Annotated in this window: 201 protein-coding genes, 1 tRNA gene, 1 pseudogene and 1 riboswitch (1 of these 204 running past the window's edge); of the genes and pseudogenes, 92 read left to right on the top strand and 111 right to left on the bottom strand. The window is 64.2% G+C overall.

Features of this window, described 5'->3' with window-relative positions; genetic code table 11:
- Positions 1–1,649, top strand: partial view of a primosomal protein N' gene (locus ACX80T_RS04430; protein WP_459303813.1) — the 3' portion only. Its footprint begins 544 nt before the window's first position; the window shows 1,649 of its 2,193 coding nt (coding positions 545–2,193); its start codon lies beyond the left edge, outside the window; it ends in the stop codon at positions 1,647–1,649.
- Positions 1,650–1,773: 124 nt separating this feature from the next.
- On the opposite strand, the gene ACX80T_RS04425 is transcribed toward ACX80T_RS04430, so the two are convergent.
- From ACX80T_RS04425 to ACX80T_RS04410, 4 genes are read right to left on the bottom strand one after another with little or no spacing between them, the layout of a single operon-like run.
- Positions 1,774–2,868: a glycosyltransferase family 4 protein gene (locus ACX80T_RS04425; protein ID WP_459303812.1), complete on the bottom strand. Its 1,095-nt coding sequence runs from the start codon at positions 2,866–2,868 to the stop codon at positions 1,774–1,776.
- Entirely contained in the window at positions 2,865–3,761 is an 897-nt protein-coding gene (locus ACX80T_RS04420) for an alpha/beta fold hydrolase (RefSeq protein ID WP_459303811.1), read from the bottom strand. Before ACX80T_RS04420 ends, ACX80T_RS04425 begins: the two co-directional genes overlap by 4 nt.
- A 2-nt stretch (positions 3,762–3,763) precedes the next feature.
- Complete coding sequence (locus ACX80T_RS04415; protein WP_459303810.1) at positions 3,764–4,600, bottom strand: aldo/keto reductase; 837 nt, start codon at positions 4,598–4,600, stop codon at positions 3,764–3,766.
- 28 nt (positions 4,601–4,628) lie between these two features.
- The gene (locus ACX80T_RS04410) at positions 4,629–5,546 is read right to left on the bottom strand and encodes a sugar-binding transcriptional regulator (RefSeq protein ID WP_116777938.1); all 918 of its coding nucleotides are present in this window, start codon (positions 5,544–5,546) and stop codon (positions 4,629–4,631) included.
- Positions 5,547–5,771: 225 nt separating this feature from the next.
- Between ACX80T_RS04410 and ACX80T_RS04405 the strand changes: the two genes are divergently transcribed.
- From ACX80T_RS04405 to glpK, 3 genes are all read left to right on the top strand, one after another.
- Positions 5,772–7,520 carry a glycerol-3-phosphate dehydrogenase/oxidase gene (locus ACX80T_RS04405; protein WP_459303809.1) on the top strand — a complete coding sequence of 583 codons (1,749 nt, stop codon included), beginning with the start codon at positions 5,772–5,774 and terminating at the stop codon, positions 7,518–7,520.
- A 132-nt stretch (positions 7,521–7,652) separates the two neighbouring features.
- Positions 7,653–8,399, top strand: coding sequence for an MIP/aquaporin family protein (locus ACX80T_RS04400; protein WP_019482797.1), 747 nt, complete (start codon positions 7,653–7,655; stop codon positions 8,397–8,399).
- A gap of 108 nt (positions 8,400–8,507) precedes the next feature.
- The gene (glpK, locus tag ACX80T_RS04395; RefSeq protein ID WP_459303808.1) at positions 8,508–10,022 is read left to right on the top strand and encodes a glycerol kinase GlpK; all 1,515 of its coding nucleotides are present in this window, start codon (positions 8,508–8,510) and stop codon (positions 10,020–10,022) included.
- A 221-nt stretch (positions 10,023–10,243) separates the two neighbouring features.
- Here glpK and ACX80T_RS04390 read toward each other — a convergent pair whose 3' ends face one another.
- The 3 genes from ACX80T_RS04390 to ACX80T_RS04380 all read right to left on the bottom strand — a co-directional run bounded on the left by ACX80T_RS04390 (position 10,244) and on the right by ACX80T_RS04380 (position 13,006).
- Positions 10,244–11,731 (bottom strand): HNH endonuclease signature motif containing protein, encoded by a 1,488-nt coding sequence (locus ACX80T_RS04390; RefSeq protein WP_459303807.1) that lies wholly within the window; start codon positions 11,729–11,731, stop codon positions 10,244–10,246.
- Between the two features lie 172 nt (positions 11,732–11,903).
- Positions 11,904–12,464: a DUF4352 domain-containing protein gene (locus ACX80T_RS04385; RefSeq protein WP_459303806.1), complete on the bottom strand. Its 561-nt coding sequence runs from the start codon at positions 12,462–12,464 to the stop codon at positions 11,904–11,906.
- A gap of 206 nt (positions 12,465–12,670) precedes the next feature.
- Positions 12,671–13,006, bottom strand: a complete 336-nt coding sequence (locus tag ACX80T_RS04380) for a DUF3892 domain-containing protein (protein WP_459303805.1) — start codon at positions 13,004–13,006, stop codon at positions 12,671–12,673.
- 113 nt (positions 13,007–13,119) lie between these two features.
- On the opposite strand from ACX80T_RS04380, the gene ACX80T_RS04375 reads away from it, so the two are divergent.
- The 3 genes from ACX80T_RS04375 to ACX80T_RS04365 are packed head-to-tail and all read left to right on the top strand — an operon-like array spanning position 13,120 to position 17,947.
- Complete coding sequence (locus tag ACX80T_RS04375; RefSeq protein WP_459303804.1) at positions 13,120–15,180, top strand: hypothetical protein; 2,061 nt, start codon at positions 13,120–13,122, stop codon at positions 15,178–15,180.
- Complete coding sequence (locus ACX80T_RS04370; protein WP_459303803.1) at positions 15,180–16,787, top strand: class I SAM-dependent DNA methyltransferase; 1,608 nt, start codon at positions 15,180–15,182, stop codon at positions 16,785–16,787. The genes ACX80T_RS04375 and ACX80T_RS04370 overlap by 1 nt, the downstream gene beginning before the upstream one ends.
- Positions 16,784–17,947: a restriction endonuclease subunit S gene (locus ACX80T_RS04365; RefSeq protein ID WP_459303802.1), complete on the top strand. Its 1,164-nt coding sequence runs from the start codon at positions 16,784–16,786 to the stop codon at positions 17,945–17,947. The genes ACX80T_RS04370 and ACX80T_RS04365 overlap by 4 nt, the downstream gene beginning before the upstream one ends.
- 305 nt (positions 17,948–18,252) lie before the next feature.
- On the opposite strand, the gene ACX80T_RS04360 is transcribed toward ACX80T_RS04365, so the two are convergent.
- On the bottom strand, positions 18,253–18,927 hold the full coding sequence (locus tag ACX80T_RS04360; protein ID WP_459303801.1) for a TetR/AcrR family transcriptional regulator: 675 nt from the start codon (positions 18,925–18,927) through the stop codon (positions 18,253–18,255).
- Between the two features lie 122 nt (positions 18,928–19,049).
- On the opposite strand from ACX80T_RS04360, the gene ACX80T_RS04355 reads away from it, so the two are divergent.
- From ACX80T_RS04355 to ACX80T_RS04335, 5 genes are all read left to right on the top strand, one after another.
- Complete coding sequence (locus tag ACX80T_RS04355) at positions 19,050–20,090, top strand: NAD(P)-dependent alcohol dehydrogenase (protein ID WP_459303800.1); 1,041 nt, start codon at positions 19,050–19,052, stop codon at positions 20,088–20,090.
- Between the two features lie 97 nt (positions 20,091–20,187).
- Complete coding sequence (locus tag ACX80T_RS04350) at positions 20,188–20,685, top strand: DUF6326 family protein (protein WP_459303799.1); 498 nt, start codon at positions 20,188–20,190, stop codon at positions 20,683–20,685.
- A 143-nt stretch (positions 20,686–20,828) separates the two neighbouring features.
- Positions 20,829–24,017, top strand: a complete 3,189-nt coding sequence (locus ACX80T_RS04345; RefSeq protein ID WP_459303798.1) for a type I restriction endonuclease subunit R — start codon at positions 20,829–20,831, stop codon at positions 24,015–24,017.
- A 51-nt stretch (positions 24,018–24,068) separates the two neighbouring features.
- A complete protein-coding gene (locus tag ACX80T_RS04340) occupies positions 24,069–24,281 on the top strand; it encodes a hypothetical protein (RefSeq protein ID WP_459303797.1) in 213 nt (70 codons plus the stop codon).
- Between the two features lie 1,047 nt (positions 24,282–25,328).
- Positions 25,329–28,880 (top strand): NACHT domain-containing protein, encoded by a 3,552-nt coding sequence (locus ACX80T_RS04335; protein WP_459303796.1) that lies wholly within the window; start codon positions 25,329–25,331, stop codon positions 28,878–28,880.
- 157 nt (positions 28,881–29,037) lie between these two features.
- Here ACX80T_RS04335 and ACX80T_RS04330 read toward each other — a convergent pair whose 3' ends face one another.
- Complete coding sequence (locus tag ACX80T_RS04330) at positions 29,038–32,493, bottom strand: bifunctional proline dehydrogenase/L-glutamate gamma-semialdehyde dehydrogenase (RefSeq protein WP_459303795.1); 3,456 nt, start codon at positions 32,491–32,493, stop codon at positions 29,038–29,040.
- Positions 32,494–32,812: 319 nt separating this feature from the next.
- Here ACX80T_RS04330 and leuS point away from each other — a divergent pair, with 319 nt between their 5' ends.
- From leuS to holA, 5 genes are all read left to right on the top strand, one after another.
- Positions 32,813–35,311, top strand: coding sequence for a leucine--tRNA ligase (gene leuS / locus ACX80T_RS04325; RefSeq protein WP_459303793.1), 2,499 nt, complete (start codon positions 32,813–32,815; stop codon positions 35,309–35,311).
- A 3-nt stretch (positions 35,312–35,314) separates the two neighbouring features.
- Positions 35,315–36,418: a DegV family protein gene (locus ACX80T_RS04320; RefSeq protein ID WP_459303792.1), complete on the top strand. Its 1,104-nt coding sequence runs from the start codon at positions 35,315–35,317 to the stop codon at positions 36,416–36,418.
- Positions 36,419–36,490: 72 nt separating this feature from the next.
- Positions 36,491–37,474, top strand: a complete 984-nt coding sequence (locus ACX80T_RS04315) for a helix-hairpin-helix domain-containing protein (RefSeq protein ID WP_459303791.1) — start codon at positions 36,491–36,493, stop codon at positions 37,472–37,474.
- A gap of 303 nt (positions 37,475–37,777) precedes the next feature.
- Positions 37,778–40,177 (top strand): ComEC/Rec2 family competence protein, encoded by a 2,400-nt coding sequence (locus ACX80T_RS04310; protein ID WP_459303789.1) that lies wholly within the window; start codon positions 37,778–37,780, stop codon positions 40,175–40,177.
- A gap of 139 nt (positions 40,178–40,316) precedes the next feature.
- Positions 40,317–41,282 (top strand): DNA polymerase III subunit delta, encoded by a 966-nt coding sequence (gene holA, locus ACX80T_RS04305; protein ID WP_459303886.1) that lies wholly within the window; start codon positions 40,317–40,319, stop codon positions 41,280–41,282.
- A gap of 290 nt (positions 41,283–41,572) precedes the next feature.
- Here holA and rpsT read toward each other — a convergent pair whose 3' ends face one another.
- Together rpsT and ACX80T_RS04295 are read right to left on the bottom strand one after the other, a co-directional pair.
- Entirely contained in the window at positions 41,573–41,833 is a 261-nt protein-coding gene (gene rpsT, locus ACX80T_RS04300) for a 30S ribosomal protein S20 (RefSeq protein ID WP_019482781.1), read from the bottom strand.
- Between the two features lie 234 nt (positions 41,834–42,067).
- The gene (locus ACX80T_RS04295; RefSeq protein ID WP_024475927.1) at positions 42,068–42,547 is read right to left on the bottom strand and encodes a type II toxin-antitoxin system PemK/MazF family toxin; all 480 of its coding nucleotides are present in this window, start codon (positions 42,545–42,547) and stop codon (positions 42,068–42,070) included.
- Positions 42,548–42,732: 185 nt separating this feature from the next.
- Between ACX80T_RS04295 and lepA the strand changes: the two genes are divergently transcribed.
- Together lepA and hemW are read left to right on the top strand one after the other, a co-directional pair.
- Entirely contained in the window at positions 42,733–44,586 is a 1,854-nt protein-coding gene (lepA, locus tag ACX80T_RS04290) for a translation elongation factor 4 (RefSeq protein WP_459303788.1), read from the top strand.
- A gap of 2 nt (positions 44,587–44,588) precedes the next feature.
- Positions 44,589–45,818: a radical SAM family heme chaperone HemW gene (hemW, locus tag ACX80T_RS04285; RefSeq protein WP_024475926.1), complete on the top strand. Its 1,230-nt coding sequence runs from the start codon at positions 44,589–44,591 to the stop codon at positions 45,816–45,818.
- A 4-nt stretch (positions 45,819–45,822) separates the two neighbouring features.
- Here hemW and ACX80T_RS04280 read toward each other — a convergent pair whose 3' ends face one another.
- Positions 45,823–46,254 (bottom strand): DUF4870 domain-containing protein, encoded by a 432-nt coding sequence (locus tag ACX80T_RS04280; RefSeq protein WP_024475925.1) that lies wholly within the window; start codon positions 46,252–46,254, stop codon positions 45,823–45,825.
- 87 nt (positions 46,255–46,341) lie between these two features.
- Entirely contained in the window at positions 46,342–47,208 is an 867-nt protein-coding gene (locus tag ACX80T_RS04275; protein WP_019482777.1) for a DUF3097 family protein, read from the bottom strand.
- Positions 47,209–47,358: 150 nt separating this feature from the next.
- Between ACX80T_RS04275 and hrcA the strand changes: the two genes are divergently transcribed.
- The 3 genes from hrcA to ACX80T_RS04260 all read left to right on the top strand — a co-directional run bounded on the left by hrcA (position 47,359) and on the right by ACX80T_RS04260 (position 50,364).
- On the top strand, positions 47,359–48,372 hold the full coding sequence (gene hrcA, locus ACX80T_RS04270) for a heat-inducible transcriptional repressor HrcA (RefSeq protein ID WP_019482776.1): 1,014 nt from the start codon (positions 47,359–47,361) through the stop codon (positions 48,370–48,372).
- A 106-nt stretch (positions 48,373–48,478) separates the two neighbouring features.
- On the top strand, positions 48,479–49,606 hold the full coding sequence (gene dnaJ, locus ACX80T_RS04265; RefSeq protein WP_459303787.1) for a molecular chaperone DnaJ: 1,128 nt from the start codon (positions 48,479–48,481) through the stop codon (positions 49,604–49,606).
- Between the two features lie 2 nt (positions 49,607–49,608).
- On the top strand, positions 49,609–50,364 hold the full coding sequence (locus ACX80T_RS04260) for a 16S rRNA (uracil(1498)-N(3))-methyltransferase (protein ID WP_116777829.1): 756 nt from the start codon (positions 49,609–49,611) through the stop codon (positions 50,362–50,364).
- Between the two features lie 90 nt (positions 50,365–50,454).
- Here ACX80T_RS04260 and ACX80T_RS04255 read toward each other — a convergent pair whose 3' ends face one another.
- On the bottom strand, positions 50,455–51,408 hold the full coding sequence (locus ACX80T_RS04255; RefSeq protein ID WP_116777828.1) for a GerMN domain-containing protein: 954 nt from the start codon (positions 51,406–51,408) through the stop codon (positions 50,455–50,457).
- A 342-nt stretch (positions 51,409–51,750) separates the two neighbouring features.
- Between ACX80T_RS04255 and ACX80T_RS04250 the strand changes: the two genes are divergently transcribed.
- From ACX80T_RS04250 to ACX80T_RS04230, 5 genes are all read left to right on the top strand, one after another.
- Positions 51,751–52,815: a PhoH family protein gene (locus ACX80T_RS04250; RefSeq protein WP_116777827.1), complete on the top strand. Its 1,065-nt coding sequence runs from the start codon at positions 51,751–51,753 to the stop codon at positions 52,813–52,815.
- The gene (gene ybeY, locus ACX80T_RS04245) at positions 52,812–53,285 is read left to right on the top strand and encodes an rRNA maturation RNase YbeY (RefSeq protein ID WP_019482770.1); all 474 of its coding nucleotides are present in this window, start codon (positions 52,812–52,814) and stop codon (positions 53,283–53,285) included. The genes ACX80T_RS04250 and ybeY overlap by 4 nt, the downstream gene beginning before the upstream one ends.
- 20 nt (positions 53,286–53,305) lie before the next feature.
- Complete coding sequence (locus ACX80T_RS04240; RefSeq protein WP_443110918.1) at positions 53,306–54,598, top strand: hemolysin family protein; 1,293 nt, start codon at positions 53,306–53,308, stop codon at positions 54,596–54,598.
- Positions 54,595–55,524, top strand: coding sequence for a GTPase Era (gene era / locus ACX80T_RS04235; protein WP_459303786.1), 930 nt, complete (start codon positions 54,595–54,597; stop codon positions 55,522–55,524). Before ACX80T_RS04240 ends, era begins: the two co-directional genes overlap by 4 nt.
- Positions 55,525–55,636: 112 nt before the next feature.
- Positions 55,637–57,163: an LCP family protein gene (locus ACX80T_RS04230; RefSeq protein WP_459303785.1), complete on the top strand. Its 1,527-nt coding sequence runs from the start codon at positions 55,637–55,639 to the stop codon at positions 57,161–57,163.
- A gap of 15 nt (positions 57,164–57,178) precedes the next feature.
- Here the strand turns inward: ACX80T_RS04230 and ACX80T_RS04225 are convergent, their stop codons facing one another.
- Positions 57,179–59,128, bottom strand: a complete 1,950-nt coding sequence (locus tag ACX80T_RS04225; protein WP_459303784.1) for a M13 family metallopeptidase — start codon at positions 59,126–59,128, stop codon at positions 57,179–57,181.
- A gap of 266 nt (positions 59,129–59,394) precedes the next feature.
- Between ACX80T_RS04225 and leuA the strand changes: the two genes are divergently transcribed.
- The 3 genes from leuA to ACX80T_RS04210 all read left to right on the top strand — a co-directional run bounded on the left by leuA (position 59,395) and on the right by ACX80T_RS04210 (position 62,792).
- A complete protein-coding gene (gene leuA / locus ACX80T_RS04220) occupies positions 59,395–61,143 on the top strand; it encodes a 2-isopropylmalate synthase (RefSeq protein ID WP_019482766.1) in 1,749 nt (582 codons plus the stop codon).
- Positions 61,144–61,239: 96 nt separating this feature from the next.
- Entirely contained in the window at positions 61,240–61,989 is a 750-nt protein-coding gene (gene recO, locus ACX80T_RS04215) for a DNA repair protein RecO (protein ID WP_459303783.1), read from the top strand.
- A complete protein-coding gene (locus tag ACX80T_RS04210) occupies positions 61,986–62,792 on the top strand; it encodes an isoprenyl transferase (protein WP_019482764.1) in 807 nt (268 codons plus the stop codon). The genes recO and ACX80T_RS04210 overlap by 4 nt, the downstream gene beginning before the upstream one ends.
- A 67-nt stretch (positions 62,793–62,859) precedes the next feature.
- On the opposite strand, the gene ACX80T_RS04205 is transcribed toward ACX80T_RS04210, so the two are convergent.
- Positions 62,860–63,954: an alpha/beta hydrolase gene (locus ACX80T_RS04205; RefSeq protein WP_459303782.1), complete on the bottom strand. Its 1,095-nt coding sequence runs from the start codon at positions 63,952–63,954 to the stop codon at positions 62,860–62,862.
- Between the two features lie 101 nt (positions 63,955–64,055).
- On the opposite strand from ACX80T_RS04205, the gene ACX80T_RS04200 reads away from it, so the two are divergent.
- Positions 64,056–65,132: a quinone-dependent dihydroorotate dehydrogenase gene (locus tag ACX80T_RS04200; RefSeq protein ID WP_019482762.1), complete on the top strand. Its 1,077-nt coding sequence runs from the start codon at positions 64,056–64,058 to the stop codon at positions 65,130–65,132.
- An 86-nt stretch (positions 65,133–65,218) separates the two neighbouring features.
- Here the strand turns inward: ACX80T_RS04200 and ACX80T_RS04195 are convergent, their stop codons facing one another.
- Positions 65,219–65,791 carry a DUF3043 domain-containing protein gene (locus ACX80T_RS04195; RefSeq protein ID WP_459303781.1) on the bottom strand — a complete coding sequence of 191 codons (573 nt, stop codon included), beginning with the start codon at positions 65,789–65,791 and terminating at the stop codon, positions 65,219–65,221.
- Between the two features lie 61 nt (positions 65,792–65,852).
- Here ACX80T_RS04195 and ACX80T_RS04190 point away from each other — a divergent pair, with 61 nt between their 5' ends.
- The 5 genes from ACX80T_RS04190 (at position 65,853) to ACX80T_RS04170 (ending at position 70,915) form a co-directional block, all read left to right on the top strand.
- Entirely contained in the window at positions 65,853–67,256 is a 1,404-nt protein-coding gene (locus ACX80T_RS04190) for a M20/M25/M40 family metallo-hydrolase (RefSeq protein WP_459303780.1), read from the top strand.
- 93 nt (positions 67,257–67,349) lie between these two features.
- Positions 67,350–67,730, top strand: a complete 381-nt coding sequence (locus ACX80T_RS04185) for a HesB/IscA family protein (RefSeq protein ID WP_019482759.1) — start codon at positions 67,350–67,352, stop codon at positions 67,728–67,730.
- Between the two features lie 192 nt (positions 67,731–67,922).
- A complete protein-coding gene (gene ctaC / locus ACX80T_RS04180; protein ID WP_459303779.1) occupies positions 67,923–68,789 on the top strand; it encodes an aa3-type cytochrome oxidase subunit II in 867 nt (288 codons plus the stop codon).
- Positions 68,789–70,510: an aa3-type cytochrome oxidase subunit I gene (ctaD, locus tag ACX80T_RS04175; protein WP_019482757.1), complete on the top strand. Its 1,722-nt coding sequence runs from the start codon at positions 68,789–68,791 to the stop codon at positions 70,508–70,510. The genes ctaC and ctaD overlap by 1 nt, the downstream gene beginning before the upstream one ends.
- Positions 70,511–70,513: 3 nt before the next feature.
- Positions 70,514–70,915 carry a cytochrome c oxidase subunit 4 gene (locus ACX80T_RS04170; RefSeq protein WP_019482756.1) on the top strand — a complete coding sequence of 134 codons (402 nt, stop codon included), beginning with the start codon at positions 70,514–70,516 and terminating at the stop codon, positions 70,913–70,915.
- An 83-nt stretch (positions 70,916–70,998) separates the two neighbouring features.
- On the opposite strand, the pseudogene ACX80T_RS04165 reads toward ACX80T_RS04170, so the two are convergent.
- A pseudogene (locus tag ACX80T_RS04165) lies at positions 70,999–72,711 on the bottom strand (ABC1 kinase family protein).
- Between the two features lie 5 nt (positions 72,712–72,716).
- Positions 72,717–73,256, bottom strand: coding sequence for a PadR family transcriptional regulator (locus tag ACX80T_RS04160; RefSeq protein WP_019482754.1), 540 nt, complete (start codon positions 73,254–73,256; stop codon positions 72,717–72,719).
- A gap of 155 nt (positions 73,257–73,411) precedes the next feature.
- Here ACX80T_RS04160 and ACX80T_RS04155 point away from each other — a divergent pair, with 155 nt between their 5' ends.
- Positions 73,412–74,194, top strand: coding sequence for a GntR family transcriptional regulator (locus ACX80T_RS04155; protein WP_035747752.1), 783 nt, complete (start codon positions 73,412–73,414; stop codon positions 74,192–74,194).
- Positions 74,195–74,372: 178 nt separating this feature from the next.
- Here ACX80T_RS04155 and qcrB read toward each other — a convergent pair whose 3' ends face one another.
- The 4 genes from qcrB to ctaE form a co-directional block, all read right to left on the bottom strand.
- A complete protein-coding gene (gene qcrB / locus ACX80T_RS04150) occupies positions 74,373–76,055 on the bottom strand; it encodes a cytochrome bc1 complex cytochrome b subunit (protein WP_459303778.1) in 1,683 nt (560 codons plus the stop codon).
- 1 nt (position 76,056) lies between these two features.
- A complete protein-coding gene (qcrA, locus tag ACX80T_RS04145) occupies positions 76,057–77,082 on the bottom strand; it encodes a cytochrome bc1 complex Rieske iron-sulfur subunit (RefSeq protein ID WP_459303777.1) in 1,026 nt (341 codons plus the stop codon).
- Between the two features lie 93 nt (positions 77,083–77,175).
- Positions 77,176–77,961 carry a cytochrome bc1 complex diheme cytochrome c subunit gene (qcrC, locus tag ACX80T_RS04140; RefSeq protein ID WP_024476553.1) on the bottom strand — a complete coding sequence of 262 codons (786 nt, stop codon included), beginning with the start codon at positions 77,959–77,961 and terminating at the stop codon, positions 77,176–77,178.
- Positions 77,962–78,048: 87 nt separating this feature from the next.
- Positions 78,049–78,687, bottom strand: a complete 639-nt coding sequence (gene ctaE, locus ACX80T_RS04135) for an aa3-type cytochrome oxidase subunit III (protein WP_024476554.1) — start codon at positions 78,685–78,687, stop codon at positions 78,049–78,051.
- Between the two features lie 148 nt (positions 78,688–78,835).
- On the opposite strand from ctaE, the gene trpD reads away from it, so the two are divergent.
- Positions 78,836–79,900: an anthranilate phosphoribosyltransferase gene (gene trpD, locus ACX80T_RS04130; RefSeq protein WP_459303776.1), complete on the top strand. Its 1,065-nt coding sequence runs from the start codon at positions 78,836–78,838 to the stop codon at positions 79,898–79,900.
- Here trpD and ACX80T_RS04125 read toward each other — a convergent pair.
- Genes ACX80T_RS04125 through ACX80T_RS04110 form a run of 4 tightly spaced genes read right to left on the bottom strand, consistent with a single transcriptional unit; the run spans position 79,897 to position 82,161 of the window.
- Entirely contained in the window at positions 79,897–80,622 is a 726-nt protein-coding gene (locus ACX80T_RS04125) for a copper homeostasis protein CutC (RefSeq protein WP_459303775.1), read from the bottom strand. The genes trpD and ACX80T_RS04125 overlap by 4 nt on opposite strands.
- A 1-nt stretch (position 80,623) precedes the next feature.
- On the bottom strand, positions 80,624–80,905 hold the full coding sequence (locus ACX80T_RS04120; protein ID WP_019482746.1) for an Lrp/AsnC family transcriptional regulator: 282 nt from the start codon (positions 80,903–80,905) through the stop codon (positions 80,624–80,626).
- A 57-nt stretch (positions 80,906–80,962) separates the two neighbouring features.
- Positions 80,963–81,388 (bottom strand): DUF3054 domain-containing protein, encoded by a 426-nt coding sequence (locus tag ACX80T_RS04115; RefSeq protein WP_019482745.1) that lies wholly within the window; start codon positions 81,386–81,388, stop codon positions 80,963–80,965.
- Positions 81,385–82,161 carry an alpha/beta fold hydrolase gene (locus ACX80T_RS04110; RefSeq protein ID WP_459303774.1) on the bottom strand — a complete coding sequence of 259 codons (777 nt, stop codon included), beginning with the start codon at positions 82,159–82,161 and terminating at the stop codon, positions 81,385–81,387. The genes ACX80T_RS04115 and ACX80T_RS04110 overlap by 4 nt, the downstream gene beginning before the upstream one ends.
- Positions 82,162–82,267: 106 nt before the next feature.
- Between ACX80T_RS04110 and ACX80T_RS04105 the strand changes: the two genes are divergently transcribed.
- Both ACX80T_RS04105 and ACX80T_RS04100 read left to right on the top strand, forming a co-directional pair.
- The gene (locus tag ACX80T_RS04105; RefSeq protein WP_019482743.1) at positions 82,268–82,543 is read left to right on the top strand and encodes a DUF2277 domain-containing protein; all 276 of its coding nucleotides are present in this window, start codon (positions 82,268–82,270) and stop codon (positions 82,541–82,543) included.
- 80 nt (positions 82,544–82,623) lie between these two features.
- Positions 82,624–83,034, top strand: a complete 411-nt coding sequence (locus tag ACX80T_RS04100) for a VOC family protein (RefSeq protein ID WP_459303773.1) — start codon at positions 82,624–82,626, stop codon at positions 83,032–83,034.
- Between the two features lie 170 nt (positions 83,035–83,204).
- On the opposite strand, the gene ACX80T_RS04095 is transcribed toward ACX80T_RS04100, so the two are convergent.
- On the bottom strand, positions 83,205–83,903 hold the full coding sequence (locus tag ACX80T_RS04095) for an alpha/beta fold hydrolase (protein ID WP_019482741.1): 699 nt from the start codon (positions 83,901–83,903) through the stop codon (positions 83,205–83,207).
- Between the two features lie 104 nt (positions 83,904–84,007).
- Between ACX80T_RS04095 and ACX80T_RS04090 the strand changes: the two genes are divergently transcribed.
- Entirely contained in the window at positions 84,008–84,769 is a 762-nt protein-coding gene (locus ACX80T_RS04090; protein WP_459303772.1) for a class I SAM-dependent methyltransferase, read from the top strand.
- A gap of 56 nt (positions 84,770–84,825) precedes the next feature.
- Here the strand turns inward: ACX80T_RS04090 and ACX80T_RS04085 are convergent, their stop codons facing one another.
- Entirely contained in the window at positions 84,826–85,608 is a 783-nt protein-coding gene (locus ACX80T_RS04085) for a hypothetical protein (RefSeq protein ID WP_459303771.1), read from the bottom strand.
- Positions 85,605–86,132, bottom strand: a complete 528-nt coding sequence (locus tag ACX80T_RS04080; protein WP_459303770.1) for a DUF421 domain-containing protein — start codon at positions 86,130–86,132, stop codon at positions 85,605–85,607. Before ACX80T_RS04080 ends, ACX80T_RS04085 begins: the two co-directional genes overlap by 4 nt.
- Before the next feature lie 103 nt (positions 86,133–86,235).
- Between ACX80T_RS04080 and ACX80T_RS04075 the strand changes: the two genes are divergently transcribed.
- The 3 genes from ACX80T_RS04075 (at position 86,236) to ACX80T_RS04065 (ending at position 87,833) form a co-directional block, all read left to right on the top strand.
- Positions 86,236–87,069 carry a hypothetical protein gene (locus ACX80T_RS04075; RefSeq protein WP_459303769.1) on the top strand — a complete coding sequence of 278 codons (834 nt, stop codon included), beginning with the start codon at positions 86,236–86,238 and terminating at the stop codon, positions 87,067–87,069.
- Positions 87,070–87,296: 227 nt separating this feature from the next.
- Positions 87,297–87,491 carry a hypothetical protein gene (locus ACX80T_RS04070; protein WP_459303768.1) on the top strand — a complete coding sequence of 65 codons (195 nt, stop codon included), beginning with the start codon at positions 87,297–87,299 and terminating at the stop codon, positions 87,489–87,491.
- A gap of 18 nt (positions 87,492–87,509) precedes the next feature.
- Positions 87,510–87,833: a hypothetical protein gene (locus tag ACX80T_RS04065; RefSeq protein ID WP_459303767.1), complete on the top strand. Its 324-nt coding sequence runs from the start codon at positions 87,510–87,512 to the stop codon at positions 87,831–87,833.
- Between the two features lie 102 nt (positions 87,834–87,935).
- On the opposite strand, the gene ACX80T_RS04060 is transcribed toward ACX80T_RS04065, so the two are convergent.
- Positions 87,936–89,111, bottom strand: coding sequence for a VOC family protein (locus ACX80T_RS04060; RefSeq protein ID WP_459303766.1), 1,176 nt, complete (start codon positions 89,109–89,111; stop codon positions 87,936–87,938).
- 142 nt (positions 89,112–89,253) lie between these two features.
- Positions 89,254–89,341, top strand: a riboswitch (SAM riboswitch).
- Positions 89,342–89,437: 96 nt separating this feature from the next.
- Between ACX80T_RS04060 and ACX80T_RS04055 the strand changes: the two genes are divergently transcribed.
- The 6 genes from ACX80T_RS04055 (at position 89,438) to ACX80T_RS04030 (ending at position 97,477) form a co-directional block, all read left to right on the top strand.
- On the top strand, positions 89,438–91,108 hold the full coding sequence (locus ACX80T_RS04055; protein ID WP_459303765.1) for an ABC transporter substrate-binding protein: 1,671 nt from the start codon (positions 89,438–89,440) through the stop codon (positions 91,106–91,108).
- A 5-nt stretch (positions 91,109–91,113) separates the two neighbouring features.
- Entirely contained in the window at positions 91,114–92,073 is a 960-nt protein-coding gene (locus ACX80T_RS04050) for an ABC transporter permease (protein ID WP_019482732.1), read from the top strand.
- 183 nt (positions 92,074–92,256) lie between these two features.
- A complete protein-coding gene (locus ACX80T_RS04045; RefSeq protein ID WP_019482731.1) occupies positions 92,257–93,030 on the top strand; it encodes an ABC transporter permease in 774 nt (257 codons plus the stop codon).
- A 13-nt stretch (positions 93,031–93,043) separates the two neighbouring features.
- Entirely contained in the window at positions 93,044–94,762 is a 1,719-nt protein-coding gene (locus ACX80T_RS04040; RefSeq protein WP_459303764.1) for a dipeptide ABC transporter ATP-binding protein, read from the top strand.
- Positions 94,763–94,772: 10 nt separating this feature from the next.
- Positions 94,773–96,077: an acyl-CoA dehydrogenase family protein gene (locus tag ACX80T_RS04035; RefSeq protein ID WP_459303763.1), complete on the top strand. Its 1,305-nt coding sequence runs from the start codon at positions 94,773–94,775 to the stop codon at positions 96,075–96,077.
- Positions 96,077–97,477: an NtaA/DmoA family FMN-dependent monooxygenase gene (locus ACX80T_RS04030; protein ID WP_459303762.1), complete on the top strand. Its 1,401-nt coding sequence runs from the start codon at positions 96,077–96,079 to the stop codon at positions 97,475–97,477. Before ACX80T_RS04035 ends, ACX80T_RS04030 begins: the two co-directional genes overlap by 1 nt.
- A gap of 6 nt (positions 97,478–97,483) precedes the next feature.
- Here the strand turns inward: ACX80T_RS04030 and ACX80T_RS04025 are convergent, their stop codons facing one another.
- Together ACX80T_RS04025 and ACX80T_RS04020 are read right to left on the bottom strand one after the other, a co-directional pair.
- Positions 97,484–99,877 (bottom strand): ATP-binding cassette domain-containing protein, encoded by a 2,394-nt coding sequence (locus tag ACX80T_RS04025; protein ID WP_459303761.1) that lies wholly within the window; start codon positions 99,875–99,877, stop codon positions 97,484–97,486.
- Between the two features lie 254 nt (positions 99,878–100,131).
- The gene (locus ACX80T_RS04020; RefSeq protein ID WP_019482726.1) at positions 100,132–102,111 is read right to left on the bottom strand and encodes a prolyl oligopeptidase family serine peptidase; all 1,980 of its coding nucleotides are present in this window, start codon (positions 102,109–102,111) and stop codon (positions 100,132–100,134) included.
- A 132-nt stretch (positions 102,112–102,243) separates the two neighbouring features.
- Here ACX80T_RS04020 and ACX80T_RS04015 point away from each other — a divergent pair, with 132 nt between their 5' ends.
- From ACX80T_RS04015 to ACX80T_RS04000, 4 genes are all read left to right on the top strand, one after another.
- Complete coding sequence (locus tag ACX80T_RS04015) at positions 102,244–103,095, top strand: putative RNA methyltransferase (RefSeq protein WP_019482725.1); 852 nt, start codon at positions 102,244–102,246, stop codon at positions 103,093–103,095.
- Positions 103,096–103,215: 120 nt separating this feature from the next.
- Complete coding sequence (locus ACX80T_RS04010) at positions 103,216–103,695, top strand: NfeD family protein (protein ID WP_019482724.1); 480 nt, start codon at positions 103,216–103,218, stop codon at positions 103,693–103,695.
- A gap of 82 nt (positions 103,696–103,777) precedes the next feature.
- Positions 103,778–104,713, top strand: coding sequence for an SPFH domain-containing protein (locus tag ACX80T_RS04005; protein WP_019482723.1), 936 nt, complete (start codon positions 103,778–103,780; stop codon positions 104,711–104,713).
- A 211-nt stretch (positions 104,714–104,924) separates the two neighbouring features.
- The gene (locus ACX80T_RS04000; RefSeq protein WP_024477045.1) at positions 104,925–105,272 is read left to right on the top strand and encodes an RNA polymerase-binding protein RbpA; all 348 of its coding nucleotides are present in this window, start codon (positions 104,925–104,927) and stop codon (positions 105,270–105,272) included.
- Between the two features lie 156 nt (positions 105,273–105,428).
- Here ACX80T_RS04000 and ACX80T_RS03995 read toward each other — a convergent pair whose 3' ends face one another.
- From ACX80T_RS03995 to ACX80T_RS03910, 18 genes are all read right to left on the bottom strand, one after another.
- Entirely contained in the window at positions 105,429–106,160 is a 732-nt protein-coding gene (locus ACX80T_RS03995) for a polyprenol monophosphomannose synthase (protein ID WP_019482721.1), read from the bottom strand.
- A gap of 411 nt (positions 106,161–106,571) precedes the next feature.
- Positions 106,572–108,230 (bottom strand): amidohydrolase, encoded by a 1,659-nt coding sequence (locus tag ACX80T_RS03990; RefSeq protein ID WP_459303760.1) that lies wholly within the window; start codon positions 108,228–108,230, stop codon positions 106,572–106,574.
- A 32-nt stretch (positions 108,231–108,262) separates the two neighbouring features.
- Positions 108,263–111,085, bottom strand: coding sequence for a DEAD/DEAH box helicase (locus ACX80T_RS03985; RefSeq protein ID WP_459303759.1), 2,823 nt, complete (start codon positions 111,083–111,085; stop codon positions 108,263–108,265).
- A gap of 55 nt (positions 111,086–111,140) precedes the next feature.
- Positions 111,141–111,926 (bottom strand): twin-arginine translocase subunit TatC, encoded by a 786-nt coding sequence (tatC, locus tag ACX80T_RS03980; protein WP_019482719.1) that lies wholly within the window; start codon positions 111,924–111,926, stop codon positions 111,141–111,143.
- Between the two features lie 60 nt (positions 111,927–111,986).
- On the bottom strand, positions 111,987–112,286 hold the full coding sequence (gene tatA / locus ACX80T_RS03975; RefSeq protein WP_459303758.1) for a Sec-independent protein translocase subunit TatA: 300 nt from the start codon (positions 112,284–112,286) through the stop codon (positions 111,987–111,989).
- Positions 112,287–112,349: 63 nt separating this feature from the next.
- Positions 112,350–112,688 carry a hypothetical protein gene (locus ACX80T_RS03970; protein ID WP_026041066.1) on the bottom strand — a complete coding sequence of 113 codons (339 nt, stop codon included), beginning with the start codon at positions 112,686–112,688 and terminating at the stop codon, positions 112,350–112,352.
- A gap of 61 nt (positions 112,689–112,749) precedes the next feature.
- Positions 112,750–114,729, bottom strand: a complete 1,980-nt coding sequence (locus ACX80T_RS03965; RefSeq protein ID WP_459303757.1) for a helix-turn-helix transcriptional regulator — start codon at positions 114,727–114,729, stop codon at positions 112,750–112,752.
- A gap of 75 nt (positions 114,730–114,804) precedes the next feature.
- On the bottom strand, positions 114,805–115,200 hold the full coding sequence (locus tag ACX80T_RS03960) for an FKBP-type peptidyl-prolyl cis-trans isomerase (RefSeq protein ID WP_019482715.1): 396 nt from the start codon (positions 115,198–115,200) through the stop codon (positions 114,805–114,807).
- Between the two features lie 42 nt (positions 115,201–115,242).
- Positions 115,243–116,169: an FKBP-type peptidyl-prolyl cis-trans isomerase gene (locus ACX80T_RS03955; RefSeq protein WP_162148043.1), complete on the bottom strand. Its 927-nt coding sequence runs from the start codon at positions 116,167–116,169 to the stop codon at positions 115,243–115,245.
- A gap of 135 nt (positions 116,170–116,304) precedes the next feature.
- Positions 116,305–117,666, bottom strand: a complete 1,362-nt coding sequence (gene pafA, locus ACX80T_RS03950) for a Pup--protein ligase (RefSeq protein WP_019482713.1) — start codon at positions 117,664–117,666, stop codon at positions 116,305–116,307.
- On the bottom strand, positions 117,666–118,397 hold the full coding sequence (prcA, locus tag ACX80T_RS03945) for a proteasome subunit alpha (RefSeq protein ID WP_026041065.1): 732 nt from the start codon (positions 118,395–118,397) through the stop codon (positions 117,666–117,668). Before prcA ends, pafA begins: the two co-directional genes overlap by 1 nt.
- A 2-nt stretch (positions 118,398–118,399) precedes the next feature.
- Positions 118,400–119,224, bottom strand: coding sequence for a proteasome subunit beta (prcB, locus tag ACX80T_RS03940; protein WP_019482711.1), 825 nt, complete (start codon positions 119,222–119,224; stop codon positions 118,400–118,402).
- 5 nt (positions 119,225–119,229) lie between these two features.
- Positions 119,230–119,445 carry a ubiquitin-like protein Pup gene (locus tag ACX80T_RS03935; protein WP_019482710.1) on the bottom strand — a complete coding sequence of 72 codons (216 nt, stop codon included), beginning with the start codon at positions 119,443–119,445 and terminating at the stop codon, positions 119,230–119,232.
- Positions 119,446–119,495: 50 nt separating this feature from the next.
- A complete protein-coding gene (gene dop / locus ACX80T_RS03930) occupies positions 119,496–121,082 on the bottom strand; it encodes a depupylase/deamidase Dop (RefSeq protein WP_459303884.1) in 1,587 nt (528 codons plus the stop codon).
- A 65-nt stretch (positions 121,083–121,147) separates the two neighbouring features.
- Positions 121,148–122,908 carry a proteasome ATPase gene (gene arc, locus ACX80T_RS03925; protein ID WP_459303756.1) on the bottom strand — a complete coding sequence of 587 codons (1,761 nt, stop codon included), beginning with the start codon at positions 122,906–122,908 and terminating at the stop codon, positions 121,148–121,150.
- A gap of 101 nt (positions 122,909–123,009) precedes the next feature.
- On the bottom strand, positions 123,010–124,098 hold the full coding sequence (locus tag ACX80T_RS03920; RefSeq protein WP_083850890.1) for a tRNA (adenine-N1)-methyltransferase: 1,089 nt from the start codon (positions 124,096–124,098) through the stop codon (positions 123,010–123,012).
- 55 nt (positions 124,099–124,153) lie between these two features.
- The gene (locus ACX80T_RS03915; RefSeq protein WP_459303755.1) at positions 124,154–125,311 is read right to left on the bottom strand and encodes a site-2 protease family protein; all 1,158 of its coding nucleotides are present in this window, start codon (positions 125,309–125,311) and stop codon (positions 124,154–124,156) included.
- Positions 125,308–126,084 carry an HAD family hydrolase gene (locus tag ACX80T_RS03910; RefSeq protein WP_459303754.1) on the bottom strand — a complete coding sequence of 259 codons (777 nt, stop codon included), beginning with the start codon at positions 126,082–126,084 and terminating at the stop codon, positions 125,308–125,310. The genes ACX80T_RS03915 and ACX80T_RS03910 overlap by 4 nt, the downstream gene beginning before the upstream one ends.
- A 137-nt stretch (positions 126,085–126,221) precedes the next feature.
- On the opposite strand from ACX80T_RS03910, the gene ACX80T_RS03905 reads away from it, so the two are divergent.
- The gene (locus ACX80T_RS03905) at positions 126,222–127,076 is read left to right on the top strand and encodes a PAC2 family protein (RefSeq protein WP_237742118.1); all 855 of its coding nucleotides are present in this window, start codon (positions 126,222–126,224) and stop codon (positions 127,074–127,076) included.
- Between the two features lie 25 nt (positions 127,077–127,101).
- Here the strand turns inward: ACX80T_RS03905 and mshC are convergent, their stop codons facing one another.
- Positions 127,102–128,379 (bottom strand): cysteine--1-D-myo-inosityl 2-amino-2-deoxy-alpha-D-glucopyranoside ligase, encoded by a 1,278-nt coding sequence (gene mshC, locus ACX80T_RS03900; RefSeq protein ID WP_459303753.1) that lies wholly within the window; start codon positions 128,377–128,379, stop codon positions 127,102–127,104.
- Between the two features lie 72 nt (positions 128,380–128,451).
- On the bottom strand, positions 128,452–129,276 hold the full coding sequence (locus ACX80T_RS03895; RefSeq protein ID WP_019482702.1) for an undecaprenyl-diphosphate phosphatase: 825 nt from the start codon (positions 129,274–129,276) through the stop codon (positions 128,452–128,454).
- A 74-nt stretch (positions 129,277–129,350) separates the two neighbouring features.
- Between ACX80T_RS03895 and ACX80T_RS03890 the strand changes: the two genes are divergently transcribed.
- Positions 129,351–130,289, top strand: a complete 939-nt coding sequence (locus ACX80T_RS03890; RefSeq protein WP_116777800.1) for an aldo/keto reductase — start codon at positions 129,351–129,353, stop codon at positions 130,287–130,289.
- Here the strand turns inward: ACX80T_RS03890 and ACX80T_RS03885 are convergent.
- On the bottom strand, positions 130,286–130,519 hold the full coding sequence (locus ACX80T_RS03885) for a hypothetical protein (protein ID WP_116777799.1): 234 nt from the start codon (positions 130,517–130,519) through the stop codon (positions 130,286–130,288). The two genes, ACX80T_RS03890 and ACX80T_RS03885, sit on opposite strands and share 4 nt — an antisense overlap.
- Positions 130,520–130,559: 40 nt before the next feature.
- Between ACX80T_RS03885 and ACX80T_RS03880 the strand changes: the two genes are divergently transcribed.
- The gene (locus tag ACX80T_RS03880; RefSeq protein ID WP_019482699.1) at positions 130,560–130,793 is read left to right on the top strand and encodes a DUF5703 family protein; all 234 of its coding nucleotides are present in this window, start codon (positions 130,560–130,562) and stop codon (positions 130,791–130,793) included.
- 12 nt (positions 130,794–130,805) lie between these two features.
- Here the strand turns inward: ACX80T_RS03880 and ACX80T_RS03875 are convergent, their stop codons facing one another.
- Both ACX80T_RS03875 and ACX80T_RS03870 read right to left on the bottom strand, forming a co-directional pair.
- On the bottom strand, positions 130,806–131,966 hold the full coding sequence (locus tag ACX80T_RS03875) for an acyl-CoA dehydrogenase family protein (protein WP_459303752.1): 1,161 nt from the start codon (positions 131,964–131,966) through the stop codon (positions 130,806–130,808).
- 9 nt (positions 131,967–131,975) lie between these two features.
- A complete protein-coding gene (locus tag ACX80T_RS03870; RefSeq protein ID WP_019482697.1) occupies positions 131,976–133,277 on the bottom strand; it encodes a M20/M25/M40 family metallo-hydrolase in 1,302 nt (433 codons plus the stop codon).
- A gap of 153 nt (positions 133,278–133,430) precedes the next feature.
- Between ACX80T_RS03870 and ACX80T_RS03865 the strand changes: the two genes are divergently transcribed.
- The 3 genes from ACX80T_RS03865 to ACX80T_RS03855 all read left to right on the top strand — a co-directional run bounded on the left by ACX80T_RS03865 (position 133,431) and on the right by ACX80T_RS03855 (position 135,920).
- Positions 133,431–133,513 (top strand) — tRNA-Leu (locus ACX80T_RS03865).
- A 122-nt stretch (positions 133,514–133,635) separates the two neighbouring features.
- Entirely contained in the window at positions 133,636–133,998 is a 363-nt protein-coding gene (locus ACX80T_RS03860) for a hypothetical protein (RefSeq protein ID WP_459303751.1), read from the top strand.
- 569 nt (positions 133,999–134,567) lie between these two features.
- On the top strand, positions 134,568–135,920 hold the full coding sequence (locus tag ACX80T_RS03855; protein WP_459303750.1) for an MBL fold metallo-hydrolase: 1,353 nt from the start codon (positions 134,568–134,570) through the stop codon (positions 135,918–135,920).
- 250 nt (positions 135,921–136,170) lie between these two features.
- Here the strand turns inward: ACX80T_RS03855 and arfB are convergent, their stop codons facing one another.
- From arfB to ACX80T_RS03835, 4 genes are read right to left on the bottom strand one after another with little or no spacing between them, the layout of a single operon-like run.
- Positions 136,171–136,593, bottom strand: a complete 423-nt coding sequence (gene arfB / locus ACX80T_RS03850) for an alternative ribosome rescue aminoacyl-tRNA hydrolase ArfB (protein ID WP_459303749.1) — start codon at positions 136,591–136,593, stop codon at positions 136,171–136,173.
- Positions 136,594–136,605: 12 nt separating this feature from the next.
- The gene (locus tag ACX80T_RS03845; RefSeq protein WP_459303748.1) at positions 136,606–137,373 is read right to left on the bottom strand and encodes an SCO1664 family protein; all 768 of its coding nucleotides are present in this window, start codon (positions 137,371–137,373) and stop codon (positions 136,606–136,608) included.
- Complete coding sequence (locus ACX80T_RS03840; protein ID WP_459303747.1) at positions 137,373–137,939, bottom strand: DUF3090 domain-containing protein; 567 nt, start codon at positions 137,937–137,939, stop codon at positions 137,373–137,375. Before ACX80T_RS03840 ends, ACX80T_RS03845 begins: the two co-directional genes overlap by 1 nt.
- Before the next feature lie 9 nt (positions 137,940–137,948).
- Positions 137,949–138,656 (bottom strand): MSMEG_4193 family putative phosphomutase, encoded by a 708-nt coding sequence (locus ACX80T_RS03835; protein WP_024476513.1) that lies wholly within the window; start codon positions 138,654–138,656, stop codon positions 137,949–137,951.
- 348 nt (positions 138,657–139,004) lie between these two features.
- Between ACX80T_RS03835 and ACX80T_RS03830 the strand changes: the two genes are divergently transcribed.
- Positions 139,005–139,307, top strand: a complete 303-nt coding sequence (locus ACX80T_RS03830; RefSeq protein ID WP_019482691.1) for a DUF4193 domain-containing protein — start codon at positions 139,005–139,007, stop codon at positions 139,305–139,307.
- 121 nt (positions 139,308–139,428) lie between these two features.
- Here the strand turns inward: ACX80T_RS03830 and ACX80T_RS03825 are convergent, their stop codons facing one another.
- From ACX80T_RS03825 to ACX80T_RS03810, 4 genes are all read right to left on the bottom strand, one after another.
- Positions 139,429–140,661 (bottom strand): kynureninase, encoded by a 1,233-nt coding sequence (locus tag ACX80T_RS03825; protein WP_459303746.1) that lies wholly within the window; start codon positions 140,659–140,661, stop codon positions 139,429–139,431.
- 101 nt (positions 140,662–140,762) lie between these two features.
- Positions 140,763–141,680: a MaoC/PaaZ C-terminal domain-containing protein gene (locus ACX80T_RS03820; protein ID WP_459303745.1), complete on the bottom strand. Its 918-nt coding sequence runs from the start codon at positions 141,678–141,680 to the stop codon at positions 140,763–140,765.
- Complete coding sequence (locus tag ACX80T_RS03815; RefSeq protein WP_459303744.1) at positions 141,677–143,011, bottom strand: 3-oxoacyl-ACP reductase; 1,335 nt, start codon at positions 143,009–143,011, stop codon at positions 141,677–141,679. The genes ACX80T_RS03820 and ACX80T_RS03815 overlap by 4 nt, the downstream gene beginning before the upstream one ends.
- Positions 143,008–144,336, bottom strand: coding sequence for an acetyl-CoA C-acetyltransferase (locus tag ACX80T_RS03810; protein WP_019482687.1), 1,329 nt, complete (start codon positions 144,334–144,336; stop codon positions 143,008–143,010). Before ACX80T_RS03810 ends, ACX80T_RS03815 begins: the two co-directional genes overlap by 4 nt.
- A 66-nt stretch (positions 144,337–144,402) precedes the next feature.
- On the opposite strand from ACX80T_RS03810, the gene ACX80T_RS03805 reads away from it, so the two are divergent.
- Positions 144,403–145,143 (top strand): TetR/AcrR family transcriptional regulator, encoded by a 741-nt coding sequence (locus ACX80T_RS03805; protein ID WP_237742119.1) that lies wholly within the window; start codon positions 144,403–144,405, stop codon positions 145,141–145,143.
- Positions 145,140–147,236, top strand: a complete 2,097-nt coding sequence (locus ACX80T_RS03800; protein WP_459303743.1) for an acyl-CoA dehydrogenase family protein — start codon at positions 145,140–145,142, stop codon at positions 147,234–147,236. Before ACX80T_RS03805 ends, ACX80T_RS03800 begins: the two co-directional genes overlap by 4 nt.
- Before the next feature lie 8 nt (positions 147,237–147,244).
- On the opposite strand, the gene ACX80T_RS03795 is transcribed toward ACX80T_RS03800, so the two are convergent.
- Together ACX80T_RS03795 and glgA are read right to left on the bottom strand one after the other, a co-directional pair.
- Positions 147,245–147,475: a hypothetical protein gene (locus ACX80T_RS03795; protein ID WP_207771289.1), complete on the bottom strand. Its 231-nt coding sequence runs from the start codon at positions 147,473–147,475 to the stop codon at positions 147,245–147,247.
- Between the two features lie 78 nt (positions 147,476–147,553).
- The gene (gene glgA, locus ACX80T_RS03790; protein ID WP_035766795.1) at positions 147,554–148,756 is read right to left on the bottom strand and encodes a glycogen synthase; all 1,203 of its coding nucleotides are present in this window, start codon (positions 148,754–148,756) and stop codon (positions 147,554–147,556) included.
- Positions 148,757–148,853: 97 nt separating this feature from the next.
- On the opposite strand from glgA, the gene glgC reads away from it, so the two are divergent.
- On the top strand, positions 148,854–150,092 hold the full coding sequence (glgC, locus tag ACX80T_RS03785; RefSeq protein ID WP_459303742.1) for a glucose-1-phosphate adenylyltransferase: 1,239 nt from the start codon (positions 148,854–148,856) through the stop codon (positions 150,090–150,092).
- Positions 150,093–150,204: 112 nt separating this feature from the next.
- Here glgC and ACX80T_RS03780 read toward each other — a convergent pair whose 3' ends face one another.
- The 5 genes from ACX80T_RS03780 to ACX80T_RS03760 all read right to left on the bottom strand — a co-directional run bounded on the left by ACX80T_RS03780 (position 150,205) and on the right by ACX80T_RS03760 (position 155,813).
- Positions 150,205–151,857 (bottom strand): HNH endonuclease signature motif containing protein, encoded by a 1,653-nt coding sequence (locus tag ACX80T_RS03780; protein WP_459303741.1) that lies wholly within the window; start codon positions 151,855–151,857, stop codon positions 150,205–150,207.
- A gap of 203 nt (positions 151,858–152,060) precedes the next feature.
- Entirely contained in the window at positions 152,061–152,912 is an 852-nt protein-coding gene (locus ACX80T_RS03775) for a transglutaminase family protein (RefSeq protein WP_459303740.1), read from the bottom strand.
- Entirely contained in the window at positions 152,909–153,835 is a 927-nt protein-coding gene (locus ACX80T_RS03770; RefSeq protein WP_019482679.1) for an alpha-E domain-containing protein, read from the bottom strand. Before ACX80T_RS03770 ends, ACX80T_RS03775 begins: the two co-directional genes overlap by 4 nt.
- On the bottom strand, positions 153,828–155,453 hold the full coding sequence (locus ACX80T_RS03765; RefSeq protein ID WP_116777778.1) for a circularly permuted type 2 ATP-grasp protein: 1,626 nt from the start codon (positions 155,451–155,453) through the stop codon (positions 153,828–153,830). The genes ACX80T_RS03770 and ACX80T_RS03765 overlap by 8 nt, the downstream gene beginning before the upstream one ends.
- A gap of 48 nt (positions 155,454–155,501) precedes the next feature.
- On the bottom strand, positions 155,502–155,813 hold the full coding sequence (locus ACX80T_RS03760) for a hypothetical protein (protein WP_459303739.1): 312 nt from the start codon (positions 155,811–155,813) through the stop codon (positions 155,502–155,504).
- Between the two features lie 153 nt (positions 155,814–155,966).
- On the opposite strand from ACX80T_RS03760, the gene pepN reads away from it, so the two are divergent.
- Positions 155,967–158,567 carry an aminopeptidase N gene (pepN, locus tag ACX80T_RS03755; protein ID WP_459303738.1) on the top strand — a complete coding sequence of 867 codons (2,601 nt, stop codon included), beginning with the start codon at positions 155,967–155,969 and terminating at the stop codon, positions 158,565–158,567.
- A 13-nt stretch (positions 158,568–158,580) separates the two neighbouring features.
- On the opposite strand, the gene ACX80T_RS03750 is transcribed toward pepN, so the two are convergent.
- The 5 genes from ACX80T_RS03750 to ACX80T_RS03730 all read right to left on the bottom strand — a co-directional run bounded on the left by ACX80T_RS03750 (position 158,581) and on the right by ACX80T_RS03730 (position 162,543).
- Positions 158,581–159,657, bottom strand: coding sequence for a lipoate--protein ligase family protein (locus tag ACX80T_RS03750; protein ID WP_459303737.1), 1,077 nt, complete (start codon positions 159,655–159,657; stop codon positions 158,581–158,583).
- 101 nt (positions 159,658–159,758) lie between these two features.
- Entirely contained in the window at positions 159,759–160,013 is a 255-nt protein-coding gene (locus ACX80T_RS03745; protein ID WP_019482674.1) for a type B 50S ribosomal protein L31, read from the bottom strand.
- Between the two features lie 140 nt (positions 160,014–160,153).
- Positions 160,154–160,957: a TrmH family RNA methyltransferase gene (locus ACX80T_RS03740; protein ID WP_459303736.1), complete on the bottom strand. Its 804-nt coding sequence runs from the start codon at positions 160,955–160,957 to the stop codon at positions 160,154–160,156.
- The gene (locus tag ACX80T_RS03735) at positions 160,954–161,733 is read right to left on the bottom strand and encodes a sulfite exporter TauE/SafE family protein (protein ID WP_459303735.1); all 780 of its coding nucleotides are present in this window, start codon (positions 161,731–161,733) and stop codon (positions 160,954–160,956) included. Before ACX80T_RS03735 ends, ACX80T_RS03740 begins: the two co-directional genes overlap by 4 nt.
- Before the next feature lie 18 nt (positions 161,734–161,751).
- Positions 161,752–162,543, bottom strand: a complete 792-nt coding sequence (locus ACX80T_RS03730) for an ABC transporter ATP-binding protein (RefSeq protein ID WP_024476526.1) — start codon at positions 162,541–162,543, stop codon at positions 161,752–161,754.
- A gap of 196 nt (positions 162,544–162,739) precedes the next feature.
- Here ACX80T_RS03730 and serB point away from each other — a divergent pair, with 196 nt between their 5' ends.
- A complete protein-coding gene (gene serB, locus ACX80T_RS03725) occupies positions 162,740–163,624 on the top strand; it encodes a phosphoserine phosphatase SerB (RefSeq protein ID WP_116777772.1) in 885 nt (294 codons plus the stop codon).
- Between the two features lie 70 nt (positions 163,625–163,694).
- On the opposite strand, the gene ACX80T_RS03720 is transcribed toward serB, so the two are convergent.
- The gene (locus tag ACX80T_RS03720; protein ID WP_019482669.1) at positions 163,695–164,438 is read right to left on the bottom strand and encodes an SDR family oxidoreductase; all 744 of its coding nucleotides are present in this window, start codon (positions 164,436–164,438) and stop codon (positions 163,695–163,697) included.
- A 61-nt stretch (positions 164,439–164,499) separates the two neighbouring features.
- Positions 164,500–165,237 (bottom strand): 3-oxoacyl-ACP reductase FabG, encoded by a 738-nt coding sequence (fabG, locus tag ACX80T_RS03715; protein ID WP_019482668.1) that lies wholly within the window; start codon positions 165,235–165,237, stop codon positions 164,500–164,502.
- 150 nt (positions 165,238–165,387) lie between these two features.
- On the opposite strand from fabG, the gene ACX80T_RS03710 reads away from it, so the two are divergent.
- The 3 genes from ACX80T_RS03710 to ACX80T_RS03700 are packed head-to-tail and all read left to right on the top strand — an operon-like array spanning position 165,388 to position 166,907.
- Positions 165,388–165,795, top strand: a complete 408-nt coding sequence (locus ACX80T_RS03710; RefSeq protein WP_459303734.1) for a DUF3099 domain-containing protein — start codon at positions 165,388–165,390, stop codon at positions 165,793–165,795.
- Positions 165,792–166,070, top strand: a complete 279-nt coding sequence (locus tag ACX80T_RS03705) for a hypothetical protein (protein ID WP_019482666.1) — start codon at positions 165,792–165,794, stop codon at positions 166,068–166,070. Before ACX80T_RS03710 ends, ACX80T_RS03705 begins: the two co-directional genes overlap by 4 nt.
- Positions 166,071–166,907 carry an SURF1 family cytochrome oxidase biogenesis protein gene (locus tag ACX80T_RS03700; RefSeq protein ID WP_459303733.1) on the top strand — a complete coding sequence of 279 codons (837 nt, stop codon included), beginning with the start codon at positions 166,071–166,073 and terminating at the stop codon, positions 166,905–166,907.
- On the opposite strand, the gene ACX80T_RS03695 is transcribed toward ACX80T_RS03700, so the two are convergent.
- Entirely contained in the window at positions 166,904–168,502 is a 1,599-nt protein-coding gene (locus ACX80T_RS03695; protein ID WP_459303732.1) for an ABC-F family ATP-binding cassette domain-containing protein, read from the bottom strand. The genes ACX80T_RS03700 and ACX80T_RS03695 overlap by 4 nt on opposite strands.
- 151 nt (positions 168,503–168,653) lie before the next feature.
- On the opposite strand from ACX80T_RS03695, the gene ACX80T_RS03690 reads away from it, so the two are divergent.
- From ACX80T_RS03690 to ACX80T_RS03680, 3 genes are read left to right on the top strand one after another with little or no spacing between them, the layout of a single operon-like run.
- Positions 168,654–169,301, top strand: coding sequence for a biotin transporter BioY (locus ACX80T_RS03690; protein ID WP_459303731.1), 648 nt, complete (start codon positions 168,654–168,656; stop codon positions 169,299–169,301).
- A 20-nt stretch (positions 169,302–169,321) separates the two neighbouring features.
- On the top strand, positions 169,322–170,038 hold the full coding sequence (locus ACX80T_RS03685; protein WP_459303730.1) for an energy-coupling factor ABC transporter ATP-binding protein: 717 nt from the start codon (positions 169,322–169,324) through the stop codon (positions 170,036–170,038).
- Positions 170,035–170,691, top strand: a complete 657-nt coding sequence (locus ACX80T_RS03680; protein WP_116777765.1) for an energy-coupling factor transporter transmembrane component T family protein — start codon at positions 170,035–170,037, stop codon at positions 170,689–170,691. Before ACX80T_RS03685 ends, ACX80T_RS03680 begins: the two co-directional genes overlap by 4 nt.
- Positions 170,692–170,856: 165 nt before the next feature.
- Here the strand turns inward: ACX80T_RS03680 and ACX80T_RS03675 are convergent, their stop codons facing one another.
- From ACX80T_RS03675 to ACX80T_RS03650, 6 genes are all read right to left on the bottom strand, one after another.
- Positions 170,857–171,186 (bottom strand): metal-sulfur cluster assembly factor, encoded by a 330-nt coding sequence (locus ACX80T_RS03675; RefSeq protein ID WP_019483812.1) that lies wholly within the window; start codon positions 171,184–171,186, stop codon positions 170,857–170,859.
- A gap of 47 nt (positions 171,187–171,233) precedes the next feature.
- On the bottom strand, positions 171,234–172,022 hold the full coding sequence (gene sufC / locus ACX80T_RS03670; protein ID WP_019483811.1) for a Fe-S cluster assembly ATPase SufC: 789 nt from the start codon (positions 172,020–172,022) through the stop codon (positions 171,234–171,236).
- Positions 172,023–172,100: 78 nt separating this feature from the next.
- Positions 172,101–172,460: a non-heme iron oxygenase ferredoxin subunit gene (locus ACX80T_RS03665; RefSeq protein WP_019483810.1), complete on the bottom strand. Its 360-nt coding sequence runs from the start codon at positions 172,458–172,460 to the stop codon at positions 172,101–172,103.
- Positions 172,460–173,725 carry a Fe-S cluster assembly protein SufD gene (sufD, locus tag ACX80T_RS03660; protein WP_459303729.1) on the bottom strand — a complete coding sequence of 422 codons (1,266 nt, stop codon included), beginning with the start codon at positions 173,723–173,725 and terminating at the stop codon, positions 172,460–172,462. The genes ACX80T_RS03665 and sufD overlap by 1 nt, the downstream gene beginning before the upstream one ends.
- Before the next feature lie 2 nt (positions 173,726–173,727).
- Positions 173,728–175,203: a Fe-S cluster assembly protein SufB gene (sufB, locus tag ACX80T_RS03655; RefSeq protein ID WP_019483808.1), complete on the bottom strand. Its 1,476-nt coding sequence runs from the start codon at positions 175,201–175,203 to the stop codon at positions 173,728–173,730.
- On the bottom strand, positions 175,203–176,048 hold the full coding sequence (locus ACX80T_RS03650; protein WP_019483807.1) for a helix-turn-helix transcriptional regulator: 846 nt from the start codon (positions 176,046–176,048) through the stop codon (positions 175,203–175,205). Before ACX80T_RS03650 ends, sufB begins: the two co-directional genes overlap by 1 nt.
- A 155-nt stretch (positions 176,049–176,203) precedes the next feature.
- Between ACX80T_RS03650 and ACX80T_RS03645 the strand changes: the two genes are divergently transcribed.
- Genes ACX80T_RS03645 through ACX80T_RS03635 form a run of 3 tightly spaced genes read left to right on the top strand, consistent with a single transcriptional unit; the run spans position 176,204 to position 178,901 of the window.
- Positions 176,204–177,154, top strand: a complete 951-nt coding sequence (locus ACX80T_RS03645) for an ABC transporter ATP-binding protein (protein WP_019483806.1) — start codon at positions 176,204–176,206, stop codon at positions 177,152–177,154.
- Positions 177,151–177,894, top strand: coding sequence for an ABC transporter permease (locus tag ACX80T_RS03640; RefSeq protein ID WP_024477360.1), 744 nt, complete (start codon positions 177,151–177,153; stop codon positions 177,892–177,894). The genes ACX80T_RS03645 and ACX80T_RS03640 overlap by 4 nt, the downstream gene beginning before the upstream one ends.
- Before the next feature lie 5 nt (positions 177,895–177,899).
- Positions 177,900–178,901, top strand: coding sequence for a COX15/CtaA family protein (locus ACX80T_RS03635; protein ID WP_019483804.1), 1,002 nt, complete (start codon positions 177,900–177,902; stop codon positions 178,899–178,901).
- On the opposite strand, the gene ACX80T_RS03630 is transcribed toward ACX80T_RS03635, so the two are convergent.
- Together ACX80T_RS03630 and ACX80T_RS03625 are read right to left on the bottom strand one after the other, a co-directional pair.
- Positions 178,885–179,784 carry a dihydrodipicolinate synthase family protein gene (locus tag ACX80T_RS03630; RefSeq protein WP_024477361.1) on the bottom strand — a complete coding sequence of 300 codons (900 nt, stop codon included), beginning with the start codon at positions 179,782–179,784 and terminating at the stop codon, positions 178,885–178,887. The two genes, ACX80T_RS03635 and ACX80T_RS03630, sit on opposite strands and share 17 nt — an antisense overlap.
- Positions 179,785–179,810: 26 nt before the next feature.
- The gene (locus tag ACX80T_RS03625; RefSeq protein WP_019483802.1) at positions 179,811–180,755 is read right to left on the bottom strand and encodes a heme o synthase; all 945 of its coding nucleotides are present in this window, start codon (positions 180,753–180,755) and stop codon (positions 179,811–179,813) included.
- Between the two features lie 346 nt (positions 180,756–181,101).
- Here ACX80T_RS03625 and tkt point away from each other — a divergent pair, with 346 nt between their 5' ends.
- From tkt to pgl, 6 genes are read left to right on the top strand one after another with little or no spacing between them, the layout of a single operon-like run.
- Positions 181,102–183,282 (top strand): transketolase, encoded by a 2,181-nt coding sequence (tkt, locus tag ACX80T_RS03620; RefSeq protein WP_459303728.1) that lies wholly within the window; start codon positions 181,102–181,104, stop codon positions 183,280–183,282.
- Positions 183,283–183,308: 26 nt separating this feature from the next.
- Positions 183,309–184,421 (top strand): transaldolase, encoded by a 1,113-nt coding sequence (gene tal / locus ACX80T_RS03615; protein WP_019483800.1) that lies wholly within the window; start codon positions 183,309–183,311, stop codon positions 184,419–184,421.
- Positions 184,422–184,426: 5 nt separating this feature from the next.
- Positions 184,427–186,082: a glucose-6-phosphate isomerase gene (locus ACX80T_RS03610; protein ID WP_459303727.1), complete on the top strand. Its 1,656-nt coding sequence runs from the start codon at positions 184,427–184,429 to the stop codon at positions 186,080–186,082.
- On the top strand, positions 186,082–187,626 hold the full coding sequence (gene zwf / locus ACX80T_RS03605; protein WP_019483798.1) for a glucose-6-phosphate dehydrogenase: 1,545 nt from the start codon (positions 186,082–186,084) through the stop codon (positions 187,624–187,626). The genes ACX80T_RS03610 and zwf overlap by 1 nt, the downstream gene beginning before the upstream one ends.
- A complete protein-coding gene (locus ACX80T_RS03600) occupies positions 187,623–188,564 on the top strand; it encodes a glucose-6-phosphate dehydrogenase assembly protein OpcA (RefSeq protein ID WP_024476732.1) in 942 nt (313 codons plus the stop codon). The genes zwf and ACX80T_RS03600 overlap by 4 nt, the downstream gene beginning before the upstream one ends.
- Positions 188,554–189,381: a 6-phosphogluconolactonase gene (pgl, locus tag ACX80T_RS03595; RefSeq protein WP_019483796.1), complete on the top strand. Its 828-nt coding sequence runs from the start codon at positions 188,554–188,556 to the stop codon at positions 189,379–189,381. Before ACX80T_RS03600 ends, pgl begins: the two co-directional genes overlap by 11 nt.
- A 56-nt stretch (positions 189,382–189,437) precedes the next feature.
- Here pgl and ACX80T_RS03590 read toward each other — a convergent pair whose 3' ends face one another.
- The 14 genes from ACX80T_RS03590 to ACX80T_RS03525 form a co-directional block, all read right to left on the bottom strand.
- Positions 189,438–189,833 (bottom strand): RNA polymerase-binding protein RbpA, encoded by a 396-nt coding sequence (locus ACX80T_RS03590; protein ID WP_024476730.1) that lies wholly within the window; start codon positions 189,831–189,833, stop codon positions 189,438–189,440.
- Between the two features lie 133 nt (positions 189,834–189,966).
- Positions 189,967–190,212 (bottom strand): preprotein translocase subunit SecG, encoded by a 246-nt coding sequence (gene secG / locus ACX80T_RS03585; RefSeq protein WP_019483794.1) that lies wholly within the window; start codon positions 190,210–190,212, stop codon positions 189,967–189,969.
- Positions 190,213–190,282: 70 nt separating this feature from the next.
- Entirely contained in the window at positions 190,283–191,098 is an 816-nt protein-coding gene (gene tpiA / locus ACX80T_RS03580) for a triose-phosphate isomerase (RefSeq protein ID WP_019483793.1), read from the bottom strand.
- A gap of 11 nt (positions 191,099–191,109) precedes the next feature.
- Positions 191,110–192,354 carry a phosphoglycerate kinase gene (locus tag ACX80T_RS03575; protein WP_459303726.1) on the bottom strand — a complete coding sequence of 415 codons (1,245 nt, stop codon included), beginning with the start codon at positions 192,352–192,354 and terminating at the stop codon, positions 191,110–191,112.
- 15 nt (positions 192,355–192,369) lie between these two features.
- Positions 192,370–193,380: a type I glyceraldehyde-3-phosphate dehydrogenase gene (gene gap, locus ACX80T_RS03570; protein WP_019483791.1), complete on the bottom strand. Its 1,011-nt coding sequence runs from the start codon at positions 193,378–193,380 to the stop codon at positions 192,370–192,372.
- A gap of 99 nt (positions 193,381–193,479) precedes the next feature.
- Positions 193,480–194,106: a superoxide dismutase gene (locus ACX80T_RS03565; protein ID WP_019483790.1), complete on the bottom strand. Its 627-nt coding sequence runs from the start codon at positions 194,104–194,106 to the stop codon at positions 193,480–193,482.
- A gap of 136 nt (positions 194,107–194,242) precedes the next feature.
- A complete protein-coding gene (whiA, locus tag ACX80T_RS03560) occupies positions 194,243–195,223 on the bottom strand; it encodes a DNA-binding protein WhiA (protein ID WP_019483789.1) in 981 nt (326 codons plus the stop codon).
- A 19-nt stretch (positions 195,224–195,242) separates the two neighbouring features.
- Positions 195,243–196,274, bottom strand: coding sequence for a gluconeogenesis factor YvcK family protein (locus tag ACX80T_RS03555; protein WP_019483788.1), 1,032 nt, complete (start codon positions 196,272–196,274; stop codon positions 195,243–195,245).
- A complete protein-coding gene (gene rapZ, locus ACX80T_RS03550; protein ID WP_024475750.1) occupies positions 196,274–197,176 on the bottom strand; it encodes an RNase adapter RapZ in 903 nt (300 codons plus the stop codon). The genes ACX80T_RS03555 and rapZ overlap by 1 nt, the downstream gene beginning before the upstream one ends.
- Before the next feature lie 63 nt (positions 197,177–197,239).
- The gene (gene uvrC, locus ACX80T_RS03545; RefSeq protein ID WP_459303725.1) at positions 197,240–199,318 is read right to left on the bottom strand and encodes an excinuclease ABC subunit UvrC; all 2,079 of its coding nucleotides are present in this window, start codon (positions 199,316–199,318) and stop codon (positions 197,240–197,242) included.
- On the bottom strand, positions 199,318–199,986 hold the full coding sequence (locus tag ACX80T_RS03540) for a lysophospholipid acyltransferase family protein (protein ID WP_019483785.1): 669 nt from the start codon (positions 199,984–199,986) through the stop codon (positions 199,318–199,320). The genes uvrC and ACX80T_RS03540 overlap by 1 nt, the downstream gene beginning before the upstream one ends.
- Positions 199,973–200,710 (bottom strand): HAD hydrolase-like protein, encoded by a 738-nt coding sequence (locus tag ACX80T_RS03535; protein ID WP_459303724.1) that lies wholly within the window; start codon positions 200,708–200,710, stop codon positions 199,973–199,975. The genes ACX80T_RS03540 and ACX80T_RS03535 overlap by 14 nt, the downstream gene beginning before the upstream one ends.
- 28 nt (positions 200,711–200,738) lie before the next feature.
- Positions 200,739–203,594: an excinuclease ABC subunit UvrA gene (gene uvrA / locus ACX80T_RS03530; RefSeq protein ID WP_051317590.1), complete on the bottom strand. Its 2,856-nt coding sequence runs from the start codon at positions 203,592–203,594 to the stop codon at positions 200,739–200,741.
- A gap of 130 nt (positions 203,595–203,724) precedes the next feature.
- The gene (locus tag ACX80T_RS03525) at positions 203,725–204,144 is read right to left on the bottom strand and encodes a GntR family transcriptional regulator (RefSeq protein ID WP_459303723.1); all 420 of its coding nucleotides are present in this window, start codon (positions 204,142–204,144) and stop codon (positions 203,725–203,727) included.
- Positions 204,145–204,256: 112 nt separating this feature from the next.
- Here ACX80T_RS03525 and ACX80T_RS03520 point away from each other — a divergent pair, with 112 nt between their 5' ends.
- A complete protein-coding gene (locus ACX80T_RS03520) occupies positions 204,257–204,895 on the top strand; it encodes an MBL fold metallo-hydrolase (RefSeq protein WP_459303722.1) in 639 nt (212 codons plus the stop codon).
- A 98-nt stretch (positions 204,896–204,993) separates the two neighbouring features.
- On the opposite strand, the gene ACX80T_RS03515 is transcribed toward ACX80T_RS03520, so the two are convergent.
- Entirely contained in the window at positions 204,994–205,806 is an 813-nt protein-coding gene (locus ACX80T_RS03515) for a trans-aconitate 2-methyltransferase (protein WP_459303721.1), read from the bottom strand.
- 49 nt (positions 205,807–205,855) lie between these two features.
- Between ACX80T_RS03515 and ACX80T_RS03510 the strand changes: the two genes are divergently transcribed.
- Positions 205,856–208,378 (top strand): DEAD/DEAH box helicase, encoded by a 2,523-nt coding sequence (locus tag ACX80T_RS03510; RefSeq protein WP_459303720.1) that lies wholly within the window; start codon positions 205,856–205,858, stop codon positions 208,376–208,378.
- Between the two features lie 82 nt (positions 208,379–208,460).
- Here the strand turns inward: ACX80T_RS03510 and ACX80T_RS03505 are convergent, their stop codons facing one another.
- Positions 208,461–210,209: an HNH endonuclease signature motif containing protein gene (locus tag ACX80T_RS03505; RefSeq protein WP_459303719.1), complete on the bottom strand. Its 1,749-nt coding sequence runs from the start codon at positions 210,207–210,209 to the stop codon at positions 208,461–208,463.
- A 226-nt stretch (positions 210,210–210,435) separates the two neighbouring features.
- On the opposite strand from ACX80T_RS03505, the gene ACX80T_RS03500 reads away from it, so the two are divergent.
- The gene (locus ACX80T_RS03500; protein WP_459303718.1) at positions 210,436–210,918 is read left to right on the top strand and encodes a GNAT family N-acetyltransferase; all 483 of its coding nucleotides are present in this window, start codon (positions 210,436–210,438) and stop codon (positions 210,916–210,918) included.
- On the top strand, positions 210,915–212,243 hold the full coding sequence (locus ACX80T_RS03495; protein WP_459303717.1) for an alpha/beta fold hydrolase: 1,329 nt from the start codon (positions 210,915–210,917) through the stop codon (positions 212,241–212,243). The genes ACX80T_RS03500 and ACX80T_RS03495 overlap by 4 nt, the downstream gene beginning before the upstream one ends.
- Positions 212,244–212,278: 35 nt before the next feature.
- Here the strand turns inward: ACX80T_RS03495 and ACX80T_RS03490 are convergent, their stop codons facing one another.
- The 3 genes from ACX80T_RS03490 to coaE all read right to left on the bottom strand — a co-directional run bounded on the left by ACX80T_RS03490 (position 212,279) and on the right by coaE (position 216,920).
- A complete protein-coding gene (locus tag ACX80T_RS03490; protein ID WP_165802626.1) occupies positions 212,279–213,331 on the bottom strand; it encodes a TerC family protein in 1,053 nt (350 codons plus the stop codon).
- A gap of 229 nt (positions 213,332–213,560) precedes the next feature.
- Positions 213,561–215,651: an excinuclease ABC subunit UvrB gene (gene uvrB, locus ACX80T_RS03485; RefSeq protein WP_026040891.1), complete on the bottom strand. Its 2,091-nt coding sequence runs from the start codon at positions 215,649–215,651 to the stop codon at positions 213,561–213,563.
- Between the two features lie 51 nt (positions 215,652–215,702).
- Positions 215,703–216,920, bottom strand: coding sequence for a dephospho-CoA kinase (gene coaE, locus ACX80T_RS03480; protein ID WP_459303716.1), 1,218 nt, complete (start codon positions 216,918–216,920; stop codon positions 215,703–215,705).
- Positions 216,921–217,111: 191 nt separating this feature from the next.
- On the opposite strand from coaE, the gene ACX80T_RS03475 reads away from it, so the two are divergent.
- The 4 genes from ACX80T_RS03475 to ACX80T_RS03460 all read left to right on the top strand — a co-directional run bounded on the left by ACX80T_RS03475 (position 217,112) and on the right by ACX80T_RS03460 (position 220,353).
- Positions 217,112–217,783, top strand: coding sequence for an IMPACT family protein (locus ACX80T_RS03475; RefSeq protein WP_459303715.1), 672 nt, complete (start codon positions 217,112–217,114; stop codon positions 217,781–217,783).
- Positions 217,776–218,903 (top strand): class I SAM-dependent methyltransferase, encoded by a 1,128-nt coding sequence (locus ACX80T_RS03470; protein WP_459303714.1) that lies wholly within the window; start codon positions 217,776–217,778, stop codon positions 218,901–218,903. Before ACX80T_RS03475 ends, ACX80T_RS03470 begins: the two co-directional genes overlap by 8 nt.
- Before the next feature lie 124 nt (positions 218,904–219,027).
- Positions 219,028–219,615 carry an APC family permease gene (locus ACX80T_RS03465; protein ID WP_459303713.1) on the top strand — a complete coding sequence of 196 codons (588 nt, stop codon included), beginning with the start codon at positions 219,028–219,030 and terminating at the stop codon, positions 219,613–219,615.
- 3 nt (positions 219,616–219,618) lie between these two features.
- Positions 219,619–220,353, top strand: a complete 735-nt coding sequence (locus tag ACX80T_RS03460) for a hypothetical protein (RefSeq protein WP_459303712.1) — start codon at positions 219,619–219,621, stop codon at positions 220,351–220,353.
- Between the two features lie 122 nt (positions 220,354–220,475).
- On the opposite strand, the gene rpsA is transcribed toward ACX80T_RS03460, so the two are convergent.
- The 3 genes from rpsA to polA form a co-directional block, all read right to left on the bottom strand.
- Positions 220,476–221,975: a 30S ribosomal protein S1 gene (rpsA, locus tag ACX80T_RS03455; protein ID WP_019481442.1), complete on the bottom strand. Its 1,500-nt coding sequence runs from the start codon at positions 221,973–221,975 to the stop codon at positions 220,476–220,478.
- A 227-nt stretch (positions 221,976–222,202) separates the two neighbouring features.
- A complete protein-coding gene (locus ACX80T_RS03450; protein WP_459303711.1) occupies positions 222,203–223,528 on the bottom strand; it encodes a GNAT family N-acetyltransferase in 1,326 nt (441 codons plus the stop codon).
- A gap of 124 nt (positions 223,529–223,652) precedes the next feature.
- On the bottom strand, positions 223,653–226,430 hold the full coding sequence (gene polA, locus ACX80T_RS03445) for a DNA polymerase I (protein ID WP_459303710.1): 2,778 nt from the start codon (positions 226,428–226,430) through the stop codon (positions 223,653–223,655).
- On the opposite strand from polA, the gene ACX80T_RS03440 reads away from it, so the two are divergent.
- The 3 genes from ACX80T_RS03440 to ACX80T_RS03430 all read left to right on the top strand — a co-directional run bounded on the left by ACX80T_RS03440 (position 226,429) and on the right by ACX80T_RS03430 (position 229,021).
- Entirely contained in the window at positions 226,429–226,917 is a 489-nt protein-coding gene (locus tag ACX80T_RS03440; protein ID WP_459303709.1) for a PaaI family thioesterase, read from the top strand. The genes polA and ACX80T_RS03440 overlap by 2 nt on opposite strands.
- A gap of 260 nt (positions 226,918–227,177) precedes the next feature.
- Positions 227,178–227,969: an AfsR/SARP family transcriptional regulator gene (locus ACX80T_RS03435; RefSeq protein ID WP_459303708.1), complete on the top strand. Its 792-nt coding sequence runs from the start codon at positions 227,178–227,180 to the stop codon at positions 227,967–227,969.
- An 8-nt stretch (positions 227,970–227,977) separates the two neighbouring features.
- Complete coding sequence (locus ACX80T_RS03430; protein WP_459303707.1) at positions 227,978–229,021, top strand: hypothetical protein; 1,044 nt, start codon at positions 227,978–227,980, stop codon at positions 229,019–229,021.
- A gap of 60 nt (positions 229,022–229,081) precedes the next feature.
- Here the strand turns inward: ACX80T_RS03430 and ACX80T_RS03425 are convergent, their stop codons facing one another.
- The gene (locus tag ACX80T_RS03425; protein WP_024475585.1) at positions 229,082–229,312 is read right to left on the bottom strand and encodes a hypothetical protein; all 231 of its coding nucleotides are present in this window, start codon (positions 229,310–229,312) and stop codon (positions 229,082–229,084) included.
- Positions 229,313–229,318: 6 nt separating this feature from the next.
- Positions 229,319–230,533 (bottom strand): S8 family serine peptidase, encoded by a 1,215-nt coding sequence (locus ACX80T_RS03420; RefSeq protein WP_459303706.1) that lies wholly within the window; start codon positions 230,531–230,533, stop codon positions 229,319–229,321.
- Positions 230,534–230,686: the final 153 nt, after the last annotated feature.

Here is a 230,686-nt window from a genome sequence, read left to right as displayed (position 1 = left end):
CAGGTGCGGGCGCCGGGGCTGCGCTCCTCACCCGCTACGCCAACGGTGCCACCTTTTTGCGGCACCTCGCTGCCGGGCACAGTCCCCGTGCCGTGCTGACCAGCCTGGGCGGCTACGGGGCAAGCGACTGGCCAGCGGAAATCGCCGAGGCGGTAGCTGCTGTGTGGCACACAGGACGCGGGGCCGTCGTCGTCGTGCCTGACCAGCGGGACCTGGCACGGGTCGAAGCGGCATTGGACCAGCGCCTGGGCGCCGGAAACATTGCGCGACTGACCGCCGAGGACGGGCCAACGCCCCGGTACCGGAACTTTCTCAGGCTGCTGAGCGGGCAGGTGCGGGTGGCCGTCGGCACCCGGTCTGCCGCCTACGCGCCGGTCCAGGACCTGGGACTGGTGTGCCTGTGGGACGACGGCGACGACCTGCATCAGGAGCAGCGCGCTCCCTACCAACATGTCCGGGAGGTGCTACTGCTTCGCGCCGAGCAGGAGGGTTGCGCTGCGCTGCTCGCCTCCGGAGCCCAAAGCACCGAGGCTCACCGGTTGGTATCCACCGGCTGGGCGCAGGCAATTGTCGCCGACCGTTCCGAGGTTCGTCGAAGCACCCCGCGGGTCATCCATACGGGGGACGAGTTTCAACTGGCCCGCGATCCGCTCGCTGCCAGGGCCCGCATCCCGCATGCCGCGTGGAAGGCTGCCTCCGAGGGGCTGGCGCACGGCCCGGTGCTGCTGCAGGTGGCACGCACTGGATTTTCGCCGGCGCTGGCCTGTGAGGAGTGCCGCGAGCCTGCCCGGTGCACCGTGTGCACCGGTCCGCTCGCCCAGACCGGGCGCGGGGGCGCACCGGGATGCCGCTGGTGTGGCAGGCCGGACCTGCGGTGGAGTTGTGCCAACTGCGGGGGCCAGCGGTTGCGCGCCACGGTTGCCGGGGCAACCCGGACCGCAGAGGAACTGGGGCGGGCCTTCCCCGGGGCGACGGTCTACTCTTCCGCCGGCGAGCACATTCTGGACACCGTGCCCGACCGGCCCTCGGTGGTGGTCGCCACCCCCGGCGCAGAGCCACTGGCCCCCACCGGTTACGCGGCGGTGATTCTGCTTGACGGTTCGGCGATGCTCTCCCGCGAGTCGCTCCGGGCGGGGGAGGACACCCTGCGGCGCTGGTTCACCGCTTCGCTGCTGGCCCGCCCTGCCGCCGACGGCGGACTGGTGGTCATCACGGCCGACGATTCGACGGCGGTGGGTCATCTGGTGCGCTGGGACCCGCAGGGCGCCGCTGGCCGTGAACTTGCCACCCGCAGCGAACTCGGACTGCCGCCGGCCGTCCGGTTCGCGGCGCTGACGGGATCGCGGGAAGCGCTGGCAGTCTTTACCGCAGACCTCGATTCCCGGCTCTTCCTTCGCACCGTTGGCCCGATGCCTGTCGGCGGGCAGCCCGGTCGCACCGCGGGAGGGCGTCCTTCGGGACTAGGCCCACGAGCCGACAAATCCGACACCCAGACCTCCAGCGCGGACCAGCACCGGCTCCTGCTGTTTTTCAGCTACCGCAGCGCACCCGCAGCGACCGCCTGGCTGAAAGCCCGCAAGGCAGCCCTGTCAGCCAGGGGAACGTCAGAGCCGGTCCATGTCCGCTGCGACGCGGCCGATTTGATCTAACGCACCGGAAGACCCCCATCTGCCGGCGCCCATCCGTGTGCTCATTCGTGTGCCCATCTACCGGCGCCCGCCTGCCGGTGGCCATCTACCGGCGCCCACCCGACGGCGCCCACCTGCGTGCTGACTACCGGCGCCAGGGCGGCTTGCCGGCATGCTCGACCGTTGCAATAGCGGCAGCCTCAAGCAACTGCTCGGCCGACCGGTCCCAGGAATACGTTCCGGCCTGCATCCTGCCGGCCCGGGAGGCGGCATGCCACTGGTCAGGTTCGGCCAGGGTCTTGACTGCCGCCGTGAACTGTGTCGGATCGTCGGGGTCAACATAGAGGGCCGCAGCCCCGCCCACCTCCCTGAAGATCGCGGTGTCCGCGGCGATCACCGGGGTGCCGGCGGCCATTGCCTCAATGACCGGCAGCCCGTATCCCTCGGCTCGGGACAGCGTCACGAGCGCCGCCCCCGAACGCAGCAGCTCCTGGTACCGCTCGTCACTGACCCCATTGTGGAAGATCACCTGTTGGCCGGGCGGGATCAGCAGTTCCAGTTCCCTCCGCCGGGCATCGGTGATACGGCTCAGCAGATGCAGCGTGTACCCATCGAGTCCCCGCATTCCGGCCAGGATCGTTTCGACATTCTTGTACGGCATGAAGGAGCCCATGTAGAGCAGGTCCCGCCCGGGTTCAACTCCCTCGGGGCGCACCACGGTGTCCGGCTGGGGTGCGTTGCCGACGATCCGGACCGGACGGCGGGTCAGCCGGTGTTCACTCATTTGCCCCCGGGTGGTCTCGGAGATGGTGGCGACGACGTCGGCCCGGTTCAGCAACACCCGCTGCGGCCAGTAGGCGAGGTGGTACAGCCGCCAGAGGGTCCGGACCGGCAAGGGCAGGGAACCGGGCGGTTGGGGATTCTGGTAGTAGATCAGATCATGCAGGGTGAGCACGAGCGGGTACTTCCGGCCCCAGCTGCCCATGGTCTGCATGGGGCAGACGACGACGTCGGGGCGCAGCCCGTTGATCTGGCTTGCCACGAATAGTTCCCGGGGGGACAGGGGAGAGGTGATCAGCACGTGGGGTACGTCGGGCAGGAGGCCGAGCTGTCGGTGGTCGGAGATGAGCATCGCCACGTCTGCCCGTTCCGCAACCGCCGCAATCAGGCTGGCCCCGTAGCGGCTGATGCCGTCGTGATGGTCCAGCCGGGTAAACCGGGCGTCGAACAGGATCCTCATTCGGGTCGTCCTGCCAGGAAGTTTTCGATCAGCCGAGCCGCTTCGTCCGGGGTCTCGTAATGCACCAGATGACCCACCTCGGGAATGATCTCAAGCCGGGCATCCGCGATCAGGCCAGCGAGGTCGCGTTGACCGGCCACCGAGCCCAGGTCATCCTTTTCTGCGGCAATCAGGAGGACCGGCATGGCCAGTCGTGTTGCCACATCCCTGACCGTCCCGGTAATGGAGGCCTGAAACGCCTCCAGCAGCACCCGGCGGCTGGCATAGGTGCTGAAGTAGCTCAGATGTTGTCCGTGGATGTACCTGCGCAGCGCCCGGTCCTTGGTCTTCGCCATCATCGCACTCATGCCGAGGACAATCCCCGGATTACCGAGCAGCGCGAGCCCCAGCTTCTCGGGCATGGCCGCCCCTACCCGGTAGTACACGGCCGCCAGTTTGGAAGCGAGCCGGTTGGCACCTTCCAGCGCGGGTTCGCAGATCGGGTTGATCAGCACCAGGGCCGCGATCGCCGACGGATGGGCGGCCGCCCACCGCGCCGCGACGATGGATCCGAATGAATGGCCGAGCAGCACCGTGGCGGGTCCCAACGCCAATGCGGTGAAGCTGAAGCCCACGAAATCGGCGTAGGCGTCGACGTCGTGCACGCCGTCGAGCGCCTCGGACTGGCCGAAACCGGGGAGGTCGGGCACCACAATCCGGTGAGACGGCAGCGCTTCGACGATGCGGAGCAGGCCGTGGTGATCGCCCCTGAACCCGTGCACCATGAAGAGGGTGGGCACGTTCGCGGGAGCGCCGGGCGCCGGGGCGAAATCCCAGTACCGCTGCGTTGCGCCTAGGTAGGAATGGGTTGTCTCAGTGGCCTGGCGCGTCACGGTGATGGCGGTGGGAACCAATGCTAGTTCACCTGGTCTGGGTGCGAACCAAAGCGGGTGTTCCGCTCTAGACCCTCAATGGCCGCGAGCTGTGCGGGGCTCAGCTCGAAGCCGAAGACATCGAGGTTGCTGGCGATCCGGTCGGGGCTGCTGGCCTTGGGGATGACCAGGTGGCCGGACTGCACATGCCAGCGGAGGACAACCTGCGCCGGGGTCCGGTCCAGCTCCGCGGCAATCGCCCCGATCACCGGGTCGGCCAGGATCGCACCGCGGCCCAGCGGACTCCACGCCTGGGTGCGGATGCCGTGGGCGTCATGGAACTGCCGCAGTTCCTCCTGCTGGAGGTAGGGGTGCAGTTCAATCTGGTTGACGGCCGGGACCACCGACGTTTCGCCGAGCAGACGCTCCAGATGGGGAAGCTGGAAGTTGGAGACACCCACCGCCCGCACCCGGCCATCGTGGTACAGCTGCTCCAGGGCGCGAAAAGTATCGACGTATTGATCCCGGGCCGGGCAGGGCCAATGAATCAGATACAGGTCAACGGAGTCCAGACCGAGCGCCTGCTGGGAGGCGTCGAAGGCGCGGAGGGTCGAGTCGTAGCCATGGTCGTCGTTCCACAGCTTGGTGGTGACAAAGACGTCGTTGCGCTCCAGCCACCCAGCACCGACGGCGTCGTTGATGGCACCGCCGACCCCCGCCTCGTTGCCGTACATGGCGGCGGTATCGATGGTGCGATACCCAATTTCGAGGGCCTGGGCGCAGAGGTCGTGGGTCGTCTCGGGCGGCACCTTGTAGACGCCGTACCCGACCTGGTCGATTTGTACCCCGTTATTGAGCGCGATTTTCGGTGCCTTGTGCATACCTTGACAATACCGAAGGGCGATTGGGTCAGCGGGACCCGCCGTGCACCAGCCGCCGCGCCGACCCTTCATCGAGGATGAGGTCGGTGGCGAGCCCGGCCGCCAACGCGCCGCGCAACCCGTTGATCTTTGTCTCGCCCGACACGACGCAGATCCGCCGGCGCACCTGCCGGAGCAGATCCAGTTCGGGTCCGGTGCTGCGTTGGTTGAGGAGCAGGTCGCTGTGGGTGCCGTCGGCGCGGAAGAACATGGTTGCGACATCGCCAACCACCTGGTGCTCGTCCAACGCCCGGAGGTCGTCGTCGTCGAGGTAGCCGCCCGAGTAGACATGACTGGGGATATTGGCGTCGATGGACCCGACGCCGAAAATGGCCATCGTCATGCGTCTCTGGAGGTCCAGGATTCTCATCACGCTCCGTTCGGCCCACATTGCGGTTTTGGTTTCGGCGTGGTCGAAGAAGGCCGGCACGGGGAACTGCTCCACCCGGGCGCCATAGGCCTGCCCGAACCGGCGGAGGATTTCGCTGGCATAGGTGATGCCGGTGGTCTGCGTGTTGCCGGCGCCGTTCAACTGCACAATGGTGCTGTCGTGGGTGACCTTGCGGGTCAGATGATGGCTGACAGCGCTGAGGGTCGAACCCCAGGCGACGCCGATAATGGCGTTCGAATCGACCAGCGGACCGATGGTCCGGGCCGCCTGGATGGCTACCCGGTCGAGGACGTCGGAGTCGCTCACGATGTCGGTCACCGGTACCACATGGGCTTCCACCCCGAACTGTCGCCGGATCTGCTGTTCCAGCGACGGTGCCCGCTGCAACGGATTGTTGACCTGGATCTGCACGAGCCCGGTGTCCCGGGCCATCGACAGGAGCCGTGACACGGTAGATCGTGAGGTCCGCAATTCCCGCGCGATGGCGTTCATCGTGAGGTCCTGCAGGTAGTACATCTGCGCGGCCCGCAGGGCGTCACCGCTCCGGGACCGCTTGAAGTCCTCAGCGGAAGATTGTGCAGCGGGGTCCGATCTTTCAGCCTTTGGTCGAACGTTCATAGCCAAATCCTCCGTCACTTCTGCACGTATGTGCAACACCATTGACTATTATTCCCAGCATTTCAAGAATAGGTGGGACGGCTGCGGATCCAATGCAGCCTGCAAACTGTTGAGGAGAATGTTTTGGCTGAGTCCGCCAGTGCGAATGGTGCCACAAGCACGCCCGCTGAACGGCCGGGGGTGCAACGGTTGAAGGAAACGCCGCGCGCGTCGGTGCTGATTATTGGTGGCGGCATTAACGGCGTAGGAACCTTCAGGGACCTGGCGCTGCAGGGTGTCGACGTAACACTGGTGGAACGCGGTGACTACTGCCAGGGCGCCTCCGGTGCTTCCTCGCACATGATCCACGGCGGTATCCGGTACCTCGAGAACGGCGAGTTTCGGTTGGTCCGCGAGTCAGTGGTCGAGCGCAACGCCCTGCTGAAGACAGCGCCGCACTACGTCAAGCCGCTTCAGACCACTATCCCCATTTTCAGTACCTTCTCCGGAATTCTCGCGGCTCCGCTGCGGTTCCTGACCCACCGTCAGCACGGCCAGCCCCGCGAGCGGGGTGCCTTCCTGATCAAGGCGGGCCTGACCATGTATGACTGGTTCTCCAGGGATGGCGGCGCCGTACCGCGTCACCGCTTCGCCGGTCGCAAGGCGTCGCTCGCCCAGCTGCCGGACCTGCGGCCTGATGTGCGCTACACGGCCACCTACTTCGATGCATCGGTGCACAACCCCGAGCGGATGACCCTCGATGTGCTCCGCGACGGCCTTGCCGCCAATGCCGAGGCGCGGGCCACCAACTACGTCAGCGCCATCGGCCGTGACGGCGATTCGGTGCTGCTCCGCGACGAGCTCACTGGCGAGGAATTCGCCTTCGCCGCCGACGTCGTCGTGAACGCGACCGGCGCCTGGGTGGACGGGACCAACGATTCGCTGGGCGAACGCAGCAAGTTCATGGGCGGCACCAAGGGCTCCCATATTGTCCTCGACCACCCCGAACTGCTGGCGGCCTGCGCAGGGCGTGAAATCTTCTTCGAGCACACCGACGGCCGGATTGTGCTGGTCTACCCGATCGGCGACCGCGTTCTGGTGGGCACCACCGACATCGATACCGATGTGGACACCCCGGCCGTGTGCACCCCCGAAGAGGTGGATTACTTCATTGAACTGATCGGACACGTCTTCCCGGCCATCGTCGTCGAGCACGGCCATGTGGTCTACAGCTTCTCCGGTGTCCGACCACTGCCACGGCACGACGACACGCAGCCGGGCTTCGTCTCCCGGGACTACCGGATTGAGAAGCGCCAGGATCGCTCCGGCGCCCGGACGGTGACCACCCTCAGCCTGGTCGGCGGCAAGTGGACCACTTTCCGCGCACTGTCAGAGCACATGACCAACGACGTCCTGGAAATCCTCGGCAAGCGCCGGACGACGACGACGGCGGGTCTTGCCATCGGCGGCGGGAAGGGGTTCCCGAGAACTCCCTCCGCAGAGAAGGCCTGGGTGAGCGCCCACATCGAACCGGGGCTGTCGGCCGAGCGGGTCGAGGGTCTGCTGACCCGATACGGGACCCGTGCCGTCGACGTCATCGAGTACCTGCGGGCGGGCCAGGATCAAACCTTTACCTCCACCAGCGAGCTCAGCCACCGCGAGTTGGCGTACATGGTCGAACAGGAACAGGTAGGCCATGTGGCTGACGTCTTGATCCGCCGGACCTCGATCGCCTTCAGGGGACTGGTCAGTACCGAACTGTTGCACGAGCTAGCGGACACCCTCGCGCCGCTGCTGGGCTGGAACGGTGAGAAGGTGCAGGCTGAGATTGAGCTGGCTGAACGGGTGCTGCGGGACTGGCACAACGTTCACGTTGAAGATTTGGTGGCGTAGCCGGGATCTGGCGCGCAACCATTGCCGCTCCCGGAGCGGATGCAGGACCAACGGCAGCTGTTGCCGGGGGGAGCAAGAGAGCCACAGCCGCGGGCTGGGTTCGATAAAAATGAATAATTAAAGGAGTCAAAGATGTCTCTGGAAGCATTCGTTGCCGAAATGTTCGGCACCATGCTGCTGTTGCTGCTGGGTACAGGTGTCGTTGCCAACGTCGCTCTGGCCGGTACCAAGGGCAACAATGGCGGATTTTTGATGGTGAACTTCGGCTGGGGTCTCGGCGTCTTTGCTGGCGTCTATGTGGCGGCCCTATCCGGCGCGCACCTTAACCCCGCCGTTACGGTCGGCCTGCTCGTCAATTCAGATATAGAAGCGCTCGGCCCCGATATCGACAAGACCTTCATCAACGTCCTGCTGTACTTTGCGGCCCAGCTGATTGGTGCCATGATTGGCGCCTTCCTCTGCTGGTTGGCATACAAGCAGCACTTCGACGCTGAGCCCGACCCCGCCAACAAGCTGGGCGTTTTCTCCACCGGACCAGCGATCCGGTCGAATGCCTGGAATGTGATTACCGAAGTCATCGGTACTTTCGTGCTGGTTTTCGTAGTCATTTCGTTTGCTGGCACCCCCTCGGGCCTCGGCCCTCTGGCGGTTGCGCTCCTGGTTGTCGGTATCGGCGCCTCCCTCGGTGGGCCCACCGGCTACGCCATCAACCCTGCACGTGACCTCGGTCCCAGGATCGTTCACGCGTTGCTTCCCATCAAGGGCAAGGGCGGCAGCGACTGGGGTTACGCCTGGGTTCCAGTGGTTGGTCCACTGATCGGTGGCGTTCTCGGCGGCCTGGTCGCCATGCTGGTCACCTTCCCCGCAGTTACCGGATAGCACTGCCCGGCCAGCACACTCGCTGGCTAGCACTCAACCGGCCGGGCGGTCCTCCGACCGTCCGCGCCGGAATTATTCACCGACGGAATACTCAAAGAGGAGCACTACATGTCGAAGTATGTAATTGCGATTGATCAGGGCACTACTTCCAGCCGGGCGATCGTCTTTGATCACAGCGGGGACATTGTGTCCTCCGGCCAGAAGGAACACGAGCAGATTTTCCCCAAGGCCGGCTGGGTCGAGCATGATCCCCTGGAGATCTGGAACAACACCAGGGAGGTCATCGGTAACGCCTTGTCGAAGGCCAACCTGACCCGTCACGATATTGCCGCCGTCGGCATCACCAATCAGCGTGAAACTGCTGTGGTCTGGGACAAGACGACCGGACAGCCGGTCTACAACGCGATTGTCTGGCAGGATACCCGGACCCAGTCGATCGTTGACGAGCTGGCGGCTGACGGGGGAGTGGAGCGGTTCAAGGCGAAGGTCGGGCTGCCGCTGGCCACCTATTTCTCGGGCACCAAGATCAAGTGGATCCTGGACAATGTGGACGGTGCCCGGGCCAAGGCTGAGGCCGGCGATCTGATCTTCGGAAACACCGACTCGTGGGTCACCTGGAACCTCACCGGCGGCACCGACGGCGGCGTGCACATCACCGATGTCACCAACGCCTCGCGGACCATGTTCATGGATCTGGAGACCCTGTCCTGGGACGACGGAATCCTTGAGGCCTTTGGTGTGCCGCGGTCCATGATGCCGGAGATCAAGTCCTCCTCCGAGGTCTATGGGACTGTCCACACCTCCCAGCTGCTCCGCGAGGTGCCGGTTTCCGGCATCCTGGGCGACCAGCAGGCGGCGACGTTCGGTCAGGCGGCGTTCGAGAAGGGCGGCGCCAAGAACACGTACGGCACCGGCAACTTCATGATCGTCAACACCGGTGAGGAGATTGTTCACTCAAAGAATGGTCTGTTGACTACCGTCTGCTACAAGCTCGGCGACGCCAAGGCCGTCTACGCGCTGGAAGGCTCGATCGCTGTGACCGGGTCGCTGATCCAGTGGCTGCGGGACAACCTCGGCATCATCAAGTCGGCTCCCGAGGTGGAGGAGCTTGCCAGAACGGTCGAGGACAACGGTGGGGTCTACATCGTGCCAGCGTTCTCCGGCCTGTTTGCACCGTACTGGCGCGGCGAAGCCCGCGGCGCCATTGTGGGTCTCACCCGATTCGTGAACAAGGGGCACATCGCGCGGGCCGCCCTCGAAGCCACCGCGTTCCAGACCCGCGAGGTGCTGGACGCGGCGAACGCCGATTCGGGAGTGGACATGGAGGATCTGCGGGTCGACGGCGGTATGGTCGCCAACGACGCGCTGATGCAGTTCCAGTCCGACATCCTCGGTATCCCGGTGATCCGGCCGAAGGTCACTGAGACCACCGCGTTGGGCGCAGCCTATGCGGCAGGTCTGGCGGTGGGTTTCTGGAAGGACACCGACGAGTTGGCTACCAACTGGGCCGAGGACAAGCGCTGGACGCCATCCATGGATGCGGGGGAGCGCGATCGCCAGTTGCGGCTCTGGAAGAAGGCTGTCACCCGGACGTTCGACTGGGTTGACGAGGACGTGAAGTAAGCCCTACTTTCACTCCAGGCTTGACCGGAAGGGGCGGTGGCTATCCGAAAGGATGGTCACCGCCCCTTCCGCGTGATCGGCCTGCATGTACCTCACGTTTAGCCGAGCAGTACCTCCGCCGATCAGAACCTCCGCCGAGTAGCTGGCTGTGGCGGGCCGACGGCGTTTTGAGTCTCCAGAGCTAACGCCTCTACGGCACCTTTTCAGCACGGCCGGCGCGGTTAGAACGGTGCCGGGTCCGGTGGCGGCGGTGCCGGTGGTGGGTCCGGCCGTGTGATGTAGGTTTCGCCTGCCGGTGAGATGGCGATGATGGTCCCCGGCTCGGGTTGTCGATAGTGCCAGTAGCCTTCGGATTTGAGCCGGTGGTGACGCTTGCACAAGGCAGCGAGGTTGCCGTAGCTGGTCTTTCCACCGTTGGCCCAGGGTTTTGTATGGTCGAGTTCGCAAAACACTGCCAACCGGTTGCAGCCTGGATGACGACACGTCCGGTCCCGCACTCTGATGCTGTCTCGCAGGTCCTTCGGCACCCGATAGGTGGTGGCATCGGCACCGAGACGTGCCCCGGTAAAGGGGTGGGTGAGGATGCGTGTGAACGACGGCGCATGCCCCGCGAGTTTGCGGGCCAGGTCGGGGTTGATGGGCCCATACCCTTCAAGTTCTCCCGGTACATCCCCGCCAAGGAGGGTCATCACTGGAACAGTGACGAACACCTTCGCCTGAACACCCTGATAGCTAGCTCCACCGGCTTGATCGGCGCTCGGCCCGGAGCTGGTGAGGACGTCAGCAAACACGTCAGCTCGCAACTGGGTGAGGGTCCGGGGCTCATCCGGTCCCTGGAGGTTGCGGGCGGCGGTGTCGACCCGATGGAAGATCCCTGCGGCTTGTTCTACAGGCAGATACGCTTCAAGCCACGCCATCCCGTCATACGCAGGAGTTAGTTGCAGCAACCGACCCTCGACGGCCTTCTTATGCCGAGTGGTGGTGGACTCGGGGTGCAGTTGCTCGCGTAGCCGTCTGGCCTGATAGCAGAACCGACTCACAGTGGTTTTGCACGCCATGTCGACCAGGCGTTTCTCGAATGCCGCCAATACCTCGGGCGCGGCGTCCGGGATACTGGTGGCCTCTTCGACTACGGCCCAGGCATGGCGCCTCGATAGCCTCCCGTCCTCAAGTGCACCCAAAGCCACCCGATAATGCCGGGTCAGGAGTTCACTGTGTTCGATCAGGGCCCCGGCAGTCCGCTCCGGCAAATGCAGGGCGGCTCCAACTTCTGACTCCGTCAGTGTCCGGGCATACCCGAGGCGGCCAGCGGGGCCCATCGATTCGGTGGTCAGGTCAAGGAGGCGAGTGGTGATCTTCGCTTCCTGCGCATCGAGCCAGGACCTCGCCCGGTTGACGTCCCGCAACGCGTCCAACGCCTGAGCCCCGTCCAGCTCACCGACCGCAGTTAACCCCAGCCATCCCGCCAACGCCCGGGTATCCGGCGACGGGGCATCCGGTGAGTCAGGGACGGTGTCAGCCAAGGGAGCCGTCCATATCGCTTCGACACTCAGCGGACCGCCGGGACCGTACCCGGTCGCAGTTCCCGCAGCCGCAGTGGTCCCCGAAGTCCGGGCAGACGTATCCGCGGACCCGCAGTTGGAGGCGGAATCCGCGCCGAATTCGGGAGAGAATCCCGATCCGGTAGAAGAAGCTTTATTGCTTTTCATACCTCCATTCCATCATTCGCCTCTGACAGAATGAGGTGCGTGGGAGGGGGTACGGAAAAGAATTTTGAATTATTTTCGTGGCCCGATCGGAACAGAGCAGACGGCATTGGCTGGCCCCAAAACCAGCTCATCGTTCGGTGCGGGAGCCTTTGGGGACGAGTCATCCTGGAGGTTAGGGGATGACCCATTCCCAGGCGTCTTCGCCCAGATAGGACAACACCAGCGTTCCCTCCAGCGCGGGGACATCGAGGAGAACCGTTCCGGCTGCAGTTTCTCCGGGCCCAATGGATTGCGGCAAAATGGCTGTCTCTGGCATACAGCCGTAGGAGTTGCCAAACAACATGCCGTTGAACGTGGTTCCGTCGGCCTGAATGAACTTCCAAGCCCCAGCGTCAGCGTAGAAGCTGCCGCCGAGTTCGTCCTTCAACTCCGGCTGGGTTTCCACATCGAGTTGAACTGCCAGGTAGTGACCGTTAATCGGCGGCTGAGCGTACTCTTCGGTGCACTGGGTCGGGGCGATCGACGTCACGGTGAAGTCGATGATGTTCGTGCTTCGGTCATTGGTATTGAAGATGCCTGCAGGTTCGCCAATGTCCTTGACCAGGTTGCCCCTGTCGCTCGTCTCCGGCTCTGCTGTTTCCGCCGGCTCAGGGGGCGGTTCGGGGGACTGCGAAGACTCCGTCGGTAGTGCCGATTCCGAGGATTCAGAGGATTCCGAGGACTCCGCAGGCACTACCGGTGATGGTGTGATCGTCGTCGCGGTCCCATCTGCCGCGGTAGTGGGAGCTCCACCTGAACAGCCGGTCAAAGCAACTAAACCGACTGCGCAGAGTGCGATGCGTATTTTCATGTCGATGACTTTCTGAAGAGTGTGTCGATGGTTGGGGAGCGGTTGGAAGCGGCCCCCATGCCGCTTCCAACCGCAGACTGTGGGTTTACTTAGTACTGAGGGAGACTTAGGAGATTATTGGTCTCCCGTCCGTCGCTGACAGTGGTGATGTACTTGGTTCCCAGTCCGCTGGTTCGGACCACCACCGGTGCCTGTGCACCGTTGGTGCTGCGGCTTTGATAGGTCTCAGTGCCAGCCGTAATCTGCTGCACGATCTTCGTCCTGGAGGATTCGGACAGCGGACCTGTAGGGGTATCCGAGTGGTTGACCCGGGAAATGTGCTCGCTTCTTGTACCTGGGCTATCCAAGTGAATCTGGCGAATGTACTTCATGGCAGTCCTTTCATGGGTGGTGATGGTGCCTGTGGGAATGAACGCTACGGTCACTCATTCATCCAGAAGTCGAATAGACGCGATAACCCCTGTTATCAACCGGGCAGGCTGTCCGCAACAACCAACGGGTAGGGTCAGAACGTTGAACCGTTGATTAGGGAGGAGGCATGCCGAATATGACCAAGGCCGATATGTCCCTTGCCGATGTTGCCCGGCTGGCCCAGGTTGCCCGACCAGTGGTCTCCATGTGGCGACGTCGTTATCGTGACGCCGAACTTCCTTTCCCAGCGCCAACCACCAGCCCACCGAGCCACCCGGCATTCGACGCCGCTGAAATTGGTCGATGGCTCCACGACACCGGTCGCGGCAACAACCCCTCCGCGCTCCTTGACGCCGACGCCTTTCGTTCGGGCATAGTTGCTGATCCTGCGGAGACTGATGCGTTGACGGCCCTCCTGTGTCTGAAGGTTCTCAGCGGGAGGCGACTGAGCGGACTGTCCGCCGTCGAACTGCTGGATTTAGCTGACGACTACGACCCGGATAACCACAGCCTCTATCGCGAAATGGAAGCGACGGGCGACCAGCTTGCCTTCCTCGCAGCGACCGCAGAGGCGCTGGCCGACGCAGCCTACAGCCCGGCGGCGGCCTTCGACCTGCTGCTCACGTCCCAGCGGAGGCTCGGGCTGCAGGGCGGAGAGATCCACCAAGATGCCGTCAGCCTGGTGGCTGCCGCGGCAGTCGCGCTGCTCAATCGGCACGATGGATCAATGCTGGTTGTGGATCACTCGCCAGGAAGCACCGACACTCTCCTGAAGCTGGGTGAGGGTGACGGGACGGTGCGATGCGTCCTCGCCTGGGAGGGGTTCGACTCGGCAGTATCTCGGCGTGGTTTGCGTCGTCTCCTTACTCACGGCCTGGCGCTTGAGACAGCGGACGACGACGCCGGCCCCGTGGGCGAGCAGGATTCAGCACTGCATCTGGCCCAGTTTCCTCACGCCGAGAACCAGGACCCGGACGACGTCGCGATCCTGAACGTCGTCGACAGGATCTGTCTGCGGCTCACCGATGATGACCGCGCTGTGGCACTTGGTCCCGCGAGCGCGCTCTGTGATGCGTTGGGTGTGGACGGCGCGGCAGGGGAGAGCGAAGCTATCCGGTCAGCCACTTTGCGCACGGGGCGGCTGCGCGCCGTCGTCCGCTTGCCTCAAGGTTTGCTCACCTCGAAGCCCCGCCAGGCGATGGCCCTGTGGGTACTCGGCCCCGCACACGCCGAGGTGGCATTGGCCGATCGGTGGACGATGGTGTCTGACCTCTCCGGAACCTCACTGTCCACCACGGACATCGAAGATCTGATCAGCGACCTCGCCGCTGCAATGGGCAACCAACGATCGGTGGAGAAGCATTCATTTCGGTTCGCGCGGCTCGTGAGGACGTCGTCGTTGCTCGCGGCACGCGGCTCACTGGTTCGGGTTCGGCCACTTCCACGCAACAGGACCGCTCAACCAGCTGACGCGGTGCTAGACATCGAAAATCTCCTGTCATCACTCCAACAGCCGCAAACCGTTCGGGGTCTGGATATGCGGGTAATCCCAACGCCGACCCCGGAGAGCCCGGTGGGGAGGGTTCTCGGAGACCTGGCCGACGCCGGCGCGGTCGCCTACCTCCCCGGGAACCGGATCGATGCGGCGGACCTTCACGCTGGTGACCCGAATGCGCCCGGTGCCATCACAGTGATCACCGCCGGGTCGCTCCTCGACGGGGATCCACCAGCGGTGATGGATCGGTTCAGGTTCGCTGCACACTACCCGGCCGGCCGACTCACCGAGCCGGGCGACGTCGTCTTCTGCACGGGGCCGCGGCCCGTTGCTCTGGTGGATCCCGACGGCGCCGCCGTCGTCGCGTACCCGGCCCGCATCCTCCGGATTATTGATGGAGGATCACCCCGAAGAGGTCAGCCGGGACTGGTAGCGAGGCTGCTTGCCGAAGACATCAACAGCCAGGCGCCGACAGCACGGAGGTGGAGGTCGTGGACAGTCCGCGCGGTCGACGTCGACCAGCGGGATCTTCTCAGGCGCACGCTCGACGCCGTCGACCAGGAGCGGCTCGCCGCGCTCCAACGCGTCAATCAACTCAACCAACTCGCTACGCTGATCATGGACGGCGTAGCCAGCAACACCGTGACCCTCGGCGAAAACACCCCCGCCGCCCCGATGGAAGGAACGCCCTAGTGCCCCCGAAAGTAAAGGTAGACGCCCTGCCGTCCACCATGAAGGAACTCAAGGACACCCTGTGGAAGGCCGCAGACAAGCTGCGTGGCTCCATGGACGCGTCCCAGTACAAGGATGTGATCCTGGGCCTGGTGTTCCTGAAGTACGTTTCGGACGCGTTCGACGAACGCCGGGAGCAGATCCGGGTTGAACTTGCCGCTGACGGGTTCGGCGACGAGCAGATCGCGCAGATGATCGACGACGTCGACGAGTACACCGGGCGGGGCGTCTTCTGGGTGCCGACGCAGGCTCGCTGGACCTATCTGGCCCAGAACGCCAAGGGGACGCAGGCAGCAGCCGGCGAAGCGGCCAAGACCATTGGCGAGCTGATCGACGACGCGATGGACGCCGTGATGGGCGCCAACCCGTCGCTCGCGGCAACGCTGCCGCGGATCTTCAACCGGGACAACATCGACCAGCGCCGTCTCGGTGAACTGCTGGACCTCTTCAACTCCGCGCGGTTCACCGGACAGGGTGCTAAGAAGGCGCGAGACCTCCTCGGGGAGGTCTATGAGTACTTCCTGGAGAAGTTTGCGAAGGCCGAAGGGAAGCGGGGCGGGGAGTTCTATACGCCGGCCGACGTCGTCCGCGTGCTCGTCGAGGTACTGGAGCCCGATCACGGGCGCGTCTATGACCCGTGCTGTGGGTCGGGTGGCATGTTTGTGCAGACGGAGAAGTTCCTCGAGTCGCACAACAAGGAGGGCTCGAGCATCTCCGTCTACGGGCAAGAGCTGAACGAGCGCACCTGGCGGATGGCGAAGATGAACCTCGCTATTCACGGGCTCAACGGCAACCTGGCCAGCCGCTGGGGTGACACGTTCGCACGTGACCAGCACCCGGATTTGCAGGCCGATTTCATCATGGCGAACCCGCCCTTCAACATCAAGGACTGGGCCCGGTCTGAAAGTGACCCCCGCTGGAAGTACGGCGTCCCGCCGGCGGGCAATGCCAACTACGCGTGGATCCAGCACATCATCTCGAAGCTCGCACCGGGTGGCAGTGCCGGTGTGGTGATGGCCAACGGGTCCATGTCGTCGAATTCCGGCGGCGAAGGCGACATCCGCGCGCAGTTGGTGGAGGCCGATCTGGTGGCCTGCATGGTCGCCCTGCCCACCCAGCTGTTCCGCAGCACCGGCATCCCGGTGTGTCTGTGGTTCTTCGCCAAGGACAAGTCGTCGGGAGCCGTCGACCGGTCGGGTGAGGTGCTGTTCATCGATGCGCGGAACCTGGGCTACATGGTGGACCGGGCCGAGCGCGCACTGGCGGACGAGGACATCGCGAAGATCGCCGAGACCTATCACGCGTGGCGCGGGTCAGCGTCCGCGCAGGGGTCGGGCATCGAGTACGACGACATCGCGGGGTTCTGCAGGTCCGTGCCGTTGACGGAGATCAAGGCGGCTGATTACGCCCTGACGCCGGGCCGGTATGTCGGAGCGGCCGACGTCGAAGACGACGGGGAGCCGATCGAGGAGAAGATCGCCCGGCTGTCAGCCGAGTTGTTTGAACAGTTCGCTGAGTCGGAGCGGCTTGCCGCAGTTGTGCGGCAGCAACTGGGACGGGTCTCGTGAGCATTGGGCCGACCATCGAGGAAGTGTGTTCTCAAATTGTTGACTGTGAACACAAGACCGCGCCGATAGATCCCAATGGCGAATATTTCGCGGTAGGGACCCCCGCGATGAGGGGGAATGCGATCAACTATGCGGAGTCGCGAAAGATATCACGAGACACCTTTCACCTCTGGACACGACGCATGGTTCCTCGACCCGGCGATCTACTTTTCGCGCGTGAAGCGCCCGTTGGGCCGTTGGTACTTATTCCTGATACTGGAAACGTCGCGCCGGGACAGCGCACAATGCTACTTCGCCCAGATGCCGAGAAAATCGACGGCACCTTCCTCTTTTATCTGCTGACTTCACCCCGCCAGCAAGAGCTGTTGCTGTCCAAAGCAACCGGATCGACCGTCGCTCATCTTAACGTTGCTGATGTACGCTCATTTGTTCTTCCCGAGCTTCCACTACTCGCAGAGCAGCGGGCGATTGCGGAGGTGTTGGGTGCGCTCGACGACAAGATCGCCGCAAACGCCAAACTCATTGAAACCCTTGATCTGCTTGCTCGTGCCCTCACGAAGCGAGCAATTGAGCCCGGTGTGTGGCAACCACTCTCTACGATCGCCCTGATAACTATGGGGTCGTCTCCTGCGGGAACCAGCTTCAATGAAGCTCACAGTGGCGTTGTCTTTTATCAAGGGGTCAGAGATTTCGGCGTGAGATTTCCGGCCAATCGCGTATGGACGACAAGTCCATCCAGATTCGCGAAGACGGGAGACACCTTGCTGAGTGTTCGCGCACCCGTTGGGCGTGCCAATCTCGCGAAGGAAGAGACGTGTATAGGCCGCGGTTTGGCATCTGTTCGTTCGCGATTCGAAAGACCTTTCACACTCTTTCACCAATTAAAGGACATTCCTGAGGCGTGGGCACCGTTTGAGGCTGAGGGGACTGTGTTTGGCTCCATCAACAGAAACCAGCTGGAATCTTTAGCGGTACCTGTGATCCAGTCCAAAGTGGAGGTAGAACTGGAGATCAGACTCGAATCGATTGAGGGGTCGATATCGGGAGCCTTAGACGAAAACATTACCCTCGTAACAACCCGCGATGCCCTCCTTCCGCAGCTCATGTCCGGGAAGCTGCGGGTCAAAGAAGCCGAAATGCTGGTCGAGGAACTGGTCTAGAGCTATCGGTTCCGCTGGATACGGTCGAAGTGAAGTCGCCCCATCCAGGGGAAAGCAGCAGAGACGCCAACCTCAAATAACCGGTTAGGAATGGATGTCGGCCATGAGTGAGCTCTCGTCCGGCGAACTCCAATAAACACCCGCTTCAAAGGGCTGGAATTCGCGCCGGTCCTACTCCGCAGGGCTGGCAGGAGTCTCGATCTGGTCGAAGGCCGCGGTGAGTCCGGCAGCGCCCACCACTACAACACGGCGGTTACGGATCGGAGGTGCGGTGCCCAGGGCCACTCGACGGTCCGTGAGGGTCGCTATGCGGAGGCCCTCAGCGGCTCGAGGGCGGCCAGGGCGAGATCGAGGCCGAAGATGAACTCCTCCGCGGGATCGTAGCCGGCAGCGACAAGCGCCCCGGCCGATTCGTTGAGGTAGGGGAACTCGCCTGTAGGAAGCTGAGGCAGGTAGACCTCCTCGGCCATGTCCGCGAACTCATCGGCTGTATCGAACGGCAGGTTGGCTTCCTGCAGGGCATAACCGTAGACCAGGCTGTCGAGCAACCAGTTGGCGTGCGTCGCCATCAGAACCGAGAAGCCAGCCCTCCGCAGGCAGGCGGTGACCGCCTCGCGGTGACGGAGGTGCGCCGCCCCCGGTGCTGTCCGCGAGTCCAGCAGGCCAATCGCCCACGGGTGGCGCGCGAGAACCTGACGGGCGGATATCGAACGCCGTCGCATCGCCGACTGCCAGTCGGTCTCCTCGGGCGGTAGCTCAATCTCCTCGAACACGACGTCGATCATGGCGTCCAGCAACTGTTCCTTGCTCGCCACATAGTGGTAGAGCGACATCGCGCCCGCACCAAGCTCGCGAGCCAGCCGACGCATGCTCAGCCCTTCGACCCCCTCGCGATCGGCGAGTCGGATCGCCTCGATCACCACCCGCTGCTTGGTCAGCCCCGCGTCTGCAGCGACCTGACCTTGTTCCCCAGCAGCCACAATTTCCTCGCTCTCTCAAAATGCTTGACAGCAGTACAGCGTAGGTTCACACTCTATCGTACAACGTACGTCGTACGCTGTACGGGCGGCGAAAGTCGTTGCTCGGACGCAAGGAGGCTTCTGTGAAAAACGAACAGCGATCGAATACCGGAGCACCCCTGTCGCCGGGGGCGAGTCTGGGCGGGGCGGCGACTATGCGGGCCGCTGTCCAGCACCGCTACGGCCCGCCCTCAGTGCTCGAGGTGTCCGACGTCGGGCGACCGCTACCCGGTCGAGGCGAGGTGCTCGTCCAGGTAGGCGCGGCCTCGGTGCACCCCGGCGACTACTTCGTTATGACCGGCGAGCCGTTCATGGTGCGCCTGGTGTACGGGCTCCGCCGGCCGCGCCATGGCACGCCCGGCATGGACCTCGCAGGAGTGGTGGCAGCGGTAGGCAAAGACGTCACCACTCTCCGTCCCGGCGACAAGGTGTTCGGCTGGAGCACCGCTGGAGCACTCGCGGAGTACGCCTGCGTCCCGGCGCGCAACCTCGTGCCCGTGCCCGCCAACCTGTCCCTCGTGGACGCGGCAGCCGTGCCCACTTCGGCCATGACGGCATTGCAGGCATTGCACAAAATCGCAAACGTTCGACCGGGCCAGACGGTGCTGGTCACGGGCGCGTCAGGCGGCGTGGGCTCCTTCGCCGTACAGATCGCCACGGCGCTGGGTGCCGAGGTGACGGGTGTGTGCAGCACCCGCAACGTCGACCTGGTCCGGTCACTCGGTGCCGACCACGTCATTGACTACACGAGGACCGACTTCACCCAAGCCGGGAAGCGTTACGACGTCATCCTCGACAACGTGGAAGCCCAGCCCCTGGCGGCTGTCCGCCAGGCGCTGACGGCCACCGGCACCCTGATCCCCAACAGCGGACGCGGCGGCCGCTGGTTCGGCCCCCTCGGTCGGATCGTCAAAGCCCGTATGCTGTCCGGTTTCACCCGTCAGCGGTTGAGGCCCTTCACGTCGATCGGGAAGCGCCAGGACCTGCTCACCCTTGCCGAGTTGCTCACGACCGGGCAGGTCAGGCCCGTCATCGACCGCACCTACCCCCTCGACGAAGCGGCCGATGCCCTGCGCTACGTCGGAGCCGGCCACACCCGAGGGAAGGTCGTGATCACCGTCTGACGACCTTCACCGACGAGAACGACCCACCCCATGCGTATGCACGCCCAGACCTGCCGCCACTCCGGCGACCGGACCGCTCCAATCGAAAGAAAGACCAATGCCCCTCCGAACGAAAACCCCGAAACTGCTCGACACCCCGCGAATCCCCGTGCAGGCCAAGCTCGCGGCCGCCTGGACCAGCTTCATGTTCCTCGTCATTTACATCGACTACTTCCACCTCTATCAGCCCGGCGAAATTGATGTAATCCGGAGTGGCGAGATCTTTGTCTTCGACATCACCGGGACATTGGTTTCCATTTTTTTCGTGATCATAGCGATCCCGAGCCTGATGGTGCTGCTCTCGATGACGCTGCCCGCCCGGGCGAACCGCGCCACGAACCTCGTCGTTGCCTTGCTTTTCATTCCCCTCTCCATCTTCAACGCGGCAGGGGCAACCTGGGACTGGGCCTTTTACTACGGCCTCACCATCGGAGTCGAGCTGCTGATCCTGGCCTTCATCCTTCGCTCCGCCTGGACCTGGCCCCGCACCGCACCGTCGACAACCATGCCGACCAGCTCGGACCGGGAAGCCGTTCGCGCCCAGCAGCAAGCGTGAACCCAAGTGGATCTACCCGGCGGTAGGGGCATTCAATGGCCCCAACCGCCGGGTCAGGAACGCCGAACCGCCTCTGTCACAAGGTCGAACCGGTGCAACACCTAGACTGAAGCCAGTGATCGGCAACACACTGGGGGAATAGCATGACAGCAGTAACAGGTCTCAGCGAAGCGCTCTGGGAGGGCCTCGCCATGGAACAGCTGGCCGAACTCGGCTGGCGACCAGGCACCGGCGAGTCCATCGCACCCGGATCGGGGGAGCGCGACACCTGGGATGACCTGCTCATCCGACCCCGGTTGCTCGCAGCGTTGCGGAAATTCAACCCCACCGTGCCGCAGCAGTACCTGCAGCAGGCCGTCGCCGAGATCACCGCCCCCAAGTCGACCGATGCCATCACCGAAAACCACCGCATCCACACCTATCTGACCGACGGCTTCCGCGGCATCAGCTACATCGACACCGACGGTACCGAGCACAATCCCACCCTCCGCGTCCTGAGTGCCGTCGCCGACGACAACGACTGGCTCGCCGTCAACCAGGTCACCCTCCGCCAGGGAGACTACAAACGTCGCTTCGACGTCGTGCTCTACTGCAACGGCATGCCGGTCAGCGTGATCGAACTCAAGAGGGCCGGGAGCCGCTCGGCCGATGTGCCCGCCGCGCACGCCCAGCTGCAGACCTACCTGCGCGAATTCCCGCTCGCCTTCCGCTTCTGCGTCTTCACCCTCGCCTCCGACGGGATCCTCGCCAAGTACGGCACGCCGTTCACCCCGTTGAACCACTTCTCACCGTGGAATGTCGACGACGACGGCGAACCAGTGGCGCGTGACGCCCTCGTCGACGGCGAGCCGGTCACCGAACTGGAGCCGGCCCTCGACGGCCTCTACAGCCTTGAACGGTTTGTCCAGCTGGCCCGCAACTTCACCGCCTTCGACGAGAACGCTGACGGGCTGAGTAAGCGCATCGCCAAGCCCCACCAGTACTTCGCCGTGTCCAAGGCCGTCGGCAGCACCGTCCTGGCGGTCGCGAGCAACGGCAAGGCCGGCGTCGTCTGGCACACCCAGGGCTCAGGCAAGTCCATGGAAATGGAGCTCTACACCAACCAGGTCACCCGGCACCCGAAACTCCTGAACCCCACCATCGTGGTGATCACCGACCGCAATGAACTCGACGGCCAGCTGTACGAAACCTTCGCGCAAAGCCTCCTGCTCCCGGAGAAACCACGGCAGATCCGCCGCCGGGCCGAACTGCGTGAGGAACTCGCCAGTCGAACCACCGGCGGCATCTACTTCACCACCCTGCAGAAGTTCGGCCGCAGCCAGGAGGAGAAGGACGCCGGCATGGACCACCCGTTGCTCTCGGACCGGCGGAACATCATTGTGATCGTCGACGAAGCGCACCGCAGCCACTACGACGACCTCGACGGGTACGCCCGCCACCTCCGCGATGCTCTGCCGCGGGCCACCCTGATCGCGTTTACCGGGACACCTATTTCCTTTGACGACCGGAACACGCGTGACGTGTTCGGCGAGTACATCGACATTTACGACCTGAGCCGGGCGGTCGACGACGGCGCCACCGTTCCCGTGTATTTCGAACCACGGCTGATTAAGGTGGCACTGGCCCAGGACGTCACCGAGGAAACCCTTGACCAGGCGGCCGATGACATCACCCGGAGCCTCGACGACACCGAGCGGGCACGGATCGAGGCGAGTGTCGCCGTCGTGAACGCCGTCTACGGGGCACCGCAGCGCATCGCCGCCCTCGCGGAGGACCTCGTGACGCACTGGGAGAATCGCTCGGGCAAGATGCGCCAGTTCATCGAGTCGCCCGGCAAGGCCATGATTGTCGGCGGCACCCGGGAGATCTGCGCCAACCTGTATGCGGCAATCATTGCGCTGCGCCCCGACTGGCACTCGGCTGACCTCGACAAGGGCAAAATCAAGGTGGTGTACTCCGGGACGCCGTCCGACCTTCCACCGGTGGTTGACCATGTGCGCCGGGACTCGTTGAACGCGACCATCAAGGAGCGCCTGCGGAATGTCGACGACGAACTCGAGATAGTGATCGTCAAAGACATGATGCTCACCGGGTACGACTCGCCGCCGCTGCACACGCTGTACCTGGACCGGCCGCTGAAGGGAGCCCTGCTGATGCAGACGCTCGCCCGGGTGAACCGCACCTTCCGCGGCAAGCAGGACGGGCTCTTGGTGGCGTATGCGCCGCTGGCCGACAATCTGGCCAAGGCCCTGGCTGAGTACTCCAAGACCGACCAGCAGAACAAGCCGATCGGCAAGAACATTGACGAGGCGGTGGAGCTCACCAAGTCCCTGGTGGAAATGCTGCGCGAGATGCTCGCCGGGTTCGACTGGCGCGCCGTCTACCGTGCGGGCACCCCCAAGGCCTTCAAGAACGCTGTCACCGGCTCGGTCAACTACCTGCGCAGCGCGTTGACACCGGGCAACCAGCCCGACGACGGCGCTGAGACCCTCGCGGAACGGTACCGGAAGGCCTCGAGTCAGCTGTCCCGAGCCTGGGCCCTGTGTTCGGGGGCCCAGAACCTGGCCGAACTCCGCCCGGAGATCCAGGTCTACGAGGAAATCCGCGTCTACATGGCGAAGTTCGACGCCGCTGACCGGCAGGCCCGGGGGGAGCCGGTGCCCGAGGATATCGCGAGGCTGCTCGGGGATCTGATCGCGACGTCGACCTCCACCGGGGACATCCTCGACATCTATGAGGCCGCAGGGATGCCGAAACCATCCCTGGGCGACCTGACGCCCGAGTTCATCGCGAAGACGCAGCAGGCCCGGAATCCGCAGCTCGCCATCGAGGCGCTGCGGAAGCTGGTGGCCGAGGAGTCGGCGAAGACCACCCGCAACAATGTGATCCGCGAGCGTGCCTTCTCGGAACGCATCACCGAACTGATGAACCGGTACACGAACCAGCAACTCACTTCAGCGGAGGTGATTGCCGAGCTGGTTGCGCTGGCAAAGGAAGTTGCTGCCGAGGCAGCCCGCGGCGCGAAGTTCTCTCCACCGCTCAACGAGGACGAACTGGCGTTCTACGACGCCGTGGCGCAAAACGAGTCTGCGGTCGAGGTGCAGGGGGAGGGGATCCTGGGACAGATCGCCCGCGACCTCGTGGCAGTGATGCAACGTGACGTGCGGACCGACTGGACCGTGCGCGACGACGTCCGGGCGAAGCTACGGTCCTCGATCAAACGGTTGCTCGTGAAGAACGGTTATCCACCCGACAAGCAACCGGCCGCCATCAAGTTGGTCATGGAGCAGATGGAGTCCATGGCACCGCGCTACGCGGAAGCCCGGGGCTAGGCTGCGATGGCTAGAACACATTCCTACTGATGACTGATAGCGAGGCCAGACATGGTTCCAGGTAAACAGGTCCGACTTTTCCTGACCGATGGTATGCCGGGCGGACTCCTGAGGGCCGAAATCATGAACTGGCCTGGACAGATTATCGCCGGATCTCGGTCGGACCTAGCATCACTTCTCGCCCGGCCAGAGTCCGGGAAGACCGGGGTGTACTCTCTGACCGGAGTGGACGAGGCCGACCCCATCAACAATCGCATCAGCTAGATTGCTCCTGACACCGGAATGAGCCGCGCCCAGGGTAAGGACCTTTTCGTTGCCCAACTTGACCGAACCGCCGGGGTAACCCCGTGTGCGAGAGACCGTCCGGGTGGCCAAACCGATGAGTCGTGATGGTGACCGCTAATTGTGCAGGATCGGAAGCATTTCTATCTGATCCGGCACCGTCACAGGCGCGGCGTAAATCGTCACTGCAGGGTCACTGTCGGTGGGTGTGCACAGTTCCGGGTCGCAAGCGCCGATCAGCCGAGTTAGGCTCAGGGCAGCTGTAAGGACATGTATGAGCCACGTGGTCTAGTCGTTCACCGCATACTGCTGATCGTGCGCCGACAGGCCAACGGTTGCCGTGGGCGGCAGTAGTCACCAACGAAACTCGAACCGTAGCGCCCGCAGGCAGTCTTGCGGCTACCACCCGCACGAAAGCGGCCAAGATGCCTGCTTCTTTGGGCCAGACGGTAACAGTACCGGGAACGTAACGGAACTCGTTATGCTCCACCTCAAACCCGACAAGTCGCGGTGGGCCCCGTCGGATTTCGCCATGAGAGAGAATCTTATCGACTGCGCATCGGTGGTCTTTTGTAAGTATCGGTACCCGTGGGTCCGGAAATGCAGCACGGAGTCGATCGCTGATCTTGAGTCTCGAGCGCTGTAGAAGAAGGGTTCTCACGAAACCCGTCGGCTTCGCCTGGCGTGGAGCAGCTCTGCGATAGTGATCCGCGCAGTTTTCCGACAGAAGCGTGCAGAGATGACCGGGGGTTTTGTCGAAGGATCGGCGGGGGCTTTTTGGCCACCCTGCTCGAGATTGTGAGCGCATACTAGGTCCGTCATCTGGCTGGATACCCCTGGGCTCGGTGCAGGCCTTCACAAGCTGTAGCGGGTTTAGGACCAAGACCGGTCGAACAATAGGAAAACGGTGAAAAAATCCAACATCAATCAAGGGTTCCATGAGCGCGGGCGGAATCAACCACGCGCAAGGCTCGGATTATTTTCCCGCGTGTCGACGGTAGGGGTGTATCCCTGTGGCATCATGCTTTCATGAGCACGTCACAGACAACGACGGTAGCAAAAGCAGTCTCGAACCTTCTGGGGCGCCTTTTCGGGATTGAAGCTGTAACTGGAACTGTTGGAGATGCGGTCGACGTCTGGGCGGCATACCGGTCCAGGGACACCGCTGGAGAGTATTTGTCTAAAGCATCGAAAGATCTTCTTTCGACTGCACTAATGGCGGACTTACAACACGAATGTCCTGGGCTGGATGAGGGAGACATCATGTCCGCGTGCCATGCAGTCAGAGATGTGATTGATGTGGCGTCGGACGACGACAAGTTTGTGTCAATTCTGACAAATCCCGGTGACTTTGCTAGAAGGGTGTCAGAGACACGCGATTGGAAGCAAAAGCTGGTTCTGATGTCCGATTCAGGGGCGCACGCTAGCCGCGTCTTGTTGGATCGGAGTTGCCTAGAAGTCGCCCTACAGATCCAGAGGAATCCTGACTTCGCGAATAGAGCACTTCGAATAACCCTCAACTACCTACAAACTGCATCAGGGGACGTTGCGGCGACTCTTCAAAAAGGTGAAGCTGATAAATATAAAATCAAAAAAGACTTCTACATTTTCACAAAATACTATAATTCTATAATTATTCGTCTACTTGACGAGGTTCGAGTATATGGATTTGATGTGGACCCATTACCTCAAACGTATAGATTCTCCAACACCTTCGTTGCGCCGACGCTATTGCTGGTCCGTGACATGGGAGCCCCAATCAAGCGAACAGCCCAAGAAGCACTTGACGAAAGTGATTTCCTCACTATTCTCGGAGAGCCCGGGCACGGAAAGACTTCACTTGCCAAATGGATCATCATGGAGCAAGCACGCCACAACCTTCTCTGTAACGATACATCAGACATGTTGGTTCCCTTTTTTGTCGAACTTGGATCGAATAGCGAAAACCTTAGCGTTCACGACTTAGGTGAACCGTATATCGGTGCACTTCCAATGGACAGGCCGGATGGGTGGGCGTCGGACCTTGTTCAAGCTGGCAAGGCGCTAATCGTTGTCGATGGACTTGACCAAATAGGGGCGCCCCAGCGAAGCCGAGTACTTGTTTGGCTGCAGGAACTCAACGAAAAGTATGCCCGTCGGGGATTGAAAATTGTATTGACTCTCCGTTCGTCCTTGGTCAGCCACGACCAGAGTCCAATTACCGGGAGTTTGTATCATCTGCACCCAGTGGCTGACGTCACCTTCCTAGGCCAACTAGTTTCACGTTGGCACTCGGCAGCCACCCACTCGGTCGACCGAAATCGAAGTGTGAGCGCGTTGGAGCTAATTTGCCAAATAGAAGAAGACGTGGTTCTTCGGATCCTCGCCCAGAATCCTATGGTTTGCATCGCAGTCTGCTCAGTAATGCAAGGACGACTTCTCAGACTCAATCTCCCTGAACTACTTGACGACCTACTTGCCATGTTCCTTGCTAGGCGCGACATGGAGCGTAACCACAGCTTAGCTATACTCGGACTGAACCAATCAAGATCGCTAGTCCAGGCCTTGGCAAACCAGTGTTTCCGGGCTGGGAACTTCCAACAAACACGCTCGGCTGTTCGAAAATTAGTCTCCCAATTTGCCGCTCAACCGGGAAACGAAAACTTGCAAGACTACCGAGAAGGTGAAATTCTCGACTCGCTTATAGAACGTACTGGAATATTGAAGTCTCTCGCCAACGGAGATGTGGCCTTTTCAACCCCCGTTATTTCTGAGTATCTAGCTGGTTGCTTCTACTCCTCAAATGACTTCGAGAACGAACTAGTCGCAAGTACCAGTTTGGACCAGTGGATGGAGGTGATGCGTTGGTGTCTCTTGAAACTCCCCCCTAGAAGACGAAACAATTCTGCAGGTGCGCTTCTTGAATTGTTGCCGTATCAGGACAGGACCCAGGCGATAGCAATACTTGCCGCGTTGAAATGTGTATCGCTGGTTTGCGAATTAGATATTTCACTTTCTGAGACCATAAATAAAAGCTTCGATGAATACGTCGATCCAAGCGACCCGGAAAACTACTCTCTTTTTGTTTCGATCGGAGACGCAGGGGTCGATTCGATCGGAAAATCGATAGAGAGGGAATCACTGCCCGAGGCCCGTCGCTTACTTATAGGCTTGTTGATAGATACCCCAGGTACGCGGGCGCTTGAATTGCTAAGTGGACTCCCCGTAGCGGATATTATTCTTTACCGAAACATGATCCTGAGTGGGTGGCGAGGGAGGAACATCGAGTCCTATGCGAAAGCTCTATTTTCTAAACCGTTGAAACCTGGCGAGTCTTTTTTGGTGGTCATTCGAAACGAACGGCAGTTATCCAGTACGGTTTTTATCCACGAAACGTTTGACCTAGTATTCGAACTGGATGATGGAGTATTCGATTGGGATTCAATTAGAAAACTGGATCGGCGAGTTCGTCGTGCCACGCTTCGAAACTTTGGTTCAGAAGACCTTCGATCGTTTTTATCACGTTTCCGTTTTATTGATTCTTTAGTAATTATCAACTCAGCCACACTGCCGCCTTTAGATTTGGTTTTTCACACCAAGAGTCTTCGCATCACCTCGGCAAAGGATACTGAATGTCAGATCGCCATTGGCTTTCTGGCTTGTTTTGCCGAGCTTGAGAAACTTTCGATTGGGGGCGACGTTCGCCTTGTAGGTAGTGCTGTCCTCCGGGATTTTCCTCGGCTGAGTGTTTTGGAACTATGTGACGCAGATTTCCTCGATATCGCAGTATTTTCTCCTTTGGTAATCAAAACCTTGATTCTGCGAGACTGGCCTTATGTCGATTTGACTAGGATTGCGCCGCTGACATCCGTTGAAGAGTTAATGATTTTCCATTCTCCACTCCTCGAGGATATTTCCGCCGTAGTCAACCTTGATCTATTGAACGTTCTTTATATTATTGGTTGTCCGAATTTCGAAGGTGTTGTTAGTATGGACGCCAGGATGGACATCAATGATGCTACTTTCGATTCAGGTTATCCGAGTGCATATGTTCCAGATACTCCTTTTGGAGTCGATAACGAGAGTATTTATGGAATTGCCGATGTCGATGATAAGGTCGAGGATGCGATTTGGTGGTGCAATCAGCAGGATGAAACTATTGAATCGGAGAAGGTTAGAAGCCGTGATTCTTTTGATGACATTCCTATTGGCCGGCTTGCGGTTGACGACGTAAGTGAAACAGATTTTGAGCGATCTCCGTTGTACGGAGGGTCCCGAGCCGAGGAGCATCGCGTTGCTGATTTGTCTCGTGATGCCGAGCTGTTCTCAACGACTTTTAAGAAGATTGCTGCTATCTGCGCAGATTCCTCCGCTCAGAATGCTGGACGTGCCGCAGAGCTTCGTGATCTGGCGGAGCATATAGCGGTTATATTTGACGAGTTTGTTGAAAATCCCATCCTCACACTGCCGTATCCGGCCGAACTGGACGAGTTTGCGAGCAAGGCGAGGGCAGCCCCTGCGGGGCTGCCCTCGGCGATAAGAAGCGTATTGGACAGTACGGGTGACTCGGGAGTTCGTGCATGGGCATCAGTGCACGTCTAGCCGTGGTGCGGGTCCAAGCAGATGTATATGCGAGGATTCCCGGACCGGAAGGGGCTCTGTTTCATAGCAGGAGCACTCGTTTCCCGTGACTGCCCTTATGCACACCTCGGCGGAGGGGATAAACGAAAGGGGCAAGTACAACCCCAAGCAAACGCGCCTAGGCCAGCACCGTGTGCGAGACGCTGTCCGGGTTGCCGAACCGGTGAGCCGTAATGGACACAGCTTGCTCGTGCAGGAACGGCAGCATCTCGATCCGACCCGACTCGGTGACGGGTCCGGCGTAGATGGCAACATCCGGATCCCCGGCGGTGGCCGCGCACAGTTCCGAATAGCCGCCGCCAATGAGGCGGACCCGGCCCAGCGAAGCCGTGGGTGCGTGCTTCAGCCACGCGGCGTCGTCGTCCACGCCGTGTTCAATGTTGTGCGCCGAGAGCGCCGCGGTGAGCGCCGGCGGTAGCGGGTGAGCCGTCGAAACCCGCAGGGAGGCACCGGCACGCAGGCCAGCAGCAAGCACTCGGACCAAACCGGCGAGGGTTCCGGCCTCGTTGAGCCGGACCGTCACAGCACCGGGAATGTAGCGGAACTCATTGCGTTCCACCCCGAGGTCCGACACGTCGCGGTTGGCACCGAAGGACCGGACCCAATGACGCTGATCGTCCGCGGTGGCCCTGGCCAGGAACCCCTGGTCGACGGCGGGGATGTCGGCTGCGTGCAGCAGATCCCGCACCGGCTCACTCAATGGAGCGTGAACATTCCCGGGATGCAGCTCAACCGGGTTCCAGCTGCCCAGGTGCATCAGATAGTTGGGGCCACCAGCCTTGGCACCCGGCCCGACAGCCGAACGCTTCCAGCCACCAAACGGCTGGCGCTGAACAATTGCACCGGTAATGCCGCGGTTCACATACAGATTGCCTGCCTGAACAGCGTCCAGCCACTGGGCGAGTTCATCGCCATCCATGGTGTGAATGCCTGCCGTCAGCCCGTAGGGGCTGGCGTTCTGCCACTCGATCGCCTGTGCCAGCGAGTCCGCGTGCATCACGCCGAGCACCGGACCGAAGAATTCGGTGAGGTGGAAATAGCTGCCCGGTTTCACGCCCGCCCGGACGCCGGGGCTCCACAACCGTCCGGTCTCGTCCAGTTGTTTGGGCTTGACCAGCCAGGTTTCACCCTCGCCAAGCGTAGTCAGCGCGTCGCGCAGTTTCCCCTCAGCAGGCTCGATGACAGGACCCATCTCGGTAGCCGCATCTTCCGGGTAACCGACCTTCAGCGACGCCACTGCATCGACCAACTGGTTGCGGAACCGCGCCGACTTCCCGGCCGCACCGACGAGAATCACCAGCGACGCAGCCGAGCACTTCTGCCCGGCATGACCGAACGCGGACTTGACGACATCGGCCGCGGCAAGATCGAGGTCCGAACTGGGAGTGACGATCAGCGCGTTCTTGCCGCTGGTCTCGGCCAGCAACGGCAGGTCATGCCGCCAGCTACGGAACAACTTCGCCGTGTCGTAGGCGCCGGTCAGGATCACCCGGTCCACCGACGGATGCGAAATGAGGTGCTGACCCACCGGCCCCTCCTCAACATCCGCGAAATGCAGCACCTCGCGGGGCACCCCAGCGTCCCACAACGCCTGGACCAGCACTGCCGCGCAACGCTTGGCCTGCGGTGCAGGCTTCACGACGACGGCGCTGCCCGCCGCCAACGGGGCCAGAGCCGACCCCGCGGCGATGGCCACCGGGAAGTTCCACGGCGGGGTGACGACCGTCAGGCGTGCAGGCACGAACTCGGCGCCCTCCACCTGGTCCAGTTCCTCGGCAAGCAGTGCGTAATAGTTGGCGAAATCGATCGCCTCGGAGATCTCTGGATCGGACTCGGCAACCGTCTTGCCCGTCTCGCTGGCAGCAACCTCCACCAGGTCACCACGGATCGCCGCGAGTCGAGCCGCTGCGCTCCGCAGCACCTCGGCCCGTTCGGCCCCGGTCCGGGACGCCCATTCCTGCTGGCCGGCAAGGGCCGCAGCGATGGTGCGCTCGACGTCGTCGTTGGTGTCCAGCCAGGACGCCGTTACCAACTCAACCCCCAGGGTCGACCCTGGAACCCGCTGAAGAATCTCGGTGGCCCAGTCCCTGATGACGGGCAGCGACGGGTCGGAGTCGGACTGGTTGGCGAACTCGCCGGGTGCGGATTCCACGAACCGGTCGACGCTCTGTGCCCGGTTGGGACCCGGCACCACCGCATCCACGGCCGCCAGTGAGGCGAGGAAGCGCTGCTTCTCACGCTCAAACAGGTGAGGGCTCTTGTTCAGCTCAAAGACAGCCGACATGAAGTTTTCCTGGCTGGCATTTTCTTCGAGCCGGCGGATCAGGTAGCTGATGGCGACGTCGAACTGGGCCGGGTGGACCACCGGCGTGTACAGCAGGAGCGACCCGACGTCCTTCTTGATCTCCTCCGCCTGCTCCTCAGCCATGCCCAGCAGCATTTCGAACTCGATCCGGTCCTCGACCCCGCGCGCCACTGAGAGCAGGCGTGCGAAAGCGATATCGAACAGGTTGTGACCGGCGACGCCGATCCTGACCGCTGCCGCGTTGTCCGGACGCAACGCCCAATCGAGGCAGCGCTTGTAGTTGGTGTCGGTCGCTTCCTTCGAGGGCAGGGTGGCAGGCTCCCACCCGTGCACCTTCGCGTCGACCAGTTCCATGGCCAGGTTGGCGCCCTTCACCAGCCGCACCTTGACCGCCGAACCGCCTCGGGCACGACGCTCGGTGGCCCAGCCGGTGATGTCCTGCAGCGCGCCGAGCGCGTCCGGCAGGTAGGCCTGCAACACGATCCCTGCTTCGAGGCGCAGCAGGTCCTCGGTATCGAGGATGCGCTTGAACACGGCGACGGTCAGGTCGAGGTCGTGGTACTCCTCCATGTCCAGGTTGATGAACTTCGGCGCCGGGGAGGAGGCAGCCAACCGGTACAGGGGGAGGAGCCGCTCCGCGACCCGCTCCACCGTCTCGTGGAAGTCCCACAGGTTCATGGTGCTCACCACTGAGGACACCTTGATGGAGACGTAGTCGACGTCGTCGCGGGCCAGCAGTTTCTTGGTCCCGGCGAGGCGTGCGTCTGCCTCTTCGTGACCGAGTACCGCTTCGCCCAGCAGATTAATGTTGAGTCGAACCGATTCGCCCCGCAGACCGGCAATAGCCTTGCCGAGCTTCTGTGGGCGGGCGTCGACGATGAGGTGCTCCACCATCTCGCGGAGCACCCGCTGCGCCACCGGGACCACGATGCCGGGCAGCGTCGGGGCGAGCGCGCCGCCAAGCTTCACCGCGCCGCGCATGTACCAGGGCAGGAACGACGGCGTCTGCCGTGCCAGCTTCGAGAGGTTGCGTGCGGCGACCGCGTTGTCTTCGGGCCGGATCACCCGGTCAACGAAGCCGAGTGTGAACTGCAGCCCGGCGTCGTCCTTCAGTACCTCGGCGAGCAGTTGCGCCGACCGCGACCCACGGGTGACTGTCGGTTCTGGGCGGCGGACGTCATCCAGGTGCAGCCACCGGCGGACCAGTGCGACGGCGTCGTCCCCCAGGTCTGCGGGAGCGGGATCGGCTGTGGGAAAGAGCTGTGTCATGCGATCGTGCCTCACAATGCGACGGGCCACCGTCATCGGATCCTGAGTCAGGTGGGTATTCCCCTTGCGGGGCCGGTGGCCGATCAGGCCGGGGGCGCATTCCGCCTCGGCATGGCAGTGCGCGACCTGCGGGCGCGCGTACCAGAATCATCGTAACCCGCGCCACCGGTCGCCGTCGCCAATCTGCGCTAGAGTGGGTCCCATGTCTGTAGTACTACTCCTTAGCTAGCCGCACGGTCAACCGTGTGGCATGCCCCTCCCTGGCTGAGGGGCTTTTGTGTGTCTAGGGGCAATTGATCAAGAGGACAGGGCAACAACAGTGAGCACGCAACCCGACGCCGGGCAACCGGACGAGAACACCTACAGTTTCGCTGACATCGAAGCCCGATGGCCCGCGGAGTGGGACCGGCTCCAGCCGTTCAAGCCCGCCGACGACGGCTCCCGGGAGCGCCGGTATGTGCTGGACATGTTCCCGTACCCCTCAGGTGACCTGCACATGGGGCACGCCGAGGCGTTCGCGATGGGCGACGTCGTCGCCCGCTATTACCGGCAGCAGGGGTTCGACGTCCTGCACCCGATCGGCTGGGACTCGTTCGGGCTGCCCGCCGAGAATGCGGCGATCCAGCGCAACGCGCACCCGTCGGAGTGGACCTACACCAACATCGAGACGCAGGCGAACTCGTTCAGGCGCTACGCGATCAGCGTTGACTGGTCCCGTCGGCTGCACACGTCCGACCCCGGGTACTACCAGTGGACGCAGTGGCTGTTCCTGCGCTTTTTCGAGAAGGGTCTGGCATACCGCAAAAACTCTCCGGTCAACTGGTGCCCGAAAGACCAGACGGTGCTGGCCAATGAGCAGGTTGTCAACGGTGCCTGCGAGCGCTGCGGCACCCCCGTCACCAAGAAGAGCCTCAACCAGTGGTACTTCAAAATCACCGACTATGCGGATCGTCTGCTCGACGACATGGACCAGCTGCGCGGTCACTGGCCCGAGCGGGTGCTGGCCATGCAGCGCAACTGGATTGGTCGCTCCGAGGGTGCGCACGTCGACTTCGTCATCGAGGAGGCCGATGGTCAGCCGGCCCAGAGCGTTCCCGTGTTCACCACCCGACCCGACACGCTGCACGGCGCCACGTTCTTTGTGGTGGCGGCAGACGCCCCGTTGGCCCTGGACCTGGTCACCGAGGCCCACCGGGCCGAACTGGAGGAGTACCGGGAGGGCATCAAGTCCCTGTCGGAGATCGAGCGGCAGTCGACCGAGCGCGAAAAAACCGGCGTGTTTACCGGACGTTGGGCGATCAACCCCCTGAACGGGGAGAAACTGCCGGTCTGGGCCGCCGACTATGTGCTGGCCGACTACGGCACCGGCGCCATCATGGCCGTGCCCGCCCACGATCAGCGCGACCTGGACTTTGCCCGTGCCTTCGACCTGCCGGTCCGCATGGTGGTGGACACCGGTGCCGAGGATCCGGCGGTGTCAGGGATCGCCACCACCGGCGACGGCACCCTGGTGAACTCCGGTGAGCTGGACGGGCTGGGCAAGGATGAAGCCATTGCCCGCGCCATCGACCTGGTCGCCGAGCACGGCACCGGCGAGCAGACGGTCAACTACCGGCTGCGCGACTGGTTGCTGTCCCGGCAGCGATTCTGGGGCACCCCCATCCCGATCATCCACTGCGCCACCTGCGGCGAGGTACCGGTCCCGGACGACCAGCTGCCCGTCACGCTGCCGGAAGACCTGCGCGGCGGCGATCTGTCCCCCAAGGGCACCTCACCGCTCGCCGCCGTGGCGGACTGGGTTAATGTGCCCTGCCCGCAGTGCGCCGGGCCCGCCCAGCGGGACACTGACACGATGGACACCTTCGTCGACTCCTCCTGGTACTTCCTGCGGTTCGCCTCACCGGATACCACTGACGCGCCGTTCGATACCGACGCCGTGAACCGCTGGCTGCCCGTCGGCCAGTATGTGGGCGGCGTCGAGCATGCCATTCTGCACCTGCTGTACAGCCGCTTCTTCACCAAGGTGCTGTTCGACCTGGGACTGATCGGGTTCACCGAGCCGTTCTCGGCGCTCCTGAACCAGGGCCAGGTGCTCAACGGTGGCAAGGCCATGAGCAAGTCCCTGGGCAATGGCGTGGACCTGAGCCAGCAGCTGGACAAGTTCGGTGTGGACGCCATCCGGCTGACCATGGTGTTCGCGTCCCCACCCGAGGACGACGTCGACTGGGCGGATGTCTCGCCGTCGGGTTCGTCGAAGTTCCTGGCCCGTGCCTGGCGCCTGGGCTTGGACGTCACCAGTGCGCCCGGTGTCGACGTCTCAGGCGGAGACCGCGCGCTGCGGTCGATCACCCACCGGACCGTGGCGGACAGCGCTGCCCTGCTGCAGGGCAACAAATTCAACGTGGTCATCGCCCGCGTGATGGAACTGGTCAACGCGACCCGCAAGGCGATTGACTCGGGCGTCGGGGGCGCCGATCCGGCTGTCCGCGAAGCCACGGAGGCGGTGGCGATCATCCTGAGCCTCTTCGCCCCCTACACCGCGGAGGACCTGTGGAACCGGCTGGGGCATCCGGCCTCGGTGGCAACAGCGGGCTGGCCTGCGGTGGACGAGTCGCTGCTGGTGCAGGAGACTGTGGTGGCCGTCGTCCAGGTGCAGGGCAAGGTCCGTGACCGGCTGGAGGTGTCCCCGGACATCACCGAGGACGCGCTGCGGGAGTTGGCGCTGGCCAGTGGCCAGATCCAGAAGACCCTCGACGGCAGGGGAATCCGGACGATCATTGTGCGGGCTCCGAAGCTGGTCAATATCGTTCCGGAGTAACCCATGCGGGCCGACAAAGCAGTGAAGTCTCCAGCAGTGAAGTCTCCGCCGGGACAGCGGGTTCCGGTGCTGGCTGAACCACGCCCGTCGGCCGCGGAACAGGCACCACGGACGCCGGCAAAAACCGGCTCTGCGGCCTGGTACTCGATGAGGTGGCTGGAGCGACTGTGGGTCCGTCCGTCGGGAACCCGTGCCGCGCAGGAGGCCGCCGCACCGTCCCGCATCGCTGTGGTGACGGACTCGGCTGCGGCCATACCGCCCGAGTGGCTGGCCGCCGGCGGTGCCGCGCGTGGCGTCGTCGTCGTGCCCATGCCGGTGATGATCGCCGGACGGATCTTCGGTGAGGGCACCGACGACCTGACCGGGCCGCTGTCGGTGGCGTTGGCCGAAGGCGCCGAAGTGCGCACGTCCCGGCCGTCGCCGGGCCAGTTCGAGAGCGTCTACCGGCGGCTCGAAGCCGACGGAGCGACGGGAATCCTCTCGGTGCACCTCTCGGGCGACCTATCGGGGACCACCGACGCGGCGCGCTGGGCGGCGGCAGCCGTCTCCATCCCGGTGGAGGTGCTCGACTGCCGGACGGTCGGGATGGCGATGGGTTTCGGTGTGGCGGCGGCCCAGGCGGCTGCGCGTGACGGGGTCGACCTTGCTGGAGCGTCAGCGGTAGCGCGCGCGGTCTGTGATTCGTCGACGCTCAGATTTCTGGTACCCAGCCTGGAGCAGCTTCGTAAAGGGGGCCGGATTGGCACGGCAGCGTCCATGCTGGGAACACTGTTATCGGTGAAACCGATCCTCAGTGTGCAGGAGGGACGGATCCTGCCGCTCGAAAAAGTGAGGTCCCTGCCCAAAGCTACCGCCCGCCTGTTGGACCTGGTGGAAGCGGACCTTGCCGGGAGGCCCGGCGCCGTGGTCGCCTTCCACTACTTCGGCAATCAATCCCAGGTGCAGGAGCTGACACTGAACCTCCAGGAGCGCCACCCCGAAGTTCGGACAGTCCTGGCGCAACTCCCGGCAGTGCTGGCTGCCCACACCGGGCTGGGAGTCATCGCTATCGCCGTGGCAGGGCGGATTGACGACGACGGCGACGCTCGACCGTCCACTGCCGACTGACTGCTACTGGGTTTACCCACATACGCAGCCGTACGGTCTCCTTCCCCTGGCGGTAAATCCTAGGCTCGACCCATGGCCAGACATCGTTGGGTAACCAGCCCACCGCCCCGCGGCGCCTTGGGGTTTCGACCGGATCCGATCGGGGCTGCTGATCCCTCCCAGGGATACGAGGATTTCGAGGCTTTAGACCCGCCCGGTCCGCCAGCCGATAGTGGGCGCCGGTGGGCAATCGGTCGTGGCGTATCCTTCGTGGTGCTTGGTCTGGCACTTGCGATCGCCTTCGGGCTTTTCCTGCTCCGGGGCGGGCCGGCACCTGAGATCACCTCGGTCGCGCTGGATAGTCCGCTTGCCGGGCAGCAGACACCTCCGGCCCACGCATCAGGTGCACCAGCCTCATCGGAACCCACGCCGTCAGGTGCACCGTACTCGGGAACACTGTCTTCGGGAACACTGTCTTCGGGAACACTGTCTTCGGGAACACTGTCTTCGGGAACACTGTCTTCGGGAACACTGTCCTCGGGTGCGCCGCCTGCCGGGGCGCAGCCAGCTGGAGCACCGCGCTCAGGGGCTCCGCCGCCGGGGGAGGAGGCAGCCTCCGGGCGGCTGCTCGTCCATGTTGCGGGTGCGGTGACCCGCCCCGGAATTGTTGAACTCGCCTCAGGATCCCGCGTCTTTGAGGCGATCGATCAGGCCGGGGGAGCACTCCCCGACGCCGATCTCGCCGCAATCAACCTGGCCGCTCAGATACAGGATGGTCTGCAGATCCGCGTACCCCTGCAGGGCGAGACCCCGGCTCCGGTTGCGCCCGAAGGCGCAGCCAACGGCGGGTCGCCCGCGAATCCTCTGGGTTCCACTGGCCCGGCGGCCCCGGTGAACATCAACACGGCTGGAGTCGACGAACTGGAGACACTTCCGAGGATTGGCCCGGTGCTGGCAGAGCGGATCGTCCAATGGCGTGCCGCACACGGGGCGTTCACCCGGCCCGAAGATCTCGACGCAGTGCCAGGCATCGGTGAGGCCATGCTCGCTGCACTTCTCCCACTGGTCAGTGTCTAGGTCATGAGACCACGGCACAACTGGACGAGGTATGTCCGGGCCGCGACGGAGGGGGCGGACGCCCGAAGGGGCGCCCAGACAGGCGACGCACCGGTGGTGAGCGGTGCTGCTGCGACCGACCCTGTGGCAAGCGTCCCTGGGAGCGGCACTATAGCGGGCCGTGCGGTAGGGACCCTGACGGCGGCGCGCAGTCGAAGCACACCGATCGGCCCGCTGGCGAGCTGGCGGAAGAGGTTTCTGCGGGAGAAGCGGGGTAGGGACACCCGAACAGGCGCTATCGAACCCTGTCACCGGGACTTACGGTTGTTGCCTGCCGCCGCGGTGGCGTGGATCACGGCAGCAGGGGTGGTCCGGCTGGACGCCTCCTCCGCACTGCTCGGCGCCGTTGTGCTGGCGACGCTGGCCCTTTGCAGTGTGATCGGCTGCCTTGCCTCGGGCAGAGTCAGGCGGGTGGCGGTACCCTGTGTGGTGCCGCTGGCCATCGCTACCCTGGTCTGCGCGCCCGCCTCAGCCAGCCTTGCCGCACGGACCTCCGGCCCGGTATCGACTGCGGTCCAGGAGCAGTCCGCGATCACCGCTGTTGTGCACGCGACGTCGGATGCAGTGATGATCAGCCCCGACCGGTTTACCGGATCCTCCCGGTTTATGGTGGAAGGGACGTTGACGGCTGGAACGCTTGACGGGGTCAGGTTCACGGCGGGTACGCCGGTGGTGGTGATTGGCCCGGCGTCCTGGCAGCCGGTCGCCGCGTCTGACTCGGTGCGCACGGCCGGGCGCCTGCTACCCACCAAACCCGGCGACCGGGCAGCCGCACTGCTCATCGCCGCGACCAGCCCGCAGGTGACCTCGCCTGCCGGCTGGACTACCGTTCCAGCCGAATTAAGAACTGACTTTTCGCAGCTTTCTTCCCGGCTGACGGGGGAGGGCGGGCTGCTGCCAGGCATGGTCATCGGCGACCGGAGCACACTGGACGAAAGTCTGGCAGCAGATATGCAAACCACCGGGATGACCCACCTGACAGCGGTCAGCGGTGCCAACTGCAGCTACCTGTTGGCCTTCGTTTTCCTCGGTGCCCGCGCTCTGAGACTGCCGCGACTCCCGTCGGCGGTCCTGGGCATCCTTGCACTGATTGGTTTCGTCATCCTGGTTCGACCCGAGCCAAGTGTGTTGCGCGCAGCGCTGATGGGCGGCATCGGAGTTGCAGCGGTGCTATCCGGGCGAGGGAAAGTGCCGCTGGCACTTTTGCTGCTCACCGTGGTGGTCCTCCTTACCATCGATCCCTGGCTGCACGCCTCCTTCGCGTTCATGCTGTCCGTTGCCGCCGCGGCCGGATTGATCCTGTTCGGTCCGGTACTGGCATTGAGGCTGAGCCGTTTCATGCCGCTGCTGGTCGCCCAGCTCGTCGCTGTTCCGATTGCGGCGCAACTGTTCTGCGCGCCGATCCTGACGCTGTTGCAGCCAACTCTCCCGCTGTACTCGATTCCGGCGAACCTCGCAGCCAGCCCGGTGGTACCGTTCGTCACCATCGTGGGGATGGCGGCTGTCGCGTTGATCGCCGTCGCGGAACCGCTGGCGGTACCCCTGGTCCTGGCGGCCGGTTGGGGTACAGCGTGGGTAGGCGCAGTTGCAACCTTCTTCGCCTCGGCGCCCGGGGCGACCCTGCCGTGGGTAGGCGGTCCGGTGGGAGTGATTCTCACCGGAATGCTCTCGGCGGCAATCGTGCTGGCGGTGACTTTCAGCCCCCGGCGCCGGACTGTTACTCCCGGCCCAGGCAGGTCGACGAAGGTGAACCCTTCACGCGGGTCAAACCGGAGCGAAGCCCATTCCGGTCACGGCAGGATCGGTGCCCTGCTGTGGCTAGCGGTAGGTTGTGTGGCGGGCCTTGCCGCCGTCAGCCTGTGGCCCCCGGGCCGACCAGACAATGGAACCTGGCACATTGCTGCCTGCGACGTCGGGCAGGGCGACGCCTTCGCTGTCCGGACCGGCGAACGTAGCGTGATCCTCATCGATACGGGCCCCGAACCGGACGACGTCGACGCTTGTCTGGACCGGCTGGCGGTCGACACCGTGGAACTGCTCGTGCTTACCCACCTCCATGCCGATCACTATGGTGGAATCGAAGGAGTGCCGAGGGACAGGACGGTGCAAAGAATCCTGTACTCCTCCTCAGAACCGGCACTTCCCACGACTGTCACCGCGGTCCCTGCGCAACAGGTATCACCCGAGCGGCTCATTGCCGGCATGACTGGAGAACATGGCGACGGTGGCTCCTATGGCCGCGTCAGTTGGACGGTGCTCTGGCCAGAGGCCGGAGCACCAATAGATTCCGAGAATAATTCCAGCGCTGTGCTTGACGTCGTCATCGACACTGACGCCGCCCCCGATGTGGCCGTCCTGCTGACTGGTGATCTGGAGGAGGACGCGGCGCGTGCCATGTTGAGAGCCAGCCCCGGACTCAATGAGCGGGGGGTGCAGATCCTGAAAGTAGCCCACCACGGTGCCCGCAACGGTGGGCTCGACCTGGCCCACACCCTCAAACCACGGCTCGCCCTGATTTCCGCTGGCCGGGATAACGACTACGGGCATCCACACCCAACTATCACTGCCGGATTGTCTGCGGCGGGGATTACCGTGGCCAGAACCGACCAGCTGGGAACGTTTCTGGTTTCCATTCAGGACGACTCACTCCGCGTCCACCGTTGACCCGCTTGTCCGCTTTGCCGCAGGTCCCGCCCGTGGCACAGTTGACGCTGAGGACTCGTTCCATCTACCAACCACCAGGAGCAACTACGTGACTTCCAGGCCCGCCGCATCCCGCAGGGAATCAGCTGGAAGCTCAGGGATGCACTGGCGAACCGTTGTACCCGCACCAGTGGTGCTGCTCAGCGGCCCCGAGGAGTATGCCGCCGGCCAGGCAGTCGAACGCATTCGTCGCAGCCTGCGGAATGCACGTCCAGACCTTGAAGACGTGAAGCTGGACGCCGGCAAGTACGAGGCAGGCGATCTCACCATCCACGGGAGCCCATCCCTGTTCGGGGAGGCCAAATTGATCGAGGTGAGCGGCCTCGCCCAGATGAACGACGACTTTCTTCAGGACACGCTCGGATACCTGGCCGATCCTGCCCCCGATGTCGTGCTGGTGATGCATCACAGTGGCGGAAACCGTGGCAAGAAGCTTCTTGACGCACTCAAGTCTTCCGGGGCAACCGTTGTCGACTGTCAGCCGTTGAAGAAGGACTCGGACAAGACAGACTTTGTTGTCGAGGAGTTCAGGGCCGCGGGCCGGCGGATCGGCGGTGGAGCCCTGCGGGCGCTGGTGGCAGCAGTTGGGTCCCAGCTCGCCGAGCTGGCGGCAGCCTGTCAACAATTGATTTCTGATACGGCCGGTGAAATCACCGAGGAGACCGTCGAGAAGTACTACGGCGGCCGGGTGGAGGTCACCGGGTTCAAGGTGGCAGACGCGGCATTGGCTGGCCGTGGAGGACAGGCCCTGTCAATGCTCCGGCATGCCCTGGCGACCGGCGCCGATCCAGTACTCCTGACGGCGGCCCTTGCGATGAAGGTCCGGGCCGTTGCGAAGGTCCATCAGGTGCGGGGGAGCTCCGCCCAGCTAGCAAAAGAGCTCGGGATGGCGCCCTGGCAAGTAGACCAGGCCCGACGCGACGCCCAGCGCTTCAGTTCCGAAGGTCTGGTTGAGTGCATTCAGGTGCTCGCGGAAGCCGATGCCCAGGTGAAGGGCGCCTCCCGGGACCCGGTGTACGCCGTCGAACGCGCAGTCACCACCATCGCCCTCGCTGGCCGCGGCTAGCGGCTCAGTACGGTCTGAAGTGCCGCTAGGCCCGGACAGCGCTCCGAGTCACTGCGCACCCGCTTGCACTCTCTGCGACCTGAACGTACCGCGCCTGACCCGTCTCGCGCGGTAGGTATCGTCTCGCGCTGTACCTACCGTCTCGCGCTGTAGTTATATGTGGCGCGGCAGCCGTTTTAGGCGGCGTTGGTCGGTCGAAGGCGCGTAAGGCGAGGGGATCAACCGGTTAAACGACAGATGGCTGGCCCGAAGGCCAGCCATCTGGAAATCGTCGAACGATCAGGCTCTGGTTAGAGAGCGTTGACCTTCTTCGAGATCGCAGACTTGTGGTTCGCTGCGTTGTTCTTGTGCACGACACCCTTGCTGACAGCCTTGTCCAGCTTGCGGCTTGCCGACTGGAGGAGGCTGGTTGCAGCTTCCTTGTCAGCTGAGCCGATCGCAGTGTTTACGGCGCGGATGGCCGTTTTCAGCTCGGACTTAACCGAGTTGTTGCGCTGGCGCGCCTTCTCGTTGGTGAGAATGCGCTTTTTCTGGGACTTGATATTTGCCACGTATTTAGAACTCTCTTTGTATTGCGGACTGGTCGTGAGGGTAATTCAGTTCAACCAATGACTGAGCGGCGTGGGGATACCGTAGGCGATTGGACTAAAGTGCCCGTCGACCTGCGCGGACACACAGCTGTCTAGATTACCAGAGATGCACGGATTAGTCCCGGCAGCCGGTCTGTCTGAGCGCGGCGCCGCATGTGGAAGGTCCCGCATGGAAAATTGGGCAGCCACAATAACTCAGCCCAGCCGCGCCACCACACGATCAAACTGCGCCCGGGGGAGTACAGCACCGATCCGCCTGACATCCGCCGGTGCCAGTTGAATGATCCGGTCGGTTTTCACTTCGCTCGGTCTGCCCTTGACGTCCCACGAGCCGGACCCGATATCGACGTAGGCCGGATCCGATCCGCCGGTTCCGTTCCGGTCCCGGCTAGTCAGCGTCAGTCCCAGCACCCTGCCCCGGTGGTTGCCGATCAGCAGGACCGGGCGGTCCTTGCCCTGACGGTGGTCCTCTTCATAGGGCACCCAGGCCCAGACAATTTCCCCCGCATCCGGGACATTATCGGCTCGGGGCGAATAGCTGACCTTCGGGGTGCCGGTGAAATCACCAGGGTAGGCGGCTGGTTTCCGGGCAGGGCCGGACTGCCGCTTCGGCGGCTGCAGTGCCCGCACAACGGTGCGGGCCAGCCGCAGGAAGGATCGGGAATCAAATGACATGCGGTAAAGGATACAGTTTGGCCAGTCCAGGCAATTCCAGATCACCCGCCAGCTCGTGGGAGACTGTTAACCGGGGCTGGTTTAACAAAACCCGCCCGAGAGGTGGGTTCACCTCGCTCCAAACCCTGTCGTTGTAGTTGGAACGGTTGCCGCGCAGCAGCCCTCGCAACAGTAAGGAATGTCCAGTGTCACCCAAGGCCCGCACCTCACCGGTGCCCGCCGCCACTGATCCGGCGATTATCAGAAACTTCTGCATCATCGCGCACATTGATCATGGGAAGTCCACCCTGGCGGACAGGATGCTGCAGCTCACCGGCGTCGTCGAGCAGCGTGACATGAAGGCCCAGTACCTGGACCGGATGGACATCGAGCGTGAACGTGGCATCACCATCAAATCCCAGGCGGTGCGGCTGCCCTGGGAACTCGACGGTGTCAGCCACGCGCTGAACATGATCGACACGCCAGGCCACGTTGACTTCACCTACGAGGTTTCCCGGTCGCTCGCGGCCTGCGAAGGGGCGATCCTGCTGGTCGATGCCGCCCAGGGGATCGAAGCCCAGACACTGGCCAACCTTTACCTGGCGATGGAGAACAACCTCACCATCATTCCGGTCCTGAACAAGATCGATCTGCCCGCCGCCCAGCCCGAGAAGTATGCTGCCGAGCTGGCGAACCTGATCGGTGGCGATCCCGGCGACGTCCTCAGGGTCTCCGGGAAGACCGGTATGGGGGTCGAAGCACTGCTGGACAAGATTGTCAGGGACCTGCCGCCTCCTGTTGGTGACCCCAACGCCCCCGCACGGGCGATGATCTTCGACTCCGTGTATGACACCTACCGCGGTGTCGTCACCTACGTCCGCGTGGTCGACGGCATGCTGCATCCCCGCGAGCGGATCCAGATGATGTCCACCCGCGCCAGTCACGAGCTCCTCGAAATTGGCGTCAGCTCCCCGGAGCCCACCCCATCCAAGGGGCTTGGTGTGGGTGAGGTCGGCTACCTCATCACTGGTGTGAAAGACGTCCGGCTGTCCAAGGTGGGTGACACGGTTACCAACCTGGCCAAGCCCGCCCAGGCGTCCCTGCCCGGATATGCCGATGCGAAGCCCATGGTCTTCTCCGGTCTGTACCCGCTGGACGGCACCGATTACCCGGTGCTTCGCGACGCGCTGGAAAAGCTGATGCTCAACGATGCAGCGCTCGTCTACGAACCCGAGACCTCCGCGGCACTGGGCTTCGGGTTCCGGGTGGGCTTCCTCGGGCTCCTTCACCTGGAGATCACCAGGGAGCGGCTCGAGCGCGAGCATAACCTCAACCTGATCTCCACGGCACCCAACGTGGAATACCTGGTGACACTCGAGGACAAAAAGATGGTCCACGTGACCAACCCCAGCGAGTACCCGACCGGGAAAATCGCCGAGGTCCGCGAGCCTATGGTTTCGGCGACCATCCTGGCGCCCACCGAGTTCGTCGGTGCCATCATGGAGCTGTGCCAGAGCCGGCGCGGCGTGATGGGCGGAATGGATTACCTCTCCGAGGACCGGGTGGAGATCCGGTACCGACTGCCACTGGCCGAGATCGTGTTCGACTTCTTCGACATCCTCAAATCCCGGACCCGCGGGTACGGCTCGCTGGACTGGAAGAGCGACGGCGACCAGGTCGCCGACCTGGTCAAGGTCGACATCATGCTGCAGGGCGAGCAGGTCGATGCGTTCTCGGCCATCACCCACCGCGACAAGGCCTACGCCTATGGCGTCATGATGACCGGCAAGCTGCGTGAACTCATCCCACGGCAGCAGTTCGAGGTCCCCATCCAGGCGGCCATCGGGTCACGGATTATTGCCAGGGAAAGCATCAGGGCCATCCGCAAGGACGTCCTCGCGAAGTGCTACGGCGGTGACATCACCCGTAAACGCAAACTTCTGGAGAAACAGAAGGAAGGCAAGAAACGGATGAAGATGGTGGGACGCGTCGAAGTCCCGCAGGAAGCCTTCATCGCAGCCCTCACCACCGACGAGTCCAAGGACAAGGTCAAGAAGTAGCAATGCCAGGTGCCCTCCCTCTTGGCTTGCCAGCGCCGGAAAGCGGCCTGCTGCCGGAGCAGGCCGCCATCGGCAGCGCCGACCGGAAGCTGGGGCTCTACGTCCACATCCCGTTCTGCGCCGTGCGCTGCGGCTACTGCGACTTCAACACCTACACGGCCACTGAACTGGGTGGGGGCGCATCGCAAGACCGCTATGCCGCAACGGTCAGCGCTGAACTGGACCTCGCAGCCGGTGTCCTGACCACTTCCGGCACCGCGCCACGCCAGCTATCGACAGTGTTCTTCGGCGGCGGCACTCCCACCCTCCTCCCCGCAGCCGATCTGGCGACGGTGCTGCGCACCGCCGTCGGGCACTGGGGGCTCGCACCAGGCGCTGAAGTCACCACGGAGGCCAACCCCGATTCGGTCACGCCCGAGTCACTTGCGGTGCTGGCGCAGGCGGGTTTCACCAGGGTGTCGTTCGGGATGCAGTCGGCTGTTCCGCACGTGCTGAAGGTACTGGACCGCACCCATGCGCCCGAACGGGTGCCACTGGCCGTGCAATGGGCGCGGGAAGCCGGGCTGCGCGTCAGCCTTGACCTGATCTACGGCACCCCGGGGGAGTCCGCAGCCGACTGGCAGCAGACCCTTGACGCGGCGCTGTCCTACGGTCCGGACCACGTCTCTGCCTACGCACTGATCATCGAGGACGGCACCAAACTTGCGGCCCGGATCCGCCGTGGCGAGGTGCCCGACATCGACGACGACGATCACGCCGAGAAGTACGCCCTGGCCGAACGCGCGATGGCAGCCGCCGGACTGGGATGGTACGAGGTGAGCAACTGGGCCCGCACACCTGCGGACGAGTGCAGGCATAATCTTGCCTACTGGCGTGGCGACGACTGGTGGGGAGCTGGTCCCGGCGCGCACTCGCATCTGGGCGGTGTGCGGTGGTGGAATGTGAAGCACCCGACCGCCTACGCCCAGCGCCTCTCAACCGGAGTGTCACCGGCCGCTGGCCGCGAAATCCTGGACGCGGAGACCCGCTACACCGAGGACGTGATGCTTCGCGCCAGGCTGCGCGAGGGCCTACCAACCCGGGTGCTGCACCCAGGAGGGCGGCTCGCCGTCGCCGGATTGATTGCTGATGAACTGATCGTTGCAGCGGAGGCCTTCGCCGGAACGATCACGCTCACTGGCAAGGGCCGGTTGCTCGCCGACGCGGTCGTCCGCAGGCTACTACCCGACTAGGCTCCTAACGGAAGAGCCGCAGGTTGAACGCGTACCGGTAGGGGCGGCCACGGTTGACCTGGATCCCGGCAATGACCGAGGATACGGCGATTGCCACCCAGATCAGGGCGTTGACGACGGCGAACATGCCGCCGACCGCTGGCAAGAGGGAGAGCAGCCAGGCCACGAACGCCAACACCGTCGGCGGGAAGGTGAAGTTGAACGCCTCCCGCGCTTCCTGGGCGGTGAAAGGTCCCCGGTTCTTGAAAATCAGCAGGATGAGCAGCGACGGAATGAAACCGAGGATTCCCCCGAAGTGCGACAGGGTTGCCCACTGCCGGTCTTCCGTCGCGGTCAGAGGCAGGGCATTCGCCGGGGCACCCTCAAAAGCGGATCGGGGCTGGCCGTGGCCGTCCTCGGATCCGTGGTGTCCGTGCTGGTCGGCGGGGTTAGACAACTGAACATCCTCTATTGCTTCGGGGCAGCCTTGATCAGGAGCCTTCCTATCTAGGATACTTCGTCGCCAGCAAACGTGCACTGGGGCTTAAATTGTCGCGTCGAAATCTCCGGGAGGGGTCAAAAAATCGATCACTTCTTCGACCCGCCCGAGCAGCGACGGCTCAAGGTCGGAGTAACTATTGACGCACCCCAGCAACCGCTTCCAGCCATGTGCCACCGCTGCCTTGTCGGCGTTCGGCCAGCCGAGACCGGCGAGTATTCCGGTCTTCCAGTCCTGGCCCCGTGGTACCACCGGCCACGCGGTGAGCCCGACGGCCGCCGGCTTGATTGCCTGCCACACATCGACATACGGGTGTCCCACCACCAGGACGTTGGCGGCGGCTCCCGGAACCTTCATGGCTTCCTGGGCGATGCGCTGTTCCTTCGACCCCGCTACCAGATGGTCGACGAGGATACCGAGCCGGCGGTTCGGTCCAGGACTAAAGGTGCGGATCATCCCGGCAAGGTCGTCAACGCCGTGCAGCGGCTCGACGACGATCCCCTCAAGACGCAGATCGTCGCCCCACACTTTTTCGATCAGCTCAGCATCGTGCTGTCCCTCCACCCAGATCCTGCTGGCCCGGGCGGTCCTCGCGCGGGCGCCCTCCACTTTGACCGATCCCGACGCCGTCACCTTGCGGGCTGGCGCTGGTGGTGCCAGCGCGGGTGCCACCACCTCAACGGGCCCGCCGTCGACGTGGAATCCGAACCCGAGCGGGAAAGTCTTGAGTCTGCCGCGCCGGTCCTCGAGCACCATGACGTGCATGCCACCAGATTTCTCCACCCGGACCACTGCGCCAACGTAACCGCTCCGCACATCCTCCAGAACCAGGCCCCGGCTGACCGGAACCTTTGGCAGGGAAACCTGGCGGGGGGCTGAGATGTCCTGGGCGCCCCATTCATAACTGGACAAAATTGTTGCTCACTTCCCGACTCGCCGCTGGACGGTCCGGCCAGGGATTTTCAATGCTAACAATCCCTTCGAACGTACTAGACTTGGCACTTGGGCGTGTCGAGTGCCAGATCTGCCGGAAGAGACAGTAAACGTGTGCGGAGGTGAAAAGTGAGCGAACCACGCAGACTTGAAGTGTTGCGTGCCATCGTCGAGGACTATGTGCATTCCCGCGAGCCTGTGGGCTCCAAAGCACTCGTGGAGCGGCATCAGCTGGGGGTATCATCGGCCACCATCCGTAATGATATGGCTGTCCTGGAGGAAGAGGGGCTGATCACTGCGCCCCACACCAGCTCGGGTCGCATCCCCACCGACAAGGGCTACCGACTGTTTGTCGACCAGATTTCCGAGGTCAAGCCTCTGTCTGCTGCCGAAAAGCGCGCCATTCAGGCGCTCCTGGAGGAGGCAGAGGATCTCGACGACGTCATGGACCGGACAGTGCGGCTGCTCTCCCACCTGACCAATCAGGTGGCGGTGGTCCAATACCCACATCTGGGTAGCGCAGCCGTCCGGCACCTGGAGTTCGTCCTACTGGCGCCCAACCAGGTACTGGTGGTGCTCATAGCGACCAACGGAACAGTCCAGCAGCGGGTTGTCCCGCTGCCCGAACCGGTGCCCGAATCATCCCTCGCCGAGCTTCGGCAGCACTTCCTCGGTTCCGTCGCCGGCACCAAGCTGGCGTCCCTTCCGCAGGAACTCGCACTCGCCGTGGGAGCCTTGTCGTTCCAGCAACGCAGGGCGGGCACCGTGCTGGCGCGGGCGCTCGAACAGTTGGCAGGTATCAACCGGGATGACCGGATTGTGATGGCTGGTACAGCCAACCTGGCCCGATCCACCGTAGACTTTCCTCTGAGCATCGGGCCGGTGCTCGAGGCCCTGGAGGAGCAGGTAGTAATGCTTCGCCTGCTTTCCGAAATGAAGCAGGATGCGTTTGGCGTCTCGGTGCGGATCGGCCGGGAGAACCCGCACGGCGGCCTCGCTGAAGCCTCGGTGATTGCCACCGGATACGGTCCCGACTCGTTGGCCAAGGTAGGAGTGCTTGGGCCAACCCGAATGGACTACCCGACGTCGATGTCGGCGGTGCGGGCGGTAGCCCGGTACCTATCGCGGATCCTGACGGACTAATCCTGAGGTAACCGCATCAGCGAACTTGTTGTAGAAACAGTCGACCCCATACCGGCAGGGCACCAAGCCCTGCACCGGTCAGTGACATAGGAAGTGAAGTGCAGGAGTGAGTAATCACTATGAAGTCCTCGGTGTGAACCGCGATGCGAGCGGCGAGGAAATCAAGAAGGCCTACCGCAAGCTCGCGCGAAAGCTGCACCCGGACGTCAACTCCGGGCCGGATGCCTCTGAAGAGTTCAAATTGGTCACCCGTGCCTACGAGGTGCTCTCGGACCCGCAGAAACGGCGCGTGTATGACACGACCGGCAACGAGAACGGGACCGACAACGGATTCGGCGGAGGACACGCCGGGCCGAGCTTCGCCTTCCAGGACATCTTCGAAACATTCTTCGGTGGCGGTGGTGCCAGCGGCCCGCCGTCGCGCACCCGTCGCGGCCAGGACGCCCTGATCGCCGTGCGGATCGACCTGGTCGACGCCGTCTTCGGGATCAACAAAAAGATCGACGTCGATACCGCAGCAGTGTGTCCCACCTGCGACGGGTCCTGCTGCCAGCCCGGCACTTCCCCCCGAACCTGCGACATTTGCGGCGGGTCGGGTCAGGTGCAGCGTGCGGTGCGGTCCATCCTGGGCCAGGTCATGACCAGTGCCACGTGTGGCACCTGCCAGGGGTATGGCACAGTCATCCCGAACCCCTGTAACGAATGTAACGGCGACGGTCGGGTGCGTAGCCGTCGGAGCCTCACCATCAAGGTGCCCGCAGGCGTGTCGACCGGCACCCGCATTCAACTGGGGGGCCAGGGCGAGGCCGGTATGGCCGGCGGACCGCAGGGCGACCTCTATGTGGAGATCCGGGTTAACCCGGATCCCTCCTTCCTCCGTGAGGGTGATGACCTCCACGTCACCCTCAGTGTGCCGATGACCGCCGCCGCCCTGGGCACCACCGTGAACCTCGCCTCCTTCGACGGCGACCAGGAACTGGGGATCAAAGCAGGCACGCAGTCGGGCGAGATCGTGACTCTTCGCGGACTTGGCGTCACCCACCTCCGCGGGTACGGGCGTGGTGACCTCAAGGTGCACCTGAACGTCGAGACTCCGCGCAACGTTGACCAGGCGCAGGAAGAGCTGCTGCGCAAACTTGCCGAACTCCGCGGCGAGGAATTTGTCGAGGGTCAGCTGGCCAGCAGCGGTTCAGGGGTGTTCGCGAAGTTGCGGGAGCGGTTGGGTAATCTCTAGGGGTGAGCAACGCACTCTACTTCGGAGACCCTGAGGCGCTGGCTGCTGTCTTCCCCGGAGCCAGTTTCACCCTCACCGGGGCCGAGGCCCGGCACGCGGCGACCGTGAAACGGCTGGCAGCCGGCGAGACGATTGACGTCGCCGACGGCCGCGGGCGCAGAATCGTCGGCGTGGTCACGGCCAGCGCCGGGCAGGAAGTCACCCTCGAGGTGCGAACAGTGATTGACGAGCCGGCCCCCGCCTGCCGTCTCATCCTGGTGCAGGCACTGGCCAAGGGGGACCGGGATGAACTGGCGGTCGAGGCCGCCACTGAACTCGGCGTCGATGCGGTGATTCCCTGGCAGGCGGATCGAAGTATTGTCCGTTGGCGTGCCGACAAGGCGCTCAAAGGGCAGCGAAAATGGGAATCCACGGTGTGGGGAGCCGCCAAACAATCACGGCGTGCAACCCTCCCCGAGGTGCTGCCATTGCACGACAGCGGGTCTCTGGCAGCCTGGCTTGCCGGCGTGGACCTCGCCCTGATCCTCCACGAGGACGCTGAAACTGGGGTTGGGGCACTGGTTGGGCCACAGGCCGACACCCCGCCCACCAGCATTGCAGTGGTGGTCGGCCCCGAGGGGGGCATCAGCGGGCAGGAGCTGGAGCTGTTCGTGTCGAACGGTGCGCATCCGGCCAGGCTCGGCGGCCAGGTGCTGCGCTCCTCCACCGCCGGACCCGCCGCCCTCGCGGTCCTGAGCCAACTGCTGGGCCGCTGGTAGCCGGTTCGGTTCCGTGCTCACCCGGGAATAAGGTCCCGTGCTCACCCGGGATTAGCAAGCCCCGGGTAGGAAAGCAGGAGGCTCAGCTGCCTACTGCACCGTGACGCGCTTGGTGTCGGTATCGAGTTCACGGTTCTCCTGGACGCCCTGCGGACGGTCGAAGACGCTGATCTCGTATTCACCGGGCACCAGGGCGATCGTGAACTCGAAGAGTCCGGGGGAACTGGCGCTGGCGTCCAGTCCCACCGTTCCGGTGCGGTACGATTCCAGCTCATCGCCGACCACCTCGTCGATCCGCCAGTGCAGGACCGCGTTCTCCGTCATTCCGCTGCCTGACACGGTGATCGTAGGCTGGTCGCGGACCGCCCCATGCTGGGGTTCGATGATCCAGATCGGAGCCATCAACGCCGAGTCACGCTGCAACGGGCCACCGAGTTCGATGTGGCCGAAAGCGTTGAACCCCGCCGCTCCGTCCACCAGGACGACGACGCGGCTGGGGTCACCGCCCGAGACCAGGCCCGCGTTGGCCGCCGCCGCTGTGGCTGTGTATACGAGCTGCTGGATGGCACGATAGGCGGCACCCTGGTCGAGCTGCGCATCGAAGGCCTCGGCCGAGATATCGACCGTAATAACGTTGTCGGGGGAGATTGATGCGCTGACAGACTCGGCGGGGAACCACGACCCAAAGTAGTCGGGATCGATTGGTGAGTTGGCGGTCATCGCCTGGACCGCCGCCGCGATTGGGTCACCACCGTTCCCGCCGTCCAGGAACTCCCGGTAAAGCTGGATGCTTCCGTCGCTGTCTCCCATCCAGTAGACGGGGAGCAGGTTGCGCAGGGTAGCGGATTCCGTCACTGCGGAGTGCTCTGCCGACGCTGGGCCAGCTGACGTGTTTGGTTGTCCAGAAAGCGAGGCCGTCGCATCATCGCCGGGGACCGGTGTGCAGCCACCCAGGCCCAGACCAGCGAGGACGATTAGCGCGGTGACCGAGAGAGCGCGTCCAGGCCGGCGCCGGGCAGCATCGCGTTGAAAGGACCACTCCATTCGCGTCCTGTCCTTTCGCTGTACCACTCGGCCGGATTGGTGCGCCGCCGAGTAATGCACTCAAAGCAACGTTTCCAGCTTCGCATATGGCAACAGGCCCCGAACGGGGTTTAGCCAAGTCGTCGCCGGACTGAGACAGGATTGAAACCGGGCCGTTGCCCAGATGAGATCATCTGCTTCCTGGGCGCGCGGAGACGCCGCAAAACCTCCGGTTCCGTCGACGGCGGAATCCGGCGGCCGGGGACGGCCGCCGGGCAGGGACGTAACGTAAGATTAGTCAAGGGGCGGTATGCCGTCACCAACCGATTCAAGGAGAGATGGAAGGCCGCGAGGGCCGATTATATGACCGATTCTTCAGTTGGCATCAGCGCAGTGGGCTTGGACACGAAGGTGGTCCACTTCGATTCGACGGAACAAATGGTTCAAGCGCTTGGAACCAACGATGAGGCGCTCAGGCTGATCGAGAGCACTTTCGTGGGGGTCAATCTTCACGTCCGGGGTAATGAGCTGTCGATCACGGGCCCAGCCGTCGACGTCGCGCGCACCGAACGTCTGATCTCCGAGATCCGCACCCTCGCAGCCAACAACACCACCGTCAACCCCCAGGTTCTCAAACAGCTGGTGTCCATGTTGAAGGATCAGTCGGTGAGTAGTCCCTCCGATGTCCTCACCATGAACATCCTCTCCTCCCGTGGCAGGACTATCAGGCCAAAGACCCTGAACCAGCGGGACTACGTCGAGGCGATTGACCGGCACACGGTGGTGTTTGGCATCGGCCCTGCGGGCACCGGGAAAACCTACCTCGCCATGGCCAAAGCTGTTCAGGCGCTGCAGCATAAGGAAGTCAACCGGATCATCCTCACCCGCCCGGCCGTCGAAGCGGGGGAGCGGCTCGGATTCCTGCCCGGCACCCTCAGCGACAAGATCGACCCGTACCTGCGTCCGCTCTACGATGCGCTGCACGACATGATGGACCCGGACAGCATCCCTCGACTGATGGCGGCCGGCACCATCGAGGTGGCACCTCTCGCCTACATGCGGGGCCGTACCCTCAACGATGCGTTCATCATCCTGGACGAGGCCCAAAACACCACCCCCGAGCAGATGAAGATGTTCCTCACCCGCCTGGGGTTCGGTTCGAAGATGGTGGTCACCGGCGACGTCACTCAGGTGGACCTGCCCGGCGGGACCAACTCAGGGCTACGGGTGGTCAGTGAAATACTTCAGGGTGTGCAGGACGTCAGCTTCCGCACCCTCGACGCCTCCGACGTCGTCAGGCACCGGCTGGTGGGCGACATCGTCACGGCCTACAGTGTCTGGGACGAGAACCAGCGGGCCTCAGCTGCCCGGGATCACCGTGGCCCGCGCGGTCATGCCGGGGCCAAACCGGCTGGAGGCAAACCATGAGCATCGAGGTCAACAACGAGTCGGGGATAGCGGCGGACGAGGAAAACCTGATCCGCCTGGGCCGGTTCCTGCTCGACAGTCTCTTCGTGCACCCGGAAGCTGAGCTCTCGATCATCCTGGTCGACACCACCGCAATGGAGAAACTGCATATCGAATGGATGGACGAACCGGGTCCCACCGACGTCCTGTCCTTCCCCATGGACGAGCTACGACCAGGCACGGCGGGGCGGCTCACACCAGCGGGAGTGCTCGGTGATGTTGTCCTCTGCCCCGAGGTGGCGCAGACCCAGGCCGAGAAGGCAGGGCACTCAACCCAGGAAGAGCTGCTGCTGCTGACCACCCACGGACTGTTGCACCTCCTCGGATACGACCACGCCGAACCCGAGGACGAGGCTGAAATGTTCGGTCTGCAACGCCGTCTGCTGGCCGATTATCTGGGCGGAAAAGCGCCCGAGGAGACAATCAGTTGATCATTTGGCTGCTGGCCTTCATGGCCTTGGGGTTTGTTCTGGTCGCAGCGTTGGTAACCGCAGCCGAGGCCGCCTTTAGTTACCTGCCCCGCCAGGAAGGCGAAGAACTTCTGGCCGGCAAATCTGGCCGGTCACTGCAGCGTATCCTCGCCTCACCGATCGCCCATATGCATGCCCTCAGGTTCTGGCGGGTGTGGTTCGAGATGGCAGCCGCTGTGGCGGTCGCAATCCTCTTCCACGACCTGCTCAACAACGTCTGGATTGCCGGTCTGCTCGCGACCGCCACCATGGCCGCCGTCGGATTCGTGCTCGTTGGCGTTTCACCGCGCCAGCTCGGCCGGACCCACGCGAGCAAAGTGGTTCCAGCGACCGCGGGCCTGGTGAGATTCCTGTGCGGGATCCTCGGACCGATCCCGCGGTGGCTGGTTGCGCTCGGAAGTGCCATTACCCCGGGTGCGGCCCGGGCCGAGGCGGCCTTCTTCACTGAAGAGGAATTCCGCGAACTGCTCTCCCGTGCCAACGACGCCGAAATGATCGAGGACAGCGAAGCGGAACTGATTCACTCAGTCTTCGAACTGGGTGACACCAAGGTGCGGGCAGTGATGGTGCCCCGCACCGACATGGTTCCCATCGAAACCGGGTCCACCCTGAAACAGGCGATGTCCCTTTTCCTCCGCTCCGGCTATTCGCGGATCCCGGTGATTGGCGACAGTGCTGACGACATCATCGGGATCCTCTACCTCAAGGATGTCGTGGCCCAACTGCATGGGCCCGACGGTCGCGACGAGGACCTGGTCGACGGTATCTGCCGGGGAGTGCGCTACGTCCCCGAGTCCAAGCCGGTCAGCGATTTCCTGCAGGAGTTGCAGCGGGAATCGACCCACGTCGCCATCGTCATCGACGAGTACGGTGGAACGGCAGGGCTGGTCACGCTTGAGGACCTCATTGAGGAAATCGTTGGGGAGATTGTCGATGAGTATGACTCGGAGGTGCCGGAACTTGAACAACTGGGCAACGGCGAATACCGGATCAGCTCACGGATGGGAATTGATGACCTGGGCGAAGTCTTCAACGTGGACCTGGAAGACGACGAGGTGGACACCGTTGGTGGACTGCTCGCCAAGACACTGGGCCGGGTCCCGATCGTGGGCAGCGAGGTAACTGTCGGCAGTATCGGCCTCCGCGCCGAACGTGTCGAGGGGCGCCGCAACCGGGTCTCGCACCTTATTGTGTGGAAACGGGAACCAGCATTCGACGACGACGGCCGGGACCGGAATCCCGCACAACTTCAAGGACACGGCGGAATATCATGAGCGAACAGAAGCACCGGGCCGGGTTTGTTTCCCTGGTCGGCCGGCCCAACGCAGGCAAATCGACGTTGACGAACGCGCTGGTGGGACAGAAGGTGGCAATCACCTCGTCCAAACCCCAGACCACCCGTCACACCATCAGGGGAATCGTGCACCGCGAGAACTCCCAGCTGATCCTCGTCGACACGCCAGGCCTGCACCGTCCCCGCACCCTGCTGGGCCAGCGGTTGAACGACCTCGTCGCGGACACCCTGGCCGAAGTGGATGCCATCGGGTTTTGCATCCCGGCCAACGAGCCAATCGGCCCCGGTGACAAGTTCATCACCTCGCAGCTCTCCCGGTTGCAGCGGAAACCACTGATCGCCGTCGTCACCAAAACCGACCTGGTGGACCGGGCGGCCTTGACCCGCCAGCTGATGGCCGTCGTCGCCCTCGGCGAGGAAGTATTGGGGGAACAAGGCTGGGCCGATGTCGTTCCCGTGTCCGCTGCAGACGGGTTCCAGATCGAAACGGTCGGCGACGTTTTCGTTTCGCATATGCCGGAATCACCAGCCCTGTACCCTGACGGCGCGCTCACCGACGAGCCGGAAGCCGTGATGGTTGCTGAACTGGTGCGAGAGGCCGCCCTGGAGGGTGTCCGCGACGAAATGCCGCATTCGCTCGCCGTGGTGGTGGACGAAATCGTTCCGCGGGAGGGTCGCAGCGCCGACAATCAGCTCCTCGACGTCAGGGTGAACCTGTTCGTCGAACGTTCCTCCCAGAAGGCGATCATCATCGGGAAGGGCGGCGCGCGTCTCCGCGAGGTTGGCACCAACGCGCGCCAGAGCATCGAAGCTTTGCTGGGCACCCGGATCTACCTTGACTTGCACGTCAAAATTGCCAAGGATTGGCAGCGCGATCCCAAGCAGCTGGTGCGCCTGGGCTTCTGACCGGGCACTACCCGGCTGCAACACACGTTGTTTTTAGTGGCTGGGAGCTGTTTGCTCAGCTGGCACGCACGCCAGCGACTACCGACCGAATTCTTCGAAAGGGCTGCAACGCATGAGTCGTCGACGCGCCGATGCTGGCCAGAACGCTGAGGATTCGGCGGGAGCCCCCGTGGGACGCCACCTGGGCCACCAGGCACCACCGCGGGTCCTGAAGATTATCGCTATCGCCCTGGCAACCGTCCTCGTTGCTGGAGTCGGGTTCGCTTCAGTGCAGCTTCTCCGGCTGCAGGGCAATGTGGCAACCCAGCCGCTGAACCTCTCGACGGACCAGAACGAGACCGACAAGGCCAATCTTGACCGGGACCCGGTCCAGATTCTCATTCTCGGAACCGACACCCGTGAGGGCGCCGAAAACGCTGCCTACGGCGGAGCCGAATTCACCACCGAAACCGGCAACTCCGACGTGATGATGCTGATGCACCTCTCGGCCGACCGCGAGAATGTCACAATGGTCAGTTTCCCCCGCGACCTGCTGGTCCCGCTGCCTGCCTGTCTGGACCCGGAGACCGGGACAATGACCCCCCCGCAGGACCTCGCGATGCTCAACGGCGCGCTCGGCAACGGTGGGCCGGGGTGCACGGTGGCGGCAATCAACGAGCTCACCGGGCTGAAAATCGACCACTTTATGATGGCGGATTTCAACGCGGTGAAGGAACTCTCGTCGACCCTGGGTGGGGTCGAGGTCTGTGTCAACAACGCGGTTGAGGATACCTACTCCGGGCTGAGCCTTCCCGCCGGCACCTCCGAGGTGGAGGGCGAACAGGCCCTGGCCTTCCTGCGGACCCGGCATGCTTTTGGCGACGGTGGGGATGAAGGCAGAATCCGCGCACAACAGTCGTTTATGGCGTCGATGGCGCGCAAAATCCAGGACGAGGGCACCCTCACCAACCTGCCCCGGATGTACGCGATCGCCGAGACCATCACTAAGAACCTGACGGTCGACGACGGCCTGAGCCAGATTCCCGATCTGCTGCGGTTGGCCGACCGGCTCAAGGACGTTGACCTTGCCAAGGTAGCCTTCGTCACAATGCCCGTGCTGCCCTACGAGCCTGACCTGAACCGGCTGATCCCCGATGCGGAACCAGCCGAGGAACTGTTCGAGGCGCTGGTCGCCGATCGCAGCATCGTCGGCGAACCCGAGCCGGAGCCGTCGGAGTCAGACCCGTCGGGAACCACCGATGCTTCCGCCTCGCCCGACGCCGAGCCGACCGACGAGCCGGTCCTCGACTTCGATCCGGCAGCCGTTCCGTTCACCATCATCGACTCCTCGGGAAAGACCGATCGGGGTGAGGAGATCCAGGACCTTCTCGTGGAGGAGGGCTACACCCAGGCAGTTGTCACCGAGGACGTGGCAACTCCGGCAACCCAGCTCTTCGTCGGATCGGGTTATGAGGCAATCGGCGCGGCAGTGGCCGAACTGTTCGGACTCGCTGAGGTGCAGGTCCTGTCCAGCCCGGCCACCGTGGGTCTGGCGTTGAGCGTTGGTACCGATTTCACCGCCGGCTCGACCGTCGACACCGACGGGCTCCCGCCAACCCTGACGGGCCAGACCGCCGATCAGGTGACCTGCCAGTCCTAGAGCACCCGAAAGCGGCTACCAGATCCGGACCCGCTCAGCCGGGTCCAACCACAGGTCATCGGTGTCCGCGACCGAGAAGGCGTCATGGAACTGGTCAAGGTTCCGCACTACCTGGTTGCAGCGGAACTCGTTGGGGGAGTGGGGGTCAATGGTCAGGCGGCGGAGCGCTTCCTCGGCGCGGATCTTCTGCCGCCAGCAGCTGGCCCAGGAGAAGAAGAAGCGCTGGGCCCCGGTCAGTCCAGCCACGATTGGCGGCTCGGCGCCGTCCAGGCTCAGCAGATAGGCGCGGTAGCCGATCGACAGACCGCCCAGATCCCCGATGTTCTCGCCCAGCGTGAGGCTGCCGTTGACTGAGCTTCCTGGCGCCTCAGCAGGGCAGAGCGCATCATACTGGTCCACCAACCGCTGGGTGAGCGAGTCGAAGGCAGCACGGTCCTGGTCGCTCCACCAGTTTTCGAGGCGCCCGCTGCCGTCGTACTGGGAGCCCTTATCGTCGAAGCCGTGACCGATCTCGTGACCGATCACCGCCCCGATTGCCCCGTAGTTCACTGCCGGGTCGGCGTCGACGTCGAAGAACGGTGGCTGCAGGATCGCAGCCGGGAACACAATCTCGTTCATCGTCGGCATGTAGTAGGCGTTCACGGTCTGCGGGGTCATCAGCCAGTTACCCCGGTCGATCGGACCACCCAGTCGGGAGAGTTGGCGGTCCAGTTCGAATGCGGTGGAGCGGCGAACGTTGCCGTAGGTGTCGCCGTCGACAATCTCCAGTGACGAATAGTCGATCCATTGGTCCGGGAAACCGATCTTGGTGTGGAACCGGTCCAGTTTGGCGAGGGCACGGGTCTTCGTCTCGTCGGTCATCCAGTCGAGCGAGGTAATGCTTACCCGGTACGCGGCGAGAAGGTTTTCGACCAGGTCGAGCATGATGGCCTTGTGGGTGGGTGGGAAATGCCTCGCGACGTACTCCCGCCCCACAGCTTCGCCGACAGCACCCTCAACCAGCGCCACCCCACGCTTCCAGCGGTCCTTGATCTCGGGTGTGCCACTGAGGTGGGTGCCGTAGAAGGCGAAAGCCGGGTCCACGAAGGAACTGCTGAGATAGCCTGCCGCGTGCAGCAGCACCCGAGTGGTCAGCCAGCTCTTCCAGACACTCAGATCCTCGGCCGCCAGCAGCTGGTCCACAGCTGCCAGATATTCCGGCTGATTGATGACCACTTCGTCGGTTCCCTCACGCCCCCGGGTGAGCTGCTCCAGCCAGGAGCTGCTGAAGGGGGCGAGTTCGGCCAGTGCGTCGCCGGTCAGCAGGTTGTAGGTGGCCTGCGGATCGCGGCGGGTGACGGCATCCATGTGGGAGGACGCGAGCCGGGTCTCCAGTTCGACGACTGCCTCCGCGCGAGTCTGGGCCTCGGGGTCACCCGCCGCGGTGAGCAGGGCGACGAGCAGGGTCAGGTACTCGTCTCGGGTCTGACTGAATTTTTCTTCCCGATAATACGATTCGTCGGGCATTCCGAGGCCGGACTGGTGCAGGTGCAGCAGGTAGCGCTCGGGGTTCCCGGCGTCGTTACTGACATAGGGCAGCGCAAGGCCGGCAATTCCGGACCGCGTGAGCTCACCGTCCAAAGCGACCAGTTCCGCGGTCGACGTTACGGCGTTGATCCGATCGAGGAGCGGAAGCACCGGTGCGACACCCAGCTGCTCGATCCGCTCCTCAGCCATGAATGAACTGTAGAGAGCCTTGATCCTGAAGTTGTCGCCGGCCGGATCAGCTGTGGCCGCGGCATCCTCGATGATCTGCCGCACGGCCAGTTCAGCGGCATCCCGCAGCTGTGTGAATGCTCCTTCGAGGGGCCGGTCCGAAGGAATCTCCGTGGAGTTCAGCCAGGTCCCGTTGACGTGCCGGAACAGGTCGTCCTGCACCCTCGCGTCGGTGCCTGTTGCCGCCTCTGTGGTCCCTGCCAATGCCATGGGTTTTCCTAACTGGTGTGAGTCGAATCAGTCCGAAGCCCATCCTATGCTCCGTGCTAGGGTTGGCTTGTGCGCGCAGAACTGCTCCTTCTTAGCTGCCGCGGCGGGGCCATCACGACCAGGTAGTCAACACGACACGGTCAAGGCCGATTCCCCGCTGCGGAGTCTGCAATGCCCGGCCCCAGCCCAGATATCTGGTTTTAGTCCCGACACATGGACTGCTGAAGAGTCTGCCCCGCGAACCTCCACAGAACAGGCCACACCCCATGCGCAACGCACAAAAATCCTCCGGAATGCCGTTCCATAAATACACGCCCTTCCAGGATCAGATCTCGGTTCAGCTGCCCGATCGCACCTGGCCCGACAAGGTCATCACCCAGGCGCCACGCTGGTGCGCCGTTGACCTGAGGGACGGCAATCAGGCCCTCATCGACCCGATGAGCCCCGAACGCAAGCACAAGATGTTCGACCTGCTCGTTCAGATGGGTTACAAGGAAATTGAGGTCGGATTCCCGTCGGCATCACAGACCGATTTTGATTTCGTCCGCCAGCTGATCGAAACGGACCGGATTCCCGACGATGTCACCATCCAGGTCCTCACCCAGGCCAGGGAACACCTGATCGAGCGCACCTACCAGTCGATCGAGGGCGCAGACCGGGCCATCGTCCACCTCTACAACTCGACGTCGGTGCTGCAGCGCCGGGTGGTGTTCAACCAGGACATGGACGGCATCATCGACATCGCACTGACCGGAGCGCGGCTGTGTAAGAAGTTCGAGGAGACCCTGCGGAACACCGAGGTCACCTACGAGTACTCTCCCGAGTCCTTCACCGGCACCGAACTGGAATTCGCCGCACGAATCAGCAACGAGGTCGCGGCTGTGCTTGAGGCGAGTTCCGACCGCCAGATGATTCTGAACCTCCCGGCAACCGTCGAAATGGCCACCCCCAACGTCTACGCTGACTCCATCGAGTGGATGTGCCGGAACCTGGACAACCGTGAAAACATCATCCTGTCGCTCCACCCCCACAACGATCGTGGCACCGGGGTAGCAGCGGCGGAGCTCGGCTACCTGGCGGGGGCTGATCGGATCGAGGGATGCCTGTTCGGCAATGGTGAACGCACCGGAAACGTAGACCTGGTCACCCTCGGCATGAACCTTTACGGGCAGGGCATCGACCCGATGATCGACTTCTCCGACATCGATCACATCAGGCGGACCGCGGAATACTGCAACCAGCTCCCCGTCCCCGAACGCTCACCCTATGGCGGCGACCTGGTGTTCACAGCCTTCTCCGGCTCACACCAGGATGCGATCAAGAAGGGCTTCGAGCGAATGGAGAGCGACGCCGCCGAGGCTGGAACAACAGTCCAGGACATCCCCTGGGCGGTCCCCTACCTGCCCATCGATCCGAAGGACATCGGGCGCAGCTATGAGGCAGTGATCCGGGTGAACTCGCAGTCCGGCAAGGGTGGCGTGGCGTACCTGCTGAAAAACGAGCACAGCCTCGATTTGCCCCGCCGCGCGCAGATCGAGTTCTCGGGGGTCATCCAGCGCCGCACGGATACCGTCGGTGGGGAAATCAGCGGAGCCGAACTCTGGAAGGTGTTCCAGGACGAGTACCTGCCGAGTCGCGCCGCAGGAGCGGGCACCTGGGGCCACTACGCACTCACCAGCGTCAACACCGCGACTGCTGAGGACGACTCCTTCAAACTGACCGCCTCCCTGCTCGTGAACGGCGTCCAGCAGCGACGCTCCTCCCAGGCGAACGGCCCGATCGCTGCGCTGCTCGCCATTCTCGGCGAAGACGGGGTGGATGTGCGCGTGCTCGATTACACCGAGCACGCACTGTCCGCTGGCGGCAACGCCCGCGCCGCAGCCTATGTCGAGTGCACCATCGGGGAACGCGTGCTGTGGGGTATCGGCATCGATGCCAACACCACCATGGCCGCACTGAAGGCGGTCATTTCTGCCGTAAACCGGGCGATCCGCGACCAGCAGCAGCCCAGCTAGCTGCAGCAGCCACGTGGCGCCGCGTGTGCATCCATCGGGTGGGGCTCACCGCCGACGGATGCACACGAGCGGCCCAAGGGGTGCGAAAATAGGTCTGTGTCTTCGTCCTTCGCCTCCCGCACCTACCGCGCCGAAGGCGTGGTGCTGCGCACCTACAAGCTGGGCGAAGCCGACCGGATTATTGTCTTCCTGACCCGCGACCATGGGCAGGTCCGGGCGGTAGCCAAAGGCGTGCGACGGACCAGCAGCAAGTTCGGGTCCCGGCTGGAACCCTATATGACGGTCGATCTGCAGCTGGTGGCTGGCCGCAACCTCGACGTCGTCACGCAGGCGCAGACCAAGGGAGCCTACGGGCATGGGATCGCTGCCGACTACGGACGGTACACCGCCGCTGCGGCGATCGCTGAGACCGCCGAGCGGCTGACCGACGCCGACGGCGAGTCCTCCGGTGCGCAGTACAACCTGATCGTGGGGGCCCTGTCCGCTCTGAGCAGGGGACTGCACGCGCCGGAGCTGATCCTCGACTCCTACCTGTTGCGGGCTCTTGCCACCGCGGGGTGGGCGCCGAGCTTCACCGACTGCGCCCGTTGCGGCAGGCCCGGCCCTCATACCGCGTTCTCGGCACCGCTCGGTGGCGGGGTCTGCCCCGACTGCCGGCCACCCGGTGCGGCATCGCCAGCGCCGGAGTCCATGGAACTGCTCGCCGCCCTCCTGTCCGGAAACTGGGGAACAGCGGATGCCTCCAGTCCGCAATCCCGCAGGGAGGCGGCGGGATTGGTGGCAAGCTATCTACAGTGGCACCTCGAACGCGTCGTCAAATCTCTCAAACTAGTGGAGCGTCAGTGAACCAGGACCGACCAGGTACCCGCCCCGTCCGGCCATGGCCCCATCCATCGGGCGAGGTGGCACCGGCTATCCCGGCGCAGTTCGTGCCAAAGCACGTGGCGATTGTGATGGACGGGAACGGCCGATGGGCCAACCAGCGCGGGTTGCCCCGGACAGAGGGGCACCGGGCGGGTGAGGCTGCGCTGCTCGATGTGATGGCCGGCGCCATCGAGATTGGGGTGAAGCACGTGTCCGTGTACGCCTTCTCCACCGAGAACTGGAAACGGTCGCCCGAGGAAGTACGTTTCCTGATGGGGTTCAGCCGGGATGTGCTGCGCCGGCAACGTGATCAACTCGACGCGTGGGGGGTGCGGATTCGCTGGTCGGGCAGGCGGCCACGGTTGTGGCAGTCGGTGGTCAAGGAACTCGAAGTAGCCGAACAGCAGACCCTGGGGAACACTACCTGCACCCTGACAATGTGCGTCAACTATGGTGGCCGCGCCGAAATCGCCGACGCCGCCAAAGCGATCGCCGAGCAAGTGGAGGCCGGTAGGCTGCGTGCGTCGGCCGTGTCCGAGAAAACCATCCAAAAGTACCTTGATGAACCCGACCTCCCGGACGTGGATTTGTTCCTGAGGACGTCCGGGGAGCAACGGTTCTCCAATTTCATGCTGTGGCAGTCCGCCTACGCAGAGATGGTGTTCATGGACGTGCTGTGGCCCGACGTCGACCGTCGGGTTTTGTGGCGAGCCATCGGCGAATACGCGGGCCGGGACCGACGGTTCGGGGGCGCCGTGGATCAGTCGTCGCCAGCGACCAAATAGTGTCGCCGCGGCCGACCCGGTAGCGTCCCGGTGGTGACCCGGTAGCGTCCCCTTAGTGGCCAGAGGTTCAGCCTGCCTGCTGCTGGCAGCGCAGCCACCGATCCAGGGATCGGTATACCTCGCGGCGGACAGGTTCCCGGGACAGCAGGACATCGTGCAGGGCGCCCTCAAACCGGCAGACGGTGACGGTGGGGCCGAGCTGGAGCGCCCGTTGGGTCATCAGGGTGACATCAAGCACACTATCCGAGGTCAGCATTGAGTCATTCCAGACCGGGCTGACCGACGAGCGGGCCGAGGCCAGAACCAAGACGGGCACGTCGATGGCCAGGCCCCTCCGCACCTGTGCGTGGCCCGCCAACACTGCTGCAACCCAGCCGGCCCGGATCGGGAAGCCGAACTCGGGTCGCCACTGTGGGTGGATTTCCCACTCGCCGTCGGCGGCGTTGCTGATGCTGCGCCAATAGAAGCCAAACTCCGGCAAGATCAGCTTCACTTTCGGCTTGAACCGGATGATGGGGTCCAACAGGCCCTGGGTTGCGCCACGCAGGATCGGGTTGCTCTGCACATCGAGCCAGGGGCTGTTCAGGATCAGGCTCTCGATCCTGCCAGGGTTGCGGTGGGCCCACAGGGAAGCGATCAGCCCGCCCGTCGAGTGGGCCATCAGGTGAATCAACACGTCGGTTCCCACGCCGTGGCGCGCCCTGACCCGGGATTCAATCGCCTGCAGCGCAGCGTCAATATCCTCGTCATACTCGTCGAGGTTCGCCACATAGCCGGGGGTTTGCCCGTCACGGAGACTACGCCCGTACTTTTTCAGATCCAGCGCATAGAACTCAACGCCGCGGTCGGCACAAAAGGCAGCCAGGCCACGGTGCAGGAAGTAGTCGCTCCAACCGTGGATGTACAGGACGGCGCTGACTGGGGGAGGGGCGACGCTCGGGGCCTCCGGGACGGGGGCCAGCCGAGCCGTCAAGCGGGACCACCAGTTGGCCAGGTGCTGCAGGCCGGGGGAGGTCTCCGGCGTCGGGGGAGTTTCAGCGGTGACTGGCGGCGTGTAGGTCACCAGTGTTGCGACGCAGGGCCCCTCATCATCAGCAGCCAGTTTGAGGTCGGCGGCGGTGAATCCGTCGCCCAGATAATCCGGTCTCCATGTCAGCCCCATTCGAAAACTGTAGCCCGTCTCACCACGGGTCCAGCAGATTCGCTGGTCGGTGCGTGCAACGCAAGTTGTTGTTGACCGCCCCAGCGTGGGAGTTTTAGATCATGCGAATCTACCCTGCCCTTTTTCAACTGGTCTTTGCCCGCATGGACGCCGAAAAGGCCCATCGCATTGGTTTCCGGCTGATTCGCGTGGCCGAGCGTACGCCGGCCGGCCTGGTACTGCGGCACCTGACCAAACCGCACCCGGGCCTGCAGACCTCAGCCTTCGGGCTCACCTTCCCCTCCCCGTTCGGTCTGGCCGCCGGATTCGACAAGGAAGGGCACGGCATCACCCCACTCACCAGCCTGGGATTCGGGCACATCGAGGTGGGCACCATCACCGGGCAGGCGCAACCGGGCAACCCGACCCCGCGGCTGTTCAGACTGGTCGCCGACCGGGCAGTGATCAACCGGATGGGCTTCAACAACGACGGCGCCGCGGCCGTTGCCCCGCGGCTGAGGGCGGCACGCACCAAACTCGAACGGCGGTACGTCGCCAACCGGCCGATGATCGGGGTCAACATCGGGAAGACGAAGTCGGTCAATCTCCGCGACGCCGTCGAGGACTACCTGGTCAGTACCCGCGAGCTGGCGCCCGCCGCCGACTATCTGGTGGTCAACGTCAGCTCACCAAATACGCCCGGCCTGCGCCTCCTGCAGAACGTCGAATCGCTCCGACCCCTGCTTACTGCCGTCAGGGCAGCGGCCGATGAGGCCGCCGGGCGGCCGGTTCCCCTCCTGGTCAAGATTGCACCCGATCTTGAGGACCAGGACATCGACGACGTCGCGGCCCTCGCCGTCGACCTTGGACTGGACGGCGTGATCGCGACGAACACCACCATCACACGGTCGGGGCTGGTGACCGACAACGCGACCGTCATGAAGTGTGGAGTCGGCGGCCTCAGCGGGGCGCCGCTGAAGCAGCGTTCGCTCGAGGTGCTTCGCCGTCTCCGCGCCGCCGCCGGTGAGAACCTTGCGATCGTGTCGGTGGGCGGGGTCGAGTCAGCGGAGGACGTCCTCGAACGCCTCGATGCCGGCGCCACCCTGGTGCAGGGCTACACCGCGTTCCTCTACGAAGGACCATTCTGGGCCCGGCACATCAACCGGCGCCTGGAAGCCCTGCTCGCGGCACGGCAGTGACCCCGAACCAGTGACCCCGCAAAAATAACCCCGAAAAAAATAACCCCGGGCCGCTGGGCGCCCCGGGGTTATTTTTCTAGAGATAGTCAGGCGGGGTACTGGCCGCGCTTCACCAGCGGCTTGGGCAGCCGCAGCCGGCGGAGCTGCAGCCCACGGGTGACTCCGTACCAGAGGTCACCGCGGGCAGGCTCGCCGAACTTGGCGGTCAGCTTCGACTTGAGTGAACGCCGCAACAGGAAACAGTCCAGCACAACGGCGAGGATCAGGATCCAGAAGGCGTTCAACACGATCGCCTGTACCTGGAGGTTCTGCACAAAGCTCAGGAGCACAAACACCAGGGCGGCAACCATCAGGAACTCTCCGAGGTTCCAGCGGGCATCGACGAAATCCCTGATGTAACGACGGGCCGGGCCCTTGTCGCGCAACGGTAGGTACCGTTCATCGCCGGTATCGAGGGCCTGGCGCGTTTTGAGCCGCTCTGCCCGCTGCGCATCACGGCTTGCGGCCCTGGCTGCCTTTCGGTCGTCAGGCACCAACGGCCGTTTCCGCGCAGCCTCCTGCGAGCTACGGCGTGGCGTCGGCGCTCCCTTGCCTACTGGGCGCTCTGCGGGTAACTGGTCTGCTGGGGCCTCAGGGGCCTCTTTTTTTCGTCCAAACACCCTCCAAGGATACCCGGCCTGATCGGACCCGTGGTCCCGGTCACTGTGTAAGGTCGACAGCATGACTCCCGAACAGCCTTCGTCCAGCACCGACTATTCAGTACAGGAACTCCGGGCGGCAGTAGCCGCCGGGTTCGACCAGACGGTCAGTCAGCTCGTCGGCCTGGTGGCCATTCCGGGAATCGCCTGGGAAGCCTTCGACCCGGCGCAACTGGATCGCAGCGCCGCCGCTGTCGCCGAGCTCATCGGCGCCGCAGGCATCAGCGACGTCCAGGTGCTGCGGGTCAGCACTGACGGGGTGCCGGGCGGCCCCGCTGTCGTGGCGCGTCGCCCCGCCGCCCCAGGCAAACCGACCGTGCTGCTCTATGCCCACCACGACGTCCAGCCTCCCGCCGATCCGGAGCTGTGGGACAGCGAACCGTTTACCGCCGTCGAACGCGACGGCCGGCTCTACGGCAGGGGAGCCGCCGATGACAAGGCGGGCATCATGGCGCACCTGGGTGCACTGCGTGCACTCGACCAGGTGCTGGGGGAGGACTTCGGCGTCGGCGTCACCTTGTTCATCGAGGGTGAGGAAGAGGCCGGCTCGCCGACCTTCAGGACCTTCCTCGAAACCCACCGGGAACTGCTGCAGGCAGACGTCATAGTGGTGGCAGATTCCAGCAACTGGAAGGTCGGGGTTCCGGCGCTGACCACGAGCCTGCGTGGTCTCGTCGACGGGACCGTCGAGGTGCAGGTCCTGGAACATGCCGTTCATTCGGGAATGTTCGGTGGACCGGTGCTTGACGCGCCGACCCTGCTGTCCCGTCTGATCGCTACCTTCCATGACGACGCCGGCGACGTCGCGATCGCCGGTCTGGCCGGCGGTGACGACGCGACGGTCGACTACCCCGAGGCCGATTACCGGGCCGATGCGTCAGTGCTCGACGGCGTTCGTCTCGCCGGCACCGGATCGATCGCTTCGCGGCTCTGGACCAAACCCGCACTCTCCATCATCGGAATCGACGCACCAACGGTCGCGCTCTCATCCAACACCCTGCTTCCCCGGGCCCGAGCCAAGTTCAGCCTGCGACTCGCCCCCGGCCAGGACCCGGCGTCGGCCATGGCCGCGGTGAGGGACCATGTGGAACGCAACGCCCCCTTTGGTGCGAGGGTCACGTTCACCGCGGGGGAGACCGGCAACGCCTTCGCGGCCGACACCACCGCACCGGCAGCAAAGACCGCACTCTGGGCGCTCGAAGAATCGTGGGGGGTCCCGGCGGTTGAAGCCGGTATGGGCGGGTCGATCCCGTTCATCGCCGATCTCACCGAGGTCTACCCCTCCGCGCAGATTCTGATCACTGGGGTGGAAGATCCGGACTCCAGGGCACACAGTGCCAACGAATCGCTGCACCTTGCCGAATTCCAGAAGGCAGTCCTCGCCGAAGCCCTCATGCTGTCCCGGATCAATGCCGACGGGTTGTGAAAAGCCGGGGGTTGGTCCCGAACGGGACTGCCGACGTACCATTGGGTAGGACGCAAAACCGCGACACGTGTCCACAGCGAGGAGAAACCAGTAATGAGTACTTCCACCAGCGAAACCACCACAGAGACCACCGAGGCCGCGTTGGCCGCACATGAGGTGGCGCTATCTGAGGTAGCTGCCGACAAGGTACGCAGCCTCCTCGAACAGGAGGGCCGCACCGACCTGCGCCTGCGCGTCGCCGTGCAGCCCGGCGGCTGCTCCGGTTTGATCTACCAGCTGTACTTCGACGAACGAACCCTCGACGGCGACGCCGTCAGGGACTTCGACGGCGTCGAGGTCATTGTCGACAAGATGAGCGTTCCCTACCTTGCAGGCGCCTCCATCGATTTCGAAGACACCATTTCCAAGCAGGGCTTCACCATCGACAACCCCAACGCTGGCGGTTCCTGCGCGTGCGGCGATTCATTCCACTAGCACGTGTCAGCTGCCCAAACAAACGCACAGATGACCTGCCAAAAGTTCCACGGCAGGCCGTCTTTGTGTCATCCAATGGCGGCGGTAACAGGTAAGCTCTACAGTAAGTAGTAAAACTAAATGTGTGCTTTTTGCGCACACGGGGTAACGCCGCCACGGGTGGCAGACACGTAAGAAAAGGAAGGGCCGTCTGTGAGTTCGCAGCACCGAACCGGCACCCGGCGCGCAAGGGTCGTCAAGATCTCCAGCATTATGCTGATTGGCGCGTTGTTTCTGTCGGGCTGTTCAGCTGAAGTCCAAAGGGGTTGGTTGCCCGCCGAGCGCGACAACACCAACCACACCGGCCGAATCATCGATCTGTGGGTGAATTCCTGGATTGCCGCACTGATAGTCGGCATCATCACCTGGGGCCTCATCATCTGGTGCATCGTTGCTTATCGCCGGCGCCGGAATGAGACCGGATTCCCACGCCAGGTCAGCTACAACCTTCCACTCGAAGTGTTCTACTTGACCATTCCCCTGTTCATGGTCCTGGTCTTCTTCTACTTCACTGACCGCGACCAGCAGGCGATCGACGCCCGCGTCGACAACCCTGATGTAATCGTCGACGTCCGCGGCAAGCAGTGGTCCTGGGACTTCAACTACGTCAATGAGGACAAGTACTTCAGCGGCGTCCAGGCGAACCTCACCGGCGAGGAAGGCATTCCCGAGACCCTTCCAACCCTGTACCTGCCGGTCAACCAGACGGTCGAGCTACAGCTCAATGCCCGCGACGTCATCCACTCCTTCTGGGTGCCGGCGTTCCTGCAGAAGCGCGACATGATTCCTGGTCGCACCAACTACATCACCCTGACCCCGACCCGGGAAGGCACCTTCGACGGCAAGTGCGCCGAACTGTGCGGGGAGTACCACTCGGAGATGCTCTTCAACGTTGCGGTTGTTTCGCAGCAAGAGTTCGACGCGCACATGGCCACCCTTGAAGACGGCCAGCTCGGGGAAGAATACGATCGCAATGCCTACCCGGACTCCGAATCCGAAACAGCAGGGAGTAACGGCTGATGTCCACCTACGAATACACGGCTGAAGATACCGGCACCCTGGTCGCACCGCGGGTAGTGCCGAGGTCCAAGGGGCGCGTGGTAGTCAGCTGGATTACTTCCACCGACCACAAGACCATCGGGTACATGTACCTGATTGCCTCCTTCATCTTCTTCTGCTTCGCAGGAGTGATGGCGCTGGTCATCCGCGCCGAACTGTTTGAACCCGGTATGCAGATCCTGCAGACCAAGGAGCAGTACAACCAGCTCTTCACCATGCACGGCACCGTCATGCTGCTGATGTTCGCCACCCCGCTGTTCGCCGGGTTCGCCAACGTCATCATGCCACTCCAGATCGGTGCGCCCGATGTGGCGTTCCCCCGCCTGAACGCCCTGGCATTCTGGTTCTTCCTGTTCGGCAGCACCATCGCCGTCTCCGGTTTCATCACCCCACAGGGTGCCGCATCGTTTGGCTGGTTCGCCTACGCCCCATTGTCGAACACCACGTTCTCTCCGGGGCTTGGTGGTGACCTCTGGGTCTTTGGTCTGGCCCTGTCCGGGTTCGGCACCATCCTCGGCGCGGTCAACTTCATCACCACGATCATCTGCATGCGGGCCCCCGGCATGACCATGTGGCGGATGCCTATCTTCACCTGGAACACGCTGGTAACCGCGATCCTCGTGCTGATGGCTTTCCCACCACTGGCTGCCGCACTCTTCGCCCTGGGAGCCGACAGACGATTTGGTGCCCACATCTTCGATCCGGACAACGGGGGAGCGATCCTCTGGCAGCACCTGTTCTGGTTCTTCGGTCACCCCGAGGTGTACATCATCGCGCTGCCGTTCTTCGGCATCGTTTCCGAGATCTTCCCGGTCTTCAGCCGCAAACCGATCTTCGGCTACAAGGGCCTGGTTTACGCCACGATCGCAATCGCTGCCTTGTCAGTGACCGTCTGGGCACACCACATGTACGTCACCGGAGCGGTCCTGCTGCCGTTCTTCGCCTTCATGACGATGCTGATCGCGGTGCCGACAGGCGTGAAGTTCTTCAACTGGATCGGCACCATGTGGCGGGGTTCGATCACTTTCGAGACGCCCATGCTGTGGAGCCTCGGCTTCCTGGTGACCTTCCTCTTCGGTGGACTTACGGGCATCATCCTCGCCTCACCCCCGCTCGACTTCCATGTCTCTGACACCTACTTCGTGGTGGCTCACTTCCACTACGTGGTCTTCGGAACCGTGGTGTTCGCAATGTTCGCCGGCTTCTACTTCTGGTGGCCAAAATTCACCGGCAAGATGCTCAACGAACGGCTCGGGAAAATCCACTTCTGGATGCTGTTCCTCGGCTTCCACGGCACCTTCCTGATCCAGCACTGGCTTGGCGTCATCGGGATGCCTCGCCGGTACGCCGATTACCTGCCTGAGGACGGGTTCACTGCGATGAACCAGTTCTCCACCATCGCGTCCTTCGTTCTTGGTGCTTCACTGATTCCGTTCTTCTGGAATGTGTACATCACCTGGCGCAGCGGCAAGAAGGTAGAGGTCGATGACCCGTGGGGCTTTGGTGCGTCACTCGAGTGGGCTACCTCGTGCCCACCACCACGCCACAACTTCACCTCGTTGCCCCGGATCCGTTCAGAGCGACCAGCCCTGGACCTCCACCACCCTGAGCTGCAACAGCAGCACACGCCTAGCTCGGCTGTCGGCCAGGCTCTTGGCGCAGCCGACCGGAAGGACGCCTAAACCATGAAGGTTGAAACCGGACTCTTCTTTTGGGGTTTGCCCTTCTTCCTCATCGTTGGGGTTGTCTACGGATACCTCACCGGCTGGGATGAATACGTGGGCTTCCTGGGCATTCTGCTCGTTGGTGGTCTGGCAGGAATGATCGGGTTCTACCTGGGCTTCACCGGCCGCCGGGTTGGAATGCGGCCCGAGGACAGGCTCGACGCCGAGATCCACGAGGGCTCCGGCGAACAGGGTCACTTCAGTCCCTGGAGCTGGTGGCCCCTGGCGCTCGGTCTGTCCGCCGCGACTGGTTTCCTGGGTCTGGCAGCCGGCTTTTGGATCCTCTACATCAGCCTTGGCATGGTAGTGATAGCACTTGTTGGCTGGGTCTTCGAGTACAGCCGCGGAGATCACGCACACTAACCAGGTCTGCGCTGACCACACGAGAGGCCCCCACCGTTCACAACGGTGGGGGCCTCTCGTTCGTTAACAGCTGTCCTCCGCGCCTACAATCCGCTGCGGCCCGCCCACAGCCCATGGACCAGGGGGACCGCTGACGAGACCATCAGCACGCTCCCCAGCACCAGATCATCAGGCCGGACCAGAGCACCGGCGATCAGCAGCGCACCGAACACCAGGGCCGAAGCGGTCCGTTTGAACGACCGGTCGAGCTGGGCCACCCGCCGCTCCAGGCGTGGCGTGGCAACGGCTATCGCCCCATCCTCGATGCGGGTGACCAGGCTATCCAGACGCCGTGGCAGCCGCAGGGCCACCCCGGCGGCGTCAATCGCTTGCTGAGCCACATCCTGCACCAGGTTGCCACGCTCGTCGCGGAGCAATTGCGCGGCATACGGTTCCACCGAATCCCACAGGTTGAACCGGGCATCCAGTGAGCTGGCCACTCCTGAGGTCAGGGACATCGCCCGGATAATCAGCAGGAAGTTTTCGGGGAGCTGAAACGGCAGGGAACGAACCAGGTCGCCGAACTCGACAGCAAAATCGAGGAACTCCCGCGGGTCAACCTCACGAAGTTCAGCGAAACCCAGACCGCCGAATCGGGAGAAGAGGTGAGTCATCGCCCGTTCCAGCTCGGTGGTGTCGGCCGAGGGCACCAGCACACCAACGTCGCTGATGGCTGCCACCAGTCCCTTGCCGTCGCGGGAGGCGGCAGCTATCAGGAGTTTTCGAAGTCCGTTGCGGGTGCTGAGCGGAACCTCGCCCATCATCCCGAAGTCGATGAAGGTCAGGGTCCATTGGTCGTCTGCTGAAGGGCGCCTGGTCGGGGTCACGAAAATGTTGCCCGGGTGCGGATCCGCATGGAAGTAGCCGTTGGTGAACATCTGGTCGAACATGACCGAGGCGAACACCGGAGCGACCCTGGCGGGGTCGATGCCCGCTGCCACCAGGGCTGCCGTGTCGGTGACCTTGATCGCGGTGACATCTTCGAGAGTCAGCACACGGCGCGTACTGCGCTCCTACACGACCGCCGGGACGGTCACCCTGTCGTCCTCGGCGAAGTCGGCACCAAACCGCTCAAGGTTCGCAGCCTCGTGCTGGTAATCGATCTCCAACAGACTGATCTGGGCGAACTCCTCCACCAGTGCCGGAACGTCCGCCCGACTGGAAACCAGACGAATACGGCTGAGCCAGCCGCCCACTTTACGGAGAGCAGCCAGATCAATGTCGATAATCGCGTCGATGCCCGGCCGCTGGACTTTCAGGACCACACTGGAGAGTCCGGTGTCCGCCGAATCAGGGGACCGGAGCTGGGCCCGGTGTGCCTGGCCGAAGGACGCGGCAGCAATGGGAGCTTCCTCGACTGACGCGAACACCTGCTCCAGGGGAGCGCCCAGCTCGGACTCGGCCAGAACGCGGATCGCTCTGAAGGGGACTGGCGGGACTTCGTCCTGCAACCCTTCCAACTCCGCAGTGATCTCCGGCGGCAGCACGTCAAGCCTCGATGAGAGGAACTGCCCGACCTTGATCATCAGGCCCCCCAGGTCCACCGCCAGGACACGGAAGCGCTGGGCAAAGCGCAGCATCCTTTTCGTCCGGGTGCGCTCCGCCACTTTGCCGAGGCCGATGCGCGGCAAAAACAGTTCAAACCACCAGGTGACCGCCAGGTGCCACGCGGCGAAGCGTATGATGCGGCGGTAACGGGCACGGGTCGCCCCAACGCCGGGTAGCTGCTCTGTCCGCTCCCGGCGACCCGATGTCACGCCCGTCAGTCCTGGGCAAGGATCGAGTACAGCCGGCGTCGGGCTTCATTGAGCACCTTGACGGCTTCCTGGACCTGTTCAGGTGTTCCGGTACGCCCCACCTGGGCCGCGGCCTGGGCAAGTTCAACTCCGGCCTTCGGCAGCGCGCCGAACCCGGTGCCGGCCTCGTGGCCCATAGCCCAGGGCGCTGCTCCGCCCGCACCGGCTACTTCTTCCCGACCCGCTTCGGTCAGCGAATAGATTTTCCGGCCGTTGGATTCCTCGGCGCTGATAAACCCCTCATCGGAAAGTAGCTGCAGAGTCGGATAGACCGAGCCGGCGCTTGGCTTCCAGCTGCCACCACTCCGCTCCTCGATTTCGTGGATGATCTGGTAGCCGTGCATGGGCCTTTCCGCGAGCAGGGCAAGAATCGCCGACCGTACCTCGCCCCGTCCCGCCCGGGTTCCGGTGCGCTTATCGAACCGTGACCGCAGCTCTTCGACCGCCTGCCACATGCCGTCAATGTTGTTTCCGCTGAACCCGCCTGCTGGGTATGAATTCCGCATTGCGCTCTCCCTTGAATCATCTAACGATATATAGCGATACTCAACGATACCCTCGATTTCGCGGGTAAATCAACGATCCGGGGGAGCCCTTTAGACTGAAAGCAGCCGCGTTCTTCCAAGGCTCCTGAAAGGCTTTCCCGTTGTCGAGTACCCTATTGCTCTCCCTTGAGGGAGGGCTGAATCCTGAGTCCACGGCGCCGAAACACGTGCAGCTCCGCGAGATCCTCCGCCAGCTGATCATTGACCACGCCGAGCCTGGTACCGCCATTCCCTCTGAACGAGAGTTGACCAGACACTTCGGGGTGGCACGCATGACCGTCCGGCACGCGATCGATGCCCTGGTCGCCGAGGAGGTGCTGGAGCGCATCGTGGGACTGGGGACATTCGTCGCACATACCAAGCTGGACCTGCAAATGAAGCTCACCTCCTACAGCGAGGAGATGCACCGGCGGGGTATGGTTCCCGACGCGCGGGTACTGAGCTTCGAACAGATCGGGGCAACCCCGCTGATTGCCCGCGAGCTGCAACTCGAGCAAGGCCAGCCGGTGGTCCGGTTCAGACGCCAACTGCTCGCGGATGGAGAGCCGATGAGCGTCGACGAGAACTTCATCCCGGCCCACCGGGTGCCGGGGATTCTTGACGAGCCGGCGCCGACGTCGCTGTACAACGTTTTGAGCGAACGGTTCGGCCTGCTGATGGAATGGGGCGAGGACACCATCGAGGCGACCGCGGCCTCTGCTTCGATCGCCAGGCTGCTGAACGTGGATTTGGGGGCGCCCCTCCTGAAAATCCAGCGGCACGCCTACGTGGCCAGGTCGATGATCGACTACTCGGTGTCCTATTACCGGGCGGACCGGTACAAGCTCTGGGTGCCACTCCAGCGCCCCGGCGTACGGTCCCCGCGCGCTTATACGGCGAAGCGGTTGAACAGTCCCTAGCTAGCGCTTCAGGCCAGTAGGGCCAAACCCTGCAGGAACTGCCCCCGGAGTCAGATCCGCCGGTTCCCGTAGGGCAATCCTTGCCCTACGGGCCGGAGCTGTCCCGCATAGCCGGATATGCGCCAACGAAAGAACCCGATCCAGCTATGCGCTGGACCGGGTTCTTTATCGTGTCGTGCTACTTGGAGATTGCCGCTTTGTCGTGCTGCTCGGCGATCTCGTCGTGGTGTGTGTGAGAATGCGCTGCCGCCAACTCCGCAGGCGTTACCGGTGCCACCCTGTCTTCGAAGAAGAAGCGTGACAGCCAGCCGCGGGCCTTCTCGGTCCGGGTGACGTGTCCGTTGACATCCGCCTCGGCCGGCAACACTCCTGCAGACTCGTAGTTGACCAGGTTGTAGCGCTTGTATTCGTCGAGTGGTTCGTGGACCTCGATGAACTCGCCGTGCGGGAGCCGCACAATCCGGCCGGTTTCCCGACCGTGCAGGGCGATCTCGCGATCCTTGCGCTGGAGAGCCAGAGCAATACGCTGTGCCACCATGAAGCCGATGATCGGGCCCACGAAGAACAGCACCCGCAGCCAGTAGGTCACATCGTTCAGGGATACGAAGAAGTGGGTGGCAATGAGGTCCGAGCTGGCCGCTGCCCACATGACGCAGTAGAACACTACGCCGGACACGCCAACCGCGGTGCGGAACGGTGCGTTGCGCGGACGGTCGAGCAGGTGGTGTTCCCGCTTGTCCTTGGTCAACCAGGACTCAATCCACGGCCAGGCGAACATCAGGCCGAACACGATTCCGGCAGGAACGAGGGCGGGAAGCAACACGTTCAGCGACAGGGTGTTCACGCCCCATGGCATCGGGATGTTCCACTCCAGCGGCAGCCCACCGAGCCACCCCGGCATGAGGCGCAACGCACCGTCCACCCAACCGATGTACCAGTCGGGCTGGGTGCCAGCCGACACGGGGGAGGGATCGTACGGGCCGTAGTTCCAGATCGGGTTGATCGTGAACGCCGCCGAGATCGCTGCGACGATGCCAAACACGATGAAGAAGAATCCACCGGCTTTCGCTGCGTAGACCGGGCCGACGGGGAAGCCGACCACGTTGTCGTTCGTCCGGCCTGGGCCGGGGAACTGGGTGTGCTTGTGGGTCACCACCATGAAGAGGTGGATGACGATCATCAGCAGGATGATCGCGGGGATCAGCAGGATATGCAGCACGTAAAGCCGTGGAATAACCACTGTGCCGGGGAATTCGCCGCCGAAGAGGAAGAAGCTGATGTACGTGCCAACAACCGGGACGGCCTTGATGACGCCGTCGATGATGCGCAGGCCGTTACCGGACAGCAGGTCATCGGGGAGTGAGTAACCGGTGAAACCGGCAGCCATGGCCAGGATCAACAGAACGCAACCGACAACCCAGTTCAGTTCGCGGGGACGCCGGAACGCACCAGTGAAGAAGACGCGGAGCATGTGCACGGAGACTGCTGCGACGAAGAGCAACGCAGACCAGTGGTGGACCTGCCGCATGAACAGCCCGCCGCGGACATCGAAGGAGATGTTCAACGCCGTGGCGTAAGCCTCGGACATTTCGACCCCGCGCAACGGCACATAGCTACCGTCATAGTGGGTTTCTGCCATCGAGGGATCGAAGAAGAAGGTCAGGAAGGTTCCTGACAGGAGCAGGATCACGAAGGAGTACAGCGCCACCTCACCGAACATGAAAGTCCAGTGATCGGGGAAGATCTTCCGCCCGAACTCCTTGACCATCCCGGATCCGCCGACTCGTGAGTCAACGTAGTTGGTGATCTTGCCAACGCTTGTCTTGGGTTGGTAGGTACTTTGCGATGTCGTGCTGCTCATGTCAGCCACGCTCCCAGAAACTCGGTCCTACTGGCTCTTGAAAATCGCTTGTGGCGATGAGGTAGCCCTCGTCATCAACGGCGATGGGCAGCTGCGGTAGCGGTCGTACGGCCGGTCCGAAGATGACCTTGCATTCCTGCGTGAGGTCGAACGTCGACTGGTGGCACGGGCAGAGCAGGTGATGGGTCTGCTGTTCGTACAGAGCAACAGGGCAACCCACGTGCGTGCAAATCTTGGAGTAGGCAACAATGCCTTCATAGCCCCAGTCCTCACGGCCTGGGGAGGGATTCAGCGACTCGGGGTTCAGGCGCATCAGCAGGACAACCGCCTTGGCCTTCTCTTCCAGATAATGCTCAGAATCCGAGAGCCCTTCAGGGATGACGTGGAAAGCCGACCCGATGGTGACGTCTGAAGCCTTGATAGGGGTACCGCTGGGGTCCCGGGCAAGACGGACTCCGGAGTCCCAGTAGGTCTGGCGCAGCACGTTGCCAGGCAAGGGACCCAGATCGCGGAAGATGAAGACGGCCGGAAGCGGTGCCAGAAGCATCGCCCCAAGGAGGGTGTTGCGGATAAGTGGGCGACGCTTGATGCCGGTTTCCTCAACGATGTCGTTGATGATCTTTTCTGCATCGGCGCGGTCGGCTTCGGTGCGGATCTCATGCCGGTCCTCGGATACTTCGTGGTCAGGCATGAGTGTCTTGGCCCAGTGAACAATTCCCACGCCGATGCCGAGCATCGCGAACGCCGTGCCGAGGCCGAGCGTCAGGTTCTGCAGGCGGAGCGTCTCGATGGTCTCGTCCAGGGGGATGAGGAAGTACCCAACGAAAAACAGGATGGTGCCAATAATCGACACCAGGAACAGAATCGCTACCTGTCGCTCCGCGCGCTTCTCCGCACGCGGATCCCGGTCAGCCAGGCGGGGACGGTGTGGAGGCAAGCCAGGGTTCTGGAACTTCTGCACATCGCCCTGACCGGGCCTAGCAACGACGCCAGTACTCTCTGGACTGCCGTGACTATGATCGGCCATGATCCCTCGCATCCTTCTGATAAAACTTCGCTTGTGGTCTGTTGTTAAGTGTGGTGGTGCAGCCTTGAGGCAGCTGATGGAGCGTCATGTGGTTTAGGACGACCGGGCCGTCAGCCAGACAGTGAACGCGATAATGACGCCTAGCCCTGCGACCCAGATGAACAGACCTTCAGAGACTGGACCCAGCGAACCGAGGTCGGCTCCACCGGGGGAGCCCTGCTCGTCGATGGTCTCGAGGAACGCAATAACGTCGCGCTTGTCCTCGGGGGTGATGTTCGCGTCGCTGAACACTGGCATGTTCTGCGGGCCGGTAACCATTGCCTCGTAGGTGTGCTTCGCCGTCGAGCCGGACAGTGCCGGAGCGTACTTGCCGCGAGTCAGCGCGCCGCCGGCAGCTGCCGCGTTGTGGCACATTGCGCAGTTGACGCGGAAGACAACTCCACCGTTTGCTGGGTCGGCGTCGGACGTGTCGAGCATGTCCTCGCTCGGAATGGCTGGGCCGGCACCCAGGGAGGCGACATAAGCGGCCATCTGCATGGTCTGCTCGTCGTCGAACTGTGGTGGCTTTACCTGCGCCTGGGGTCCCTGCATCTGCATCGGCATGCGCCCGGTGCCCACCTGGAAGTCCACCGATGCGGCACCGACGCCAACCAATGACGGGCCGTTATCGGATCCGACTGCGCCCATGCCGTGGCAGGTGGCGCAGTTGGCGATGAAGAGCTTCTCGCCCTCGTCGACCTCGTCGGCCGAGAAGGACTGGGCCTGGGCGTCATTGGTGCTGCTCGCCAGGGCATAGACGCCGCCCGTGAAGAGTAATCCGATGAGCAACAAAGCTACCGCTGCCAGGGGATGACGTCGCCTTTGCGAAAGTGCCTTCACTTGCTGGTTCCTGCCTTCTGTCGTGCAATCACTGCCGGTACCACTTGATGGAATTCTACACCTAGTAGAAGAGTGTTTAACTAAGGGTTACTTCAGGAAATAGATGATGATGAACAGCGCAATCCAGACAACATCAACAAAGTGCCAGTAGTACGACACAACAATTGCTGAGGTGGCCTCAAAATGACCGAACCGTTTCGCGGCGAATCCGCGGCCGATGATGAAGAGGAAGGCGATCAGCCCGCCCAGCACGTGGAGACCGTGGAACCCAGTGGTCAGGTAGAACGACGAGCCGTAGGCGTTGGATGAAAGGGAGACGCCTTCCGAAACCAATACCGCGTACTCGTAGCCCTGAACCGCAACGAAGATGGAACCCATGAGGAAGGTCAGGAGGAACCATTCGATCATTCCCCACTTGAGGGGGGAGAAGACGCTGCCGGTGCGGCGTGCTTGCAACCGCTCGGCTGCGAATACACCGAACTGGCAGGTCACCGAGCTCAGCACGAGAATGATCGTGTTAATCAAGGCGAACGGTACGTTCAGCTTTTCAGTCTCCATTGCCCACATCTCACTCGAGGTGGAACGCAGGGTGAAGTACATGGCGAATAGTCCGGCAAAAAACATCAATTCACTGGACAACCAAACGACGGTTCCTACGGAGACCATGTTGGGGCGGTTCAGCGTTGGATGCGCCGTGGTGCTGGGGGCTTGAGTCGCAGATGTCACAGAGCCATTATGTCTCTAAAAAGGGCCAGTTCACCAATGCTGGGGATGCCCCGGCGCGTCCCCGGCACCGCGAAGGACTCGGCATCCCAGTAACGGCGCGGAAGTAGTGAACAGATGACTTTCTACAATTCGTAGATAACCTTGAGGTGTGACGACGATTTCAAGCCCCGACGGCGGATCCCCGACCTGGCCCGTACTCATCTCCGCGCTGATCCGGGGGGACGATCTCACCTCCGATCAGACCCGCTGGGCGATGGACCAGATCATGGAGGGCGACGCTTCCCATGCCCAGATCGCGGGATTCCTCGTCGGTTTGAGAAGCAAGGGGGAGACGGTCGGTGAACTGGTCGGGCTGGTCGAGGCAATGCTGGCTCGGGCCCACCGCATCGACGTGCCAGGGCCCACCCTGGACATTGTGGGCACCGGCGGGGATGGGCTCAACACGCTCAACATCTCAACCATGTCGTCGCTGGTGGCCGTGGGCGCCGGGGCGAAAGTGGTGAAGCACGGAAACCGCAGTGCTTCGTCGTCGGCCGGCGCGGCAGACGTGATCGAGGCGCTGGGTGTCCGGCTGGATCTCTCGATCGACGACGTCGCCCGTTCGGCCGAGGAGGCGGGAATCACCTTTTGCTTCGCCCAGGTGTTCCATCCGTCAATGCGCCACGTCGCGGTCCCGCGGCGTGAACTGGGTGTCCCCACGACCTTCAACTTTCTTGGCCCGCTGAGCAACCCGGCTGGGGTCGATGCTCAAGCCATGGGATGCGCCAGCGAGCGGATGGCGCCGCTGATGGCGGGAGTATTGGCGGCGCGGGGGATCCGGGCCCTGGTGTTCCGGGGCAGCGACGGTCGGGACAAGCTGACGACCAGTGGCTCCTCGACCATCTGGGAGGTCCGCGGCGGGACGGTGACGGAGCAGCAGGTCCACCCGGCCGACTTCGGGTTGCCGGTGTCGCCGGTGGAGGCCCTCCGGGGGGCCGACGGTGCCAGCAACGCGCGCGTGGTGCGGGCATTGTTGGCGGGGGAGCGGGGGCCGGTCCGGGACGCCGTCGTGCTCAATGCTGCTGCAGGCCTGGTGGCGTTCGACGTGGCTCACGACACGCCGTTGATCGACCGGATCAATGCGGCAATGCTGCGTGCGGAGCATTCGATTGACTCGGGGGCAGCGCAGGGTTCGCTCGAGAAGTGGGTGCGGGTAACCGGTGGTGTCGCCTAGCCCAGCCGGGTGGCCTGATCTATGACTGCGGCGACCAGCAACGGGTCGGTGACCTGATAGCTGGCGCCTTCCGTGTCTGACGCGCCGAGTGGCACGCCGGAGCCGCTGGGGCGGTGAACCGACTTGGCCGAGAGGTGGACTTCGGAAATCCCTGCCGCGGCGAGCGCCGGCAGGTCGCCGATGGTCACCCCGCCCCCGGCCAGGATGGTTAGGCCGCTGCCAGCGGCCGCCATCGATTGCAGGGCTGCGATGCCTTGCCCCGCGGTCAGAGCCCCGCCGGAGGTCAGGACCCGCGTGAAACCGGCAGCAGCGATCGCGTCGAGGGCGGCAAGCGGCGAAGGAGTGTGGTCGATCGCGCGGTGGAAGGTGTATTCAAGCCCTGGGGCGGCCTGCCGCAAGGCCCTGACGGCACCAGCATCCACCCCGCCGGAGCCCGACAGGACCCCCACCACAATGCCAGCCGCGCCCTCGTCCGCGGCAGCCGAGATGTCGCCGGCCATCAGCTCCAGTTCCGCGGGAGAGTAGACAAAACCCCCTGGACGCGGACGGATCAGCACGTTCAGCGGCAGCCCGGGGACTGTTGTTCTGATCTGCCGAATCAGACCGACCGAGGGCGTCAGACCGCCCAGCGGCAGGGCAACGCAGAGTTCGGACCGCACCGCACCGGCGTCGTACGCGATCGCCGCCCCGGCAGTGTCCTGAACCGCAATCTCAACGCGCATCCTAGCCTTCGAAGCCCAACGAGAAGGCGGTGTCCAGATCGTGCTTCGAGTAGGAGCGGAACGCGATCTGGGTGGTGGTCGACTCCACGCCCTCAATCTTGGACAGTCGGTCGGCGATGACGTCCGCGAGGTCCTCATGGCGGCTGACCCGGGCAATGGCAATGAGGTCCCATTCGCCGGTCACCGAATAGACCTCGCTGATTCCTTCGATTTCGGAAATTTCCTGCGCGCACTCCGGAATCCGGGAGGCATCAGTTTGGATCAAAACAAATGCGGTGATCATTGGGGGTCTCCTAGGCAATGGTGGGGGACTGGCTGGGGAACAAACTCTTCGGCTAACTTATCGTGAAGTGCTCCGCCACCGCAGGACCATGGCAGCGATAGCGCGGGGGAGGAGCAGCACCGCACCGAGCACCAGGACGGCGACCAGCTGGAAGCTGATCGCCATGCCGCCGCCAAGTAAGGCTCGAATCCCCAATCCGCCGACGGCGGTACCCAGCCAGATCAGCATCCCCGTCGGCCACAGCGCCGACGGCGACCGCCAGGCCCTGGACGCGCCCCAGGTGAGGAGACAGGCGGTGAGGAAGGGTGCGGCAGTGCCCAGGACGCCGAGGATCGCCAGTCCCGACTCATGGGTGGACCGCCCGGTCGCTGCGAATCCAGTGATCAGCACCAGGTCCGCAGCAAGCCAGCCCGCTACGGCCCGGCCGGTTGGTCGGGTCCGCCCTTCGGCGGGGGCGTTTTTGCTGAGGCGCGGCACGTTCACGAGGTGCTGTCGAGAATCAGCCGGGCTGTCTCCGCGGGCTGATCCCAGTGTGGGAAGTGTCCGCTCTCCTCGAACCAGTGCAAAGTCGCATCAGGGAAGCGCTGCTGGGCGGTGGCCGCCTGGCTGGGGAAGGTCACCCGGTCGCGTCGCCCCCACCCAATCACCACGTTGCCGGAGAGGGATCCGGCGGGGGCGCCCTGCTGGGTGGGCCCTTCGATCAGGGACCGGCGGGCCTCGTCCAGTCCTGGCGAGGACGCGAAACCCTGCAGCTCGGTGAGGACCAGACCAGGATCGAGCTGCCAGGGTTTAGCCGAGAACTGCGCCAGCAGCGCGCTGCGACCAATGGCTGTGCCGGTCAGGAAGGGGAGCGCGGGCTGGATTGCGCGTACCAGGGCGACCGAGGCGGTGATGCTGGTACCGAAGATCAGCCGTTGACGGTCGGTCCAGAACCCTCCGGGGTCAAGTGAAACAGTGCTGCCCGGATGACCGCGCCGTGCCAGCTCAAGGACAATTCGGGCACCCATCGAACTGCCCACCAGAGCTGTGTCCTGTAGGCCCTCGCTTTCGATGAAACGTTCGACGGTATCCGTCAGCGTGCCGATCGTCACCGGCCCGATAAGCGGCGGCGTGTTGCCGAACCCCGGCAGGTCCACGGCGGTCACTTCCCGCCCGGCGGTCAGCGCCGGCATGATCGGGTCCCAGGTGCGAAGGCTTGAGCCCAGGCCGTGCACCAGGAGGAGGGGAGTACCGCTGCCGTGTCGTTCGAAATGCATCGTGATCCTTCGCTGGGGAGTGCTTCAACTCTAGGCATGGTGAGGGCGCAATCGGGAACTGAGGAGGCTATTCCCCCCGGGGTGAACTAGGCCTACGCTATGGAATATGTGCAGAAATATTCGAACTCTGTCCAATTTTGAACCGTCAGCCACAGACGACGAGATTCACGCGGCGGCCCTGCAATTCGTCCGCAAAGTCAGTGGTTCCACCAGACCGTCGAAGGCAAATCAGGAGGCGTTTGACGCCGCCGTCGAACGCATAGCCCATGTGACAGCGCATCTGCTCGCGGACCTCGTCACCACCGCGCCGCCCAAGGACCGAGAGGTTGAAGCCGAGAAACACAAGGCACGGTCTGCCAAACGGTTTGCCGCCACCGGCTGACTCCCACCGGGTTGGTAGGAGCGCCGCTCAGGCCCCGGGCCTGCACCTGCTAGCTTCCGTCAGAATCGAAGGAGATCACCATGGCTACCCGACTCAATCCGTACCTCAATTTCAAAGGCAACGCCCGGGAGGCCATGACCTTCTACCAGTCGGTCTTCGCTGGCGAGCTGACCATGAGCACTTTTGATGAGTTCCAGGCGGCCCAGGACCCGGCCGATGCGGAAAAGATCATGCATGGGCAGCTCGAAACTGAAGGCGGGCTGATGCTGATGGGCGCCGACATCCCTGCCGGCATGGAGTACACGGAAGGGGACACTTTCTCGGTGTCGCTGAGCGGCGAGGATGAGGAGGAGCTCCGCGGCTACTGGGACAAACTATCAGGCAGCGGCACGGTGACTGTCCCGATGGAGCGAGCACCGTGGGGAGACAGTTTCGGCATGTGCAAAGACCGGTATGGGGTCGCCTGGCTGGTCAATATCAACGGCTCCTAGCGCTCTGGGACTCTCCCTGCACCGGTGTTGCGCAGCACCCAGTTGCGCGGAACCCAGTTGCGCGGAACCCAGTTGCGCAGAAAAGTGGGGGCCCTGCAGATGAGTGGTTGCGCTACCGCTTACCTGCAGGGCCACTACTTTTCTGGCCTGAGGTGGCGGTCGGCGATAGCCTAGCGGTCGACGGCGGCGAGGATCGCCGCACTGAGATCCGCCGGCCGGGTGAACTGGGGCCAGTGACCGGTGGGCAGATCGACATACTCGACATTGTGGATATGGGTCAGTTCGGAAACGTTCGGATCGCCCGCATCCATCCAGTGCTGAAGTTGTTCAGAGGTGAACTCGCAGCAGATAACCGTCGCCGGCACCCTGAAGCGGCCTTCGTCGACCAGCCGCTGCTGGTCGGTGGCCACCCCCAGGGGCTGCGGGATAGCTCGGCGGATGAACGCCTGCCGGACGTCGTCGTCGAGGTCAACGAGGTCCTCAGCGTCGAAGACATCCCAGGCCGGGAGCGGGATTTCATTGCCGTCCGCTGGCAGCTGGTCGTTGATCACGCCACCCTCGCCGAGCGGTCCGCTATCCACATAGATCCCGCGGAGCACATGGTTGGGCCGCTGGTCGATAGCGCCGTAGATGATGGCACCGCCCGCCGAATGTCCGACCAGCACCACAGGCCGGTCCACTGCATCGATAGCGGCCACGACGGCGTCGATGTGCTGGCGGAGGCCGATGCCGGCCCGGGGCGCATCCTTGGCTTCCAGGCCGGGAAGGGTGAGCGGATGGACGTGGTGTCCAGCAGCCGTGAGCGGGGGAGTCACGTCATCCCATGACGACGCGTCAAGCCAGAAACCGGGAACCAGAATGATGTCCATGACGGGACCTTACGCCCGGTGGGGGTTCCCGGCAACCATTGACGCCCGGAACCGGAGCCGCTTCGCCCCTACCGGCGTAACGGCCGTCGGAGTAGGTTGGGAGGGTGAGTTTCACCGTAGCAGCTGACGCCTATGACCGGCTCATGGGCCAGTACTCAGTGCCTCTGGCTGCAGAGTTTGTCCGGCTGGTTGACGTCGGAGCTGGTTTCCGGTGCCTCGACGTGGGGTGCGGCCCCGGAGCTCTGACGGCCCGGCTGGTATCTAGGGTGGGCGCTGGCCTGGTTGCGGCGGTCGACCCGTCAGAGCCGTTCGTTGCTGCGGCGCGGACCCGGCTCCCCGGAGTCGACATCCGTCCCGGCACAGCCGAGGAGCTGCCCTTTCCTGACAGCGTGTTCGATATCGCGTTGGCGCAGCTGGTGGTTCACTTCATGAGGGATCCGGTGGCGGGCCTGCGGGAAATGGGCCGGGTGACGCGCAACGGTGGGGTAGTGGCAGCGTGTGTCTGGGATAACGCTGGCGGCCGCGGACCGCTGGCCACCTTCTGGCGGGCCGTCGAGGAGGTCGGCGGACCCACGGCATCAGAGGCTAGGCGTGCGGGGACCGCTGAGGGGCACCTGGCCGAATTGTTCGAGGCCGCGGGTTTGAACGAGATTGAGCAGGGGAGTCTCAGCGTGCGGGTGGAGTTCGACTCATTCGCTGGCTGGTGGGAGCCCTTCACTCTCGGCGTCGGGCCGGCCGGTGATTATATGAACGGGCTGGACCCCACGGGTCGGGAGTATCTCCGGAAGGCCTGCGCCGAACTGCTTCCCGCACCGCCGTTTATGATCGACGCGACGGCGTGGGCAGTCCGGGCGCGTGCTGGGTGACGGTCACAAATGGCGCCTGGACCCCCTGGGCCACACAAGAGTGGTGCACCAGTACACTAGCGGTCGCGCAACCACTTAGCCGGGGATGAGCCACTTTTCTGGGCACTATCTTCCGAAAGCGGGGGAGCGCCGTCGGCCGGCTGTCCGGACTCCACCGTGGGAGATTGGTCCCTGAGGAAAAACGCTCCGAGGGAACCGGCGAGGGTCGCGAAAACCGCCACAGAGTAGATGGCCAGCAGCACCTGGAGTGCGCGGGCGAAATGGTCTGTCGGAGTGATCCCGGTACCGGTAATTGTTGCCATCGAGGCTTCGAACAAGGCGTCGGTGTAGGACTCGTGGGACCCGGTGGCATAGAGCAATTGGCTAGCGGCAAGAATCACTACCGCTGTCACTGCCGCAAGCCAGCCGATTCTGCCGGAAAGCAGTCTGCCAGCGGATCTGGAGCCTCGCACGCTGGCAGAGAGGATTCCGCCGAACCGCGCGAAGCGAGCCGCCCGCAACATCCTGAACGCCTGCAGCGCCCTAAAAAATCTGAGGAACGGGACAAGCAGGAAAACTACCTGCCACCAGTTCTTCCGCCAGAACGCGGCACTGAAACTGGCGATGTAGGCTCGCAACAGAAACTCACCCACGAAAATTACCCAGAACAGCCAGCCGACAATACTGAACACCAGGACAAGCGTCGGATCCTCAGCCAGCACCTGTCCGAGCACTATGAACAGGAAAATGATGCCCAGGATGCCCATCGGTTTGTCGAGCCGCCGCGCCAGTTCTTCGGCCGATCGCAGGCGTGCCCCAAGCGGTGAGTCGGAGCCTACTCCGTCATGGGGGCTGGTCATGGCGTACCGGCACCTGGCCAATTGGTGACTTCGTCGAGCGCGGATCCGCTACCGATCTTGTCCGTAGGAATGACACTGAGGGTGCCGTTGGTTTCGAGTATCACAGCCGCAATGTCAGATAGGTCTCCTGAGCCAGCGGTGCGAATTGCCTGACGTACCTCGGATTCCGTCAGACGGTTCCTGCGCGGTTCGTCAGCCTGCAGTTGCCCTCCAAGGACCAGGGCAACCGGCTTGGCCGTGACCAACGACCGTATTCGGGGCCAACGTGCCGACATCGCGGCGACCACCAACTGAAGCGACGCCAGTAGCACCAGTGCAGTCAGTCCCTGGGCGAAGGAGACCTCAGCACTGAGCAGGATGGTGGCAAGTGTAGATCCCAGGGCAACGGTGACGATGAAGTCAAAAGCATTGAGCTGGCTAAGGGTACGTTTGCCTGACGCCCGCAGGAGCACCACCAGCGCGGCATACGATACCGATCCAATGATGAGTACTCGGATAATCTGATCCCACGATTCAAACCACATGTAGAGATCGTTTCATACGGCTCGTGCCATCGCAGCAGGCTAGCGGTAGGGGACGTGGGGTTTGTTCGATCCCAGTGAAAAACCCGCCTCGAGAGGACCACCCATGACCAATGAGAAACGCTATTCACTCGTCGATCCGGCGTCACCAGCTTTCGGTGTCGCGTCAACCGCCGTCATGGGCGCCGTCACGCTCGTCGATCCTTCCAGGCTGGACGGACAGCAGCGCCGCGTCATGCGGGTGGTCTCGGCCGTAGTGTCGGGGCTCTACGTTGGCGTTACGATCGGCGGCAAGCGGCTACCGCTCAGGGCTCTGGCCGGGGTCGTTACAGGAGCTGCCACGCTTCGTTTCGCTGACACCAGTGAGGCTATCGATTTGCGACTGGAGAACAAGCTGCGCCAGGTCGGGATACAGCACCCGCGACGATGGATGGCCGCCGGTACGGCAGCGTTCATCGCCGCCGGATTCGTTGGTGATCGTGCTGCAGCCAGAAGGCGGGAGTTCCTGGCCATGCTCGAGGATCAGTCCGAACAGGTACGGCCGCTGGACAGCAAAGTTCGAAAACTGGTGGGGGGCATCCTCAGCGCCAGCGAGGAAAGAGGGGCTCAGGAGCTCCGCGCCCAGCTGGATGCCGCCGAGGAGGTCTACTGGGACGACGAGTTCACAGGCACCGCATACTTCAAGGTCCCTGAAGGGTTGCCCCGCGCTGTGCCGCACAATCAGGTATATCCGGTGCGGGCCCGCTTCATTGGGCAGGACGGCGCATCACATCAGGTGCTCGTACAAGTCCTCGACGGCATGATTGACCACATCACAGCAGAGGCAACGAACCAGGAAGGCGTCGATCATGTCGAAGGCCTCCTTGAAGGGTGGCCGGACGCCGCCGAGGTGGTCTATGTCCTGGATAGCATCGACGGGACGAGCACAACGATCGGCTAAGGCCGGCTCCTCTCTATCGAGCTACGACGGCGCCGGGGTCACAGGTCCGCCCGGGATGCTCGCCATTGGGGATCACGTGGCGGAGTCGATCTACCTCTTGCATAAGCGACTTCGGAGTGTTTAGCTTCGAGTGCGGCGCGTCCGGGCTTGGGGCCGAGATTGAGATTATTCCAGCAGGGTCGGTGGAATTGCTGAAGCCCCGCAAGAATCGCTGAACCGAGGACAGAATGCATGCGAAGCGAAACAGCGCGACCACCCTGCTCGCACTTGCCCTCCTGATGGCAGGGGCGGGCTGCTCCGTCAGCCCGGGATATTCCAGCGTCCTCACTGATGGGGGCACCGACGAAATGTGCTTCGTGGATGTGCCGCCAAGCGAGGGGAAAACTCTCGTTGGTGAGATAATCACCAACAACGGAGATTAGCCGGTCACCGTCACGGAAGTGAAGCTGCTGGATGCTCAGGACATGGTGGTGGAGGACGCCTACATTATTCCGATGCAGTCAGGCCCAGGCACTACCCTCGGCGTGAGCTCGACGCTAACAAAGGACCCTGAGGTTCAAGCCATACTGGACCGGGCCGAACCGGCTGAGGGCTACGTCATCGGCCCAGGGGAGCAGGTTAATGTGGTGACCGCAGTATCAATCGCCGCAGGTGTCCGCCAGGGAACTGCATCGGGAATTGAGGTGCGCTCTGAGCAGTGGCCGGACACCAACGTCTCTGACGCGCGAATCAAAATGACCATGACGAAAGACTCGTGTTTCTGACCACCAGATATCCGTTAGGTGACATAATGTAGATTATCGGCGTTTCCGGGAAGGGTTCAGCAGCGGATCCGGAACTCCCTTTACCGCCAACCTGACGGAAGATTATGAACTACTGACGATCACCAACTCGTTGCCTTCTGGGTCGGCGACCCGCCAGTGATCCTCGGATTCGTCAAGGAGCCTGCCACCAGCAGCGACGCTGGTGGCGAGGCGCGTCTGCGCAAGGTCCGGCGGCACGTCAAGCTCGACGTGTAGGCGGTTGCGCTGGCGACGGCGCTCGGTTTCGGAAGCGTCGATCTCCTGGAATACCAACACGGGGTTCAGCTGCAGCGGATCCTGGATGTCGCTGACCCCGGCCCGCTGGTCGCGGGTGTATCCGAGTGCGGCGACCCAGAACGCACGAACCGCCTCGACGTCGGCGGCGTCGAAGAAGAGTTGGGGGAAGCGTGGCAGCCCGTGGTCCGCAGTGGCTCCGAGTTCGCGTGCCACGGTCTGCAGTCCCCCAGCGAGGTGGGCGAAATCGGGGTCGAGACCGTCGGCGGCGCCCTCCCACTGGTCCTTGCCGCTGTCGAAGATCACCAGCCCGGGGCGTAAATCGATGAGCAGCGGGAAGCCCGTGTTATCGGCCAGGGCCGCTGCTGCGGTGGTCAGGTCTCGCTGCTGGGTCGATGAGGTGGTGCGGTAGCACGCCATCGCGCTGAACACCGTCTGCCAGTCGGCTGTGCCGATTCCCCCGCCGAGCGCCGCGCCAGGCACCAGGTCTACCTCGTTGCCGTCGGGGTCGGTGTGACGGACTTCGAACGGTCCTGATGCGGGACCAAGATCCGCCCGCTCGACCTCCGCAGGCGGCCGCACCACGTCCAGGTGGATGCGGTTTCGCAACGGCCGCGGCTCGGTCGACTGCCGGATCCGTAGCGCGGGGTCGCGCCGCAACGGATCCGCCAGACCGCCGTTGTCAGCAGGCGCGTAGTCGAGCACGCGTTGCCAGAATGCCCTCACCCCAGATGGATTTGGGGATTCGACGACGACGCTCAGTTGCTGCAGCACGGCAGGGTTCGCCGTTAGCCCAAGATCCTGCGCAGCCGCCGATACTGTCTCGGTGTGGCGGTCCGAGTCGAGGCGCACTCGGACGCCGGTCCTGCGCAGATCGGTCCCGACCCCGGGTGTCAACTCCAGGATGCGTCGGGCCAGCGCCGCCCCGACGGTCAGCGAACGCGCGTCGAACCATGCCGTCGCAACGTTATCGATCACCCGCCACTCCGTGCTGATCTCTCTCATACCGAAATGTATACCCACCTGCACCGGCCTGCCAATGCTGAATGTTGCGTCGGAAGTCGTACAGATCAGGACTTTCTTGATCGCCCCATCATTATGCGATTAGATCGCCGTAGTCCGCAGGGTATCGCTCCCCCGGACTGAACAACCATCCAGAGCGGCTGAGAGACCTGGCTCGTTGAAGCCGCAGCAACCACCCCTCGGGCCGGTGCTACTGCCAGGACCGATGGAGAAAGTTTTATCCCCCGTTGGTGTCGACCCCATTCCTGGCGGTCAGATGCTTCAGCGTGCGTGGGTAGGGCACCTCGATCACGACTGAGAGGATCGACATGATTTCCCGCACCGTCTCACACCACAACGTCCTACCGCCCAATCCCGGTCCACGCCGGCGGTCCCTGCGGGTAGCGGCGCTCATCGGCCTTACGGCAGTGGCGCTCACCGCCTGCGGTTCGACCGCCACCACCGCTCCGGGTGAAAGTGTGGCCAGTGGACAGCCGGTCGAGGGCGGCACCTTGGTATATGCCGAGGTGACCCCCATCAATAACTGGCAGACCCAGTCAGCGAGGTTCTATGAAAAGTCCAATGTCCTCAACAGCGTCCTGGACCGCCTGACGTATTTCGACGCCGACCAGGGTAAGATTGTCCCCTGGATAGCCTCCGAGTTCTCCGCCAACGCAGACGCAACCGAGTTCACCTTCACCATTCGACCCGATGTGACGTTCAGTGATGGCACCCCGGTAGACGCCGAGGCAGTCAAACTGAACCTCGACGCCCAGGGCTTTGGGATTGAGGCGGCCCAGATTCAACCGAACGTGGACTTCGCCGGGTACGAGTCGGCCGAGGTGATCGGCGCTGATCAGGTGCTGGTGACGCTGTCCTCCCCTAACGCGAACTTCCTGCGGGCCACCACCTCGGTCACCGCCGGGTTGGTGTCCCCCGCAACACTTGAGCTGGATGCGGCAGGGCAATCAGCCATCTCCCAGATATCCGGGTCCGGACCCTTCACCTTCGAGTCCGAGAAGCCTGATGAGGAAGTAGTACTGGCCAAGCGCCCGGACTACGCCTGGGCGCCGGAAACCGCTGACAACCAGGGTGACGCGTACCTCGATAAGGTCGTCGTCAAATACCTGCCGGAGGTCGCCCATCGTGCTGGGGCGGTCCAGTCGGGGCAGGTCGACCTGGTGAGGGGCCTCCAGCCGGTGGACGAGGAAACCCTCGCTGCGACCGGTAATCAGGTTCTCCCGGCGAAGGGCGTGGACCTGACAGTGAACATGGCCGCGGTCCGGGTCGGCAGCGGGAAGCTGGCCGACGAGAACGTCCGCCGGGCCCTGCAGATTGGTATTGACCGGCAAAGTCTCAAGGACACCGTCCTGTCCGACAGCTACGAACTGGCTGCCTCGGTCCTGAACCACCGGGCACCCGGCTTCACCGACCTGTCCGAAGAACTCGAATACCAGCCCGAGGAAGCACGACAGCTGCTCGACGAGGCGGGCTGGAAAGTCGGGGCCGACGGCATCCGGGCCAAAGACGGAATAGCACTCGAGGTGACCGTCACTAGTTCCAACAATTCGGTTGTCATCAAACCGGCCTTCGAGCTGATTGAACAGCAGTGGCGTGAGATTGGTGTCAAGCTCAACAACCGCGCCGGCGACAACACCTTTCTCGCCTCAGCAATGCCTGACCCAGCGGTGGAGTTTTTCGGCACCCGACAGTTCATCTACGGCGGTCTCGGCCCGATCTTCGAGCCGGAAAACAACACCATGACGCACACCAGCGACGAAGACCTCAACGCGATCTTCGCGGCCGAGCGTGCGGCAACCTCACTCGAAGAGCGCGATGAGCTGCTGGCCGACGAACAGTATGCGTTGGTGGTGGATAAGGCCTACTCCCTGGTGCTCTGGGACGAGGTCCAGGTTTACGGTGCCCACAGCGGGACCCAGATTGAATTCACGTCCGGCACCGCCCCGGTATTCCAGGGTGCCTGGAAAACCGGCGGGTAGCGTCCATGATCCGCTATCTCTTGCAACGGATAGGTCAGGCCCTGTTGGTGGTGTGGCTCGCCTACACTGCGGTTTTTCTCGCCGTACAGCTTCTGCCCAGCGATCCGGTAACAATTTTCCTGACCGCCGACTCAGCGGTCGATCAATCAGCGATCGACGCCATGAAGAGTCAGTACGGCTATGACCAGCCGTTGCTGACGCAATACCTGAACCAGCTGGTGGGGCTCTTCTCCGGTGATTTCGGGTACTCGCTGGCTTCCGGACAGTCAGTGTGGGACCGGATCAGTGGAGTCGCCGGGTCGACCGTCGCCCTGGCCGGCGCCGCCTTCATCACTGCGGTACTCATCGCCGTTTCCCTTGTCGGCGCCGCGACACTCACCCGTTCGACGGTGATCCGTCGGGTTTTAGTGAACGTGCCTCCCCTGTTCGCGGCCATTCCAGCATTCTGGCTCGGTCTTGTGCTGCTCGATCTGCTCTCCATCCGCTGGGGAGTCATGTCGTTGTTCCCCGATGGTTCCTTTCTGTCCCTCGCCGTCCCGGTACTGGTACTGGCCACTGTCGTGTCCGCTCCCCTGGCCCAGGTGCTGCTCAAGAGCATCAACCACGTCTATGACCAGCCCTTCATAGATGTGCTCCGGGCGAAGGGTGCCTCACGGTCCTGGATCTTCTTCCGTCACGCGCTGAAGAACGCTGCGGGTCCCGCCCTGACAATCATGGGCATCACGGTTGGAACGCTTTTCGCCGGGTCGGTGATCACTGAAACCGTCTTCGCCCGCTCGGGTCTCGGGTCAGTGGTCCTGACGGCAGTCACCACCCAGGATGTGCCGTTGGTGCAGGGACTGGTGCTCCTGACGGCTTCGATCTTTGTGGTGGTCAACCTGGCAGTTGACCTCCTGTATCCGCTCCTTGATCCCCGCATCCTCACCAGCAGTCGAGATGGCGCCCCCCGGGCCCTTGCTGCTTGATGACCTCCCTTCGATAAAGGTTTCCCTGTGCCAACCACCAATAATCTCCCCCCTCCAGTACTGACTGCAGATCCAGGTCCAGGCAGGAACGGCGGTCCCGGCCTCGGGGCGGCGGTGCCCGAGACCGCTCCTGTGCCGTCAGCCCGACGACGGCGCGGACCGCTTCGTAGCCCGTCCCTCTGGTTGACGGCGGCGCCCCTGACCGTCGTCGCCGCCTGGGCGCTCGCTCCCGACCTGTTCACCTCGTTCTCTCCACTCGACGGGGTGCCGGGCGACAACTTTCGTGCACCCGACGCTGACCACATTTTCGGCACCGATCATCTCGGCCGGGACGTCTTCACCCGGGTGGTGTTCGGTACGCGTCAGACCCTCCTCACCGCGGGACTCGCGGTCCTCATCGGTCTGGTGGTGGGCACGCTCGTCGGGATCATTGCCGCAACCGCGGGACGGGCCGCCGACACCACAGCGATGCGGCTGGTGGACGTGCTGCTGGCCGTGCCCGGCTTTCTCATCTCGCTCGTCATAGTCACCGCCTTCTCCCCCGGGCCAATTTCGCTGGGCGTCGGCATCGGCATCGCCTCGGTCGCCTCCTTCGCCCGAGTGGTCCGATCAGAGGTGTTGAGGGTGCGCAATCTTGACTTCATCGAGGCTTCATTCCTCAACGGTGGAACTTTTTGGTCAGTCATTACCCGCCACCTCCTGCCGAATGCCAGCGGACCCGTCCTCGCGTTGCTGGCGGTTGACCTGGGTGCGGCAATCCTCGCCATCTCCGGGTTAGGCTTCCTCGGCTTTGGCGCCCCACCACCCACCCCGGAATGGGGCCTACTGATCGCCGAAGGACGGCAATATCTCGGGACCGCCTGGTGGTTGACCACGCTGCCTGGCCTCGTCATTGTCCTGACGGTCCTTTTACTGGCGACCCTGGGCCGACAGCTACTCAAAACCTTCCGAATCTAGTCAGGAGCATCCAGTGGACGTTACCCACGCACGACCCAACCCCGCCGTAAAAATGGCACAAACTCCTCGCTGGACCGACGAATCACTGCTGACCATCCAGGGACTGCGGATCGAATATGGTCGCGGAACTGAGGCGAAGACCGCCGTCGACGGCGTGGACCTCACCATCCGCCGCGGTGAGATTGTGGCACTGGTCGGTGAATCAGGCTCGGGCAAATCCACCCTGGCCAAATCGATCATCGGATTACTCCCGGCAGCTGCGCAGCGGACCGCGGGGTCCATTTCCCTGGGAGACCTCGCACTCACTGACGCACGAGAGAGGGACCTGGAAAAAATTCGGGGGGTACGGATCTCACTGGTACCGCAGGACCCCGGAGCCTCGCTCGATCCCGTCAAAACGATCGGTTCCCAGCTGTCCGAGGTCTTCCGGCTGCACTCCGGCGGTCCCCGGCAATCCCGTGAGTCGATCCGGTCTGAGGTCATTCGGTTACTCGATCTGGTGGGGATTGACCGGCCTGAAGAACGGCTGAAACAGTACCCGCACCAGTTATCAGGGGGCCTGAAACAGCGTGTTCTCATCGCGATTGCCTTCAGCCTCCGGCCGGAGCTGCTCATTGCTGACGAACCGACATCGGCTCTTGACGTGACCGTCCAGGCGAAGATTCTCGAGGTTTTTGAGCGTCTGGCCACCGAATTTGGCACGGCAGTCATTTTTGTGACCCACGACCTGGCGGTAGCCACCGACCACGCCGTGCGGATTGTCGTGATGCGGCAAGGCCGCATCCTCGAGGACCGGCTGGTGGCTGACATTCTTGCGGCGCCGGCGAACGAGTACACGGTCCGGCTGCTGGAGGAGGCCGCTCCCCACCTCAGCCCTGCGGTGGCCAGAGCCATCTCCACCACAGCGCCCGGTGCAACGGCGGCCATCGAAGTAAGAGGCCTGATCCGGGACTTTGACAGGGCGGGCGAGCAGCACCGGGCCGTCGACGGCGTGTCCTTCAGCGTTGCCCAGGGCACCACCTTCGCCCTGGTGGGAGAATCGGGATCCGGAAAATCGACCACTGCCCGCATGATTCTCCGCCTGCTCGATCCAGGGGCCGGACAGATCCTTATCCACGGACAGGACGTCACCTCCGCTTCCCGACAGCAGAAGAGAGAATTGTGGAAACACCTGCAACTGGTTTATCAGAACCCCGATTCCGCGCTCGATCCTCGCCTACCGATCCGCGACATCATCGGCGAGCCCCTCCGGAACTACCGGATCGGCTCCAGAACAACCCGTGCCAGACGAGTGGCCGAACTCCTGGATCAGGTGAATATCCCGTCGAGCCTCGCGGACAAACGTCCGCTTGAACTCTCCGGTGGTCAGCGCCAACGCGTCGCAATTGCGCGTGCGCTCGCGCTCGGGGCGCGCACCTTGGTGCTGGATGAGGCACTGTCAGCCCTCGACGTCCTGACACAGGCCCAGATCCTCGACCTACTGGCAGACCTGCAACAGGAACTCGGACTGACTTACCTCTTCATTTCCCATGACCTTCACGTGGTTGAACGAATCTCTTCGGCCGTTGGCGTCATGCACCGGGGGAAACTCGTCGAAACGGGCCCCACTAATGAGGTCTTCGGCAATCCCACCAGTGATTACACCCAACTGCTGCTCAACTCCAACCCGGGCCACCGGCTTCGCGCCCACGCCTCCACTCGCAGCGGCATTGCCGCCCTCGCAACCACGTAAGGACAACTCCATGACCACCACCACCACCAGCGCCCAGCACAGCGGACCCCAGCCGGACGTACCGCAGCCGTACGCACCACAGCAGAGTACGGCCACCGGAGAGGCCAGATACGAGGAACTCGCCGCGCGTTTCCGGCCCGTGTTCCAGCGCATCGCCGACGGCGCCCTCGCCCGTGAAGCGGACCGGACCCTACCCTTCGCCCAGGTGGGGTGGCTCAGGGACGCAGGATTCACCACCCTTCGGGTGCCCGCCCGGTTCGGCGGCAATCCGGTGAGCCATGAACACCTCTTCCGGCTCGTCACTGAACTGGCAGAGGCGGACTCGAATGTCTCCCACCTGTTGCGCTCCCATTTTTCGTTTGTCGAAACGGCCGCGCTGCAGTCCGCAGAGTTTCAGGACCGTTGGTTCCCCCGTATCGCTGCTGGCCAAATCTTCGGCAACGCTGCCACTGAACGCTCGGGCAACGCCCTCGGCACAACCCGGACCAGGCTCCACCAGGAGGAGGGGCAATGGTTCCTCACCGGCGAAAAGTTCTACACCACCGGCAGTATTTTCGCCGACTGGGTGGTGGTCATGGCGAGCACTGAGGGGCTCGAAGGGAGACAATACGCGCTGGTGAGGGCGGACGACCCGCGGGTGACGATCGTGGACGACTGGGATGGTTTTGGTCAGCCGTTGACGGGGACCGGCACCGCGCGCTTTGACCGGGTGCCGGTCGAGTCCGGGGACATCCTGCAGCGGAAAGTCACAAGTACGCTCGAACCAGCGTTCTTTCAACTCTTCCTCCTTGCGGTGCTGGCCGGGATCGGCCGCGCTGCCCGCCGCGACGCGGTGAACCTCGTTCAAGCCCGGATCCGGACTTTCAACACGGGATCGGGTGGCCTGTTCCGCGATGATCCCCAGATCCAGGAGCATGTCGGTGTCCTGGCATCGAAGGTGTACACCGCCGAAGCCGTCGTGACGGCGGCGGCCCGGGACCTTGACGCCGCCGTCGACCCGGCATTGGCACTATCCCCCGAGGCAGCGTTCCTCCGCGCCGAACTGGCTGTCGACCAGGCTCACGTCTCGGTTCCCCCGTTGGTGCTGGCGGCAACCAGCGAATTATTCGACGTCGCCGGGGCGTCGGCAGTCGGCAAGGACAAGGCACTGGACCGCCACTGGCGCAACGCGAGGACGGTGGCCACCCACAACCCGGCGCTATTCAAAGCGCGCTCAGTCGGCGACTATCTGATCAACAGCACCACCCCCACTGGCCTGAACAGCATCGGCGACGCCACCGCTCGCCCCTCATCCACCACCGGAGGTACCCCCTGATGTCAGTCTTCACTGAACGCCCACGTCTTCTCCTCAGCGCATTCGCGATGAACACCACAAGCCACATCCTCGGCGGGCAGTGGCGCCACCCCGAAGCCCAACAACACCGATTCAATGACCTGCGGCTGTGGACAGACCTGGCGCGAACGCTGGAGGAAGCGAAATTCGATGCGCTCTTCCTTGCCGACGTCGTCGGGCTGTACGGCAACCATGGGGGCGGCTGGACGTCCCACATCGAGCGCGGGCTCCAGGTTCCCGCCAACGACCCGCTGGTCCTGCAATCGGCGCTGGCGGCAACAACCGAACATCTCGGTTTGGCCCTGACCAGCTCCGTCGTTCAGTCTCATCCATTCCAGTTTGCCCGCCAACTGTCCACCCTCGACCATCTCAGCGAGGGGCGGGTCGCCTGGAACATTGTCACCAGCGTGCTTGAAAATTCGTTCAAGAACTTCGGCCACAACGGGCTCGTCGAACACGACAGCCGCTACGACTGGGCCGACGAGTACCTGGAGGTCTGCTACAAGCTCTGGGAGGGCTCCTGGGACGACGGCGCCCTCATCCAGGACAAGCGGACGGGCCGCCATGCCGACCCGTCGAAGGTCCATAAGATCAATCACCACGGGGCCCGCTATTCGGTGGAGGGCCCCCACCTGGTGGCTCCGTCACCGCAGCGCACTCCGCTACTGTTCCAGGCCGGCTCCTCAGGACGGGGGCAGCACTTCGCCGCTGCCAACGCTGAAGCAGCCTTCCTCTTCGCACCCAATGTGGACTACGCCCGGAAGACGACAGCATCGGTCCGCGCCCTTGCCCGCGAACTGGGTCGCCGCGACGAGGACATCAAATTCTTCGCCGGGCTCTCCTTTGTGGTCGGATCCACCGAAGCCGAGGTGTCGCGAAAGCGGGCTGAGCTCGACAACTACCTGGACCTGGATACGATCGTGGCGCACATCGGCGGCGGTATCGGGGTTGACCTCGGCGGGCTCCCCCTCGACACCACTCTGGGGGAGGTACGTACCGACGGCGCCCGCGGCGTACTTGAGGCCCTGTTCGCCTCAGTCCCTGGCGGGAATCCGACGATCGCCGATGTTGCGCGCTACCGGGCGTACAACCAGCAGATTGCTGGTACCCCCGAACAGATCGTCGACCAGCTCGAATCCTGGCAGGACGCGGGAATCGACGGGATCAACATCATCAACCAGACCATCCCCGGCTCCTATCAGGACTTCATCGAGGGGGTCCTGCCCGAACTGCGAAAGCGGGGCCTGGCCCAGTCCGATTACCGGTCCGGGACCCTCCGGGAAAAGTTTTTCGGCGAAGGAGCGCGCCTCCCGGACCGGCATCGGGCGGCTGGCCACCGGGGAGCATACGCTGGGCGCACTGCGCTCCAGCCGGCGGGTTAGGCGCGGTCAGCCGCCCACGTAGGCCGCCAGGTGCTCGCCGGTCAGCGTCGTTTTGCCAGCGACGAGCTCGGTTGGGGTTCCCTCGAAGACCACCCGGCCGCCGTCGTTACCCGCGCCGGGCCCAAGGTCGATCAGCCAGTCGGCGTGCGCCATCACCGCCTGGTGGTGTTCTATCACCAGGACCGATTTGCCGGAATCGACGAGCCGGTCGAGGAGCCCGAGCAGGTTCTGCACGTCGGCCAGGTGCAGGCCGGTGGTCGGCTCATCAAGCACATACACGTCGCCCTTTTCGGCCATCTGCGTCGCCAGCTTGACGCGTTGCCGCTCACCGCCCGAGAGGGTGGTGAGCGGCTGGCCGAGGGTCAGATAACCGAGCCCCACATCCACCAGGCGGTCAAGGATTCTGTGGGCGGCCGGGGTGCGGGCGTCGCCCGCACCGAAGAAGGTTTCAGCCTCGGTCATCGACATGGCAAGTACCTCGGCGATGTTGCGTCCCCCCAGGGTGTACTCAAGGACCGACGCCTGGAATCTCCTCCCCTCGCAGTCCTCGCAGGTGGACTCGACAGTGGCCATGACCCCGAGTTCAGTGAAGATAATGCCAGCACCATTGCAGGTGGGGCAGGCACCCTCGGAGTTGGAACTGAACAGGGCCGGTTTGACGCCGTTCGCTTTGGCGAAAGCCTTTCGGATCGGTTCAAGGAGTCCCGTGTAGGTGGCGGGATTGCTGCGGCGCGACCCCTTGATGGCGCCCTGGTCGATCACCACCACACCCTCGCGTCCGGCGACCGACCCGTGGATGAGCGAACTTTTACCTGAACCAGCCACCCCCGTGACTACGCAGAGCACACCCAGCGGCACGTCAACGTCCACGTTCTGAAGGTTGTGGGTTGCTGCGCCGCGCACCTCCAGGCTGCCCGAGGGCTGACGCACCGTTGCCTTGACAGCTGCCCGGTCGTCGAGGTGTCGACCGGTGATGGTGTCACTGGTACGCAGGCCATCGACGCTGCCCTCGAAGCAGACGCTGCCGCCCTGGGTGCCAGCGCCAGGACCCAGATCGATCACATGATCAGCGATGGCTATGGTCTCGGGTTTGTGCTCCACCACCAGCACCGTATTTCCCTTGTCACGCAACTGGATCAGCAGCCCGTTCATCCGCTGAATGTCGTGCGGGTGCAGGCCGATGGTCGGCTCATCAAAAACGTAGGTGATATCGGTCAGCGAGGAACCGAGGTGCCGGATCATCTTGGTCCGCTGAGCCTCTCCCCCGGACAGGGTGCCGGCCGGCCGGTCAAGCGATAGATATCCCAGCCCGATCTCCGCGAAAGAATCCAGCAGGTGTTGCAAGCCCTTCAACAGGGGCGCCACGGACGGTTCCTGCAACGCACGCACCCAGGCCGCCAGCTCATCGATCTGCATGATGCACAGATCGGCGATGTTCTTGCCCTGAATCGTCGATGACCTGGCTTCAGGACTGAGCCGGGTGCCTTGGCATTCGGGGCACGGCTGGAAGGTGATGGCCCGCTCCACGAACGCCCGGATATGAGGTTGCATCGCCTCAACGTCCTTGGACAGCATCGACTTCTGGATCTTCGGGATGACTCCCTCGAAGGTGAGGTTGATGCCCTCGACCTTCACCTTGGTCGGCTCCTTGTACAGGAGGTCGTCGAGTTCCTTCTTGGTGAAGCTGGCCAGCGGTTTGTCGATGTCGAACCCTGCACCGCTGAAGATCCGGCCGTACCAGCCGTCCATGCTGTACCCGGGAATGGTGAGTGCTCCCTCCCCCAGCGACTTGGTCTCGTCGAAGAGCGCCGTCAGGTCGAAATCGGAGACCGATCCCATGCCCTCGCAGCGTGCACACATGCCACCCAGATAGACGGCATCCCTGACCACGCTTTTCTCCACCCGGCCGCCCTTGTCGGTACTCATCACTCCGCTGGCCTTACGGGTGGGCACGTTGAAGGAAAACGCCGTCGGCGGTCCCACATACGGTGAGCCAAGCCGGCTGAAGAGGATCCGAAGCATCGCGTTGGCGTCGGTGGCGGTGCCAACCGTCGAGCGTGGATTGGCGCCCATCCGCTCCTGGTCGACGATGATCGCCGTCGTCAGGCCTTCCAGACGGTCGACGTCGGGGCGCGCCAGGCTGGGCATGAATCCCTGGACAAATGCGCTGTAGGTTTCATTGATCATCCGCTGCGACTCGGCAGCGATGGTCGCGAACACCAGGGAACTCTTGCCCGATCCGGACACGCCAGTAAAAACCGTCAGGCGGCGCTTCGGAATGTCGACTGAGAGGTCTTTGAGATTGTTCTCACGGGCACCCTGAACCCGGATCAGATCGTGTTGGTCGGCGGTGTGCGAGGGTAATTCGTGTGGGTCGGTCGTCGTCGTCGACGTGCTCATCGTCTCTCCTACTGCCGGGGTCGCCGCAGCGGCTCCCAACGGCGTCGCTAGCCTCGTGCGCACCAGCATCCAACAGTACGTTCGATATCGTCTGATTCTGCTCCAGGTGACGGCACGGTGGCAACCGGTTATGCACGGGCGGCAGCGCAACGGTGGTCTCACGACCGGGCTGGGGTGCCTGCTTTGAGATCCTGCTCCCCCGCCATGCTGCGCTGCCGCCAGCCGCTGTAAGCCAGCCGCTGTGGGCTAGCCGCTTACGGCTGCTGGTTCTTCGCCGTCGGCAGGTATCTGGCCCACCAGTTGAGAAGGTGCTCAAACCGCTGCCGACGGTGCCACGGTGATCCGGCGCGGGACAATTCGTGGGTCTCGCCCGGGAACACCAGAAGCTCTGTTGGCACTCCGCGCAGCTTCAACGCCGTGTAATAGCGTTGAGCCTGCTCCAGCGGGCAGCGCAGATCCTCCTCGGAGTGGACCACGAAGGTGGGGGTCTGCACCTTGTCGACGTGTGCAAACGGATTCTGTGCCCTCACCTGATCAGGATCGTTGCCGGTGTAGGCATCGGAGAAGAACCAGCCAATGTCCGATGAACCGACGAACGACGGCGGATCCAGGTAGCCGCGTTCGACCACTGCCGCCGTGAACCGATGGTCCTGGGAGATGGTCCACGCGGTCAGGTAGCCGCCGTAGGACCCGCCCATGACGCCCAGCCGGTCCCGATCAAACGACGGGTATTTCTCCAGTGCGCCGTCCAGGAAGCCCAGGACATCGAGGAGGTCAACGGTACCCATCGCTCCCTTGATCACGCGGCCGTGCTCCTGCCCGTACCCGGCCGCTCCCCGCGGGTTGCACATGACGACGGCGTACCCGGCGTTGACATAGACCTGCGCCTCGTCGAAGTATCCCCAGCCATATTGGGCGAACGGGCCGCCGTGAATGTTGAGCAGGACCGGGTGGGGCCCCTCGCCCTCGGGTTCCAGCACCCAGCCATGCACGCTGTGCCCGTCGCTGGCCGTGAAGGTTTCTTCTTTGGGTGCCACCACTGCGGTCTGCATCCGGAGGTCGTTGGAGAGGTCTGTGAGCGGTTTGAGGGAGCCCCCGGACACTACTGCCAGATCCCCCATCGTGGTGGGATCGGTATAGGCGGCAACCACCAGGTCGCCCTTCGCCGCTGCACCTGTCACGATGAGTTCGCCGTCGAGCAGGGTGCTGACGGTCCCGTCGGCGGAGGCTTCGAGGAGGGTGCCGCGGCCCCGGGTCCGGTTAAAGACGAGCACCGAATCGGCGCCGCGCGGCACGATGTCCCCCACCTCGCCCAGGTCCACGGTCTCGGCATCGGTGATGGCCCGAGCTTCGCCGGGTGCAGCGGCTGGAGCAACGTAGAGCGCGGTGTTCCGGGCCAGGAAGTCCAGCCCGTCCTCGGAAAGGTCGCTGCCCAGGAAGAACAGCCAGTGTCCATCGAGGCTTTCGACCGGCCGGCTGCAGCCCAGCCGGGTACCAGAGCCGCGGTTGGTGAGTTGCACGACGTCGGACCCATCCACCGCCATCGAATGGACATCGGTGTACAGGGTGGTGTCGGCGTCGGAATGCAGCGCCGCGGTGAAGAGGATGCGGCGCCCGTCGCGGGTGAAAACAGGCTCGTTGTGATCCGCGTCTGCCGTGGTCAGCTGCACGGCCTCCGGAAGCCCTTTGCCGGGTGCCTTCTCCTTGGCTGCCGGCTTTTCGCTGCCAGCCGGGTCCACCGCAGCTTCCTTTGCCCTGCCGACCGGTTCCACGAAAGGTTCGGCGTCGAGGCTCGGTACGTCGAGAACAAAAATCTGGGTCCGTTTGTCCAGCGAATAGCCCAGCCCGTTCATCCGGTACTTGAACGTGCTGATCAGGCGGGGATCCTCCAGCCCGGGGCCGACGCCGTCGACGGTCCCGTAGCGGCCGTGCTCCGGAACGCGGGAGGTGAAGGTGAGCTTCGACGAATCGGGCGAGAAGCTGAACGAGCCAACCCCCATTTTCTGGTCCGTCAGGCGCTGGGGTTCGCCGCCGCGGCTGTCAACGATCATCAGCTGAGGCTTGCCGCCGGGCTCTGCCCTGAGGAAGGCGATGGCGGCGCCGTCCGGCGAATACTGGGGTGCGGTGTCGCGGAAACCGCGGGTCAACCGTCGCGCGGCGCCCCCGGGAACCGCAATGTCCCACAGCTGCCCAACATAACTGTCGGCATCGAAATCGGGTCGGGTCACCGACACAACACAACGCTGCGCATCAGGTGAGATCGACGGTGAACTTACGGACTGGAGGTGATTCAGCTCATGTGGTTTCACAAGTCCGAGACTAGATCAGTCGCTGGGTGTTCCCAATTCCGGCCCTAGGATGAATCTATGCCCCACCTTCCGGAGAACCTGTTGTGCTGCCCCGTGTGCGCAGCGCCGCTGGGACTCCTGGACGGTGCGGGCGCGCTGGTGTGCGGGGCGGGTCACCGGTTCGATGCGGCAAAGCAGGGCTACTTCAACCTGCTCACTGGCAGGGGCACCGAATTCCAGTCGGACACCGCAGTGATGGTGCAGGCACGCACCGACTTTCTCGGCGCAGGCCACTACGCCCCACTCCAGGCGGTTCTGGCCGACCTGGCGCAACGGCACGTCGCCGAGCCCAGGGTAATCCTCGACGCCGGCGCCGGTACCGGATACTACCTGGCCGAACTGGAGCGCCGACATCCCGGGGCCGCGGTGCTGGCCCTCGATATTTCGAAGTTCGCCCTGCGCCGGGCAGCCGGAATCCTGCGGGACGGTGTGTGCGTGGTCTGGGATGTGTGGCGGCAGTTGCCGGTGCGGGATTCAGGGGTCGACATCATCCTCAACGTTTTTGCGCCCCGCAACCCCGAAGAGTTCCATCGCGTGCTGAATCACGGCGGTGTGCTGGTCGTTGTCACCCCCCTGCCGGGGCACCTTGCCGAAATCGCCGACGACGCCGGTTTGCTTGAGGTGCGCCCGGATAAGGCCACGGCGGTGGCAACCAGCCTGACCGGACTGTTCGACGAGGCCGATTCGGCAACCGTTGAGCTCTCCCTGCAGCTGTCCCACACCGATATCTACAATGTCGCGCTGATGGGCCCGGCTGGCCACCATCTGGTCCCAGAAGACCTGTGGGCGGATTTGGCGGTGCTCCCCGAACGGACTCCAGCCAGTGCCCGGTTCACCGTCCAGGTTTTCCGGCGGCACCAGGACCGCTGAGGCTTGCGGATCGATAACAACCGGTCCGGTGAGGCCTCGACCCCTAGGTTTCCGCACCCCGCTTTGGCATGATTGAAGAACGCAGTATGCGCTCACGGCGCCTTAGCCAGAGGGGAAGACATGTTTGAGTGGCTTTTGGAGAACGGCTGGATCCTGTGGCTGGTTCTCTTCCTTGGTCTTGCCGCAGTGGAAACCCTGACTCTTGACCTGTTTTTCGTCATGATGGCGATGGGTGCCCTCGCAGCCATGATCAGCACCTTCCTCGGTGCGGCGTTCTTCCTGCAGGTCATCATCTTCAGCGTGGTGTCGCTCCTGATGGTGCTGGTGGTCCGCCCGGTGGCGCTGAAACACCTCAAGCGGGGCTCCCCCGAACAGCTCAGCAACGTGGACCGACTCATCGGGGAGTCGGCTCTCACCCTCGACATCGTGACCGGCGAATCCGGCACCGTGAAGATCGGCGGTGACACCTGGTCGGCCCGCACCCTCGACGGGTCGCTGATTCCCGCCGGCGAACGTGTCGCCGTCACCCGAATCGACGGTGCCACTGCGCTGATCAGTGCCCCCGCCCGCCCGCAAGCCGCCGATTCCGGGGCTGTCTAGACGCGGTTGCCCAGATGGGCCGCCCAACCGCGGTTGCCCAGACTTACCCAACGATCGCGCCAACCTACCAAAAGGGGAACATATGCCTACCGACGCAGGGGCAATCGGACTGACAGTCGTCCTGATTGCCCTGATCATTTTCGTTCTGGTCGTGCTGGTGAAGTCGGTGCGAATTGTCCCGCAGGCTCGCGCCGGTGTGGTGGAACGGCTCGGAAAATACCAGCGAACCCTCCAACCCGGGTTGACCATCCTGATCCCTTTCGTGGACCGGCTGCTGCCCCTGCTGGACTTGCGCGAACAGGTGGTGTCATTCCCTCCCCAGCCCGTCATCACCGAAGACAACCTGGTGGTTTCGATCGACACGGTGGTCTACTTCCAGGTCACTGATCCTCGGGCGGCTACCTATGAGATCGCCAATTACATCCAGGCCGTGGAACAGCTCACCACCACCACCCTGCGCAACGTGGTTGGTGGTCTGAACCTTGAGGAGGCCCTGACCTCCCGCGACCAGATCAACGGCCAACTGCGCGGAGTGCTTGATGAGGCCACCGGTCGCTGGGGCATCCGGGTATCCCGGGTGGAACTGAAGGCTATCGACCCTCCCCTGTCCATCCAGGACTCGATGGAGAAGCAGATGCGAGCCGAGCGGGACCGCCGCGCAGCCATTTTGACTGCCGAGGGAACCAAGCAGTCGCAGATCCTCACAGCCGAGGGCCAGCGACAGGCCGCCATCCTCGCCGCGGAAGGTGACGCCAAGGCGGCCATTCTCCGCGCCGACGGCGAGTCGCAGGCCATTCAGAAGGTGTTCGATGCCATCCACAAGGGCAACCCGACCCAGAAGCTCCTCGCCTATCAATACCTGCAGACCCTTCCCAAGCTCGCCGAAGGATCGTCCAACAAGCTGTGGATTATTCCCAGTGAGGTGGGTGAAGCGCTCAAGGGTATCGGTAACGTCCTGGGCAACGCTACCGCTGATGCGCCCGACGGCGATAGCCCGTCCCGTACCCACAGCGCCTGACACCGTAGAAACCGGACGGCTGGCTCGCGTCGGCTGTTCGGTTTCTTTTTGTGCCCTGCCCCAGCGTATAATTGGGTGTTTGCCGTACTTTCGCTGGTCAGATCGGGAACAGACGTCACGTCCACAGCGTTATGTAAGTGGCAGGTTGCGGTAGCCACTACCGCACCATCATCCGCCGTTACGGATGCCAAATTGTTGAGTAGGAGATTACATGAGCGATCGTAGCTTGCGCGGTATGCGCCTCGGAGCGCAAAGCATGGAGACTGAATCCGGTGTTGAGCCAGCTCCACGGCAGCGGGTTGAATACCGTTGCGGAGACGGCGAGCGGGTGTTCGTCACTTTTGCAGCGGAAGCTGACGTCCCACCGGTCTGGGTTTCCAAAACCGGTAAGGAAGCGTTGCTGGTGGACGGGGAACGCCCCGACACCTCAGGTGACAAGCCAGTACGTACTCACTGGGACATGCTGCTGGAGCGTCGCAGCATGGACGAGCTGGAGCAGATCCTCCAGGATCGGTTGACCATCCTGCGGGAACGCCGCGGAGAGCGCCAGTCCGCCTAGCAGTACAGGAAGTTGGAAAAGCCGGGTTGACCCTCAGGGTCAGCCCGGCTTTTTCGTGCCCGCCAGCCCCAGAAGCGGCCCCGACAGCAAGAATTGCCGGAAGGAACCGGCAACCCTGACACTGCGGGGCGTTTCTGTCCTGGCGGGTTGTGGAAGCTACTTCTTGTCGCGCGAGGTCAGTGCCCGCCACCGTGCGGCGAGTCCCCACCGGGTGACGTTGGCAATGGCCTCGAGGACAATTCCGCCACTCATCTTCGATGCCCCGAACTCCCGTTCCACGAAAGTGATCGGCACCTCAACAATCTTCAGGCCCAGCGTCGCCACCCGGAAGGTCATGTCCACCTGGAATCCGTACCCCACCGAGTCAACGGTTGTCAGATCAACCTTTTCGAGGGTTTCCCGGCGGAACGCACGGTAGCCTGCGGTGATATCCCGGACATCGATGCCCAGCATCAGCCTGGAGTAGGTGCTGCCGGCCCGGGAGAGCAATTTCCTGCGTCGCGGCCAGTTCACCACGCTGCCGCCGGGGACCCACCGCGACCCAATGACGAGGTCGGCGTCAGCCACCTTGTCGAGCAGGGACTGTAGCTGCTCGGGCCGGTGAGAGCCGTCAGCATCCATCTCGACCAGTACGTCGTAGCCAGCGTCCAGCGCCCAGGTGAATCCCGCGATGTACGCGGCTCCCAGACCCGCCTTACCCGTGCGGTGCAGGACATGGATCTGCGGGTCGGCACCTGCCAGGGTGTCGGCGAGCCCGCCGGTACCATCGGGGCTGTTGTCGTCCACCACCAGGACGTCGGAGTGAGGTACGGCCCGGCGCAGTCGTTCGACTGTCAGGGGAAGCGACTCGATCTCGTTGTAGGTGGGAATGATGGTGACGACTCGCACTCAGGCAACCTTCGATCACGTAGCTGATACGCCGTGGCGCACGGATCCCGGGGCCCGGAACCAAACGCCCAGTATATTGGATGCCCGCGTGGGACAGAAAAAGAGCCACCAGGCCGATCGAATCGGGATGCCGTGGAGGGTCGGGTAGATCCGCGCGCCTTCGGGCCAGCACGGATCCAAGAATCACAGCTGTTTTCTACTGACGCGCGAACCTACCCGTTCCGGGGTACCGATGCCGTGACGCGCGGCGAGGCCCACTGAAAAACGGTGGCTGCCTAGGACCTGCGTTGAATCGGCTCGGTCGGGTCAGTGAATCTTCTCTGAGTTCCTGACCCGTTGACTCCACAGCTTACGTGCTGTGGAGCGAGTGTCAACAGCCCCCTGACCTGCGTAAACACTTGTTTGTGCAGGTCAGGACACGGACCGTAGGGGCGATGAAATTTCGTTGAAACCTGGGGCCTGGAACAACTGTCGGCCCCGATGGACCGTCTCAAGACACACCGGGTCCGCGCCGGTATCGAGGGCAGGAAGGAGCGGTGTCCCCGCCCTGGGGTCGGTGCTCCACGATTGCACCCTGCTGTCAGCCGTCTGCACCATCAGCTCCTCCACCTCCCACACGGCGTACGACGCCGGAGCACCAGGGACAAGCTGGCCCAACAACGGGTGTCCCGTGCCTACGGCCCGCCAACCGGCCCGGGTGTGGGCGATAAAGGCTGCGCGAGCGGAGATCCGTTGCGCGGGGTTGTTGTGCATCACACTCGCCCGGAGGGTGGCCCACGGGTTGAGGGATGTCACGGGGCTGTCGGAACCGAAGCACAGCGGGACCCCTGCCGCCAGGAAGCTCGCGAACGGGTTCATCCCGGTCATCCGCGCGGCTCCGAGGCGCTGGCTGTACAACCCGCCAGCAGCACCCCAACGCGCATCGAAGGCCGGCTGGGCACTGACGGTGACCCCAAAATGCACCAGTCGGGCGATAACCTCAGCGTCGGCGAGTTCAACGTGTTCCAGGCGGTGGCGTGCCCGCCGGACCGCCTCGATACCGTGGGCATCGGCTGCCAGGGCGAGACCCTGCAGGACCACGTCCAGACCGGCGTCCCCAATGACATGGAACCCTGCCTGCATTCCTATGCTGGTGGCGGCACCCAGATGCGCTGCGACGGTGTCGGCCTGGAGGAAAACCGAACCCCGATGGACGTCATCGGCATAGGGTTCCCGGAGCGCCGCGGTCCGGGACCCAAGGGAACCGTCCACGTTGAGGTCTCCGCCGATGCCGGCCAGGCTGCCACCGAACAGGTCCAGCACCTCCTTAAGCTCGGTGACCGACGTAACCGGCTGTCCCCAGTACGGCAGGATCTCCGGGAGCTGCTCCCCCAGGGGGTCCTGGCCGATCCGGAGCAATGCCTGGAGGTCGGCGACCGGTGAGATATGGGGCGCGCCCATCTCTGCGACCGCCACGATTCCGTTGGCCGCGGCCCGCCGGAGCGCAGCGCTCTGGTAGCCGGAGCGTTCGCCGTCGGCCAGATCCCGCGAGGCCAGCCGCGCCGTGACGTGGGCGTCGCGCACCACGAAGCCGTTGTCCCAGCCGTCGAGGTTCGCCAGGTCCAGCGCAGCTGCGAGGGACCCGGAAACCACCGCCGAATGGACATCGGCGCGGGCCAGATAGACGTGCTTACCTCCGCCGGCGGCGTCCAGTTGCCCGGCGGTGGGGACCATGCGCTCCGGCCACCGCGACTCATCCCAGCCGTGCCCCAACACGGTGCTGACGCCGGTGCGCGCCACCGCTGCGACCCGGTCCAGCAGGTCAGTGATGCCGGTGCAGGAGGAAAGGTCGATGGATTCCAGGGCCAGACCGGTCTCTGTGGTGTGGACGTGGGAGTCCACGAAGCCCGGGGTGATGAGGGCGCCGGCTAGGTCAACGACGGTCATGGTGGCATCGGCCAGCGATTCGGCCGCATGCTCGGAGCCGATCCAGGCGACCGTGTCGCCGTCGACCAGCATCGCGGTGGCGAACGGGTCTGCGGCGCTATACACGGAGCCGTTACGGTACAGAATTGGGCGGGTCGGGGTCATTCGTGCTCCAGACAGATGGTGGGCATAAGTGGTTAGTCGCTGATGGCCGAGTAGGCCACCACACCGCGACGGATCAGGCCAATCGCGTCGATAAACAGACGGCGTTGGCCGGGAGGCAGATCATCAATTTTGGCGAGCTGATCCAACAGGTCCACCACCTGTTTGGTCCATCTCACGAAGTCGCCGGCCGCCAGTTCGGTTCCGCTCAGCGCAGCCTGCAGGGCCTTGCCCCTGGCCCACTTGTGCATGGGCCAGACGAGACCCAGCTCGGGTTCACCGGTGACCGGAAGCTTGAACTGCTCCTCCAGATCGGTCAGGGCTGACCACTGGCGGACGACGACGTCGATCGACGGGTCGAGTGCGACGCCGGGCATTTTCGGGCGCAGGCCGCGTTCTTCCCGTTTGGCCTGGTACACCAGCACCGAGGCCAAAGCGGCGGTCTCGGCGGCGTCGAGTCCTTTGAAGGCGCCATGCTCGAGGGAGAGCGCGATCAGCAGGTCCTTCTCCCCGTAGACCCGGCGCAGCTTACGGCCGGCAGCGGTGATGGTGGTCCCGGACGGGGTGTCCTGCAGGTACCCGTAGTGCAGGAGGACGTCCGACACCCGGTCGAAGGTTTTTGCGATCGTGTTGGTGCGGCCCCTGATCTGACCGGCCAGCCGGTCGGTCTCGCGGCGCAGCTTCCACCAGCGTTCAGCCCACCGGGCGTGCTGCTCCCGGTCGCTGCACCCGTGGCAGGGGTGGGACCGCAGCTTGCGTCGCAGCTCTGCGATGGCGGCCTCCTGGCGCTCGGTGGCACCGGATCGGAAACCGTCCTGGCCGGGACCGCGGCGGGGTGGACGCTTGTCATGGAGTGCGTTCCGGAGCGACGAACTCAGGTCCCGGCGGTCTTTGGGGCTGCGGGCGTTGAAGTTTTTGGGGATCCTGATGTGGGAGAGAACCTCAAGGGGCCCGCTGAGGTCCTGCACCCCGACCCGACGGAGCTGCTTGTCTTCGGTGAGGACCGTTGGGCGGGGCTCCCGTGAGGTGTCGGAGCTGAGGACCACCGCATAGCCCTGGCTGCGTCCTGCCGGCACGTCGACGACGTCGCCGGGTCGCAGCATTTCGAGCGACGAAGCCGCCGCCGAGCGCAGGCTCCGCGAGTTGGTTTTCGCTGCCCGATCCTCCAGATCGGAAATTTCACGGCGAAGCCTCGAGTATTCGGTGAAGTCGCCGAGATGGCAGGTCATGGACTGCTCATAGCCCCGCAGCGACTCCTCACGGGTCCGCACCTGTTTCGCGAGTCCCACCACCGACCGGTCCGCCTGGAACTGGGCGAACGAGGTTTCGAGGATCTCACGGGATCGGTGCTGGCCAAATTGGGCGACGAGGTTGATGCTCATGTTGTAGGTGGGCCTGAAGCTCGAGTTCAACGGGTAGGTCCGCCGGGAGGCGAGACCCGCCACGGCTCCCGGGTCCGTCCCCGGCTGCCACAGTACGACGGCGTGCCCTTCCACATCAATGCCGCGTCGGCCAGCCCGCCCCGTCAGCTGGGTGTACTCCCCCGCTGTGACGTTGACGTGCGCCTCGCCGTTGAATTTGTCCAACTTTTCCAGCACCACCGAACGGGCTGGCATGTTGACGCCGAGCGCCAGGGTCTCGGTCGCGAACACCGCCTTCACCAGTCCCTGCGCAAAGAGTTTCTCCACCACTTCCTTGAAGGTGGGAAGCATCCCGGCGTGGTGGGCTGAGAAGCCCCTGATCAGGCCCTCCCGCCACTCCCAGAAACCGAGGATTGCCAGGTCCTCGGGCGGCAGGTCCACCGCCGCTTCGTCGACCCGCTGGCTGATGATTTCGCGTTCCGGTTCGGTGGTGAGCCACAGACCGGCGTCGAGGCACTGGCTGACCGCCGCCTCACACCCGTTGCGGGAGAAGATGAACGTGATGGCTGGCAGGAGACCGTCCCGGTCCAGGGCACTGATCACCTGTGGCCGGGTGGCACGCCTGACCCGTGACGCTGCCGCTGGCGGCCGCTTCGCGGGCCCACGGCCCCGCCGTGACCCGCCGCCCGCTCCCCACCCGGCACGCTGGTTGAGCCGGGTCTCCGAACTGGCGAGTTCAAGGAGTTCAGGGTTGACCTCGTACCGGTCCTCGGCTCCCGCATCCGGACCGGCGGGTGCGGCCTCGTCGAAGGCCACGTCGCCGGCGAAGAGGTCGAGGAGGTTCTGTCCCACCATGACGTGCTGCCAGAGCGGAACCGGTCGATGCTCCGAGACCACCACATCGGTCTGGCCGCGCACCGTATCCAGCCACGCGCCAAACTCCTCAGCATTTGAGACTGTCGCGCTCAGGGAGACCAGCCGCACCTCCGAGGGCAGATGGATAATTACTTCCTCCCAGACGGCGCCCCTGAAGCGGTCGGCGAGGTAATGCACCTCGTCCATCACCACGTAGCCGAGGTCGTCGAGGGTGTCCGAGTTCGCATACAGCATGTTCCGCAACACCTCGGTGGTCATCACCACCACGGCGGCGTCAGGGTTGATTGACGTGTCGCCGGTGAGCAGCCCAACCCGGTCTGCCCCATACACCGCGCAGAGCTCGGAATACTTCTGGTTGCTCAGCGCCTTGATCGGGGTGGTGTAGAACGCTTTCAGGCCCTTCTCGAGGGCCAGGTAGACGGCGAACTCTCCCACCACAGTTTTCCCGGCTCCCGTGGGCGCCGCCACGAGCACCCCGCGGCCGGCCTCGAGACAGACGCAGGCGTCCCGCTGGAATGGGTCGAGGTCGAACCCCAGGGTCTGCTCGAACTGAAACAGTAAAGTGGTGGTGTGTGCGGTACGCGCCCGTGCTAGCTGGTACCGCTCGGCGGGGGAGGTCATACGATCTAGCCTAATCTCTCCCGGCTCGTCGCCTGGCAACCAGCCGGGGCGGACGTCAGAGTCCGTCCAGGTCGGATGCTGTGTCGGCGCTGGCCTCCACCTCGGCGTCCTGGGCGGCCCGCCGGCGATCGCGGCGTTTGTCGTTGAGCAGGCACAGCATGATGGCAATGAAGAACAACACCAGCATGGGTGCCGCCAGGTAGAGCATGCCGAGGGCGTCGCCGCCCGGTGCGGCCATCGCCGCGAAGACGCAGATCAGGAAGACGGTGATCCGCCAGGCCTTGAGGATTTGTTTGCCAGTGAGGATCCCCACCAGATTCAATCCGAACAGGACCACCGGCAAAAGGAAGGCGATACCGAACGCCAGCATCAGGCGCAGCACAAACGTGATGTAGGCAGTCACCAGGATGATGTTCGAGAACCCGCTGGGGGTGAAGTCGGTGAGGACCCGCACCGCGTTCGGCAACACCAGCCAGGAGAGGTAGATGCCCGCCAGGAACAGGGGAACCGCGACGGCGATGAAGGAGAGCGCCACGCGGCGCTCCTTGGTCTTCAGCCCGGGGGTAATGAAGGCCCAGAACTGGTAGAGCCAGACGGGGCTGGCCAGGATGATTCCGATGAAGACCGAGACCTGAACCAGAAGGTCGAATGGTGACGCGACCCCGTCGAAGTTCAGGACGGCTTCCCTGCCCTCCCTGGCGTTGAGGTCCAGGATGGGTTCGGAGAGAGCTGTGAGGACCGGGTTGTAGATGAAGAAACCAACAACGGTGGCCACCACCAGTGCAATGCCCGATTTGATCAGCCGGTTTCGGGCCTCTTTCAGGTGCTCCCCGAGGGCCATCCGACCCTCGGGGTTGGATTTGCGGCTCCTGCCGCCCACCTTTGGCACCGCCCGCTTACCCTAGGGTGTGCGGGAGGTCGGATCGGCTGACCCTGGTGGATTGTGCTGTCCAGGTGCGGCCGTCCCGGTCTGCTCCGGCTGGTCGGTGGCGGTGCGCGCCGGAGGAACAATGCGTCCTTCAACCGGGGAACCCGGTTCGGATGCGTCGTTCGGGTTGTCGTCCTTCATCTGCTTCACCTCGGACTTGAAAATCCGCAACGACTGGCCAACACTGCGGGCCAGTCCGGGCAGCTTCGGGGCACCGAAGAGCAGCAGGGCGACGACAATGATGGCAACTAGTGCCCAACCTTCAGGTCTCATAATGAAATCCTTTCATAGTTCTCAACCGGGGTGACGCTGGTAGGTGATGCCCCGGTTGGGGTGTCACACGTGGGGGAGGTCTCGAAGGCTTACCGGCTGTCCGCGGCCAACCCTGCGCCGAATCCGGCGTTCCCGGCGGTAGGCGACCCGCAGTGCCTTGGCCTCGGCGCCTTCGTCCCGGACCGTTCCCGGATCCCTGAAGACCGCGATGCTGGGCTCCCTGACGGCTCCGTCCGCGCTGGTGGGCGGGTTGGTCGTCCGGTCCAGCACCTCGCTGGCGTGCTCAACCTCTTTGAGGAGGGCCTTGACCTTCCGGAACAGGAAGTAACCGAGCGCGGCCAGTACCAACAGGGTCAGCGCCAGCAGGGCCACCCAAATCACAATCCACGTCCACCAAGGCATACCCCCAAGTCTAAGGGAGCCGGGACGGCAGCGGGGACAGCTGGACCCGCCTCGACCGAGGTCAGGGACGGTTCGCCAGGGCCGCAGCCAACCACACCGAGCACTCGCGTCGAAGTGACTCGGGACCGGCGACAGCGGCAGCTCCCCCCAACCTGCTGATAAGGCCAGGAATCCACCCCGTGGTGGCCACCCTGATTTCCGCAGCAAGGCGGCCATCAGCGAGTTCCTGGGTTCGCTCGGCGGCGTAGTGTTCAGCCACCCATCGGGCCGGCGGGTGCAGCAGCAAGGTGACAAGCTCATCGCCGGGCGTTGGCCGGAACAGGACGCCGTCGTCGCCGTCGCCGTCGGCTTCGGGCTGCCGCCCGGCGTCCACCGGATCAGTGGTGAGTCTGACGGCCTGCATCCGGTCGAGGCGGAAGTTCCGGACCGACCGGGCGCTGGTGCACCACGCCTCGAGGTACCAGCTATCGTGCCGGGAAAATGCCCGGATCGGTTCGACGGTGCGCTGGGTAACCTCGTCCCGTGTGGGCACCAGATAGGTCAGTTCCAGGCGGACCCGGGACCGGAGGGCTTCCTGGACGGTTTCAAGGGTTGACCCGACCGCTTCCTCGGTCAGGGTCGCGGCGATGGCACTGCCCGCACGGCCGGCGTCGCCGGCCGCCTGTGTGAGCTTGGCGTGGGCGGTGGCTGCCGCTGAGCCCGGGTCCAGTCCCGGTAGCCGCCGGAGGGTATCCAGGCCGACGATGAGGGTGCAGGCCTCATCAAGGTTCAGGCGGAGCGGTTCGGCCAGGTTGTCGGCATTGCTGAGGAAGATCCGGTCCTCGTCGAGGCTGACTTCGATCAGCCCATCCGGGTAGTAGCGGGGGCCGCTGACAAACAGGAGCTCGAGGTCGGCGGCCAGGTGCGTGCGGGTAACGCCAAAGTGGGCGGCCGTCTCATCCATGTCCGCGCCGGGATGATCGAGCAGGTACGGCACCAGGTCGAGGAGGCGGCGCAAATGAGCATCAGCCGAGGTCTTGGGGCGGGCCGGTCGGCGCGCTGCCTTGGTGAACTCGAGGTCAGGGAACGGCCCGTCCTGGGTAGCGGCGGCCTGGGTGAGCTGCTCCCCCGTCAGGGCCACCAGCTCCGGCGGTGCGATCGCCCGCGCCCGCGGGCCGAAGGCTGCAATATCGGCTGCGGTTTCGCCGGTGTCACCGTACGGAAACCGGAGCAGGTCCCAGCCGTCGCTGGCACCGTCGCTCTGCGCACCGCGTCGGGTACGCAACAGGTGGCAGGTGTCGGGCCGGACAGCGACCACCGCTTCGAACGGCTCGCGGGCCCGGTCGAGGGAGGCCAGCGAGGCAAGCATCGTGAAATCTTCGGGGACGTCAAAGGATCCATCGAGCAGGACTGGCGCGGTGGTGATGCGGGAGAGCCTGAAATACCGCTCCTCAGCCCGGTCGAGGTCACGGCCAACCACATACCAGTGCCCGTAGCGGCTACCCATGCCCCAGGGCTGAAGCTGTCGCTGTTCCTCCCTGCCGGTGCTCGCCGCGCGATAGCCGAACGAGATGGGCCGGCGGGAGGTGGTGGCGCGCCAGACCTCATCCCAGTGCGGTTCGTTGGTGCGGATGCGCGGTTCCACGAGCATGGCGGCTGCGTCCTCGCGGGCAGCGCCGCGATCCTGGAGCTTCCGCAGCGCCCGGGCGGCGGCCGAGTCGAGGGTGGCTACATCCCACATCCCGGCGGCGAGGGTCAGCGCAGCAGACTCCTCGGTGGTGAAGGTGACCGCCGGGAGACGGTATTCGGCGGCGTCGATCCGGTAACGCCGAATCGAGTTGTCGTGGTCGAACGCCGGGTCGTCGCTGAACGACTGGACGGGGATGCCCTGTTCACGCAGCATGGCCTTGTCCCGGTCGAAGAGCTTTTCCCGGGCGGCGGGGGTGGGCGCCCCACCGTAGAGCTCTATTTCGTGGAACAGTTCCTCTTTGGAGTAGCCGCGCTGGGTGGAGAGCAGCAGCATGACCAGGGAGAGAAGGCGTTCGGTTCGTTTAGCTGACACGTTGGAAAGAGTACCCGCATGAGGAGGGCCGGGGCACACTGCGCCCCGGCCCTCCTCATGACGTGCGTGTCCCGGTTAGCGCAGACCCATCAGATCGACGACGAAGATGAGGGACTCACCGGGGGCGATCGCTCCACCAGCGCCACGGTCCCCGTAGGCCAGATTGGCGGGGATCTCCAGCCGGCGGCGGCCGCCAACCTTCATTCCGAGGAGGCCCTGATCCCAGCCCTGGATGACCTGGCCAATGCCGACCTTGAAGTCGAGTGGTGCACCGCGGTTCCAGGACGAGTCGAATTCCTCGCCGGTGGAAAAGGCGACGCCGACGTAGTGGGCGGAGACGGTGTCGCCAGCCTTGGCTTCCTCGCCGGAGCCCTCGATCAGGTCGGAGATGACCAGTTCGGTAGGTACGTCGGTGCCGGGAAACTCAATTTCGGGCTTGGTGCGGGCGGTGCCGTTGGATCCGATAGACATATTTCTCCTCTAAGTGGTGGTGGTTGGCGGGGGCGACCGGAATTACTCGGCCGTCACTTTTTCGACGATTTCTACGTAGAACGCCAGGGTGCCGGAGGGGCGTCCCTCCGGGGCAGGATCCCCGTAGCCCATCGGTGCGGGGATGACGAGCAGGACTTTGCTGCCGACCGTCTGGCCGGCCAGTCCCTTGGTCCAGCCCTCGATGACGCCGGAAAGCGGGAACTCGATCGGCTCACCACCGGGGTAGCTGGAGTCGAACTGCTCTCCGTCTTCCCAGCGCCACCCGGCATAGTTGGCAGCGATGGTGTCTTCTTCGGTGATCACTTCACCGTCGCCGGCTTCGAGAACCTTGATGACCAGGTCATCTGAGGGTTCGTTGTCGGGAATCTCGATGACAGGTGCGTCGTCGTCGTCAAACGTGAAGGTGGGAAGCTGGCCGTCGGCGTCGAGCTCTTCAACGGCTTCGGGGCTGAGCACCTCGGGCACCGGTGGTGCTGCCTCGGCACTGAGTACCTGCATCACGATCAGCTGCTGGGGCTCTTGGCCTTCGATCACATTGGTGTAGGCGATCTGCGACCCGATGGTGGTGCCCACCAGCACTTCGTAGAGTTCAGGGTCGTCTTCCTGCAGTTTCTCGATCAGGTCGAGGGTCTGCGGCTCGGCGGAATAGGTGTCGCCGAGGACTGAGCCGTCCTCGGCGTTCAGACCCACCAGGTGGAAGGAGACGCGGTCGCCGTCGGCGATTGGCTCGCCGTCGCCGGCGGTGATCGTGGCAGCGGCGGGGCCGGTCACGTCCAGCGGTGATTCGAAGGTCACCTCGGGAGCTTCCTCATCGGAGCCGCCCTCAACCCGGACGGATTCAAGGATCGCGGCGTCACCGGCGGTCTTCAGTTCAGCGTCGCCGGTATCACCGCCGCAGGCGGACAGCACTAACAGGACGGGCAGAGCAAGGGTGAGAGCTTTTCGCACGGTGCTTCTTTCGCAGGTGATCGGTGGCGCGTGCCGTGGGGGCCGCAGGAAGCTGGCCATTTTTCGTGAATGAACCTATCCAGCGTAACGGTTTAGGGCCGGTGGTTTCTCCCGTCGAGCAGTTTCACCGGGGATTCACAGCTGGGCGAGCAGCGCTTCGACCCGTTCGTCGACCGATTGGAAGGGGTCTTTGCACAGGATGGTTTGCTGGGCGCGGTCGTTGAGCTTCAGATGCACCCAATCGACGGTGAAGTCCCGGTTGGCGTCCTTCGCGCGTCGGACGAATTCCCCCCGGAGCCGCGCGCGGGTGGTCTGCGGTGGAATGTCCACGGCATTTTTGATGTCGACGTCGGTGACCACGCGCTCGGTCTCCCCCCGCTGCTGGAGCAGGAAATACAGGCCGCGTTCCCGGGAAATGTCGTGATAGGTGAGATCCAGTTGTGCCACCCTCGCGGACTCCAGGCCAAGACTGTGCCGGTCCCGGTAGCTGTCAATCAGCTTCTTCTTGATGGCCCAGTCAATCTCACGGTCGATGAGCCGATGGTCGCCGGTGCCGATTGCCTGCAGGGTCCTCCCCCACAGCTCGAGGATCCGTTCAACATGCGGGGTGTGGGCCCCGTTCGTTTCCACGAACTGGCGCACCCGCGCCAGATACTCCTGCTGCATGTCGAGCGCGGACATGGTGCGTCCACTAGCCAGCTTCAACGGCTGGCGTCCGGTGAGATCGTGGGAAATTTCCCTGATGCTGCGGATCGGGTTTTCCAGCCGGAAATCCTTCATGATGACGCCCGCCTCGATCATCCGCAGGATCAGGTCAACCGATCCTACTTTCAGGAGGGCGGTGGTCTCGGACATGTTGGAATCGCCGGCGATGACGTGGAGTCTGCGGTAGTACTCGGCGTCGGCGTGCGGCTCGTCCCGGGTGTTGATGATGGGCCGCGACCGGGTGGTGGCCGACGACACGCCCTCCCAAATGTGGTCGGCACGCTGGGAGAAGGCGTAAAGCGCGCCGGTCTGGGTTTTGAGGACCTTACCGGCACCGACCAGGAGCTGCCGGGTGACGAGGAACGGGATCAGGATGTCGGCCAGCCGGCTGAACTCGAGCTTCCGGGGAATGAGGTAGTTTTCGTGGCTGCCGTAGGAGTTCCCCGCCGAGTCGGTGTTGTTCTTGAACAGGTACACCCGTCCGTCGTAGCCCTCCTGCGCGAGCCTGCGCTGCGCCTCGGCCACCAGATCCTCCAGGATCAGCTCGCCGGCCCGGTCGTGCGCGATGAGCTGGGCGACGTCGTCGCACTCTGCCGTGGCGTACTCGGGGTGGGAACCGACATCCAGGTACAGCCGGGACCCGTTGGTGAGGAACACGTTGGAGGAGCGTCCCCAGCTGACCACCTTGCGGAACAGATACCGGGCCACCTCCTCGGGTGACAGCGGGCGGGAGTTGGGCCCCGAGTAGGCGATGCCGAATTCCGTTTCGATGCCGAAAATCCGGCGGTCCATCAGAGGCCGTCCTTCCCGAAGCCCAGCATGTCTCCCACTTCGGTGGGAAGGATCCGCCGGAACGCCCGCCGGGCGCCGCGGGTGGTCAGCGGGTCCCTATCCAGGACTGCAACCTCAAGGGTGTCGGGGTTGAGGCGCGTCCGGGGAGCGCCGGTCGCGCCGCCGCCGTGCCGGAGCGCATCCACCGCGGTCCTGACCGCTTCCGCGAAACTATGCTCGGCGTCCCACTGATCGGTCAGGGCGTCACCGACGGCATCCGCCTGCCCGCCCATCACGATGAACCGTCGTTCGTCGGCGATCGAACCGTCGAACGTGAGGCGGTACAGGTGGTCAGCGTCGGTGCGGGGCCCTACCTCGGCGACGGCCAGCTCCACCTCAAAGGGTTTGCTGTCGGCGGTGAACACTGCGCCAAGACTTTGGGCGTAGACACTGGCCAGCCCGCGGGCGGTGACGTCTTCCCGGTCGTAGGAATATCCCCGCACATCGGCGTAGCGGACACCCGCCTGGCGGAGGCTCTCGAACTCGTTGTACTTCCCCACGGCGGCGAAAGCGATGCGGTCATAGATTTCGCCCACCTTGTGCAGGGACGGTGAGGGGTTCTCGGCGACCAGTGCAATCCCATCGCGGCAACTGAGCACCACCACCGATCGTCCGCGGGCGATCCCTTTCCGGGCAAAATCGGCCCGGTCCTTGGTGAGCTGCTCAGGCGAAACGTAGAACTGTTGTGTCATGCTCATGCCTCTCGTCCTGCCACCGAGCGCGAGTCGATGACCTGCGCAGCAGCCAGCGCCAGCTCCCGCTCCGGAATCCGGCGGGCGCCAGCACTATTGACCGTGTACACCACCGGCCACAGCTGGCGGACGACGTCGGGGCCGCCGGTCGCCGAATCGTCGTCGGCCGCGTCGTAGAGGGATTCGACGGCGACCCGAACCGCGCGGTCCTCGTCGAGATTCGGTTTCCACAGCTTCTTCAGGGCGCCCCGGGCGAAGGCGGCGCCGGAACCGACGCTGTGGTGTTCCTGCTCCTCATAGCGACCGCCCGTCACGTCGTAGGAGAAGAGCCTGCCGACCCGCTGGACGGTGTCGAAGCCGGCGAAGAGGGGGACGACCGCCAGCCCCTGCAGCGCGAGTGGGAGGTTGGCCCGGATCATTGCTGCCAGCCGGTTGGCCTTGCCATCGAGGCTCATCAGGGTGCCCTCGATTTTTTCGTAGTGCTCAAGCTCCACCTGGAAGAGCCGCATGATGTCGAGCGCTATTCCGGCGCTACCAGCAATGCCGAGTACGGAGAACATGTCGGCTGGGAAGACTTTTTCGATGTGCCGGCTGGCGATAATGTTGCCCATCGTGGCGCGCCGGTCACCGGCCATCAGGACGCCGCCAGCGTAGGTCATGGACACGATGGTGGTGGCGTGCGGCGCCACCGTCGCGGCGCTGGCCGGGGTCAACCCTCCGGCCGACCGGCTGGAGGGCAGCAGATCGGGGTGGTTCGACCCCAGATACCCGCTGAACGACGTGGAGGCTGCACGGCCAATCGACGCGGTAGCGTCTTCCGGAATCATTAAGGTTACTGGCCGCCCTTCTGGACAAAGCCGCGGACAAATTCTTCGGCGTTGGATTCGAGCACCCCGTCGATTTCGTCCAGCAGATCATCGACCCCCTGGGTCTGTGCAGTGGGTGCGCCGCCCTCGGGTGCTCCGCCGGTGTCCGGGGCCGGAGTGTCCTGCTGTTCGTCCTGCTGCTCGGGCCGTGACCCGGTATTCCTGCGGTCCTGTGTAGCCATGGCTGGCACCTTTCATTGCTGAGGATGTGATGCGCAAAACCTAGTGATGTCTATGGTGCCATGTTGGATTGTGGCCTGCTCAAAAGCCGCGCAACAAATTCTTCGGCGTCGGCCGATGCAGCGAACAACTCTTTGGTGAGGGCAGCTGTTCCCCGGAGGGGCTCACGGGTCTGGATTCGTTGCAGCCGACGTTGGGACGGCAACTCGAAGATGATTGAGTCCCAGCTGGCACCGACCACTTCGCGGGGAAAACTGCTGATGCAGCGGCCACGGAAGTAGGCCCGGGTGTCTTCGGGCGGGTGGGACACGGCGGCGTTCACCTGCTCATCGGTGACCAATCGGTCAATCTGGCCGCGGGCGCTGAGCCGGTGGTAGATGCTTTTCTCTGGTCGGAGGTCGGAGTACTGCAGGTCCACCAGGGCCAGGCGGGGGTCATCCCAGGCCATTCCGTCGCGGCTGCGATACGCCTCGAGCACTTTGAGCTTTGCCACCCAGTCAAGTTGGTGTGCGGCGTCGAAGGGGTCCCGGCGCAGTGTATCGATGAGGGCGCCCCAGCGTTGCAACACGTCGGCGCTCTGCGGATCGGTTCCACCCTGCCGGTCCGATTCCGTCAGGCAGGCGTCGAGGTAGATTTCCTGCAGGTCCAGGGCGGTCACCGACCGGCCGTCTGCCAGCCTGATGCGGTGACTCAGCGTGGGGTCGTGGCTGACCGCCTGCAGCTCCCGGACCGGGTCCTGGATCTCGGGAATCGGCGCGTTGTCCCTGTCGATCAGGGACAACACCAGGGAGGTGGTCCCCATCTTCAGATAGTTCGAAATTTCGCTCAGATTGGCGTCGCCGATGATTACATGGAGCCGCCGGTACTTTTCGGCGACCGCATGAGGCTCGTCCCGGGTGTTGATGATGGGTCGGCGGACGGTCGTTTCCAGGCCGATCTCGTTCTCGAAAAAGTCGGCACGTTGGCTGAGCTGGAACCCGGGTGACTGATGGGAGGCGCCGATTCCTACCCGGCCTGAGCCACAGATTGTCTGGCGGGAGACGAAGAACGGAATCAGCACCGCTGCGATGTGGTTGAAGGGCACGCTGCGGGGCACCAGATAATTTTCATGCGACCCGTAGGACACGCTCTTGTTGTCGGTGTTGTTTTTATACAGGTTGACTGGAGCGAAGCCCGGGGTGGCGGCGATCCGGCGCATGGCTGCCAGCGCCACGGAGTCGCCGGCCCGGTCCCACAGGACGGCGTCCAGCGGGTTGGTCACCTCGGGCGAGGAATATTCGGGATGGGCGTGATCGACGTACAGCCGTGCCCCGTTGTTGAGGACCAGGTTCATCAGGACTGCCGAGTCCAGCGGGCCGACGTCGTCGAGCGCCGCATCGACCAGGGCAACCTGCTCGGCGGTGAGGATCGGCGGACTGTCGGTCAGCTGGGATGGATCGGCTGCGTGCCGCACCTGTTGCCACCCGCGGGCGTCAGCCAGGGGTGCCTCATCCGTGTAGTCCCAGCGGGTGCCGGCGAGGTTGCCGAGACCCTCCCGCAGGGTCGCCGCGTAGGCGTTCACCACCTGGGACGACAGGACTGTGGCGTTGGCGTCCGGAATCGACGGCGCAATGATTCCGTACTCGGTTTCGGTGCCCATCACGCGGTGGGCGGAAAACCGTTCGGGGTCGAGGACTGACGGATCGGCGTGGTGTCCGGCTGGTGTCACAGATACTGTCCGGTATTGGGCGTGGTTTCGATGGTCTTCCCTGGCTCCTGCCCAGCCTTGCCCTGCACGATGGTGCGGATATAGGTGATCCGCTCCCCCTTCTTGCCGGAAATCCGGGCCCAGTCATCGGGGTTCGTGGTGTTGGGGAGATCCTCATGTTCACGGAACTCGTCGACGACGGCCCGGAGGAAATGCTCAATGCGCAGGCCCTTCTGGCCGTCCAGGAGCAGATCCTTGATGGCGTACTTCTTGGCCCGGTCCACCACGTTCTGGATGACAGCGCCGGAGTTGAAGTCCTTGAAGTAGAGCATTTCGGTGTCACCGTTTGCGTAGGTGACCTCGAGATATTCGTTGGACTTTTCGGTGGAGTACATTTTTTCGACCGTGCGCCGGATGATTGCCTGCACGGTTGCTGCGCGGCTGCCGCTGTACTCGTTGAGGTCGTCGTCGTGCAGTGGCAGGTTCTCGGTGATGTACTTGCCGAAAATCTCGGCTGCACCCTCGGCGTCGGGGCGGTGGATCTTGATCTTCACGTCCAGCCGGCCGGGCCTGAGGATGGCCGGGTCGATCATGTCTTCCCGGTTGGAGGCACCAATCACGATGACGTTCTCAAGCTTTTCGACGCCGTCGATCTCACTGAGGAGCTGAGGAACGATAGTCGTTTCAACGTCCGAGGAGACGCCGGTACCCCGCGTCCGGAACAGGGAATCCATCTCGTCGAAGAACACCACCACCGGGCTGCCGTCCGAAGCCTTCTCGCGGGCCCGGGCGAAGATCAGCCGGATGTGGCGCTCGGTCTCCCCCACATACTTATCCAGCAGCTCGGGTCCCTTAATGTTGAGGAAGTAGCTGCGCGTCTCGGTGGACCCGGTGCGTTCAATGGCACGCGCGGCGAGCGAGTTCGCGACGGCCTTGGCGATCAGGGTCTTGCCGCAACCGGGCGGACCGTAGAGCAGGATGCCTTTGGGTGCCTTCAAACCGTGTTCCCGGTAGAGGTCAGGGTGCAGGAATGGAAGCTCGACGGCGTCGCGAATCTGCTCGATCTGCGGCCCGAGTCCCCCGATGTCCTCGTACGCGATGTCCGGGACCTCTTCGAGCACCAGGTTCTCAACCTCGCTGCGCGGGACCTTTTCGAGTGCGTAGCCGGACCGGTTGTCGACCGAGAGCGCATCACCAACACGGATCCGCTCGGACTGGAGCGGACCGTTGAGCCTGACCACCCGCTCCTCATCCGCCCGCCCGATAACCAGGGCGCGGTCGGAGCCCAGGAGTTCCTTGACGGTCACCAGCTCGCCGGAGCGTTCGAACCCCAGCCCCGCGATGATGGTCAGGGATTCGTTGAGCAGTACTTCCTGGCCGGGCATCAGTTGCGCCAGATTGACCAGCGGGCTGATCGCGACCCGCAGCTTCCTGCCGGACTGCAGAATGTCAGCACTGTCCTGGGACGCGGCGGACGCCGCGTCGCCGGGCCGCAGCGCATTGAGTTCGATGATGGTGCCGAAACTGAACGGGGTGGCGCCTTCGTTCTCGAGGGCCCCCTTGAGCCTGACAATTTCGGCACGCGCCGCCTCCAGGGCGGCAACCAGCTTGGTGTTGTTCTGGGCCGCAGACGATAACTGCCGGTCAATGTTGCGCAGCCGGTCCCGCAGGACGTTCAGTTGCCGTTGAGTCGCAGCGAGCTGGCTCGCCCCCGCCCCGGCCTCGGGCGGGGCGGCAACGGACAGTTCCGGAGGGTCTACGTTCTCGAAGTCAGCCATGCGTATCGCCCACCTTCAGTGCTCGATTAATGCTCTCATTCGACCATAGCGCAGTGAGCCGGGTTATTCCTGATAGTCGCCGCCCCGGGTAGCATTCGGCCCTAGCTTTCTGTCGGCCCGTCCGCCTCACGGGCAGCGTCCGCGATCTGGTCACGACGGGCCTGCGCCTCGTCAGCGGGTAGCGCGCCGCGCTGGATCGTGGAGCTCGCATCGCGGGCCACCCGGCGCAGACGCTTGTCCGAAACCTCACGCTCACCCACAGCCTGGGGTGTCCAGGCGTTCAGATCCTCTGCGCTGAAATCCGTTTTCGAGGGGCGCCGCTTGGTCGTCAGACCGGTGACCCCGTGCGCCAACCGGCGGGTGATCAGGAGGAAGCCGGTGTGCGCGACCATGCGGTGGTCGGGTCGGACGGCGAGCCCTTCCAGGTGCCAGCCACGGACCATCGATTCCCAGGCGTCCGGTTCGGTGAAACGCCCATCAGCCCGGATGGCTTCGGCGGTGCGGGACAGCTGCGTCACCGTTGCAACATAGTTGATCCACACCCCGCCCGGCGCCAGGACGGTGGCTACCGCGTCGAGGCATTCCCAGGGTGCGAGCATGTCGAGAACCACCCGGTCAACGCTGCCGGGTTCCTCCTGCTCGACTACCTGCTCCTGGAAATCGCCCAGGGTGATTTTCCAGGCCGGATGGGGCCCACCGAAAATGGTCTCGACGTTTCCCTGCGCAATGTCAGCGAATTCGGCCCGCCGTTCAAATGAATGCAGGTAACCGGCATCACCGACGGCGCGGAGCAGCGAGATGGAGAGGGCACCGGAGCCAACCCCGGCTTCCACCACTCGCGCACCCGGATAGATATCGGCCATGGTGATGATCTGGCCGGCATCCTTGGGATAGACCACTGCTGCGCCGCGGGGCATGGAGAGCACGAAGTCCGACAGGAGCGGGCGCAGCGCCTGATACAGCTGGCCGCTGGTGTTGGTGAGAACAGTCCCTTCCAGGGAACCGATCAGCCCATCGTGGAGCAGGAACCCCTTGTGGGTGTGAAACGCGCCGCCGGGGGTCAGCGTGATGGTGTTCATGCGGCCCTTCTCGTCGGTCAGCTGCACACGCTCCCCTGCACGGAAAGGGCCTCGGCGGACGGCTGCACCATGGGGAGGGTGTTCCGCGGGGGTGCTTCCGGGGGTGTTCATCAACGATCGTCCTTAGCTATTGGGGGTAGAGCACGCACACGTCGGTGGCGGCAGGTCAGGAATTTTGGCCGGGGAAGGGTTTGCCGGTGATCGCCGACACCACCGTCGACTGGTGGAGCAGGCCGGTGACCCGTCCCATCCGGTCGATGACCGCGTATTCGCTGCCGGGCAGCTTGGCCAGGAACTGCACCAGTTCCTGGCCAACGGCTGCTTCCGGCACGTAGGCCCCGGGAGAGAGTGCCCGGGCCACCGCATTGATCGGTGTGGTCTCGGCCGCATCGTCCGGGACGCTGAGCAGGGCGCCGGTATCGACTACTGCTTCGGGTTGTCCGCCCGCACCGGTCAGGACAATCGCCGCCCCCGGGTTGTCCCGGACGAGTTTCCTGACCGTTTGCACGGTGGTTCCGGCCGGGATGCTGAAGGCTGGCTGCTTCAACCGGCCAGCACTGATCGCCGGGAGGCGGAGCCGCATCTGGGCGTTGTTGATGGCCGCCGTCGCACCCATCCAAAGGAACGCACCCATCACCGCTGCGATGATGACCACCATCAGGTCGGGCGTCCCTCCGGCCAGCAAGGGAAGTCCGAGGACGGCAACCACGAGCAGGATCACGATGACGCGGCCAGCCCAGCCCGCCGCCACGGTGCCCTTGTCCTGATTGCCGGTAGCCTTCCAGACAGCAGATTCAACAATTCGTCCGCCGTCGAGGGGCAGGCCCGGCAGCACGTTGAACACGGCCACCAACAGGTTTGCCCACACGAAAATGTCAGCGAGCAGGCGGCCTACCGACTGGGGTTCAAAGAGTGGGACCGCCAACCAGCCAGCGAGGGCGAGGAGAAAGTTCGCCGCCGGGCCGGCCAGCGCCACGATCAGCGAGCGGCCCGGGCTGGCGTTGAAGTTTTCGAACTGGGTGTGCCCGCCCCAGAGGTTGAGCACAATGCGCGTGGTCGGCCAGCCGAAGACCCGGGCTGACAGCGCGTGGGCGAGCTCGTGGACCAGCACTGACGCGGCGAGCAGCAGCGCGTACCCGAGGGCCACGCCGTAGGCTCCGGCCCCGATCCCGGGAAAGGCGCGGGCCACCTGCGGGCCGAAGACCACCACCACAAACAGGGCGATGACGAACCAGGACCAGGCCAGAACGATGGGAATCCCCCAAAGCCGCCCCAGGGAAATTCCCTCCCGCCGCTGCAGCCCAGGAGCCTCGGGTGAGGTCACCGCGAGGCCGACTCTGCCGGGACGGCTGGCTCGGTGAGCGACGCCGCGTGGTCGAGGACCAGCCGGTTGAGGTCAGCCACGGATTTCTGCCTCAGGGTGGGCCATTGATACCAGCCCCGATCGGTCGGGAGCGGCATCATGTGGGGTACGGTCAGCGTCACCAGTCCGGCGGCTCCAGCCGACGTCGCGCCCGGAAGGGAGTCCTCGATCGCGACCACCCGGTGCTTGGATAGCGTGCCCCTCGATCCGTCGAGGGAGTCGAACCCCAGCTGGTAGGCCTCTGGATCGGGTTTTCCCCGCCGCACCATGTCCCCGGTGACCAGGAACTCGAACGTCCCAGCCGGCAGCTGACTTGCCACCTCAGCGGCGAGGGGCCCCTCGGACATGGTGACCATGGCGCACGGAATGTGTTGCGCCTTCAGCTCGGCCAGCAGCTCGACGGCTCCTGGTCGCCAGGGCGCAGCTTCGGCGACCCGGGTCTGGACCTCGGTGGTCAGGTGGTCGATGATCTCGCGGATTTCCAGCTCAACGCCGGCCTGTTGCAGGACCCCCGCCGAGAAGGACAGCGCCTGCCCCACCAGGGCTTCGGCGTCGGCGGTGGACCAGGTGCCGCCATGCTTCGCGACCAGATCCTTTTCGGCCTGGATCCAGTACGGCTCGGTATCGACGATGGTCCCGTCCATGTCCCAGAGGACTGCCTGGAGGCCGTCGTCGTCGTCGTGGGTGGCGTGCCCGGAAATGGACGCAACTGTACTGGGATCGGAATTAGCCATACCCCCAGTCTACGGGGAGGCTAATGCCCGGCGGCCGCTTTGGCTCTGCGCGAAGGTGCAGTCAATAGCTGCCAACACCGCGCGGGGAGGTTTAGGGTGAAGTGGTGAGTACCTTTGATGAGAGCGTCCAGCCCGGAATTCGTGGCCTTTTCCAGGACAGTGGTTCCCCCGACCGGCGGGTGACGATCATGCTTGCCGCCTTCGAGGGGTGGAATGACGCCGGCGAAGCGGCTAGCGACGCGCTGAAATTCATGGGCAGGTACTGGGGCAGCGAGAAGGTTGCCAGCATCGACGCTGACGAGTTCTACGATTTCCAGTTCACCCGCCCGGTGGTGAGCCGGAATGCCCAGGGCCGGCGCAAAATCAAGTGGCCCACCACGCGGATCAGCAAGGCCCCGGTCCCCGAGACGAATGTGGACCTCATCCTGGTGCACGGTGTGGAACCGTCCTATAAGTGGCGTGCGTACACAGCCGAACTGATTGCCTCGGCCAAAGAACTCAATGTTGACTGCATCATCCTGGTGGGGGCTCTGCTCGCGGATGTGCCGCACACCCGGCCCATCCCGGTCACGGTCACCTCGGATGATGATCTGGTGCGGGAGAACCTCGACATTGAACCGTCCACCTATGAGGGTCCAATCGGGATAGTCGGAGTGCTCAGTGAGGTGGGCTTGCTGGCCGACATTCCGACGCTGTCACTGTGGGCGGCCGTACCGCACTATGTGGGGCAGTCCCCGTCCCCCAAGGCGCAGCTTGCCCTGCTCAACCGGCTCGAAGAGATGCTGCACCTGTCCCTGGACATGCACGTGCTGGTCGAAGAGTCTGAGGCGTGGGAGCGCGGTGTTGACGAGCTGGCTATCGAAGACCCCGAGGTGGCCGCCTATGTGCGGCAACTGGAAGAAGCCAAGGACACCGCCGACCTGCCCGAGGCGAGCGGGGAATCGATTGCCCGGGAATTCGAGCGGTACCTGAAAAAGCGTCGCAAGGACTGAACTAGGGTCCGGGCGGTGGACCCCTCTAGCGGGTCAGCCTGATGCCGAGCAGCGCATCCAGTGCGTCGACCACGCCGGCGGCACCGTCAGCTGTCCCGCCGGAGATGGGTGCTTCGGCGGCCCAACGGTCCACAGCTGCCACCCCCGCGGGGGCGTCGAGGTCGTTGGCCAGCGCTGCACGGAGCTCAGCGGTCAGTGCGGCAGCCGATTCCTCAGTCGCCGATCCCAGTGCAAGCCGCCAGCTGGACAGCTGGTCCTGGGCACGGGGAATCACCTTGTCGGTCCATGACCAGTCCGACCTGTAATGGTGGTTGAGAATGGCCAGCCTGATCGCGGCCGGATCCACGCCGTCCCTGCGCAGGGACGACACCAGCACCAGGTTGCCGCGGGACTTGCTCATTTTCTCGCCGTCCAGGCCGACCATCCCGGCGTGCGAGTAATGCCTGGCCAGAGGCGTGCCGGTTGCTGCCTCCGCGTGGGCTGCGCTCATCTCATGGTGGGGGAATACCAGGTCAGAGCCGCCTGCCTGCACGGTGAACGGCAGTTCGAGGAACCGCTGCGCAATCACTGCACATTCGATGTGCCAGCCGGGCCGGCCCCTGCCGAGGGTGTTGCCGTCCCAGTCAGGCTCACCGGCCCGAGCCACCCGCCACAGCAGGGGGTCCATCGGATGCTTCTTCCCGGGGCGGGCAGGGTCCCCGCCGCGTTCGGCGAAGAGCCCGGTCATCTCCTCCTGGCCGAGGTGGGAAACGGCGCCCAGGAACCAGGCCTCCGGTCCTGTCAGCGATGCGGACGCTGCATCCACGGAGAAGTAAATGTCGCCGTCGGGCTCCGCCCCGTCGCCGGCGACGGGGTACGCGATGCCGCGTTTCAGCAGTGATTCGATCACCGGGACAATCCACTCGATCGATTCGACCGCCCCAATGTAGTGGTCCGGGGGGATCACGTTGAGCTCGTACATGTCCTCGCGGAACAGATCCGTCTGCTGCGTGGCGAGATCAGTCCAGTCCACCCCCGTGGCGGCCGCCCGCTCCAGCAGCGGGTCGTCGATGTCGGTGACGTTCTGGACATAGTTCACGACGGCGCCTGAGTCACGCCAGAGGCGGTTCAGGAGGTCGAATGCCACATAGGTCGCGGCGTGGCCCATATGGGTGGCGTCGTAGGGTGTGATCCCGCAGACGTAGAGGCCATGCCGGGAGTCCGTCGGCAGCGTAACGTACTGCTGCTGCTTGGTGTCATACAGGCCGATATCGGCGCTTTCGCCGGGCAGGACAGGAATAGGTCGAGAGTTCCACGCAATCACACTTCTACAATACGTTCCTTGCAGCGGTGAGCCGACCAGCGATCCGCCCCAGACGTTCTGCTGACAGGGGAATCAGGGGTTGATGATGCCGAATCCGAGGAGCAGGAACAGGGCCAGGCCCAGCAGGATGCGGTACCAGACGAAGAGGCCGTAGCTGCGGGTGGAGACGAACTTCAGGAACCAGCCAATGATGATGAACCCCACCACGAAGGCGATACCGGTGGCCAGTGCCGTCTCCCCCAGCCCGTAGGGGCCCGGCTCGCCGATGCTCTTGAACAACTGGAAAAAGCCACTGGCAAACACGGCAGGAATGGCCAGCAGGAACGAATAGCGTGCTGCGGCTTCGCGGTTGTACCCCATGAAAAGGCCGGCGGTGATGGTGCCGCCCGACCGGGAGACGCCCGGGATGAGGGCCAGCGCCTGGGCGAAGCCGTAGAAGATGCCGTGCCGGTACGTCAACTGGTCCAGGGACCGGTTCTGCTTTCCGACGGCGTCCGCCACCGCCAGGATGAGCCCAAACACGATCAACATGGTGGCGGTCAGCCACATGCTGCGCAGGGTGCTCTCGATCTGGTCCTGGAAGAGCAGCCCCAGCACACCGATCGGGAGGCTGCCGAGGATCACGAGCCAACCCATCCTCACATCCGGGTCGCTGGTGGGTACTTTCCCGACGAGCGACCCACTCCAGGCCCGAATGATCCTGACAATGTCGCGCCAGAAAAACACCACCACGGCGGTTTCAGTGCCAAGTTGGGTGATCGCCGTGAACGCGGCGCCTGGGTCCTGGGCGTTCGGTAGAAACTCGCCGACAATCCGGAGGTGGGCGCTTGAGGAGATGGGCAGGAATTCCGTCAGGCCCTGCACCAGGCCCAGGATGGCAGCTTCGATCCAATTCACAAGTAAGACCTTAGAGTACTCAGCCGTCAACCTCCGGTAGGCGACAGCCCTCCCCGAGGCTTTAGGCTTACCGTATGCAGTGGCAAAACGTGGGTAGCAGCGGTCTGACGGTATCCCGTGTGGGATTGGGCACAATGACCTGGGGGCAGGACGCGGATGAGGAGACGGCACGGGAACAGCTTCGTCTGTTCACCGAGGCCGGCGGCACCCTGGTGGGGACCGCCGCCCGCTACTCGGATGGCCGGGCGGAGGCGATGCTCGGGGACCTGATCGGCGATACCGTCGCCCGGTCCGAGCTGGTTCTTGCCGTCCAGGGTGGGTCGGCACGCCAGCACGGCGGGGTGCGGCGCGCTGACGGGTCCCGGAAGGGACTCCTCGATTCCCTTGATGCTTCCCTGGCCCGGCTGGGAACCGATCACGTGGACCTGTGGCTGGCCCCGGCCCGCCTTGATGCCGTTCCGTTGGATGAGACCCTCGGGGCACTGGAACTGGCCTACCGGACGGGGCGGGCCCGCTACGTGGGCGTCTCCAACCAAGCGGGTTGGGAACTTGCCCTCGCCTCGGCCACAGCTGGTTTCCCGTTGACGGCGCACGAGGCTGAATACTCGCTACTGAACCGCACCGTGGAACGGGAGGCGACACCTGCCGCGGAGGCCCTCGGGGTGGGCCTGGTGGCGTGGGCGCCACTGGGTCGTGGGGTCCTGACCGGAAAGTACCGGGGTCAGACCCCGGCGGATTCGCGGGCGGCATCGGACCTCTGGGCGCCCTACGTGGAGCCGTATCTCACGGGACGGCCGCAGCGGATCACCGAGGCACTGGTCACCGCCGCCAAAGGCCTGGATCTGGCGCCACTGGAAGTGGCGCTGCGGTGGGTACTGCACCGGCCGACGGTGGCTGCCGCGATGACCGGTGCGCGGACCAGCCACCAGCTCAAGGATGTCCTGTCAGCGGGGCAGGACCCGCTCCCCGCGCAAATCTCCGCGGTGCTCGACGAAGTGTCGGCCCAGTCCTAGGACTCGTCGGATTCGTCGTCGTCGTCGCCGTCTTCATAGATGACCAGCGGCGTCACTTCCCCGTGGGCGTCGTAGAGGACTTCCTCATAGGTGTCGAAGGCGTCGGCGATGGCCAGGTAGGCGGCCTCAACGGCCGGATCCTCGTCCCCGCGCCGGGATGCGGCAGCGTTAAGATGCTCCTCAAGCGCCGAAACCAGGGTTTGGAGCGCGACACGCGGATCAATACTCATGGGTAGACGTTATCGGTAAAGTGATCAAAATTGGAGGGAAATGCGAGAACAATTTCTGAACGCAACGACGGCGCCCCGGCGCGACGTCGAACGCCGGTACGAGTATCTGGTGTTGACCGTCAACGCGGGCGAACCGGTGAACGCCGCCCGTCAGGCGCTGACCGAACACGCCGAGTACGGCAAATGGGAACTGGAACGCAGTTGCATCTACATCGGTGGCGGACGCCGGTACTGGATGCGGCGCAAGGTCCTCCGGGTGGAACGCACGGCCTAGCAGCCGGGGGCCCTAACTGTCCCCCTGCGGACCCAACCAGGCGGTCGCTACCGTGCGGTGAGCCGACTCGGTGGACGACGGATGGTACTGGCCCGCCAGCACGTCACGGTGGAGCCTGCCGATTTCGCTACCAGCCTGGTAGCCGCGCCCGCCGGCAAGGTGCATTGCCGCGTCGTTGACCTGCCGGGCCACGGCGGTGGCCCGCAGCTTGAGGCCCACCAGCTTGGCGAACCACTGGCTCCCATGATCTGCACCCTCGTCCAGGTCCCGCGCCACAGACCGTAGCTGGGCATCGAGTGAGTCGAGGGCCATTGCGGCATCGGCGATCTGCCAGCGCACCTCGGGCGTCTGCGACAGGGCCACGCCGTCGCGACCGGTGGTGCGCTGCCGGGCCGAGTCGATGGCAAGGGTCAGCGACCGGTCGCCAATCCCCGTGTACACCGCTGACAGCAGCGTCTCGAAGACCCCGAAGATAGCAAAGACGAGGGGGTCTGCGTTGGGGCCGACCGGGAGGTGCCTGAAGATCCGTTCGGCGGGTACGACGACGTCGTCCAGCCGGGTGGTGTGTGACTGGCTGGCCCGCATGCCCATGGTGTCCCAGTCCTCGACCGTGTGGACCCCTGCGGTCCCCCGGGTCACGATTCCGTGCACCAGCTCCCCGGCGCCGTCGGGTGTGGTGGCCTTGCCAAAAATTCCGAGCCGCGTCCACGCGGGTGCGAGGCTGGTGAAGATTTTGGTTCCGGTGAACGAGTACCCGCCGTCGGCCTGTGGTGTGGCGGTGGTGAAGGAGTCGAACAGGACGGCGTCGTTGCCCGGCTCGGAGAGTCCGAAGGCGTACAGCTCCCCCTGGGTGGCCTCCTGCAGGACGAAACCCAGGGAGTGGTCCCCCAGGCGTTGCAGCATCAGGGCCACCCCGGTCCAGACCAGGTGCATGTTGATGGCCAGGGCGGTGGCGGGTGCCGCGGACGCCAGCCGCCGTTGGCACGCGGCAACCGCTGCGACGCCCAACCCCCGGCCGCCGTCGTTCACGGGTGCCATCAACGCGAGATAGCCGATGGCTTGGAGATCGGCCAGATCCGCGTGGAAGAACTCGTTCCGTGCGTCGTAGCCGGCGGCCCGCTCCCGGAACGTGTCCAGGAGTCGGTCCGGGAGGATTTCCTCGGGGGTGTCCATGGACAATGCCTAGTAGGTGGTGAGCAGGCGGTGGAGCACCTTGGAACCAAACTTGAGCGACTCGGTGGGTACCCGCTCGTCGACGCCGTGAAACATGCCGGTGAAGTCGAGTTCGTCGGGCAGCTGCAGCGGGGCGAACCCGTAGCCGGTGATGCCGAGGCGGCTCAGCGACTTGTTGTCGGTGCCGCCGGACAGCGTGTACGGCAGGACCTTCGCGCCGGGGTCCTGGCTATGCAGGGCGTCGATCATGGAGTCCACCAGGTTGCCGGCGAATGGCACCTCAAGCGAAACGTCCTTGTGGTCGTAGGTGACGTCGACGCCGTCGCCTGCGAGCTCCTTGATGGTGGCGAGGACCTGTTCCTCCTGGCCTGGCAGGGTGCGGACGTCGATCAGGGCTTCGGCGGTGCCCGGGATGACGTTGTGCTTGTAGCCGCTCTTGAGCACCGTGGGGTTGGAGGTGTTTTGCAGGGTGGCTCCGACGAAGCGGGCCACGGTGCCGAGTTCGGCGAGGAGCGTCTCGGGGTTGTCAGGATCGAATTCGACACCGGTGAGTTCGGTTACACCGTCGAGGAACTGGCGGGTGGTGGGGGTCAGCTCAATCGGCCACCGGTACTCCCCCACCCTTGTGACGGCGCGGGCCAGCCGGGTGACGGCGTTGTCGGTGTTGATCTGCGAGCCGTGACCGGCGCGGCCGTGGGCTACCAGACGGAGCCAGGAAATGCCCTTTTCCGCAGTCTGCAGCAGGTAGGTGCGCTGACCGCCGATGTTCGCTGAGAAGCCGCCAACCTCGGAGATAGCTTCGGTGGCTCCCTCGAAGAGGCCCGGCTGGGTGTCGACCAGCCAGGATGCCCCGTACTTACCGCCGGCCTCCTCATCGGCGAAGAAACCGAAGATCAGGTCGCGCTTGGGCTGGATTTTCTCGCGCTGCATGTTGCGGAGGACCGAGAGAATCATGGCGTCCATGTCTTTCATGTCCACTGCACCGCGGCCCCAGATCAGGCCATCCTTTTCCTCGCCGCTGAACGGATCGACTGTCCAGTCCTCTTTCTGGGCGGGGACGACGTCGAGGTGGCCATGCACCACCAGTGCGGGCAGGGAGGGATCAGAGCCGGGCATCCGGGCAATTACGGAGGCCCGGCCCGGTTCGGACTCGAAAATCTGGGTGCCAAGGCCCACTTCCTCGATCAGGCCCGCCGTGTACTCAGCAGCCGCTCGTTCGCCGGGGCCCACGTTGTCACCATAGTTGGAGGTGTCGATGCGGATGAGTTCCTGGCAGATGCGGACAACTTCGTCTTCGGGCTTGATATTCATCGTGCGGGCCTCCTGGTGGCGAATGAGCTGTGTCACCAGCCTAACCACTTTGTCTGGAGGGTCCCGCGAGCAGCGGATTAAACTCTTGGGCCTTGATCGTGTTAGAGTTTTTTTCGCTGCTTCCGAGGTTTAGAGCTACGGAAAACATCACCTGCGCGGGTGGCGGAATGGCAGACGCGCTAGCTTGAGGTGCTAGTCCTCTAACGAGGGTGGGGGTTCAAGTCCCCCTCCGCGCACAGTGAAAAAACCCCGGTCCGCCGGGGTTTTTTTATGCCCTCGACCAGACGGGCCCTGTATTCGACCACGCGAGTTGGTTATCTCCGACGGCCATCGGCAAAGTGGACGCATAGTAATCAGCATGACCAACATCGAAAGACGTCTTCGCAAAGACGGATCCACCGCACATCTCCTACGCTGTGTCGACAAGAAGTCCGGCAAGCGCAAGACCCAGCGTTTCGATGAAGCGAAGGACGCTGAGTTCATGCAGACCGTTCTAGAGGCCCACGACCTAGCCGAAAGCTGGCCACCTGGGAACCGCACTCACCTCCCCGGTCGGTCAGCTGCGCCTATTCCGGATCGCCCAGGGCTATCCGATGTAGGTGTGAGCGGCTCCATGCCTTCCCGCTTTGTCCAGCTTCATGACGGGTTCGGCATCATGTGGATGCCCTACCTGGCTGCGAACCCGGTGCACCTGACGGCCGCCGACTGGCAGAGCTGCTGATCCCACTTCAGGACCGCAAGCCGGAGCACGTGCTGCGGGTCGTCGCTAGCAGGGTCAATCCAACGCCCGTCTGGCCGAGCTGTCCGCCCACGAGTCAGCCGGCTCAGCAGCCCGGTACGAAGACCAACTGGAAGCCCTGTTCGCGGCCCGTCACTGCCGGACATCCGAGAAGCTAGACCACCGGATAATACGGTCGTTCGAACGACCCCACCCAGACCAAGCCGGTGCAAGGCTGGTACTCCACGATCGTCCCGCTCCCCCGACAGCTGCAGACCGGGCCCGCCAGCCGCCACGACCGTCCTGAGACTCCCGGCTGGCTGATGGCGTCCTCGTCTTCTCCCAACCCGGTGCCCTGCCGTCACCCGCCCTCGAACAAGTAGTCACCGCAGTGAAGGACATCAACACAGATGCCGTCCACGCGGACTTTGCCCAGCAGGAGGAAGGCCGGACCTGACGAGTCCGCCACCGACCCGACGGCTCCCGCCGCTGGGTCGCGCCGGTGCTACCCGGCGGCGGGAGCCTCGGGTACGGTGGCATGCAACGACCAAGGCATTTAAGGAGGAACGGTCATGGATGTGATCACCATCGAAACAGCGCCGCTAGGAGATCGCAGCTACCTCGTCCACGACGGGCAAGTGGCTCTGGCAATCGACCCGCAACGCGACACGGACAGGGTGGAAAAAGAAGCCGCGAACGCTGGAGTGCAGATCACCCACGTGGCAGAGACCCACATCCACAACGACTACGTCACCGGCGGACTCCAGCTAGCCAAAGACAACGCCGCCGTGTATCTAGTCAACGCCGCCGACCATGTGGACTTTGACCGCACGCCGATCTCCGACGGGCAAACCCTGCAGATCGGGAAGATGACGCTGCGCGCCGTTGCTACGCCTGGGCACACTCATCACCACCTTTCCTACCTCGTCACCCAAGACGACCGACAAGCCGTCTTCTCCGGCGGCAGCCTGCTTTACGGGTCGGTGGGGCGGACCGACCTCATCAGTGACGAGGACACGGTACCCCTGACCCACGCCCAATACGCATCAGTGCGCCGTCTGGTGGACGAGGCCACCCCCCAGGCTGGCCTCTACCCCACCCATGGATTCGGATCCTTTTGCTCCTCCGGCCCGGCCAGCGGAGCTGACGCGTCAACCATCGGCGAACAAATCCAGAGCAACCATGCCCTCACGGATGAGGACGAGGACCATTTCGTCCAGGAACTGATCGACAACCTCAGCGCCTATCCGTCCTACTACGCCCACATGGGACAGGCGAATACTGCGGGCCCCGGCCGGGCGCAGCTCGACGTCCCCCAACCCCTGGACTCAGAAGAGCTCACCGCCAGACTTGAACACGGTGAATGGGTGATCGACCTGCGTAACAGGATCGCTTTCGCCCGCGACCACCTTCACGGCAGCGCCAGCTTCGAATACGGCGATGGAACCAGCTTCACTACTTTCCTCGGCTGGGTTCTGCCTTGGGACCAGCAGCTCACCCTGGTCGGTGAGCGTGACGACGTCGAGAACGCAATCCGCGATCTCTCCCGCATCGGCATCGACCAACCCGATGTCGCACTCGGCTCTGAACCAGCTGCTCTTGCCCCTAACGCCGCGCGCAACTCCTACCCCAGCGTGGGGTGGGAAGAAGTCCGTGCCGACCGTGAGCCGGAGGACGTCATTCTCGATGTGCGCCGCACCGACGAATACAACGCGCAGCACATCAAAGGGGCGATCAACCTCCCCTTGCACGAATTGCTGCAGCGGATGAATGAAGTACCGGACCGGAGGCTGTGGGTTCACTGCGGATCCGGTTACCGGGCATCAGTCGCTGCAAGCCTGCTGCAACGGGCCGACAAGAACGTCGTCCACATCGACGGCATGTTCGACGACGCGAAAAGCTCCGGCCTGCCCATGAATCACTGACACAGACGCTACAACAGGTACTCACCGCGAACCACGTACCCCCGGCACGGATGATCGAACGGCGTCCGTGGGGACGGAAGTGGGCTGCGCTGGTCTCAGCATCACCTATCGCGAAGGATATTCCCGCTCCTTCGGCGAGGCGACCAACCCGGGGAGGTAGTGATAAGAACACGTCTCCTAAGATGCGCTCCGTCTGCGGTTCATGCGGTCTGCAACTGCTGTGAGCGACCAGCCAGGGGCCACCACCGCCCTAGTCGGCGGTCGGGCGCTGCCGGTTGCGTTTCGTGGCCGACCGCTGCTGTTTCGCGGCGAGATGCCGTCGGGTGGAGCCGCGTGTGGGCCTGGTCGGACGCCGAGGTTTCGGGTCGGGGGCCAGTCCCACGGTGACCAGATCGGCGAGTTTGCGCATTGCCGTGTCGCGGTTGCGTAGCTGGGAACGCTGCTCGGAGGCGGCGACGGTGACCGTTCCGGCAACGACGTGGCGGCTGAGCCGGTTGAGGAGCATTGCGCGCTGCTCGTCGGAGAGGACCGTCGAGTCCGCAATATTCCAGAACAACTCGACCCGGCTGTCGGAGGTATTCACGTGCTGCCCGCCCGGCCCGGATGACCTGGAAAAGCGCCAGCCGAGTTCCCGCTCGGGAATGACGAGCTTCGCTGACACCTCAAGATCCATCGCGGCACATCCCTAAAACAGCGGCCAGGGTACCGCCGACATCTCACCGCTCGGCGCCGGAAAACGCCCGTCCGCGCGCAGCTTGTCGCAGCGTGCAGCCAGCGAAACGATTTCCTCCGCGCTGAGCAGGTCCGCCAGGGCGCCCCCAAGGTCACCGGTCAGCCCCACACTGACACGGTCAATACCGTCGAGCTCATCCGCGGTCAGGGGGTCGCCCAGCCATCCCCACAGCACCGTGCGCAGCTTGTGGTCGCTGTGGAAGGTGAGCCCATGGTCGACCCCGTGCCGGTGCCCGTCGCCCATCGCGAGGATGTGGTCGCCTTTGCGGTCGGCGTTGTTGACGACGACGTCGAACACGGCCATCCGCCGCAATGCCGGCGTGTCCTCGTGAAGGAGGGCGACCATCCGACCGTTTTCGTCCTGGCCCTCCAACACCTGCTTCCAGCCAGTCTCGGGCACCCGGTGGGAGGGAACGAGGTCCACGGGGTTCTGCTCCGGGTCCTGCTCCTGCCAGAGTTGCACCATTCCTTTGCCCAGCGGGCCCTCACGCAGCCAGGTGAAGGGCACGACGTTCCAACCGAACGACTGCGAGACCAGGTACGCGGCGACCTCCCGGTGCGCCAGGGTTCCGCCGGGAAAATCCCAGAGCGGATGCTCCCCCGCGATGGGTTTATAGACGACCGCCTCGGTGCCGATACTGCCCAGGAACGTGGCGTTCGACGCTGTCGTGATGCGACCGGTGAGCGTCAGCTCGGCCGTCGCCAGGTCAGGCGTCGGCATCAGGTCTCAGGAAGGGTGCAGGTGTGCCCATCGATGTCGACCGGTTCCCCGCACAGCGGGCAGGTGGGGCGGCCAGCGTCGACAATCTCGCGGGTGCGTTTCGCGAATGCGCGGGCGGTACCGACCGGCATCCGGACCAGTAGCATTTCGGACACCTCGACCCCTTCTTCACCGATCGACTCATCAACGGCGTCGCCGTCGTCCTCAGTATCAATCTCGGTGATCGGGTAGGCCTCGATGACCAGCTGGACTGTCGATGGGTCCCAACCGAGAGTCAGGGCCCCGGTGCGGAACTGCTCTTCCACGGGTTCGAGCTGGTCATTGTCGACCAGTTCAATGGGAGTACTCGCGGGAATGCTGAACGGGTTGCCCTCCAGGGTGATGAGCTGGTCGAGAATCTCGTCGATCTTCTCGGCAAGCTGGGCCGACTGCTGCTTTTCCAGGGCGATGCTGACGATCTGCGCCCCGGCACGTACCTGGAGATAGAACGTGCGCGACCCCGGAGCGCCGATCGTTCCGACAACAACTCGATCAGGCCAGGTGAACTCATGAACTTTAGTAGGCATACAGCTATTTTAGGTGATTGAGGTTCGTGGGGGCTGCGGTCCCGCGCCGCCGCCGACCGGTGCATCAGCCGCGTGGACCGTTGTCGACAACCAGGACAGATCCCCGGCATCGGTGTTGGTGGCATAGACGCTCGGCCGGCTTGTGCCGTACCGCACAATCGATACGGAGGCCGGCCCCACATTGATGCGCTGGAACAGATCCAGGTGCATGCCGAGTGCGTCAGCGAGGATCGACTTGATGATGTCACCGTGGCTCACCGCCACCCACACCGCACCTGCCCCGTGCTCGGCCTCGAAGGCCGCATCGTGGCGGCGAATCGCGGCTACGGACCGGGCCTGCATTGCTGCCATGGATTCGCCGCCGGGAAAGGTCACCGCGGAGGGCTGGGCTTGCACAACGGTCCACAGGTCTTCGGTCGCAAGGTCGCTGAGGGTGCGTCCCTGCCATTGGCCGTAATCGCATTCGGTCAGATCGGGGTCGATGGGAGTGAGCGGGTTGCCTAGTTGACGATCGAGGATGAACTGGGCGGTCTGCTGACACCGCTCGAGTGGGCTCGATACCACGCCGACGACCGGGACGGCAGCCAGACGGTCACCCGTCAGGGCTGCCTGGTCACGTCCGACCTGGTCCAGGTTCACGCCGACGGTCCGCCCGGCGAGGAGTCCGGCGGCATTCGCTGTGGTGCGGCCGTGCCGCACGAGGATAACTGTGGCCATCTCTTTAGAGTAACGAACCCGGTGGTGCATCCCGGCCCGGAAACTGCCGTCCGGCACAGCCTTGCCGGTACAACCTTGCCGGTTTCTTCCGGCGGTTCTGTGCCGGACGGCAGTTGCTGCGGGAAGGTAGGGGTGAGGCGGACCGACCGGGTGAGGTGGGCCCAACCGGGTGCGTCCGGCCCAATCAGCCGCGCGATTGCGCTACTGAGTGTCGTCCCTGCTACCTTGTCCCTTGACAATCGGGGAACTTAATCTGTATCCCACACGCTGTTAGCGTAAGCCGCCACTTTCCGCTGGCGCTCCCTGTACTCTGATTGATCACACAACTGAAGGAGAAGCACCGCCCGCATGGCAACTGACTACGACGAACCACGCGTCAGGCCCGAAGACCAGCCTGTCAATGAATCGCTTGAGGCGATTCAGGCTCAACGCAGCGCCACCACCCAGTCGTCCACGATCGACACCGATGAAAGCGACACCGCTGAGGGCTTCGATCTTCCAGGTGCCGTCCTTGAGGAAGAACTCCTTATTTCGGTGATCCCCGAACGGGAAGACGAATTCACCTGCATGTCCTGCTTCCTGGTGAAGCACCGCACACAGCTCGCACGCGAGAAGAACGGCGACAAGTACTGCGCCGAGTGTGAGGGTTAGCCGACAACGAAGCGGCCGATAGGCTCAGAACCGCCGCTTGCACCCGGCAAACCTTGCTGCGGCGGCCGCTTCTGGGTGAAGCCGGGACGGAATGCCGAGAAGTCCGCTTCTTCGCCGGGGTTTAGGCGGGAGGCAGGCTTTCGGCGATCCGCTGGATTCCGAGGTAGGTCTCCTCGAACGACGTCGACAGCGGCGAGAGTCCCAGCCGGATCCCCGCGGGGTTGCGGTAGTCCGGGATGACCCCCTTCGCCCACAGCTCGGGGATCAGGTCCTTGAAGCCGGGGTGGTCGATGGTGATGTGGCTCCCGCGCTGTCCCGGGTCGCGCGGAGAGGTGACGACGACGCCGTGCTCCCCCATCAGCGCGTCCACCGCTTCCACCGCAAACGAAGTCAGCGACACGGATTTGGCGCGGACTGCGTCCATGCCCACCTCGGCAATCAGCCCGAGCATGTCCTGCATTGCCAGCATCCCGATGATGGGCGGGGTGCCCGAGATGATCCGCCTGATCCCCGGGGCCGGTTCGAAGTCCGAGCCCATGCCAAAGGGGTCGGCGCTGCCGAGCCACCCCTGGATCGGCTGCTGAAAATCCTCCAGATGCCGCTGCGCCACATAAGCCCAGGCGGGAGCGCCGGGACCGCCGTTGAGGTACTTGTAGCTGCACCCCGTTGCATAGTCCACGTTCCATCGGTCGAGCTCGGCGGGCACCGAGCCGACGGAGTGGCTCAAATCCCACAGGACCAGTGCGCCGGCGTCGTGCACCACCTCGGTGATCGCGGGGACGTCGGCCAGGTGCCCTGAGCGGTACGCGACGTGGCTGAGTACCACCAACGCTGTTTGTGGGCCGACGGCTGCCGCGACGTCGGCGGGGGTAGCACCGCCGTCGTACTGGAGTTCCACCCAGCGCAGCTGGAGTCCCCGCTCGGCGGCGATACCCTCCATGATGAAACGGTCAGTGGGAAAATTGTCCCGGTCAATGACGATCTCGGTGCGTCCGGGCCGGGCGGCGACCGCTGCACGGGCAAGTTTGTACAGCAACACACTGGTCGAATCGGCGACCGTGCACTGGCCTGCCGCGGCACCGATCGCCACCCGCCCAATCAGGTCACCGACCTGCTCCGGCAGGTCCAGCCAGCCTTCATCCCAGCCCCGGATGAGCCTGCCTCCCCACTGCTCGCGGACAAACGACTCAAGCCGTCCCAGCGTGTCAGTCAGTGGCCGGCCCAGCGAGTTGCCGTCCAGATAGGCAACGATGTCGGGATCGTCATGACCCTCGAACCTGGACCGGTAACTGGACAGGGGGTCCGCGGCGTCGAGGGCGCGGGCACGGGTAAGCAGGGGTACGTTCTCGCTCATGATCACAGTTTAGGCCCGAACAACAGACGCCCAACGCCAGCTGCCCTCCCCACCGGTGAGTGGGAAGGGCAGCTGGTGCCGCATGGGCAGAACCTGCTCGGTTAGTCTGTTCCGGCCAGCCGGGTGAGGGTGCCCGTAAAGTGCTCGCGGGCGCGACGGGCATTCCAGGCGGTGATCTCGGCTCCGCGCCAGGTGCCAGCTTCCTGATGCGGCGTGACGGCCAGGGCCACCCGGGCGGGCAGCAGCACCGGTGACCGGAAGTCGATGCTCCAGGCGAATGATTCCACCCCGGCCGGTTTGCTCTCCTGGACCATGCGCGACGCGAGATACATGCCATGAGCGATGGTCTGCTTCATCCCGAGTGCCTTGGCCGCCAGGGCATTGAGGTGGATCGGGTTGTAATCCCCCGACACCGCCGCATAGCTGCGCCCAGTACTCCCCGGGAGGTCCCACAGGGTGGTGAGCCGGGGTGGAACGAAGGTGGTCCGTTCCTCTTTCGGTGCGATAGCTGCGCCCGCCAGCCGCGACCCTTTCGCGAGATAGGTGGAGCGGCCGGTCCACACGGCTTCGCCCGCCACGGTGACTTCGGTGACCAGGTCCACCTGGGCGCCGGAAGGGTGGGGGCGCAGGTCTTCAGCCCAGGCGGAAATGCCGAGTCTTTCGCTGAAGTGAATCGCTCGCCGGTGTTCAACCGAATTGCGGAGGTGGATCATTCCGAGCAGCGGCAGCGGGAAATCCGCTCGTGCCATGACGCTCATCGCCACCGGGAACGCAATGGTGTGGATGAAACCAGACGGCAGCAGGTCGTGGGCTGGCGCCCCGATCAACTGCTGGAACCTGGTCAGGTCGGCGACCGAAGCCTGGACTCCTGCGACGCTATGCCGGACGGTCGGCAGTTCCGGGATGCCTGAACCTTTGGCCGACCGCCCGCGGGCCCACGGCAGTGGAACACTGCTGATCAGGGCGCTGCGGTACAGCGACGGGAGTCCTGGAACCGAGTCCAGGACCAGCTCGCTCACGCGCCCACCAGAGACTGTCCGCACACGCGGAGCACCTCTCCATTGACGCCAGCAGCGGCCGGCGACGCGAGGAATGCAATAGTCTCAGCCACATCGATGGGCAGTCCGCCCTGCTGCAGGCTGCTCAGGCGGCGTGCCGCTTCACGGGTGGCGAAAGGCATTTTCGCTGTCATCTCGGTTTCGATGAATCCGGGCGCGACGGCGTTGATCGTGCGATCGGTGCCGTCAAGGGCCACGCCGGTGCTGCGCACCATGCCGATCACCCCGGCCTTGGAGGCTGCGTAGTTGGACTGGCCACGGTTGCCTGCGATGCCGCTGGTCGAGGCGAGACAGACAATCCGGCCAGTTGCAGCAAACACCTCGGAGCCGAGCAACGTCTCATTGATTCGCAGCTGCGACTCAAGATTCACTGCCAGTACCGAGTCCCATCGGGCGGTGTCCATGTTCGCGAGCAGCTTGTCGCGGGTGATTCCGGCGTTGTGCACCAGCAGATCCAGGGAGCCATACCGTTGCTGCACATGCTCGAGTATCCTCGCGGCAGCGTCAGCAGTGGTGATGTCCAACTGCAGGGCGGTCCCGCCAATCCGGTTGGCCACTGCGGCGAGCTGCTCTCCGGCAGCCGGCACGTCCACGAGGACCACCTGCGCTCCGTCGCGGCTCAGCACCGCCGCGATTTCGGCGCCGATACCGCGGGCAGCACCGGTGACGACGGCCGTCTGGCCGGCCAGCGGACGGTCCTCGTCCTGGCCGCCGGCCTGCCCGCTGTCGCGGACGGTGATGAACTGCCCGCTGACGAAGGCGCTTTTTCCGGACAGCAGGAACCTGAGGGCACCGGCGGCGGCCTGCACCGAGGCGCCGTCGCGGAGCAGAATGCCGTTTGCGGTGGCACCGGCACGCAGTTCCCGGCCGACCGACCTGACAATTCCGTCGATTCCTTGCCTGGCTGCAGCCTCAGCGGGGTCGGTGGTTTCCTTCGCCGGACGGGAGACCGTGACGATGCGGGCGCCACGCGCAAGCTGGCGCACCGCCTGACCGAGTTCCAGGATGGGGGCGCCGAGGTCACCGGGTGCCGTGACGTTTTCCAGCACGACGACGACGGCGCCGAGCTTCTCACCAGGCGCGGCGTGGCGGCGGACATCCTGGTTCCATCCGAGCAACTCGGAGGCGAGCGAGTCGGCCGCAGCCCCAGCTCCGAGCACCAGCAACGGTCCGGGGACCAGTGGTGCGCTCTGTTTGTGCCTGCGGAGTACCGCCGGTCGTGGCAGCCCCAGCTTCTTGGCGAGCTTTCCGGCAGGACCGGAGTTGACCAGGTTCAGGTAGTTGTCAGTCACTGTTCGCGTGCCTCCAGAATGGCGACGACGCCCATGCCGCCCGCAGCGCACACGGAGATCAGTCCCCTACCCGAACCCTTCTCTGCCAGTGTCTTGGCGAGCGACGCAACGATCCGGCCGCCGGTCGCGGCAAAAGGGTGGCCCGCGGCCAGCGATGAGCCATTGACGTTGAGTTTGCTCCGGTCGACGGTGCCCAGGGCGCCGTCGAGTCCCAGCGTATTCCGGCAGAAGTCTTCGTTCTCCCATGCTGCGAGGGAACTGAGCACGGTACCGGCGAAAGCTTCGTGGATTTCGAAGAAGTCGAAATCGTCGAAGGTCAGCCCGTTACGCTGCAACATCCGGGGCATCGCGTAGACCGGTGCCATGAGGAGGCCTTCGGCGCCGTGCACGAAGTCCACTGCTGCAGCCTCTGCGTCCACCACGTTGGCAAGCATGGGCAGGTTGTGCCGGCGGGCGTAATCTTCTGAACCGAGCAGGACTGTGGCCGCGCCGTCGGTCAAGGGGGTGGAGTTGCCTGCCGTCATGGTGGCCCCGGCTGCGCCCTTACCGAAGACAGGCTTCAGCTTGGCCAGTTTCTCCAGCGAGGTATCGGCCCTGAGATTGGCGTCCCGGGTGACGCCGCGGTACGGGGTGACCAGGTCGGAGAAGAATCCCCGGTCGTAGGCTGCGGCGAGGTTGTGGTGGCTGTTCAGCGCCAGCTGATCCTGTGCCTCGCGGGTGATCTCCCATTTGGCGGTGGTGATGGCCTGATGCTCGCCCATTGACAGGCCGGTGCGCGGCTCGCCGGTCGTTGGGGCGTTGGGTGTGAGGTCCCGGGGCCGGAGGCGGCTGAGGACGGAGAGCTTCTGGGGCGTGGTCTTTGCGCGGGACAGGTCAAGGAGGACGCGGCGTAGTCCTTCGCTGACGGCGATTGGCGCATCGGAGGCTGAGTCCACGCCGCCGGCAATACCTGATTCGATCTGCCCGAGCTTGATTTTGTTGGCCAGGCCGATGACGGTTTCAAGGCCGGTCGCGCAGGCCTGCTGCACATCGTAGGCGGGAGTGTCGGCCGCCAGGGCTGAACCCAGTACTGCTTCTCGGGTGAGGTTGAAGTCGCGTGAGTGCTTCAGTACGGCTCCGGCCGCGACTTCGCCGATCCGCTCCCCCTGCAAGCCGAACCGTGCCACGAGGCCGTCAATCGCCGCGGTCAGCATGTCCTTGTTGGAGGAATACGCGTAAGGCCCGCCGGACCGTGCGAATGGGATCCGGTTTCCGCCAATGACCACCGCGTTGCGGACGGATGTGGAGGGCTGCGTGCTGCCCTGCTCTGCTGATTGGTCGACCATGCTGTGATTCTCCTTCGCCAAAACGGTGAGTTACCGATACTCAGCGTACCTGATACGCTGAGTATCGTGAACAAGCAGGCCCTTGCGCCAAGACCAGCAGCACGTCCCGCCGCGGCAGCCGGCGATGGTCGCTCAAGTCGGTGGCAAGCGCACCGGGACAAACGACGTCGCGCACTGGTGAAAACCGCCCGCCGCGCGGTGCATTCGCTCGGCTACAGCGCATCGATGGAAGACATCGCCACGGCCGCTGGCACGTCCAAATCCGTGTACTACCGCTATTTCGGTGACAAAGCCGGGCTGCAGCAGGCCATGGGCGAGGTGGTTATCGCCCAGATGCAGGACAAGGTGCTCGATGCGGCACGGCAGGCAGCCTCACCACGCGAGGGGCTCCACGCGATGGTGTCGGCATACCTGCAGATGGCCCAGACCTCACCCAATGTGTACGCCTTTGTCACCCGGTTGGGTGCCGCGGACGCTCTCACCAATCCTGCTGACCCCCAAACGTCCGAGTTGTTGAGCCACTTCTTCGAGGCGGTGACCAGCATGCTCGCCAGTCCGATGAAATCGTTCCTCGCCTCCGATCCACGGGCCAGGCAGCTCGGTGGCCCGGCGCTCACCCTCTGGCCGCAGGCGGCGATCGGCATGGTCCGTGCGGCCGGCGAGCTGTGGCTCGCCACCCCCGACGGCCCCACAAAGCCCACCGAGGCCCAGCTCAGCGAGCAACTCACCACCTGGCTCTTCGAGGGCATCGCCAATCACGTTCCAACACCCGCTAGCACCATTTCAGTTCTGGAGGACACCCCATGACACAGACAGCCACGCGATCCGAGCTCAACGTTCCCGCAACGGCGGCCATCCACGATGACGACCGCGCCGTCGTCGACGTCGAAGCGCTGGGTGAGCTGCTGCTGGGCCGGTGGGCAGCCACCCGCCGGGTTGCCCGCGAGCTCGCGGGTCGCCCGGAAGTCCACCGAATCGAGGGGCAGTCCCACGCAGACCAGCGGAGCCGCTGCTTTGATCAACTGCACTACCTGGTGGAGAACAAGGCAGTGCACCGGGCGTTTCCCGCTGAACTCGGCGGTGAAGACAATCACGGAGCCAATATTGCGGGCTTCGAGGAGCTGGTTGTCGCTGACCCATCGTTGCAGATCAAGGCGGGAGTGCAGTGGGGCCTCTTCGGCAGCGCGGTGCTCCACCTGGGCACGGCCGAGCATCACCGGGCGTGGATTCCGGGCATCATGAACATGGACATCCCGGGTTGTTTCGCGATGACCGAAACCGGACACGGGTCCGATGTCGCCAGCATCGCCACCACCGCGGTCTACCAGCCCGAAACCGACGAGTTCGAGATTCACACCCCATTCAGGGCGGCCTGGAAGGACTACATCGGTAACGCGGCGATCGACGGCCGGGCCGCAGTCCTCTTTGCGCAACTCATTACTGGCGGGGTGAACCATGGGGTTCACGCGTTCTACGTTGAGCTTCGCGATGCTGATGGCAACTTCATGCCGGGAATCGGTGGCGAAGACGACGGGCTGAAGGGTGGGCTCAACGGCATCGACAACGGTCGGCTCCACTTCACCAAGGTGCGGATCCCCCGCACCAACCTGCTCAACCGTTACGGCAACGTCGACAGTGAAGGCGTGTACACCTCGCCGATTGCTTCTCCCGGACGTCGTTTCTTCACCATGCTCGGCACCCTGGTGCAGGGTCGCGTCTCACTGGACGGAGCGGCGGTGGCTGTCACCAAGCTCGCGCTGAAAACCGCTGTGCAGTACTCAGTGGAGCGGCGGCAGTTCAACGCGGGTTCGGACCTCAAGGAAGAGGTGCTCCTCGACTACCAGCAGCACCAGCGCAGGCTCCTCCCCCTGATAGCCGCCACCTACGCGGCATCCTTCGCCCACGAGGAACTGCTGGCCAAGTTCGACGACGTCTTCTCCGGCGCCCACGACACAGACGAGGATCGTCAGGACCTCGAAACCCTCGCAGCCGCGCTCAAGCCGTTGTCGACCTGGCATGCCCTCGACACGCTGCAGGAATGCCGGGAAGCCTGTGGTGGGGCAGGGTTCCTGACCGAGAACAGGTTTACCTCCCTGCGTGCGGATATGGACGTCTACGCAACCTTTGAGGGTGATAACAACGTCCTGCTGCAACTGGTGGCCAAGCGCCTCCTCGCGGATTACGCGAAAGAGTTCAGCGGCGTCGACTTCGGTGTGCTCGCACGCTACGTGGTCACCCAGCGTGCCGAGAAAACCCTGCACCGCTCGGGTCTGCGGCGGGTAGTGCAGACCGTCGTCGACGCCGGATCCGAACGGAAATCCGCGATCGCGCTGCGGGATGAACACACCCAGCACGAGCTGCTGTCTGACCGCGTCGAGGCCATGGTCGCTGAACTGGCCGGCGAGCTGCGCGGGGTACGGAAGCTGCCACAGGAAGCCGCCGCCGAGAAGTTCAACGAACATCAGCACGAACTGATCGAGACGGCCAAGGCACACGCGGAACTGCTGCAGTGGGAGGCGTTCACCGCCGCAGTTCACCAGGTCGATGACGCGGGCACCAAACAGGTGCTCACCTGGGTGCGGGACCTGTTTGGGTTGTGCCTGATTGAGCGCAATCTCGCCTGGTATCTGATGAACGGCCGGCTTTCCACCCAGCGGGCCCGGACGCTCTCGCCGTACATCAACCGTCTGCTCGCGAAGATCCGCCCCCACGCCGTCGATCTTGTTGACGCCTTTGGGTACGGCCCTGAACATCTGCGGTCAGCGATTGCCACCGGCGCGGAGAAGGAACGCCAGAACGAAGCGATGGCCTACGCGCGGCAGCAGCGGGCCAGCGGTACGTTCCCCATCGACGAGAAAACGGTGCTGGCCCGCAAGGCGAAGGCTAAAGCGAAGCGCTAAAGACGCACCTAAACTTGACGCGGGTCGTCATCCTCGTTCTCTTCATCGACGGGGGTGGTGACCCGCCCCTCGTCGAGGGCCGGGTTCTCGGCAGACTCGTCCATCACTGCCTCGTCGACCTCCGTCTCATTCAACTCGGGAACATTCGCCTCATCGGGCGAAGGCGCCGAAGCTGCTGAGTCCGGCGAATCCGGTGAATCCGGTGAGTCCGGTGACACTGGGCTGGGGTGTTCGGTCACTGATGAGTCCTCCGTGATTGATGGTGGTACGCCACCCTACGCTGGGCGGTGTCAAGAACTACCGGGTTGCCGGTGTGCTCAGGTCTTGGGGATCACTGAACGGTAAACCTCGAGGGTGGACTCAGCAATCGAGTCCCACGAGAAGTGCTCTTCAGCACGACGGCGCCCCGCCTCACCCATCCGGCGGGCCCGGTCCGGGTCTGCAACCAGGGCGTTTACGGCCGCCGCGAAGTCGGTGACGAACCGTTCAGGATCCAAGGGGATACCCGTACCGTCGGTCACCTGTTCCAGCGGGACCAGGGTGCCGGTCACGCCGTCGTCGACCACCTCCGGGATGCCTCCGGTGGCGCTGGCAACGACTGCCGCGCCGCACGCCATCGCCTCAAGGTTCACGATGCCGAGGGGCTCGTAGATGGAGGGGCAGGCGAAGACGGTGGCCGTGCTCAGGACCTGGATGAGCTCATTCCGGGGCAACATGCGTTCGATCAGCACCACCGATCCGCGCTTGGCTTCCAGCTCAGCGATCAGCTGAGCGGTTTCGGCTGCCAGCTCGGGAGTGTCGGCGGCACCGAGACAGAGCACCAACTGCACGCCGGGCTCCAGCAGCGCCGCTGCACGGAGGAGGTAGGGAACGCCTTTCTGACGGGTGTTCCGTCCCACGAACACCACGCTGGGGCGGTCCGGGTCGATGCCCAACTTCCTGACGGCGTCGTGGTTGGTATCCCGTTCCCAGAGGCTCACATCGATGCCGTTGTGCACGACCTGCACCTTATCGGGGTCAACATCCGGGTAGCTGCGCAGGATATCCGCGCGCATCCCATGCGAGACGGCAATGACCGCTGCGGCGGCCTCGTAGGAGGTTCGTTCGGCCCACGAAGACAGCGCGTAGCCACCGCCGAGCTGCTCAGCCTTCCACGGCCGTAACGGCTCGAGACTGTGGGCACTGAGGACATGCGGCACCCCGTACAGGAGGGATGCGAGATGCCCCGCCATGTTCGCGTACCAGGTGTGGGAGTGCACCACATCCGCGCCAGCCAGCCCGTCCAGCATCGCCAGATCGGTGCCGAAGGTCTGCACCGCGGCGTTCGAGCGGTTCAACTCGGCCGGGGGCAGGTAGGTGCTCACGGTCGCCCCGTGATAATCGGGACTCCGCTCCGCGCCGAAGCAGTGAACCCGCAAATCCACCTGGCTGGCCAGCACTCGGCTTAGCTCAGCAACGTGCACTCCGGCGCCGCCGTAGATCTCGGGTGGGAACTCTTTTGTCACAATGTCTATACGCACGTTTCCAAACGTAGTGCAGCGCGGCCATCTCATCTAGTGTGAGTCAATCAAGAGGTAATAACTCAATGAAGAGCAACAGTAGGGCAGGGGGCCATTCGTGGCATTGAAAAAAGTACTGGCGATCGTCCTAGCCGGGGGCGAGGGAAAACGACTCATGCCACTCACGGCCGATCGTGCGAAGCCCGCAGTGCCGTTTGGCGGCATCTACCGGCTGATCGACTTCGCACTCTCGAACCTCGTAAACTCGGGGTACCTGGAAATTGTGGTGCTCACCCAGTACAAGTCCCACAGCCTGGACCGCCACATTTCCGAGACCTGGCGCATGTCCACCCAGCTGCAGCAGTATGTGGCGTCGGTCCCGGCGCAGCAACGGCGAGGAAAAAGCTGGTTTCTGGGCAGTGCCAACGCCATCTACCAATCCCTGAATCTGATCCACGATGCGAACCCTGACATTGTGGTGGTGATTGGCGCCGACCACGTCTACCGGATGAACTTCGAGCAGATGGTTGCTGCTCACATTGCCAGCGGTGCATCGGCCAGTGTCGCGGCGGTCCGGCAGCCAATGAACCTGGTTGACCAGTTCGGCGTCATCCAGACCGATGGCTCAGGCCGGATTTCCGGGTTCGTCGAAAAGCCGGAGAGCACCCCCGGGTTGCCCGACGATCCGAATAGCTTCCTGGCGTCGATGGGTAACTATGTGTTCACCGCTGACGCTCTGGTCGCGGCCCTCGAAGAAGACGCTGCCCGGCTGAACACCAAGCACGACATGGGTGGCGACATCATTCCGTATTTCGTTGAACGGGGAGATGCAGCAGTCTATGACTTCACCTCCAACGACATTGCTGGCTCCATGGATAGGGACCGTCAGTACTGGCGCGACGTCGGAACTCTCGACTCGTACTACGACGCCAACATGGACCTCATCTCGCCCCTGCCACTATTCAATCTGTACAACCTGGAATGGCCGATCTACACGCGGCAAAGTGTCTCTCCCCCGGCCAAGTTTGTCCGCAGCGCATCAGGCGGTTCCGGTGTAGCTCACGACTCGATCGTCTCGAACGGTGCAGTGGTTTCCGGAGGCCAGGTGCAGGGGTCCATCCTTGCCACCGATGTGTTTGTTGACGAAGGTGCATCTGTGTCGGGGTCGGTGCTGATGGACAAGGTGTCCATCGGTCCGGGAGCTATTGTCCGGCGGGCGATCATCGACAAAAACGTCAGAGTGCCGGCCGGTGCCAGGATCGGGGTCGACCGAGAACTGGACCTCAGCCGCGGGTACACCGTGACGGAGTCCGGACTGACCATCCTTAGCAAGGGGCAGGTGGTTCTTCCGGGCTAGGTAAATCGTGGCCGACCTTGGGTTCAGTCCTGGCTGAACACTTCGTCCACCCGATCTGAGACCTGCCCATTCCTGACCTGCTTTTTCCCTCCGCGGCGTGTGATCGCCGTTTTTAGAAGGGTGGTGGGTCGGGGGTGGTGGTGTAGGTTTTGCCGGTCAGTGAGGTGGCGGTGAGGGTGCCGGGGTCAGGCTGGTGGTAGTGCCAGTAGCCGTCGGTTTTGAGTTTGTGGTGTTTGCGGCAGAGGGCGGCGAGGTTGTCGTAGCTGGTGGTGCCGCCCTGGTGCCAGGGGATCGTGTGGTCGAGGTCGCAGGCCGGGGCTGGCCGGTTGCAGCCGGGGTGGCGGCACGTTTTATCTCTGACGAGTATGGTCCGTCGGAGACTTTCCGGGACCGTATACCGTTGCCGGCCGACGCTCAGGACGGTGCCGGTTTCGGGGTGGGTGAGGATCCGGGTGAATCCTGGTGCGTGGGCGGCAAGTTTCCGGGCGGTGTCCGGGTCGATCGGCCCGTACCCGGCGAGGTCGGCTGGTGCGTCGCCGCCGAGCAGGGTCATCACGGGTACGGTCACGAACACCACCGGGTGCACCCCCAGCACCGCCGCCAAATCCACCCCACCCGCACCGCCGTTTCCCGCACTGCCGTCACCAGTACCGCAGTCTCCAGTACCGCCGTCTCCGGTGGTGCTGCCGTCGTGTTCCACGGGGTGGGCGAGGTTGGTTGGACTGGTTGCTGCCGCGCCGGGTTCGCAGTGGTGGGTGAGGAGGTCTCCGAGGAGGTCGGCTTTGAGTTGGGTGAGGGTGCGGTCTTCTTGCGGGTGTTGCAGGGCACGGGCCATGAAGGTGAGCCGGTGTTCGATGCCGCAGGCCTGTTCGGCGGGAAGATAGGCCGAGAACCAGGCCATGCCGTCGTGGGCGGGGGTGAGTTCCACGTGCCGGTCCTCAACGGCCGCGGCCTTGCGGGTGGTGATGGAATCGGGGTGGAGCTTTTCCCGGATCCGGTGGCAGAGGCTTTTCAACCGGGGTGGGGTCAGGTGCGCTCCGCGTTGGAGGACTTGATCCTCGAACCCGGCCAGCACCTCGGCCGGTAGGAACAGGGCTTCGTCGGCGATGATCTGGGCTTGCCGGATAGAGATCACACCCGCGCCCAGGGACTGGAGGGTTTTCGGGAGGTCCAGGGCCAGGGTCAGGCTGTGACCCAGTAACCGGTGCGCGGCCCGCCCGGAAATGTTCAGTAACGGCGCTAGTTCCTCGACGGTGAGGGTGAACCCAAGCCCTGTGCCGATGCCCTGCCGGGACGAGGCCCGGGACGCAGCGAGGCTTTGCACTTCGCGGTGCAGATCAGCGATCAGTTCGGCCTGCCGGGCAGCGGCCCACGACGCCAACCGATCCACCGCCTGCAACAAGTCCGAGATCCCCGCCACCGGATCCGACGCTTCGTCAGATGGTCCGTCAGCCGGTCCGTCAGCGGCTTTTCCGGCGGGTTTCTTCGCGGGGACGCGGTCGGCTTCCCAGGGCAGCAACATGGAGACCAGCGATTCGGGGCCAGCCAGTTCCACCTCGGTGGCCGCCGTGTTGGCCGCAAACCGGTGGGACCGGCTGGTCTTGCCGACCCTGCGCAACACACCGGCCACCTCGCCGGTGCTCCACGACGGATCCATCCCAGCCAACGAAACCGCCTCAACAGAACCCGGGCTAGCCGCACCCAGGCTGGCCGTAAAAACCTCAGCGATGCTGCGGTTTCCACCGGTATTCTCCTGCTGCTTCATACCTCCATCACATCATCTGCCACTGACATTCTTCGGCGTCAGGCAGGCGAGCAGGACCCACCCGGATTAAGCCCACAGCGAACACCAAAAGTTCGATTTCGACCAACGATGTTGAGGCACCGAGCCCGCAAAAATTCGACCCAGCACCTCCGATCGCGGCACCCCGGAGGTGCCGCGCGGACGAGGGTCAGCCCGGAACTGCCCTAGGCGACGCGGGTGATCTCCACTTTCACGTTCAACGTCGACCCGCCGCCGCCAGACAGGATCCCCTTCAGCGGCGATACATCCTTATAGTCCCGGCCACGCGCCACCGAAACATGGAAGTCGCTGACCGGTCCGCTGTTCGTGGGGTCCCAGCCGCGCCACTCGCCATCCCACCACTCGACCCAGGCGTGGGACTGCCCGGCGACAGTCTCCCCGATGCCTGCGCTGCTGCGTGGATGCAGGTACCCCGAAATGTAGCGTGCGGGAATGCCGATGCTGCGGAACGCGCCAATTGCGAGATGCGCCAAATCCTGGCAGACCCCCTTCCGTGAGTCCCAGGCGTCCCGAGCATTGGTCTGCACTCCGGTGACGCCCTGCACATAGGACATCTCTTGCTTGATCCACTCAAAGATCGCGTGCACTGCCTGATGCGGATTGCGATCAGTTGCCAGCCGTAACGCGTTAGCGCTGACTTCCGGGTCAGGGTCGGTCAACCCGGTTTGCGGCAGCCAGTCGCCGAACTCATTGATGACCTCGTCGGAGCGAAGGTGGTCCCAGGTCACCACCTCATCCTCGGCGGGAATTCGCTCGATCCGGCTCACCTCAACGGTGGTGACGGCTGTAACCTCAAGCGCCTCGTGGGCGCTCTGCATGTCGAACGCGGTCACCCTGGTGCCCCAGTAATCGCGGTATGTCGACACGGCAGCGCTCGACGGCGATACCTTCAACGTCGACTCAAGGACCACCTGCTGGGGGTCTGTGAGCGGCGTCATCCGCGCCTCGTTGTAGGACAAAGTCACTTTGCGCACATAGTTGTAGCCTGTGCGATGGGTGATCAGCAAGCGGGTCATGAGAGTTCTCCCACCCAGGACAGCTCGTCTGCCTGGGAAAAGTAGGTGCGTGAAATTGCGTCGGAAGCCTGGGCACAGGCCTTCTGGACGCGCTCCATGTGCTCGGGCAACTCTGACATCAGGTCGTCGGTCTGGTGGAACTCAAGGAACGTTCGGGCCTGACCGACGATTCGGCTGGCATCGTTGATAAACCCGACCCGGCGGTAGGCGGGGTTGAGATTGGTCAGGCACTTCTCGGCGTCGCTCAGCGCGTACACGATCGACCTCGGAAACAACCGGTCCAACAGCAGGAACTCCGCCGCCTGCTGGTCGCCAAACGATGCCCTCCGGGTGCGCAGGAATGACTCGTAGGCGCCGGCACACCGCAACATGTTGACCCAGGACATGCCTGCCGCATGCACATCGTGGGTGGACAACATACGCGCCGTCATATCCGCCCGCTCAAGGCTCCTGCCCAGCACCAGGAACTGCCAGCTTTCGTCGTGGCTCATGGTGGTATCCGACAGGCCCCGGATCATCGCAGTACGTTCAACCACCCAATGGCAGAAGCGGTAGGTCCCCACCACATCCTTGCGGTGCTGGGTCAGGCCATACCAGGTGGTGTTGAGGCTCTCCCACACGCTGCCTGACACGGTCTCCCGTGCCCGTCGGGCGTTCTCACGTGCGGCGCCCAAGGCGCCGGCAATGGAGGTGGTGCTGGTCCGGTCGTAGGCCAGGGACTGCAAAAGGTCTGACAGTTCAAGCTCGTCACCTTCCGCCCGGCTGCCCATTACTCCTAGCAGCTGACGGGACACATCGCGCTGTTCGCTGCGCGGCATCTGGTTCAGGCGCTCCAGGTGAACATCGAGGATCCGGGCCGTGCCATCGGCGCGCTCCACGTAACGACCAATCCAGAATAGGGATTCAGCGATCCGGCTAAGCATTGACTGTGTCCTCTCCACGGTTCACGCGGTGTCCCCCGGCTGGGGCTTCAACCGAATCGGCCTGTTGCTGCTGTTGTTCCGGTTGCCGGTCCTGCCACCCCGATTCGATCGGCCAGACCCGTTCCTGGACTGGGCGACGCACGGTGTCGACGACCGGGCGCACCGGGGTCTGATTCTGTTCGTCGACCACCCAGGTGTCCTTGGAACCGCCGCCCTGGCTGGAGTTCACAATCAGGGAACCTTCCTTCATGGCCACCCGGGTGAGCCCACCCGGCAGCACCCAGACGTCGTCGCCGTCGTTCACCGCGAACGGGCGAAGGTCCACGTGGCGGGGACTGAACTGACCGCCGGACATGGTCGGCACCGTTGAGAGCTGGAGGACTGGCTGCGCGATCCAACCGCGGGGGTCAGCCGTGACCCGCTCCCTCAGGGCGTCCAGTTCTTCCTTCGACGCGTCGGGGCCGATGACGAGCCCCTTGCCGCCGGAACCGTCCACCGGCTTGACCACCAGTTCGTCCAGCCGGTCCAGCACCTCCTCGCGGGCCGCTGGATCCTCCAGCCGGTACGTGTCGACGTTGGCGATGATTGGCTCTTCGCTGAGGTAGTACCTGATCAGGTCGGGGACGTAGGTGTAGACGAGCTTGTCGTCGGCCACCCCGTTCCCAAGGGCATTGGCGATCGTCACGGTGCCGGCGCGCGCGGCGTTGACCAGGCCGGGGCAGCCGAGCATCGAATCGGAGCGGAACTGCAACGGATCAAGGAACTCGTCGTCAATCCGCTTGTAGATGACGTCGACGCGTTGCTCGCCGGCGGTGGTGCGCATGTAGACGCGGTTGCCACGGCAGATCAGGTCCCGGCCCTCCACCAGTTCCACACCCATCAGTCCCGCCAGCAGGGTGTGTTCAAAGTAGGCGGAGTTGAAGACCCCGGGAGTGAGGACCACCACTGTCGGGTCTTCAGCCGACGACGGCGCCGTCTTCCGCAGCGCCGCAAGAAGACGACGGGGGTACTCTTCGACCGGCCGGATGTGCTGTTGCCCGAATGCCTCCGGCAGCCCCTTGGCCATGGCGCGTCGGTTCTCCAGGACGTAGCTCACGCCGCTGGGGACGCGGACGTTGTCTTCGAGAACCCGGAAGATACCTTCCTGGTCGCGGACGACGTCGATCCCCGAGATGTGGACCCGAACGCCACCGGCGGGGTCGAAGCCCGATACCTGCCGATGGAAGTGGGCGCTTGAGGTGATCAGGCGGCGAGGAATGACGCCGTCGGCGACCACCGACATTTTGTCGTAGACGTCGTTGAGGAACGCCTCGAGTGCGCGGACCCGCTGGCTGACACCCTGTTCCAGAACCTGCCAATCATTGCCTGAGATAACCCGCGGCACAATGTCCAACGGGAAGGGCCGTTCCTCCCCCGCGTAGTCGAACGTGACACCGCGGTCAAGGAAAGTACGGGCCATGGAATCGGCGCGGGCCGTGACGTCGGCGAGGTTCAGTTCGCTGAGGGCTGCGGCCACCTGACTGTATTCGTTGCGAGCCAACTGGCCGGGCGCGAACATTTCATCGAACGCGGGGGTACGGCTGGCTGCTGCTGCATAATCTTCGAAGAGGTCGGACATGGGCTCAACATTGCCACGAATTTCCTGTATTACATATTGTGCAATTGGTCACGTCGGCGGCGTGGCGCGCAGGTCCAGAAGGTCGAGGTCCCTCGCCGCATAGCGAAGGTGCTGCCATTCCTCTTCGAGGATGGTGTGGAGGCAGGAAAGAGTGCGTTGAGGGCGCTCGGGCGCCCATGGAGTGGACCACGGCACGGTCAGGTCTTCCGGCGTGATTGTTACGGGGAAATCCCGGACCATGCTCACCCGATCCGCTCGCGCCTCACTGACGGCGGCATAGGAGGGAATGCCGTCAACGAAGACCGACCTGTCGTAGCCTTCGGATTCGTACTCGGAATGGGGCTGGCCGAGCGTGCTCACGGGCCGCCCAGTTCTCGCGCACTCAGCCGGGCGCCGACCAGCGCGCCCCGGCCTCCCGAAGGTTGGCGTCTTTGAACGGTCGCGACGGCGCCGGTCGAGGCGCTGTTCGCCGACTGAGGCAAGACCCGGCGGCCGTGATTGAATGACCGGGTGATGAACGAAAATCTCCGCCGCGACGAAGCAGCCCTCCGGTCCAGTCTCCTGACCATCGACAGCTACGAGGTTCACCTCGACCTGAGGGAGGCCGCTGATCCTGAGGTCGCCGGGTTCCTCTCCCGCTCGACCGTCACCTTCAGCTGCGACGCGCCGGGCAGCGAAACCTTCATGGACTTCATCGCCGATGAGGTGCACCGCGTTACCCTCAACGGCACGGACCTGGACCCCGCAGTCGTCGTCGACGGCGCCCGCATCACCCTTCCGGATCTGGCTGCTGACAATGTAGTGACCATTACCGGCACCGCCCTGTACAGCCGCAGCGGCGAGGGCATGCACCGCTTCACCGACCCGGCGGATGGGCAAACGTACCTCTACACGCAGTACGAACCTGCCGATGCACGCCGGGTATTCGCCAACTTCGAGCAACCCGATCTGAAAGCCGCCTTCACCTTCTCAGTGAGCGCACCTGCAGACTGGGTCGTGGCCTCCAACGGAGCCGAAGCGACCCGTGAGGATGGCGGAGAGGGCAGCCGGGTGTGGCAGTTCGCGCCCACGGAACGGATTTCGACCTACATCACCACCATCCTGGCCGGGCCGTACTTCGCTGCCACCGACCACTGGTCCGGCACCATGTCCGACGGGTCCACGCTTGCAATCCCGTTGGGGCTTTACTGCAGGGCGTCCCTGGCCGAGGCATTCGACACGGACACCATCTTCGATGTCACCAAGCGGGGACTCGAGTACTTCCATTCACGGTTCGAATATCCTTACCCATTCGGCAAGTACGAGCAGGCGTTCGTGCCCGAATACAACCTCGGGGCCATGGAAAACCCCGGGTTGGTCACCTTCACCGAGGCCTACATCTTCCGCTCCAAGGCGACCCACGACCAGTATGAGGCCCGCGCCAACACCATCCTCCATGAGATGGCCCATATGTGGTTCGGCGACCTGGTGACCATGTTCTGGTGGGACGATCTGTGGTTGAAGGAATCCTTTGCCGACTACATGGGCGCCCTCGCCGTCGCCGAAGCCACCGGTTCCGCCACATCGTGGGTGAGTTTCGCCAACCGCCGCAAGGCCTGGGCCTACCTTCAGGACCAGCTGCCCTCCACCCACCCCATCACCGCTGACATTGTGGATCTTGAAGCGGCCAAACAAAACTTCGACGGGATCACCTATGCGAAGGGCGCCTCGGTGCTGAAACAGTTGGTGGCCTATGCCGGCAGCGAAGCATTCTTCGAGGCGGCCCGCGCCTATTTCAGGACCCACGCGTTCGGTAATACCCGGTTGACGGACCTCCTCTCAGCATTGTCGGACGCCACCGGCCAGGACATGACCGCCTGGGCGCAGCAGTGGCTCCAGACGTCGGGTGTGCCGTTGCTCAGCGCCGAGGTCGAGGTCGACGACGACGGCGCCTACCGTGCAGTGGTCATCCACCAGGACGCCACCGACCCGGTCACTGGCGCGGCAGCGCTCCGCCCGCACCAGCTGCGCCTCGGACTGTACAGTTTCGCCGCCGGAGCACTGGTACGGACCGGCGCCGTCGATGTGCGTATTGACGGCGCCGCAACGGATGTCCCCGAGCTGGTGGGTGTCGTCCAGCCCGATCTGCTGCTGATCAACGATGATGATCTGACCTACGCGAAGATCAGCTTTGATGAACGGTCGCTGGCGACCCTGCTGGGTAGCGTTGGCTGCCTTGAGGAGCCGCTGGCGCGCGCTGTCTGTCAGGCGGCGCTGTGGTCGAATACCCGGGATGCGGCGCTCTCAGCGGCCGCCTACGTGGGTGCGGTGCAGCTCGCTGCGCCCGGCGAGTCCGGGGTCGGAGCGCTGCAGGTCATGTTGCGGAACGCGCACTACGCCGTCGAACACTACTCTCCGGCTGACGAGCGTGAGGTCCTGCGGGACCGGTTGTTCTCGTTTGTGGTGGAGGGTCTGCACGCGGCCGAGCCAGCCTCCGACCTGCAGCTGGTCTGGGCCCGGGCCGCAGCCGCTCTGGGCCTGCACAGCAACACCCACTCAGGGTGGTTCAGGGAACTGCTCGGTGGGAAGCAGAGTGTGACCGGGCTGGCTGTGGACCCCGAGCTGCGCTGGCTCCTCTGGCAGGCGTTGGCAGCCCAGGGTCAGGCATCGGGTGCTGAGCTGGAGGCGGAGCTTGACCGGGACCGCACGGCGGCCGGTAAAGCAGGATTCACCAGGGCCTCCACCTCGGTACCGGACGCTGCCATCAAGGAGAAGGCCTGGCAGGAAGCAGTCTTCGGCACCAGGCTATCCAACGAGCTGCTGTCAGCGACCATCGCCGGTTTCGCCGAGGGCCCCGCCGAACTGCGGGCCCCGTACGTGGACCGCTATTTCGCCGAAATCGGCCGCGTGTGGGACGCAATGGGAATCGAGATGGCCAGTCGCATTGTCCGCGGACTGTTCCCCGGCTCGCAGGACCTCACTCCGGGCGAAGCAGCCGAAGAGCACCGGGTGGTGCTCGCAGCCGATAACTGGCTGACAACTTACCAGTCGTCGCCCGCGGCGTTGCGCCGGATTGTCCTGGAGGAACGCGATCACCTGTTGCGATCGTTACACGCCCAGGGAAAGGTCGCCTAGCCGGGTCCGGCTCCTAGGTGACCCGGTACAGCCAGTCGCGGGTGCCGAACTTGTCCTCCACCAGACGCTCTGCACGTGCCACCTCATCATCGGTGAACGTTGAGTCCTGCGCGCCGTACTTCGCCCGGAACGTGTCGATCATGACCTTGATGATGTCTTCCCGGGACCGGCCGGTCTGACGGCGGAGCGGGTCGACCCGCTTCTTCGCGCTCCGGGTACCCTTGTCGGACAGCTTTTCCTTGCCGATGCGCAACACCTCGAGCATCTTGTCGGCGTCGATGTCGTAGGACATGGTGACGTGGTGCAGCATGCCGCCGTTGCTCAGCCGCTTTTGTGCGGCGCCGCCAATTTTTCCGACGTCGGTCGCAATGTCATTGAGCGGCTGGTACCAGGCTTCGATCCCGAGGGTGCGAAGCGCGTCCATCACCCAGGCGTCAAGGAACGGGTACGACTCGGCGAAGCTCAACGAGTCCACCAGCGTCTGCGGCAGGTACAGCGAGTAGGTGATGGCGTTGCCGTGTTCCATGAACATGGCTCCCCCGCCGCTGATCCGGCGGACCACGCTCACGCCATGCCGCAGCACCCCCTCAGGGTTAACCTCGTTGCGCATCGACTGGAAGCTGCCAATCACCACCGAGGGCGATTCCCATTCCCAGAACCTGAGGGTGGGGTTACGGCGACCGTCGCCAACGTCCCGGGTCAGTACCTCGTCCATCGCGACGTGCATCTCGGTGGAGAGCGGTGTGGGCCCAATAACGTCCCACTGGTGGTCGGCCCACCCGGTTGCCAGGCCCAGGGCTCGCCGGACGGCAGTCGCCACCGCCTCCGGAGAGAAGCCGAACAGTTCCGCCGTGGGGTCCAGCCCCTGCACGACGGCGGCAGTCAACTCCCCGTGCGAGGCGTGAGCTGGCAGGCCCTCCAGCGACCGGTTGATGTCGTCGAGCGCTTCGTCAGGTTCGAGAAAGAAGTCGCCGTTGATGGATACTCCGGTCAGGACACCGTTGGCGACTTCGAAATCGGCGACGACCAGCTTCCCACCAGGCACCTTGAACTCGCCGTGGACAGGTCCTGAGGGGATTTGACTGGTCATCGGGGTGCTCCTTGGAGACTGGTAAACGGTGGTGAACAAGAAATGGGTCCGGACCGCCTAAGCGGTCCGGACCCATCAGGCAGACTAGTCTGCTCTCGGCATTACTTCTTGCCGAAGCCCTTGAAGCGGGCGTTGAAGCGCTCGACGCGGCCGGCGGAGTCCATGATCCGCTGCTTGCCGGTGTAGAAAGGGTGCGACTCGGAGGAAATTTCGACCTCGACCAGTGGGTAGGTGTTGCCGTCCTCCCACTCAACAGTCTTCTTGGAGGTCACGGTGGACCGGGTCAGGAATGACTTCTCGGACGCGAGGTCGCGGAAAACAACCGTTGAATACTTGGGGTGGATATCAGACTTCACAGTGTTACCTTCGTTAGTTGCCTGGATTTGGCCAGGCACAAGGGGGTTGGAAAAGTTGGTTGGCCCTAAGACCAGCTACCCACTCTACCGCACCCGAGGCGGTCCCAGCCATCTTGCCACCGGTGGGTGTGGCACGGCAGCTAGCGCCGGCATTCCCAGAAAGCGACCGCGCTTGCCGCTGCGACATTGAGCGAATCGACGCCGGCTCGCATCGGGATGCTCACGCTGTGGTCGGCCTGTTCCAGGGTCGCCCGGGTCAGGCCCTCCCCCTCAGTGCCAAGCACCAGGGCGAGCCGTTCGTGGCGGGCGGCGCTGAGGTCGTCCAGGGCGATGGTCTTGTCCCCCAGGGCGAGGCCGGCAACCACGAATCCTGCCTCCTGCAGATCGCCGAGCTGCGCAGGCCACTCGGATAATCTCACCCATGGCACCTGGAAAACGGCGCCCATGCTGACCCTGATTGCACGCCGGTAAAGCGGGTCGGCGCAGCGCGGACTGATCAGGACGGCGTCCACACCGAGTGCCGCAGCGGAGCGAAAGATAGCGCCGAGGTTGGTGTGGTCGACGATGTCCTCAAGGACAGCGATCCGGTGCGCGCCCTCCAGTACCCCATCGAGGTCGAGCGGACGGGGCCGGTCCATGGCGGCCAGCGCACCACGGTGCAGATGGAAGCCGGTGATCTGTTCGAGGATCTGCTCGGTGCCGATGAAAGCGGGGACCGCGGGGAAACGCTCCAGCAGGTCCTGCAGATCGGGCAGCCATTTGTCGGTGAGAAAGAAGGACCGTGGGGTGTGGCCGGCGTCGACGGCTCGCCGGAGCACCTTGGTGCTTTCGGCAATGTAGAGGCCTTCGGCGGGTTCCCGTCGTCGGCGGAGCTGTGTATCGGTCAGGGAGGTGTAGTCCGACACCAGCGGGTCGGCGGGGTCGGTCAGGCGGTGGATGCTCATCCGGTGACCAGCCGGGCGACCATGATGTAGAGGGCGATCAGGCCGAGAGTCACAATGATCGACCGCAGCACTGCCGGACGTAGCCTGCGTCCGATCACCGCACCAAAGAAGCCGCCAATGAGTGAGCTGACGGCGATGACCAGAACCACCCACCAGTTGATACGGTCGAACGCGAAGAGCATGTACGAAATGCCTGCCACCACGTTGACGGCGAGCACCAGCAGGTTCTTCACTGCGGTGGCGTTCTGGATGGTGCCGTGCAGGAAAATGCCGAGGATACCCACCATCAGGATGCCCTGAGCTGCGACGAAATACCCGCCGTAGACGCCCGCCAGGTACACGAGGATGGTCAGCCCCACGGGGTGGGCCCGGGTGGACTCCTTGCGTTCCGCCCGGAGCAGCACCCTGCGTTGCAGCGCGGGCTGGAAGATCACAAACCCCAGGGCAATGACGATCAGGATTGGCGCCGCGAATTCGAAGACCTGTTCCGGCAGATTCAGGAGGAGAGCTGCACCGGTGATCCCCCCGAGAACCGAGGCGGGAAGCAGGCGAAGGATGGTCGAGCGCAAACCGGCAAGTTCACGACGGTACCCCCAGGTTCCCGATACACCGCCCGCGATCAGGCCCATCGCGTTGCTGATGGTCGCCGTGACCGGGGCGAATCCCAGGGCGAGCAGGACCGGGAAGGTGACAAGCGTGCCGGAGCCCACCACCGAATTGATGGCACCGGCCCAGAGACCGGCAACAAAAATGAGGGCACCCTGCAGCAGTTCCATCAGCAGGCGTACCGGTCGCTAGGCGCGGGAACGGGCGACAGCCGTGTAGCGGCCGTCCTGCTGGCGGACGTCGAGGGGCACATCGAAAGCTGCGCTGAGGTGCTCTTCGGTGAAGACGGTCTCGATCGGGCCGGAAGCCACTACCGCGCCGTCGCGCATCAGCATGGCGTGGGTGAATCCCGGTGGCACCTCTTCGAGGTGATGGGTCACTAACACCATGACCGGTGATTCCTCGTCCTGGGCCAGGGCTGTGAGCCGGGTGATCAGGTCTTCACGACCGGCGAGGTCCAGCCCGGCGCCGGGCTCGTCGAGGAGCAGCAGCTCCGGGTCGGTCATCAGGGCCCGGGCGATCTGGACGCGCTTGCGTTCGCCCTCGCTGAGGGAGGCAAACGGCCGGTTCATGAAGGTGGACATGCCCCACGCATCGAGCAGGGCAAAGGCGCGGCGGGCGTCCTGCTTTTCGTACTGCTCCCGCCACCGTCCGGTGATCCCGTAGGAAGCGGTGACCACCACGTTGAGCACGGTTTCGTGCTCGGGTATCTGGGCGGCGAGGGCCGCCGAGGCGAGCCCGATGCGGGGACGCAACTCGAAGACATCCACCGCACCCAGAACTTCGTCCAAGATACCCGCGACACCCTGGGTGGGGTGGATGCGGGCGCCAGCGATCTGGAGCAGGGTGGTTTTGCCTGCGCCGTTCGGGCCCATGATCACCCAGCGTTCGCCGTCCTTGACCTGCCAGTCCACGCTGTCCAACAGCGTCTTGCCGCCCCGGACAAGGCTTACCCCAGCTAACTCAAGAACATCACTCATAGCACTAGACATTAGGCCAACTAGCGCAGCAAACGCGAAACGGCGCCCGCCCGGCGCCCGGGAGGTGCCGGTGGGCAGGATGAGCGGCCGGCGTCGTCCGGTGAACTGATTTCGGGGCCCGCCCGGCGCCCGGCGATAATGGCTGGGTGGCGCTGACCGCGCTGCGGTTGAAGACCAATGGTGAAAGTGGAGGATTATGCCCAGGGAATTCGGTGTCGTCAGTTACGGTGTGCAGCTTCCGGATGAGTTTCTGATCGCTGTCCAGGGTGCCGTCCAGAACACCGGTGCCCAGATCATCGAACTCGAGAACTCGGGGAGCTCACGCTTCCAGGCGTCCACCGTTTTCGTCTCGTTCGACGGCGACGCCGCCGACCTGCGGACCGCTGTGCAGCCCCACCTGACGGGTGATCTGAGCTGCGCCGTCGTCCCTCCCCCACTGGTTGACGAGGGACGAAAGCTCCTCATCATGGACGTGGATTCCACCTTGATCCGGCAGGAAGTCATTGAGTTGCTGGCTGCCCACGCTGGCCGGGAGGCTGAGGTCGCCGCCGTCACCGACGCGGCGATGCGCGGCGAAATAGATTTCACCCAGAGCCTCCGATCGAGGGTGGCGGTGCTCAAGGGCCTTCCGGTCAGTGTCCTCGCCGAGGTGGGATCGGTCATTGAGTTCAGCGACGGCGCTGAGGAGCTGGTCCGCCACTATCTGGCGGCAGGGCACGCGGTTGCCGCAGTCTCGGGCGGTTTCACCCAGCTACTCGACCCGCTGGCCGCCCAACTGAGCCTGACCTTCGCGGAGGCCAACGTACTGGGCGTCAGCGACGACGGACATCTCACCGGTGAGGTCGTGGGCCCGGTAGTGGACCGCGCAGCCAAGGAACGGGCCCTGCGGCGGTGGGCTGCGGAGGCCGGCGTGCCGATGGAGCGGACCATCGCCGTCGGGGACGGTGCCAATGACCTCGACATGCTTGGCGCGGCTGGGCTCGGGGTGGCTTTCAACGCCAAGCCCGCGGTCCGTGCGGCTGCGGACGCCTCGATCGATCTGCCCTACCTGGACGTGGTCAGGCACTTCAGCCGGTACTGACCTGGACCGGGCTGACTCTTGATGGACTTCACCGCCCCAGGACCCAATCCTGGGGCGGTGAAGGAACCGGCTACTTGGTGAAGTACTCGTAGCCGCCGACGTACTCCGTGTGTCCGCTGGGGACATCGGCAGTGGCCATCTTCGCGATCTCAGCGGCAAACTCGGCGACCGAGTAGAGCCGCCCGGCCTGCTCGCGGCGCGCTTCAATCGCCCCGGGGGTGGCCCGGTCCAGCAGGGTTGCCGTAACGGTTCCCTCGATCATGTCGCCGGAAACCACAACCAGGGTGATGCCCTTGGCTTCCAGCTCAGGCAGCAGCTCGCGGAGGGCATCCTCACCGGCCCGCTTACTGCGAGCGACGGCCTCGTAGGCTGCCATCGTGGGAACCGTGTTGATGAAGTGCGCCTGGTGGCTGGTGATGAACACCACGCGGGAACCCGACGGCATCACGTCCATCGCCGCGCGGAGCATGTTGACCTGCGCGTCACGGTTCAGTTTCAGGGCATAGTCTTCCTCGACTCCCGATTCCATCCCGCCCGACGCATTGAGGACCAGCAAACCCAGACCCCCGAAGTTGTCGACCGCTGCCTGGATCAGCGCCGCTGACCCCTCAGCGGTGGTCAGGTCGGCGCCAACAGCTACCGCCTTCCCGCCAGCGGCCTCGATCCCCGCCACCACCTTCGCGGCGCGCGGTGCCTTCTGGCGGTAATTGACGACGACGGCGGCGCCCTGGTCCGCGAGCAGTTTCGCGACATCAGCCCCGATTCCGCGTGATGATCCGGTGACGATTGCGGTTGTGCCATCCAACGCGGCCATAGGTACTCCTCTTAGTCGGTGAAACATTAGTCAGTGAAAACGGGTGATAAACGCTGTGCTGTTAGTGGCCCATGCCCAGTCCACCGTCGACGGGGATGACCGCTCCGGAGATGTAGGCGGCGTCGTCGCTGGCAATCCACCGCACCACGTTGGCCACCTCGGTCGGCTCAGCGAACCGTCGGGCCGGGATGGTGGCGAGGTAGTTTTTGCGGGTGTCCTCGGGCAGCTCGGCGGTCATATCGGTGTTAATGAAACCCGGAGCCACCACGTTCGCGGTGATACCCCGCGAACCCAGTTCGCGGGTGAGCGACCTGGCGATGCCGATCAGGCCCGCCTTCGACGCCGAATAGTTGATCTGCCCGGGCGCACCGTACAGCCCCGTCACCGAAGAGATCAGCACCACGCGGCCTTTCCGGAGGCGGATCATCCCCTTCGAAGCCCTCTTGATGACGCGGAACGCGCCGGTGAGGTTGGTGTCGATGACGTCGGTGAAGTCCGACTCACTCATCCGCAGCAGCAGCGTGTCACGGGTCATCCCGGCGTTGGCGACCAGCACCTCGACGGGGCCGTGGGCTTCCTCGACGGCGGTGAACGCGGCGTCGACCTGCGCTTCGCTGGTGACGTCGGCTTTCACGCCGAGAAGTCCCTCAGGAACCTCCCCGCTGCGGTAGGTAATGGCCACCCGGTCACCGTTCTCAACAAAGGCTCGCGCAATGGCAAGCCCAATGCCGCGGTTGCCTCCGGTTACCAAAACACTGCGTCCCTGCTCGGCGTCTGCCACGGATTCCTCCAGAATCATTGCTCCAACTATCCCTGCCGATCCTAGCTGGGACCTGCTGAACTGCAAGAATGTGGCGAAGGGCAGCCGCCGGGGGAACCTTTGGTGGCTGCCAGGCTTTTAACATCTTGGGGCACTGAGTGAGACAATAGAAAGGTCCCTTGGAGTGTGATGAGCAAGCAAATCCGGCATGGCGCTGACGTCCACAGTATTACCGATGCGCGAAGCGCCCACAGCGATGAAATACGCGGGCGAATGATCAAATATTCCATTTCGATGGGTATCCGTCTCGTCTGCATCGTCCTCGTGTTTTTCGTTGAGGGCTGGCTGCAGTGGGTGGTGATCGTTGGTGCGGTGGTGCTGCCGTACTTCGCGGTGATCTTCGCTAACGGTGGGTCCGACACCAGCGACCTGCCCCACAGCCAGTCGCTGATCGATAACGTGCCCCTCCCCGCTCTTGAGACCGCGGCCCCGGTGTCCCCGGAGCCCACCGACGACGTGCTGCAGGGCGAAATTATTGACGACGACGACCCGGCCACCACCAACGACAAGCTGTACAGGGGACGTCCCACCGTATGAATCTTCTTGACCAGCTGCAGCAGCTCAGCGCTGCCCCAGGAACCACGCAGGAGCCGGGCGGCCGGCCCGCCGAGACCGTGTGCTCACGCAAGGCGTGCCGGCTGCCCGCAACCTGGCAGCTGCTATGGAACAACCCAAAAATCCACACGCCAGAGCGCCGGAAAATTTGGGTTGCGTGTGGGGAGCACCGCGACTGGCTGGAGAACTACCTGCAGACCCGTGATCTGTGGAAGGAAACCCTGCCCCTGGCGGGCTCAGCCGAGGACACAGCATAGATGTACCGTTTTCTCGTTTCGCCCCGCTGGCTGGGGTGGTTTGCCCTCGTGGTCCTGCTCGCCGTCGCGTGCAGTTCCCTCGGTATGTGGCAGCTCGACCGTCGTGACCAGCTGGCTGACACGATCCAACGGATCGAAGCCAACTATGACCAGCCGGCCGTCCCGTATGCAGCGGACACCGCCGATTTCAGATCGTTTGACCCTGCCGAGGAATGGCTGCCCATTGAGCTGACCGGAACCTATGACACGGCCAACCAGCTGGTGGTGCGCAACCGTCCCTTCAGCGGACGCCCCGGCTACGAGGTGCTGGTGCCGCTCAAACTGGCGGACGGGTCAGCGGTGATTATCAACCGCGGTTGGCTACCGATCGGCAATGATGCGGCGGGCCGTCCCGATGCTTTCCCTCAGCCGCCCGACGGCGAGGTCACCGTGACGGCGAGGATCAAGCCGGGTGAGCCGCAGCTGGATCGCGGGGCCCCGGAGGGCCAGATCGCTTCCATCAACCTGGCACGCTACGACGAGGTCCTCGACTACGAGCTTCAGACGGGTGCCTACGGGCTGATGTCAGCCGAAAGTCCGGCACCGGCGACTTCGCCGCGGATCTTCCCGCGCCCGTCCCTGGACGCCGGACCGCACTTGTCATACTCCATGCAGTGGTTCGCCTTCGGCGGCCTGTTGTTCGTGGGGTTCGGCTACGCCGCCCGGCAGCAGCAGCGGACGGACGAAGAAGAGGCCGAAGAAGCCAACGGCACCATCTCGGCGCTGCCGTCGCGACGACAGCGCCGCCCCACCGCCGAGGAAGAAGAAGACGCCTACCTCGACGCGCGCGGCTATTAGGCCATCGTCACCAGGTCGAGATAGTCATCGCTCCAAAGGTCCTCGACGCCGTCGGGTAGCAGCACCACCCGTTCGGGGTTGAGCGCCTCAACCGCTCCCTCATCGTGGCTGACCAGGACGACGGCGCCACTGTAGTTGCGCAGCGCCCCCAGAATCTCGGCACGGCTGGCGGGGTCCAGGTTGTTGGTCGGTTCGTCGAGCAGCAACACGTTGGCTGACGACGCGACGATGGTGGCCAGAGCCAGTCGAGTCTTCTCACCACCGGAGAGCACCCCGGCAGGCTTGTCGACGTCGTCGCCCGTGAAGAGGAAGGACCCGAGGACACCGCGGACTTCGGCGTCCTTCATATCCGGTGCCGAGGAGCGCATGTTCTCGAGGACGGTCCGCTCAGTGTCGAGGGTTTCGTGTTCCTGGGCGTAGTAGCCCACCTTCAGGCCGTGCCCGGGGATGACTTCGCCGGTGTCCGGTTTGTCGACGCCGGCGAGCATCCGCAGCAGGGTGGTCTTGCCAGCACCGTTCAGTCCGAGGATCACTACCTTCGATCCGCGGTCGATAGCGAGGTCGACGTCGGTGAAGATCTCCAGCGAACCGTAGGACTTGCTGAGCCCCTCGGCGGTCATGGGGGTCTTGCCGCACGGGGACGGTTCGGGGAACCGCAGCGCAGCAACGCGGTCCTGCGCGCGCACCGCTTCCAGCCCGCCCAGCAGGCGTTCCGCACGCTTCGCCATGTTCTGCGCAGCAACTGCCTTGGTGGCCTTGGCCCGCATTTTGTTGGCCTGGTCCATGAGGACCTGGGCCTTCTTCTCCGTGTTGGCGCGCTCACGCTTCCTCGCGCGTTCATCAGTCTCGCGCTGCTGCAGGTAACGCTTCCAGCCGATGTTGTAGATGTCGATCGTGGCGCGGTTGGCATCCAGGTGGAACACCTTGTTCACCGTCGCTTCAAGCAAGTCCACATCGTGGCTGATCACAATCAGGCCACCCTGGTGGTTCTTGAGGAACTCGCGCAGCCAGGTGATGGAGTCGGCGTCAAGGTGGTTGGTTGGCTCATCGAGGAGCATGGTCTCCGCGCCCGAGTACAGGATGCGCGCAAGTTCAACACGCCGGCGCTGACCACCGGAGAGGGTGCTCAGCGGCTGGTTCAGGATCCGGTCCGGCAGGGCGAGGTTCGAGGAAATTGCGGCTGCCTCCGCTTCGGCGGCGTACCCGCCGTGCGCAAGGAATTCTGCTTCGATCCGGTCGTAGCGGGCCATCGCCTTGTCGCGCACCGAATTGTTGTCGCTCGCCATGTCTTCCTGGGCGGCCCGCAGCTTGGTGACGACGACGTCGAGGTTCCGCGCCGAAAGGATCCGGTCCCGGGCCAACTGCTCCATATTGGGTGTCCGCGGGTCCTGGGGCAGGTACCCGATTTCGCCCTTTCGGGTGACGGACCCGCCGGCCGGCAGACCCTCCCCCGCCAGGACCCTGGTCAGAGTGGTCTTGCCGGCACCATTTCGACCCACCAGACCAATCTTGTCCCCGCGGTCAACACGGAATGACACCGCATCCATAAGCAGGCGCGCTCCCGCGCGAAGCTCTAAGTTCGAGACGGTAATCAATTACGTGGCCTTTCAATGGAACGGTTCCGCATCATCGGAGTTTGCTGGATGCCTAATTTTGTAGGAAACCTACAAGCGAAATAAGAACTGGTGGCACTAATCTCAGTAAGTGACGGCACACTGTTGTCGATAACTAACAGGAAGAGTCACCATGCATCTGGAGAATCAGGCTCCCGCGGCCGCCGCTGTGGGTACTCCCACTCACGCCAGGCGCCGCTGGAGTGCCACAGATCTTTCGCTGATCGCGGTCTTCGCGGCCTTCGTGGCCGCTCTAGCAATCCTACCTGCTATCCCCGCCGGCCCGCTCGGGGTACCCCTGACCCTGCAGACTCTCGCCGTGATGGTGACCGGAATTGTCCTTGGACCCGGCCGAGGCTTCGCTGCAGTGGCACTGTATGTGGCGGTAGGCCTGGCTGGTCTGCCGATCTTCGCTGGCTTTTCGGGGGGCGTGGGTGTCCTCGCTGGCCCGTCGGCCGGCTACCTTCTGGCGTTCCCTCTTGCTGCACTCGTCGCCGGGTTCCTGGCCCGTCTCGTCCTGGCCCGGGTGCGCCGGTTCAGGTATGCCGCCCTGTTCGCAGCCTGCATGGTGACCAGCCTGCTGGTGGTCCACACCCTCGGGATTGCTGGCCTGATGATTAACGGCAAGCTGGACTTCGTGACCGCAATCCTCGCCGACGTGATCTACCTGCCCGGCGACGTGGTGAAGAACCTCGTTGCAGCAGCGATCGGGTTGAGTGTGCACCGGGCGTTCCCCCGGTTGATTGGTGCAGGCCGGAATGCTTCTGTGACGGCCACGTGAGCCGTCGGAGCAGCTAGCTGATGATCGTTTTCGAGGGTGCTGCGGTCAGCGTCGATGGCCCGGATGGTGCGCGACTGATTCTGGCGCCGCTGACGCTGGAGCTGTCCGAGCGTCGGATCTCGGTCATCGGCGCGAATGGGTCCGGGAAGTCGACTCTGTTGAAACTCATCAACGGGCTGATCCCTCCAACTGCCGGGAGCGTCCTGGTGGCAGGACTCGACACGGTCAAGGCCGGCCGGGCGGTCCGGCAGCGGGTGGGATTCGTGTTTACCGATCCCCTGTCCCAACTGGTGATGCCCACCGGGCTTGAGGATGTTGAGCTGTCGCTGCGGGCTCGGCTGCGCAACCCTACCGAACGGCGAACCGCGGCACTGGCTGTCCTGGAGCGGTTCGGGCTGGGGCCGCTGGCAGAGCAAAGCATCTACGACCTCTCCGGTGGGGAGCGGCAGCTAATGGCGCTAGCCACGGTCCTCGCCGTCGACCCGGCCATCCTGGTCGCAGACGAACCCACCACCCTGCTTGACCTCCGCAACGAGCGCCGGGTCCGCAGCGTGTTCCGCGGACTGGACCAACAGGTGGTCTTCACCACCCATGATCTCGACTTCGCCAGGGACAGCGACCGGGTGCTGGTCATCGACGCGGGACAGCTGGTGTTCGACGGCGACCCCGGCGCAGCGATCGACCACTACCGCCGGATGCATCTCGAGGCGGACCCGCTGCCGGAACACCGCCCATGAGGGGCCACGGCAGCCTGTTCGGCACCTACGTCGCCGGTGATTCGCTGCTCCACCGGACTCCCCTGTGGGTGAAAGGCCTTGCTGTACTGCTGCTGTCCACGAGCGTGCTGGTGGTAAACCTACTGGCGCTGACCGCCGTCGCATTTGGGCTGGTGGCAGTTGGCTACCTGATCGGTGCACGCCTGCCCCCGATCCACCTGTGGCGACCGCTGGTGCCGGTCTGGCCCATGCTCGTGATCCTCGGCGGCTACCAGATCATCGCTAACGGCCCGGAATCGGCCCTGCAGGTGGTGGGAAACATCACCACGTGCCTCCTCGCGGCCCGCCTGCTGACCCTGACCACCGAGGGCCAACGCCTCCTGGATGGGCTGGTCGCCCTCGCCGTCCCGTTTCGGCGGCTGGGCGCCGACCCCGAGCGGTTCGGCCTGACGCTTGCCCTGATGACCCGGAGCCTCCCGTATCTTGTGGGCTCGGTAGCGGACGTCCGGGACGCGGCAAAGGCCCGCGGTCTGGAACGGAACCCGCGGGCCCTGGTGATCCCGGTGGTGATCGGCGCTGTCGCCTACGCCCACCAGACCGGCGAGGCGCTGGCGGCCCGGGGTCTCGGGGAACCGAACGCTGCAGACCCCAGCGGACCGGCCCAAACCGGCTAGCGCAGCATGAACCGGCAGCCGCCCCACAAAACGGCTAGCGCAGCAGAAAACGGCAGGCGCCCCAGATATAACTGGGGCGCCTGCCGTTTTCTGCTGCGCTGGTCCTGGAATGTTGCGGTGGTCCGGGAATGCTGCGCACGTCCGGGAATGCTGCGCAGGAGCGTCCTAGATGTTGAAGCCGAGGGCCCGCATCTGGTCGCGGCCGTCGTCGGTGATCTTCTCGGGACCCCATGGTGGCATCCACACCCAGTTCAGGCGCCAGTCGTCCACGACGCCGTCGAGCGACAGCCCCACCTGCTCTTCGATGACGTCAGTCAGCGGGCACGCCGCCGTGGTGAGCGTCATGTCGATCAGCAGGGCGCCGTCGTCGGCGTACTTCAGGCCGTACAGGAGGCCAAGGTCAACGATGTTGACACCCAGCTCGGGGTCAATCACGTCCTTGAGGGCTTCCTCGACGTCGTCAAGCGCGGTCTGTCCCGCGTTCACTTCACTCATTGTTCTCTACCTTCTCGAAGTGTTACCGAGTTCACTTATTGCTGAGCCTAGGCGCCGGCTGTGGTGACAGCAGGAGCCGGGGACTGGGCGCCGAAGCGGTCGTAGCCTTCGGCCTCGAGGCGGTCGGCCAGCTCAGGCCCACCCTGTTCAGCAATCCTGCCGTCAACGAACACGTGGACGAAGTCCGGCTTGATGTAGCGCAGGATCCGGGTGTAGTGGGTGATCAACAGGGTACCCATTTCGCCCTTTGAATGCTCGCGGTTCACGCCTTCGGACACGACCTTCAGCGCATCGACGTCGAGGCCTGAGTCGGTCTCATCCAGGATGGCGAAGCGGGGCTTGAACAGCTCGAGCTGAAGAATTTCGACGCGCTTCTTCTCGCCGCCGGAGAAACCCTCGTTGACGTTGCGCTGGGCGAAGTCGGCGTCGATGCGCAGCTGCGACATCGCTTCCTTGACGTCCTTGGTCCAGTGACGCAGGCTCGGGGCCTTGCCATCGAGGGCAGTCTTCGCGGTCCGCAGGAAGTTGGTCATGGTGACGCCGGGTACCTCGACCGGATACTGCATGGCCAGGAACAGGCCGGCGCGGGCCCGCTCGTCGACGCTCATATCGAGGACGTCTTCGCCGTCGAGGGTGATGGATCCGCTGTCAACGAGGTACCGGGGGTGACCGGCAATCGTCGAGGCGAGGGTCGACTTGCCGGAACCGTTGGGGCCCATGATGGCGTGTGACTCGCCAGTGTTGATGGTCAGGCTGACCCCTTTGAGGATCTGCTTCCTGACCCCCTGCTCCGTCTCGATGCTGACGTGGAGGTCCTTGATTTCAAGGGTGGACATCTGTGGTTCTCCTTCGCGCCCTGCGTGGCAGGGAGTGCAGTAGGTGTTCGAGCTAAGTAGTCGAAAAGTGTGTGGTGGCTAGCCGAGGTCCGGGACAGCGGCACCGTTGGTGACGGTGGTGATGTCCACGTAGACCTCGTCGCCGTGAATTTCCAGGGCGAACACTGGGACAGGTTCATAGGCTGGCAGTTGCAGCGGGGCGCCGCTGCGCAGATCGAACTGCGATCCGTGTCCCCAGCATTCGATGACGCATCCTTCGACGTCCCCCTCGGAGAGGGAGATATCGGCATGCGAGCAGGTGTCCCCGAGAGCATGGATTGCACCCTCGGAGTCCTTCACCACAGCCACCGGATAGTCGTCGATCAGAATGCGCAGGGCCTGGCGGACCTCAATGTCGTTGACATTGCAGACCAGTTCGCCCTTCGGTGCGTCAGCCATCAGATGTTTCCTGCCGCGAGTTCCCGCTCCACGGCGTCGGTCAGCCGCTCCTCCAGGGCTGGCACCTTGATCTGCTGGATGACCTCGTTGAGGAAACCGCGGACCACCAGTCGGCGGGCGGTTTTCTCGTCGATGCCGCGAGCCATCAGGTAGAACAGGTGCTCGTCGTCGAACCGGCCGGTGGCGCTGGCGTGGCCTGCACCCTCGATGAGACCAGTTTCGATCTCCAGGTTCGGCACCGAGTCCGAGCGCGTCCCGTCAGTCAACAGGAGGTTTCGGTTCGTTTCGTACGTATCGGTCCCCTCCGCCTCCTTGCGGATCAGCACGTCGCCGACCCAGACGGTGTGAGCGTCCTGGCCCTGCAGGGCGCCCTTGTAGGTGACGCGGGATTTGCAGTTCGGGACGGCGTGGTCCACCAGGAGGCGCTGCTCAAGGTGCTGGCCTGCGTCGGCGAAGTACAGTCCGTACATCTCGACCTCGGACCCTGGTCCGGTGAAGAGCGACGACGGCGTCATCCGCACCAGGTCTCCGCCCAGGCTGATCACGACGTGCTTGAACTTCGCGTTCCGACCGATTTTGGCCTGCTGGGTGGAGGTGTGGACGGCGTCGTCGTCCCATTCCTGCACACTGACGACGGTGAGTTCAGCACCGTCGCCGACGACGATTTCGACGTTCTGCGCGAGGGTGGTCTTGCCGTGGTGATCGAGCACCACGACGGCCTTTGAGAACCGCTCCGCGGTGATGATCAGGTGCTGGGCTGCAGGGGCCTCATCGACGCCATTGATGGTGATCTGGATGTCGCTGTCCGCGATCGTCTCCACCGGGATGGTCACGACCGTGGCCTCAGTGAACGCTTCCCAGGCTGCGGCCGAGACCCGGTCATCGGGGATGGATGCGGAGCCGATGCGGGAGTCGTCGCGGCCGACGGTCTCCACCTGGATGTTGGTGGCGCCGGAAACCTCAACGGTGGGCCCCGAACCGGTCAGTGGCTGGTCGTGCAACCCGCGGAGACGCTTGAGCGGGGTGAACCGCCAGTCCTCTTCGCGGCCGTTCAGCGGTGCGAAGTCGGCCAGCCTGTAGGACTTGAGCCGCTCACCGCGGGATGCCTCGGGGATGACCGGGGCGTCGCCGTGGCTGTGCTTTTTCGCGCCATGCTGGTCGGTGCCCTCGTTGAAGGGGGAAAGGTTTTCCCCTTCTTCGGTGAAACCGTCGATGGCAATTTTCTCTTCGGACGCCGGAGCGTCTAATTGGGTAGCTTCAGCCATTATCAGCCTACTGCCCCTTCCATCTGGAGTTCGATCAGGCGGTTCAGTTCGAGGGCGTACTCCATGGGGAGTTCACGGGCGATGGGTTCGATGAACCCGCGCACGATCATGGCCATGGCCTCGTCCTCGGGCATGCCGCGCGACATCAGGTAGAACAACTGTTCCTCGCTGACGCGCGAGACGGTTGCCTCGTGGCCCATGGTGACGTCGTCCTCGCGGATGTCCACGTACGGGTAGGTGTCGGACCGGGAGATCGTGTCCACCAGCAGGGCGTCACAGCGCACAGTGTTCGCCGAATGCGTGGCACCCTCGCGGACCTGGACCAGCCCGCGGTAGGCGGCCCGTCCACCGCCCCTGGCAACCGACTTGGAGATGATCGATGATTTGGTGTTCGGTGCGATGTGCACCATCTTCGAACCGGTGTCCTGGTGCTGACCCTCGCCGGCGAAAGCAATGGACAGGGTCTCGCCCTTGGCGTGCTCCCCTACCAGGTAGACGGCCGGGTACTTCATGGTGACCTTCGAGCCAATGTTGCCGTCAACCCACTCCATGGTGGCGCCCTCGTGGGCGATAGCCCGCTTGGTGACCAGGTTGTACACGTTGTTCGACCAGTTCTGGATGGTGGTGTAGCGGACGCGGGCGTCCTTCTTCACCACGATCTCGACGACAGCCGAGTGCAGGGAGTCCGACGTGTAGATCGGGGCGGTGCAACCTTCGATGTAGTGCACGTAGGAGCCCTCATCGGCGATGATGAGGGTCCGCTCGAACTGGCCCATGTTCTCCGTGTTGATCCGGAAGTAGGCCTGCAGTGGGATCTCAACGTGAACGCCGGGTGGCACGTAGACGAAGGAGCCGCCGGACCAGACGGCCGTGTTCAGCGATGCGAACTTGTTGTCGCCCACCGGGATGATCGAGCCGAAGTACTCCTCGAAGAACTCGGGGTGTTCCTTCAGCGCAGTGTCGGTGTCCATGAAGATGACACCCTGGCGTTCGAGCTCCTCGTTGATCTGGTGGTAGACCACCTCGGACTCGTACTGGGCCGCCACGCCTGAGACCAGGCGGTTACGCTCTGCCTCGGGGATACCGAGCTTCTCGTAGGTGTTCTTGATGTCTTCGGGGAGTTCTTCCCAGCTGCCAGCCTGCTTCTCGGTGGAGCGCACGAAGTATTTGATGTTGTCGAAGTCAATGCCCGACAGGTCAGCACCCCAGGCGGGCATGGGCTTCCGGTCGAAGTACTTGAGGCCTTTCAGGCGCAGGTCAAGCATCCATTGGGGCTCGTCCTTCTTGGCCGAGATGTCGCGGACGACCTCTTCGCTGAGTCCGCGTTTGGCGTTGGCGCCGGCGTCGTTCTTATCCGACCAGCCGAAAGCATAGTTACCGATGCCTTCGAGCTCCGGATTGCGCTCCAGGATGTCACTGATTACTGCTTCCGGAACGGCTGGCTCAGCCATTGTCTTCTGGTCTACTTGATCCGTCATCACGGCCTTTCATGCTGATGGTTGGATACGGTCGGTTCTAGCCCGGGGATGTCAGTCCCGGCGGGGGCCGGTATTACCCGGCCCACAGGTATGTGGGTGGTGCAGACGTGGCCGCCGCGCGCCAGCGTGGACAGCCGGCGTACGTCGACGCCGAGCAGCCGGGAGAATACTTCGGTCTCCTGGTCACAGAACGAGGGAAAATCGGCGGCGAGCTCCTGCACCGGGCAGTGACCCTGGCAGAGCTGGACCGCCAGCATGGCAGCGTTCGGGGCGTTCCGCCCGACAACCGTGGTGGACCCCACGAACCCGTCCGCGGTCAGTGCTCCGGCCAGCGCACGGGCGCGGTCTTCGAGGTCGGGGCCGGCGGCTTCCACCAGGGGGCGGTACCGGGTTTCCATCTCGGCGAAGCGGGTCCGGGCGAACTCGTCGACGGCGTCGGGACCGGCGACCAGTTGGAGCTGCGTCAGAGCCGCCTTGGCGATGGACAGGTAGTCGGTGCCCAGCTCGGTCTGCCCGCGCTGGCTCAGCACGTACCTGCGGGCCGGCCGGCCCGCTCCCGAAGAGGGGTTGCCGACCAGTTTCACTTCGATGAGCTGTTTGCGGGACAGGGCATCAAGGTGGCGTCGGACGGCCGCCGGGGTGAACCCCAGGCGTTCACCGAGTTCAGCCGCGCTGACCGGGCCGTGTTCGAGGACCGCGGCGAGCACCTTGCTGCGGGTCCGGTCCTCGACCTCACTGGGCCTGGAACCGTTGGGGCGGGAGCTGTTGGGCCGGGAGTCATTTGGCTGGGAGCCATTTGGGCGCGCCTCAGCCGGGAAGGTGCTGGCTGGGGATGAATTGCTCATGTCGCCTCCTCCGGAATCCGCGGCACAGATTTATGCCCACAGAATAGACAACACAATCATGTCCTAATCTGTTCCCCACTGCCAGTAAGGCGAGGCTATCCGAAGGGCGGTTCCGCACGGGAAGGCACAGCTACTACATGCCGTAGAATAATTGAGTGCCAAACCCCTCTCCCGCGCTGGAAGTTGAAGCGCTCGTCAAGGACTTTGGACCCGTTTCCGCGCTCGACGGCAAGATGGTCAGGGTGCTCGACGGCGTCCACCTTCGAGCCTACCCCGGGCAGGTCACGGCGCTCCTCGGCGCGAATGGTGCCGGCAAGACCACCACCCTCGAATGCGCGCAGGGTTTGCAGCGCCCCAACGGTGGGACGGTCAGGCTACTCGGTGAGAACCCGTTCAACGCCGGAGCGGCGCTTCGCAGCAGAGTCGGAGTGATGCTGCAGGAAGGTGGGCTCCCGCCGTCGGCCCGGCCGCTGGCCCTGCTCAACCATGTGGCGGCCATGTACGGCGCACCCCGCCCGGTGGCCGAGCTTGCCGACCGGTTGGGCATCAACTCCTACGCCACCACGGGCATCCGACGGCTCTCCGGCGGCCAGAAACAGCGGCTCGCCCTCGCCTGCGCGCTGATCGGCAACCCCGAGGTGCTCTTCCTGGACGAGCCCAGCGCAGGACTGGATCCGCAGTCACGCACCATCGTGTTCGACCTGATCCGTGAACTCCGCGCTGAGGGGCTGGCCATCATCCTCACCACCCACCTGCTCGACGACGCCCAGAAGCTCGCCGATTATGTCTACATTCTCGACACGGGCCGCACCGTCACCCACGGCACCGTCGCTGACCTGACCGCCGACGACGCCGGCGACACGTACCGGGATCTCCGCTTCCAGGCCGCCCCAGGCCTCGGCCTCCCGGCCGGCGCGTTTCCGGCGCTCAGCTTTAGGGAAACCGATCCCGGCCGCTATTCGGTGGCTGGCTGCTTCACCCCCGCCGACCTGGCAGGACTTGCACGGTGGTGGGAAGAGGCCGGCGTCCTGCCCCTGTCCATCAGCATGCAACCCCGGTCCCTCGAAGACGTGTTCCTCGACATCTCCGGACGGGAAATCCGATGAGCACTGCCGCTCCGCTGGCTAAACGCATCCTCCTGCAGGGCCGCTACGAGGCGCTGTCCATGCTCCGCAACGGGGAACAACTGGTCCTGGCCATTGCGTTGCCCCTGCTCGGTCTGGTGGTCCTGGTCCTGACGCCGTTCCTTGACGGGATGGCGGACAGCCGAATCGACGCAGCGACCCCGGGCATCATTGCGCTCTGTGCCATGTCCACTGCCTTCACCGGGCAGGGCATCGCTACCGGCTTCGACCGCCGCTACGGCGTGCTGCGGTTCCTGTCCACTACTCCCCTGGGTAAACCAGGGCTGATCCTGGGGAAGGTGCTCGGCGTCGTCGTCGTCCTGGCAGTCCAGCTGGTGGTCATCGGTACCGTTGCGGTCCTGCTGGGATGGCGCCCGGATGCTGCGGGGATGCTGCCTGGGCTGGTGCAACTGATCGTCGGCGCTGCGGCATTCACAGCCCTGGGCCTCCTGGTGGCTGGAACCCTCCGGCCGGAGGCGACGCTTGCCGTGACCAACCTGGTGTGGATCCTGCTGGCCGTGGCCGGCGGTATTGTGCTCCCCGGGACGCTGCTGCCCGATGCCATGCGGCCGTTCGTTGACATCCTGCCGTCCTCGGCGCTGGGCGACGGACTACGGTCGGCGCTCATCGACGGGGCCTTCAACCTTCCTGCGTTCCTTATCCTCGCGGCGTGGGCCTTCCTGTCCAGCCTCGCCGCCATCCGCTGGTTCAAATGGAGTTAGCACACATGACACACCCTGCACCCACCGGCTGGAGCCGTCTCACAGCGAAACTCCCCCGCACCAACTCGCGGTCCGTTCGCGGTCTGGCCCTCGCCTCGCTGATCTCCCAGATCATGATCGTGGTGACCGGCGGTGCCGTGCGGCTCACGGCCTCAGGATTGGGCTGCCCTGAGTGGCCCAGGTGCACCGCCACGTCAATCGTCAATACACCGGAGATGGGCATCCACGGGGTGATCGAGTTCGGCAACCGGCTGCTGACCTTCGTGTTGACAGCCATTGCGATCGCCATGGTGGTATCCCTCTGGAATCTGCGCAAGGAACGCAAGGACCTGTTCCGGCTCGCCATCGCGCTGGCCGCAGGCATCCCCGCGCAGGCTATCCTCGGCGGCATCACGGTGCTGACCCAGCTCAACCCCTGGGTGGTCGGCTGGCATTTCATCGTCTCGATGGTTCTGATTGTCCTTGCCACGGTGCTGGTCAACCGGGCACGGATCACCACCGCGCAGGCGGCAACGTCGGCCGCGCCGCTGGGATCACGGCTGCTGCGTCAGATCCTGACCGCTGCGGCAGTGCTGACAGCCATCACGGTCTTCCTCGGAGTGATCGTCACCGGATCCGGCCCGCACGCCGGTGACGCTGGCGCCGCCCGGAACAACCTCGACCCCGACCTCATGACCCGGATCCACGCGGCGCCGGTCTATCTGCTGGTACTCACGGTCGCCGTCGCGCTGGTGCTGGTGTACCGCGAGTCGGCAGCGTCACGACTCAGGACATCGGTGGTGATCCTCGCCGCGGTGGTTCTTGCCCAGGGCGCCCTCGGCTACCTGCAGCACTTCCTGCACCTGCCCGTCGTGCTGGTGGCCCTGCATATGCTCGGAGCATCAGTGCTGACGGCGGCCATGGCCAACAGCGTCTATTTGGCGGCAAGCCGCCAGGAGCGGGCCACACTGGAATCCGACGACCACGGTGTCGCCTCGGAGCCCGCGGGCTTCAGAGACGACCGGTAACCTCAAGCGCGTCGATCAGGCGTGCCAGGTCGCGCTGCTCACTACCCGGCACGGGTAATACCGGCAGCCGCGGGTCCCCGGCGTCGATGCCACACGCTTTCGCCAGTGAATGAAGCCCGCTCAGCTTCCGCAGCCGCAGGACGGCCTGCACCACCGGCAGCAGAAGCTTCCGCGACTCAGCAATCCGGGCACCATCCCCACTGACTACCGCCGCCCGAAACTCGGTGTAGGCGCGGGGAAGCAGCGCCGCGGGACCGGTATGCCAGGCGTCCGCTGCGATATCGCCCGAGGCGATCAGCAGGTCCCCGCTCAGCCCATGGCTGAACGGCTGGCTGGTCAGTGACCGCAACCGGTCGTAGCGCTGCCGGAAGGACACCACGTCGGTGGCAGTGTCCTTGAACGCCTGCACATTGGGGAGGTCAAGGAGTTCGGCGACCAGTTCCAGGTCGTAGTGGAACTGGGTGGTGCCGGGGTTGTTGTAAAGGCAGATCGGCAAGGACGTGACCTCGCAGACGGCAGCGGTCTGGGTCGCCACCTCATCGTTGTTCAACGGCACATAAGACACCGGTGAGAGCACCACACCTGAGGCTCCGGCGCGCTCGGCGTCCCGGGCGGCGTCGAGCACTTCCCTCGTCCCCACCGAGCTGATCCCCACCACGACGGGAACGCCGGACTCCTGGGCGGCGTCGACGGCGGTCGAGGCGACCTGCGATCGTTCAGCGGCGCTGAGGTAGGCGAAACTACCCGAGGAGCCCAGCACCGCTATGGCATCCACCCCCGAGGACGCGAGGGAGGACACCAGCGACGCCAGCTCGGGGAAGTTGATGTCACCGTTCCCGTGAAAGGGAGTGACTGGATACGCGATTAGACCGTTGAACACCATGTGCTCATGCTAGTCGTACCCACTGGTTAGAAGACCGGGCCGCCGATGAACGGATCGATGGCCAGCGCGAGGAACACTACGGTGAGGTAGCTGATCGAGCCGTGGAACACCTTCATGGAACCCTTGTCAGTGACCGTGCCGCGCACCGCAGAGGTGTGGAGCTTGTGGGTTTCCGACAGGAACCAGATACCGGCGGCGAGGGCCGCGACGGTGAATACCCAGCCCGCCCCGCCCACGGGGATGAGCAGCAGTGAGCAGGCGACCGTCGCGTAGGCGTAGAGGACCACCTGGACGGACACAACGCGGGCACCGGCGATCGCGCCCAGCATCGGCACCTTGGCCGCGTTGTAATCGTCGCTGTACTTCATGGAGAGCGGCCAGTAGTGCGGCGGCGTCCACAGGAAAATGATGAGGAAGAGGACCACGGCTGGCCACTCAATGGTGTTCGTGACAGCGGCCCAGGCAATCAGTACCGGCATGCAGCCAGCGGCTCCGCCCCAGACAATGTTCTGCGGCGTGCGGCGTTTCAGAATCAGCGAGTAGACGACCACGTAGAAGAAGATGGCTGCCACGCCGAGACCAGCGGTCAAGGGGTTGGCGCCGAACCACAGCAGGGCAATAGCGGCAACGCCGAGCACCCAGGAAAAGATCAGGGCTTCGCGGGGGGAAACCTCACCGGTGACCAGCGGCCGCTTCTCGGTGCGGTGCATCACCTTGTCGATGTCGCGGTCAATGTAACAGTTGAACGAACCGGCGCTGCCGGCGGCCAGTGCGCCACCGACCATGGTCGAAATCATCAGCCAGACACCGGGTAGTCCGCCCTGGGCGAAGATCATGGTTGGCAGTGTGGTGACCAGCAGCAGCTCGATCACGCGAGGCTTGGTCAGAGCGAGATAGGCCTTGGCCTTGCGTTTGAAACCCGTACTGGTGCCCGTTGTGCTGGCAAGGCCCGGATCCTGCTCGGTCTTCACGAGGTAACACTGCCGTTTCTGCTGGGGGGAAAGTCCTCTCTCATCATACCGTCCCCTCCCTCCCAGATTTTACAGACTGTAGAAGTAACCTCGCCGGATGCGCCCCAGAGACTCGTCACGTCACGATGTGAACCACAAATTTGAAAACCGGCCCAAGACGATAGGGTTGACCCTAATGCCCAGCCCGTTTCCGCCGGTAAAATGGTGGCCGCGGGGCGTGGGTAGCCAGAATGCAGGTTTTTACAACGGTGAACGGCCAGTTGTTCCGGTGCGCAAAGACGGCGATCGCCAGTCCCACAGGGCGCCGCGGCGCTGGCCGTGGAGCACAGAGAGGGGCTGAGGTTTCGTGCCGCAGCTTGATACGCAAGAACTGACCTGGACCGAACTGGACACGCGTGCGGTGGATACCGTCCGGGTGTTGGCAGCAGACGCTGTGGAGAAGGTGGGAAACGGCCACCCCGGCACGGCTATGAGCCTGGCGCCCGCGGCCTACCTGCTGTTCCAGAAACTAATCCGGCATGACCCCTCCCAGCCTGAGTGGACCGGCCGCGACCGGTTTGTGCTGTCGCCGGGCCACACCTCCCTGACCCTTTACATCCAGCTCTTCCTCTCCGGGTACGGACTGGAACTCGAGGACCTCCAGTCCCTGCGGACCTGGGGCTCGAAAACCCCCGGCCACCCGGAATACCGCCACACCGCCGGCGTCGAAATCACCACCGGACCGCTGGGTCAGGGCCTAGCCTCGGCAGTCGGGTTCGCCTTCGCCCAGCGCCGGATGCGCGGCATGATGGATCCCGATACCGCCGCCGGCGAAAGCCCATTCGACCACACCATCTGGGTGATCGCGTCCGACGGCGACCTCCAGGAGGGTGTCACGGCTGAAGCCTCGTCGCTGGCCGGACACCAGGAGCTCGGCAATCTGGTGGTCCTCTACGACGAGAACCACATCTCCATCGAAGACGACACCGACATCGCGTTCACTGAGGACGTACTCGGGCGCTACGAGGCCTACGGCTGGCATGTCCAGCGCGTTGACTGGACCAAGACCGGCGACTATGTCGAAGACGTCCAGGAACTGTACAACGCCCTGACAGCGGCACGGGACGAGACGTCCAGGCCCTCGATCGTGTCACTGCGGACCATCATTGGCTGGCCGGCACCGACGAAGCAGAACACCGGCAAGATCCACGGTTCGGCCCTCGGCGCAGACGAGGTGGCAGCCCTCAAGGAGACCCTCGGCCTCGATCCGGCCAAGCACTTCGACGTCGCCCCCGAGGTGTTGGACCACGCCCGGCAGGTCAGCGACCGCGGGCAGGCGCTGCGCTCCGAATGGGACCAATCATTTGGCGCCTGGCAGCAGGCCAACCCCGAGAACGCCAAGCTCCTCGACCGGATCGCCTCCCGGACCCTCCCGGCCAACTGGGATGACGCCCTGCCCGAATTTGAGGCGGGCAAGGACATGTCTACGCGGGCCGCATCCGGCAAAGTGCTCTCAGCCATTGGCCCGGTGCTCCCGGAACTGTGGGGTGGCTCGGCCGACCTAGCAGAATCGAACAATACGACGATCGAGGGGTCGCCGTCGTTCATCCCCGAGGGCAAGCAGACCGACACCTGGCAGGGCAACCCGTACGGCCGGGTGCTGCACTTCGGGATCCGCGAGCATGCGGCAGCCGCGATCGTCAACGGCATCGTGATGCACAGCAGCACCCGGGCGTTCTCCGGCACCTTCCTGATCTTCAGCGACTACCAGCGTCCGGCCGTCCGGTTGGGCGCACTCATGGGGGTCCCGTCCATCTATGTCTGGACCCACGACTCCATCGGCCTGGGCGAAGACGGTCCCACCCACCAGCCGGTGGAGCAATTGGCCGCCCTGCGCGCAATTCCAGGGCTCGACGTCGTCCGCCCGGGTGATGCCAACGAGGTGGCCGTCGCCTGGCGCACCATCCTCGAAAACACCGAGAACCCGGCGGGGATCGTCCTGACCCGGCAGAACATTCCCACCTATGCACGCGGCACCGGTGCAGCTGACGGCGACACCTTCGGCTCAGCCGAAGGCGCAGCCAAGGGTGCCTACATCCTCGCCGAAGCGACCGGCGGCACCCCCGATGTCATCCTGATCGGCACCGGCTCGGAGGTTCAGCTGGCTGTTGAGGCACGCGAAACACTGCAGGCGGAGGGCATCGCTGCCCGCGTCGTTTCGATGCCGAGCCTTGAATGGTTCAACCGCCAGGACGAGACCTACCGTGAATCGGTGCTTCCCGGCACCGTCAAGGCGCGGGTTTCCGTGGAGGCCGGGGTGGCCCTCGGCTGGCGCGAACTCATTGGCGATGCCGGCAGGTCAGTGTCCCTGGAACACTTCGGTGCATCCGCTGATTACAAGCGGCTGTTCAACGAATTCGGCATCACCGCCGACGCCGTCGTCCAGGCAGCCCGCGACTCCATCGCTGTTGCAGGCGACCACCGGGCACCCAACGGCACGCCGGCGTGGTCCGGCCCCGCATCATCCGAAACCGGCGACCAGCAGTAACAGCCGACAATTCAAGGAGATCCACCATGACTTCAACACCCACATCAGACCTTTCCGCGGCCGGCGTATCGATCTGGCTCGATGACCTTTCACGGGAGCGCATCAACTCGGGCGCCTTCAAGCACCTGATCGAGGAACGCAACGTGGTTGGCGTCACCACCAACCCCAGCATCTTCGCCGCGGCACTGCAGCAGGGCGAGTCCTACGCGACCCAGGTCGAGGCGTTGGCTGCAGCCAACATCCCCGTCAATGACGCTGTCTTCGACATCACCACCCACGACGTCGCCCAGGCCTGCGACATTTTCGGCGCAGCAGCCAAGAGCACCGGCGGCGTCGACGGTCGCGTGTCCATCGAGGTTGACCCCCGGTTGTCCCGGGATACCGAGGGCACCATCGCCGAGGCTAAGCGCCTCCACGCCAAGGTGCAGCGATCAAATGTCCTGATCAAGATCCCCGCCACCGTCGAGGGGCTCGAAGCAATTGCGTGCACCCTCGCCGCAGGGATCAGCGTCAACGTCACCCTGATCTTCTCCCTGGAGCGCTACCGGGCTGTGATCAACGCCTTCATGCTCGGCATCGAGCAGGCGAAGGAAAACGGGTTTGACCTCTCGACCATCCACTCGGTCGCATCCTTCTTCGTGTCCCGCGTGGACAGCGAGATCGACAAGCGTCTGGACGGCATCGGGACCGACGAAGCCGCAGCGTTGAAAGGCAAGGCAGGGTTGGCGAACGCCCGGCTCGCCTACCAGGTGTACGAGGAGCTGTTCGAGACGGAGCGGTGGGAAGTTCTCGCTGCCGCGGGAGCCCGGCGGCAGCGTCCCCTGTGGGCATCCACCGGGGTCAAGGACCCGGCACTACCTGACACCCTGTACGTCACCGAACTGGTGGCACCCGGCGTCGTCAACACCATGCCCGAAAAAACGCTTGAGGCGACGGCGGACCACGGGGTGATCACCGGCGATACGATCACCGGAACGTACGACGACGCCAACTCAGTGCTGAACAGCCTCGAAAACATCGGGATCTCCTATCTTGAGGTAGTTGAGCAGCTCGAGGTCGAAGGCCTCGAGAAGTTTGTGACCAGCTGGAACGAGCTACTCGAAACAGTTCAGACCGCACTGGATACGGCAAGGGGTTAATGACAATGAGTTCCATGACGCTCGCAGCGGCTGGCGCTGCACTCGAAGCGATTGACCGTGTTACCGGCACCCTCGTCGAGGATCAGGTGGCATCACGACTGATGGCGGAGGACCCTACCCTGTGGGGTCACGACGCCGAGTCGGAAGCGGCCGTCAGGCTGGGCTGGGTTGACCTTGTCGAGGCTTCCCGCGGCCTCGTCCCGGGCATCATGGAACTGCGGGCCACCCTGCACGCCGAGGGTGTCAGCCGGATCGTCCTGTGCGGAATGGGCGGATCCTCCCTCGCCCCCGAGGTGATCACCCGGACCGCCGGTGTGGAGCTGACAGTGCTCGACTCAACCGACCCGGATCAGGTGCGCCGGACGGTGGAGGACCGGTTGGCCGAGACGGCTGTCGTGGTGTCGTCCAAGTCGGGTTCGACCGTCGAAACTGACTCGCAGCGGAGGATCTTCGAGGCAGCGTTCACTGCCGCCGGCATTGATCCGCTCACCCGGGTGGTTATCGTGACCGACCCGGGATCACCGCTGGACGGTTCAGCCCGCGAGGCCGGCTACCGCGCGGTCTTCAACGCCAACCCGAATGTTGGCGGCAGGTATTCGGCGCTCACCGCTTTCGGTCTGGTGCCATCGGGCCTAGCCGGCGTCGACCTCGACGCCCTCCTCGACGCAGCCGAGGAAACCGCCGAGTTCCTGGGCGACGACGACCCGACCAACATTGGGTTGCGGCTCGGCGCGGTGTTGGGCGCCACCAACCCGCTGCGGGACAAGATCGTCTTCGCCGATGAGGCGTCAGGCATTCCCGGTCTGGCCGACTGGGCCGAGCAGCTGATCGCGGAATCCACCGGCAAGCTCGGCACCGGGGTGCTCCCGGTCGTCGCCGAGGAGGGTGCTCCGGAGATTGTTACCGCCGCCGACGACGTCCTCACCGTCCGCCTGACCGCGCCCGACGCCGACGTGGAGCCGGTTGGGAACCAGGTGACCGTGAGCGGGAGCCTCGGCAGCCAGCTTCTCGTGTGGGAGTTCGCTACAGCAGTGGCAGGGCGACTGTTGGGCATCAACCCCTTCGACCAGCCCGATGTTGAGGCGGCGAAGGTTGCGGCGCGGGGGTTGCTCGACGAACAGCCCGAAACTGCGCCGGCCAACTTCGTGGACGGCGCAGTCGAGATTCGCGCCGACAGTGGTCTGCTGGGTGAGGCGAGCACCCTCGGTGATGCGTTGCAGCGCCTCTTCTCCAGCCTGGCGCCGGACGGCTACCTGTCGGTCCAGGCTTACCTGGACCGGTCCGAGCAGGCCTCGTTGGAGGGCATCAGGTCACCGCTGGCCTCGCTCACCTCCCGGCCGGTCACGTTCGGCTGGGGCCCGCGTTTCCTGCATTCCACCGGTCAGTTCCACAAGGGCGGCCCGGCACAGGGCGTTTTCCTGTCCATCACCGGTGCAGCAGCCGAGGATCTGGCCATCCCGGACCGTCCGTTCACCTTCGGGGAACTGATCACCGCCCAGGCAGCGGGCGACGCCCAGGTTCTCGCCGGCAAGGGACGTCCCGTCCTTCGTCTCCATCTCGCTGACCGCGCCGTGGGCCTTGAACAGCTCAGCCAGGTGATTACCCACCTTTCGGGCGGGGCTGCCGGCCAGCGGGCAACCACTGAAAGCGGTACCGCATAGTGCACGATTCTGCAGAGGCCCGGCCGGCTAACCCGCTGCGGGATCCCCGCGACCGGCGGTTGAACCGCATCGCCGGACCATCCGCCCTGGTGCTTTTCGGCGTTACCGGCGACCTCGCCCGTAAAAAGCTCATGCCGGCGATCTACGATCTCGCCAACCGTGGCTTGCTGCCCCCCAGTTTCGCCCTCATCGGGTTCGGCCGCCGGGAGTGGGACGATGAGCGGTTCATTGAGGAGGTGCGGGAAGCCGTCACCCAGTATTCGCGCACCCCGTTCGATGAGACGGTCTGGGAACAGCTCTCGGCAGGCATCAGGTTTGTGCAGGGCAATTTCGACGACGACGACGCCTTCGGCCGCCTCGAAGTGACCCTGGCCGAACTGGACTCCAGCCGCGGCACCCGCGGCAACCATGCGTTCTACCTGTCCATCCCCCCGAAGGACTTCGAGCTGGTGTGCCAGAAGCTCTCCGAGCACGGCCTGGCGCAGCCCGGCGAGGGACAGTGGCGGCGGGTGGTGATCGAGAAGCCGTTCGGCCACAACCTGCAGTCGGCCCGTGAGCTGAATAGGGTTGTTGAGCAGGTGTTCCCACCGGACGCCGTGTTCAGGATTGACCATTACCTTGGCAAGGAGACGGTCCAGAACATCCTTGCTCTCCGGTTCGCCAACCAGCTCTTCGAACCGTTGTGGAACGCCAAATATGTTGACCACGTGCAGATCACCATGGCCGAGGATATTGGCATCGGCAGCCGGGCCGGGTATTACGACGGCGTCGGGGCGGCCCGCGACGTCATCCAGAACCACCTGCTGCAGCTGTTGGCGCTCACCGCGATGGAAGAACCGATTTCCTTCAACGCCAATGATCTGCGGGCCGAAAAGGAAAAGGTCCTCGCAGCCGTCAAGTTGCCGGACGACCTGTCTGGGTCCTCAGCGCGCGGTCAGTACGACGCGGGCTGGCAGGGCGGGGAGCAGGTCAAGGGTTTCCTTGAGGAGGAGGGCATTCCGAAGCACTCCACTTCCGAAAGTTTTGCGGCCATCCGGCTGGACATTCACACCCGGAGGTGGAGCGGCGTACCGTTCTACCTTCGGGCCGGTAAGCGCCTGGGACGCCGGGTGACCGAGATCGCCGTCGTCTTCAAGCGCGCACCGAACCTTTTGTTCAGGGACCACGCCGAGGATGACTTTGGCCAGAACGCCGTGGTGATCAGGGTGCAACCGGATGAGGGCGCCACGATCAGGTTTGGCTCCAAGGTGCCGGGCACCCAGATGGAGGTCAGGGACGTCACGATGGACTTTGGCTACGGCCACTCCTTCACCGAATCCAGCCCTGAAGCCTACGAGCGGCTCATCCTCGATGTTCTGCTGGGTGAGCCACCCCTGTTCCCGCGGCACGAAGAAGTCGAACTGTCCTGGAAGATCCTCGACCCGTTCGAGGAGTACTGGGCGGCCCTTGGGGACCAGCCGGAAAAGTATGTCCCGGGAAGTTGGGGCCCAGCGTCAGCTGACGAGCTCCTCGCGCGCGATGGAAGGACGTGGCGCAGGCCATGATCGTTGAACTGCCGGACACCACCACGTCGAAAGTGTCCAAGGAGATCATGACCCTGCGGGACAAGGGCGGGGTCGTTGCCCTGGGCCGGGTCCTCACCCTGGTGGTGGTGACCAGCTCCGGTAACGAGGAGGATGCGATCCTCGCCGCGAACCTGGCCAGCCGGGAACACCCTTGCCGGATTATCGTGCTCGCCCTCGGATCCGCTGCCGAAGCTACCCGACTCGACGCCCAGATTCGGGTGGGCGGGGACGCGGGTGCCTCCGAGGTGATCGTCCTCAAGGGGTATGGGCAACTCGCCGAGGAAAACGAGTCCCTCGTCTCAGCGCTGCTCCTGCCCGACGCCCCCATCGTGGCCTGGTGGCCGCACGGTGCTCCGGCCGACGCGGCCCGCACCTCGATCGGGAGCATCGCCCATCGCCGGATTACGGATTCGGCCAATGAGCCAGATCCGGTGGGCGCACTGTCAACCATCCGTGAAACCTATACGGCGGGTGACACCGATCTGGCCTGGACCCGGCTCACCAACTGGCGAATCCAGCTCGCGGCAGTCCTCGACCAGCTGGATGCCTCCCCCATCACCGCCGTCACGGTGGAGGGGGCCGAGGATTCGCCGAGCACGGTGCTCCTCGCCGCATGGCTCACCCTGGCGCTCGACTCCCCCGTGACCATCGCTGCGGGGCCCGCCGGGACCGGACTCCGCCGGGTAAGGCTCTCCCGGCCCGCCGGGGACGTCGAACTGAACCGGCCCCACGCCGCAATTGCTGAACTGTACCAACCAGGCCAGCCCGTGCAGCGGATTTCGTTGCCGCGGCGCAGCCTGCAAGACTGTCTCGCAGAAGAGCTCCGCCGACTCGACCCGGATGAGGTATTCGGCGAGGTCATCACGGAGGGGCTCGCACGGACCAACCTAAGGAGTGTGCGTCCCAGTGAACGCTGACCCCAAAGTAAGTATCCACCCCGATTCAACCCTGCTCGCGGCCACCGTTGCCGCCCGTCTGATCACCAGACTGGTTGACGTCCAGAACGAACGCGGCTCCGCCACCGTCGTGCTGACCGGTGGGTCCCTCGGTACTGCGACACTTGCCGCGGTCGCTGCGTCACCGGCGTGCTCGGCGGTGGATTGGAGCAGGGTCGATTTCTGGTGGGGAGACGAACGGTTCCTCAGTGCCTCGGACCCGGACCGCAACGCGGTACAGGCGCGGCAGGCGCTGCTGGGCAAGTTGGGCCTCGCCGAATCCCAGATTCATGAGTTCGGCTCCAGCGATGATTTCCCCGATCAGGATGCGGCTGCAGCCGACTATGCGACTCGGCTACTCGACGCCGCAGCGGCTGAACAGGACCTGGCGGGCGACGCCGACGGTCAGGATGGCCGGCTCCCCCGGTTCGATGTGCTGCTCCTCGGCGTGGGTCCGGACGCTCACATCGCGTCGCTGTTCCCTGAAATGCCCGGAATCCGCACCAAGGAGCAGACCGTTGTGGGTGTCGCTGACGCACCTAAACCGCCGGCACTGAGGATGTCGCTAACCCTTGAGGCGGTCAATTCGGCCGAGGAGGTCTGGATTGCTGCGGGTGGCCAGGACAAGGCTGGCGCTGTCGGACTTGCACTGGCCGGCGCGGGCCCCGCACAGGTTCCCGCGTCCGGAGCCCGGGGGCGGCGTAAGACACTCTGGCTGATCGATCAGGAAGCCGCAGCGCAGCTTCCTGATCGGCTCATTGAAAGCAACGACCCCGACGACGAGGACAGTGTCGACTAGAACGGCAACGACGAGGACAGTGTCGACTAGGACCGTGTCGACTAGAAGCGTGCCGCTTAGGTTGCCAGACCGCCCCGCAGGCCAACCCTGCGGGACCTGAGGTTGCGCAACGCCTGCTCAAGGACGTTCGCTGCTTCCTCTTCGGTGCGTCGCTCCTTGGCGTATTGGAGGTGGCTCTTGTACGGCTCTACCCCGTCCACCAGCGGTTCCACCCCCGGCAGCCTGCCCGCCGCGCGCCCACAGCGACCGCATTCCCAAACCTCGGGAATCTCGTCGTCGTGCAGCTTCGCGAAGGTCGGTCTTGTTTCGTGGTTCTCGACACACCAATAGCTGACCACGGTGTGGTCCACCACTGCAGGGCGTCTTCCGGATTCGGCCTGCCAGCCGGCCATCCCCCCGTATGACTCAGTTCCGATCCGTGTGCCTTTAAATGCGTTTCCCGCGTTAACCATGGATTGCTCCTGGACTAGGCTCCGACAACGGGGCCAGTCTACGCCCAAAGCTCAACTCTGGGTATGGCGGCTAACGCGGGAATTCACAATACTGTTGGGCTGCCCTGTGGACCGGTCAGCCGTGGAATGCTAGCTACTCGGCGAAGCGCTGGATCAGGCCGAGCGCCACGATGACGACGCCCCAGGTTAGTCCCAGCGCCACGGTGAACCGGTTGAGGTTGCGTTCCGCCACGCCCGATGATCCCATGCTGGTGGTCATACCGCCGCCGAACATGTCGGACATGCCACCCCCACGACCCTTGTGCAGCAGGATGAGCAGGACAAGCAGGGCGCTTGAGATGGCAAGGAGAACCAACAAAATGATTCGGAGAATGTCCACAGTGGCCTTTCAGGGGTAACTGACGTGCGTAGTCGACCTGCGCCGGGCGCAGTCTCGGGTCGAAGCGGTCTTAGTCAGTGACCAGGAGATGTTCGAACCTGACAATACTAGCAAACTCGGCGGCGTCCAGACTGGCACCACCGACCAGCAAGCCGTCGACGTCCTTGCCCTTCAGGATGGCCCCGGCGTTGGCGGCCTTGACCGATCCGCCGTAGAGCATACGGACCTTCCCCGCCGTCTCGGCGTCATAAAGTGAGCCCAGTTCGGCTCGCAGCGCGGCGCACATCTCCTGCGCATCGTCAGGTCCGGCAACTTCCCCGGTGCCGATGGCCCAGACTGGTTCGTAGGCGACCACCAGCTGGCCAACCTGCTCCGCCGTGAGCCCATCGATTCCGGCGCGCAGCTGGCTGAGGGTGTGTTCCACGTGATTCCCGGCCTGTCGGACTTCAAGCCCTTCGCCGGCGCACAGGATTGGGGTGAGGTTGTGCCTGAAGGCCGCCTTCACCTTGCTGTTGAGCAGCTCATCGCTCTCCTGGTGGATGGCCCGGCGCTCGGAGTGTCCCACGAGGACGTACGTGCAGCCGAGCTTCTCCAGGAACTGCCCGGAAATGTCCCCAGTGTAGGCACCGGAATCGTGGGGGGAAAGGTCCTGGCCACCGTAGACGGTCTGCAGGTCGTCGCCGCGGACCAGGGTCTGCACCCCGCGCAGATCGGTGAACGGCGGGAAGACAGCCACCTCGGCCCGCTGATAGTCATGGCTGGCGTCGTCGAGGGTCCAGGCGAGCTTCTGCAGGAGCGTGATGCCCTGGACGTGGTCCAGGTTCATTTTCCAGTTGCCTGCAATCAGGGGGCGGCGGTCGTACTTGCCGTTGGTTGAGGAAGTCATGAGTGCTTCTCCTACTGCCCGAGGGCTGTCAGTCCGGGGAGTTCCTTGCCTTCAAGGTACTCAAGGCTGGCACCTCCGCCGGTCGAAATGTGGCCAAACTGGTTATCGGTGAAGCCGAGTGATCGGACTGCCGCAGCGGAGTCGCCGCCCCCGACAACCGTCAGCGCACCGCGGGTGGTGGCTTCGGTGAGTGCTTGCGCGACGGCCTTCGTACCGGCAGAAAACGCGTCGAACTCGAAGACCCCCATGGGGCCGTTCCAGAACACTGTGCCGGCGGTGGCGATTGACGCGGCGAAAGCCGCACCGGAAGCCGGTCCGATGTCGAGCCCCAGCCCGCCAGCACCAAATGAGCTTTCCTCCATGGCGTCGGCGGGTACGGTCTCGTTCGCGGCGTCGGCAGCAAACCGTTCGGCCACCACAATGTCGGTGGGGAGGACAAATTCGGTACCGGCCTTCTCGGCACGGTCCAGGTATCCCTTGACGACGTCGATCTGGTCGTCCTCAAGCAGGCTCGCACCGACCGAATACCCCTGCGCAGCGAGGAAGGTAAACACCATGCCACCGCCGACGAGGATCCGGTCCGCGGTACCCAGGAGGTTTTCAATCACTGCGAGCTTGTCGGACACCTTGGAACCGCCCAGCACCACGACGAACGGGGCCACCGGTTCCCCGGTGAGGCGCTGCAGGACGTCAACCTCGGTCTTCACCAGGTCGCCCTGGTAGGACGGGAGCAGCGCCGCGATGTCGTAGACACTGGCGTGCTTCCGGTGCACGGCACCGAACGCGTCGTTCACATAGGCACCGTTGTCGCCGGTCAGTGCTGCCAGTTCGGTTGCGAACGCCTGCCGTTCGGCGTCGTCCTTGCTGGTTTCCCGCGCGTCGAAGCGGACGTTCTCCAGCACCAGAACGCTTCCACCGGTCAACGCGGCCGCGTGTTCCGCGGCGTCCTTCCCCGTGGTGTCGGCGGCCAGGGTGACGGTGAAATCAGCCAGTTCCGCCAGCCGATCCACCGCGGGTTTCAGCGAATACCGCTCGTCAGGGGCGCCTTTGGGGCGGCCCAGGTGAGCCATCACAATGACTGCGGCCCCCTCCCCCGTCAACTTCTGCAGTACCGGTAGGGAGGCCTGAAGCCTGCCATCATCGGTCACCCGTGGGGTTGCCCCCGAGGTGTCAAGCGGGACGTTCAGGTCCGACCTGACCAGGATTGTGCGTCCACGGACGCCGGTACGCAGGAGGTCATCAAGAGAGGAGGCCACTTCGGTCCTTCGGTGCTAGGAGAGCTTGGAGGCGACGATGCTGGTCAGGTCAACGAGGCGGCTTGAGTAGCCCCACTCGTTGTCGTACCAGCCCACGACCTTCACCTGGTTGCCGATGACCTTCGTCAAGCCTGAGTCGAAGATCGAGGATGATGGGTCGCCCACAATGTCCGAGGACACGATTGGTGCATCGGTGTAGGTGAGGTAGCCCTTCATCTTGCCCTCCGAGGCGGCTGCCTTGAAGGCGGCGTTGACTTCCTCAACGGTGACCTCGCGCGACACCGTAACAGTGAGGTCGGTGGCCGAGCCGGTGGGGACCGGAACGCGGATGGCGTAGCCGTCGAGCTTCCCCTTCAACTCGGGCAGCACCAGGCCAATGGCCTTCGCGGCGCCGGTCGAGGTGGGGACCATGTTGATCGCTGCGGCGCGGGCACGGCGCAGGTCGTTGTGAGGACCGTCCTGCAGGTTCTGGTCCGCGGTGTAGGCGTGGATGGTGGTCATCAGGCCGCGCTCGATACCGAAGCTGTCGTTCAGCACCTTGGCCAGTGGGCCGAGGCAGTTCGTGGTGCAGGAGGCGTTGGAAATGATGTGGTGGTTCTCGGCGTCGTACTGGTCGTCGTTGACGCCCAGGACAACGGTGAAGTCTTCGTCGGTGGCGGGAGCCGAGATGATGACCTTCTTGGCGCCGGCGTCGATGTGCTTCTGCGCTGCGGATGCCTTGGTGAAGAAACCGGTGGACTCGATGACGATGTCCACTCCGAGGTCCTTCCACGGCAGGCTGGCGGGGTCACGCTCGGCGAGAACCTTGATGGACTTCCCGTCCACCACAATGTTGCCGTCCTTGACCTCGACCGTCGCGGCGAGGCGACCGGTGACGGAGTCGTACTTGAGGAGGTGGGCGAGCGCCTCTGGGCTGGTCAGGTCGTTGACGGCAACGATTTCCAGGTCGGCACCCTGTTCCAGGGCAGCGCGGAAGAAATTGCGCCCGATTCGACCGAAGCCGTTGATTCCTACACGAGTAGTCACTTGTTATATCTCCTTGAACTGTATTGGGGATTGGGGTTTGGGACGCCGCCGCGCTGGGCGGCGTCCCGACTACGCCCCAGGGGGCGCTGTGCCTGGGTGCTAGCCGACCACGATCAGGGAAGTGGCCGAGGCGCGGGCTGCTGCGAAGCGCTTGGCGACGTCCGGCCAGTTCACAATGTTCCAGAAGGCCTTGACGTAATCGGCCTTGACGTTGACGTAGTCCAGGTAGAAGGCGTGCTCCCACATGTCCAGCATCAGCAGCGGCGTGGTGCCCACCGCTACGTTGCCCTGCTGATCGTAGAGCTGCTCGATGACCAGGTTGCCACCGATCGGCTCGTAGGCGAGGAAGGCCCACCCGGAGCCCTGAAGGGCAAGGGCAGCGGCGCTGAACTGGGCGCGGAACTTGTCAAACGAACCGAAGGCGTCATCGATGGCGGCTGCGAGCTCACCTTCCGGCGAGTCACCGCCGTCAGGGGAGAGGTTGTTCCAGAAGACTGAGTGGTTGATGTGGCCGCCGGTGTGGAAGGCGAGGTCCTTGGAGAGCTTCGAAATGTTTCCGAAGTCGCCCTTTTCGCGGGCCTCAGCCAGCTGGGCCATCGCGTCGTTGGCGCCCTTGACATAGGCGGCGTGGTGCTTGCTGTGGTGGAGCTCCATGATGCGCGCGGAGATGTGCGGTTCCAGGGCAGCGTAATCGTAGTTCAGTTCGGGCAGTACGTACTCGCTCACGAATTCCTCCAGGTCGGTCCGACACAGCGGGTGATTTGGCACTCCAGCCGGTCAGACACCGTAGTTGGTTCACTAAGGCATGGAACCCCGCCGTTGTCAGCGGTATTCCTGTGCCGCTTCCATCCTATGCAGAGATTCACTCGTCCAGCATGTCGGCTGTCACATTGGCTTCGGTTCCCGGTATTCCAATTTCGATGGCACGCTTGTCGGCCATCGCAAGCAACCGCCGGATCCGGCCTGCGATGGCGTCCTTGGTCATGGGCGGGTTGGCCAGGCCGCCCAGCTCGTCAAGGCTCGCCTGCTTGTGGGCGACTCTCAGCTCGCCCGCATACTTGAGGTGATCGGGGACACCCTCGCCGAGGATCTCCAGGGCGCGTTCAACGCGTGCGCCGGCGGCAACGGCGGCCTGCGCCGACCGCCGCAGGTTGGCGTCGTCGAAGTTCGCCAGGCGGTTGGCGGTGGCCCGGACTTCCTTGCGCATCCGGCGTTCCTCCCAGACCATCAGCGCGTCATGGGCACCCATGCGGGTCAGCAGAGCGGCGATGGTGTCGCCGTCCCGGATCACCACCCGGTCCACTCCCCTGACCTCGCGTGCCTTGGCTGCGATGCCCAGGCGGCGTGCGGCACCCACCAGGGCCAGCGCGGATTCAGGGCCCGGGCAGGTGACCTCCAGGGACGAGGAGCGGCCCGGTTCGGTGAGCGAGCCGTGTGCCAGGAACGCGCCCCGCCAGACCGCTTCGGCGTCGGCAGTTGATCCGTTGACGACCGCCGAGGGCAAACCACGCACGGGTCGGCCCCGGTTGTCGAGCAGCCCGGTTTGCCGGGCGAGGGATTCGCCGTCGCGCACCACCCGCACCACATAGCGGTTGCCGCGACGCAGGCCGCCGCCGGAGACCACGATGATTTCGCTGTTGTGCCCGTACACCTCGGCGATGGTGGTGCGCAGCCGCCGGGCCGTGGAAGCGAGGTCAACCTCGGCTTCGATGACAATTCGGCCAGAGATGATGTGCAGGCCGCCAGCAAAACGCAGCAGAGCCGACACCTCGGCTTTGCGAACCGATGACTTCTTGACAGAGAGGTGCGACAGCTCCTCTTTTACGTCCGCAGTCAGCGCCACAAATACAACCTCAGATCGATTAGTTTTCACCAAACATGTCATGAAACGCAGTCGCGAGACGCAGGGGATCATGAACAGGTTTGCCCGTTGAAGAACCTACCTTACCCAACACTGCGCGGCCTCCCATCTCTGCGACGGCGGCCACGAACTCGTCGCGGTTGCCAATGACCGTCGGGTCGGCGATGACAACGTCGACCGTGAACTCGGGGGCGTACCGCCTGATGACCTCAAGGTGGTCCACCGCTGACATGCCGACGGTTTCCTTCGTCTCATTGCTGAGATTCATGGTCAGGCACCGCTTGGCGGTGGTGCTGCACAGGGCTTCCCGGAGTTCGGGCAGGAGCAGGTGTGGGAGGACGGAGGTGTACCAGGAACCGGGCCCGAGAATTACCCAGTCGGCCAGTTCGACCGCGGTGAGCGCGTCAACGCAGGCTGGCGCACCGGCAGGGAGCAACCGGACATTGTTCACGTTTCCGGCGCTGCCCGCCACTGCCAGCTGGGACTGGCCGCTGACGGTGCGCAACCGCAGTGAACCGTCCACCTCCGAGAGCACATCGCCTTCGATGGTCAGCGGCACGCTCGCCATCGGCAAGACCCGCCCCCGGGCCCCGAGCAGTGCACCAGCCCATTGCAGGCCCGCCACCGGGTCCCCGAGGAGTTCCCACAGGGTGACGATCAACAGGTTGCCCAGGGCATGGTTGTCGAGGGATCCATCGGCGCCGTGCTTGGAGGTGAACCGGTGCTGCATGACGTCCCGCCAGGTTCGGCCCCAGTCGGTGTCGTCGCAGAGGGCGGCCAGAGCCATCCGGAGATCACCGGGTGGCAGCACCCCCAGTTCCTCGCGCAGCTTGCCGGAGGAGCCGCCGTCGTCGGCCACTGTGACCACCGCGGTGAGTTCCGAGGTGAGCAGGCGGAGCGCCGAGAGCGACGACGACAGCCCATGGCCGCCACCGAGGGCAACCACCGAGGGCGCGTTGTCCTGCGGACCCGACCCGCGGCGGTTGGCGGCCGCTGCCGGCAGCATGGGAAGCGACCCGGTGAGCAGCGCCACTATTCCCTACCCAGATCGCGGTGGTGGGCTGTGACCTGCAGCCGGGGCTGTTGCGCCAGCCGCTTCGCGATCTCTTCGGTCACGGCCACCGACCGGTGCTTTCCACCGGTGCAGCCGATGGCGATGGTGGCGTAGTGCTTATTCTCGCGCCGGTAGCCCTCAAGCACGGGTTCGAGGGCGTGGACAAACCGGTCCACGAAGTCCGCTGCACCGGTGGCACCCAGTACATAATCGCTCACAGGCTGGTCGAGCCCGGTCTGGGGCCTGAGGGCTGGCACCCAGTGCGGGTTCGGAATGAACCTCACATCGGCCACGTAGTTCGCGTCGACGGGCAGCCCGTATTTGAAGCCGAAACTCATCACATTGATCCGCAGGACGATTGGGCCGGACTCGGAGAAAAGTTCGGTGATCGTGGTGGCGAGGGCGTGCACGTTCAGTTCCGACGTGTCAACCACCAGGTCGGATGCCTCCCGGAGCTGCTTGAGCACCTCACGTTCGGCGGCAATCCCGTCGAGGATCCGCCCCTCGTCCTGGAGAGGGTGGGGCCGGCGCCCCTGCTCGAACCGGCGGACCAGTGTGTCATCGGCAGCGTCAAGAAAGAGGACCCGGTAGTTGACTCCCGAGATGCGCAGCGCCTCGAGGGAGCCGCGAATGTCATGGAACAGCTCCTGGCTGCGGACGTCGACGACGACGGCGAGCTTGGGAATGGATTGCGGCATCCGCGCGACCAGGTCGGTCAGGGTGCTCAGCATCTGTGGGGGAAGATTTTCCACCACATACCAGCCGTGATCCTCCAGCGCGTTGGCGGCGGTGCTCCTGCCAGCGCCGGACATTCCGGTCACCACCAGCAGCTCCGATTCGTCAGGCTTGATCGGAGTAAGGCTGTCGTCGCCCTCAGTCATTGCGTGTTTCCATCCTGGCTGTTAATCATGGCTCAAACAGGTCTTCCCCACCCTCTACCCTAGCTAAGAATCGAGGATTTCGCCGGTGGCCATATTCACCGCTGGTGCGACTGCCGCCGTCGAGCCGTCGGTGGCGGCCAGCGCAAGAGTACGCTGCAATGTTTCGGCAAGGGACGGCCCCACTCCCGGCACCGCCTGCAGCTCTGCAAGGGAGGCGGCACGAATCTTTTTGACCGACCCGAAGTGCGCCAGCAGCGATTTTTTCTTCGACGGACCAAGGCCGGGAACCGAGTCGAGTGCTGAGGCGGTCATCGATTTGCCCCGCTTTTGCCGGTGGAAGGCGATAGCGAATCGGTGCGCCTCGTCCCGGATGCGCTGCAGCAGGAACAGGCCCTCCGAGGCTCGCGGCAGGATCACCGGGAAGTCGTTGTCGGGCAGCCAGACCTCTTCAAGGCGTTTAGCCAACCCGATCACGAAGACGTCGTCGATGCCCAGGTCTTTCAACGCACGGGCGGCCGCGTGGACCTGCGGCTGGCCACCGTCGACCACCACCAGGTTCGGTGGGTAGGCGAATTTCTGCCTCGTCGTGGCAGTGGTGGTGTCGGCGCGTGGCACGGTGGCGCTGCCGGCGTTGTCGCCAGCGTTGCCGACGTCGTTGTTGTTGCTGTTGCTGCCGCTGCCGCTGCTGTTGCTGCCGCCGTCGTCGTCGGAGTTCATGCCCTGCGGCACCGGACCGGTCTTCTCGGCGAGGTAGTTGCGGAAGCGGCGCTGGATAACGTCGTACATCGAGGCGGTGTCGTCGCGGGCGGCGTCGCCGGTGATGGAGAACCTGCGGTAGTCGGCCTTGCGGGGCAGCCCGTCCTCGACGACGACCATCGACGCGACCACGTTGGTGCCCTGGACGTGGGAAATGTCGAAACATTCGATCCGCATCAGGGGTTGCGGCAGGTCGAGGGCCTCCTGTAGTTCCTGAAGGGCCGCGGAGCGGGTGGTGAGGTCACCTGCCCGTCTGCTCTTGTGGAGTCGGAGTGCATCGGCAGCGTTTTGTTCGACGGTGCCGAGCAGGGTTGCCTTGTCGCCGCGGCGGGGAACCCGCAGGTCCACCCGGGCGCCGCGGAGGCCGGCGAGCCAGACGGACATCTCGTCGGCGTTGCTGGGCAGCTCGGGGACGAGCACTTCGCGGGGGATCTGGTTGTTGCTGCTGCTGCCGTCGCCGTAGACCTGCTGCAGCAGGTGCTCCACCAGATCGGCGGTGCCCATGTCCTCGACCTTCTCCACCATCCAGCCGCGCTGGCCGCGGATCCGGCCACCGCGGACGTGGAACACCTGGACGGCGGCCTCCAGCTCGTCTTCTTTCAGAGCGAATATGTCGGCGTCGGTGTCCTCGGACAGGACCACGGTGTTGCGCTCGAACACCCGTTTCAGGGCGGCGATGTCGTCCCGGGTCCGTGCTGCGGATTCGTAATCGAGCTCGGCGACGGCGGCGGCCATCCGCTTTTCCAGGTCCACGATGAACCGGGTGGCCTGGCCGCCCATGAAGTCACAGAACTGTGCCGCGAGGTCGCGGTGCTCCTCGGGACTGATCCGGCCGACGCAGGGGGCCGAGCACTTGTCGATGTACCCGAGAAGACAGGGACGGCCGGTGCGTTCGGCACGCTTGAACACGCCGCTGCTGCAGGTACGGACCGGAAAGACGCGCAGGAGGGTGTCAACGGTTTCCCGGATTGCCTTGGCCGGGTAGAAGGGTCCGAAATATCTGGTGTCCTTCCTGCGGTCGCCGCGCATCACCTGGACCCGGGGATACTTCTCCCCCATCGTGACGGCGAGGTAGGGATAGGACTTGTCGTCGCGGAACATGACGTTGAACCGGGGGTTGAACTCTTTGATCCAGGTGTACTCAAGCTGGAGCGCTTCGAGCTCGCTGCCGACGACGGTCCATTCCACACTCGCGGCAGTGAACACCATCGCCCTGGTCCGGGGCAGCAGGCCCTGCGGGTTGGCGAAGTAGGAGTTCAGTCGGGAGCGGAGGTTTTTGGCTTTGCCAACATAGACCACCCGGGAATGTTCGTCCCTGAACCGGTAGACGCCCGGGTCGACCGGGATTTCACCGGTTTGGGGCCGGTAGCTGCGGGGATCGGCCATTATTCAAGCACCGGACTCTGGTTGTAGCTGGTGGAGCGCTGCTGACCGCTGAGCGCCGCGATCGAGTCCATGATGGTGTCGGTGACCTGTCGGCGTGCGGGCAGTGAGTGTCCCGGTCCGGTTTTCTCAAAGTACAGGGGCGTGCCGATCTTCATGGTGAAGTGTTGGGGTTTGATGCGTTTCTGGCCTGCTGGCTGCAGATTCTCGGTGCCGATCAACCCGACGGGTAGCACCGGCGCGCCGGTGGTGAGCGCAAGCCAGCCGACACCGGTGCGCCCACGGTAAAGCAGCCCGTCCCGGGACCGGGTTCCCTCCGGGTAGATGCCGATCCCGTTGCCGCCTTCCAGTAGTTCGTGGAGGGTTTTCAGCGCCTGGACACTCGCGGCTTGCTGCCCACGCTCTACCGGGATGGAGCCGACTCCTTCGAAGAAGGACCGCATGGCTTTGCCCTTGATCCCGCGGCCAGTGAAGTACTCGGCCTTGGCGAAGAAGGCGACCGGGCGGGGCATGAGTGCCTGGATCAGCACGCTGTCCAGGAAGGACAGGTGGTTGGCCGCGACAATCAGTGGCCCAGCGGCAGGCACCTGGTCCAGGCCCTCAACGGTTGGCCGGCAGAGCCCGGCGATCAGTCCGCGGGTGCTGCTCCGGGTGAGGTCATAGATTCCCATGACCCACCCCCTGCGGCACCCTTTTCAGGATCAGTTCCAGCAGCGCGTCGGCGGTGGTGGCTGGCGTGGTGGCGCCCACCACGCTGAACTCCTCGACTGACCCGAACCCCCAGGTCACCGGAATACAGTCCAACCCATTGGCCACCGCTCCGGAAATGTCGTGGGACCGGTCGCCGATCATGATGGCGCCGTCGTACCTGCCCTCATGCCGGGCCAGGGCTGCGGCGATGATTGGAGTCTTGCCGTCGGGACCGGGTGACTGTTCCTCATCGGGAGACCCATGCACGGAGTGGAACAGGCCGGCCAGCTGTTGGACGCCAAGCAGCTCCTGGGCTAGGCCCTGCGGCTTCTGGGTCGCCACGGCGACCAGATGGCCCGCCGCGCGCAGCGTCTCCACCACACCGACCACGCCGGGGTAGGGCCGGCTGGCGGCCATCCCCCGGGTGCGATAGCCCTCCCGGTAGTGCGCGATCACCGATGCCAGTTGGCTCTCGCTTACTCCGGCGATCTCCCGCAGGGACGTCACGAGCGGCGGACCAACCATCTTCCGCAGCATGTCTTCGGACGGCCGGGGCAGTCCGTGGGCTTCCAGGGACCCGATGATCCCTCCGGTGATGGCGCCTGCGGGGTCGACGAGAGTTCCATCCAGGTCAAAGAGCACGAGCAGGCGGTAGTTCATCACCGGCCAAGTTTCCCACAGCCGGTGCCCAGCAGAAAACTGCATTCCTCCCACGGAATATGTTGGATGCTGTCTATCGTCCGAGTGTCTCGGCGAGGAACGTGCCCGTGTAGCTGGTGGTCGACTTGGCCACCTGCTCCGGCGTTCCGGTGGCGATGATCTGTCCGCCGCCCGACCCGCCGTCGGGCCCGAGGTCGATGACCCAATCGGCGCTCTTGATCACATCCAGGTTGTGTTCGATGGTGATTACTGTGTTGCCCTTGTCCACCAGCCCCTGCAGGACGAGCAGCAGCTTCCGGATGTCTTCAAAGTGCAGACCTGTGGTCGGCTCGTCCAAAACGTAGATACTGCGACCGTTGGACCGCTTCTGCAGTTCGCTGGCCAGCTTCACGCGCTGTGCCTCACCGCCGGACAAGGTGGTGGCCGGCTGTCCGAGCCGCACATAGCCAAGACCCACTTCGACGAGCGTGTTGAGGTGGCGCGCGATCGGGCTGAACGCAGCGAAGAATTCGGCGCCCTCTTCGATCGGCATGTTCAGCACATCGGCGATGGTCTTGCCCTTGTAGTGGACTTCGAGCGTTTCCCGGTTGTAGCGCTGACCGTGACATACCTCGCACGGCACGTATACGTCCGGGAGGAAGTTCATTTCAATCTTCAGGGTGCCGTCGCCGGAGCAGGCTTCGCAGCGGCCGCCCTTCACGTTGAATGAGAACCGGCCGGGGAGGTAGCCCCGGACCTTCGCCTCGGTGGTCTCGGCAAACAGCTTCCGGATGTTGTCGAAGACACCGGTGTAGGTGGCAGGGTTGGAGCGTGGTGTCCGGCCGATCGGGCTCTGGTCGACGTGGACCACTTTGTCGAGGTGTTCGAGGCCATCGATCCGCTTGTGCCGGCCGGCAACCTGCTTGGCGCCGTTGAGCTTGTTGGCCAGCACTTTGTAGAGGATCTCGTTGACCAGGGTGGACTTCCCTGACCCGCTGACACCCGTGACCGCGGTGAGGACGCCCAGCGGGAAGGCAATGTCAAAGGACGTCAGGTTATGTTCGCGTGCACCGACCACCTTGAGCTGCCGGGACTTGTCGATCTTGCGGCGCTTCTTTGGGATCTCGATCTTCCGCCGACCGGAGAGGTAGTCACCGGTGATGGAACGCTCATTGGTGAGGAGGTCTTCAAGCAGACCGGAGTGGACCACCTCGCCGCCGTGCTCGCCGGCGCCGGGGCCGATGTCGACAATCCAGTCGGCTTCCTGGATGGTGTCCTCGTCATGCTCGACGACGATCAGGGTATTGCCGAGGTTACGGAGGCGGGCGAGCGTCTCGATCAGCCGCCGGTTGTCGCGCTGATGCAGCCCGATTGACGGTTCATCGAGAACGTAGAGTACGCCCACAAGTCCTGAACCGATCTGGGTTGCCAGCCGGATGCGCTGTGCCTCTCCGCCGGACAGGGTCCCGGAGGCGCGTTCGAGGTTCAGGTACTCGAGTCCGACGTCGAGCAGGAACTGCAGCCGGGCCTGGATTTCCTTGAGGACCTGGCTGGCAATCTGGGCTTCACGGCCGGTGAGCACCAGGTTGTTGAGGAAGTCGCTGCAGTCGCGCATTGGCATGGCTGCGACCGACGCAATGGATTTGCCGTTGATCAGGACCGAGAGTGAGGCCGGGTTCAGCCGGGCTCCGCCACACGCGGGGCACGGGATCTGCCGCATGTACTCCTCGTAGCGGTCGCGTGCGTGGTCGGATTCGGTTTCGAGATGCTTGCGGTGGATGTACTGCACAGCGCCTTCGAAGCCGGTGCTGTACTTGCGCTCCCGGCCGAACCTGTTCTTGTACTGCACCACCACCTTGTGGTCCTTGCCGTACAGAGCTGCTTCCCGGGCACGGTCCGGCAACTTGTGCCAGGGCACGTCCATCTTGAAGTTCAGCTCTTTCGAGAGACCCTCAAGCAGCCGGGTCCAGTACTCGAGGGTTGCGGTGCCCAGCGACCAGGGGGCGATGGCGCCTTCCGCCAGACTCAGGTCCGGGTTGGGGACGACCAGCTCTTCGTCAACCTCAAGCTTGGTGCCGATCCCGGTGCAGACGGGGCACGCGCCGAAGGGGTTGTTGAAGGAGAACGAGCGTGGCTCGATCTCATCGATGGCCAGGGGGTGCTCGTTGGGGCAGGCCAGGTGCTCGGAGAACGCCCTGACGCGTTTGCTGTCTTTTTCGGGCAGATCAACGAAATCGGCGAGGACCCGGCCGTCGGCCAGCTTCAGCGCCGTCTCCACCGAGTCGGTGAGCCGCTGGCTAATGCCGTCCTTGACCACCAGCCGGTCGACAATGACTTCGATGGTGTGTTTGTACTGTTTGCCGAGCTTGGGCGGATCGGACAGCTGGACGACGTCGCCGTCGACACGGGCGCGGGCGTAGCCTTTGGCCGTCAACTCCTGGAACAGGTCGACGAACTCTCCCTTGCGGCCTCGCACCACGGGGGCGAGGATCTGGAATCGGGTGCCCTCTTCGAGTTCAAGCAGCTGGTCGACGATCTGCTGCGGGGTCTGCTTGGCGACCGGTTCGCCACAGGTGGGGCAGTGGGGGCGTCCCACGCGGGCCCAGAGGAGGCGCATGTAGTCGTAAATCTCGGTGATGGTGCCGACTGTTGACCGGGGGTTCTTGTTGGTCGACTTCTGATCGATGGACACCGCTGGCGACAGACCCTCAATAAAGTCCACGTCAGGCTTGTCCACCTGACCCAGGAACTGCCTGGCGTAGGCCGACAGGGACTCGACGTAGCGACGCTGACCTTCCGCGAAGATCGTGTCGAACGCGAGGGATGACTTCCCCGACCCTGAGAGACCGGTGAAGACGATCATCGCGTCACGCGGCAGGTCGAGGTCAACGTTGCGCAGGTTGTGCTCGCGTGCTCCCTTGACGATCAGACGCGAAAGATCCTGCGACATTTTGGGATCGGAAAACTCAGATTCGAGCGAAGTTGCAATAGACACCCGTTCACTCTAATTGAAACCGTGTTCGAATACATATTCGATCGGCTGGTTTTCAGCGTGTCGTCGGCGCGTTGGCCCCCGATGTTCACCGACGGCGCAGAGCGGCCCGCAGATAGGCAACGGCCTCGTCCTCGGTGAGGCCGTTGGCCTTGATCACATCCGCGTATTTGTCGGCGGCTGCGGCCGCCCGTTGCCGTGCTTCATCTCCTGCCGCCGCGACAACGGTGCCTGCCCGCGACCGGGTGACCACAATGTTGGCCTGCTCCAGTTCCCGATACGCCCTGGCGACGGTGTTGACTGCTACTCCGAGGTGGCCGGCGAGGGTGCGCACGGGTGGCAGGCGGGTCCCGACGGGAAGCGATCCGTTGTTCGCGGCGTCGAGAATCTGCACGCGGAGTTGTTCGTAGGGTGGCACAGAGCTTGCCTGGTCAATGCGGAGCCAACTGGTGACATCGGAGCTGCCTGTTGCGCCTGGATTCACTGTGGCCTTTCCGCTCTCTGTCACTCGTCACTGTTGTCCGGCCATTTCCCGGGCCGACCGCTGATGCCCATATTGTTCCATGCACCCCTGTGCCCCGAAAGTCTTGCCCATTTACCGGCGTGCCTAGACTGGGTTCATGCATACTCTTCAGGATCTGACCATCCGCTCGATCTCGGTCAGCGAGATGGACAACAACGTTTACCTGCTCACCTCGAAGGCCACGGGCGCACAGGTGCTGATTGACGCCGCCGATGACGCTCCCGCCATCATGGCGCTCCTTGCCGAGGGCGCCGCAGACACCACGGCTGAGCCGAAACTGGCGCTGATCGTCACCACCCATTCGCACTGGGACCATGTTCGGGCGCTGGCCGACGTCGTCGGGCAGACGGGAGCGCGCACTGCGGCCGGCACAGAAGACGTCACCGACATAGCGGTGCCTACGGATGTTCGGCTGGAGCACGGGGATATTGCCACTTTCGAGGGCTTCGACCTCGAAGCCATCAAGTTGCGCGGACACACACCGGGGAGCGTTGCCCTGTTGTACCGCGACCCGCACGGCCCGGCACACTTGTTTACTGGGGATTCGCTGTTCCCCGGCGGCATCGGGAACACCCAGGGCGACGCCGCCCGGTTTGAGTCGTTGCATAACGACGTGTCCGAGCGGATCTTCGACTATCTGCCGGACGACACCGTCTTGCATCCCGGCCATGGGAAGGGCACCACCGTCGGGGCTGAACGCCCGCAGCTTGAGGAATGGCGCGCCCGCGGCTGGTAAAACCGGCCGTCCGGCGGACTCACCGCCGTCGGAACCCACCTTCCCGTCCACCTGTGTGCAGGTGCGTTAACTGGCCCCCGGCTCAGGGCTGGCGGGAACTATCCCGCGGGGTCCTTGCTCCTACTTCGCCCGGTCTTGACGCCGACGGCGAAGATCCGGCGGAAGCCGAAGACTGTCCCCCAAGGTTCCTCGGGGTAGGCTCCACGCAGCAGGGCAGCATACTGTTCGACGAAGGCCGCGGCGTCGTCGTCGGACAGCGCATTCAGTACCGGGCGCAATCCGGTGCCCTTCAGCCACTGCAGCACCGGATCGGGTCCCGTGAGGACGTGCTGGTAGGTGGTCTCCCAGACGTCGGCGGTCATGCCCGCCTCGCTAAGCATCCGCAGGTACTCCTCCGGCTCCGACACGACATCGGTATGCCTCAGCACTCCCCCGAGCTGGTCCCGCCAGGCCCCAGATCCGGCCAGCTCGCGCAGCAAGGTGTGCGCCGGGGATCCGAAGTTGCCAGGAACCTGCAGGGCCAGCCAGGCACCTGGACGAAGCACCCGTGCCCACTTCTGCACCAGCTCGGCCTGACCCGGCACCCACTGCAGGACGGCGTTGGTGACGACGACGTCGACGTCGACGTCGTCTGCGGGTGAGAAGTCTCGGATATCACCAGTCTCGAACCGCAGGTTCGGCGGCGGGTCGGCTTGGTCATTGGCGCGCTGCACCATGTCGGCGGATGAGTCGATGCCCAGCACCCCGGCGTCGGGCCAGCGTTCGGCCAGCAGCCGGGTGAGGTCCCCCGGCCCGCACCCGAGATCGACGACGACGCGAGGCGCCGCATGGTCGACCCGACCGACCAGATCGAGGAACGGCCTGCCCCGGTGGTCAGAGAACAGAGAATACTGGGTGGGATCCCATCGCATTGCTCCAGCGTATCCGGCGGTGAGGCAGCTACGGATAGGCTGGAGTCCTATGAGAATTCAGGAACACCTCCCCGCAGGCACGGATCAGCCCGACGACGTTTACGGCGCCTTCCTCGAGTGGACGACCAGCGAGGGAATGAGCCTGTATCCGGCGCAGGACGAAGCTGTGCTGGAGCTGGTCTCCGGGAACAACGTGATCCTCGCGACGCCCACCGGATCGGGGAAGTCGCTGGTGGCGGTCGCAGCCCATTTCGATGCGATCGCCCGCGGGAAACGCAGCTACTACACGGCGCCGATCAAGGCTCTGGTGTCCGAGAAGTTTTTCGCCCTCTGCGAGACCTTCGGTGCCGAGAATGTCGGGATGATCACCGGTGATTCAGGGGTTAACCAGGACGCACCGATCATCTGCTGCACAGCAGAAATCCTGGCGAACATCGCGCTTCGTGAAGGTGCGCTGGCCGACGTCGGCACCGTCATCATGGACGAGTTCCACTTCTACTCCGACCCGCAGCGCGGCTGGGCGTGGCAGGTTCCCCTCCTTGAACTCCCCCAGGCCCAGTTCCTCCTGATGTCGGCGACCCTCGGCGACATGACCCGTTTCGAGGAGGAGCTGACCGAGCGCACCGGCCGACCCAGCACCACGATCAGCAGCGCCGAACGGCCCATCCCGCTGCACTTCTACTACGTAGAGACCACCGTTCAGGAATCGCTGGAAGAACTCCTCAGTACCCGGCAGGCGCCGGTGTATGTGGTGCACTTCAGCCAGGCCGAAGCGATTGAACGCGCCCAGAACCTGATGAGCGTGAACGTCTGCTCCCGGGAGGAGAAGGACAGGATCGCCGACCTGATCGCGACCTTCCGGTTCTCGTCCGGGTTCGGCAAGACACTCAACCGACTGGTCCGGCACGGCATCGGCGTCCACCACGCCGGCATGCTCCCCAAGTACCGTCGGCTGGTGGAGCAGCTCGCGCAGGCGGGACTGCTCAAGGTTATCTGCGGCACCGACACCCTCGGCGTCGGGATCAACGTCCCCATCCGCACGGTGCTCCTGACCGCACTGAGCAAGTACGACGGCGTCCGCACCCGGCTGCTCAACGCCCGCGAGTTCCACCAGATCGCGGGCCGGGCGGGGCGGGCCGGTTATGACACGGCGGGGACCGTCGTCGTGCAGGCACCTGATCATGTGGTTGAGAACACGAGGGCCATGGCGAAGGCCGTCGGGAAGTTCGGCGACGATCAGAAAAAGCTCCGCCAGGTGGTCAGGAAGAAACCACCCACCGGGTTTGTGTCGTGGGGTAAGCCAACCTACGAGCGGCTCGCCGCCGGCACGCCCGAAGCGCTCACGTCGAGTTTCGCCGTCAGCCACTCGATGCTCCTGAACCTGTTGGAGCGACCCGGCAATCCGTTCTCCGCGGCGCAACGTCTGCTCAACGAAAACCATGAGACCCGGGCTTCCCAGTTGCAGCTGACCCGTAAAGCCATTGGCATTTACCGGTCGCTGGTCACCGCTGGAATTGTCGAGCGGCTCCCCGAGCCCGACGCCGACGGCCGGACCATCCGGCTGAAGGTCCACCTGCAGGCCAACTTCGCCCTCAACCAGCCGCTCTCCCCCTTCGCGCTGGCCAGTCTGGAACTGCTGGACCCCGAAAGCCCCACCTACGCGCTCGACGTCGTCTCGGTGATCGAAGCGACCCTCGAAAAGCCCCGCCAGGTCCTCAACGCCCAGGAAAAAAAGGCGCGCGGCGAGGCGATTGGCGCCATGAAGGCCGACGGGGTCGACTATGACCAGCGGATGGCGCTCCTCGAGGAGGTCACCTACCCGCAGCCGATGGCCGAACTGCTCTTCCAGGCCTTCGATGTCTACCGCAGTGGTGCGCCCTGGCTGGGCGACTTCGAGCTGACCCCCAAGTCGGTGGTCCGGGATATGTATGAGCGGGCCATGAACTTCGGCGAGTACATTGCCTACTACTCGCTCACCCGGTCCGAGGGCATCCTGCTGCGCTATCTCGCCGACTGCTATAAGGCATTGCGCCAGACCGTTCCTACCGAGGCGCTGCGGGAGGATCTGACCGACATCATTGAGTGGCTCGGCGAACTGATCCGGCAGGTCGATTCGAGCCTCCTGGAGGAATGGGAGCTGCTCGCTGCCGGAGGCCGCGCCGACAGCGGGACCGCTCTCGAACTGCCACCGGAACCCGATTCGGTGACCTCAAACGAGCGGGCATTCCGCGTAATGGTCCGCAACGAGATGTTCCAGCGGGTCAAACTTTTCGCCGACGAGGACGATGTCGCCCTTGGCGCGCTGGACGGTGGTTCCGGTTGGGATGCGGACCGCTGGACGGAGGCCCTCGACGGCTACTTCGGCGACTACGAGGACATCGACGACGGGCCCGAGGCCCGCGGACCCGCCCTGCTGATCATCGAGAAGGTGCCCGGCAGCTGGAAGGTCCGGCAGATCTTCAAGGACCCGTTCGGCAACCATGACTGGGGTATCAACGCGGTCATCGACCTGGCCGCCTCCGACGAGGCCGGCACAGCCGTGGTCACCGTGACCAGCGTCGGGGCGCCCTAGTCCGGCGGTGCTGGCTGGAAAGATGGTTCTCCCAGAAAGATGGTGCTTCCAGCAGGGCTGTGCTTCTAAAAGGGCGGTGCTTCTAGAAGGGCGGGGGTATGTCGGGTGGTGGGGCGGGTGGTGGGTCTGGTCGGGTGAGGTAGGTTTCGCCGAGTGGTGAGATCGCGATGATCGTCCCGGGCTCGGGTTGTTGGTAGTGCCAGTAGCCTTCGGTTTTGAACATGTGGTGGCGTTTACACAGGGCCGCCAGGTTCCCGTAGCTGGTTTTGCCGCCTTGGGACCAGGGGGTGGTGTGGTCGAGTTCGCAGAACACCGCCAACCGGTTACATCCCGGATGCCGACAGGTTCCGTCCCTGACCCGGACCGCATCCTTTAGGTCCTGCGGGACCCGGTACGTGGTCGCATCGGCGCCTAACCTGGCCCCGGTGAAGGGGTGGGTGAGGATCCTGGTGAACGATGGTGCGTGGCCGGCGAGCTGACGTGCCGTCTCGGGATCAATCGGACCGTAGCCTTCCAACTCACCCGGGGCATCCCCACCGAGGAGAGTCATCACCGGGACGGTGACAAACACCTTCGCCTGCACACCCCAATACGTGCTGGCCTCCCGCTGCTGACTGGGGCTGGTGTTCGTCCGGGATCCGGGGTCCGCTGTTCCCGGCCCGCCCCGGTCAGCGGCAGCACCTAAGTCAGCGGCAGCAGCGGGGTCATCTCCTGGGTCGGTCCCAGCAGCAGCACCAGGGGCAGCAGCTGGGTCAGCTGGGTCGGGTGCTGCATGCATGTGTCCGGTGGGTCCGGCACTGGTGAGGACATCCACCAGAACGTCGGCCCTGAGCTGGGTGAGAGTTCTGGCCTCGTCGGGTCCTTGCAGGGCCCGGGCTGCGGTGTCGACCCGGTGGAAGATCCCGGCCGCGTGTTCGGTGGGTAGGTACGCGGCGAGCCAGGCCATCCCGTCGTGGGCGGGGTTCAGGACCACCTCGCGTTCCCGGAGAGCTTTCCGGTGCCGGCTACTGATGGGTTCGGGGTGGAGTTTTTCGCGTAACCGTTGGGCCTGGCGGCAGAACTTCGTCACGGTGGTCTGACCGGCCAACGCGATCAGCCTGGTTTCATAGGCGGCGGCGAGAGCGGGGTCGGTGTCGGGCATGTCTGTGGCTTCTTCGACAACGGCCCAGGCATGGCGGCGTGAGAGTCTGCCGTCCTCTAACGCGTTCAACGTGGCCGGGTAGTGGCGGGTCAGCAGGGTGCTGTGTTCGACCAGGAACCCGGCGGTCCGCTCCGGCAGGTGCAACGTGGCGCCGATCTCGGCTGCGGCCAGGGTTTTCTCGAACCCGAAAGCCCCGCGGCCGCAACGGGTTTGCTCGGTTTGCAGGTCCAGGATCCGGGTGACCAGTTTCGCTTCCTGGGCATCGAGCCATGACCGCGCCTCGGCGACGTCGTTCAACGCATCTACCACCTGGGCAGAGTCAAGGCCGGCCGGGGCGGCGAGCCCGAGTTGGCCGGTCAGGGCGGGAGGTTCGTCGCTGGAGCGCACCCGTTCGCCGGGCACGAAGGCCATTCCCCAAAAATCCGATGCCTCATCATCCGCATCGGTCGAACCCGCAGCCTCCGACTCCGGCGGTTCAACAGTGGGTGCTGTCCACACCGCGTCCACGCCTAGCGGTCCCTCCGGACCATACCCAGCAGAAGCCCCGGCGTGAGTTCCAGCGGAAGACCCAGCAGAAGCGCCGGCGGGAGTACCCGTGGCCGTGTTCGCGGGCCCGCTGGTCGAGGCGGAATCCGCGCCGGATTCGGGAGGGATTCCCGATCCGGGAGCAGAAGCTGCACTGCTTTTCATACCCCAATTCCATCATCGAGCACCGACAGTATGAGGGGAAAATAGGGGTCCCAGGAAAAACTTTCTCGAAGTATTTTCGGCACCCACAAAAGCGGCCCTCGTAAGCACTGGACTCGCCTGACTACTCTCAAACTCGCCACCGAGCGGTTGGCTGTGATGGCCCCGGCACGTCCAGACCCGCCACAGCTACCCTCTCGCCGGGGATGTAATAGATAGGGTTGAGTGCATGACTATCCGCGACGCCCGCCCGGCTGATGTAGCCACCATCCTCGAGCTCATCCACGACCTCGCCATCTACGAGAAAGAACCTGACGCCGTCAAGAACACTCCCGAACAGCTGCATCAGGCCCTCTTTGGACCCATGCCAAGCGTGTTCGCGCATGTCGCCGAGTCGGACGGCGTCATCCAGGGCTTTGCCCTCTGGTTCCTGAACTACTCAACCTGGGAGGGTGTCAACGGGATCTACCTGGAAGACCTGTACGTCCGCCCCGAAGCCCGGGGCGAAGGCCACGGCAAAGCACTCCTGCAGAACCTTGCACGCATCGCCGCGGAACGGGGCTACGCCCGGGTGGAATGGTCGGTCCTGAACTGGAACGAACCCTCAATCAACTTCTACGACAGCCTCGGCGCCCTCCCCCAGGACGAGTGGACCACCTATCGCCTCACCGGCCCCGCCCTCACCGCAGTGGCCAGCGGATCCGCTACGTGAGCGACCAGTCAGCCGCCGACGTCGTCCCCCACCGCCGCGAATCAACCCACCTGATGCACGGCGCACGCACCACCGGCCATTACTTCACAGTTCCCCTGGACCATCGGACGCCCGATGGTGAAACCATCACCATCTTTGCCCGCGAGTACAGCTCGCTGGAGTACGACGACGAGGCCATTGCCGACCTGCCATGGCTGCTGTTCCTGCAAGGTGGGCCCGGCGGCCGGGGCAGCAGGGTCACCCAGCTTGGCGGCTGGATGAAGGCTGCGGCCAGACACTTCAGAATTCTGATGCTGGATCAGCGCGGTACCGGCCGTTCCACCCCAGCGGATGCCGCGACCCTTCCCCTCCGCGGGGACGCTGCCGCACAGGCCGAGTATCTCGCGCACTTCAGGGCCGACTCGATTGTTGCTGACGCCGAACTGATCCGCCGCCAGCTCGTCGGGGCGCCCTGGACGGTGTTCGGTCAGAGCTTTGGCGGTTTCTGCACCCTGACGTACCTCTCTGTCGCCCCCGAGGGCATGGACCGGGCGCTGATCACCGGTGGCCTGGCACCACTCAGTGGCCCCCCGGATCAGGTCTATTCCGCGACCTATCGGCTCGTCGAAGCCAGGAACCGGGAATACTTCGCCAAGTATCCCGAGGACCGGACGACCCTCACCCGGATTGCACACCACGTCGAGGCAATCGACGAGCGGCTACCGACCGGTGAGCGTCTCACCGTTGCACGGCTGCAGATGATCGGATCCTTCCTTGGTGGCAACACCCGGATGGACGCCCTGCACTTCCTGCTCGAGGACGCCTTCGTGAGCACCGCCGATGGTCAGCGGCTGTCCCAGGTGTTCCTGGACGCCGTCTGGGCGCAGGTCAGCCGGTCATCCAACCCCCTCTACGCCCTACTGCACGAGTCAATTTATTGCCAGGGCGAGGCCTCCGACTGGTCCGCCCACCGGGTGTTGGCCGAGCACCCCCAGTTCCTCCCGACGGCTGAGGAACCGCTGCTGACCGGCGAAATGGTGTATCGGTGGTACTTCGATCAGGACCCGTCACTGGTTCCGCTGCGGGACGTCGCTGACCTCCTCGCAGCAAAGGCGGATTGGGGCAGCCTCTACAACACCGACCAGCTCGCCCGCAACACTGTCCCCGCTGCCGCTGCCGTCTATCAGGACGACATCTACGTGGACCATGACCTGTCCATGCGGACAGCCCGCGCGGTCAAAGGCTTACAGGCATGGGAGACAGCTGACTTCCACCACGACGGGATTTCCGACGACGGCGAAGCGATCTTCAACCGGTTGCTGGGTATGACCGGCTGGCCCGCGTAGTCAGCCAGCGCTGAAGCGCCGACGGTCGGAGAAGGCTACTTCTCGACGTCGGCCGTGCCGCGGGCCTTCCGTGCGTCCTCTTCAAGCTTGGCATCGATGCTGGCCTGCTTGGCCTTCGGGCTGAGCAGGCTCAGGACAACCGCGACCACAATGGTGCCGAGGATGATGCCGAGGGACAGGAAGGTGGGGATGATCGGAGCCCACTCAATGTGCTGGCCCCCGTTGATGAACGGCAACTCGTTTTCATGCATGGCGTGAAGGATCAGTTTGATGCCAATGAACGCCAGGATGGCCGAGAGCGCATGCTTCAGGTAGATGAGCCGGGTCATCAGGCCACCGAGCAGGAAGTACAGCTGGCGCAGGCCCATCAGGGCAAAAATGTTGGCGGTGAAGACGATGAACGCGCTTTCGGTCAGACCGAAAATGGCCGGGATCGAATCCACCGCGAAGAGCAGGTCGGTGAGGCCGATGGTCACGAAGACGATCAGCATCGGGGTGAAGACCTTCTTGCCGTCCACGACGGTACGGATCTTGTTGCCGTCGTATTTGTCGGTCATCGGCAGGACGTTGCGCAGCTTGCCGATCACCTTGTTTTCGCTACCGTGTTCCTCGTCTTCGCCGGTGTCCTTGGCCTGCTGATAGGCCGTGTAGAGCAGGAAGACACCGAAGATGTAGAAGATCCAGCTGAAGTTGCTGATCAAGGCTGCGCCGAGCAGGATGAAGATTCCGCGGAGCACCAGCGCGATGATGATGCCCACCATCAACACTTCCTGCTGATACTTACGGGGTACCGAGAACCGGGCCATGATGATGATGAACACGAACAGGTTGTCAATGCTCAGGCTATATTCGGTGACCCAGCCGGCGACAAACTGTCCCCCGTAATCCGGGCCGGTGAAGATAAACATCAGGACCGCGAAGATCAACGCGAGAGAAACGTAGAACGTGACCCACAGGCCGGCTTCCTTCATTGACGGCTCGTGCGGGCGCTTAACCACCAGCAGCAAATCGAACAGGAGGATGAGGCCCAGCACAATGAATGTGCCTACCTCAAACGCCAATGGCAGTTCCAGCGTGGGTTCGGGCATGAGGGACCTTTCAAGGGTGCAGCGGATTCCGCAAGTCTCTCCGCCGCGGCATTTGCCACCGGCCGCTACGCCCGGCGAAACATCGATGCTCCGCGTGTTGACGATCGTAGCGCTTCGGGATACTCCCCTACGTCCGGCTTATCCTAACCCCGTACGAGCCGGATCAGGAAATGGCTCGCGCAACCTCTCAGTAAGTTGCGCGAGCCCTCCCGCCAGCGACGAGCTGGGGCTAGGCGTGCCCCGCCGTCTGCATCTGCCGCAGCTCTTTCTTCAGGTCCCCCACCTCGTCGCGTAGCCTCGCGGCGAGCTCGAAGTGCAGGTCAGCCGCCGCCGAGTGCATCTGGTCGGTGAGCTGACCGATCAGGTCGGTGAGGTCCTCGGCCGGCACTGCGGCAAGGCCGTCATGCCGGACAGGGGCGCCGCCCTTGGCCGTCTTGCCGCCCTTGCGCTTCTTGCCCGACTCCGCCAGGAGCGCCCGGGTATCGGCGTCCTCCTGGGCGATGGAATCGGTGATGTCAGCAATCCGCTTCCGCAGGGGCTGCGGATCAACCCCGTGCTTGAGGTTGTATGCCACCTGGATCTCACGACGTCGGTTGGTTTCGTCGATGGCTTTGGCCATCGAATCGGTGATCCGGTCCGCGTACATGTGCACCTCACCCGAGACGTTACGGGCCGCACGCCCGATGGTCTGGATCAGGGAGGTGGCGCTGCGCAGGAACCCTTCCTTGTCGGCGTCGAGGATGCTGACCAGCGACACTTCAGGAAGGTCAAGGCCTTCACGGAGCAGGTTGATGCCCACCAGGACGTCGAAAGTCCCGAGCCTCAACTCACGCAACAGCTCCACCCGGCGCAGGGTATCCACGTCTGAGTGCAGGTATTCAACCTTCACCCCATGTTCCAGCAGGTACCCGGTCAAATCTTCGGCCATCCGCTTGGTCAGGGTGGTGACGAGCACCCGCTCGTTCAGTTCCACCCGGGTGCGGATCTCCCCCAGCAGGTCATCGATCTGGCCCTTGCTGGGCTTGACCACCACCTCCGGGTCGATCAGACCGGTCGGCCGGATGATCTGCTGCACGTACCCATCCGACTTGCCCAGCTCATACTTCCCGGGGGTTGCCGAGAGGTAGACGGTCTGCCCGATCCGGTCCAGGAACTCGTCCCATTTGAGCGGCCGGTTGTCCATCGCGGAGGGGAGCCGGAACCCATGGTCCACCAGGGTGCGCTTCCGGGACATGTCACCCTCATACATGGCACCGATCTGCGGAATGGTCACGTGCGACTCGTCGACTACCAGCAGGAAATCGTCGGGGAAGTAGTCGAGCAGGCAGTGCGACGCCGAGCCCGGACCGCGGCCGTCGATGTGTCGGGAGTAGTTCTCGATGCCGTTGCAGAACCCCATCTGCTGCATCATTTCGAGGTCATAGGTGGTCCGCATCCGCAACCGCTGGGCTTCGACCAGTTTGTTCTGCGACTCCAGCTCGTCCAGGCGGACCTGGAGCTCATCCTCGATCTGCTTGACCGCCCGGTTCATGCGCTCGGGGCCCGCGACATAGTGCGACGCCGGGAACACATACATTTCGGTCTCTTCCCTGACGATTTCCCCGGTCAGCGGGTGCAGGGTGTAGATCTTCTCGACCTCGTCGCCGAAGAACTCAATGCGAAGCGCCAGTTCCTCATACATGGGGATGATTTCGACGGTGTCGCCACGCACCCTGAAGGTGCCCCGGTGGAAGTCGATGTCGTTGCGGGTGTACTGCATTGACACGAACTTCCGCAGCAAATCGTCGCGGTTCATCTGCTGGCCGGTTTCCAGTGTGACCATCCCGGCAACATATTCTTCGGGGGTGCCCAGACCATAGATGCAGGACACGGTGGCCACCACGATCACGTCCCGGCGGGTGAGCAGGGCGTTGGTGGCGGAATGCCGGAGCCGCTCCACTTCCTCGTTGACCGAGGAGTCCTTCTCGATGAAGGTGTCCGTCTGGGGAACGTAGGCTTCAGGCTGGTAGTAGTCGTAATACGAGACGAAGTATTCGACGGCATTGTTGGGCAGCAGCTCACGGAACTCGTTCGCCAGCTGCGCCGCGAGGGTCTTGTTCTGCACCATCACGAGCGTGGGCCGCTGGACCTGTTCGATCAGCCACGCAGTCGTCGCGCTCTTGCCGGTACCGGTGGCGCCCAGCAGCACCACGTCCTTCTCGCCCGCCTTGACGCGTTCACTGAGTTCGGCAATCGCGGCAGGCTGGTCACCGGCAGGCTTGAATTCGCTGATCACTTCGAAAGGGGCTACCACCCGTTTAATTTCCTGCGCAAGGCTCATATAAATACGTTAGACCCTCCCCCGGACAATCAGCGTCCTGAATGGGGCAACTTAGCCGACGGCAGAAGAGGGCTGAGGAGTCCAGCCAGTGTCGGCAATCCAGCGTTTCAGCAGCGGATCAGCGACGGTGGTGAACCAGTTCTCCTTGCACTCCGCGTAGCCCTCGGTAGTCGCATCCCGGGTGTGCTGGGCCGCACACCGCTCCTTCTCCGCCTGGTACTGGGCCGCGGCGCCCAGGTCGGAGCGCAGCCAGTCCCTGAACGACAGGGCATACCGCCATCCAGGCGAACCCTCAACCCGAACATGAAGGTTAACCGCGCGACCAGGGTCGGCGTTGGCGTGCAGACGCTTCCCCCATCGGGAGGGGTCGGGAACGTCCTGTTTGGGTTCATCCCGTGTGATGCCTTCGAGCGGCGGAAACCCTGCTGCGACCAGCTTTCCGGCAATCGCGTCGGCGTCTTCAAGGGTCGCGACGGTGACCTGCAGGTCGAGGACATCCTTGGCGGCCAACCCGGGCACAGCGGTCGACCCGATATGGTCGACCGCCAGCACCAGGGGATCAACCAGACGCACCCTGCCCATGATCCGTCCGGCCTGTTCCGGCCAGTCGTCGCGGGAAGGCACCAGTTGCGGGCCACCACTGCGTGCGGCCCGGACGCCGCGCAACAGGTTGTGGTTGAAGGGCACCAGTCGTTCGACCCAGAGGCGGTCGACGGCGGCCAGCAGATCCTGTGGGGTGCTGTCGTTGACGAGGACGACGTCGGCGGCTGCCTTCCGCTCGGCACGCGTGGCTTGCGCACCAATCCGGGCCCGCGCGTCGTCGTCGCTCATTCCCCGGAGGCTGGTCAGCCGCTCGATCCGGACGCTGTCGGGAGCGTCGACCACCACCACCAAATGGAACTGGTGTTGCTGGCCGGTCTCCACCAGCAAGGGAATATCCTGCACGACGACGGCGTCCGGGGGCGCAGCCGCCGTCAGCTCACGGGCGCGTTCCCGCACCAACGGGTGGATGATCGAATTCAACGTCATCCGGCGGGACGGGTCACCGAAAATGGCTGCCGCCAGCGCCGGCCGATCCAGGCTACCGTCCGGAAGCAGCACCTCCTCACCGAACTCGGCGGCCACGGCTGCCAGCCCGGCCGATTCTGGTTCCACGGCCGCGCGGGCCAGCACATCGGCGTCGACCAGCACCGCACCGAGCTCTGCCAGCCTTGAGGCGACAAGTGATTTCCCTGCTGCGATCCCGCCGGTGAGGCCAATTCTGAGCATGTCCCCACCCTAATACGTGGGATGTGCCCGCCGCCCTCCAGATGCCTGGATCCACGGCAGTCCTCGGCAGGCGGGGTATAGATGCTCCCCCGCTGGCAGGCCCGGTGAGCAGGACCGTCCCTGCCCTCCGGGCCTGCTCGTCACTGGGGCATTTGCGCTGGCGCAACCTCCCGCCCACTAGACTGGGGCCGGTGAATGACAGTGGAATAATCGGCTACACAACGGTCCGGGGCGAGCACCGCCACGAGACCGATGTGCGTCGGTCACGCTTCATCACTGTCGTCCGGCGGATTGCCAGCGAGGACGAGGCGCGGTTGCTCCTCACCGAGCTGCGCCGGGAGTTCCACGACGCGCGCCACCATTGCAGCGCCGTCGTGCTGGGTCCTGATCGGTCGGTCCAGCGCGCCAACGACGACGGCGAACCGTCGGGCACCGCCGGTGCCCCCATGCTGGACGCCATCCTCAAACGCGACAATGCCGATGGCGAGGCTGACCTGAGCGACGTCGCGGTGGTGGTGGTCCGCTATTTCGGTGGAGTGTTGCTTGGTGCTGGCGGACTTGTTCGCGCCTATTCCGACGCTGTCTCCCAGGCGCTGGACTCGGCGCCACGTGTCCGACGACGACTGTTGCAGCTCCTGGCGGTCCCGGTGGCTCACACCGACGCGGGGCGGGTCGAAAACGAGCTCCGCAACGCAGGCGTCGACGTCCTGGGAACCGACTATGCGGCGGAACGGGCCACCATCCGGGTGGCCATACCGGCCGGGAACGCATCGATCGACGGGTTTCGCGCCCGCCTCGCCTCACTGACCGCCGGCCAGTCCGGCGCCCAACTACTCGACCTGAAATGGGTGGACTGTGACTGACTTTTCCTTTGACAACCTTCGACGGGCTCCCGACGTCGAGGCCCCGAACCTCTTTGCGTTCGACGCCACCGATCGGCTCCTCCTCGACACCGCCGGCGCGGCGATCAACGCCGACCGGGACGGCGTCGTCGTCATTGGGGACCACTACGGTGCGCTCACTCTCGGCGCCGCCGCGCTGCATGGGGCACACTCGATTCGCACCCACCAGGACCCGCTCTCCGGTGAGCTCGCGTTGACAGCCAACGCGCACACCGCTGGCCTGGCCGAGGCCTTCTCCCACTATCCGCTCAACGAGGCCCTGTTGGCTGGCGCCCGCACGGTCCTGCTGCAGCTGCCCAGGTCACTGGCCGCGCTGGATGAGATCGCGTGGACGATCGCCCGCTACGCGAGCCCGGACGTCACTGTGTTCGCCGGCGGCCGGGTCAAACACATGACCACCGCGATGAACGGCATCCTGGCCCGCCACTTCACCACTGTGGCTGCCGGACTGGCACGCCAGAAGTCCCGGATCCTGACGGCGTCGGCGCCCGTGGCCACCTCCGCCAGCGGGTTTCCGGTGGAGGAGAAGCACGACGTCGGCCTGCCCGCACCGCTGATCCTTAAGGCTTTCGGCAGCACCTTTGGTGGCGCCAAACTGGATGCGGGGACCCGGTACCTGCTTCCCGCCCTCTCCGCGGCCCGAGCTGCGGGGCAGGCAATCGATCTGGGGTCGGGCAATGGCACGATTGCCGCCTATCTCGCCCTCACGCGGCCTGCGATGGAGGTTGCTGCAACGGACCAGTCGGCGTCAGCTGTTGCGTCTTCCCGTGCGACCGCCGATGCCAATGGTGTCGGCGACCGGATCACGGTCGTGCGGGATGATGCCCTGTCCTCGATGCCCGACTCATCAGCCGAGCTCATTGTGCTGAACCCACCCTTTCACATGGAAGGCACCGTTCACTCCGGGATTGCCCTGAAGCTTTTCGCCGATGCCGGCCGGGTGCTCAAACCGGGAGGTGAACTCTGGACGGTCTGGAACAGCCACCTCCAGTATCGGACCCCGCTCGCCTCCATGGTTGGCCCCACCCGGCAGGCCGCCAGGAACCCAAAATTCACCGTCACGGTGTCCACCCGACGCTGAGGCGGCCGGTCCGGAAACCGGCCCCGTCACGCAATGATCAGTGAACTTACTTTCTGGAATATACTTCGGGAATGTCCACAGCTCAGCAGTCAGCCCCGTCCAAGCTAAAGCAGCCTCCGCCGCTGTGCCCGCAGCTGACCTGGCGGGTTCGACGTCGCCACTGCTCGACGTCGTCAACGCCACCGGGTTCGGGATCCCCGAGTGGATCTTCGGACTGGTGGCCCTCATCGCCGTCGCCAACGGGTCGCTGCTCACCATGATCATGGCAAGCCGGCTGACCTATGGGATGGCCGAACAAGGCCTGCTGCCATCGGTGCTGGGCCGGGTACTCCCCAACCGGCGCACACCGTGGGTCGCGATCATTGCGACCACCGTTGCCGCGATGATCCTCAGCAGCACCGGTGATCTGGCATCGCTGGCGGAGACGGTCGTGGTGCTGCTGCTGCTGTTCGTGTTCCTCAGCACCAACATCGCCGTGCTGGTGCTTCGCAAGGACCGGGTGGACCACCAGCACTTCCAGATTCCGGTGATCTTTCCCTACCTGGCGATCGCGTCCTGTGTCCTGCTCATGACGCAGCAGAGCGCCGACATCTGGTTACGCGCGGGAATCCTGGTGGCTATTGGCCTGGTGCTGTATGCGATTCAACACAGCACGACCCGCCGCTCCGCCCCGGACCGCACCGCGGACTCCGACCGAGCAGTGAAGCACTGACCGATGCGCGTCACGACCGCACTCGGCAAGGGGTTCGCCAGCCTGTTCGCTACGATGAAAGCCGTCAGGCCGCAGCGTCCTATTCACCCCGACGGCGTTTGGCTCACCGGGACACTCACCCGGACCGGGCCACCTGCTTCCAGCGGCATATCCTGGATCGACGGCACCGGCCAGGACCCGATCCAGGCGCGGCTATCCCGCTCGGTGGGGCTACCGCGCTGGAGCCCTGACATTCTTGGCCTGGCCTTGCGGGTCCCCCACGGGTCTGACCACTTTGATGTGCTGCTCGCATCCACCGGTGCGTCATTTCCCGCCCGGTTCGTCCTGCTCCCCCAGCGGAATGTCCAGGCCGCTAAATTCACGTCAATGATGCCGTACAAGGGCGGGAAGTCAGCCGTTCTGCTGGCGGCTTTTCCCCTTGACCCGAGTGGCCGGATGCCCGCCACGCCTGCCGGCCTCCGTGTGGGCTTGGCGAAGCGACCCCTGGAACTCGCCCTGTGCTTCAGCCGTCCCCTGGGTGAGTGGACCCGGTTCGGCACTCTGGTGCTGACCCTGGAGGAACTTGAGCCGGTGCTGGTGGCACGGGGCGGTGATCCGACGGGTTTGCGTTTTGACCCGGTCCGGCGCCCGCTGCCCGGATCCGAAACCTATGCCTGGACCCGGGCGCTCCGGGAACCGTCCTATGCCGAAGCCAGGGTTGCACCGGGCGACGCGCTCCCGGGTTCAGACTCACGCTGAGCAGCCCCCTCTGGTGCGTGCGCACCCGAACACGGCAGGCCAACGCGAGACTGAACGGAATTGGGCGCAAAAAAGGTCCCCACCATTACGGTGGGGACCTTTTCAGGTGCTAGTGCTGGACCTTAGTTGCCGGTCAGCTTTTCGCGCAGTGCGGCAAGTGCCTCGTCTGACGCGAGCGTACCCGTGCCGACGTTGCTGTTGCTGCTGGCGTTCGTGCTCTCAGTGGCGGCTGGCTCAGAGGAGTAGCTCGTGGAGCTTGACTCGACTGGCTCGTTGGCAGCAGCTGCATCGTCAGATGCGTGCTGCACAACCTGCTTCTTGTGAGCTTCCCAGCGTGACTGGGCTTCAGCGTACTGAGCTTCCCAGGTCGCGCGCTGAGAGTCGTAACCCTCGAGCCATTCGTTGGACTCTGGGTCGAAGCCCTCTGGGTATTTGTAGTTGCCTTCTTCGTCGTACTCGGCAGCCATACCGTACAGAGCCGGGTCGAACTCGGTGCTGTCGGCGTCGACGCCCTCGTTAGCCTGCTTGAGGGAGAGCGAGATCCGACGACGTTCGAGGTCGATGTCGATGACCTTGACGAACAGTTCGTCGCCAACCGAGACAACCTGCTCTGCCAGCTCCACGTGGCGGACAGCCAGCTCGGAGATGTGGACCAGGCCTTCGATGCCGTCTTCGACGCGAACGAACGCACCGAAGGGAACCAGCTTGGTGACCTTACCTGGAACAACCTGCCCGAGGGCGTGGGTGCGGGCGAAGGTCTGCCATGGATCTTCCTGGGTGGCCTTGAGCGACAGTGAGACACGCTCGCGGTCCAGGTCCACCTCGAGAACCTCGACGGTGACTTCCTGGCCAACTTCGACAACCTCGGAGGGGTGATCGATGTGCTTCCAGGACAGCTCGGAAACGTGAACGAGTCCGTCGACGCCGCCCAGGTCCACGAAGGCACCGAAGTTGACGATCGAGGAGACAACGCCCGGACGAACCTGGCCCTTTTCCAGCTTGTTGAGGAACGTGGAACGCACCTCGGACTGGGTCTGCTCAAGCCAGGCACGGCGGGACAGGACCACGTTGTTGCGGTTCTTGTCCAGCTCGATGATTTTCGCTTCGATCTTCTGACCGATGTAGGGAGCAAGATCGCGTACACGACGCATCTCAACCAAGGACGCGGGCAGGAAGCCGCGGAGGCCGATGTCGAGGATGAGTCCACCCTTGACAACTTCGATGACCGTACCGGTGACGACGCCGTCTTCTTCCTTGACCTTCTCGATATCGCCCCAGGCACGCTCGTACTGAGCGCGCTTCTTGGACAGGATCAGTCGGCCTTCTTTGTCCTCTTTGGTGAGCACCAGTGCTTCGACCTGATCGCCAACGGAGACAACGTCTCCGGGATCAACGTCGTGCTTGATGGACAGCTCACGGGAAGGGATAACACCCTCGGTCTTGTAACCGATGTCGAGCAGAACTTCGTCGCGGTCAACCTTGACTACCGTTCCTTCAACGAGGTCTCCGTCGTTGAAGTACTTGATGGTGGCGTCAATGGCTGCGAGGAAGTCCTCAGCGGTGCCGATGTCGTTGATCGCGACCTGCGGTGCACCTGGCTTCTCGGTGGTGGTGATGGTCATGTAGTTGGGACTCCGTTGTGGATGATTAGTTGATCCGGAGAGCGACGCCTGGGCAACAGGAAACTCTGCTGATTCAGATGGAGCTCGTCCGGAAGTGGACTTTTGGAGAGAAAACGACTTACCTGATGTTGCTTGGCAACCCGTTTCGCAGTGCGCATTACACGCCCGTCTAGTCTAGCCGTTTGCGCCAACACAGGTCAAAGCGGCGGGCGGCGCTGGGTGCCGGGTCAGAAGTGGGTAATGCAGTACGGATCGGTCGGGGTCTGGAAGATCCGGTCGACGACGGCGAGGCTCCCCTGTCCTGTGGGCCCCTGTTCGGTGAGGTGCCCGGCAGCGGCCAGGGTCCGGGCTGGAACGCCGCCCAGATACATCGACCCGAGCGCCGTGACATCGACGCGGAGCTGCGTGTCGGCGTCGTCGTCGAGTCGTGCCACCGACCCGGAGCCGTTCTCGACCGTCAACCGGAACCGGCCCGCGGCATAGCCGAGAGGATCCACGATTTCCAGGCTGACCGTTCCCGCACCCTGGTAACCCCGTGCTTCGAGGGCAGCAATGGGGTCGAGGATGCGCAGCCACAGGACATCCTCGTCGCCAATGAGTTTGTAGCAGCGACGATCCTGCAGGGCCCACGGCAGGGGGTCGTTCACGGGTGCCAGATCGAAGGTGATGCGCTGGACGAGGTCGATTGCGCCAAGGTAACGCCACAGCTCGAGGTAGGCGGCGTCGGAGACGGCGACCAGATCAACAATCTTCATCGTGTACGGGGTGGTCCCCCAGCCGGAGAATTTGTAGGACACGAACCCGTCGGGCCGGCCGTCGTCGTCGTAATGCACCGCGACGCGCACACCCTTGTCCTCGACGGGCCGTTCCTCGCCCCAGCGGCCGGAGGCACGCTGCGGGTAGGCGAACTGGCGTCCCACCGAACCGGTGGTGGCGTGATGGAACCGGGCGAAAATCTGTTCGGACAGTGCTGCCGCGGAGGCCGGTGCCACGATCTCGGTGACGCCGAACGCCGGCGTGCGCAACGCGAACCGCTCCTTCACATCCACCTCGATGTTGCGGGTGAACGTTGCAGCACCGAAACCGAACCTGCCGTAGATCGTCGCCTCCGATGCGGTCAGCGCTGCGATGGCGAGACCTTTGGACGCGGCGGACTGCAGATCACTGGTCATCATGGTGCGCAGCAGCCCACGACGGCGGTGGGTGGGGCGCACGGTGACGGCAGTGATCTGGTGCGCGTCAAGCAACTGGCCGTTGCCGACGTTGAGGGAGTTGACCATGGTGGCGTAGGTGGCCACCGGAATGCTGGCATCCCACGCGTGTGCACTGGCAGCGTCGTCGTAGGCACCCCACAGGGTCCGGCTGTCGGAGGTGAACGCCGCGGCATAGGTGGCTAGATCTTCCGGCTCGGTGCGGGCTTCGTGGAAGCCGAACCGGACCGCTTCGAACCAGTGGGCCAGGGCACCGTCGGATGAGGAATCTGTCTCAGCTGTCACCGTGAAGGTGTCGATGCGCAGTGCGGATGGGGAGGCGGAGTCTTGGGTAGCGGTCACGATCCATCAGCCTAGTGTGGCGGAGCGCCCGGCACCAGTGAGCTGCCGGCCGCAGTGAACTCCCGGCGCCAGTACGTAGCGCCCGGCACCAGTGCGTATGCCCGGTGCCCAGAGCGGGCCTGGGCTAGTGCGCGGCCTCGTGCCAGCTCGCTCCCACACCCACCGAGACGTCCAACGGAACCGTGAGGTCAGCCGCAGCCCCCATCTGCTCGCGCACCAGCAGCTCCATGGTGTCCCGCTCACCGGGCGCAATCTCGAGCACCAGCTCATCATGTACCTGGAGCAGCATGCGGGAGGATAGACCCTGCCTGCGCAATTCGGCGTCGACGCCGAGCATCGCCTTCTTGATGATGTCGGCAGCCGAACCCTGGATGGGCGCGTTCAACGCCGCCCGTTCAGCCATTTCCCGCAACTGCCGGTTGTCGCTGGAAAGATCCGGCAGGTACCGGCGGCGGCCCTCGATGGTGGACGTGAACCCGTCGACCCGTGCCTGCTCCACGACACCGCGCAGGTAGTCGCGGACGGCGCCGAACCGGTCGAAGTAATCGCCCATCAGGGTGCGGGCCTCGTCCACCGAAATGGCGAGCTGCTTGGAGAGTCCAAACGAGCTCAGACCGTAGACCAGGCCGTAGGACATCGCTTTCACCTTGGACCGCATCGCGCTGGTGACTTCGGCGGGTGCGACGCCGAAAATGTGGGCACCGACAAACCGGTGCAGGTCCTCCCCATCGCGGAACGCCTGGATGAGGCCCTCATCCCCGGACAGGTGCGCCATGATGCGCATTTCAATCTGCGAGTAGTCGGCGGTCATCAGGCAGTCAAAGCCCTCACCGACGACGAACACCTCGCGGATCCGCCGGCCTTCGTCGGAGCGCACCGGGATGTTCTGCAGGTTCGGGTTGGTCGAGGAGAGCCGTCCCGTGGCCGCGATGGTCTGGACGTACGTGGTGTGGATCCGGCCGTCCTCGGCCACTGACTTCCGCAGCCCCTCGACCGTCTGACGGAGTTTGGAGGCGTCCCGGTGAGCCAGGAGCTGTTCAAGGAACGGATGCCCGGTCTTCACGATCAGGTCAGTCAGCGCATCGGCGTCGGTTGAGTAGCCGGTCTTGATCTTCTTGGTCTTGGGCAGTTCAAGCTCGTCGAACAGGACCGCCTGCAGCTGCTTGGGCGACCCCAGGTTGATTTCCTTGCCGATGATCCTGAACGCCTCGGCGCTCGTGGTGCTCATGGTCGCCGAAAAATCATCAAACAACTGGTCCAGCCGGTCCATCGCCACGGATACGCCGGTGAGCTCCATTTCCGCCAGCACCTCGGCCAGGGGCAGTTCGAGCCCGCCGAGCAACTGGTTGGCGCCCCGCTCCACCAGTTGGCCGGCGAAGTACTCGCTGAGCTGCAGGGCGGCGAAGGCGCGGGCGACGGCGGGGGACGCGACATCCTCGTCTTCCAGCTGGAGCGCGAGCTGCCCCCCGGTGGTCCCTGCGGCGGGCGCGATCGACATTTTCAGGTGCGATTGGCTCAGGTCCGCCAGATCGTAGGCCCGACGGTCCGGCTGGATCAGGTACCCGGAGATGGCCGTGTCATCCACCACCCCGGCAAGTTTCAGCCCGCGCGCGGCGAGTAGTTTGTAGGCGGCTTTGAAGTCATGGGCCACCTTGGGTGCACTGAGGTCACCCAGCCAGCCGGCAAGCACCTGCTCAGCCTCAGCGTCGAGCGTCTCCAGATCCAGGTACGCCGCGGCGGTCGAGGTGACAATCGCCAGCCCGACGACGTCGTCGTTCCCGGTCGTTGACTGGGTCACCAGCTGGACGGCTGCGATGGCCTGGTTGGTCGCTTTGAACCATTCGGTCAGGTCGGCCGCGCTGGTCAGGACCACGTGCTCCGGCGGGGTCATTTCGTCGTGGGACTCGGCGGCGTCTTCTTCCCCGAACAGGTCGAAGAGGCGTTTGCGGAGGACGTTGAACTGGAGGGAGTCGAACAGCTCCTCGACGGCCGGTCGGTCGGGGGTCCTGGACACCATCGTGTCCAGCTCAACCGGCAGGTCCAGGTCAAGGTGCAACTGGTTCAGGCGGCGGTTGCGCTTCACCAGCTCGATGTGCTCCCGGAGCGAGTCCCCCACCTTCCCCTTGATGGCGTCGAGGTTCTCGAGGATGCCGTCCAGTCCGCCGTACAGCTTGATCCACTTGGCAGCCGTCTTGGGGCCCACTCCTGGGACTCCCGGCAGGTTGTCGGCGGTTTCCCCGACCAGCGCGGCCAGGTCGGAATACTTGTCCGGCGGGACGAGGTACTTCTCCTCCACCGCCTGCGCATCCATTTGCGGAATGTTGGTGACACCCTGCTTCGGGTACAGCACGGTGACGCGGTCGTTGACCAGCTGGAAGGCATCGCGGTCACCGCTGACCACCTGAACGTCCCAGCCTTCGGCGGCGGCCCGGACCGAGAGGGTGGCGATGATGTCGTCGGCCTCGTACCCCTCCATCGACAGGGTGGGGATGTGCATCGCCTGCATCACCTTGATGATCAGGTCCACCTGGCCATGGAATTCCGTCGGCGTCTTCGCGCGACCCGCCTTGTACTCGGTGTACTCCTCGGTCCTGAACGTTGGGGTGCTCAGGTCCAGTGCCACCGCCACATGGGTGGGCTTCTGGTCCCTGATCAGGTTGATCAGCATCGCCGTGAACCCGTAGACGGCATTGGTGTGCTGACCCGTGTCGGTGGAGAAGTTCTCGGCCGGCAGGGCGTAGAACGCCCGGTAGGCCATCGAGTGGCCATCAATGACGAGGAGGCGTTGACGGGATCCGTCGGCCGGCCCGGTGGCCGTCGGCGGAGCGTCCGTCAGAGTCGTGGCGGCTACGGGAACATCGGGTTTGGTTGTTTGACTCACAGGTGCCAGCCTAGTTCCCATGACCGACAATTACACTCCGGAGTCATCCGGACAGGAACCGCCCGCCAACCCGTTCGCTGCCGAGCTGGCCGCCGCCGGTGTGCCTGAAGAGATGCACGACTGGCTCAGCGGCCACGGCATCGGTCGCCTCGCCGCGAAAATGGGAATTGTGTTCACCGAGATGACCGCTGGCCGGCTGGTTGCCACCATGCCGGTTGAAGGGAACGAACAGGTTGCCGGAATCCTCCACGGGGGCGCGCATCTGGTCCTGGCCGAGACGCTGGGCTCCTTCGCCGCAGGCCTGCACGCTGGCCGGGACCGCCAGGCGATGGGGATTGAGATCAGTGCAACCCATCACCGGTCGGCGTCGTCGGGCCTGGTTACCGGCACCGCGACAGCCGCCCATCTGGGCCGCACGCTGACCACCCACGAAGTGGTGATGACCGACGACGACGGCCGCCGGCTCTCCACCGCCCGGATCACCAACATCATCCGCGACCTCCGCTGACGAACCTGCTGACCCCGGCCGTAGACCGTCCAACCGGCCCCTGAAACGGCCCCGAGGGAAGGACCGCCGGTTGCAAGCGGCGGTCCTGACCCGGAGGGCCGTTTCTGCACGAAAGGGCCCCCGCAACCCCGGAGTGGATGAACTATTGCCGGGAGCATTGACAAGGTTCGAAAGTCTGAGGATGCTGGCATTCACAGCGGTTCACCGTTTCAGCGGATAGGGGGCGCCTCTCCCCGATGATGCAGGAAGTGGGGACGGGTATGTCTACGAGCATTCCGGTCCAATGGAATTTGAAATTGTTGGGGTACTGGCGTCTAGAACGTGAGCACCAGCCGGTCACTGTCGCGTTCCGGCAGCAGCGGCTCATCGCTGCGCTGGCCCTGCGCGGCGGCCGCCGACGAAGCTACATCGCCGGGCTCCTGTGGCCCGATCGTACCGATGCGCAAGCCTCGGGAAGCCTGCGTGCCTGCCTGTGGAACATTGCCCACCAGCTTCCCGGTCTCCTGCAGCCAGCCAGCGATCCGCTTGCCCTCGCCCCGGGAATTGTGATCGACGTCGACGAGCTCCTCACCCGCGTGGATCGGGTCAACCGAACGGGCCTGCTCGACGTCGGTGCACTGGTAAGGGAGGGGCTGGCCGGCGACCTTCGGACGGCGGACCTCCTGCCAGGCTGGGATGAAGACTGGCTGCGGGTAGATCAGGACAGGCTCTTCAGGCAGCGGCTCGCCGCCCTGGAGGACCTGGCCAACGCCTACCTGGCTCAGGGCCAGCTCTCGCCCGCCCTCGACGCGGCGACGGCCGCTGTCGCGTTGGACCCGCTCCTGGAGAGCGTGCAACGGACGCTCTTGCGGATTCATCTGGCGGCTGGCAACCATGGTTCGGCAATCCGCAGCTATCGCACCTATCTGACGACCCTCAACCGGGAGTGCGGGGTCAGGCCGTCCACCCGGATCACGGACCTCATCCGTCCGCTGCTCCAGGCGCAGGAGCCCACAGTGCGCGCGGAACCAGCGCCCACCTTCAGCGCCATGCTGCACCCGTCCTTCGAGTAGGTCCAGCCATGTCAGAGCCTGCTGCCGGCCCGCAACCCCCGTTACCCCCTCCCCTCGCGCCACCGACGAACCGCACCTGGCGGGAACAGGCGATCACCACCGCCGCCCAGTTGCGGACCCTCGCGGAATGGGTCAGCCTCATCGACCCCCCAGCGGGGGCGCCCCCAGGCCAGGCCAGCGCGAAGACCGCCCTGGACCACGCAATCACGTGGCACCTCAACGAAGCGTCCACCGTCGCGGAGCAGAAGTCGCCGGCCATTCAGACCTCATTCAACGGAGCCGTAGTGGAACGGGTCCTCAGCCAACTTGACGCCGCTCAGGTGGCACTTCTGCTGCGGGCACCGTTGGACTACGTCCAGTCGCAACTGCCGGGGATCCAGGCGCACGCCCGGCAGCACCTGAAGCGGGGAGACCCGCACCGGGTCGCTGTCGAAGACGTCGTGGCAGCGTCACTTGGCACCCCCCTGGATGAATCCGGGCGGATGACCCTGGTGGCTGCGTTCAGGGCGTCCTGCCTCGAGTCCCGGGAGGAATTCTCGCGGGTGCGCAGCTTCCGCAACGTGCTCATCATGGGCGCGCTCGTCCTGACCGTACTGGCGACGGCCCTCGCCGTCGCCGGCTGGATCCGGCCAGAGGAGCTGCGGCTGTGTTTCGAACCAGCCGAGGGCGTTGCCTGCCCCACGGGCGACAGGCCCCGGCCCTGGGATGTGTTCTTCATCGAATCGTTCGGACTGATAGCGGCGGCCGTCTCAGGTGCCGCTTCGCTCCGCCATGTCAGGGGTACCTCGACCCCCTTCGGTCTCCCACTGGCCCTGGCAATTCTGAAGCTCCCCGCAGGTGCGCTGACGGCAGTACTGGGACTGCAGCTCATGCGCGGCGGCTTCGTCCCCGGGTTGAGCGACCTGGACAATCCCGCCCAGATCGTGGCCTGGGCGATCACCTTCGGCGCCGCCCAACAGTTGTTCACCGGGCTGGTGGACCGGCAGGCGCAAAACGTGCTCGACGACGTCGGCGGCAAAACCGGTGGCACCGCGGACACCAACGGGCCGTAGCCGACTGCGCGGCGCCAGCCGGGAGTGCGTCCCGGACGTCGCTGGTCCCGGACGCCGCTGCTACTGGATGTCGCTGTCGGGCGGAGGCAGGAGGAAGCGAGTCTCACCGTCCACGGAGGACACCCCCTCGACCGCTTCCAGATCCGGCCGGCAGTTCTCCGGCGCTGAGCCGGTGATCATGCCCACGTTGCCGAGCACCCGGTCAACCTCCAACCCGCAGGACCGCAACTGTTCCGCGACCTCCTGGATCGCGGAACGATGCAGGTCATCAACGGTGACGGTGAAGATCATGACCCCTCATTCCTGCGGTGCCATCACCAGACCGGAGCCGACGTCGACCGACGCCTGCAGCAACCGTTGGCTCTCCTGAGCCATCAGGGACCACAGCTCCCGCCCCCGGTAGCCTGATGCCTGCGCCCAGAGGGCTGCGACTCCCGCAGCGTGCGGCGTGGCCATCGAGGTGCCGCTGATGGTGTTGTACCGGTCGGGCATCAGCCAGGACGAACGCACCTGGAAACCCGGGCCAGCCACATCCAATTGCCCGCCCCGGATGGGGAGCGTCCTCGCGGAGAAGAAGGCCATCTCGAGGTGCTGGTCCAGCGCGCCCACCGCCATGATGAACGGGCTGTTTGCGGGCGCCCCGACAAAGCCGAAGTCCCCTTGCCGGCGGTCCGCGCCGTTCCCGGCGGCGGCGATGATCAGGTGACCCTGGTCGAGCGCCCGGCGGCCGACCGCCGTATACGGCGGGTGCACCTGCGGAATGTCGGCCCCAAGCGACATCGAAATTACGGCACACCCGTTCGCCATGGCCCAGTCGATTCCGGCGATGATGCCGCCGTCGCTGCCCGACCCCGAGTCACCGAGTACCTTCCCCGCGAAGATTTCCGCCTCGTAGGCCACGCCATACGCCGGGCCTTCGGATGGCGACCGCGGGCCACAGGAGGTCCCGATGCAGTGGGTGCCGTGTCCGTGCCCGTCCTGGGCCGTCTCACCGGGCACGAAAGACTCAACGGTGATTTGCCGGCCGGCGAAGTCCGGGTGGCTTGAGTCGAACCCGGTGTCCAGCACCGCGACCCGGATACCCTCGCCGCTGAAGGGGGATGTGTCCGCGGCGACGGCCTGAAGCCCCCAGGTGAGCTGCGCGCTGTCCTGGAACGACGACGAGGCTCCCCCGGGCTCGTCGGTGAGCACGTGGTGGATGAGTTCCGGGGAGACGGAGATGACGGTGCCCTCGTCGGACGACGAGCTGAGTGCCCGCTGCTGTTGCGGATCTGCGGACACGACAGCAACCCCGAGGTGGGAATAATACGTGGCATCAGCTCCCTCAGTGTCGGCTGGAGATGCGGCACGGGTGCCGAAGTCGCGGGAATCAGCGACATGGGACATGCCAGCAGCAGACCGAAGCAGCCCTGGAGCGTTCTCCTCGGCGTCGGCGAAAACAACTATGAAACGACCGGTGGTCTCCGGTTCCTGACCGCGGGGTCGGCTACCTGAGGACTCAGATTCAATCATGGTGGCACTCTACCTCTGGGTTCCTATGGGATAAAGACCCAACGTAACGCCGCCGACGTTACTGCGGCGTTACTCGAGAAGCACCGGGCGGCAACAGCCTGGACCGCTGATTGACGGTAACAGCCGAGTAACGCCCGTGACGGGAGGATAGGA

The organism is Arthrobacter sp. Sr33 (assembly GCF_054511195.1).
Note: the sequence above shows the minus strand (reverse complement) of the source record. Positions and strands in the feature narration are given on the sequence as shown.

What these genes read in the sequence shown, in the direction of transcription:
- ACX80T_RS04425 (WP_459303812.1), bottom strand. Translation starts at nt 2,868, where the DNA reads ATGAGGATCCTGTTCGACGCCCGGTTTACCCGGCTGGACCATCACGAC.
- ACX80T_RS04415 (WP_459303810.1), bottom strand. Translation starts at nt 4,600, where the DNA reads ATGCACAAGGCACCGAAAATCGCGCTCAATAACGGGGTACAAATCGAC.
- ACX80T_RS04410 (WP_116777938.1), bottom strand. Translation starts at nt 5,546, where the DNA reads ATGTACTACCTGCAGGACCTCACGATGAACGCCATCGCGCGGGAATTG.
- ACX80T_RS04400 (WP_019482797.1), top strand. Translation starts at nt 7,653, where the DNA reads ATGTCTCTGGAAGCATTCGTTGCCGAAATGTTCGGCACCATGCTGCTG.
- glpK (WP_459303808.1), top strand. Translation starts at nt 8,508, where the DNA reads ATGTCGAAGTATGTAATTGCGATTGATCAGGGCACTACTTCCAGCCGG.
- ACX80T_RS04390 (WP_459303807.1), bottom strand. Translation starts at nt 11,731, where the DNA reads ATGAAAAGCAATAAAGCTTCTTCTACCGGATCGGGATTCTCTCCCGAA.
- ACX80T_RS04375 (WP_459303804.1), top strand. Translation starts at nt 13,120, where the DNA reads ATGCCGAATATGACCAAGGCCGATATGTCCCTTGCCGATGTTGCCCGG.
- ACX80T_RS04350 (WP_459303799.1), top strand. Translation starts at nt 20,188, where the DNA reads ATGCCCCTCCGAACGAAAACCCCGAAACTGCTCGACACCCCGCGAATC.
- ACX80T_RS04345 (WP_459303798.1), top strand. Translation starts at nt 20,829, where the DNA reads ATGACAGCAGTAACAGGTCTCAGCGAAGCGCTCTGGGAGGGCCTCGCC.
- ACX80T_RS04340 (WP_459303797.1), top strand. Translation starts at nt 24,069, where the DNA reads ATGGTTCCAGGTAAACAGGTCCGACTTTTCCTGACCGATGGTATGCCG.
- ACX80T_RS04335 (WP_459303796.1), top strand. Translation starts at nt 25,329, where the DNA reads ATGAGCACGTCACAGACAACGACGGTAGCAAAAGCAGTCTCGAACCTT.
- ACX80T_RS04330 (WP_459303795.1), bottom strand. Translation starts at nt 32,493, where the DNA reads ATGACACAGCTCTTTCCCACAGCCGATCCCGCTCCCGCAGACCTGGGG.
- ACX80T_RS04320 (WP_459303792.1), top strand. Translation starts at nt 35,315, where the DNA reads ATGCGGGCCGACAAAGCAGTGAAGTCTCCAGCAGTGAAGTCTCCGCCG.
- ACX80T_RS04315 (WP_459303791.1), top strand. Translation starts at nt 36,491, where the DNA reads ATGGCCAGACATCGTTGGGTAACCAGCCCACCGCCCCGCGGCGCCTTG.
- holA (WP_459303886.1), top strand. Translation starts at nt 40,317, where the DNA reads ATGCACTGGCGAACCGTTGTACCCGCACCAGTGGTGCTGCTCAGCGGC.
- ACX80T_RS04295 (WP_024475927.1), bottom strand. Translation starts at nt 42,547, where the DNA reads ATGTCATTTGATTCCCGATCCTTCCTGCGGCTGGCCCGCACCGTTGTG.
- hemW (WP_024475926.1), top strand. Translation starts at nt 44,589, where the DNA reads ATGCCAGGTGCCCTCCCTCTTGGCTTGCCAGCGCCGGAAAGCGGCCTG.
- ACX80T_RS04255 (WP_116777828.1), bottom strand. Translation starts at nt 51,408, where the DNA reads ATGGAGTGGTCCTTTCAACGCGATGCTGCCCGGCGCCGGCCTGGACGC.
- ACX80T_RS04250 (WP_116777827.1), top strand. Translation starts at nt 51,751, where the DNA reads ATGACCGATTCTTCAGTTGGCATCAGCGCAGTGGGCTTGGACACGAAG.
- ybeY (WP_019482770.1), top strand. Translation starts at nt 52,812, where the DNA reads ATGAGCATCGAGGTCAACAACGAGTCGGGGATAGCGGCGGACGAGGAA.
- ACX80T_RS04240 (WP_443110918.1), top strand. Translation starts at nt 53,306, where the DNA reads ATGGCCTTGGGGTTTGTTCTGGTCGCAGCGTTGGTAACCGCAGCCGAG.
- era (WP_459303786.1), top strand. Translation starts at nt 54,595, where the DNA reads ATGAGCGAACAGAAGCACCGGGCCGGGTTTGTTTCCCTGGTCGGCCGG.
- ACX80T_RS04230 (WP_459303785.1), top strand. Translation starts at nt 55,637, where the DNA reads ATGAGTCGTCGACGCGCCGATGCTGGCCAGAACGCTGAGGATTCGGCG.
- ACX80T_RS04225 (WP_459303784.1), bottom strand. Translation starts at nt 59,128, where the DNA reads ATGGCATTGGCAGGGACCACAGAGGCGGCAACAGGCACCGACGCGAGG.
- leuA (WP_019482766.1), top strand. Translation starts at nt 59,395, where the DNA reads ATGCGCAACGCACAAAAATCCTCCGGAATGCCGTTCCATAAATACACG.
- ACX80T_RS04205 (WP_459303782.1), bottom strand. Translation starts at nt 63,954, where the DNA reads ATGGGGCTGACATGGAGACCGGATTATCTGGGCGACGGATTCACCGCC.
- ACX80T_RS04200 (WP_019482762.1), top strand. Translation starts at nt 64,056, where the DNA reads ATGCGAATCTACCCTGCCCTTTTTCAACTGGTCTTTGCCCGCATGGAC.
- ACX80T_RS04190 (WP_459303780.1), top strand. Translation starts at nt 65,853, where the DNA reads ATGACTCCCGAACAGCCTTCGTCCAGCACCGACTATTCAGTACAGGAA.
- ACX80T_RS04185 (WP_019482759.1), top strand. Translation starts at nt 67,350, where the DNA reads ATGAGTACTTCCACCAGCGAAACCACCACAGAGACCACCGAGGCCGCG.
- ctaD (WP_019482757.1), top strand. Translation starts at nt 68,789, where the DNA reads ATGTCCACCTACGAATACACGGCTGAAGATACCGGCACCCTGGTCGCA.
- ACX80T_RS04170 (WP_019482756.1), top strand. Translation starts at nt 70,514, where the DNA reads ATGAAGGTTGAAACCGGACTCTTCTTTTGGGGTTTGCCCTTCTTCCTC.
- ACX80T_RS04160 (WP_019482754.1), bottom strand. Translation starts at nt 73,256, where the DNA reads ATGCGGAATTCATACCCAGCAGGCGGGTTCAGCGGAAACAACATTGAC.
- qcrB (WP_459303778.1), bottom strand. Translation starts at nt 76,055, where the DNA reads ATGAGCAGCACGACATCGCAAAGTACCTACCAACCCAAGACAAGCGTT.
- qcrA (WP_459303777.1), bottom strand. Translation starts at nt 77,082, where the DNA reads ATGGCCGATCATAGTCACGGCAGTCCAGAGAGTACTGGCGTCGTTGCT.
- ACX80T_RS04125 (WP_459303775.1), bottom strand. Translation starts at nt 80,622, where the DNA reads ATGCGCGTTGAGATTGCGGTTCAGGACACTGCCGGGGCGGCGATCGCG.
- ACX80T_RS04120 (WP_019482746.1), bottom strand. Translation starts at nt 80,905, where the DNA reads ATGATCACCGCATTTGTTTTGATCCAAACTGATGCCTCCCGGATTCCG.
- ACX80T_RS04110 (WP_459303774.1), bottom strand. Translation starts at nt 82,161, where the DNA reads ATGCATTTCGAACGACACGGCAGCGGTACTCCCCTCCTCCTGGTGCAC.
- ACX80T_RS04105 (WP_019482743.1), top strand. Translation starts at nt 82,268, where the DNA reads ATGTGCAGAAATATTCGAACTCTGTCCAATTTTGAACCGTCAGCCACA.
- ACX80T_RS04100 (WP_459303773.1), top strand. Translation starts at nt 82,624, where the DNA reads ATGGCTACCCGACTCAATCCGTACCTCAATTTCAAAGGCAACGCCCGG.
- ACX80T_RS04095 (WP_019482741.1), bottom strand. Translation starts at nt 83,903, where the DNA reads ATGGACATCATTCTGGTTCCCGGTTTCTGGCTTGACGCGTCGTCATGG.
- ACX80T_RS04085 (WP_459303771.1), bottom strand. Translation starts at nt 85,608, where the DNA reads ATGACCAGCCCCCATGACGGAGTAGGCTCCGACTCACCGCTTGGGGCA.
- ACX80T_RS04080 (WP_459303770.1), bottom strand. Translation starts at nt 86,132, where the DNA reads ATGTGGTTTGAATCGTGGGATCAGATTATCCGAGTACTCATCATTGGA.
- ACX80T_RS04075 (WP_459303769.1), top strand. Translation starts at nt 86,236, where the DNA reads ATGACCAATGAGAAACGCTATTCACTCGTCGATCCGGCGTCACCAGCT.
- ACX80T_RS04070 (WP_459303768.1), top strand. Translation starts at nt 87,297, where the DNA reads ATGCATGCGAAGCGAAACAGCGCGACCACCCTGCTCGCACTTGCCCTC.
- ACX80T_RS04060 (WP_459303766.1), bottom strand. Translation starts at nt 89,111, where the DNA reads ATGAGAGAGATCAGCACGGAGTGGCGGGTGATCGATAACGTTGCGACG.
- ACX80T_RS04055 (WP_459303765.1), top strand. Translation starts at nt 89,438, where the DNA reads ATGATTTCCCGCACCGTCTCACACCACAACGTCCTACCGCCCAATCCC.
- ACX80T_RS04050 (WP_019482732.1), top strand. Translation starts at nt 91,114, where the DNA reads ATGATCCGCTATCTCTTGCAACGGATAGGTCAGGCCCTGTTGGTGGTG.
- ACX80T_RS04035 (WP_459303763.1), top strand. Translation starts at nt 94,773, where the DNA reads ATGACCACCACCACCACCAGCGCCCAGCACAGCGGACCCCAGCCGGAC.
- ACX80T_RS04030 (WP_459303762.1), top strand. Translation starts at nt 96,077, where the DNA reads ATGTCAGTCTTCACTGAACGCCCACGTCTTCTCCTCAGCGCATTCGCG.
- ACX80T_RS04025 (WP_459303761.1), bottom strand. Translation starts at nt 99,877, where the DNA reads ATGAGCACGTCGACGACGACGACCGACCCACACGAATTACCCTCGCAC.
- ACX80T_RS04015 (WP_019482725.1), top strand. Translation starts at nt 102,244, where the DNA reads ATGCCCCACCTTCCGGAGAACCTGTTGTGCTGCCCCGTGTGCGCAGCG.
- ACX80T_RS04010 (WP_019482724.1), top strand. Translation starts at nt 103,216, where the DNA reads ATGTTTGAGTGGCTTTTGGAGAACGGCTGGATCCTGTGGCTGGTTCTC.
- ACX80T_RS04005 (WP_019482723.1), top strand. Translation starts at nt 103,778, where the DNA reads ATGCCTACCGACGCAGGGGCAATCGGACTGACAGTCGTCCTGATTGCC.
- ACX80T_RS04000 (WP_024477045.1), top strand. Translation starts at nt 104,925, where the DNA reads ATGAGCGATCGTAGCTTGCGCGGTATGCGCCTCGGAGCGCAAAGCATG.
- ACX80T_RS03990 (WP_459303760.1), bottom strand. Translation starts at nt 108,230, where the DNA reads ATGACCCCGACCCGCCCAATTCTGTACCGTAACGGCTCCGTGTATAGC.
- ACX80T_RS03985 (WP_459303759.1), bottom strand. Translation starts at nt 111,085, where the DNA reads ATGACCTCCCCCGCCGAGCGGTACCAGCTAGCACGGGCGCGTACCGCA.
- tatC (WP_019482719.1), bottom strand. Translation starts at nt 111,926, where the DNA reads ATGGCCCTCGGGGAGCACCTGAAAGAGGCCCGAAACCGGCTGATCAAA.
- tatA (WP_459303758.1), bottom strand. Translation starts at nt 112,286, where the DNA reads ATGAGACCTGAAGGTTGGGCACTAGTTGCCATCATTGTCGTCGCCCTG.
- ACX80T_RS03970 (WP_026041066.1), bottom strand. Translation starts at nt 112,688, where the DNA reads ATGCCTTGGTGGACGTGGATTGTGATTTGGGTGGCCCTGCTGGCGCTG.
- ACX80T_RS03960 (WP_019482715.1), bottom strand. Translation starts at nt 115,200, where the DNA reads ATGTCTATCGGATCCAACGGCACCGCCCGCACCAAGCCCGAAATTGAG.
- pafA (WP_019482713.1), bottom strand. Translation starts at nt 117,666, where the DNA reads ATGGACCGCCGGATTTTCGGCATCGAAACGGAATTCGGCATCGCCTAC.
- prcA (WP_026041065.1), bottom strand. Translation starts at nt 118,397, where the DNA reads ATGACACAACAGTTCTACGTTTCGCCTGAGCAGCTCACCAAGGACCGG.
- prcB (WP_019482711.1), bottom strand. Translation starts at nt 119,224, where the DNA reads ATGATTCCGGAAGACGCTACCGCGTCGATTGGCCGTGCAGCCTCCACG.
- ACX80T_RS03935 (WP_019482710.1), bottom strand. Translation starts at nt 119,445, where the DNA reads ATGGCTACACAGGACCGCAGGAATACCGGGTCACGGCCCGAGCAGCAG.
- dop (WP_459303884.1), bottom strand. Translation starts at nt 121,082, where the DNA reads ATGGGCACCGAAACCGAGTACGGAATCATTGCGCCGTCGATTCCGGAC.
- arc (WP_459303756.1), bottom strand. Translation starts at nt 122,908, where the DNA reads ATGGCTGACTTCGAGAACGTAGACCCTCCGGAACTGTCCGTTGCCGCC.
- ACX80T_RS03920 (WP_083850890.1), bottom strand. Translation starts at nt 124,098, where the DNA reads ATGAACACCCCCGGAAGCACCCCCGCGGAACACCCTCCCCATGGTGCA.
- ACX80T_RS03910 (WP_459303754.1), bottom strand. Translation starts at nt 126,084, where the DNA reads ATGGCTAATTCCGATCCCAGTACAGTTGCGTCCATTTCCGGGCACGCC.
- ACX80T_RS03890 (WP_116777800.1), top strand. Translation starts at nt 129,351, where the DNA reads ATGCAGTGGCAAAACGTGGGTAGCAGCGGTCTGACGGTATCCCGTGTG.
- ACX80T_RS03885 (WP_116777799.1), bottom strand. Translation starts at nt 130,519, where the DNA reads ATGAGTATTGATCCGCGTGTCGCGCTCCAAACCCTGGTTTCGGCGCTT.
- ACX80T_RS03880 (WP_019482699.1), top strand. Translation starts at nt 130,560, where the DNA reads ATGCGAGAACAATTTCTGAACGCAACGACGGCGCCCCGGCGCGACGTC.
- ACX80T_RS03875 (WP_459303752.1), bottom strand. Translation starts at nt 131,966, where the DNA reads ATGGACACCCCCGAGGAAATCCTCCCGGACCGACTCCTGGACACGTTC.
- ACX80T_RS03870 (WP_019482697.1), bottom strand. Translation starts at nt 133,277, where the DNA reads ATGAATATCAAGCCCGAAGACGAAGTTGTCCGCATCTGCCAGGAACTC.
- ACX80T_RS03860 (WP_459303751.1), top strand. Translation starts at nt 133,636, where the DNA reads ATGACCAACATCGAAAGACGTCTTCGCAAAGACGGATCCACCGCACAT.
- ACX80T_RS03855 (WP_459303750.1), top strand. Translation starts at nt 134,568, where the DNA reads ATGGATGTGATCACCATCGAAACAGCGCCGCTAGGAGATCGCAGCTAC.
- arfB (WP_459303749.1), bottom strand. Translation starts at nt 136,593, where the DNA reads ATGGATCTTGAGGTGTCAGCGAAGCTCGTCATTCCCGAGCGGGAACTC.
- ACX80T_RS03845 (WP_459303748.1), bottom strand. Translation starts at nt 137,373, where the DNA reads ATGCCGACGCCTGACCTGGCGACGGCCGAGCTGACGCTCACCGGTCGC.
- ACX80T_RS03840 (WP_459303747.1), bottom strand. Translation starts at nt 137,939, where the DNA reads ATGCCTACTAAAGTTCATGAGTTCACCTGGCCTGATCGAGTTGTTGTC.
- ACX80T_RS03835 (WP_024476513.1), bottom strand. Translation starts at nt 138,656, where the DNA reads ATGGCCACAGTTATCCTCGTGCGGCACGGCCGCACCACAGCGAATGCC.
- ACX80T_RS03830 (WP_019482691.1), top strand. Translation starts at nt 139,005, where the DNA reads ATGGCAACTGACTACGACGAACCACGCGTCAGGCCCGAAGACCAGCCT.
- ACX80T_RS03825 (WP_459303746.1), bottom strand. Translation starts at nt 140,661, where the DNA reads ATGAGCGAGAACGTACCCCTGCTTACCCGTGCCCGCGCCCTCGACGCC.
- ACX80T_RS03810 (WP_019482687.1), bottom strand. Translation starts at nt 144,336, where the DNA reads ATGGTCGACCAATCAGCAGAGCAGGGCAGCACGCAGCCCTCCACATCC.
- ACX80T_RS03800 (WP_459303743.1), top strand. Translation starts at nt 145,140, where the DNA reads ATGACACAGACAGCCACGCGATCCGAGCTCAACGTTCCCGCAACGGCG.
- ACX80T_RS03780 (WP_459303741.1), bottom strand. Translation starts at nt 151,857, where the DNA reads ATGAAGCAGCAGGAGAATACCGGTGGAAACCGCAGCATCGCTGAGGTT.
- ACX80T_RS03775 (WP_459303740.1), bottom strand. Translation starts at nt 152,912, where the DNA reads ATGACCCGCTTGCTGATCACCCATCGCACAGGCTACAACTATGTGCGC.
- ACX80T_RS03770 (WP_019482679.1), bottom strand. Translation starts at nt 153,835, where the DNA reads ATGCTTAGCCGGATCGCTGAATCCCTATTCTGGATTGGTCGTTACGTG.
- ACX80T_RS03765 (WP_116777778.1), bottom strand. Translation starts at nt 155,453, where the DNA reads ATGTCCGACCTCTTCGAAGATTATGCAGCAGCAGCCAGCCGTACCCCC.
- pepN (WP_459303738.1), top strand. Translation starts at nt 155,967, where the DNA reads ATGAACGAAAATCTCCGCCGCGACGAAGCAGCCCTCCGGTCCAGTCTC.
- ACX80T_RS03750 (WP_459303737.1), bottom strand. Translation starts at nt 159,657, where the DNA reads ATGACCAGTCAAATCCCCTCAGGACCTGTCCACGGCGAGTTCAAGGTG.
- ACX80T_RS03740 (WP_459303736.1), bottom strand. Translation starts at nt 160,957, where the DNA reads ATGAGCATCCACCGCCTGACCGACCCCGCCGACCCGCTGGTGTCGGAC.
- ACX80T_RS03735 (WP_459303735.1), bottom strand. Translation starts at nt 161,733, where the DNA reads ATGGAACTGCTGCAGGGTGCCCTCATTTTTGTTGCCGGTCTCTGGGCC.
- ACX80T_RS03730 (WP_024476526.1), bottom strand. Translation starts at nt 162,543, where the DNA reads ATGAGTGATGTTCTTGAGTTAGCTGGGGTAAGCCTTGTCCGGGGCGGC.
- serB (WP_116777772.1), top strand. Translation starts at nt 162,740, where the DNA reads ATGCCCAGGGAATTCGGTGTCGTCAGTTACGGTGTGCAGCTTCCGGAT.
- ACX80T_RS03720 (WP_019482669.1), bottom strand. Translation starts at nt 164,438, where the DNA reads ATGGCCGCGTTGGATGGCACAACCGCAATCGTCACCGGATCATCACGC.
- fabG (WP_019482668.1), bottom strand. Translation starts at nt 165,237, where the DNA reads ATGATTCTGGAGGAATCCGTGGCAGACGCCGAGCAGGGACGCAGTGTT.
- ACX80T_RS03710 (WP_459303734.1), top strand. Translation starts at nt 165,388, where the DNA reads ATGAGCAAGCAAATCCGGCATGGCGCTGACGTCCACAGTATTACCGAT.
- ACX80T_RS03705 (WP_019482666.1), top strand. Translation starts at nt 165,792, where the DNA reads ATGAATCTTCTTGACCAGCTGCAGCAGCTCAGCGCTGCCCCAGGAACC.
- ACX80T_RS03700 (WP_459303733.1), top strand. Translation starts at nt 166,071, where the DNA reads ATGTACCGTTTTCTCGTTTCGCCCCGCTGGCTGGGGTGGTTTGCCCTC.
- ACX80T_RS03690 (WP_459303731.1), top strand. Translation starts at nt 168,654, where the DNA reads ATGCATCTGGAGAATCAGGCTCCCGCGGCCGCCGCTGTGGGTACTCCC.
- ACX80T_RS03685 (WP_459303730.1), top strand. Translation starts at nt 169,322, where the DNA reads ATGATCGTTTTCGAGGGTGCTGCGGTCAGCGTCGATGGCCCGGATGGT.
- ACX80T_RS03680 (WP_116777765.1), top strand. Translation starts at nt 170,035, where the DNA reads ATGAGGGGCCACGGCAGCCTGTTCGGCACCTACGTCGCCGGTGATTCG.
- ACX80T_RS03675 (WP_019483812.1), bottom strand. Translation starts at nt 171,186, where the DNA reads ATGAGTGAAGTGAACGCGGGACAGACCGCGCTTGACGACGTCGAGGAA.
- sufC (WP_019483811.1), bottom strand. Translation starts at nt 172,022, where the DNA reads ATGTCCACCCTTGAAATCAAGGACCTCCACGTCAGCATCGAGACGGAG.
- ACX80T_RS03665 (WP_019483810.1), bottom strand. Translation starts at nt 172,460, where the DNA reads ATGGCTGACGCACCGAAGGGCGAACTGGTCTGCAATGTCAACGACATT.
- sufD (WP_459303729.1), bottom strand. Translation starts at nt 173,725, where the DNA reads ATGGCTGAAGCTACCCAATTAGACGCTCCGGCGTCCGAAGAGAAAATT.
- sufB (WP_019483808.1), bottom strand. Translation starts at nt 175,203, where the DNA reads ATGACGGATCAAGTAGACCAGAAGACAATGGCTGAGCCAGCCGTTCCG.
- ACX80T_RS03650 (WP_019483807.1), bottom strand. Translation starts at nt 176,048, where the DNA reads ATGAGCAATTCATCCCCAGCCAGCACCTTCCCGGCTGAGGCGCGCCCA.
- ACX80T_RS03640 (WP_024477360.1), top strand. Translation starts at nt 177,151, where the DNA reads ATGAGCACTGCCGCTCCGCTGGCTAAACGCATCCTCCTGCAGGGCCGC.
- ACX80T_RS03635 (WP_019483804.1), top strand. Translation starts at nt 177,900, where the DNA reads ATGACACACCCTGCACCCACCGGCTGGAGCCGTCTCACAGCGAAACTC.
- ACX80T_RS03630 (WP_024477361.1), bottom strand. Translation starts at nt 179,784, where the DNA reads ATGGTGTTCAACGGTCTAATCGCGTATCCAGTCACTCCCTTTCACGGG.
- tal (WP_019483800.1), top strand. Translation starts at nt 183,309, where the DNA reads ATGACTTCAACACCCACATCAGACCTTTCCGCGGCCGGCGTATCGATC.
- ACX80T_RS03610 (WP_459303727.1), top strand. Translation starts at nt 184,427, where the DNA reads ATGAGTTCCATGACGCTCGCAGCGGCTGGCGCTGCACTCGAAGCGATT.
- ACX80T_RS03600 (WP_024476732.1), top strand. Translation starts at nt 187,623, where the DNA reads ATGATCGTTGAACTGCCGGACACCACCACGTCGAAAGTGTCCAAGGAG.
- ACX80T_RS03590 (WP_024476730.1), bottom strand. Translation starts at nt 189,833, where the DNA reads ATGGTTAACGCGGGAAACGCATTTAAAGGCACACGGATCGGAACTGAG.
- tpiA (WP_019483793.1), bottom strand. Translation starts at nt 191,098, where the DNA reads ATGACTTCCTCAACCAACGGCAAGTACGACCGCCGCCCCCTGATTGCA.
- rapZ (WP_024475750.1), bottom strand. Translation starts at nt 197,176, where the DNA reads ATGACTGAGGGCGACGACAGCCTTACTCCGATCAAGCCTGACGAATCG.
- uvrC (WP_459303725.1), bottom strand. Translation starts at nt 199,318, where the DNA reads ATGGCCGATCCCCGCAGCTACCGGCCCCAAACCGGTGAAATCCCGGTC.
- ACX80T_RS03540 (WP_019483785.1), bottom strand. Translation starts at nt 199,986, where the DNA reads ATGGGAATCTATGACCTCACCCGGAGCAGCACCCGCGGACTGATCGCC.
- ACX80T_RS03535 (WP_459303724.1), bottom strand. Translation starts at nt 200,710, where the DNA reads ATGCAGTTTTCTGCTGGGCACCGGCTGTGGGAAACTTGGCCGGTGATG.
- uvrA (WP_051317590.1), bottom strand. Translation starts at nt 203,594, where the DNA reads ATGTCGCAGGATCTTTCGCGTCTGATCGTCAAGGGAGCACGCGAGCAC.
- ACX80T_RS03520 (WP_459303722.1), top strand. Translation starts at nt 204,257, where the DNA reads ATGCATACTCTTCAGGATCTGACCATCCGCTCGATCTCGGTCAGCGAG.
- ACX80T_RS03515 (WP_459303721.1), bottom strand. Translation starts at nt 205,806, where the DNA reads ATGCGATGGGATCCCACCCAGTATTCTCTGTTCTCTGACCACCGGGGC.
- ACX80T_RS03510 (WP_459303720.1), top strand. Translation starts at nt 205,856, where the DNA reads ATGAGAATTCAGGAACACCTCCCCGCAGGCACGGATCAGCCCGACGAC.
- ACX80T_RS03505 (WP_459303719.1), bottom strand. Translation starts at nt 210,209, where the DNA reads ATGAAAAGCAGTGCAGCTTCTGCTCCCGGATCGGGAATCCCTCCCGAA.
- ACX80T_RS03500 (WP_459303718.1), top strand. Translation starts at nt 210,436, where the DNA reads ATGACTATCCGCGACGCCCGCCCGGCTGATGTAGCCACCATCCTCGAG.
- ACX80T_RS03490 (WP_165802626.1), bottom strand. Translation starts at nt 213,331, where the DNA reads ATGCCCGAACCCACGCTGGAACTGCCATTGGCGTTTGAGGTAGGCACA.
- uvrB (WP_026040891.1), bottom strand. Translation starts at nt 215,651, where the DNA reads ATGAGCCTTGCGCAGGAAATTAAACGGGTGGTAGCCCCTTTCGAAGTG.
- coaE (WP_459303716.1), bottom strand. Translation starts at nt 216,920, where the DNA reads ATGCTCAGAATTGGCCTCACCGGCGGGATCGCAGCAGGGAAATCACTT.
- ACX80T_RS03460 (WP_459303712.1), top strand. Translation starts at nt 219,619, where the DNA reads ATGCGCGTCACGACCGCACTCGGCAAGGGGTTCGCCAGCCTGTTCGCT.
- rpsA (WP_019481442.1), bottom strand. Translation starts at nt 221,975, where the DNA reads ATGACCATCACCACCACCGAGAAGCCAGGTGCACCGCAGGTCGCGATC.
- ACX80T_RS03440 (WP_459303709.1), top strand. Translation starts at nt 226,429, where the DNA reads ATGACCGACAATTACACTCCGGAGTCATCCGGACAGGAACCGCCCGCC.
- polA (WP_459303710.1), bottom strand. Translation starts at nt 226,430, where the DNA reads ATGGGAACTAGGCTGGCACCTGTGAGTCAAACAACCAAACCCGATGTT.
- ACX80T_RS03435 (WP_459303708.1), top strand. Translation starts at nt 227,178, where the DNA reads ATGTCTACGAGCATTCCGGTCCAATGGAATTTGAAATTGTTGGGGTAC.
- ACX80T_RS03430 (WP_459303707.1), top strand. Translation starts at nt 227,978, where the DNA reads ATGTCAGAGCCTGCTGCCGGCCCGCAACCCCCGTTACCCCCTCCCCTC.
- ACX80T_RS03425 (WP_024475585.1), bottom strand. Translation starts at nt 229,312, where the DNA reads ATGATCTTCACCGTCACCGTTGATGACCTGCATCGTTCCGCGATCCAG.
- ACX80T_RS03420 (WP_459303706.1), bottom strand. Translation starts at nt 230,533, where the DNA reads ATGATTGAATCTGAGTCCTCAGGTAGCCGACCCCGCGGTCAGGAACCG.